Raw genomic sequence first — 222,798 nt, 5'->3', positions numbered from 1 at the left:
GTCTGCGCCTGGTCTATGACGGCAACGAAAAGCTGTTCCTGCCGGTCGAGAATATCGAACTGCTGAGTCGCTTCGGCTCCGATCAGGCCGGGGTGTCGCTGGACAAGCTGGGCGGGGCTTCCTGGCAGAACCGCAAGTCGCGGATGAAGCAGCGCATCCGCGATATGGCGGGCGAGCTGATCCGCACCGCCGCGATGCGGGCCCTGCGCGAGGCCCCGAGCCTGACCCCGGCCGAAGGCTTGTGGGACGAATTCTGCAGCCGGTTCCCCTTCGCCGAGACCGAGGACCAGGCGCGCGCCATCGCCGATGTGCTGGAGGATATGGGCTCGGGCCGGCCGATGGATCGTCTGGTGTGCGGCGATGTCGGGTTCGGCAAGACCGAGGTTGCGCTACGCGCGGCTTTCGTGGCCGCAATGTCGGGCGCGCAGGTGGCGGTGGTCGTGCCCACCACGCTGCTGGCGCGGCAGCATTTCCGCACCTTCTCGGCCCGGTTTGCCGGGCTGCCGGTCACGGTGGCGCAATTGTCGCGCATGGTTACGGCGAAGGATGCGGCGGCGGTGCGCAAGGGGCTGGCCGACGGGAGCATCAACATCATCATCGGCACGCATGCCCTGCTGGCCAAGGGTGTGCAGTTCGCCGACCTGGAACTGCTGATCATCGACGAGGAGCAGCATTTCGGCGTCGCCCACAAGGAGAAGCTGAAGGCGCTGCGCGAGGACGTGCATGTCCTGACCCTGTCGGCCACGCCGCTGCCGCGCACGCTGCAACTGGCGCTGACCGGCGTGCGGGAGATGAGCCTGATCGCCACCCCGCCGACAGACCGGCTGGCGGTGCGTACCTTCATCATGCCTTTCGACAGCGTGGTGATCCGCGAGGCGATCCAGCGTGAGCGGTTCCGGGGCGGGCAGATCTTCTGCGTGGTGCCGCGGATCGAGGATCTGGACCGCATGGGGGCCCGTCTGCAGGAAATCGTGCCCGATGCACGGCTGGTGCAGGCCCATGGGCGCCTGACCCCGACCGAGCTGGAACGGGTGATGACCGAGTTCAGCGACGGCAAATACGATATCCTGCTCTCCACCAACATCGTGGAAAGCGGGTTGGACATGCCGGCGGTGAACACGCTGATCATCCATCGGGCCGACATGTTCGGCCTCGGGCAGCTCTACCAGCTGCGCGGGCGTGTGGGGCGCGGCAAGCAGCGCGGCTATGCCTATCTGACCTGGCCGCAGACACATGTGCTGTCGGCCGCCGCCGAAAAGCGGCTGGAGGTCATGCAGACGCTGGACACGCTGGGCGCGGGGTTCACGCTGGCGTCCCACGATCTGGATCTGCGCGGCGCGGGCAATCTGCTGGGCGACGAGCAGTCGGGCCATATTCGCGAGGTTGGGATCGAGCTCTATCAGCAGATGCTGGAAGACGCGGTGGCCGAACTGCGCGCCGAAAAGGGACGGCGCAAGGCCGAGGATCGGGACTGGACGCCGAACATCATCCTGGGCCTGCCGGTGCTGATCCCGGAAGAGTATGTGCCGGACCTGCCGGTGCGGCTGGGGCTGTATCGCCGCATCGCCGCCCTGGCGAATGATGCCGAAATTGAAGCGATGGAGGCCGAACTGGTCGACCGGTTCGGTTCGCTGCCTGATCCGGTGCGTAACCTGCTGGATGTCGTCGCGATCAAGCGTCTGTGCCGCGAGGCGGGGGTCGAGAGGCTGGAGGCCGGGCCCAAGGGAATGGTGATCCAGTTCCGGGGCAATCATTTTGCCAATCCGGCCGGACTGGTCGCTTGGATGGCGACACAGAAAGAGGGCAATGTCCGACTGCGCCCCGACCACAAGCTGGCGCTGGTGCGGGAAATGACGAACGCACAGCGCATTCGGTTGGCAAAGGATACGGTCCAGGCGCTGGGCCGCCTGGCGGAACAGGAGAAGGCGGCCTGACGACACACCCCGCTTGTGGTGACGGACACGCGGAAGGAGGAAGCGGAATGAAAATCGATCTGGCAGGTAAAACGGCGATCGTCAGCGGCTCGACCGCCGGGATCGGGCTGGCCATCGCGATGGCCCTGGCCGAAACCGGGGCGGATGTCATCGTCAACGGCCGCAGCCAGGCCAGGGTGGATGAGGCCATGGCCTATATCCGGACCCGCATGCCCACGGCGCGGCTGCGCGGCGTGCCGGCCGACCTGGGAACGAAAGAGGGGATCGACGGATTCGTCCGCCTTGTTCCCCAGGCTGATATCCTGGTCAATAATCTGGGTATTTTCGAACAGAAGCCTTTCCTTGAGACCCCTGACGAGGACTGGCAGCGTTTCTTCGACGTCAACGTCCTGAGCGGCGTGCGCCTGACGCGCCATTATCTGCCGGGCATGGTCGAGCGGGCGTGGGGGCGCGTGGTGTTCGTCTCCAGCGAATCGGCACTGAACATTCCGGCGGACATGGTCGCCTATGGTTTTTCCAAGGCCGCACAGGTCGTGATTGCGCGCGGCATCGCCGAGAGCATTCCTGGAAGCGGTGTGACGGTCAATTCGGTGCTGCCGGGGCCGACCCGGACCGAGGGCGTGATGGAGATGTTCGCCAAGGCGGCGCAGGAGACCGGCCGGCCGATCGAGGAAATCATGGCCGAGTTCATGCCGCAGCATCGCCCGGCCTCGCTGATCCGGCGGCTGGCGGAGCCGGAGGAGATTGCCAGCATGGTCGCTTATGTCTGCTCGCCGCAGGCCTCGGCTACCACCGGAGCAACCTTGCGGGTGGAAGGGGGCCTGCTGCGTCACCCAGGGTGAGGGGCGGCTCTGCCGGCCGGGTTTGCCGACGATCCGATGCGGTTTCCTGTGCTGCGCTTTCTGGTTGGTGGACTGTTTTTTCAAATAGTGTCTGAGCGGGCGTATGGCGCGGTTTTGGGCATTGTGCGGACACTTTTTCGTCACAAAGCAAGTCCCGGAGAGGGCGGCCCTTTTCGCGTTGTCGTGCCGGATGTTAAGAATAGTAACAATGCAGGAAGGGAGCGATTCATGCCTGAGATCGAGGATCATGCGCCCCAGACCCCGCTACGCGACGTGTTTCAGCTTATGGGCGCGATTCTGTTCGTCATGGGCATGATTCTGATCGGTTGGCGGGCGGCTTTCTTTTCTGGCGTCTGGCCCGCCTGACAGGCTCCTTCTGCTTCCCATGGCGGGCGCGTGCCCGGTTGCAGCGCCCTGACCGGGCGGTATGATTGCCGGCCGGTCGTGTTCGTCATTGCTGTGCGTCTGCCGATTCCGGTGATAGTGCGGCTGTGATCGCGTCGCGTTCCTCGGCCGTCAGCGGGCGGGCGGCGGCGGCGACGTTGGCCTCGATCTGGGCCGGGCGGGTCGCGCCGGCAATGACCGACCCTACGATATCGTGTGACAGCAGCCAGCCGAAGGCGAGTTCGGTCAGGCTGCGCCCGCTTGCGTGTGCCACGGCGTCCAGCCGATCGAGCAGGGTCCAGTTGGCGTCGGTCAGGTAGCGATCGGCCAGGTGGATCCAGGCGCTCAATCGGCTGCCGGGGGGCGGGGGCGTGTTGCGGTGGTATTTCCCGGTCAGGACGCCGCTGGCCAGGGGGAAGTAAGGCAGCAGCCCCAATCCGTAATGACGGATCGCCGGCACCAGGTCGCGCAATGCGTCCCGTGCCAGCAGGGACAGTTCGTCCTGGCAGGAGATGAAGCCGGCATAGCCCGAAATGCGTGCGACATGACAGGCATCGGCGACCTGCCAGGCGGCAAAATTGGAACAGCCGGCATAGAGGATCTTTCCCTCGCGGATCAGGTCGTCGAGCGCGCGCAGGGTCTCTTCGATCGGGGTGGCCGGGTCGGGGACGTGCACCTGGTACAGGTCGATCCGGTCGGTTCGCAGGCGGGACAGGCTGGCTTCGACAGCCTGGCGGATATAGCGGCGCGAGGCACCCTGGAGGCGGCCTTCGGCATCCATGGGCATGCCGAACTTGGTGGCGAGGACGATCTCGTTGCGGCGCGGCCCGAGGATCGCGCCTAGCGTTTCCTCCGACGCGCCGTAATGGGCCTCGCGCCGTCCATAGACGTCGGCGACGTCGAACAGGGTGATGCCGCTGTCCAGGGCCTGATGGACCACCGCCCGGGATTCTTCCAGCCCGATACGGCCGCCCAGATTATTGCATCCCAGCCCGACGGCCGAAACGCGAAGGCCGGAACGGCCGAGGTGACGATATTCCATGAGGAAAGCCTTTCGCCTGGTCAGGGCATATCGAGCCCGACCGAAACCGGGCAATGGTCGGACAGGTCCGGCGCCTGGGCGGGGTCCTGCGTGTCATAGGTCAGGACCCGGAGGCTGTCGGGGCGGAGCCACGCGCGGGCCTGGTTGCCCAGCAGGATGTGGTCGATGAAATAGGTACCGCCCCAGCACGGGCTCGCCCGCCCGGCCGTTGTCAGCGTCAGGGGACCGTCGGTTTCCAGTTGCCGGAAGAACGGGTCGGACGGTGTCAGGTTGCGGTTGAAGTCTCCCATGACCAGGAAGGCTACGCCTTCGTCCTGGCGCTGGGCAATCCAGTCGTCCAGCACCGTCAGCTGACGCGCCAGCGTCCGGCAGGCCGGTCGACGGTCGGCCAGGGCCGCGTTACGGCATCCGGCCTTGAGATGCACGATCAGGATGCGCAGGCTGGCAGTGCCGTCGTCGATCGTGACATCCAGTCCCGCGCGTAAACGATGGGGCGCGTCGGGCGGATAGACATCGAGTTCCGAGATGTCGGGATGGCGGGTGACGGTCAGCCCGGTTGCCACGGCCAGTCCAACATGCTGGACCACATGATCGTCGCTCATGACGATCCGGTAGCGTGAGGGCGGGAACAGGCGGGCGGCCAGGGCTGGGGAATCCACTTCCTGAAACCCGACAATGTCGCCGCCGAGCCGCGTGGCGTAGGCCGCCAGCTGGCGCAGCCCGGCGTCACTGCGGCGGGGAAGGTCGCGGGGCAGGGCGGGGTCGCCCGGCGCCCGCGCCGTCAGCCAGTCCAGGTTCCAGGTCGAGACCTTGATCGTGCGCGCCATGGCCCCCTGGGTGGCCAGGACGGCCACCAGCCACCCGGCACAGGCCAGGAGGCGGATGGCCGCCGGTCGCGGGTCAGGCCTGGTCAGTCTTCCCATCCACCTCGCGGGTCAGGCGGGCGATGGCTTCGTCCACATGGATGCTGGACCGCGTGGCTTCGTCCAGAATCACGACCTCGCCGCTGGCGATATCGTAGAACCAGCCTTGCAGGATCAGCGTGTTGCGCGCCAGCGCGGCGGCGACCGCCGGGTGCGTGCGCAGATGCGCGATCTGCAGTACCACATTCTGTTCCGCCAGGCTGCGCACGGATTGCGGGCCGGCGTCGGTGGCCTGCAACGCACCCGCAACCGCTCGGGCTGCTTCGGCATTGCGCAGCCAGGACGCGACGGTGGGCATGTGCGCCAGTTTGGATGGATCGGGGTCCAGCAGGGCTTTCATCGCGCCGCAATCGGAATGGCCGCAGACGATGATGGTCGACACGCCCAGCGCCAGGACGGCGTATTCGATTGCGGATGACACGCCGCCCAGCATTTCGCCGTAAGCCGGAACGATATTGCCGATATTGCGCAGCACGAACAGGTCGCCCGGCTGGGTCTGCGTGATCATGCTGGGATTCACGCGGCTGTCGGCACAGGCGATGAACAGCGTGTCCGGAGATTGCTGGCCGGCCAGTTCCGCGAACAGTTCGCGATTCTGCGGAAAGACTTCGGCATTGAACTTCTCTACTCCATGCAGGAGCGAGATCAGCGTTTTCTTGGCATCGGTATCGGCCATCGAAGGTCCCTATGTCCTGAAGTCCGCCTGGGACTTCACAGTGGCGTTCGAACGGTCACCCGGACGGAAAAATCCCGTCATGGCATGCGGACGCCAGGGCGCCGACACAGCCGGGTCCGTCATAGATAGCATGGAAACGGGGACGGCACAGGTCCGGTTTCTCCCTCGGAGGCCCGGGACACACTATGTCAGGGGGCAGACACATCGCCGTGTGTGCGTGACACGGCAATGTGTCCAGCCGGAAGATCAGGCCAGGGCCTTGCGTACTGCCTCGAGTGCCGCATCGGCCTGTGCTACGTCCGGGCCGCCGGCCTGGGCCATGTCGCGCCGTCCCCCGCCCCCCTTGCCGCCCATGGCGGCACTGGCGGCCCGCACCAGTTCGACTGCGTCGAAACGTTCCGTCAGGTCGGCGGTGACGCTGACGACCACGCTGCCCTTGCTATCGGCGGTCGAGACCAGGGCCACCACGCCGGAGCCAACCTGCTGACGCAGGGAATCGGCCAGCGATTTCAGCTCGCGTGCCGGCAGGTCACCCACATTGCGGGCGATGAAGCCCACGCCGTTGATTGTCTCGGTGGTCGCGCCGCCCTCGCCGCCGCTGGCCAGCTTGCGTTGCAGGTCGGAGATCTGACGCTCCATGACCTTGCGTTCTTCCAGGATCACCGCCAGCCGCTCGGGGGCTTCGGCGGTCGAGACACGCAGCATCGCCGCCACCTGGGCCAGACGCTGCTCGGTGGCGACGGCGGCGGCCTCGGCGGCCTTGCCGGTTACCGCCTCGATGCGGCGGATGCCGGCGGAGACGCCGCTTTCCGACGTGATGCGGAACAGACCGATATCGCCGGTTCGGTTGACATGCGTGCCGCCGCACAGCTCGATCGACCAGGCTGGCCGATTATCCTCGGGCGGGCCCATGAACACGACGCGAACTTCGTCGCCGTATTTCTCGCCGAACAGGGCCATCGCGCCCTGCGCCACGGCTTCTTCCTGCGACATCGGGCGGGTGGTGACCGGGCTGTTCTCGCGGATGCGGGCGTTCACCTCGGCCTCGACCTCGGCGATTTCTTCCGGCGTCAGCGGGCGGGGCTGGCTGATGTCGAAGCGCAGGCGGTCAGGCGCGTTCAGGCTGCCTTTCTGCGTGACATGCTCGCCCAGGCGCCGGCGCAGCGCCTCGTGCAGCAGGTGGGTGGCGGAATGGTGGGCGCGGATCGCGCTGCGCCGTTCGTGGTCGACGGTGGCGGTGACTGCCTGGCCAACGCGAACCGTGCCCTCGATCACCTTACCGGAATGAACCAGCAGGTCGCCCAGCCGCTTCTGCGTGTCGGTGACGGCGATGCGCAGGCCCGGAGCGGTGATCAGGCCGGTATCGCCGACCTGGCCGCCGCTTTCGCCGTAGAACGGCGTCTGGTTCAGCAGCAGCGCGACTTCGGTGCCCGCCGGCGCGTCATGGACCGACTGGCCGTTGCTGATGATGGCCTGGATCTCGGCATCGGCCTGTTCGGTCGCGTAGCCCAGGAACTCGCTGGCGCCGAACGTATCGCGGGCCTCGAACCACACGGTTTCGGTCGCGCTGTCGCCCGAGCCGCTCCACGCGGCGCGGGCGCGTTCGCGCTGGAGCTGCATCGCGCTGTCGAAGCCTGCGACGTCGACCTCATGACTGCCGCCGCGCAGCGCGTCCTGCGTCAGGTCCAGCGGGAAGCCGAACGTGTCGTACAGCTTGAACGCCACGTCGCCGGGCAGTTTCTGGCCGTCGCCCAGCTTCGCCGTCTCGTCGGCCAGCAGCGCGAGGCCACGTTCCAGCATCGCCTTGAAACGTTCTTCCTCGCCGCGCATCGTCTCGCGGATCAGGGCTTCGGCCTGGACCAGTTCGGGATAGGCGGCGCCCATCTGGCGTACCAGGGCGGGCACCAGGCGGTGGAACACCGTCTCCTTGGTGCCCATCATGTGCAGGTGGCGCATCGCGCGGCGCATGATGCGGCGCAGGACGTAGCCGCGCCCGTCCTTGGAGGGCAGCACGCCGTCCGCGATCAGGAACGAGGTTGAGCGCAGATGGTCGGCTACCACGCGGTGGCTGGCGCGGAACGGGCCGTCCGGATCCTGACCCGTGGCCTCGGCGGAGGCCAGGATCAGCGCGCGCATCGTGTCCGTGTCGTAATTGTCGCGCTTGCCCTGCATGATGGCGGCGAAGCGTTCCAGCCCCATTCCGGTGTCGATCGAGGGACGCGGCAGCGGCGAGCGGACGCCCGGCGGGTCCTCGAAGAACTGCATGAACACGAGGTTCCAGATCTCGACGAAACGATCGCCATCCTCGTCCGGTGAGCCGGGAGGGCCGCCGGGTACGTCGGGCCCGTGATCGTAGAAGATTTCCGAACAGGGGCCGCAGGGGCCGGTATCGCCCATCCGCCAGAAATTGTCGGCGGTGCCGATGCGGATGATCCGCTGGTCCGGCAGGCCGGCGATCTTGCGCCACAGCGCGGCCGCTTCCTCGTCATCGGCATAGACGGTGACCAGCAGCTTTTCGGCCGGCAGGCCGAAATTGCGCGTGATCAGGCTCCAGGCGAATTCGATCGCTTCGGGCTTGAAATAGTCGCCGAAGGAGAAATTCCCCATCATCTCGAAGAAGGTGTGGTGGCGGGCCGTGTAGCCGACATTATCCAGGTCATTATGCTTGCCGCCGGCCCGAACCACCTTCTGTGCCGTGGTGGCGCGGGAATAGGGGCGGGTTTCCTGCCCCGTGAAGACGTTCTTGAACTGGACCATGCCGGCATTTGTGAACAGCAGGGTCGGGTCATTGCGCGGCACCAGCGACGAGGACGGCACGATCTGATGACCGTTAGCCGCGAAATAGTCGAGGAAGGTCGCGCGGATATCGTTTGTGGAGGTCATGGCGGAGGGCTGACGATCCTGAAATGGCGAAGGCTGGAAAGCTCGGATAACATCACCTAGCGCACGGCGTGCCCGGCAGGAAGAGCAAGGGCGCGCGGCAAGGCAAATCGGCGCCGCAAGAAAACACCGAAGGAAGGATGAACCCATGAGCTGGATCGCGGAACGGGACTGGCCCAGTCTGGAACAGGGTCTGGCCGGCAGGCTGCGGCGCGATTGCGGCACGGATTGGGAGCGCTTCATCCACCACCCTTTCGTGCGCGGCATGGCGGACGGAACATTGCCGGAGGCGGATTTCCAGCGGTTCCTGATCCAGGATTATCTGTACCTGATCCAGTATGCGCGGGCCTATGCGCTGGCGATCTACAAGGCCGATACGATGGAGGACATGCGATCGGCCTCCGGCATCGTGTCGGGTCTGCTGGATACCGAACTGGCGCTTCATATTGCCTATTGTGCCGGATGGGGATTGTGCGTCGATGATTTGCACAATCAGCCCGAATCGCTGGAATTGCTGGCCTATACCCGTTTCATTCTCGATCGGGGGCAGACGGGCGACCTGCTGGACCTGATCGTGACGCTGGCGCCCTGCCTGATCGGCTATGGCGAAATCGGTGCCAGATTGATGGCTGACCCCACGACCCGGCGGGAAGGCAATCCCTACTGGGAATGGATCGCCCTGTATGGGGGCGAGAAATTCGTCGGGCTGGTGGATGCGGGACTGCGCACGCTGGAATCGCTGGTCGGGCGGTATGGTGCCGAAGGGCGGTATCCCGCGCTGCTTGCCGAATTCCGCACCGCCGTCAAGCTGGAGGCTGCGTTCTGGAATGCGGGCCGATCCGGGATGCTTTGATGAACCGGTTCAGGGGGGCGGCTGGCGATGGCGGAAGACCATCCGGTGGCTGAGCGTGAAGTTGGCCACCAGCCCCGTGAGTGCGCCCGCTGCCAGGGCCAGGACGGGGATGGTCCGGCAGAGCGGAGCCAGCAGGAAGAGCGTGAAGACCATGCCCCGATTCATGACGAAACCCAGCGAATTGGCCATCAGGAACCGTGCCCACTGAACCAGGGGACGGTCGGCGTGAACGACGTGACGGAACGTCCAGAGCCGGTTGGCCAGCCAGTTCATGCTGGCCGCGATGAAATAGGCGAGCAGGGTGGCGCCCGTCAGGCCGAGTAAGGGCCGGAATCCATAGAGAGCCAGCGTATCCCACAGCAATCCCGAGCCCCCGACGATCCCGAATTTCATGAAGGGAACGATCCGGGCGCGCAGGCCTCCCGTCACGCCGGGGGAGAGGGGATTTGCGGGAGAGGGGCGGGAATCCGGCACGTCCTGCGGTCTCGTCAGCTAGGGATATGAAGGGCCGTTTTCAGATCATGCGGGCAATGCCGCGCAATAAAAAAGGGATGCCCGAAGGCATCCCTCTTTACCCTGTCGAACCGGGCGAAAATCGCCAGGATCAGTGCAGGATGATTTCCACGCGACGGTTCTGCGGCTCGCGGGTGTTCGGGCCCGTCGGAACCAGCGGATGCGCCTCGCCGTAACCATGGATGTCGATCGCGTTCGCGGGCACGCCGTCACGGATCAGTTCGGCCTTCACGCTCTGCGCACGACGCTCGGACAGGCCGAGGTTGTACTTCTGACCGCGCGGACCCGGGTGAGCCGCCGAGTTGTCGGTGTAGCCGTTGACTTCGATCCGCGTCGTCTGGATGTGGGTCGAGGCTTGGGCGGCTTCGGCCACGATCTCACGTGCGCGGGCCGTCAGGTCCGAACGATCCCAGTCGAAGAACACCAGATAGGTGCGCGCCGGGGTCGGGGCGGGCGGCACAACGACCGGAGCCGGCGGCGGCGGCGGCGGCGCGGTGTCGAACGCATAGCGCAGACCCAGGATGAACTGGTGGTTGAAGCGATGGTCGAAGTTCGCGTTGCCACGGCTCAGCCCAGCCGGGCTGTACGAAGACATCGTGAAGGAGCCGTTGTTGAACGTCTGGCCGACCATGCGATACTGCGCCGTGATCTGCAGGCCCGGAACGTTCGGGACGTCGAAAGCCGCACCGGCGATGCCCTGATAGGCAAAGCCGCCCGCCGTGCCGCCCAGGCGGTCGACGTTGCCGTTGAGGTAGCTCGACGTGGTCGGGTTGTAGTGCTGCCACAGATAGCCGGCACCGACACCGACGAACGGCGTCACCGGAACGTCGATCCCGAATTGCTTCAGGTCGATGTCATACAGCACGTTCACCAGGCCGCCATAGGACTGGTCGCTGCCGCTGGTGCGGTTCGGCGCGCCGCTGCGGTGGTTGAGCTGCGAATAGTTATACAGGCCCTCGACCTCGACGCGCAGGCCGTTGCCGAAGCCCCAGCCGAAGGAGCCGAAACCCGTGTAGCCGTCCTTGTGACGGTACTGCGACGAGCTGGTCATGCCGGCCATCGGATTGTTGGCGAAATGGCCGTGCTGGTTCTGGACCAGGTTGTAACCAGCGCCCAGATCGACGTACGGACCGGTAATGATTGTGGCGTTGGCTGCAACAGGAGCAGCCGCCATCAGCGTGGTGGCGAGTAATGCCGTGCGGAGACGCATTTTTTCGTCCTCTTGATCATCCGTTCGAGTAGCCGTCAAACCACAGACGGCTAACCTCAGCGTGATGCTTAACCCCCTATAGATCTTCCGGTTCCGGCTTAGGAACCCGCATCATAGGCAAAGCAGCCATTACCACTGAGCACCGTGTTGAAAAAGCAACAGTTTGTTTCGCTAAGATTACGTGCTGATTGCAACCATTTCCGGGCGGGGCGTATTCAGCGGCAGGCTCGGGACGGCTCTATGGCAGGGTTATGTGATATTCGCGCATCTGTGTTGCGATGTCGCAACGCATGACGGGCATGTCATGTGGCGCATCCTTCCGCCAGCAGAATTTCCCGCACCAGGCTGTCCGGTACGTCTCGGCAGGTGAAGGCCTGCCCGATGCCGCGCACCAGGACAAAGGACAGGCGCCCATCACGCATTTTCTTGTCACGCTGCATGTGGGCGAGCAGCCGTTCAGCCGAAAATGCCTGCGGCAGGTCGCGCAGATGCACCGGCATGCCCAGCCGTTCCAGATGGGCGGTTACACGCTCGACATCCGCGTTGTCGCAGAAGCCCATGCGTTCTGACGTCAGGAACGCCAGACGCAGGCCGATCGACACGGCTTCGCCATGTAGCAGGCGGCCGTCATAACCCAGTTCGGCCTCCAGAGCGTGGCCGAACGTATGTCCGAGATTGAGCAGGGCCCGTCCGTCCGACTTTCTTTCCTCCCGTTCGTCGTCGCCCACGACGGCGGCCTTGAATGCACAGGCCCGGCGCACGGCTTCGGCCTGGATGTCGGCATCGCCGTCCAGGACCGCCTGGCCATGGCTCTCGCACCATTCGAAGAGGGCGGCGTCGCCGATCAGGCCGGCCTTGACGATTTCGGCATAGCCGGCGCGGATTTCGCGCGGCGGCAGGGTGGACAGGGTCGTGGTATCGGCCAGAACCGCCAGCGGCTGGTGGAACGCGCCAAGAAGATTCTTGCCGAACGGGGTATTGATGCCGGTCTTGCCGCCGACGGAGGAATCGACCTGCGACAGCAGGGTGGTCGGAATCTGCACGAAGGGCAGGCCACGCATCGTGGTCGCCGCCACGAAGCCGGCCAGATCGCCGACCACGCCGCCGCCCAGCGCGATGATCGTGGTGCCGCGCTCGACCCCCATTTCGAGAACGGCCCCCGTCACGCGCTCGTATTCCGCCAGCGTTTTCGAGCCTTCGCCCGGTGGCACGACGATGGTCCGGGTCTCGATTCCCCCTTGAGCCAGTCCCTGGAGCAGTCGGGGCAGGTGCAACGATTCGACGGTCGAGTCGGTGATGACCACGACTCGCTTCTGCGGCAAGACCGGCGAGAGCAGGGTTCCGGCGTGACGCAGCAGATCCTCGCCGATCGTTACGTCATATCGCCAGCGGTCCAGCGTTACGGGAACGAGCCGCGGCTGCCTGCCCAGCGCCAGGGCGTTGATGACGGTCGCGGCACTCTGTTCCACGCTTTCTTCTCCACAATCCACGGTAATATCGGCCTCGGCATAGGTCGGGTGACGGATGTCCATCAGTTGCGCCAGAATGTCGCGCGGGTTGCCGGCGTTCAGAAGCGGCCGGTGGCCGCGCCCCTGCACCCGACGCACCAGGACCGGCAGCGGGCAACGCAGCCAGACCGAGGTGGCGCGGTCGCGGATGATCGCCCGGGTCATCGGGTCCATGAAGGCGCCGCCCCCGGTTGCCAGCACCACCGGGGGGCCATCGAGGATGCGGCGAATGACACGGTGTTCGCCCTTGCGGAACTCGGCCTCGCCATACTGGGCGAAGATGTCTGCGATGGAGCATCCCGCCGCACGTTCGATTTCCACGTCCGCGTCGATGAACGGCATGCCAAGGCGTGTTGCGATTCGCCGGCCGATCGTCGTCTTGCCGGCACCCATCAGTCCGACCAGGACGATGCTGTCGTCGCGGGAAGCTGGTCCCCGCGGGAAGGCAATGGCTGTCACGGCCTCGCGAATGGGAGGGGGGGATGATATCGCCGGTCCTCCGGCAGAAGGCCGGGGGTTGGACTCGGGCGGATCGGAAGCGTTCTGGCGTGACATGAGCGCCAACCTACCATAGAGCAAAGACAACTCGCCATGTCGCATCAAGGCTGGCTCATCCGGCAAGGCGGCGAGCACCATCGCGTGGAGGTTTGGTCATGCGGCGCATCCTGTTGGCTTTTGCGGGCATTGTAGTCCTGGTCGGAATCGGCGGCTTTGTGTCGCTGGGTGTGTTTCCGCCACCGGCGCCGGCCATGTCGGTGCACAAGGATCTGCCGCCGGACCGTTTCGTCCACTCATGAACGTGGCCGTCCAGGCCGAATCGTTCCTGGAAATGCTGGCGGCCGAGCGTGGGGCGGCCGTGAACACGCTGCGGGCCTATGCCCGCGACTTGCGCGACCTCGAATCGTTCGCGGCGCAGGCCGGGTGCGGGATAGCGCGCGCCGACGCAGGCGTGCTGCGCGACTACATGGCGGGCCTGGCACGTGCTGGCCTGTCGCCACGGACGCAGGCGCGGCGTCTCTCCTGCCTGAAGCAGTTCTATCTGTTCCTGACGCGCGAGGGGATGCGGACCGACAATCCAGCCGCGTTACTGGATGCGCCCCGCCTGCCGGCCACGCTGCCGCGCTTCCTGACGGAAGAGGAGGTCGACGCGCTGCTGGGCGGGTGTGACATACCACCCGATGACGGGCGTCGCTGGCTGGTCGCGCGCGCGGCGCTGGAAATCCTGTATGCCTCCGGATTGCGGATTTCGGAACTGCTGGTTCTGCCTCGCCGCGCCCTGGCGGGGGACGCGCGCATGTTGCTGGTGAGGGGCAAGGGAGGGCGGGAGCGACTCGTGCCGCTGTCCGTGCAGGCGCGCGCGGCGGCCGAGGCGTTGGCGGTGCGAGACCAGGCATTGCGCAGCCCGTACCTGTTTCCAGGCCGGGATGGACTGCGCCCCCTGACACGGCAGGGATTCGACCGGATCCTGCATGATGTCGGGCTGCGGGCAGGACTGGACCCGACGCGCCTGTCGCCGCATGTGCTGCGCCATTCCTTTGCCACCCACATGCTGGCGCGTGGGGCCGATCTGCGCGCGCTTCAGATGCTTCTGGGCCATGCCGACATCGCCACGACCCAGATCTATACCCATGTACTGGCTGAGCGGCTGCGTGCGGTAGTCGAGGCGCATCATCCGCTTGCGGGTGGTCGCAAGGACGCGGACGAACAGCCGGATACGCAGCCATAGGGGCGTGCGGCCGTTGGGAGGGCGGTTGCACTGCCCCATGGATTTGGGGGGAGGCTGGACGGGGGGACTTGGCAGGATTCGTGGCTGTGCTATCCGCACGGGATGCGCCAGTTTCTAGATTTTGAAAAGTCGGTCGCCGAGCTTGAGAACAAGATCGACGAACTCCGTCATATGTCAGGCCCCGACGGCATCAATATCGCCGAGGAAATCGCCCGTCTGACCGAAAAGTCGGAAAAGCAGCTTCGTGCCGCTTACGCCAAGCTGACTCCCAGCCAGAAGGTCCAGGTCGCCCGCCATGCGCAGCGGCCGCACACGGTCGAGTATATCGGCTCCCTGATCCAGGATTTCACGCCGCTGGCCGGCGACCGCCTGTTCGGCGAGGACAAGGCCGTGGTCGGTGGTATCGGTCGTTTCCAGGATCTGCCGGTGGTGGTGATCGGGACCGAGCGCGGATCGGAGCTGGAAAGCCGACTGGAGCATAATTTCGGCATGGCGCGCCCCGAGGGCTATCGCAAGGCCCAGCGGCTGATGGAACTGGCGGGCCGTTTCGGCATGCCGATCCTGACCTTTATCGACACCGCCGGCGCGTGGCCTGGTATCGATGCCGAGGCGCGGGGCCAAGCCGAGGCGATCGCACGGTCCATTGATACCTGCCTGTCGGCGCCGGTACCGGTGATTGCCACCGTGATCGGCGAGGGTGGATCGGGCGGTGCCATCGCGCTGGGCGCGGGCGACCGGGTGATGATGCTGGAACACGCGATCTATTCGGTCATTTCGCCCGAGGCCTGTGCATCGATCCTGTGGCGCGACCCCAAGCTGGCGACCAGCGCGGCCGAGGCGCTGAAGCTGACGGCTCAGGACCTGCTGCAACTGCATCTGGTCGACCGCATCATTCCCGAGCCATTGGGTGGTGCGCAGCGCGATCCTGAAGCCGCGATTCGCGCGGTGGGCGATGCGATTGCGGCCGAGCTTCCCGACCTGCTGTCGCTCAGCGCGGCCATGCTGGTGGCGCAGCGCCGGGAGAAATTCCTGGCCATGGGGCGTGACGGGCTGACCTGACCGACCGGTCCTGCGGCCGTGGGGCTCTGGCGGTGATCTCTTCGTTACGTTCGGAACCGCGCGGAGGATCGCCACCTGCGCGCGGTTACGGGCCAAAACTCATTGGCCGGGGCGGATAATCATGCAGTCCAGCCCCTGCTGGCGCAGGGACGAACAGGCTGTGGCGGCGCTGCTGCGTGCCAGGCCGGCCAGCCGGGCGCGATAGAGCGGGTGCCCATTGAACGAAGGGACGGGTTGCACGACGCTGCGCGCGCCATTCAGGGCGGTGAACGCCGCCTGGCGGGCCATGGTGTTGGCAAAGCGGGCTTGCCCTTCAGAAGTAAACGCGCCGACCTGGACCGCCCATTGGCCGTAATTCACGCCGCCTGCGACACTGCCGCCCAAGGGGGCGCGAGCCGCCGTCGGTATCGCGATGGCGGCGGGGGCCAACGGTTCGGCGACGGGCGGCGCGGGCATGGGGGCCGCGTCGGCCCGGGGCGTGGGCGGCGGTAGCGGCGGCGACAGCGGGGGTGCCAGAGGTTGGCACGGGGCGTCGGGATCGTAGGCGGCGTCGGGGTTGTGCGCGCATTGCCCGGCGGGTGCGCGGGGCGGCATGTAGGCCGCATACTGGATAGGCTGGCCGCCCGTCGGATCGGCGATGGTTGGGGTGACGACGACCGGTTGGGTGGCGCGAGACGCCGACGCCATGGCAACCGGCAGCGGGGTCGGCGTGGCCGAGACCATCTGGCTGCCGCTGCCATAGGCGGCTAGCGGGCCGCTGAGGGCGACCGCCGTACCCAGGTTGGGTGTGACGGAGGCCAGATAGTTCACCGTCTCGTTCGGCAATTGCCGGCCGGTCTGGAGATAATCATCCAGACGCTGTGGACCGGCATTGTAGGCCGCGAGAAAGCCCGGCGCGCCATAGCGGTCGTACATCTGCCGGATATAGGCGGTGCCGGCGAGGATATTGTCGTGCGGTTCGTAAGGATCTGGTCCCAGCCCGTTCTGCGCCTGCATGTCGGCATAGGTCTGCGGCATCAGTTGCATCAGGCCCATGGCTCCGGCCGACGAGGTGATCGGTTGTCCGTTCAGATATTCATGGCCGCCCGATTCCTGCTGCATCACGGCGCGCACCCATTCCTGCGGGACCGAGAAGCGGGTCGAGGCATCGGCGATATAAGGCCGCCACGGGTCCTGGGGCGGGCCGGGGGCACGATAGGCACCATTGCGGGCGTAATAGCGGGAATAGCGCGAACCGGGCGTGCTGCTGCATGCCGCGAGCATGGCAGGGCCGATCAGGGCGAGCCCGATCATGGCGGCACGGCGGCCGCGCCGCCGGAAGGGGGGCACTAGATCAGGCATAGGCCGGCCAAGTCCCGCCGCAGCGATTCGGGGAGTGTTCCGCCATCGCCTCCGCCGACGGACAGGTCGGGCGGTGCGTCGGCGGGGGATAGGTAGCGCCAGCCCTGGAACGGGCGCATCGGGCGCGGGGCAACCGGTATGATCTCCGGTGCCAGGACCACCAGTGCGCAGGCCACGCCGTCCTCGCGCGTATCGGGACGAATCTCGACGACACGCTGGCGGCACAGGATCAGCCCGTTGATGACCCGGTAGAGCGAGCCGCCATCGAGGATCTCCGGTGCCCGGCGGGGGAACATGCGGGTCCGCAGCCAAGGGTGGCCGGATGGCTGGGTGCCGTCCAGCCCGTCCCCGGCCCCTTCGGCCATGGTACGCTGCCGGTGCGCCAGATCCTCGAGCGAGGTGATTCCGACAGCGAGCTTGACCAGGTGCAGCATGAATCAGGGGTGACCCGCGGAACGCACGTCGCTCTGTGCCTCGTGCAGGAACGTATCCAGGAAACGCTGGGCGTCGATCGACTGCACGATCCGTACCTTGCGGATGTCCATCTCTCTGGGGGCGGTGGAATCGGGCCAGACGACCACATGACCGTAATGCGGCCCGTTGGCGATGTCGATGTCCATATAGGCGTCGAGCGACGCGGTGATCAGGCTGGGATCGGCGGCGATTGCCGTTGCCATTTCATCCCACATCGGCAGAGGATCGTAATAGGTGCCGATATAGTCGGTCATTGGCGTGCGCTTCTGCTGAATGCGCTTCAGATAATCGCGCGTCATCATCAGGTCGTTGGACACGTTGCCGACGACGGTGATCGACGGCCATGGGGCGGTCAGCGTGATATGTGCCGCCTCCGGATCGAAGATCATGTTGAAGTCCGAGGCGAAATCGACGTTCCCGGTCAGGGCGCGCATGCTGGTGTCCAGCAGGCCGCCCATGAAGATCAGCTCCTTTGCCGTGGCGGCAAAGGTCGGGTCGATGCGGATCGCCAGCGCCAGGTTGGTCATCGGGCCGGCTTCGACGATGGTGACCTGATGCGGATGGGCATGGACCTGCTGGATCAGGAACAGGGCCGCACTTTCCGCCGTGGGCTTCAGGGTCGGGGCGCCATCCTTCATCGCCGGCAGCGGCGGCTGTTCGGAGGGGACCTTGTCCATCGATCCCAGCGCGCCCCAGGCGCCCTTCCAGGGAATGGTACCGAACTGTTTTTCACGCAGGCGCATCAGCTTCACGCTGTTGATCAGCGGGTAGACGGCACCGTCGGCGACCGGCACGTCGGTTCGGCCGATGATCTCGAGGAAGCGGCGCAGATGGGCGGATTCCTGATTTTCCCAGCCGTCGCCGGTTGCGACGGTAAAGCCCAGCACCTTGACGGCCGGATTGAACAGCAGGGGGATGACCGATTGCTGGTCGGAACCGCCCGGGCCGAGAAAATCATTGTCCTCGATCACCAGGCGCGGCTCTGCCGCATGGGCGGCCGGCTGAGTGGCCAGCAGGCCCGCCCCCAGGGCGAATGCCCGCAATGTGGCGGGCAGGAGGTGGCGGGGGCGTGAACCGGCGCGCGCCCGGCGCCGGAAGGGGGAAAATGGCATGCTGCGTCCTGTGTGCAAGAGCTCGGCTATCCGGTCGTCCTGCAGACTGTTTTAAAAGTGCCGCTGTTGGCAATCCGAGGTGTGTTTTAAGTGCTTCGCGGCAGGTGGCCGCCAAGATGTTCTTGAACCGCACCGACCTTTTTAAACAGCTCCTTAGCTGGACTTTGGTGTTTTTGAGCGTTGAATCGAATGTGAAGAAGCGTCGGATTCCTGTGCGCCTTGGGTCGGGCGAGACTCTCCTGCGAAGGAAGCGGGAGATTACCAATGGCGGGAGAGGGCGGCAGCGATGTCGGGTTCAGCGGGATAGCCTCGTGGCTGGCGCGGTTCCGGACGGCTTTCACGACGCCGACATGGCGTCGGGTTCTTGTTCTGACATCCGGTGCGATCGTGTCGCCGGGACGACGGACAATCTGTTCCGCACTCCGTGCGATGGGCCTGGAGGACGCGGCGGATTTCTCCTCCTTTCATCGCGTCCTGAACTGCAATCGCTGGAGCGCCCTGGCCCTGTCCAGGACGCTGATTGTCTGGCTGGTCTCGGTTCTGGTTCCTGACGGTCCGGTCATCATCGGGATCGACGAGACGCTGGAACGGCGGACAGGGCGCAGGATCAGCGCGCGTGGCATTTATCGTGATCCGGTGCGGTCGTCGCGCGGACATTTCGTGAAAGCCAGAGGCCTGCGCTGGCAAGCGTTCATGCTTCTGGCGCCGTTGTCATGGACCGGACGGGTGTGGGGATTGCCGTTCCTGACTGTGCTGTGTCCCTCGGAACGCTACACGCATGAGCGTGGAACGTCCCACCGGAAGTTGACCGACCGGGCACGGCAGGGCCTGCTTCAGGTCGCCCGCTGGCTTCCCGGACGCAGGATCATCGCCGTCACCGACAGTTCCTACGCCTCGATCGATCTGCTCAATGCCGTCAGGGATCGGGTATGCATGGTCAGTCGTCTCCGTCTCGACGCCAGGCTGTTCGACCCGCCACCAGGGCGCACCGCCAGGACACTGGGCCGGCCCCGCCGAACAGGCGCGCGGCAACCTTCACTGACGAGCCGCCTGGAAAATCCCGCCATACAATGGAGCGAAGCGACAATCGGCGCATGGTATGGCGGTCAGGAACACCGTGTCGAATTCATCTCCGGCACCGCGCTGTGGCATAATCCGGGTCGGGCCGTTCCCATCCGGTATGTGCTGGTTCGCGACCCTGCCGGGCACTTCCGGCCGCAGGCGTTCCTCTGCACCGACCTTGCCGCGTCGCCCGTCGACATCCTGGCCTGGTTTGTCCGGCGCTGGTCGATGGAGGTCACGTTCGCCGAAACGAGGCGTCACCTCGGCATCGAGACCCAACGCCAGTGGTCGGATCTGGCCATCGCCCGCACCACACCCGTCCTGATGGGGCTTTTCTCCATCATCACCCTTGTCGCAAACGACCTGCAAAAACAGGGACGTGTCCAGCCGGCCGCAACAGCATGGTATCGTAAGGAAGGGCCAACCTTCAGCGACGCCATAGCCGCCGTCCGCCGCGAATTATGGGCCGCACCTTATTTCCACACGTCATCGTCAAAGGGCGAGCAACAAAAAATACCACGCGCCCTGTTCAACTCGTTGCTGAACAATGCCTGCTATGCCGCGTAAACCGCCAAAGTCCAGCTTAGAGCACCACGGCACCGAGCAGGGCTTCCAGTCGGAGGCGGCCCGCATTCGTGGCGCGCAGGGCGACGCCGTCCATTGTTTCGTCACGGACAAGATATCCTTCTTCCAGCGCCGCCGCCAGAATCACCGGATCGAGCGCATCGTCCATTGCCATGCCGGTGCGTTGTGCGAATCGGGCCTCGGACACGCCCTCGGTCAGGCGCAGGCCCATCAGCAGCATCTCGCGGGCGCGGTCGCGGGCGGTCAGGGTATCGTCCTGTGTCAGGCCGCTTCCCGTCCGTTCCACGCGCTCCGCCCATGGTTCCGGAGCGCGGTGGCGGCGGGTGGCATGCAGTCCGTCCGCCAGGGTTATCCGCCCATGGGCACCTGGGCCGATTCCCAGATAGTCGTCGTAACGCCAATAGGTCAGGTTATGGCGGCTTTCCGCCCCCGGCCTTGCGTAGTTCGAGACCTCGTAGGCCTCCAGCCCATGGCCGGCTGCGACCGTGGCGGTTTCCTCGTACATCAGCGCCCCCGACTCCTCATCGGGCAGGACCAGCAGCCCCTGGCGATGCAGCCCCTCGAAGCGGGTGCCGGCCTCGATGGTCAATTGGTAGAGCGACAGATGGTCCGAAACCAGCGCGAGGGCGTGGTTCAGTTCGGCGCGCCAGGAAGCTGGTGACTGGTCCGGCCGCGCATAGATGAGGTCGAAGGAGATCCGCCCGAACAGGTCGCGCGCCGTCTCGAGCGCCGCCACGGCCTGACCGGCGGAATGCTGCCGCCCCAAGAGGCGCAGCGCGTCGTCGTCCAGGCTCTGAATGCCCAGCGACACCCGGTTGACGCCGGCGTCGCGGAATGCGCGCAGCCGCCCGATTTCGACGCTGGTGGGGTTGGCTTCCAGCGTGATTTCCAGATCGGGCGCCGTGGCGAACAGGGACCGGGCATCGGCGATCAGGGACGCGACCGTCTCCGGCGCCATCAGCGACGGTGTGCCGCCGCCGAAAAAGATCGACCCCAGCCGGCGCGGACCGTCTGCTGTCAGGCGGGCGGCCTCATGCGCCAGTTCGCGCCGCAGAGCGGCGGCGAAGCGGGCCTGGGGGATGGCGTCGCGTACATGGCTGTTGAAATCGCAGTACGGACATTTGGCCAGGCAGAACGGCCAATGGACATAGAGTGCGAGGGGTGCCGCGTCAGATGGCAAGCCGCACGCCCAGTTCCACCACCCGGTCGGGGGGAATACGGAAGAATTCGGTGGCGGGGATGGCGTTGCGCGCCATCAGCAGGAAGAGCGACATCCGCCAGCGCGACATCTTGGGCACCGAGGAGCGGACCAGCAGTTCGCGGCTGGTGAAATAGGAGGCCTGCATGGCGTCGAACTCCACGCCGTTTGCTTTCAGTTCCTCCAGCGCACGGGGTAGGTTCGGGGTTTCCATGAAGCCGTAGCGCAGGATCACCCGGTAGATGTTCGGGGCGAGTTGCTGCAGGGCGACGCGGTGGCCGCGCGTGGCTTCCGGCTGGTCCAGGGTCTGGACGGTAACGAACAGCACATGCTCGTGCAGCACCTTGTTGTGCTTCAGATTGTGCAGCAGGCAGGTCGGTACGAATTCCGGCGTTGCGGTCATGAAGACGGCCATGCCGGGGACGCGAATGGTGCGCGATTGGGGCAGGCGGGCCAGGAAGGAGTTGACGGGCAGGCTGTCCAGTTTCTGCCGGGCCATGATCAGGCTGCGGCCGCGCTTCCATGTCGTCATCATCAGGGTCAGCGCGGTACCCAGCAGGACCGGCACCCAGCCGCCCTGCGGGATCTTGAGCGCGTTCGACGCGAAGAAGACGCTGTCCATGATGAAAAACCCGCCGAACGTGGCCGCCGCCGCCGCCCGCGACCAGCGGTATTGCCGACGGAAGACCACCATCGCCAGGACGCAGGTACACATGAAGGTACCGGTGACGGCGATACCGTAGGCCGATGCCAGCGCGTCGGAGCTGCGGAACGCCACCACCAGCAGCAGGGCGCCGACCATCAAGGCGCGGTTGAATTCGGGCAGGTAGATCTGCCCTTCCTCGTTCTTGTTGGTGTGGGTGATGCGCATGCGCGGCAGGTAGCCGAGTTGGATAAGCTGGCGGCAGAGCGAGAAGCCACCCGAAATTCCAGCCTGGCTGGCGATGACCGTCGCCATCGTCGACAGGATGATCATCGGGATCTGCAGCCAGTGCGGCCCCAGCAGGAAGAACGGATTGCTGATTGCCGATGGGTCGGAAATGATCAGCGCGCCCTGGCCCATATAGTTCAGCGCCAGGCAGGGCAGGACGCAGAACAGCCACGCATAGCGGATGGGCTGCCGGCCGAAATGACCCATGTCGGCATACAGTGCCTCGGCCCCGGTGACCGACAGCACGACCGAACCAAGGGCGATGAAGGACAGCCAGCCGTGATAGATGATGAACTGCACGGCATAGATCGGCGAAATGGCCATCAGGATATGCGGATGGCGTACGATGGCCAGAAGGCCGAGGACGCCGAGCATCGTGAACCACAGCACCATGACCGGCCCGAAGATCGCGCCGACCTTGCCGGTGCCGTAGGATTGCACGCTGAACAGGCCGATCAGCACCATGATCGCAATGGGAATGATCAGCTCGCGCGCGGCGGGGAAGCTGACCTCCAGGCCTTCGACAGCCGAGAGGACCGAAATCGCGGGTGTGATCAGCCCATCCCCGAAGAACAGGCAGGCACCGGCGATGCCGGCCATGCCCAGGACCAGCTTCAGCCGGCTGTCCTGGGACACTTTCTGTGCCAGTGCCATCAGCGAGATGATGCCGCCCTCGCCATTATGGTCGGCGCGCATGATCAGCAGCACGTATTTTACGGTGACGATCAGGATCAGCGACCAGAGGATCAGGCTTTCGACGCCCATGACCTCCCACGCATCGATCTGGTGATGCTGCGAGACGACGAGGATGGTGGAGCGCAGGGCGTAGAGCGGACTGGTACCGATATCGCCGAAGACCACGCCGAGAACGGCCAGCAGGGCGGCGAAACCGACCGGGCTGGCTGCGTGTTCGTGCTGGTCGGCGCCGAATTCGGTAATCCTGGACGACGTGTCCGAATGGCCGCCGGTTTCGGCGGCCGTTGCGGCAGCCTGGGCGGGCGGCGTCGATCCGGCAATGTGGTCGACCGGGTCTGGCGTCATGTCGGGACGTCTCCGAGGACTGTTGGCAGGCAACGGCGCGCCGGCCGCGTTGTCTTCCGGCATAGCGTCATGATTCGGGGGCAGCAAGGCGAGCGGGCGGGATTGCGCTATTCGGTGGGCTGGCAGGTCGATGGCCGAAGATCGCGCTGCCCACGCGCACATGGGTGGCCCCCGCCGTGATCGCCGCCTCGAAATCCGCCGACATGCCCATGGACAGCAGCTTCAGGTCGTGCGCCCGGGCCAGGTCCGCCAGATAGCGGAAATGCGGCACCGGGTCCGCGTCGGCCGGCGGAATGCACATGAGGCCCCGCACGGCGTCGCCGAAACGCTGGCGGCACGAGGTGATGAAACTGTCGGCCTGTACGCGGGGGATGCCGGATTTTTGGGATTCGTCGCCGGTGTTCACCTGTACCAGCAGATCCGGCAGGCGTCCCGCGCGGTCGGCGGCCCGGGCCAGCGCGTCGGCCAGGGACGGGCGGTCCAGACTTTCGATCATGTCGGCGATCCGCACCGCCTCCAGGACTTTGTTGGTCTGCAGGCCGCCGATGATATGCAGACGCAGGGCGGGCCAGGCGTCGCGCAGCGGGGGGAATTTCTCCGCTGCTTCCTGCACGCGGTTTTCGCCGAACACGGCCTGACCGGCTTGCAGAGCCTCCAGCACACTCGACTGGGGATGGAATTTCGAAACCGCGACCAGCGTGACCGTATCCGGCGCGCGGTGTGCGCGGTGGGCCGCCGCCGCGATCCGCTCCCGAATGCCGGCCAGGGCGGTGGCGATCGGGGATGGGCAGGACGGGGTGTCGGCCGTGGCGGCGGAGAACGTGGTCGTCATACCGTTACGGTTGGCCGGGGCCGGTCGCCGGTCAAGGGGAATATGACGTAGATTCCCGGCCCGAAGGGGTGGCGGCGTGAAGACGGGCATGCCATCAGCACGCGGCATATGGAACGGGACGGGAGGAGCGGACGCACCATGAGCCAGGGCGCACCAGACGGACGGGGGCAGCGCGGACCGCGCGGGGCCGGGGCGGACCCGACACGGGATATCGCCTTCGATATCGTGCAGGGCGTTCTGGAACATCGCCGCATGCTGGAAAACAGCCTGGACCAGTCGCTGGCGGCGCGCGGTGCAGATGCACGCGACCGTGCCGCCGCGCACCGGCTGGCGGCGACCGTGCTGCGCCACCTGGGAACGGCCGGAATGGTGCTGGAACCTTTCCTGAAGAAGGAACCGCCGCTGCCGGTGCGGACGGTGCTGCTGATTGGCGTGGCGCAGATCCTGTTTCTGGACACGCCCGCACATGCGGCTGTCGGCACCGCAGTCTCCCTGGCGCGCCGGCGTGGCCTGACGCCGTTCGCCGGGCTGGTGAATGCGGTACTTCGCCGCGTCGCGCAGGCCGGCGCGGGTGCGCTGGATGGGTTGGACCAGGATCGGCTGGACGTGCCGCCGTGGCTGTGGAGCGCGTGGGGCGAATTGGCACGGCCCATCGCCGAAGCCCTGGGGCGTGAGGCGCCGCTGGATCTGACGATGCGTCCCGGTGCCACATGCCCGCCCGGTGCGGAGCTGTTGCCCACCGGTACGGCGCGGCTGCCGGCTGGGACGCGGGTGGCGGAATTGCCGGGATATGCCGAGGGGGCATTCTGGGTTCAGGACGCAGCGGCATCGCTGCCCGCGCGTCTGCTGGCGGCGCAGCCGGGCGAGCGGATTGCGGATCTGTGCGCGGCACCGGGGGGCAAGACGGCACAATTGGCCTTCGCCGGGGCCGAGGTTACGGCCATCGAGCGCGAAGCGGGCCGGATGGCGCGGCTGCAGGAGAATCTGGCGCGCCTCGCCCTGACGGAGCGGGTGACGACTGTGCTGGGCGATGCGACCACCTGGCGGCCTGACGCGCTGCTGGATGGCGTGCTGCTGGATGCGCCCTGTTCGGCGACCGGCACCGCACGACGCCACCCAGATGTGTTGTGGATCAAGCGCCCACGCGACCTGCAGGCCCTGACCGAGGGGCAGGACCGGCTGCTGGCGGCCGCGCGCGACATGCTGCGTCCCGGCGGGCGCGTGGTCTATGCCGTCTGCTCACTTCAGCCCGAGGAGGGGCCGGAACGTGCCCGCGCCGCGGCCGCGATGGGGCTGGTGCCTGACCCGTTCTCGGTGGAGGAACTGGCGATGCTACCCGAGGCGCGCACCCCGGAAGGCTGGCTGCGGACCCACCCCGCACTATGGGCCGGAATGGGAGGGATGGACGGGTTCTTTGCCGCACGTTTCCGTCGCGCCTAGCTTCTCTTGAGAACGTGACAGAAATCGGTCGCCACGGGCGGTACGCAACTGCTTGCATGCCGCCCGTGATTTCCTGTTACACTGCAAACCATGTCCATTCATTTCCCCCCCCTTATCGCACCCAGTGTCCTTTCGGCCGATTTTTCCCGCATGGCGGAGGAAGTCGCAGCCGTCGAGCGGGCTGGAGCCGACTGGCTGCATCTGGATGTGATGGATGGCCATTTCGTGCCGAATCTGTCTTTCGGTGCGCAACTGATCAAGGCGCTACGCCCACAGTCAGGCTTGGTGTTCGACGTGCATTTGATGATGGCGCCGGTCGATCCATATCTGGAGATGTTCGCCCAGGCGGGGGCCGACCATATTCATGTGCATATCGAGGCGGGGCCCCATACGCATCGGACTTTGCAGCATATCCGCGCGCTGGGCGTGAAACCGGGCGTCGCCCTGTGTCCGGCGACCCCGGCGCAGGCCGTGGAGGAAGTGCTGGACCTGGTGGATGTGATTCTGGTCATGACCGTCAATCCGGGATTTGGCGGCCAGAAATTCCTGACCAGCCAGTTGGACAAGATCCGCACGCTGCGCCGGATGGCAGAGGCGACCGGCCGGGACATCCGGATCGGTGTCGATGGTGGCGTGGACGTTCGGACCGCCGCGCTGGCGACCGAAGCCGGAGCTGACATGTTGGTGGCCGGGACGTCGGTCTATGGCCAGCCGGATTACGAGCGGGCGATTGCGGGCCTGCGCGGGGCGGCCAGACAGGCTGTATGATCCAGAGCGGGCGGTCATGCATGGGGTGGATGGATCTGTCTCGTGAAATGAGAGGGGCCTGATGGTCCTGCGACGTTGGAGCCAGGATGCGCGTCTTTCGCTGGCTCGCCTGCCATCTCTGGCGGGGTTGGGGCGCGTTCCCGCGGCCCCGGTCCATGCCGTGCGCGATTTGTGGCCCGGTGACCCGACATCGGGGGCGCAACTGGCCCTTGGCAGCCTGACCTACGCCGGGGTTACGCGGCGAATCGGGCCGGGGCGATGGGAGGATCCGTCCTATCCCGATTCGTTCCGGGCCTATCTGCATGGCTTCACATGGCTGCGGGACCTGCGCGCCGTCGGAACCGATTCGGCGCGGCTCCAGGCACGCGCGCTGGTCAATGACTGGCTGGCCCATCCGCCGACCGACCCGATGGTGCGCGACTGCGCCGTGACTGGCGCCCGGCTGGCCGCGTGGCTGGGGCATTATGATTTCTTCGCCGCATCGGCCGATGACGGGTTCCGCCAGCGCCTGATGCAGCGGCTGCTGGCCGAGGGGCGAACGATCGCAGCGCTGCTGCCGCCCGAGACGCACGACTGGCGGGCACTGATCGCCTTCAAGGGCCTGCTGGCCGCGGCGATCGCGATGCCCGAACATAGTGGCTTCCTTTCCCGGTTCATGCGCTATCTGGATGCCGAGCTGGCGCGGCAGATCATGCAGGATGGGTGTCACATCCAGCGCAGCCCCGAAATCCAGTTTCTGGCATTGCGCGAACTGGCCGAAATGCGGGCGATGCTACAGGCGGCCCAGTTGCCGTTGCCGGACTCACTGGCGTTGGCACTTGATCGCATGAGCCCGGTGCTGCGGGCCATGCGGCATGGTGACGGGGGGCTGGCGCTGTTCAACGGCAGCCATGCCGGCAATGTGGCGATGATCGAGATGGTGCTGGCGCAATCGACCCGGTCGCGGGTGGTGGCGACCACCATGCCCGATGGGGGGGTTATCCGGTTGCAGGTCGGACGATCCCTGCTGCTGGTCGACGCGGCGGCGCCTCCGCCGCCTGGTTTCGATGCGCTGGCCCATGCGGGGACGTTGTCTTTCGAATTCTCGGTGGCGCGGCAGCGCGTGATCGTCAATTGCGGTGCCGGGCAAACGGCGGAATGGCGGCGCGCGCTGCGTGAAAGTGCCGCGCATTCGCTGCTGGTGCTGGAGGGTCGGTCGTCTTCGGATATCGGGCCCGATGGTGATATTCAGCGTCGGCCCGCGCATGTGACCGCGGAACAGATGGGCCAGGACGGGGCCCATTGGCTGGACCTGTCACATGACGGCTATCACGCTCCGTTCGGTGCCTCGTGGCGTCGCCGGCTCTATCTGGGGGAGGGGGGGGAAGACCTGCGGGGCGAGGAAATCGTCGAGGGTGAGCGGATGCAATCCTTCGATCTGCGTTTTCATCTTCATCCTTCAGTCGGGGCGGAATGGGATGCTGAGGGGCAGATCGTCGTCCTGGACGTCGGCGGGCGGATCTGGAAATTTCGGGCTGATGGCGGGACGCTCGCAGTCGAGGAGAGTATCTATTGCGGTGGGCTGAAACCCGAACGGACGCGCCAGATCGTCATCCATGTGCGTCCGGGCGACGAGCCGACGGCTGAAGCGACGGAAGAGTCTCCACCGGATGCCGCGATGGAGATGCAGCCCGGTGAAGGGGCCCTGCCCGACAGGGACGGTGACAGTGAGGCGCCTGAGACGAAAGCGGATGTTCCGGCTTCTCCCGCCCGCGCAGCGCGGACAGGAAGCGGGGAGCGGACGCGCCAGATCGTTCGCTGGGGATTGATGCGGATGGAAGGATAGGCCGGTCTCCACCGGGCCATGCTGCCCGTCGCCGTGGCATTGCGTGTCCTGAACATGCCCGTGAGGGTTTCCGGGAAGATAGGGCACGATGCTAAGAGAGGGGCATGGCGTGGAGACGAAGGGAAAGAATGTTCTGCATGCGGATGGTCGGCGCGGATCGCGTGTGAACGACGATGAAGATTCTTGAAGTTACCAACGTCGATTTTTCCCTTCGGCATTTTCTTCTGCCTCTGATGCGGGGGTTGCGGGCCGAGGGGCACGAGGTTGTCGGCGTCTGCGCGGATGGGCCCTTGCTGGCCGAGGTGAGGGACGAGGGATTTCGGGTCGAGACGGTTCCGATGGTGCGGTCCTTTTCGCCGCGGGCGCAGATCCAGGCGCTGACGGCGCTGATGAACCTGATTCAGCGGGAGCAGCCGGACATCGTGCATGCGCATATGCCGATCAGCGGCCTGCTGGGGCGGCTGGCGGCGAAGCTCTGCGGCGTTCAATGCGTGGCCTATACCTGCCATGGATTTCTGTTCAACCAGCCTGGAGCAATGCCTCGGCGTGGCCTGTCGCTGGCTTTGGAATGGATGGCCGGCCGGATCACGGACCGCTATTTCACCGTTTCCACGCAGGAGGCCGAGGATGCGCAACGCCTGCGCATCCACCCAACTCCGCTCGCGCTGGGTAATGGCCGCGATCCGGCCAGCTTTCATCCCGACCCCGAATCGCGGCAGCGGATTCGTACTGAACTGGGCGTGTCCGCGAGCGCGGTTGTTATCATCGTCGTTTCGCGACTGGTGCGGCACAAGGGCTATCCGGAACTGCTCGAAGCCATGGAACAGGTTCCCGGGGCGGAACTTTGGGTGGTGGGCGAACGCCTGGCCTCGGATCATGGCCCGTCGCTGGACGAGAGTTTCGCTCGGGCGGAGGCGGAACTCGGTGGCCGGTTGCGCCGGCTGGGATATCGCCGGGATATTCCGGCCCTGCTGGCGGCTGCGGATATATTTGTCCTGCCCAGTTATTTCGAGGGCCTGCCGATGTCGGTGATCGAGGCGATGCTGAGCGGGTTGCCGGTCGTGGCAACTGATATCCGTGGTCCGCGCGAGCAGGTGGTGACCGGGCGCACCGGGCTGCTGGTGCCCGCCGGCGAGGCCGCGCCGCTGGCCCGGGCGCTGCTGCGTCTGGCACGGGATGGGGACCTGCGGTACCGGATGGGCGAAGCTGGGCGACAGCGTGCCCGCAGCCGTTATGATGAAGCGACAATTACCGCCAACGCCGTCGCGGCGCTACTGGGTCATGGCGGTGAGGAGAACGAAGAAAACAAGGTGCCGGGCAATGAGAACCCGCCCGTTTGAGGAACTGGCTGGTGGCGCAAACGACATAATATTATCATGTGGTTTTCCACGGGCACCGTATGGACAGGCCGGGTTTTCGTGGCTAGCATATTAATATTGACTTAAAAAATCGATTGAAAAGCTGGCCCGTTTCGGGCTCCGCTATCGTGAATGCAATCGGTATTGAGTCTGTCCAGCGGATTTGTGGGCTCTCAAGAATATTTGGAGAGGGCGAATGTCATGCGGTTCCTGCGGGAAATTATGGCCCTGAAGTGCGATCGACGGGGCGTAACTATGCTGGAATATGGGCTGATCGCAGCGCTGGTTGCCGTCGTGGCCATTACCGCCTTGACGACTCTTGGCAAGAATTTGGGCAATACATTCAACAGTGTGGCGAGCCAGCTTCCGACGACCGACTCGACTGACGGGACCCCCCAGAATGGTGGTGCGAATGCCCAGTAACGAGGGCGGATAACCATGTCGGCTGCCCTTGGGCGGGGTCGAAATCCTTCGTGATGTTTCATGCCCTTGTCGGAACGGCCAGGTGGTTCCTGGCCTTGGCCTGTCTGGGCGGTGTGGTCGTGCTTTTGTTGCGCGCTGCTCTTCATGATATCGCGACCCGGCAGGTCTCCGACCAACTGGTTCTGGGCGTCGCGGGGCTGGATTTTCTTCTCGCCTGTCTGGCTGGCCATCCGTGGCGCGGGCTCCTGTCCGGCCTGTGCCTGTTTGCATTGGGGGTAGCCTGCTGGTCGCGTGGCTGGATGGGGGGCGGAGACGCCAAGTTGCTGGGGGCCGTGGGCCTTGCGTTGCGCCCCGACCAGGTGCCGGTACTGGTTATGGATATCGCATTGGCTGGCGGCGTGCTGGCGCTGGCTTATCTGCTGGGCAGGGCCAGCTTGCCGCCGCAACATGGAGGAACGGTCCCTCGAAACGGCATCGGACGTGTCCTGCGGATCGAGCGCTGGCGGCTGCATCGCGGATGCTCTCTACCCTATGTCTGCGCCATAACGGGAGGAAGTCTGATCGTCTTCCTGTAATCGGGTCCATATGATGTTTCGCTTTGTTTTCTTTGTTCTTATGGCAATCGGGCTGGGGGGATTCGGGACGGTGGCATGGATCGCGACCCATCCTCCGATCGCGAAACCGGTGGTGCGGCAAGTCGTCATGGTCAGGGTGCTGGCTGCGTCCCGGCCGCTGGACGGAGGATATCTGCTGAAGCCGGAGGACGTCACCACAGTCGACATCCCCCGAGAACGGGCAGGTACCGATATGACGGTCGATTCGCCCGAAGCGCGTGAGGCACTGACAGGTGCCATGCTGCTTCATGGCGCTGCGAGCCGGATGGTTCTGCGATCCGGCGATTTATTGCGTCCGGGCGATAGGGGATTTCTGGCCGTTGCCCTGCATGGAGGCATGCGGGCGGTGACGGTCGGCGTCGATGCGATTACGGGAACGGCCGGGCTGATCTGGCCTGGTGACCATGTTGACCTGATCCTGACCCAGACTTTTCCCACCGAACCTCGGGCCGAACGGCGCGTGGTGGCCGAAATCGTTCTGTCGAACGTGCGGGTGATCGCCATCGACCGCCGCCTGGTGCAGGGAGGCGATGCTGGCAGGCAGCCACAGGCGCGAACGGTGACGCTGGAGGTTACCGCGACCCAGGCGGAACGGGTTTCTGTAGCGACGCATATGGGGCGCCTGTCGCTTGCGGTGCGCTCAGCACAGCCCGACGTCGAACCCGAACTGGCCCCGCCTGCCGCCTGGGCAGGTGATGTTTCACGGACCATGCGCGATGCCACGGTGCTGGCGCCGACTGCCCGTTCAGTCATGCTCTATGAGGGCGGAGCGGATGGAAAGGAAGTTCGGTTCTGATGCGGGTTAGCGTGGTTGCGGCCCGGAGTGCGGTGCGGCTGGTCGCGGCGGCGGCCCTTTGCGCCCTGCCGTTGGCGAGCCCCCGTGGGCAGGAAACCGGCGCGGGAGAAACGGCCGACGGGGTGCATGCTCTTCGCCTGGAGGCCGGCAGCGGGCACATGGAATACCTGCCTGGCCCCGCCGCAAGGATCTTCGTCGTTGATCCCAAGATCGTGCAGGTTCGTCTTGCCGGGGGGGCGAGTATGGTTCTCTACGGTGTGGCAGCCGGCCGGACCACGGTAATGGCGAGCGATGCCGATGGTCGGGTGATCGCACAATTTACGATCGACGTTACGCCTTCGCATTACGGGGCATCGCAGGCCGAGGCCGAGATCGCGCGACAACTGCCCGGCAGCCAGGTCCGGATTCTGGCCGATCTGCGGAATCTGGTGCTGACGGGCGTGGTCGAAGCGCCCGAGGATGCGGCGAAGGCGGAGGAGATCGCGCGGGGGTTTCTGGCCGATGGCCAAGGGGTGAACAACCGGATCGCTATCCGTTCGGCTACCCAGGTCACGCTGGTCGTGCGGATCGCCGAGATGGACCGGAACGTGGTTCGCCAACTGGGCATCGACTGGCAGGCGGTCGGCAATATGGGAAAGTTCGGCAGTTTTCCGGCGCTGACGCTGAACATGAATGCCAGCACGGCCGCCTGCGTCGCCACCCGCAATCCGTTTTGCCTGGGCAGTAACGTTAACGGCGTAGTGGATGCGTTGGCTCAGGACAATCTGGTGCGCCTGCTCGCGGAGCCGAATCTGACGGTCATGAGTGGGCAGAGCGCCAGCTTCCAGGTGGGAGGCCAATATCCCATTCCCCTGGCGCAGCAGGCCGGAGCCATTTCGGTTGCCTTCAAGAGCTACGGCGTCAGTCTGGCATTCCTGCCGACGGTCTTCAGCAACGGGCGGATCAACCTGCATGTGGTGCCGGAAGTGAGCCAGTTGAGCAATCAGAACAGCGTCTCGGTCACCACGTCTGGTTCTACCTCCGTCATTCCCGCCCTGACCGTCCGGAGGGCGGAGACGACAGTGGAGCTAGGCAGCGGCGAGACCTTCGCCATTGCCGGGTTGCTGGAGGATTCGCAGACGGATTCGACCAAGGCCATTCCCGGCGCAGGCGATATCCCAGTGCTGGGTTCGCTGTTTCGGTCTGGTAATTTCAACCGGCAGGAGACCGAACTGGTCATTCTGGTCACGCCGTATCTGGTGCGGCCGGTAGCTGATCGCGCCCGCATGATGGCACCGACTGACATGACCGGGGTACCCGGCGAGTTGGACCGCCTGTTGCTGCTGCGGCAGGTGATGCCCACGCAGGCCGCCCGGCCGGTCGTCGTTCCCGGCAGTGCAGGTTTCTTCGTCGAATGAAGGGGAATGGCATGAGGCATTTCCGGCGCGATCTGCTGTTCTGTGCCCTGGCTTTTTTGGCGAGTTGCTCCTCACTGGAACCGTACCGCAAGCCGTATGCCTGGCATCCGGCTGGCGCCAATCAGGCAAATCTGGCGGCTATGGTGGCCGATCCGCATGATCTTGCGAGAGGACGGTCGGACCAGGAGACGGACGGGCAGGCGGCGGTGCTGGCGATCGAGCATGTACGGGAGGACAAGCCGAAGCGCCTGCCTTCCACCAGCGGGATTTTCGGCGGTGGCATGGGATCCGGATCGGGATTGGCGGCCGGTGGAAACGGCGGCTTGCCCGTTTCCGCATACGGATACTGAACGATGACGGGCGGAATGGATACGGCGGGCCGGCATGACAGACCATTTCTGGTGGGCTTTGTAGGCGACGCCGCGACGGAGGCGATCATTCGCGACGGGCTGGGACCGTTCGTCGGCTTAACGATCGATCTTCGCCGTGGGTCTGTTCGGGCCGCCACCGCCGCTTTGCGCAAGCAGGCGACGCCGAAAATACTGATTGTCGATATCGGGGACGAGAAGCAGCCGATTAGCGCCCTGCGCGAATTGGCCCACGTGGTTGAGCCGGATGTTTCGGTGTTGCTGATCGGCAGTGTCGACAGCGCGGATTTCTATCGCGAGGTCACGCGCGGGCTCGGTGTGTTGGAATATCTGCCGCGCCCGCTGACGCGCGAGAAGATCGCGCGCGAATTCGGACCGGTGCTGGTGGGTCAGATCCCTGAGCGCGACAATGGCGGCAGGTGCGTGACCGTTACGGGCGTACGGGGCGGAGTCGGCGCTTCGACCATTGCCACCAATCTGGCCTGGTTGTCCGGTGTGGCGATGCAGCGCCATACGGTACTGCTGGATGCCGACCTGTATCGGGGGATAGCGGCCCTGCTGCTGGATGTGGCAGCGGGAGCGGGGTTGTGCCAAGCGCTGGAGATGCCCGAGCGGATCGACGTGCTGCTGGCGGAACGCGCAGCCGTCCCGGTGGCCGAAAGGCTTCATGTGCTGGCGGATCGCCTCGATTTCATGACCGAACTGAACTGCGCGCCAGGCGCGACGCGCGCCCTGTTGGGTGTGTTGCGGAATCGATATAATTTTATCGTGGCGGATGTGCCGTTCGTGCCGAATGCGTTCGGCCGTGACTTGCTGGTGGAGGTGCATCAGCGCGTCCTGGTTCTGGAGCCGACCCTGGCATCGGTGCGCGAGACCTTGAGACTGTTGGAGGTTCCTCCCGGCCCATTGCAGAAGCAGCGACCGGTTCTGGTCCTGAACCGCGTGGGCCGAGTGGGCGCGCTGAACCGCCGGCAGGTAGAGGACGCGCTCAAAAGTCACGTCGACCTGACCATTCCCGACCTGCCACGCCAGATCGGCAATGCCGAAACGCTGGGCGAGGCGGCGGCAGCCACGCGCGGCGCGTTCCGCAATGCAATGCTGGAACTGGCGCGGCAGGTCGACGCAGTGGGGATGCTGGATGTCGGGTCCGGATTGTCGGTGTCGGTGACAGCCGGGACCGGACGGCGCTGGCTGCCGTTCGGTTGGCGATGACGGGGTTTCGGCCTCCGCTCTTCGGCCGGCGCATGGTCGTGGGTACGCCGCTCTCGGCGCCCGATCCGGCCATGCGGGTAGAGCGGCTGTCTGGTCCTCCGGTCAAGACGGAACCCGCCGGTGCCAGCCTGCCACTTCCGATCCTTGCCGATCTGCGTGCGATCTGTCTGGACCGGCTGGATCCGGCGGCCGTGGCCGTCATGGCGCCGGAGCGGCTGCGGGCGGATATGGAGCGGCTGATTTCCGAGATCGCGACCGAGCGGCGCATCCAGTTGAATAGTCGCGAGCAGCGGGTCCTGGCTGAGGAACTTGTCTTTGACATGCTCGGACTGGGTCCGCTGGAGCCGCTTCTGGATGATGAGGCAATCAGCGAAATCATGGTGAACGGACCTGAGAGGGTCTTCGTTGAAACGAGGGGCAGGCTGATCGCCTCTGGGGTGCGGTTCCGCGATACGGCCCACCTGGTGGCAGTCTGCCAGCGGATCGCGTCTGCCGTCGGGCGACGGATCGATGAATCCAACCCGATGACGGATGCGCGGCTGCGGGACGGGTCGCGCGTCAATATTGTCTTCCCACCACTGGCCCTCGACGGCCCGTATCTGACGATCCGGAAATTCGGGCGGCAGATCATCGATTTCGAGCGGCTGCTCGCCTTCGGTTCGCTGAGCGCGCCGGTCGCGCGCGTGCTGCGCATCGCCGCCCAGGCGCGGCTGAACATCATCGTTTCCGGTGGCACCGGGGCCGGAAAGACGACGTTGCTGAACGCCCTCTCGCGGTTGATCGATTCCGGGGAGCGGGTGATTACCATCGAGGACGCGGCGGAACTGCAATTGCAGCAGCCGCATGTAGTGCGCCTGGAAACGCGGCCGGCAAACCTAGAGGGGGGCGGGGAAATCGCGCAGCGCGAACTGATGCGCAACGCGCTGCGTATGCGCCCCGACCGTATCATCATCGGGGAATGCCGGGGGCAGGAAGCCTTTGACATGCTGCAAGCGATGAATACGGGTCATGACGGCAGCATGTCCACGGTACATGCAAATACCACCCGGGATGCGCTGACACGCATCGAGAACATGGTGCAGATGGGCAATATGGCTCTGCCTTTGCACGCGATTCGTACCCAGATCGTCGGTGCCATCGACTTGATCATCCAGGTGCAGCGCCAGCGCGATGGCAGCCGGCGCATTGTCCAGGTTACGGAAATCTGCGGCATGGATGGCGATGTCGTCACACTCAATGACATCTTCCGCTTTGAGATCCGCGGCGAAGGGGCGGATGGACGCCTGATCGGGCACTATGCGGTCAGCCGCATGCCGCCGGCGTTCATGCGCCGGCTGGTCTGTTTCGGCCTGGAACGCGAATGGCATGCCGCCCTTGAACAGGCCGCCGGCGAATGTTGATGGGCGGGGTCTCGCCGATGGTGTTGCTGGTTCTGTCCGGCCTGTGGCTGTTGGCCATGAGCGCCACCGGCCTGCTGGCCGAGCGGACGCATAAGAGGAGCCGTAAGCGCGACGCAAGGTTGGCGGCTGTGGCGCAACCCCATCGCCCGGCGCCGCATGTCGAGCTGTCGGCGTTCAGGCGGCAGCAACGTGTGCGGCGTCCGTTGGCCGTAAGCGCTGTCGGGCTTCTGGGCGTCGATATGGCTGGGGCGGCTCTATATCCTGTGCCGTGGTGGATGGTGCCGATCGGGGCATTCATCGCGGCGGGCGCCTTTATGGTCATGACGGAACAGGCCCTGGGCCTTCTTGCGATTCCGGTCATGATTGCCGGCGGGATCTGCCTGTGCCGCGCGACATTCGGCTGGATGATGGAAAGGCGGCAGGGGCGGCAGCTTCGCCAATTTCCCGATGTGTTGTCGACAATCGTCCGATCGGTCAGTGTGGGTATTCCGGTGCTGGAGGCGATGCGAGGGGTGGCCCGCGAGGCGCCGGAGCCGACAGGGTCGGAATTTTCCCGCATGCTGGAGCAGCTTTCCATCGGGGTTTCGCTGGAAGACGGGCTGCGCGAGCTGGCGGCCCGGTCGGGCCTGCCGGAATACCGGTTCTTTGCCACCGCCCTGGCGTTGCAAGCCCAGACCGGCGGTTCGCCCCGCGCCACATTGGAAGGACTGGCCGATGTCATCCGCAGGAGGCTGGCCCTGAAGGCCCGTGGCTATGCTCTGGCGTCCGAGGCGCGGGCCAGCGCGGCGGTGCTGGCCGTACTGCCCCTGGTGCTGGGTCTGATGCTGTGGCTGACGAACCGGGCCTACATCCGTCTGCTGTTCTCGGACCCGGCGGGGCATGCGATTCTGGTGCTGGCTGCCGGGTCGCTGACGATGGGTATTCTCATGATGCGCGCGATCATCCGCAGGACGCTGACATGACAGGCCTGATGCCCGTGCTGGGTGTGGCGACGGGGGCGACGCTGCTGGCGGCGGCGATGCTGGTGCCGCTGACGGTACGGCAGCGGCGGATACGGCGACGATTGCGCGACCTGCAAGCGGAACCGATGACGCGCGCGGCATCGTCGGTCGGGGTCAGGGGATTGGGCACGTCGTCGCTGCGCCTGATCGCCGCCCTGGGCCAATGGATCGTCAGGCGGGGGTTGTTGTCCATTGGCACGCTGGACGAACTCCGAGCATCCCTGGCCACGACGGGGGTGCGAGGTGCCAGCGCCGTCAGCCTGTTCATCGGGGTCAAGATCCTGCTGGCGACTCTTTTGCCGCTGCTGGTGGTCGTCCTCCTGTCCCGGTTTGGGGGTGACCTGCCGCCCTTGCTGCACCGGGCGCTTGCGGCGGCGGCCGCGATCGGGGGGCTGCTGTTGCCGGATTTCATCCTGCGGGCACGGCGCAACCGCTATCTGCGGCAGGTCGAGCGTGGCCTGCCCGACGCGCTGGATGTGATGGTGATCTGCACCCAGGCCGGGATCGGGCTGGGGCCGGCCATTGTCCAGGTCAGCGTCGAGTTGCAGAAGATGTGTCCCGCGATTGCCGGCGAGTTCGCCCAGACGGCCAGCGAACTGAGCGTGATCGCCGACACAAGGCAGGTGCTGGTCAATCTCGGCGCGCGCACCGGGGTCGAGGGGCTGAAGCGGCTGACGACGACCCTGTTGCAGACGCAGCAATATGGAACGCCGATTACGGGCGCGCTGCGCGGATTGTCGGCAGAACTGCGGCAGGAAACCCTGACGCGCTACGAGGCCGGGGCCGCGCGGCTGGCGGTTCTGCTGACGCTGCCGACGCTGCTGTTCATCATGCCCTGCGTGTTCCTGATTGCCGGCGGCCCCGCCGGGATTCAGGTGATGCATGTTCTTCACCATCGCCACCCCTGATGCAGTGGACGGGATATCATTTGTGAGATTGGTCGTGATGACGAGATGGGCATTCGTCGTGCTGGCAGGGGTTCTGTCCGCCTGTGCCGTCGGCGGTGGCAAGGATCATGGTGAGAGCAGGAATCTGGAGGTCGCGCGGGCAGCGTTGCGTGGTGGTGCGCCGCAGATCGCTCTACGCGCCACGACGGCCCGTCTGGCTGATGATCCGACGGATGTGGAGGCCGCGCTGCTCCAGGGCGACGCGCTGACGGCGCTTGGGCGGCTGGAGCAGGCGGAATGGAGTTATCGCGCGGCTCTGCGTGGGCGCCCGGGCCTGGCGGCCGCCCATCTGGGGCTGGGACGATGCCTGCTGGCGACGCACCCGGCCGAGGCCGAGCGACAGTTCCAGTTCTCGGTTGATCGGGAGCCGGGCAATGCCGCCGCATGGAACGATCTTGGCGTGGCGCGGGATCTGCTGCGCCGGCATGACGATGCCCAGATGGCATATCGCCGCGCGCTGGCGGCGAACCCGCAGATGATCGGCGCGCAGGTTAATCTGGCGCTGTCCCTGGCGATGAGCGGCGAGGCAGGCGCGGCAGAGCGCATGGTTCGTCCCCTTGCGGACGAGGCCGCGGCGAGCGTCAAATTGCGTCACGATCTGGCAGCGGTGCTGGCGATGGGCGGCCAGCGGGACGAAGCCGCGCGTATCCTGTCGTCCGATCTATCGCCACAGCAGGTCGCCGAGGCTCTGTCGGTCTATATGGCGGCGCGCGACACGGGGCTATCACCGCAGAGTGCGGGGCTTGGGAACGTGGCGCCCCAGATTGCCGCGCCATAGATATGCCGGGCGCGGCGGACGGGAGCAGATGGATAGCGTCCGACCGGCGTGGGGCGGTGGCACTGTTGGTTGCCTTGGCCCTGCCAGTGCTGATGGGCGTGCTGGGTCTCGGGATCGATGTCAGCTATTGGGCGATGACACGCCTGGAATTGCAGCGTGTGGCCGATATCGCCGCGGTGGCAGGGGGTTGCGCGCTACGGGGCCAGGGGGCAGGCTGCTGACGCGCTGGACACGGCGGCGGCTGTTGCCGAACTGAACGGCCTGCCGGCCGGGACGCGTAGCGGGGACGGGGCGACAACCCTGACGGACAGTGCCGGCGCCTATGTGGCGACGATCACATTCGCCCCGCCGGCCATCCTTACCGTGACGATCGTCAAGGAGGCGCCGCGTCTGTTCAGCGCGTTGTTCCTGACCTCGGGCACCCAGCCGGTGTCCGCCCGCGCCGTGGCGCGGCTGATGCCACGTGCCCACGGTGGAACCGCCTGTATCCTCGCCCTTTCGGGCATGGGCGAAACGGTTCTGGACGATGGCGCCAGCCTGAGCATGCCGGGATGCGACCTGCGCACCAACGGCATGCTGACCCTGGGCACCGAGGCCGCAATCGACGTTGCGAACCTGGTCGCGGGCGGAACGATTGGGCCGGATGGCAATAGTGTCTGTTCGGCACTCACATGCGTGCAGCATGCGGCGCAGGCGGCCGATCCCTATGCGGATCTCTACGGTGCGCTGCTGGGTGTGCCGCCGCACAGTGTGACACTGCCGCTGGGGCAGACGATGCTTGGGCCCCCGCCGACGGGGGTGGCCTATGCGTGGCAGCCGGATGGCGGGGCGTATACGCTTGCGCCGGGAGTCTATTACATCAATGGGGATTTCCGCGTGAACGCGGGCACGACGTTGAGCGGGACGGGGGTGACAATCATCGCCAACGGCAATGTTGTCATTGACGGCGCTGCCTCGCTCCATCTCACGGCGCCGACGACTGGGGCTTCGGCCGGGCTGTTGTTTGCCTCGACCGGTGGGCTGTTCCAGTTCACTGGCGGGGCGACGACCACCTTGACCGGCGCGATTTATGCGCCGGATGCCAATCTGATCATCGATGGGGATAATGGGGCGGCGGGCGATTGTGTCTATGCCGTCGCCGCATTCGTGACACTAAAGGGGAGCGCCCGGTTTGCCGATGGTGACTGCGAGGCGGTGGGGATGATGCCGATTCATGACCTGTCGGGTGTTGCGAGCCTGGTGGAATGATGGGCAAGCGCCGGTGCCGACCGGGCAAGGCTGGCGTGGCCGCATTGGAATTCGCGCTGGTGACGCCTTTCCTGCTCGCGATTCTGGCGGGGCTGGCGGATTTCCCTTTGGCCTTCTGGTATCGGATGGTCGTGATTTCGGCGGTTGAAGGCGGAGCGAATTACGCTTTCGCTGTCGAGCAGAATGCGTCGGGCACACATGGCTCGCTCTCGCCGGGCGATGTCAGGAACGTGGTGCTGGCTGCGGGTGGTCTGTCGGATATGAATGTCACCGTTGGTTCTGCCAGCACGAACTGCATTCAGTCGGGACCTGTCAGTAGCCTGATCGCGGTGCCGGCGGATGGTACCTGTGCGGATGGGACCATGCCGGGAACGTACATGACCATCGCGGCATCCTACCGTTATGCTCCGGTCATGCCGTTCTATGCGATGGTGGCCCCGACGAGCCTGACCGACATGGCCACGGTAAGGCTGCAATGAGCCGTCGGCATGATCTGACGCATGACACGCGGGCTGCCGCCGCAGTCGAATTCGCCGTCGTGGCCGGCATGTTTCTGGTGATGCTGGTGGGCGCGATCGAACTGGGGCTGCAATGGTGGACGCGCGATTGCCTGCAGATGACGGCCGACCTGACGGCACGCTGCGTCGCGCTGGGCGCGTGCAGCGACGATCCGGTTGGTTTCGCGAAAGGGCAGGCCACCGACTGGGCGTTGCCGGGGGCGGTCGCTTCATTGTTGGTCGACGATAATGCCTCATCCTGTCATGGCATGGGCGTCCAGGGCGGGCGGTTCGTCATCGTGCAGATCCGTTCGGATTTCTGGTCAGGTTTGCCGTTCCCGTTCTTTGCGTCGTCGTTGTCGGTTTCGGCCTGCTATCCGCGGGCGTCGTGATGGGGCGCCACCTTCCTAGAGAAGGTGACGCCCCTTTTTCTTGAGCGTCAGTGGGCCAGGAAGGCTCGGATCTTGGTGTTGACTTCTTCCGACCGTTCCATCTGGGGCATATGGCCGGTATCGGGCAGGATCTCGACCGTGATTGCGTCGGGCAGGTTCGCTGCGTGACTGGAAGGCAGGATTTCGTCATCCTTGCCCCAGATGATCAGGGTGGGCGGGGCCGTCTCCAGCACCGGTCGTAGATTGTCGGTCTGGCGGCCGTCGGTGAAGTTTGCTGCCGCCACCTGACGCAGGGCATCGACCGCGCCGTCCAGCCGCTTGTAGCGCAGCACGTCGTCCGCCATCTTGCGCCCGATCAGGCCCTTGTCATGGACCAGATAGGACAGGACCGGGATCAGGGTCTTCTGCCGGTCGGCGGTGATGAAACCGTCGATGAATTCCATATTGATGTCTGGACCCAGGCCGGCCGGCGCGACCAGGGCCAGCGAGGTCACGCGGGACGGGGCATTCTTGACCGTGGTCAGCGCCACCGCACCACCGAGCGAATGGGCCACCAGATGGGCACGGTCGATGCCCAGCGTGTCCAGCAGGTCCACGACGACCGAGGAGAAGAATTCCAGCGATCCGGGGCCGACATCCTTGGTCGAGCCACCATGGCCGGGCAGGTCGAAGGCAATGACGCGCCGGCCTGTCGCGAGGGCGGCGTGATTGAACAGCCAGTTGCCGATATCGCCGCCGAAACCGTGGATCAGCACGATCGGGTCGCCCTCGCCATGTCCGATATCCAGGACCCGCAGCGAGCGGCCCTTGACGTCCATCACGCTTGGCTCGGGCGGGGTATCATCGGCTTCCTCGGCCGCTCCGGCCGAAAATTCGGCGTTGAACTGCGCGATGAAGGCATCGATGTCGGCGTCGGACGTGTCGGCGTCGGCCAGCACGCCGATCAGCGCGCCGACGGCCAGCATTTCGCCTTCCTGCGCCACCTGGCGGCGTAGCACCCCGGCGGCCGGGCTTTCGTAGGCGTTGGTGATCTTGCTGGTTTCGATATCCGCCAAATCGTCACCGGCGCGGACGGTCGCGCCGGGGCGGACCATCCAGCCGGCCAGTTTGCCCTCGGTCATCGCCAGACCGAATTTGGGCATGGTGATGGGGGTGATGGAAGCGTTCATGGTTCAGGCTGCCTCGGTGACTTTATGGTTCATGACGGCCTTCACGGCGGCCTCGATCTTCGCGGCGTCGGGCAGATAGAGGGCTTCCAGCACCGACGCGAAGGGCACCGGGGTATGGGGCGGGATCACCCGCCGGATCGGCGCCTTCAGGGCGTCGAAGGCCTCTTCCGCCACCAGGGCCGAGACATCGGCGGCCATGTTGCAGCGCGGGCTGGATTCATCGACGATCACCAGCCGGCCTGTATCGGCCACGCAGTCCAGGATGGTGTCGCGATCGAGCGGTGAGGTGGTGCGCGGGTCGATCACGGTGCAGCTGATGCCCTGCCGCTCCAGCTTGTCGGCGGCCTCGTTCGCCAGCTTCACCATCCGGCCGAAGGCCACGATGGTCACGTCGTCACCCTCTCGGGTCAGGTTCGCCTCGCCGAAGGGGATGGTGTAGGATTCGTCGGGAACATCCTCTTCGTCATCATACATGACCTTGTGTTCGAGGAAGATCACCGGGTCGTCGTCGCGGATCGCTTCGATCAGCAGGCCCTTGGCCTCGTAGGGCGAGGAGGGGATGACGACCTTCAGGCCTGGAATGTGGGTGAACAGCGGATAGAGGGCCTGGCTGTGCTGGGCGGCGGCGTTGAAGCCGGCGCCGAACATGGCGCGGATCACCAGCGGGGTGCGGGCCTTGCCGCCGAACATGTAGCGGAACTTGGCGGCCTGGTTCATGATCTGGTCGAGGCAGCACCCGACGAAATCGACGAACATCAGTTCGGCCACCGGGCGCAGGCCTGTGGCGGCGGCACCGGCGGCGGCGCCGATATAGGATGCCTCGGTGATCGGGGTGTCGAGGACGCGCTCGGGGCCGAATTCCGTATACAGTCCCTTGGTGACACCCAGCACGCCGCCCCAGGCGTCGACGACGCCGGAGGTACCGCCCTGGCCGCCGGCCACGTCCTCGCCCATGATGATCACGCGCGGATCGCGGCGCATTTCCAGTCGCAGGGCCTCGTTGATGGCCTGCCGATAGCTCTTCTTGCTCATGATGGTCTCTTTTCTGGCTCGCGGGATGAGACGGCGGGGCGGTCAGTACCGGACATAGACGTCGGCCAGCAGGTCGGCCGGCCCGGGCAGCGGGGCGGCCTTGGCGGCGATGACCGAGCTTTCGATCTCGTCGCGGACGGCTTCGTCGATCGCGTCCAGTTCCGAATGCTCCAGCAGGCCGGCTTCGGTCACCTTCTTGCGGAACAGCTCCAGGCAATCATGGTCACGCTTGGCCTCGGCGACCTCGCCGGCGGCGCGATAGGTCATGGCGTCGCCTTCGAAATGGCCGTACCAGCGGGCCAGATGTACATGCAGCATGACCGGCCCGTTGCCGGCGCGGGCGTGGGCGATGGCCTCGCCGGCCGTCTGGTAGACCGCGAAGAAGTCCGAGCCGTCGCATTCCATGTACGGCATGCCGAACCCTTCTGCGCGCGCCTTCTGGGTGCCCGCGACGGCGAAGGATGAACCCGTGGCTTCGCCGTAGCCGTTATCTTCCACCACGAAGACCACCGGCAGTTTCCACACCGTGGCGAGGTTGAGGCTTTCCAGCGTGCTGCCCTCGTTCGACGCGCCATCGCCGTAGAAGGCGACCGCGACGCCGCCGTCTTTCAGAAGCTTGTGCGACAGGGCCGCGCCGCACATCAGCGGCGGGCCGCCGCCGACGATGCCGTTGGCGCCCAGCATGCCGCGCGAGAGATCGGCGATATGCATCGATCCGCCCTTGCCCCGGCAGACGCCGGTGCTCTTGCCATAGATCTCGGCCATCATGCCCGAGACCTCGACGCCCTTGGCGATGCAGTGGCCGTGGCCGCGATGGGTGCTGGAAATGGTGTCGTTGTCCGTCAGGTTGGCGCAGACGCCGACCCCTGAGGCTTCCTCGCCACAATAGAGATGGACGAAGCCAGGGATCTCACCCGTGGCGAATTCGACATGCAGCCGCTCCTCGAAATCGCGGATCGTGCGCATGGCCCGATAGGAGCGAAGCAATGTTTCCCGTGCGATCTGCATTGGAAATCTTCCCTGTTATTCCGGGGATATCGAATCCCGATATCCGTCACCGCAGGGGAGCGCCGATTGACCCTGACGACAAGAAAGACTGTTATTCGAATAACGAATATGTGACGCTGTCTGTCCGGTCTGTCGCGTTCCTGCGACAGGGCGGGCGAGTTAAATAAGGGTAGGCCATAACCGTTCGAAAGAGACGGATGATGTTGCAGATACCATCACCATGGGTGGCTGGCCCTGTCCCGGCCGGCAATGCTGCCCGGATGCTGCTGGCGGCGTCCTGGCAACGCTGCGAGGGCGATTACGCCCTGGACCCGGCGCAATCGGGGCTGTCGGACCTGCTGTCATGCTTCGAACTGCGCCAATCCTGTGACGAGGCCGGGCCGCTGCTGCGGTTTGCCGATGCCGAACTGGACCGGCTGCATGCGATCGTGCGCGACATGGAATACGCGGTTCTGCTGGCTGATCGGACCGGCACTGTCCTGACCCGCCGGACCGTGCGGGACAGTGAGCGCGGATGCCGGCGCTGGCATTTATGGCCGGGCGCGCGGTGGAATGAGCGTGAGGAAGGCACCAACGGCATCGGGACCTGTCTGGCGGAGCAGCGGCCCGTCACCGTGCATATGAACCAGCACTGGCGGGTGAACCTGCGCTATCTGACCTGCACCGCGGTGCCGGTCTATGACGCGCTGGGGCGTCTGGCAGGGGCATTGGATGCCAGTTCGTACCATCCTGATCCGGATGCGCGCGATGTTGCGCTGATCCGCAACACGATCACCGAGGCGGCGCGGCGGATCGAGGCGCGCTGTTTCAGTGACCTGTATCGCGGGCAGATGATTGTGACGATGGGGGCGGATGATGGCAGCTCGGCCCCGCTGCTGGCGCTGGATGCCGACCGCCGCGTGGTGGGCGCGACCCATGCGGCGCGCCGGGACATGGGGCTGAAGGACGGCGATGAGCTGCAATTCTGCCTGATGGACGAACGGGGCCCCGGCAGGGACGGTTTCCGCGCCGCCGAGAAGGCGGTGGTCGAGGCCGCCCTGGCCTCCGCGCGGGGCAATGTCAGCGCGGCGGCGCGGCAACTGGGGATCAGCCGCTCGACCCTGCACCGGAAGATCAAGGCCCTGTCGATCGAGGCCGAAGCCTAGGCGGGTTTTCCCCTGTCTTCGGCCAGCGGGCCCAGGGCGGCGTCGACGCCGAACTCCCCCGGTAGTGCGCCGGGGGGGAACAGCACGTTGACGTGACCCATCTTGCGGCCGGGCCGGGCCTCGGTCTTGCCGTAATGATGCGGCAGCAGGCCGGGCGTTGCCAGGATGGCCGGCCAGAGCGCCATGTCGTCGGGACCGACCAAGTTTTTCATGACCGCGTCGGAATGCCGGACAGCCGGTGGCAGGGGCAGGCCGGCCACAGCGCGGACATGCATGGCGAACTGGTCGACCGGGCAGGCGTCCATGGTCCAGTGGCCGGAATTGTGCGGGCGCGGCGCGATCTCGTTGACCAGGACCTGCCCGTCGCGATCGACGAACATTTCCACGCCCAGCAGTCCGACGAGGTCCAGAGCCGTGGCGATACGCAGGGCGATCGCGCGTGCGTCGTCTCGGACCGTCTCCGGCACGCGGGCAGGAGCAAGGCTGAGATCGAGGATGCCGTTCCGGTGGCGGTTTTCCGTCACATCGAAGGTCACCGCCGTGCCGTCCAGGCCGCGGGCGACCATCACGCTGACTTCGCATGCGAAATCGACCATCCCTTCCGCGACCAGCGGGTGGGGGGCCAGGGTGTCGAAGGCGGCCTGCATATCCTCGTCGCGATGGATGCGGCTCTGCCCCTTGCCGTCATAGCCCAGGCGAGTGGTCTTGAGGATGAAGGGCAAGCCGAGTTCGGTCCGGGCGGAGGACAGGTCGTCCAGCGTGCGGATTTCGCGCCATGGCGCGACCGGGATGCCGGCTTCGGTCAGGAAGCGCTTTTCGGCCACGCGATCCTGGCTGATGCGCAGGATGTGGCCGGACGGGCGCACCGGGCGGAGGGCCGCCAGCAGTTCCAGCCCATCGGCGCTGACATTCTCGAACTCGAAGGTGACGACATCGACCGCCATGGCGAAGCGGCGCAGGGCGTCCGGGTCGTCATAGGCGCCGATGGTGACGGCGTGGGCGACCTGCGCCGCCGGGCCGTCCGGCTCGTCGGTCAGGATGTGGGCCCGATAGCCCAGGCGGGCGGCCGCGACGGCGGACATCCGGCCGAGCTGGCCACCGCCGACGATGCCCAGGACTGCGCCGGGCGGCAGGGGAGCGAGCGTGCTCATCGAGACGGGCTGTCCGCGACCGCGTCCGTCTGTGCCTGACGCCAGGCTGACAGCCGGTCGGACAGGGCGGAATCGTTCAGGGCCAGGATCGAGGCCGCCATCAGGCCGGCGTTGGTCGCGCCTGCCTTGCCGATGGCCAGCGTGCCCACGGGCACGCCGCCGGGCATCTGGACGATCGACAGCAGGCTGTCCATGCCCTTCAGGGCATGGGATTCCACCGGCACGCCCAGCACCGGCAGGATGGTCCAGGCGGCGCACATGCCGGGCAGATGGGCGGCCCCGCCCGCGCCGGCGATGATGACCGAGAGCCCGCGCGCGGCGGCGGTGCGGGCATATTCGGCCAGGCGATCGGGTGTGCGGTGGGCGGAGACGATCCGGACCTCATGCGCGATGTCCAGCGCCTCCAGCACCGATACGGCGTGCCGCATGGTTTCCCAGTCGGACTGGCTGCCCATGATCAGCCCGACCCGGGGAGGGGTCTGGGAGGCGGAATGGGGGGAAGGGGGGGGAGGCGTATCGGTCACGCTGGTCGGCTTTCGGGACTGCGGAGAGGGATGAGGGGTGATTTCAGGCGATGCTGTCGGGGATCAGGCGGCTTTCCAGCCACGAGATCTCGTCTTTCAGCAGCAGCTTGCGCTTCTTCAGCCGCTGGAGCTGGAGCTGATCCATCGGATGCAGCGCCAGCCGGCTGATGACGGTGTCAAGGTCGCGGTGTTCGCTGCGCAGTTCGTGCAGCTTGCGGAGCACGGTATCCCGGTCAGTCAGCATTGTACCCCGTCTGGCATGTGGTCGGCAGCCCATTCTATCGATTCCCGCAGCGATGGCGAGATCCCCGATAGCGCGCATGGCCGCCCCGACGAGTCCTGCAATTTTAGCATGCGCCGCGTCGGCACCGCTGGCTTAGGCTGTCTGGTGTCGGAAACGCAAACTCGCTGGAGGCATCATGTCCCACGAACCCAGAATTCGTAGTCTGCGCCTGCGCCATGCCCGTCTTGATGACAGGATCTTCGACGAAGACCATCGCCCATCGCCTGATCACAGCGTGCTGCGCCGGCTGAAGGTGGAGAAGCTGCGGATCAAGGAAGAGATCGAACGGCTGTCCCAGCCCTGACGGGACGCGGGCTGGCCGGGGGCGGGCATGAGCCCGCCCGCGCGGATCAGGTGGCGTCTTCGCCGATTTCCAGCGGCACGGGAACGGAATGGCCTTCGCGGGTCAGGCGGTCGTTGGCTGCCTGGACCATCGCGTTGAGGTCCGTCTGGCTGCACAGGCCGAGAATGACCGGGTCGCGCGGCTTGATGTTAGCGCTGTTCCAGTGCTGGCGGTCGCGGACCTTGGCGATCGTGTCCTTGGTGGTGCCCAGCAGCTTGACGATCTGCGGCTCGGAAAGTTGCGGGAAATTGCGCAGGATGAAGGCGATTGCGTCCGGACGGTCGTTGCGCTTGGCGACGGGCGTGTAGCGCGCGCCCTTCGCGCGGCGATGGATCGGGTTGGGCGTCGACAGGACTTTCAGCCGCAGATCGGGATTGGCCTCGCAGCGGGTGATGTCTTCCTGGCGGACCTGATGGTTGGCGACCGGGTCGTAACCGACGATGCCCTGCGCGACCTCGCCATCGGCGATGGCCTGGACTTCCAGCGGATGCATGCCGCAGAATTCCGCGATCTGGGTGAAGGTCAATGCCGTCTTTTCGATGAGCCACACGGCGGTGGCCTTCGGCATCAGGGGCAGTGCGTTCATGATAACGGGTCCTAACTGCGCAATGGGTGGCGCCGCGCAGGCACCCGATCCATGTCAGCGTCCCGGAACCCGGTCCACCCCTGCGTGCCTGCAGACGCGCAATGACTTGACTACCGATATGGGGCCGTTCGGGGGGAGGGGTCAAGGGCAGGCGGGGCCTTCGGGCCATGAAAAAGGGGCCGGACTTGCGTCCGGCCCCCTGTTTCTGAACGGTACCTTGGACCTGCGCGACTCTCAGGCCGCGTGTTCGGCCGTGGGCGCGGCGGTGCCGTCATTTGCCACTTCCGGCGCGGCCTGGGCCGGGATCGTGGGCGCGCCGGTGCCGATCGGAATGCGGCGCGGCTTCAGGGCCTCCGGCACGAAATGCCTGACGGCGACGCGCAGCAGGCCATTGGTGAGGTCCGCATTGTCGACCACGATATGGTCGGCAAGAACGAAACGGCGTTCGAATGCCCGCGTGGCGATGCCGCGATGCAGGACTTCACCAGCCGGCGCGACATTGGCCAGACGGCCTGCCACCACCAGCGTGTTGTCCTGGACCGTCAGCTCGATATCTTCGGGCCCGAAACCGGCGACGGCCATGGTCAGGACGTAGCTGTCCTCGCCAAGCTTTTCGATGTTGTAGGGGGGATAGGACGGGCCCGCCGGGTTCTGGGCCGCATTGTCCACAAGGCGCGCCAGACGGTCGAAGCCGATGGCGGTGCGGAACAGCGGTGCGAAATCATAGGTCATGTCAACCTCCTCGACAGCAAGGTTCAATTCAGCAGGCGGGATGGTGACCCCTCATGGAGCGGATCGGTGCCTGACTGGCGGAAACCCGGATGGCGTTTCCGTAGCCCTGATGTGAGAAACCCCGCCCCCCGGTTCAAGGGGCAGGGTTCTGCAAACATGACAATGTGGCGGGCGGGAGCGATGCCCCCGCAGCCTTTTACGCCTTGGCGCGGCGGCCCAGACCGCCGAACTTCTTGTTGAACTTCGCCACCTGGCCCCCGGTGTCGAGCATGCGCTGCACGCCCGTCCACGCCGGATGCGACTTGGGGTCGATGTCCAGGCGCAGTGTTGCGCCGGCCTGCCCGTAGCAGGAACGGGTCTTGTATTCGGTGCCATCGGTCATGATGACATTGATTTCGTGATAGTCGGGGTGAATGCCGGATTTCATCGTCAAACCTTCATGCTGGGCCCGCCGATGCCGACCGGGGGCGTTTGCATGGCCGTATAGATGAGGCTCGGTGCGGGATCAACGCCTATCTGCCGGACGGGCGAGGCAGTCGATCCGCGGTGGTACGGCCGCAACGGGCATGTGGAAGCTGCGTTTTCCTGTTCACGCGGTATCAACCGGGTTGCTATCAACTGTCTGTCGGCAATGCGCAAGGAGGCTTCATGTCCGTCAAGGCCCCGTCCATCCACACTCCGGGATGGATTTTGGAATTCCGCACCTTTCTCATGCGCGGGAACGTCGTCGACCTGGCGGTCGGTGTCATCATCGGCGCGGCCTTTACCGCGATCGTCAACAGTCTGGTCAAGGATATCTTTACCCCGTTCATCGGGCTGCTGATCGGTGGCTTCGATTTCACCAACGTCTTCTTTACCCTGCGCGGGCCGCACCTGCCGACCCTGGCAGACGCGCAGAAGGCCGGGGCGGTGACGATCAATGTCGGGCTGTTCCTGAATGCGCTGATCCAGTTCGTCATCATCGGCTTCGTGATCTTCTGGGTGGTCAAGGCCGTGAACAAGCTGACCGCGAAGCGTGAAGAAGCACCGGCCGCGCCTCCGCCGCCGCCGCGCAGCGAAGTGCTGCTGGAAGACATTCGCGACCTGCTGGCCGCGAAGAAGACCGTACCCTGAGCCGACACGGCCTGGAGTGCCGTGATCGGGCGAGCCCGACCATGGCATTCCAGGCCCTTGTTTCTGCGATTCTTACGCCGTCAGGCCACCGTCGACGGCGAGGCAGGTGCCGGTGATGTAGCCGGCGCGGGGGCTGGCCAGGAACGACACCATATCCGCGATATCGGAGACCTTGCCGTAGCTGTCGGTGGCGGTGAAGCTGCGGATGGTCGCCGCTCCGTCGCCGTGCGCCGGGTTCAGGTCGGTGTCGATCGGGCCGGGTTCCACCACGTTGGCGGTAATGCCGCGCTCGCCCAGGTCGCGCGCCACGCCGCGCGCGAAGCCGCCCAGCGCCGCCTTGGTGGCGGAATAGAGCGAGATGCCGGGAAAGGGGGCGCGCTGGCCGAAAGCCGAGCCGATATAGATCAGCCGGCCGCCTTCGCCCATATGCTTCACGGCTTCCATGGTTTCGACCATCACTGCACGCACGTTCAGGTGCAGCGTGCGGTCGATCTGTTCCACGCTCATTTCGCCGATCGGGCCGTAGGGATACATCCCGGCGTTGCACACCAGGACGTCGAGCCGGCCGAGTGCCGCCACGGTCCGGGTGATGGCAGCGGTGTTACCTTCGGTGGTGGCGCCGTCGGCCTGGATGGCCACGGCGTGGCGGCCGAGGGCCTGAATCCTGGTCACGACCTGGGTGGCCGCCGTGGCGTTGCTGGCATAGGTCACGGCGACGTCGAAACCGTCTTCAGCCAGTTTCGCGGCGATGGCGGCGCCGATTCCACGGCTTCCGCCGGTCACGAGGGCGACACGCTGGGTCATGGATTTCATCCTTGGCTTCTGGTGGAGGCTGAGGTGCCGACTTGCCTGGGGCCGCTGGACATGTCCGTTGCCGAGCCGGCAAGGCGCCTTCATCCTCTATGCAGCGGGTTCCGCCGGGCCACAAGGAATTGGGCGGCAGGGATGGTGCGGGCGCGGTATGTGCGGCCGGGAATTGACAGGGATGTCGCCATCCGCACCGGTCGGCACGAGAGGTTTTGATCGGGGTCGATTCTGCTCTAGGCTTCGGCCATGACGAAGAGCTGGAACATGATCGGACGGCGGAAGCCCGTGGCCTTGCTGGTGGCGGGTTTTATCGGGCTGGCGGGGTGCCATGCCGGAGTGCCGGCCGAGACCATTCAGCCGGTGGACACGTTGCCGCTGCCGTTGCAGGCGTATCTGAGCGTGGATGCCTATTTCATCGCCCAGGGAATGGTTCGGGGGCGGTTGTCGGATGGGCGGCTGATGCATGACCAGGCGCGGGACCTGGTGGCCAGTACGCTCTATGCAAGGCAATTGACCGCCGGGAACCTGCTGCACCCGACGGCGGATGGCCAGCGCCGGGTGCAACTGGCCATCGAGACGATGCTGGCCTGTGTCCAGCAGGCAAACAGCGGGTCGACCGCTGCCTGCCTGGGGCCGTCGCCGGTCAGCGGGGAGGCCGGGCGTCCCGCCGCAGACGCTTCTCGCCCAGCAACAGCAGAATCGGCGCCGCGATAAAGATCGAGGACGAGGTTCCGACCACGATCCCGAACAGCATCACCCATGCGAAGCTGGACAGGCTGGCGCCGAACAGGGCCAGCGGCAGGGCGGCCAGGAACACGGTCATGGATGTGCCCAGCGTACGGCTGAGCGTTTCGTTGATCGACAGGTCGATCAGTTCGGCCAGGGGCATGGTGCGGTATTTGCGCAAATTCTCGCGCACACGGTCATAGACCACCACCTTGTCGTTGGTGGAATAGCCCAAGATCGTGAGGATGGCCGCGACCATCACCAGGTCGAACTCGAAATGCGTCACGACCAGGAAGCCGACGGCCTTGGTCAGGTCGAGGATGAGGGTGATCACGGCGCTGACCGCGAACTCCCACTCGAAGCGGAACCAGATATAGCCCAGGATCATCAGCAGGCTGATGCCGAGCGCCAGCATGCCGTCGCGGAACAGTTCGGCCGAGACTGAAGCGCCGACCGCATCGGCGCGCAGCACCTGCGCACCCGGCAGGGTGGCAACCGCGTGGCGGACCGAATCGACCAGCGCCTGGGTGCGGGCCTCGTGATCGGCGCTGGCGGCCGGGGGGGCATCCAGGCGGATCAGCACGTCGTTGGGGGCCCCGAAGGACTGGACGCCGGCGGCATCGACATGCTGGGCCGCCAGGGCCGCGCGGACCTGGCCGAAATCGGCCGGGCCCTGGGTGCGGACCTCGACGACGATGCCGCCGCGGAAATCCAGCCCCAGCGTCAGGCCGGGATGGAGGAACAGGATGACGGATGCGATCGACAGCACGGCGGAGGTGGCCAGGCCGATGAACCGGCCGCGCATGAAGTTGATACGGGTGCCATTGGGCACGAAGCGCAGGAGGGGGCGAGAGAACATGGCGTTGCGCCTCAGACCGGCAGGACAGTGGGACGGGTGCGCGCGTACCAGCGCACCATCAGCATCCGCGACAGCAGCAGCGTGGTGAACAGCGTCGTGACGATGCCGATCATGATCGTCAGGGCGAAGTTCTGCACCGGGCCGGTACCGAAGGCGAACAGCATGATGTGCGCCAGCAGGGCCGTGGCGTTGCTGTCCAGGATGGTGGAGGTCGCGCGCTCGAAGCCCGCCTGCATTGCGGCCAGGGGGGTGCGGTTGCGGGCGATTTCCTCGCGGATGCGTTCGTTGATCAGGATGTTGGCATCGACCGCCATGCCCAGGGTCAGCAGCATGCCGGCCATGCCGGGCAGGGTCAGCGTGGCCTGGAACAGCGACAGGATGGCGACCATCAGCACCAGGTTGGCCAGCAGGGAGACGTTCGCGTACCAGCCGAACCGGCCATAGAACAGGGCCATGAAGACGATCACCAGCCCGAAGCCGACGCCCAGGCTGATCATGCCGGCGCGGATCGAGTCAGCGCCCAGGGACGGGCCGATGGAACGCTGTTCGATGACCGACAGCGGGGCGGGCAGGGCGCCGGCGCGCAGCAGCAGGGCGAGGTCGGTGGCCGATTGCGCGTCGAACCCGCCGCTGATCTGGCCGTTGCCGCCGGTGATGGCGCTGCGGATGACCGGGGCCTGCACCACCTTGTTGTCGAGCACGATGGCGAAGCGGCGGCCGACATTGGCCTTTGTGGTCGTGGCGAAGGCGCGGGCGCCCACGGAATCGAAGGTGAAATCGACGGCCCATTCGCCGGTCTGCTGGTCGATGGCGGCGGAGGCGTTGGTCAGGTCGGAGCCATCGACATCGACATGATCCGCGATCGGCAGTTTCTGGTCCGGCGCGTTCATCATCGGCAGCAGGCTGACGCCGGGGCCCGGTGTGGCGCCGAGCGCGCTGTCCTGCACCATGTGGAAGGTCATCTTCGCCGTGGTGCCCAGCAGGTGCTTGACGCGTTCCGGGTCGCTGATGCCCGGCAGTTCGACCACGATGCGGTCGTCGCCCTGGCGGGTGATCTCGGGATCGACCGCGCCGGTCGCGTCGATGCGGCGGCGGACTATCTCGATCGACTGGGTGACGGCCTCGGTCGCGCGCAGGCGCATGGCCTCGGGCGAGAGCGTGATGGCGATGGCGCCGTCGGGCCGCTGGGCGACCGCGAATTCATTGGCCACCGCCATCGGCATGGCGCGCAGGGTCTTGAGGTCGGCCTCGGTTTCGGACGGCGTGCGCGGCGTGAAGGTCACGGTGCCGGCATGTGCGTCGGTCGCGATGTCCCGATAGCCGAGACCCGCGCCCAGCAGCGCCTGGCGGGTGCCGTCGGCCAGCGTGCGCAGGCGGTCGGCGGTGACGCTGTTCATGTCCACCTGCATCAGCAGGTACGAGCCGCCCCGCAGGTCGAGCCCCAGATGGATCTGCCGCCACGGCACCGTCGGCGCGGGCTGGCGCAGGGCATTGGGAAGGCAGAGCAGCACTCCCAGAAGGCAAACGGCGACGACCGAGGCCAATTTGAGCCGGCTGTAATACATCATGACTGAAAAGGGTGCTCCTTACGCCCGGCCCAGCCGGCTCCCTGTTCGCGTGTCGATGCCGCCGGACGGCCGGCGACGCGGGAACATGCCGGGCCGGCGCGCGGGATGCAACCGCTGGCGGGCGCTGGCGGTGCGGAATCCGTCCGTTTCGCAGCCGTACTCGTCAGAACAGTGACAGTTGTGCCTCGGGTGGGGGCGGTGGCGGGGCGAAGCGCGTGCAGTCCAGGGGCCGCCCGCGGGTCAGGCCCAGCGCCCGGCGGGCGCGGGCGAAACGTTGGGCCAACAGGTCGGCGTGTACTCCCTGGCCGCGGCCGCGCTGGCCGAAGGCCGAATCGTTCAGCCTGCCGCCGCGCACCGCGCGGATGCGCTGCAGGACGTGGTGTGCGCGATCGGGGTAATGGCGCGCCAGCCAGTCCTCGAACAGCGGCGCGACTTCCAGCGGCAGGCGCAGCAGGGCGTAGCCGGCATCGCAGGCGCCGGCCCCGGCGGCGGCGGTGAGAATCGCTTCCAGTTCATGATCGTTCAGGGCCGGGATCATCGGTGCGGCCAGGACGCTGGCGGGAATGCCGGCGGCGGCCAGGGCGGATATGGCCTCCAGCCGCCGGGCGGGGGTGGAGGCGCGCGGCTCCATCCTGCGGGCCAGGTCGGTATCGAGCGTCGTCACCGACAGGCTGACGCGCACCAGGTTGCGCGCCGCCAGAGCCTTCAGCACGTCGAGGTCGCGCAGCACGCCGGCCGATTTGGTGACGATGGTGACGGGGTGGGAAAACCGGTCCAGCACCGTCAGGATGGCGCGGGTGAGGCCCATCTGGCGTTCCACGGGCTGGTAGGGGTCGGTATTGGTGCCCAGCGCGATCGGGCGCACCCGGTAGGCGGGGTGGCGCAATTCGCGCTCCAGCAGGCGGGCGGCGTCGGGCTTGCAGGTCAGGCGGGTTTCGAAATCCAGCCCCGGGGACAGGCCGATCCAGGCGTGGGTGGGGCGGGCGAAGCAATAGATGCAGCCATGTTCGCAGCCGCGATAGGCGTTGATCGACCGGTCGAAACCCAGATCCGGGCTCTCGTTACGGGTGATGATGGTGCGCGCGGGCTCGAATGTCAGTTCGGTGCGCGAGGCGGATTCGTCCTCCGCCAGGCTCTCCCATCCATCATCGACCGGGGAGGGTTGGTGCCGGGCGAAGCGGTCGGGCGGTGAGAGGGTGGCGCCGCGCCCGTGGCGGATGCCGGCCAGGCTGGACGATTCGCCCGCCAGTGTGCGCGATGCGTCACGGGTCGGCCGGCCGGGGCCGATACGGATGGGTGAAGAGTCGGACATGGGGGCTCCGGCGTAACGCGCCCGGTGGGGGCGGGCGGCATGATGGCAGGCCGGTTTTGCGTCATCAAGAACAAAAAGGGAACATTCGGCCTTGCACCTGTCCCGTACGGCTGGGGCCTCTGGCCGATCGGGCGCCGGTGCTCTAACCCTTCGTCATCCTGGATACGGAGAGGATGCGATGGCGGGGCTGTTCGGTGGCGGAGCGGGACGGGGTGAGGCGGCACGGCAATTGCGCGTGGGCGTCATCGGTGCCGGGCATTTCGGACGGTTCCATGCGCTGAAGGTGGCGGCGTCGCCGCGCGAGTGCCTGGTGGGCATCCACGATCCGGACCAGGCACGGGCGGCCGCTGTCGGGGCCGAGGCCGGCGGCGCGCCGGCGCTGGCGCTGGACGCGCTGCTGGAATGTTGCGAAGCGGTGGTGATCGCGGCCCCGGCCGAACATCATTTTGCCCTGGCCGACCGCGCGTTGCGGGACGGCCGGCATGTGCTGGTGGAGAAGCCGATCGCCTCGACCCTGGAGCAGGCCGACCGGCTGGCGGCGCTGGCCGTGGAGACGGGGCTGGTGCTGCAGGTGGGGCATCTGCTGCGCTATTCGGCCGAGCACCATGCCATCACGGGGCGGATCACGCGCCCGCTTTATATCGAGGCGACGCGCATCGCCCCCTTCAAGCCGCGCGGCACCGATGTCTCGGTAATTCTGGACCTGATGATCCATGATCTGGACCTGGTGCTGGCGATCGTGGACAGCGAAATCGTGGATGTCGATGCGCTGGGGGCGGCGGTAAGTTCGCAGCATGAGGACATTGCCAATGCCCGTGTGCGTTTTGCGAACGGGTGCGTGACCACCATCACCGCCAGCCGGATCTCGCTGAAGACGGAGCGGCGGATGCGCCTGTTTTCGGAAGAAGGGTATCTCTCAGCCGATTTCGTGAAGCGCGAGCTGACGATGATCGGCCGAAAGAAGGGGCTTCCGCTGCCCGGTACCGGGGGCTTCCGCCGCGAGGTCGTGAGCTGGGACGACCATGACACGCTGGCCGCCGAGCATGTGGCCTTCGCTGCCGCGTGCCTGGATGGGGCGCCTGTGCTGGTGGATGCACAGGCCGGCCGGCGCGCGCTGGCGGCGGCGTTGGCGGTGACGGACAGTATCGCCTCGGTGCGGGCCCTGTGGGAGAAGTCGGGGCTGGTCAGCCCCGGCTGACGGGTGGCTAGAGCAGATCCTGTTTGAACGTGTGCGTTCGAACAGGTGAAGATGCTCGTAAAAACAATAAACTAGAGCATTTCTACCGAACCTGTGTTCGGTGGAAATGCTCTAGTGGGGCAGCGTCTCGATGCGGGCCGCCATGATGAAATCGTTGCGGTGCAGGCCGCCGATGCTGTGGGTTTGCAGCGTCAGGCGCACATAACCCCAGCCGAAGGCGATATCCGGGTGGTGGTCGGCGGCCTCCGCCAGGGCCGCGATGCGTTCGACCAGCGCGTAGGCGTTGGCGAAATCGGGCAGGACGCAGGAGCGCATCAGCATCGTTGCGTCCGGCGACAGGGTCCAGTTGGGGATCTGGGCCAGCAGGGTTTCGGCCTCGGCGCGCGTCAGGGCCGGTGTGTTGCGGGGGCACGGGGCGATGACCTCGCGCGCGAGGGTTGCGGCGGCGGATAGGGGCATGGGCTATTATCCTTCAGCCGGCCGCGCGCGGGCTGGGTCAGGATGAACCCAGCGACTCGCGCAGCATTTCCAGTTCCAGCCAACGTTCCTCGGCCGCTGTCAGTTCGGCCTCGGCGCGGTCCAGTTTTTCCGTCGTTGCGGTGAAGGAAGCCGGATCGCGGGCGTAGAGGCCGCCATCCGACAGGATCGTCCGCAACTGGCCGATCTGCTCCTCCAGGGTCGCGATCTGGCCGGGCAGGCGGTCCAGCGCGTGCTGGTCCTTGTAGGATAGTTTGCGCGCCGGGCCCTTTTCCGCCCGTTTCTGTGGCGCCGAAGGCGTGGCGGCTTCGGCGCGCCGGTCACCCCGGCCCGCCGGGGCGATGCCCCCACGCTGGGCCAGCATGTCGCTATAGCCGCCGGCATATTCAACCCATCGTCCGGCGCCTTCCGCCAGCAGCACTGACGTGGCCACCCGGTCGAGGAAATCGCGATCGTGGCTGACGAGCAGCACTGTGCCGGCATAGGCGTCCAGCATCTCCTGCAGCAGGTCGAGGGTTTCCAGATCGAGGTCGTTGGTCGGTTCGTCCAGCACCAGCAGGTTGGACGGGCGGGCGAGGGCGCAGGCCAGCATCAGCCGCCCGCGTTCGCCGCCCGACAGGGCGCTGACCGGGGTGCGCGCCTGTTCCGGGCGGAACAGGAAATCCTTCATGTAGCCGATGACGTGGCGCTTCTCGCTGCCGACCTGGACCATGTCGCCGCCGCCGCCGGTCAGCGTATCGGCCAGCGTGCGGGTGGGGTCGAGCGTGCGGCGCTGCTGGTCGAGGGTGACGACCGACAGGGCGGTGCCGATGCGGATTTCGCCCGAATCGGGCTGGTCCTGCCCGGTCAGCAGGCGGAGCAGGGTACTCTTGCCCGCGCCGTTGGCGCCGACGATGCCCAGCCGGTCGCCGCGCAGCACGCGCAAATCCAGCCCGTCGATGACCGTGCGGGGGCCGTAGGCCTTGTGTACGTCTTCGGCCACGGCGACCAGCTTGCCGGACAATCCGTCTTCGTTGGCCTGCATCTTCACGCCGCCGGGGGCACGCACGGCCTCGCGCCGTGCCTGGCGGAGGGCTGCGAGTTCGCCCACGCGGCGCACGTTGCGCTTGCGCCGGGCGGTGACGCCGTAGCGCATCCAGTCTTCTTCGCGCGCGATCTGGCGGTCCAGCTTGTGGGCGTCGCGTTCTTCCTGTTCCAGGATTTCTTCGCGCCAGGATTCGAAGCGGGCGAAGCCCTGGTCCAGGCGCCGCGTGACGCCGCGATCCAGCCAGACGACGCTGCGGGACAGGGTTTCCAGCAGGCGGCGGTCATGGCTGATGATGACCATGGCCGAGGACAGGGACAGCAATTCGCGTTCCAGCCACTCGATGGTCGGCATGTCGAGATGGTTGGTGGGCTCGTCCAGCAGCAGCAGGTCGGGTTCGGGCGCCAGTGCCCAGGCGAGGGCGCAGCGGCGGGCCTCGCCCCCCGAAAGGTTCGCCGGATTCTCTTCGCCCGTCAGGCCCAGTTCACCCAGCAGCAGGGCGGCGCGGTAATCGGGCCCGTCGGCGGGTATGCCGGAGCGGACGTAATCCAGTGTCGTGGCAAAGCCCGACAGGTCGGGCTCCTGAAGCAGGTATCGGACGGTGGTACCGGGCTGGAGGAATCGCGTGCCGTCATCGGCCGCCAGTTCGCCGGCCGCGATGCGCAACAGGGTGGATTTCCCGCTGCCATTGCGCCCGACGAGGCAGATCCGTTCGCCGGCCGAGACGCCGAAACCGGCGCCGTTGAGCAGCGGAGCGCCGCCGAGGGTCAGGACGATGTCCTGAAGAAGAAGGAGAGGAGGCGACATGACCGGGTTCTGGACCATGGCAAGGGCGGCACGCAAGGGGAAAGGGCCAAATCCCTGTTAAGCGAGAAAACCTGCCTTGAGAGCCGGTCTGGCGAGCGGGAGCGGCCCAAAGGGCCGCGGCCGGTGTGTGTTTCCCGGGTATCGGGGCGGCATCGACCGCGCCGGGTCAGAAGCGCGTGACGTGGGGGGAAACCTGCCTTGAGAGCCGGTCTGGCGAGCGGGAGCGGCCCAAGGGGCCGCGGCCGGCGTGCGTCTCCCGGGTATCGGGGCGGCATCGACCGCGCCGGGTCAGAAGCGCGTGACGTGAGGGGGAAACCTGCCTTGAGAGCCGGTCTGGCGAGCGGGAGCGGCCCAAGGGGCCGCGGCCGGTGTGTGTTTCCCGGGTATCGGGGCGGCATCGACCGCGCCGGGTCAGAAGCGCGTGACGTGAGGTGGAAACCTGCCTTGAGGGCCGGTCTGGCGAGCGGGAGCGGCCCAAGGGGCCGCGGCCGGCGTGTGTTCCCGAGCACCGGAGCGGAGCGGCCTTTGATGGCCGTGAGCACCGGCGCGCAGGGAACACGCGTCGGACCGCCGCCAGACCGGCTCTCAAGGCAGGTTTTGGGGGCCGCCGGTGACTGCTTGGTACGAGGGTCATCGGCTCGAACGGTTTGGTGATGACGAAGGCGGGTTCGATGGCCTCGCCCGTCAGCAGGCGTTCGGGGTAGGCGGTGACGAAGATGACCGGTGCCATGTGATGGCGCAGGATGCTGGCTACGGCGTTCGCGCCGTCGCCGCCCGTGCCCAGATTGATGTCCGCGAGGATCAGGCCCGGCTTGGTCTGGCGGGCCAGTTCGATCGCGTCGGCCTCGGTCGCGGCCACGCCGGCGACCTGATGGCCGCACCAGCGGACCAGATCCTCGATATCCATCGCGATGATCGGCTCATCCTCGATGATCAGGATGGAGGTCTGGGCGACCTTGCGCAGGCCGGCATGGGCGCGGGCGAGGATCTCGGCGGCTTCGGCCTCGCCCAGGTCCAGGACCTGCGCGGCGTCGGCGATCGTGAGTTCTTCCAGCGATGTCAGAAGCAGGAGCTTGCGCTCCAGAATGTTCAGGGCTTCGGCCTCCGAGGCCGGTCCGGGCCTGAACTGCCGCGAGATCCACTGGTACAGGCACTGCCGTGCCGGCAATGGCCCGGCTTCCGCCACCGCCAGGCCCCGCAGGCTTTCGGCCACCAGGAGATCGCCGCGTGGCTGACTGCCGGTCAGGGCACGGGCGTATCGCCTGGCATAGGGAAGGGCCCGGATCAGATCCTGCCGCCGTGAGAGGGGCATTGAACGGTCAACTCCGCAAGGAACACGTTACGTTAACAAGAAACACGTTACGTTGTTGATCATGACAGCGTTAAAATTGTCCGCAAGAGGAACTAGGGAGTAGGCTTGCCCTTCGCCGGACGGTCGTGTCGCTATCGCGACATACGGACGGCGGATGGAACGCTTCGCCCCGCCCGCGGGTGGCGACCGGCAGGATATGTGCACAAACGGCGGCAGATGCTGATTTCAAAGTATCGGATTGGGGCCATGACGGGATTTTCACGGGAGATTGGGGTTTTCTAAACGCTTCTCACGTCTTCGTCATGATTAAAACACACTCCTGCCATTACACTGATGCAAGTTCGGCAAGCGAGGAACAGAACAATGGCAAATAATTTCCATGACCAGGTCATCGCGATCCTCCCGCGTCTGCGCGTTCAGGCACTTGCCCTGACACGGAACCGAACGATGGCTGAGGACCTGGTGCAGGATGCCGTGTGCAATGCGCTGGCCGCCCAGGACAGTTTCATCCCCGGGACCAATTTTTCTGCCTGGATGCACCGCATCCTCCGTAACCGCTTCATTTCCGACCTGCGCAAGCGGCGGGAGACCACCGATATCGAGGATATTCCCGCGTCGGTGCTGGCGACCACGGCCCCGCATGAGGACCGGCTGGCGCTGAAGGACCTGGCGATGGCACTGGACCGCCTGCCCGAAGACCAGCGCGAGGCCCTGATCATGGTGGTCCTGCACGGCATGAGCTACGAACATCTGGCCGAGGCGACCGGCTGCGCGGTCGGCACGGCCAAGAGCCGGGTCTTCCGTGCCCGTCGCCAGCTGGAAAGCTGGATGATCGGGGAGGACCAGGAATCGCCGCAGATCAAGGCGCGGGTGGCCCGCATGCGTGGCCTGCTGGGCGCACGGATGGGGACACGCGAGGCTGAAGCGACACGTCCCTGATCCACGCCCCGCAACCCTTCGCTTGCCTGGCGGTTAAATCCTGAGTCGGACGGCTGGACGGTAGGTCGCAGGCTGTTTTACTGTCCGCCGACATCGACACGATCGGGATGCAGGTTTCAGAGGGTTGGCGGGGTATTAGTGGATCTCAGGGATCACCGATGACGTCCCGCAAGGATTCCCGTCCGACGCGGCCGTTGAAAGCCAGCAAGACCACCCAGCGAGACGATCCGTTCGAGCTATGGCTCAAGCGCGGGCTGCATGAGCTTTTCGATGAAGTCGCTTCCGAGCCTCTTCCCGAGGAGCTGTTGCGCCTGATCGAGGAAGACCGCAAGACCAGGGGCTAGATGGACAAGGGTGGCGAGCGGAGGCAGCCGGGGTGGGGCGTGCCCTATAGCGGATGGTTTCTGCAGCTGTTCGGGACGGTGAGCGCGCGGATGATCGCCATCATCTTCTGCGCGGCCGGTCCGATGGCGATTATCGCCGGCTTTCAGGCATGGAACAGCTATCGTCATACGCTTCAGGCGCCGGCCTTTCGGGCGGACATGGCCATCAGCCGGATCGATCTGGAGGTGCGCCACGATGTCGATCACATCGGCGCCCTGCTGTCTTCCGTCAGTCGCATGTCGCTGGACGAGAATGGGTTTGTGCGGACCCTGCAGATGGCCCGCTCGCTGACCGGGGAATTCTATCGGCTGGCGTTGCTGGATGATGAGGGGCGCGTGCTGCTGGCGGTCAATGGCGACACGCCGCTGCCTCTGCCCGACCAGGTGCCGTATGAGGACCTGCCGCGCTTCAGCGGGGATGTGCGGGTGGTGCAACTGGATATCCCGTCGCCAGATACGGTCCGGCATTCCTATATACGGGTCACGCTTTCCACGCCGATCGCCGATTCATTGGGGACGGTGCGATCCGGCTTCCTGACCGCTGTCATGCCTGTGGTCTGGAGCCGGCATCATTTGCAGATCGGCGATCCGCGGCTGGATTTCATGCAGAAGAATGGCGCGATCGATGCGTGGATCATCGGTCGTGACCGCACGCTTTCCCCCTTGTGCGACGATTGCGCCTCTCCGGGGCCGCCGCCGCCGGATGTCGTGCGCTGGCTTGGAGGCATGACGTCCGTACAGCGCGATACCCGGCAGACCCTGAGCGTCGGGGATGCCGCATTCGCGTATGGCCCGATCGAAGGCGGTGTCGCGGCCCTGACGATGACCCGCCGCAACCCGGCCGAAACCCAGGCGCTGGTCATGTTCGTGATCTGGCTGTTCGTCATCGTCAGCCTGCTGGGATTCTGCCTGATCATGGTGACGCAGAGCGCCAATGCGCTGCTGATCGCGCCCTTGCGTCGGCTGACCGATTCGGTCGAGCGGTGGCAGGCGGGCGACGGCGTGTTCAATGCGCGTTCGAACTGGGTGGTGCCGATCGAGATCCGCCAGCTGGCGCGGGCCTTCACGCAGGCGACCCGCAGCCTGGCCCGCGACGAGCGGCGCCTGGCACGGGCGGCGGTGAGGCAGGAGCTGCTGCTGAAGGAGATGCATCACAGGGTCAAGAACAACCTGCAGATCGTCGCCTCGCTTCTGAACCTGCAGGCCAACCGCATCCGCCAGACCGAGGCGCGCGAGGAATTCGCCCAGGCCCGCGACCGGGTGCGGGCGCTGGCGACCCTGCATCGTTACCTGTACGCCGAAGGCGAGCTGTTCAGCATGAACATGGAGCATTTCGTCACCGAGCTGTGCAGCCAGATCATGCAGGCGGCGGGGCATGCGGGCAGCGGGCGCCTCGACCTTTCGGTCCATGCGGCGACGCTGGAGCTGGAGCCCGACCAGGCGGTGCCGCTGGCGCTGATCATCACCGAGATTGTCAGCAATGCCATCAAGCATGCCTTTGCCGACGGGCGGCGCGGCACCATTTCCGTCAGGCTGGAGCGGGTGGAGCCCAGCCAGGCGCGGCTGGACATTGCCGATGACGGGATCGGGCTGGCCGGTGGATACCGGCTGTCGGGCGAGGAGCGAAGCGGGATCGGCATGCAGCTGATCCGCGGTTTCGCGCGGCAATTGGGTGGAAGCCTGAAGATCATCGAGGAGAACGGGACGCGCTATATCCTTCTGTTCCCTCTGAAAGCGGATGAAACGGGCGATCTCGTCCGCTGAATCCGCATGGCGGGTGGCCATATGACGGGGCGATTCACGATCGGGAATGGGTGTCCCTGGCTGGGCGCTTCGATTATAGGTCGCGGTCATGAGCGGTGACAAAATGGTGATGCGTGCCTGGACACGGGCGCAGTCGCGCCTGGGACGAAGGCAGGCGATGCCCGTCATGGGCTGCGGCATGCTGGCAGGGCTGGTGGCCGTCGGCCAGGCATGGTGTGTGGCATCCATCCTCGCGCGGGGGCTGGTCGGGCCCGGTACGGCCGCATGGCCCGGTGCCGGCCAGTTGCTGGCCGCCCTGGCGGGGCTGGCCTTGCTGCGCGCCCTGCTGCTGGCCCTGGGTGACGTTTCGGCGGCCCGGGCCGGGCGTGGTGCCCGCGCGCGGCTGCGCGACGAGGTACTGGGGGCCATCCTGCGGGGCGGGCCGGCGCTGTTGCGGCGTCGGCACAGTGCGGAGCTGACGGCGCTGGCCGTCGACCGGATCGAGGCCCTGGACGGGTTCTTCGCGCGTTGGATTCCGGCCTCGGTTCTGTGGATCGCGGTTCCGGGGCTGATCGCGGCGCTGGCCGCGCTGATGCAGCCGGGCGCGGGGCTGATCATGATCGTGTGCGGCCTGGCCGTGCCGGTGGGGCAGGCCGTCTTCGGCATCGGTGCCGCCGTGGCGTCGCGCAACCAGTTTCTGGCCATGACCCGGTTGCAGGCCCGGTTCCTCGACCGGGTGCGCGGCATTGCCACCATCGTCCTGCTGAACCGGGCCGATGACGAGGCAGGGCGGCTGGCCGATGCCGCCGACGAACTGCGCCGGCGGACCATGAAGGTGCTGCGGGTGGCGTTTCTGTCCTCGGCGTCGATCGATTGCGCGATGGTGGTGGCGCTGGTGCTGATCGTGGTGCGTGACGGCGGGATGGTGCAGGTTCTGCGGCATGGCGGCGCATCGGCCGCGCTGGCCGATGCGGTGGCGCGCAGCCTGTTCGTGCTGCTGCTGGTGCCGGAATTCTTCGCCCCCCTGCGCGCGCTGGCCCTGGCCTATCAGGATCGCGCCCATGCGTCCGGTGCCGCGTCGGCGATGGGGGACCTGCCGGACGGGACGGTATCGGCCGCTACGGCACGGGGTGCGGTGCCTGTCCTCTCGGAGGGCGGGGTATCGGTGGCTTTCGAGAACGTCACCTTTGCGTGGGATGCCGCGCGCGGGCCGGTCTTCGAAGCGTTGAGCTTCACCGTCCCGGCCGGGGAGATCCTGACGCTGGTCGGGCCCTCCGGCGCCGGCAAATCGACGATCATCGAGATGCTGCTGGGCTTTATCGTACCGGATAGCGGCCGCGTGCTGGTTGGCGGGGTGGACCTGGCCACCATGGCGCCGGCGACCCAATCGGGGCTGATATCGTGGATCGGGCAGAAACCGGTGCTGTTTGCCGGCACGCTGCGCGAGAATATTCTGTTCGCCCGGCCCGATGCCGACGAGGATGCATTGCGCGCGGCCCTGCACGCGGCGGCGGTCGACCGCTTTGCCGCGGATCTGCCCGAGGGGCTGGATACGCCGATCGGTGAAGGCGGGTTCGGCCTGTCGGGCGGGCAGGCGCAGCGGGTGGCGATTGCGCGGGCCTATCTGAAGGACGCGCCGCTGCTGCTGCTGGATGAGCCGACGGCGCATCTGGACCCGGAGACCGAGAGCGAGATCTTCGCCAGCCTGCGCATTCTGGCGCGGGGGCGGACGGTGATCCTGTCCAGCCATGCGGCGGGGGTGCGGGCGTTTGCCGGTCCGTGCCTCGATCTGGGAAAAATGCGCTGTTCGCAGCCTGGTGCGGGCCTGATGGCGCCTGTCGAGGAGGGGCATGTCCATGTCTGACAGATCCCTGTCCGGCCGGGCGGCCGAGGATCGTGATGGTCTGGTGCCGGTGCTGTGCATTATGGGGTTGTGGAAGCGCCGCGCGCCGCGACTGGCTGCGGGTGCCGTATTGTCGCTGCTGGCGTTGCTGGCCGGGCTGGTGCTGATGCGTGGGGCCGGCGCGCGCATGGCCGGGCTGGCCTTCGGCGGCGCTGTGGCGGGGCTGGTGGTGCTGCGTGCATCGGGTGTGGCGCGCGTGGTGCTGCGCTATGTCGAGCGTCTGGTCACGCATGATGCGATGTTCCGGGCGCTGGCCGATATCCGCGTCTGGTTCTTTCGCCGCCTTGCCGGTGGGGCGGCGGCCGGGCTGGGGTTCCGCCGCGCGGGCGACCTGCTGTCGCGCCTGGTGTCGGATGTCGAGGCGCTGGACGGGCTGTATCTGCGGATCATGGTTCCGCTGGCTGGGGCGTGTCTGGTCCTGCCGTTTCTGGTACTGGCGATTGGGCCTGTCGATCCGGTGCTGGCGGTGCTTGTCGGCGGGCTGTTCGTGGTTGGCGCCTTTGTGCTGCCGCTGGCGGCGGCGCTGATGGGGCGGCGCGAGGCCGCGATCCTGACGCATCGTCTGGCCGATCTGCGGATCGGGGTGCTGGATCTGGTCACCGGGCTGCGCGAGATCCGTGCCTTTGGGGCTGAAGGACGCATGTTGTCGCACGCGCGGGCGCGCGACGCCGCGTTGCTGCGGGGGCAGGCGCGGCAGGCGCGGTTGCTGGCGGTGATGGGCGGGGTGTCCTATCTGTGCGGTCAGGCGGCGGTGCTGGCGGTGCTGGCTGCGATCCTGGGTGTCGGGCTGGGGCCGATCCCGGCGGCGCGTGGGGTAGGGCTGCTGTTTCTTGTGATCGCGGGGTTCGAGAGTGCCGGTGGCCTGACGCGGGCCGGGGCGCTGGCCGGTGGGATCAGCCGTGCGGCGGCGCGGGTGGTTGCTGTCGGCGAGAGTGACGGGCCGGCGGTCAGCGTGGGTACGCGGCCGGCGCCGGTGGGCACCGATATCCGCTTTGAGCAGGTCTCGTTCCGCTGGCAGGCGGATCGGGCTGCCGTATTCGACGGGTTGAATCTGGAGATCCGGCAGGGAGCGCGAGTTGCGATCCTGGGGCCGTCGGGGATTGGCAAATCCTCGCTCGCGGCGCTGCTGCTGAAGGTTGCGTCGCCGTCATCGGGGCGGATCATGCTGGGTGGCGAGGATCTGGCGACGTTGGAAAGTGGGTCGGTGCGCCAGCGGATGGCATGGCTGTCTCAGGCCACGCATCTGTTTGCCGATACGATCCGCGCCAATCTGTTGTTGGGCCGGCCTGATGCGACCGAGGCCGATCTGTGGACGGCGCTGGATCGTGCCCAGGTGGGCGATGTGGTCCGCGCGCTGCCCGAGGGGCTGGATGCATGGCTGGGCGAGGGCGGAGCGTCGCTCTCGGGTGGCCAGGGGCGGCGGATCGCGCTGGCCCGGACCCTGCTCTCCGACGCGCCGATCCTGATCCTGGACGAGCCGGCGACCGGGCTGGATGCCGAGACCGAGCGCGAATTCCTGACCACGCTCTATGACGTGACGGCCGGCCGCACGGTGATCCTGATCGCGCATCGACTGGTCGGCGTGGAAAAACTGGACCGCGTCTGGCGCCTGTCGGACGGAAAGGCCGTCGCCGCCGCTGTTTGAAACGGGGGCTTCTCCAACAAAGATGTATGGAGTTTCTGCTCGGAAACGGGGTTCTGGTGAGCGAGAGTGCCGCGCAGCGGCACGCTCGTCGTGTGTTTCCGAGCATCGAAGCGGAGCGGCCTTGATGGCCGCCCGCCGCGAAGCGCGGAAAACGGCGTCGGATTGCCGATGCAAATGTCTTCCAAGGCGCACGGGTTTCTGCCCGGAAAGGTGTGCTGGTGAGCGAGAGCGGTCCGGAACGGGCCGCGCCCGGCGTGTGTTTCCGAGCATCGGAGCGGAGCGGCCTTGATGGCCGTGAGCACCGAAGCGCAGGAAACGCGCGTCGGATCGCCGCCAGCGCGCCTTTCCGGGCAGAAACTGAGGTTGACGTGGGGGTGGGGAGGAGGCACCAAGGTCCCCTGTCCATATGTCGCTGACTTTCCCGCATTGTTAGCGGCGGATTCATCCGTAAGCCGTTCAAGCAAGGGGATCTGCCGATGCGTCGCCTCTCTCTGGTCCTGGGGTTGTGCCTGCTGGCGGGATGCGCCGACGGTCCGTCACGGAAATATGTCGTGTTTTTCACGCGTGATTCCACGGCGCTGGAAGAACCGGCCCTGTGGGTGGTGCAGCATGCGGCGGAGCAGGCCGGGCAGTATCCGCTCTCGGTCGTGACGGTCGAGGGATATGCCTCGGCGCATGGTGACCTGTCGGCCGATGCCCTGCTGGCCATTGATCGGGTGAAGAAGGTTTCGGGTCAATTGGTGGCTGACGGGGTGAAGGCCGACCGTATCCGGCAGCGGCCGCGTGCGCCCTCGAACGAGGACGGCGCTGTTGGATCGCGCCGGGTCGAGATTGAGATTGCAGCACCCTGACGCCCCGGTTGCGGACCGCATGATGGGGTCGCCCCTTGCCGGCATGACGGGTACCGAGGCGGAGGATACGCCCCGGGCGATCCTGTCGCGCGTGTTCGGATTCCCGGATTTCCGCGGCCTGCAGGAGCAGGCGGTGGATGCGGTGATGGCCGGGCGTGATTGCCTGGTGCTGATGCCGACCGGCGGCGGCAAGAGCATCTGCTACCAGGTGCCGGCCCTGGCGCGTCCGGGCACCGGGCTGGTGATTTCGCCGCTGATCGCGCTGATGGACGATCAGGTGGCGGCGCTGCGGCAGGTCGGGGTGAATGCCGGGGCGCTGCATTCGGAGCTGGAACCCGATGATGCGGCGCGGGTGCGGGCCGACCTGGCGGCCGGCCGGCTGGATATCCTGTATGTCTCGCCCGAGCGGCTGCTGTCGCCCGGCACGCTGGATCGGCTGTCGCGGCTGACGATCTCGGTGATTGCGATCGACGAGGCGCATTGCATTTCGGCCTGGGGGCATGAATTCCGGCCCGAATATCGGGCGCTGGCCAGCCTGCCCGAGCATTTCCCCGGTGTGCCGCGCATTGCGCTGACGGCCACGGCCGATCCGCGCACCCAGACCGACATCCTGGGCGCGTTGGCGATGCCCGAGGCGCTGGTCCTGCGCGCCAGCTTCCATCGGCCGAACCTTGATATCGCCGTGCGGGCGAAGACGTCGGAGCTGCGGCAGGTGCTGGAAGTGCTGGGGCGGCATGCGGGCGAGGCGGCGATTGTCTATTGCGGCAGTCGCAACAAGACCGAGCGGGTGGCGAAGTCGCTGTCCGAACGTGACTGGCCGGCGCTGCCGTTCCATGCCGGATTGTCGCCGATCGAGAAGCGCGCGGCCCTGGCCCGTTTCCGCTCCGGCGAGCCGGTGGTGATTGTCGCGACCGTGGCGTTCGGGATGGGGATCGACCGGCCGGACGTGCGGACGGTGGTGCATCTGGACATGCCCTCGTCGCCCGAAGCCTATTACCAGCAGATTGGCCGCGCCGGCCGTGATGGCGAGAAATCGGAGACCGTCCTGCTGTATGGCGGTGACGATATCGCGCGGGCGCGGCACTGGCTGGAGCAATCGGCCGCGCCCGAGGCGCAGAAGCGGATCATGAGCGCCCGGCTGGAGGCGATGATCACCCTGACCGAGACCACGGGGTGCCGCACGCAGGCGCTGCTGGGCTGTTTTGGCGAGACGCTGGCGACGCCGTGCGGGCATTGCGACAATTGCCGCAATCCGGTCGCTTCGTTTGACGGTACCGTCGAGGCGCAGAAGGTGTTGTCGACGATTTATCGCATCGGCCAGAAATTCGGCGCCGTGCATGTGGCGGCGGTGTTGCGCGGCAAGGTGAACGAGATGGGGGCGCGCTACAGCCATGATCGGCTGAGCGTGTTCGGGATCGGCAAGGACAGGCCGGAGCAGTTCTGGCGCGGGGTGATCCGGCAGTTGATCGCGCGCGGGGCCATTCGGGTGACCGGGGATTACAATGCGCTGGCGCTGAACGAGCCGCTGGCGCGCCCGATCCTGCGGGGCGAGGAAAAGGTGCTGCTGCGCGACGATCCGGTTGAGGAACTGAAGACGACGCGCGGTGCGAAACCTGCGGGCACCGCCCGGCCGGCAATTGTCCTGCCACCGGAGGCCGAGGGCCCGTTTGCCGCCCTGCGTGCCTGGCGGCTGGGGGAGGCGCGGGAACAGGAAATTCCGCCCTATGTGATCTTCCATGACGCGGTGCTGCATGACATCGCGATCGAACGTCCGGCGACGCTGGACGAGCTGGGGCGGATCAAGGGGGTGGGGGCGTCCAAGCTGGACCGCTACGGCGACGCCGTGCTGCAGGTTCTGGCCGAGGCGGGCTGATTCCATGGCGGGGGTCCCGACCGAGGAACGCTATCGCGAGATCCTGTCGTTGGTGCGCGCGCGTGGCTATGTGGCGAACGAGGAACTGGCGCAGCGCCTGCGCGTGGCGGTGCAGACGATCCGCCGCGACGTGAACCATCTGGCCAGCATCGGGCAGTTGGCCCGGCATCATGGCGGGGCGGGGCTGGTCTCGTCGATCGAGAACATTGCCTATGCCGAGCGGCAGATCCTCAACCGGCGGGAGAAGGAGGCGATCGGCCAGATCGCGGCCCGGGAAATTCCGGACCATTCGTCGCTGTTCATCAATATCGGCACGACGACCGAAGCTTTTGCGCGTGCCTTGCGGCATCATCAGGGGCTGCGGGTCATTACCAACAACCTGCATGTGGCCTCGACCCTTGCGCCGGAATCCAGCTTTCGCGTTGTGGTGGCGGGGGGGACAGTGCGCTCGCATGATGGGGGGATTACCGGCCCGACCGCGACCGCGATGATCGACCAGTATCGGGCCGATTTCGGGGTGATCGGGATCAGCGGCATTGAGGAAGACGGTACGCTGCTGGATTTCGACCTCGATGAGATCGATCTGGCGCGTGCCATCATGCGCAATGCGCGCACCGTGTTCCTGCTGGCCGATCACACCAAGTTCGGGCGGCGGCCGATGGGGCGGGTGGGGCATCTGTCCGAGGTGCAGGCGCTGTTCACCGATCGGCCGCCGCCGCCATCGGTGCGTGCGGTGCTGGAGCAGCATCAGATTGCCCTGCATATTGCGGGTGTCGGCGCGTAAATGTCCGGTATGTTCTAAAACGAACATAGTGGCCGGGTTTTATGTCAACTCGCTTTGAGATTGACGCATAATACGGGTTCTCTCCGTGGGTATTCCATCGGCCGTTCCGGCCGAAGAAGCCTTGGCCAACTCCACCTATGACTCGGCAGTGCCTGAGGCTCTGCGCCCCAATCATTCGGTAACGAATGGGTTTCCAAAGGGCGACTGCCCTTTGGTGGGTCAAGGGCAACGCCTTTGCCGGGCATCAAGAGTTCGTAACCGCGCTTCTCTGCTTCGTTTTGCGTTGATTCTTCCTTTTGTGTTCGTTTACGAACATCGTCAGGAGGAACGAGTCATGCTGTCCGATCCATCGCGCGGGGCGAATGCCGCGCGGGAACCCTATGACCTGCTGATTGTCGGTGGCGGTATCAACGGCGTCGGCATTGCGCGGGACGCCGCCGGGCGCGGGGCGTCGGTGCTGCTGGTGGAGCAGCATGATCTGGCGTCCCATACCTCGTCCGCCAGCACCAAGCTGATCCATGGCGGCTTGCGGTATCTGGAATATTACGAATTCCGCCTGGTGCGCGAGGCGCTGATCGAGCGTGAGCGGCTGTTGGCGATCGCGCCGCATATCATCTGGCCGCTCTCGTTCGTGCTGCCGCATTCCAGGCTGGTGCGGCCGGCCTGGATGCTGCGGATGGGATTGTTCCTGTACGATCATCTGGGCGGGCGGATGACGCTGCCGCGCTCGCGCGGGGTGCGGCTGGACCGGGACCCGGTCGGCAGCCCGTTGCGGCCGGACTATCGGCGGGGCTTCATCTATTCCGACGGGCGGGTGCTGGACAGCCGGCTGGTGGTGCTGAACGCCATGGATGCGCAGGCGAAGGGGGCCGATATCCGGACCCGCACCGCGTTGATCGGCGCCCGCCGGGTCGATGGTGTGTGGGAAGCGACGATCGAGGATGCGGCCGGGCAGCGGGTTGTGCGGGCGCGCGGGCTGGTGAATGCCGCTGGGCCGTGGGTCGAGCGCGTGTTGCGGAATACGCTGGCGATCAGGACCTCCAAGCAGGTTCGGCTGGTCAAGGGCAGCCATATCGTGGTGCCCCGGCAGTTCGAAGGCGAACAGGCCTATATTTTCCAGAATCCTGACAAGAGGATCGTGTTCGCGATTCCGTACGAGCGGGATTTCACGCTGATCGGAACCACCGACATTCCGTGGGCTGCCGATCCGGGCGAGGTCCGGATTGCCGAGGATGAGGTGCGCTATCTGTGCGAGAGCGTGAACCGGTATTTCCGCAATCCGGTGACGCCCGCGGATGTCGTGTGGTCCTATGCCGGGGTCCGGCCGCTCTATGACGATGCGGCGCAGAATGCCTCGGCGGTGACGCGCGATTATGTGCTGGATGTCGACGCGCCGCCGGGCGAGGGGGTGCTGCTGTCGATCTTCGGCGGCAAGATCACGACCTATCGCCGCCTGGCCGAGCATGCGCTGGAAAAGCTGGCGCCCAGCCTGCCGGTGCTGGGTGGGCCGGGATGGACCGCCAGCCGGGCATTGCCGGGCGGCGATCTGGGGGCGGGTGGGTTCGATGCGGCTGTGGCGCGGCTGCGTGCCGATGTGCCGTTTGTCTTGGCCGACGAGGCGTGGCGGCTGGTCCGCAATTACGGGACGCTGGCGTGGGAAATCGTGGGGAAGGCGCAGCGACGTTCCGATCTGGGTGAGGATTTCGGCGGCGGGCTGACCGTGCGCGAGGTCGAGTATCTGATCGCGCAGGAATGGGCCGTGACTGCCGACGATATCCTGTGGCGCCGTTCGCGCCTTGGGCTGCATGTCGGCCAGGCGGGCCGGGAGCGGCTGGAACGCTATCTCGAGGCCCGGCGTGAGAATGTGCCCGACAGCTGGCCCGCCATGGCGGGTTAGGACCGGCTGCCCGGTAGGGCATGGCGGCGGGTTCAGGGGCCCCAAGAGCAATAACCCGAAAATCAATAAAGAGAAGAAACGGGACCATGTTCAGGAACAAGCAGTTTGTCGGAGAACTGATCTCCGAATTCATCGCAGTCTTTATCATCATCCTGTTCGGTGATTCGGTGGCGGCGATGTATTCGCTGTACGATCCTAGCCCCTATCGGAACGCCTATTGGGGCGTGTGCATCGTCTGGGGGCTGGGTGTCACCATTGCCATCTATGTCACGGGCGCGGTTTCGGGCACCCATGCCAATCCTGCCGTGACATTGGCGCTTGCGCTGTTTCGCGGCTTTTCGTGGCGCAAGGTCGTGCCCTATGCCGCCGCGCAGGTGCTGGGCGGTCTGGCCGGGGCGGCGATCGTTTATGCGCTGTATGCGCCGGTGATCGATCATTTCAATCTGGCGCATCATCTGGACCGTCTGCATGACGGTGGGGCGGCCGGGGTGTTCTTTACCCATCCCGGTGATTTCGTGACGCCGATTCATGCGCTGATGGATGAGACCATTCTGACGGCGATGCTGCTGTTCGGGATTTTCGCCGTGACGTGCGAGTACAATACCCAGGCGCCGCAGGCCAATGGGGGCGCGTTGATCATCGGGTTGCTGGTGGCGGCGATCGGTGGATGTGCGGGCTATCTGGAAGCGTGGGCGATTAACCCGGCGCGCGATTTCGGGCCGCGCCTGTTCTGTTATTTCGCGGGCTGGGGGCCGTCCGCGCTGCCGTCGCCGGGCCATTACTGGTGGGTGCCCATCGTGGGCCCGCTGGCAGGCGGCGTGATCGGTGCCGGTGCCTATGAATGCCTTGTGCGCCCCTATATGCCGCGTCTGCGCGACCGGGTGCCATCGGACGTCGGCCCCCTGGCGGATGGACCGACGACCGATGGCCGCGTTGCCGGCCAGCCCTGATATCGAGCGGAGACTCGGGAGGAACGACCATGAGCAAGAAGAACACCATCCTGGCGATCGACCAGGGCACGACCTCGACCCGCAGCATCGTCTTCGACCATGACGCGCGGCCCCTGGCGACGGCGCGTGCAGAATTCGCCCAGCATTATCCCGACCATGGCTGGGTCGAGCATGATGCGGAGGAGATCTGGCGTGATGTGGTATCGACCGCGCGCGATGCGCTGGAGCAGAGCGGCGCCAGGGACAGCGTGGCGGCGATCGGCATTACCAACCAGCGCGAGACGATCGTGGTGTGGGACCGGGAGACCGGCAAGCCGGTCCATCGGGCCATTGTCTGGCAGGATCGTCGTACCGCCCCGCTTTGCGCCCGCATGCGGCAGGAGGGGTATGAGGGGCTGGTGCGCGAACGGACGGGGCTGCTGCTGGACCCGTATTTCTCGGCCAGCAAGCTCGCCTGGATCCTGGACAATGTGGCCGGTGCCCGGCGGGATGCCGAGGCCGGGCGGCTGGCCTTCGGCACGATCGACAGTTTCCTGCTGTGGCGCCTGACGGGTGGGCGGGTGCATGCCACCGACGTGACCAATGCTTCGCGCACCCTGCTGTTCGACATCCATCGCCAGTGCTGGGATGACGATCTGCTGCGCCTGTTCAATATCCCACGGAGCCTGCTGCCCGAGGTGCGGGGCAATAGCGAGATCTATGGCGAGACCGATCCGGCGCTTCTGGGTCGTGCGATTCCGGTGGCGGGCATGGCGGGCGACCAGCAGGCGGCGCTGGTCGGGCAGGCCTGTTTTACGCCCGGCATGGCCAAGGCGACCTATGGCACCGGCTGCTTCGTGCTGCTGAATACCGGCGAGGCGCCCGTGACCTCGGCGAACCGGATGCTGACCACGATCGGCTATCGGATCGGCGGCAGGACGGTTTATGCTCTTGAAGGCGCGATTTTCGTCGCCGGGGCCGCGATCAAATGGCTGCGCGACGGGCTGCACCTGATCACCCATGCCTCGCAGACCGACGACATGGCGACGCGCATTCCGCACAGCCATGGCGTGTATATGGTGCCCGGCTTCGTGGGGCTGGGCGCGCCGCACTGGGACCCGGAGGCGCGCGGCCTGATCTGCGGCCTGACGCTGGATGCCACGGCGGCGCATATCGCCCGTGCCGCGCTGGAATCCGTGGCCTACCAGACCTATGACCTGATGGAGGCGATGGCGCAGGATGGGGGCGGGCTGGTCACCACCCTGCGCGTGGATGGCGGGATGGCGGCCAATGACTGGTTCTGCCAGTTCCTGGCGGACATTCTGCAGGCGGGCGTGGAGCGGCCCGCGCATCTGGAGACCACGGCGACGGGCGCCGCCTTCCTGGCCGGACTGGCCTGTGGTGTCTGGAGCGACCTGGATGATGTGGCCGCGCGCTGGTCGCGCGGGCGCGTGTTCGAAGCCAGCATGGACGGCGCGCAGCGCCAGACGATGCTGGATGGCTGGCGCCAGGCGGTGCGCCGGACCCTGACGCCGAAGGCGGCCTGAGCGCGGTCCGGGGAGGCTACGGTGTGGTTTCCTCGGTATTCGCCGCGGGGTGGACGGCGAAGGGGACGTTGCGCGTCGCGCCGCCCATGAAGCGGAACGTGATGGTGATCTGCTGGCCGGGGCGCACACTGTCGTCATAGCCGGCGCAGATGAGGTGATAGCCGCCCGGCGGGAAGACCAGGGTTGTTTCGGGCGGCAGGGCCAGATGCGTGAACAGGCCGGCGGTTTCGCCCGTGCTTTCCTGCTCAGTATGGTGGGCGAACAGATTGCGGCAGGCGGGTGACGAGACGCCTGCCAGCAGGTGGACGGCCTCGCCCCGGTTCTCGATCGTGAAATATCCGGCCGCGATCCGGCGTTCGGGGCGGAGGATCTGGATCGAGGCATCGCGGATATCGATATCCTGCCCGGCGGCGGCCTGGTCGTCATCGGGCGTGAGGGGAGCGGCCCGGGCGGCCGAGAGGGCGGCCTGACTCATGAGGACCAGTAATCCGATCAGCAGCGCGTGTCGCGTCATGGGCTCCTCGGCTTCGGCATTTCGGAGAGGTTATCAGCATGCCGGGTGGGGACAAAGCGCACCCGGCATGTCCACACGGGCTTGCGTCCGGTTGATTTCGTGCGCATTTCCCGTGCCAGGAACACGCCGCGCAGGACTGAAGCCCACATGAGATGCCCTTTTTGTGGTCATGACGATACCCAGGTCAAGGACAGCCGCCCGCATGAAGACGGCGCGGCGATCCGTCGCCGGCGGATCTGTGCGTCATGCGGCCAGCGTTTCACGACCATCGAGCGGGTGCAGCTTCGGGACCTGTATGTGGTCAAGGCCGATAGCCGGCGTGTGCCGTTCGAGCGGGACAAGCTGGCGCGGTCGGTGCGCATCGCGCTGCGCAAGCGCCCGGTGGATGACGAGCGGATCGAGCGAATCGTCAACGGGCTGGTCCGCAAGCTGGAAGCGTCGGGGGAAACCGACATTCCGTCGGTCGATATCGGCAAGCTGGTGATGGACACGCTGCGCGAGGTCGATATCGTGGCCTATATTCGTTTCGCCAGCGTGCATTGGGATTTTCGTGAAACCAAGGATTTCGCGGCGATCCTGGACTCGATCCCCGGAGCGGCCGAGGCCCGGGCGGCGGCGGCCGGGGGACGGAAGAACGACGCGCCCGCGGAGGGTGGCTATGGACCTGGCGACGTAAAGAGGCGATGAAGCCGCCTCTCGCGGAATCGTGGCAGCAGGAGACAGGCGCATGAACGGATCGCAGGACGAAGACAGGACCCATGCGCGGACCCGCTCGCGGACCGCATCGCGCGTGGCGGTGGTGCAGGCCCTTTTCCAGATCGAACAGGCCGGCGATACGCCCGAGGCGGTGATCCATCAATTTCTGCGCCATCGGCTGGGCGTGGTACCGGCCGCGGACCATGGCGCCGAGTATGAAGACGGGCGCGTGCCCGAGGCGGATATCCGCCTGTTCGAGCAGGTGGTGCGCTCGGCTGTGGCGCAGCGAGAGCAGATCGACGCCCTGATTGTGGATGTGCTGCCGGCTTCCTGGCCGGTCGGGCGCCTGGACCCGGTGCTGCGTGCCCTGCTGCGCGCAGCCGGTGGGGAACTGGCGGTGGTTGGTGGGGTACCGACGCGGGTGGTCATCAACGAATATCTCGACATCGCCCACGGCTTCTTCTCCGGGGATGAGCCGAAGATGGTCAATGGCGTGCTCGACACGCTGGCGCGCCGGCTGCGTGCATCCGATACCGCGTCGGCGAGTGAGGCTGAAGCCGAGACCGTGGCCGAGGAGACGCCCGAGGACGCCCATGGGGCCGAAGGCGCCTGATCCGGCGGGGCGCGGCATGGCGCCCCTTCCGTCGGAATTCCGGTTCATCCGGCGGCATTTCCGCGCCCTTGCGGGTGAGGGGGCGCTTGGCCTGACGGATGACGCTGCGCTGGTGCATCCGCCGGAAGGCCGCGAACTGGTGATCGCGGTCGATACGATGGTCGAATCGGTGCATTTCCTGCCGGACGATCCGCCCGATACGGTGGGCCGCAAGCTGCTGCGCTGCAATCTGTCCGACCTGGCGGCGATGGACGCGACGCCGCTGGGCTATCTGCTGGCGCTTACCCGGCCGCAATCGCGCGATGAGGCGTGGTTCGGCGCGTTCGCGGCGGGGCTGGGCGATGACCAGGCCCGTTACGGCCTGACCCTGCTGGGGGGCGATACCACCGCGACTGCGGGGCCGCTGGTCCTGTCCCTGACCATTCTGGGCCATGTCCGCCCCGGCTGTGCCCTGCGGCGCAGCGGGGCGCGTGACGGGGATGATGTCTGGGTGACCGGGACGATTGGTGACGGGGCGTTGGGGTTGCGAGTGCTGCGGGGCGAACTGGCGGATGCCTCGGGCTTTCTGGCCCGTCGTTATCGTCTGCCGGAACCAAGGTTGGGGCTGGGGCTGGGGGGGATTGCCTCGGCGGCGATGGATGTGTCGGACGGGCTGGTGCAGGATCTGGGCCATCTGGCGCGGGAAAGCGGGCTGGGCGCGTGGCTCGATGCGTCATGCGTGCCGCTGTCGGATGCCGCGCGGCGGGCGGGGCCGGACTGGCTGGCGACCTGCCTGACCGGCGGTGACGATTATGAGCTGTTGCTGGCGGTTCCGCCGGAACGGGAGGACGCCCTGCGCGAGGCCGCCGCACAGGGCGGCGTGCCGGTCACGCGGATCGGCCGCTTCGACCGCGCGCTGCAAGGGGTCGAAGTGCGCGACGGGGCGGGCGGCACGCTGGCGCTGGATCGCACCGGCTGGAGCCACCTGTAGCCCCGGATTTCAGTTCGTTGTCAGCGAACGGTCATATACGCGGTACCGCTTGCAGGGGTCCGGGGCGAGGCGCTCGATGAGGCGCCGCATGGGCATGTTGTTTTCCACGATCCAGCTCATTTCGACCATGCGGTAGGGCAGGGAATGGCCGCGCCGCATCAGTTCGGTAATGGCCAGGGCGGGCAGGATGGCACCCAGCGCCGTTCCTTCCATCTTGGAACTGACGCCCAGCAGGATGACGCGGGCGGTATGGAACTGGTGGCGCAGCAGTCGCGCGGCCAGCTTGACCCAGCCCAGCGGCGAGGGGGCGCCGCCGAGGTCGCTCGCGACGTCGTAGAGGTTCGGCACCACGAGGGCGACGGCCACGGGCTCGCCTTTCTGTTCGATCAGGACGAAATGCTCGGGCTTCAGGATCGGCTTCATCTGCGCGACCATTGCCGTCATCTCGTCCTGGGTCAGCGGCAGGGAGCCCCAATTGTTGCGCCAGGCATCGTTGTAGAGGCCGCGCAGGATCTCGCCGTCTTCCGCCATCCTGTCCTTGCGCATGGTGCGCGTGGTCACGGTGCCCAGTCGCCCTTCGCCCAGTCGCAGGCTGGAGGGGACCAAGTGCTTCTGCTCGGCCTGCGGGCCGATTTCCATCTGGTAGGCGAGGAAATCCATCGCCTTGGCGAAGCCGGAGGCTTCGATCAGTGGCGGCAGCCAGCGCGGGTGCCAGGGCATCGCGATCATCGGCGGGGCGTCATGGCCCTCGATCATCAGGCCCGTTTCACCGTTGGAATTCAGCGTGAAGGGGCCGCGGGCGGTGACCATGCCCCGCTCGCGCAGCCAGTTGCATGCGGCGTCCAGCAGGGCCGAGACCACCGCAGCGTCGTCGATCGCGTCCAGCGCCCCGAAAAAGCCAATATTTTCGCCGAGTCTTTCGATGGCCAGATCGTCGATCTGTGCGGAAATCCGGCCGACGGGCCGCCCGCCGCGCAGGGCCAGGAAATATTGCGCCCGCCCGTGGCCGAAGAAGGCGCTCTTGCGCGGATGGAGCAGGTCCTTCTGCTCCATGTCCAGCGGCGGCACATAGCCGGGCAGCCCGGCATAGAGCCGGCGGGGAAGGCGGATGAACTGCGACAGCTGACGAAGGCCGGATACGGGAGTGATGACAAGTTGATCCGCTTCGTTCATGACCGGTCCGTTTTCTGGCGGTGGGGTAGGCAAGTGGCTGAATGGATTGGCCGCGACGGCCAGCCTGTGCTGATGACATGGAATTGGTAGTCAAAGAAAGGGGCCCGATGGCCAAGACACATCAGGGTGGCGAAATCCGTTTTGATCCGGCGACCGTCCTGATTACCGGGGCTTCCAGCGGCATCGGGGCGGAACTGGCTCGCTTCTATGCCCGGTCTGGCCGCCGGCTGGTGCTGTGGGGGCGTGATCCGGCCCGGCTGGAACAGGTGGCACGCGACTGCCGGACCATGGGCGCCACGGTGGCGACGCGCACGTTGAACCTGGCCGACGGAGCCGCCGCGATCGCGGCCTTTCGCGAGGATGACGACGCGCACCCGGTCGATCTGCTGATCCTTGCCGCCGGGCTGGGGGACATGCGCCAGCAGACCGCGCTGACCGAACGGGCGGAGACGGTGCTGGAACTGGGGCTGGTGAATTTCGCGACCCCGGCCGCGCTGGCCACTGCCGGGGCCGAGCGGATGGTGGCGCGGCGGCGGGGGCATATCGTGCTGCTGGGCTCGGTCGCGGCTTTTCATGCATTGCCCTTCGCGGCTGGTTATTCGGGATCGAAAGCCGGGCTGGCGCGTTTCTCCGAGGCGCTGCGCAATGGGCTGCTGGAGCATGGCGTGGGCGTGACGCTGGTGTCGCCGGGATTTGTCGATACGCCGATGAGTCGCCGGGTCAGCAGTGCCAAGCCGTTCCTGCAAAGTGCGCCCCAGGCCGCGCGCCTGATCGCGCGGGCAGTGGAGGAGGAACGGCCGCATCTGATCTTCCCCCGGATCTTCGCGGGGCTGCGCCTGCTGGACATTGTGCTGCCGCGTCCGATACGGGATTTCGTGCTGAGGCGCCTGAAGGCTGAACAGGCGCCTCGACCGACGATATGAATCCCCCGGCGACGATGTGCGCCGGCATACCACCCGCAGGGAGCCTGGCCTGGACATGAAAGAAATCGTCGCCGTGGATATCGGCGGAACCCATGCCCGATTCGCGATTGCCACGGTGGAAGCCGGGCGCGTGACCGCGCTGGGGGACGCGCTGACCCTGAAATGCGCCGAGCATGCCAGCCTGCAACTGGCGTGGGAGGCCTTCGGCCGGCAGATCGGGCGCGCGCTGCCGCGTGCCGCCGGCATTGCCGTCGCCTGTCCGGTTCAGGGGGATATCCTGAAGCTGACGAATAACCCATGGGTTATCCGGCCCGCCCAGCTTGGGGCGCAGCTTGGGGTGGACGAGCACGTCCTGGTCAATGATTTCGGCGCCATCGGCTATGCGGTGGCCCAGGTCGATGCGAGCCATCTGCGGCATCTGTGCGGCCCCGACCGTGACCTGCCGACCAACGGGGTGACGACGATCGTCGGCCCCGGCACCGGGCTGGGTTCGGCCTATGTCGTGCGGCGCGACGGGCGTTGCCTGGTGTGCGAGACCGAGGGCGGGCATGTGGATTTCGCGCCGCTGGACAGTGTCGATGACCGGATTCTCCAGCGGCTGCGGCAGCGTTACCGCCGGGTTTCGGCCGAGCGGATCGTCTCCGGGCCGGGGCTGGTGAACCTGTACGAGACGATTGCCGAGCTTGAGGGCCAGCCGACCCGAATCCACGACGACAAGGAATTATGGACCCTGGGGCTGGAGAGGCGTGACCCGATGGCATCGGCGGCGGTGGAGCGGTTCTGCCTGGCGCTGGGCGGCGTTGCGGGTGATCTGGCCCTGGCACAGGGCGCCAATGGTGTGGTGATCGCGGGTGGGGTGGGGCTGCGGCTGGCGGACCATCTGCCGCGATCGGGATTCGCAGAGCGATTCGTGGCCAAGGGGCGATTCGAATCGATGATGGCGCGGATGCCGGTGAAGCTGATCACGCATCCGCAGCCCGGCCTGCTGGGGGCGGCGGCGGCCTTTGCGGAACGGTTCCATTAACGGGCCGGTCTCCCTTGCATCATATCGGAAGCGGTAGGACAGTCGCCTCATCTTGTTGAGGGAAGAGACTGGCAGTGACGCATGACGGCGCCGGGGCAACCGGCTGGATCGACCGTTTTTTCCATGTGACGCGCCGAGGTTCGACCCTGTCGCGGGAATTGATCGCCGGGCTGACCACGTTCGGGGCCATGGCCTATATCATGATCGTCAATCCGGCGATCCTGGCCCTGGCGGGGCTGGACCGGCACGACATGATCATGACGACCATCGCGGCCTCGGTTATCGGATCGCTGCTGATGGCGCTGCTGGCCAACCTGCCGATCGCCCTGGCGCCGGCCATGAGCAGCAACCTCATCTTCGCGCAGGTCGTGGTCGTGCAGATGGGGATCGCGCCGCCGGTGGCCTTCACCATGGTCTTCATCGGGGGGCTGGCCTTCGTCGCGCTGTCGCTGACGCACTGGCGGCAGAAGATCGTGATGGGCTTTCCCGTGTCGGTTCGCACCGGCATTCATTGCGCGATCGGTGCCTTTATCGCCCATATCGGCATGGTCAGCGGCGGGCTGGCGGTGAAGAGCGCGGACGGTTTCGCCTTTGGCTCGCTGCGTGATCCGGCGGTGCTGCTGGCGGTGGGCGGACTGTTCCTGGCCGGGGTGCTGCGGATGCTGCGTGTACCGGCGGGGATGCTGCTGAGCATCATTGCCGTCACCATCGCGGGGTGTTTCGTCCATCATCCCGGCGGGCAGCCGGTCACGGCCCGGCCGTCGGCGTGGCTGGAATGGCCGCATTATCCGGTCCACATGCTGTTTCCCTTCGATTTCCATGGGTTCGTCACGCATTTCGGCCTCGTGCTGCCGGTGACGCTGTATTTCTTCCTTGGCGATTTCTTCGATGCGACCGGCACCATGATGGCGGTGACGCGCAAGGCCGGCCTGTCGGTGGAAGACGGGCAGCCGGTGTTGGGTCGGGCTGCCTTCGTCGCCGACGGGACGGCCAGCGTGGTGGGGTCGATACTCGGGACGTCGACCGTGTCGGCCTATCTGGAATCGCTGGTTGGTGCCGAGGCCGGGGGGCGGACGGGGCTGGTGGGGATTACGGTGGCCGCGCTGTTCGCGCTGTCGTCGGTCCTGTGGCCGATCATTACCGCCGTCCCGGCGGTGGCGACCGCGCCGGTGCTGATCCTGGTGGGGTTGGGCATGCTGGCCGATATGGGGCGGGCGGAGCAGGACGATGCCGGGGGAATCCTGGCGCCGCTGCTGATGGTGCTGGTGACGGTCATGACCGGCAATTTCATGGTCAGCCTGGCGCTGGGACTGCTGCTCTATACCGTTCTGGCAGTCGTGGCGCGGCGCTGGAGCGAGATCACGCCGATCCTGCTGCTGCTGGATGGGGTGTTCATTTTCTATCTGGTACTGGCCAGCGGCATCGGGGGCGGTACGTGAAGGCGCTCCGCGCATTCACGCTGCTGTCGGGCCTGTCCTGCGCGGTGCCCGCCGCGGCGGCGGAAGGAGGGACGATGTGGCCCGATACGCCGCGTGCGCGCCTGGAGCTGGAAACCCTGATTGCGACGCTGGATGCACGTCTGCTGTCTCACCCCAGCGCGACCCTGACGCTGGAAGGGTGGTGCCGCGACCATGATCTGGCGCCGGTGGCCCATGTGGTGGCGCGGCGCATAGCGGGCGTGGTGCGGGTGCCGAGTGCGGAACAGCGGCAGGAACTGGCCGTGGGGCCGGACGAGGCGATCGCCTATCGCCGGGTGGAGCTGGCATGCGGGGGCCGCGTGCTGTCGGTGGCGGATAATTGGTATGTGCCGTCGCGCCTGACCCCGGCGATGAATGACCTTCTGTCACGCACCGACACCGCATTCGGCCATGTGGTGGCGGACCTGCATTTCACCCGCCGGACGCTGGACAGCGCCCGCCTGTTCGCGCCGCTGCCCGACGATTGGGAGCGGCGGGGCCTGCCGCCGCCCGGCGCGGGCAGGATTGTGATTCCGGCCGAAATCCTGCGCCATCGTGCGCTGTTATATCGTCAGGACGGTGTGCCGTTCAGCGAGGTGGTGGAGACCTATACCGGCGCCATGCTGGATTTTCCGCCGCCGCCCGCTGACGGCCCGTCGAAGTGAGGAGACGCCATGACCCGGCCTGCGATCGATCTGCGTAATCCCGACCTGCCGGCCGATGCCGTGCGCGAGGCGCTGGCCCTGTCGCCGCACCCGGAGGGCGGGTGGTATCGCGAATTGTGGCGCGATACGCCGCCGGATGGCGGGCGCGGGACGGCTACGACCATCCAGTTCCTGCTCGCGCGGGGCGAGCGGTCGCACTGGCACCGGGTCGATGCGGCTGAAATCTGGTGCTGGCAGGGTGGCGCACCGCTGCGGCTGCGCATGGCGCGGGACGGGGTGGAAGAGATCGTGATTCTGGGGCCGTGCCCGGGCGAAGGGCATCTTCAGCAGGCGGTGGTGCCGGTGATGGGCTGGCAGGCGGCCGAATCGCTGGGGGCGTGGAGCGTGGTGGGCTGCATCGTCGCCCCGGCCTTCCAGTTCTCGGGCTTCGAACTTGCCCCGCCGGGCTGGGTGCCGGAAGGAGCCGCGGCATGAGCGGCGAGCCCGACTGGCTGGTCTGGGGGCGGGAGATCCAGGCCATTGCCCAGACCGGCCTGAGCTTTACCCGCGACCCGTTCGACCGCGAGCGGTACGAGATGCTGCGGGTGATCGCCGCGCGCATGATGGCGGTGGGGACCGGCGCGCCGGTGGCGTGGATCGAGAGCCTGTTTGCCGGGCAGGAAGGCTATGCGACGCCCAAGGTTGAAGTGCGTGCCGCCGTGTTCGACGCGGCGGGCCGTATCCTGATGGTGCGCGAGGTGCTGGACGGCGGGCGCTGGACGCTGCCCGGTGGGTGGGCGGATGTGAACCTGACCCCGGCCGAGAACGCTGTGAAGGAAGTGCAGGAGGAAAGCGGCTATATCGTGACGGTGCGCAGGCTGGCGGCGGTGTGGGACCGCGACCGGCAGGGGCATGAGCACAAGGCGTTCTCCTGCGCCAAGTTCTTCTTTCTGTGCGATCTGGCGGGTGGGGAAGCGGCCACCAGTATCGAGACTTCGGAAATCGGCTGGTTCGGCCCGGACGAGATTCCGGCCGACCTGTCGCTGGGTCGGGTGCTGCCGGGGCAGATACGGCGCATGTTCGAGCATTACCGCGCGCCCGGCCTGCCGGCCGATTTCGAGTGATGGAAGATGGATGGGTCGCAGGGCGTTGAAATCATGATGTTCGTGACCCATATGCTGCCATTGGATGATTTTACGTAACAGAGAGATTTCCGACATGGTCGATCAGGCTGCGGGCTCCGATGCGGGCCGCCCCGCTGCGACGGGTGGCGAGGAGCATGCTTTCAGCGCGGAGGTCGGGCGGCTGCTCGATCTGGTGGTGCATGCGCTGTATTCCGAGCGCGAGATTTTCCTGCGTGAACTGGTGGCCAACGCCGCCGACGCCACCGACCGGCGGCGCTTCGAGGCCCTGACCGATGCCGCCCAGGCGCTGCCCGAGGGCGCGAAGGTGCGTATCGAGCCCGACAAGGATGCGCGGCGCCTGACCATTAGCGACGATGGCGCGGGCATGAGCAAGGACGAGCTGGCGCGCAACCTGGGCACCATTGCGCGTTCGGGCACCCGTGCGTTCGGCGAGGAGCTGGCCAAGCACAAGCCGGAGGAACGGTCCGGCCTGATCGGGCAGTTCGGTGTCGGTTTCTATGCCGCCTTCATGGTGGCGGAGCATGTCGACGTGGTGTCGCGCCGTGCCGGTACGGACGAGGCGTGGCGCTGGTCGTCGGACGGCAAGGGCAGCTTCACCCTCAGCCCCGCGACGCGCGAGCAGCCCGGCACCGACATCATCCTCTACATGAAGGAGGATGCCGACGAGTTTCTGGATGCATGGCGCCTGGAAGCGATCGTACGGAAATGGGCCGATCACATCGCCTGGCCGATCACGATCCACAGCGATGGCGAGGACAAGGCGGCCAATGCGGGCACGGCCCTGTGGCGCAAGCCGCGCAGTGAGGTCACCGAAGAGCAGCTCACCGAATTCTATCGCCATGTCAGCCATAATTTCGATACGCCCTGGGCGACGCTGCACTGGCATGCCGAAGGCACGATCGATTTCACGGCCCTGCTGTTCATCCCCGGCAGCCGTCCGTTCGAGTTCGGCGAGCAGGTGCGCGAGAGCCGGGTGCGGCTGCATGTCCGCCGCATGTTCATCACCGACGATGCGGCGCTGCTGCCGCCCTGGCTGCGCTTTGTGCAGGGCGTGGTGGATACCGAGGACCTGCCGCTGAACGTCTCGCGCGAGATGTTGCAGGCGACGCCGGTGTTGCAGCGGATCCGCAAGGCCGTGACCAACCGGGTGCTGAACGAGCTGCGCAACCGTGCCAAGGATGCCGAATCCTATGCCGGCTTCTGGGACAATTTTGGCCCGGTGGTGAAGGAAGGGATCTGGGACGACGCGGAATACCGCACCGACCTGGCGGGTCTGGCCCGTTTCCCCAGCACCGAAGAGGGCTGGACCACGCTGGCCGATTACGTGGCGCGGATGAAGGACGGGCAGGAGGCGATCTATTACCTGACCGGCGACAATCCGGACACGCTGCCGGCCTCGGCGCAACTGGAAGGGTTCAAGGCACGCGGGATCGAGGTGCTGCTGCTGACCGATCCGGTCGATTCCTTCTGGCCCGATCGTCTGGGCACGTTCGAAGGTAAATCCCTGCGTAGCGTCAGCCAGAGCCATGCCGACCTGGAGAAGTTCGAGGCCCCGCTGTCGGAAGGCGAGAAGGCGGAGCTGGACACGCTGCTGCCGGCGCTGAAGGACGCGCTGGGCGATGCGGTATCCGAGGTGCGCGGCAGCACGCGGCTGGTGAGCAGCGCGGTAGTGCTGGCGTCGGCCGGGCAGGGGCCCGACCTGCAATTGCAGCGCCTGCTGCGCCGCAGTGGCCAGGCCGTGCCGGACCTGGCGCCGGTGCTGGAGGTCAATCCGGCGCATCCGCTGATCCGCGATCTGGCGGCGCGGGTGGCGCGCGGTGAATCGGTGACCGACACGGCGCTGATCCTGCTGGATATCGCGCGGATCCAGGAGGGCGAGAGCCTGAAGGACCCGACCGCGTTTGCCAGCCGGCTGACGGCGACGCTGACCCATATTCAGGGCGGCGCGGCTTAAAGCCTGCCATGACAGGTTCACGCGCATCTGCCGCATGAACCTGATATTCTGTCGCGTGGAGCCCGCAGCCGGATGGTTGCGGGCTTGATGTCGCGGGGCTTGGGTGCTTCCCTGCGCGGCCTTTTTCCCAGCCATTGGAAACATGCGACATGAAGATCGGTAACATCCCTTATCGCAGCGTATGGGTGGACCAGGATGATGGCTGGTCGGTCCATATCTTCGACCAGACCCGCCTGCCCTGGGCGCTGGATATCCTGCGCCTGACCGAGCGGGACCAGGTGGCGCAGGCGATCCGCAGCATGCAGGTGCGCGGTGCGCCGCTGATCGGCGCGGTGGCGGCCTATGGGCTGGCGCTGGCGTTGCGCGTCGATGCCTCCGACGCCGCGATGGAGCGCGATGCCGCCCTGCTGGCGGACACGCGGCCGACCGCGATCAACCTGCGCTGGGCGATCGAGCGCATGCAGGCGCGGCTGCGCCCGCTGCCGGCCGAGGCGCGGGTTGCCGCCGCCTATGACGAGGCCGGGCGGATCTGCGACGAGGATGCGGCGCAGAACGAGGCGATCGGCCGGCATGGGCTGAGCCTGATCCAGGAGATCGCGGCGCGGCGGGGCGAGGGGGCGACGGTCAATATCCTGACCCACTGCAATGCCGGATGGATTGCCACCGTCGACTGGGGCACCGCGCTGGCGCCGATCTATATGGCGCATGACAGCGGGCTGAAGGTGCATGTCTGGGTGGATGAAACCCGGCCGCGCAACCAGGGCGCCGCGCTGACGGCGTGGGAGCTGGGCAGCCATGGCGTGCCGCATACGGTGGTGGCCGACAATGCCGGCGGGCACCTGATGCAGCACGGATCGGTGGATCTGGTGATCGTGGGCACCGACCGCGTGACGCGCGGCGGGGACGTGGCCAACAAGATCGGCACCTATCTGAAGGCGCTGGCGGCGCATGACAATGGCGTGCCGTTCTGGGTTGCGCTGCCGTCGACCACCATCGACTGGCGCGTGACCGACGGGCTGACCGAAATCCCGATCGAGGAGCGCGCTGGCGCCGAGGTGACGAGTGTGACCGGCCAGACCGAAGACGGGCGGGTCGAGACCGTGCGGGTGACGCCGCCGGGCAGCCGGGCGGCCAATCCGGCGTTCGACGTGACACCCGCGCGGCTGGTGACGGGGCTGATCACCGAGCGCGGGCTGTGCGCGGCCTCGCAACTGGGGCTGGCCGGGCTGTTTCCGGAACACGCCGAGGCGTGATGGCGGGGCGGAGGCTGGTGGGCGCAGGCAACCCTTGACAGGGGCGGCCCGGCCCGGCTTCCTCCGCCTTCGATCGAACGGGGCGCGTCGCGTCCCGTCCCTTGTTTTTTGGTGACACAGGACCGGACCATGCATCCCTACCGTACCCATAGCTGTGCCGCGCTTCGGGCCAGCGACGCCGGGCAGACCGCCCGCCTCTCCGGCTGGGTGCACAGCAAGCGCGATCATGGCGGTCTGCTGTTCATCGATCTGCGCGATCATTTCGGCATCACCCAGATCGTGATTCCCGCCGGTTCGCCGGTGCTGGAGGCGGTCGAGCGCGTGCGCGTGGAAAGCGTGCTGACGGTGACGGGCGAGGTCGTGCTGCGCGACGACGCGACGCGCAACCCGAACCTGCCGACCGGCGATATCGAACTGCGCGCCCGCGAGGTGGACGTGCAGTCGGCGGCCGAGGTGCTGCCGTTCCAGGTCGCGGGCCACGAGAACTATCCCGAGGATCTGCGCCTGACCTACCGCTATATCGATCTGCGGCGGGACAAGGTGCATCGGAACATCCTGCTGCGCTCGCAGGTGATCGCCAGCCTGCGCCGCCGCATGACCGACCAGGGGTTCATCGAGTTCCAGACGCCGATCCTGACGGCCTCTTCGCCCGAGGGCGCGCGCGACTTCCTGGTGCCGGCGCGGATGCATCCGGGCAAGTTCTATGCCCTGCCGCAGGCCCCGCAGCAGTTCAAGCAGCTTGCGATGGTTGCCGGGTTCGACCGGTATTTCCAGATCGCGCCCTGTTTCCGTGACGAGGCGGCGCGTGCCGACCGGTCGCCGGGCGAGTTCTATCAGCTTGATTTCGAGATGGCGTTCGCCACCCAGGAGGACGTGTTCGCGACCCTGGAGCCGGTGATGGAAGGCGTGTTCCGCGAGTTCGGCGGTGGGCGCACGGTCAGCGCGGCGCCGTTCGAGCGGATTCCTTACGCTACGGCGATGAAGCTGTATGGCAGCGACAAGCCGGACCTGCGCAATCCGCTGCTGATCAGCGATGTGACCGAATCGTTTGCCGATTCGGGCTTCGGCCTGTTTGCCCGCATCGTCGCCGCGGGCGGCGAGGTGCGCGCGATTCCCGCGCCGGGGGCGGGCGACCGTCCGCGTGCCTTCTACGACAAGCTGAACGCCTGGGCGCGCGAGGCCGGGGCCGGTGGGCTGGGCTACATCATCTTCGACGAGGAAGGTGGCAAGGGGCCGATTGCCAAGAACCTGGAGCCCGAGCGCGTGGAGGCGATTCGTGCCGTGACCGGGCTGAAGGCGGGCGATGCCGTGTTCTTCGCGGCGGGCAAGGGCGACGAGGTCGTGAAATTCTCGGGCCAGGTGCGCACGCGCGTCGCGACCGAGCTGGAGCTGATCGAGCAGAATGCCTTCCGCTTCTGCTGGATCACCGATTTCCCGATGTATGAGCGCAACGAGGAAACGGGGCAGATCGATTTCTCGCACAACCCGTTCTCGATGCCGCAGGGCGGGCTGGAGGCGCTGAACAGCCAGGACCCGCTGACGATCACGGCCTATCAGTACGACATCGTCTGCAACGGTATCGAACTGTCGTCGGGCGCGATCCGCAACCATCGTCCGGATGTGATGATCCGGGCGTTCGAGCTGGCGGGGTATCCGGCCAGCGAGGTCGAGGCGCGGTTCGGCGGCATGCTGAATGCCTTCCGCTACGGTGCGCCGCCGCATGGCGGTTCGGCGCCGGGCGTGGACCGCATGGTCATGCTGCTGGCCGATGAGCCGAATATCCGCGAGGTGATCCTGTTCCCGCTGAACCAGCAGGGCGAGGATTTGATGATGGGGGCCCCGGCGCCGGTGCCGCCCGAGCGGCTGAAGGAGCTGTCGCTGGCACTCGACCTGCCACGGCCCAAGCCTTCGGCCAGCAAGGACGCCAAGCCGGCGGAATAGGCCGGAGATGGCGCATTGCCAGCGGAGCATCATTGCGCGGAATGACGCGATGGGCTCTGCTGCGGTCATGAAACCAAGCATCCGATGCGCCGCCATGGCGCGGCCGGGCAGGGCGCTGCTGGCGGCGGCCCTCCTGGCTCTGCCGGGGATGGGAAGCCCTGCCTGGGCGGAGGCGCCGGTCGCGCTGGCGCCCCATCGCGCGGTGTATGACCTGACGCTGGCGGCCGTGACCGGAGGCGATACGATTTCCGCCAGCGGAACCATGACTTATGCGGTCAGCGATGCGTGTTCGGCATGGTCGACCCAGCAGCAGCTGAAGCTGCAGACGGTCTCGCGCTCGGGCGCCGTGACCGAGATGGTGTCGGATTATGCGACGCTGGAAGCCAAGGACGGGCATAATCTGGTGTTCCAGACCGTCCAGACCGCGAATGGCCATCCGGCCAGCCGGGTGATGGGCGAGGCGACGATGACGCCGACCGGCGGCGAGATCCGCTATACCCAGCCGCGCGCCCATACGGTCAGCCTTCCGGCCGGGGTTCTATTCCCGATGGCCCATACCAGGGCGATCATCAGTGCCGGCGAGCAGGGACAGGCGTCGCTGGCGCCGAGCCTGTTCGACGGCACGGGCGATGATGGGGCGCAGGATACGTATATCATGATCCTGGGGTGGAACCGTCCGCCTTCGGCCAGCCCGTTTCCGGCACTGGCCCGCCTGCCGTCCGGCAGGGTGCATGTGGCGTTCTATACCGCCTCGTCGCACGACATGCGTCCCGATTACGAGATCGGGATGCGGTATTTCGCCAATGGCGTATCCGATGATCTGGACATGGATTTCGGAGATTTCCGCATGCACGGCACGCTGCACAGTTTCACCCCGGCCCCGGAAGGTCACCGATGCTGAACCCTACACCGATCGATGACAGCCAGCCGGACGCGGCGCCCGCCAACGGGGGCGGCCTGGCCCATTCGTTGCGGACCCGCCACGTTTCGATGATTGCCATCGGCGGGATGGTCGGGGCCGGGCTGTTCGTGAACACGTCGGTCATGATCCAGGGGGCGGGGCCGCTGGTGCTGCTGTCCTATCTGATGGCCGGGCTGATCGTCTTCCTGGTCATGCGGATGCTGGGGGAGATGGCGATCGAGTGCCCGGAGGCGGGGTCGTTCGTCGGGCATGTGCGGCGGGGGCTGGGGCATCGGGCCGCCTTCGTCACCGGCTGGTCGTACTGGCTGTTCTGGGTGGTGGTGGCCTCGGTCGAGGCCAAGGCGGCGGCGCTGATCGTGGCGCCCATGCTGGGCGTTGCCCAGTTGCCGGTGGCGCTGGCGCTGATCGGGCTGATGACGGCCGTGAACATGGGGTCGGTCCGGGGGTATGGCGAGTTCGAATTCTGGTTCTCGCTGATGAAGATCTCGGCGATCGGCGTGTTCACGATCATTGCCGGGCTGGCGCTGTTCGGGGTGATCGGGTCTTCGCTGCATGGCGGCATCGCGCATCTGTGGGACCAGGGCGGATTCATGCCCCGTGGTTTCGGGGCTTCGCTGGCGCTGATGCCGGCGATCCTGTTTACCTTCGCCGGAGCGGAGATCGCGACCGTCGCGGCGGCGGAGACGGACAATCCCGGATATAATATCGTCCAGGCCATCCGTACCGTCGTGGTGCGCGTCATGCTGTTCTACATGGGTTCGCTGGCGGTGATCCTGTGCCTGATCCCATGGAACCAGATCCGTATCGGCCATTCGCCGTTTCTCGACGTGCTGCACCGGATCGGCATTCCGGGGGCCGAGACCGCGATGACGGTGGTAGTGCTGGTGGCGATCGCGTCGTGCCTCAATTCCACGCTGTATGTGACCTCGCGCATCCTGTTCGAGATGGCGGCGCATGGCGATGCGCCGGCGGTGCTGGTGCGTACCGGGCCCAGCGGGGCGCCGCGCCGGGCGATTGCCATCGGCAGCCTGGTGGCCGTTGTGCTGACGGTGATTGCGGCGACCTTCCCGGGCGAGGTCTTCGGCTTTCTGCTCAATGCATCCGGGGCGATCATCCTGTTCGATTATCTGATGGTGGTCTTCGCCCAGATCGCGCTGCGCCGGAGGATGCATGGCGAGGGGCGGCAGCCGGCCTTTCCGATGCTGCTGTTTCCGTATCTGTCCTGGCTGACGGTGGGGGCCATTCTGCTGGTGATGGTGACGATGATGCTGACGCCGGACACGCGGGTGCAGATCGAGCTGGGCAGCCTGACATTGGTCCTGATCGTGGCGCTGGGTGCGGTTGCGCCGCGCCGGGGCGGCCGTGCGCCATCGTGATGGCTCGCTGTTCCATACGGTCATATTTCGCCATTCCAGCGCCATGATGGTCGGACCATATTGAGGCTGACGGGACGTGAAGATCCCGTGTGCAGACAGGAGTTGGTTCGCAATGAACAGGCAGATTGTCAGGGGTGCCCTTCTGGCGCTGGGCATCATTGCCGGGGGCGCCATGGTGGTGGATGCGGCCCCGGCCCAGGCGCAGGCCTATCGCTATGGCCCGGTGACGCCGGGCTGGGCGCCGCCGCCCATGCCGCCGCCGCGTTTTGAAAGAATGCCCCCGCAGCGCCCTGGCTGGGTCTGGGTCGGCGGCGGCTGGGACTGGGTCAATGGCCGATATATGTGGGTTCCGGGGCGCTATGTGCGCGGCGGCCGGCATGGTGGCTGGGGACCGGGACGCTGGATGCAGCGCGGCCCGCGCTGGGTCTGGGTGCGGCCCGGCTGGCGCTGACCGGATGATGTAACGAGGTCCCCGCCAGCGTGACCGCTGGCGGGGAGCGGCTTCAGGCGTGCGTGTCTTCCAGGGTGACGACCAGCGGCACATGGTCCGACGGCTGGTTGCGTCCGCGCTCGTCCCGGTCGGGATGGGCGTCACGCAGGCGTTCGGCCAGGCGCGGGGACAGCAGGGCGTGGTCGATCCGCAGGCCGCAATCGCGGGGCCAGGCGCCGGCCTGATAGTCCCAGAAAGTGTAATATCTGCCGTGCGGGTGCAGGGCGCGCACCGCGTCGGTCAGGCCCAGCCAGATCAGGCGGCGGAAGGCCGCGCGTGTTTCCGGCCGCACCAGCGCATCGGTGGGCGGCAGGGCGCCGGGGGCGCAATCTTCATCGGTGGGGCAGACATTGTAATCGCCCGCCAGGACGAAATCCCGCCCCGCATCCAGCAGCGCGCGCGCATGCAGGGCCAGGGCTTCCATGAATGCCAGCTTGGCCTCGTATCCCGCCTCGCCGCCGGAATTGCCGTTGGGCAGGTAGAGATTGCCGAAGATCAGGCCGTTCGCCTCGATTTCGAGGTAGCGTGCCTGGGGGGCGTCGTCGTTCAGGAAGGGCAGGCATCGGGCCCTGACGGAGAAGGGCAGGCGCGACAGGATGGCGACGCCGTTATAGCTCTTCTGCCCGACCACGACGGATTCGTAGCCGGCGGCGCGGAAGGTATCGGCGGGGAAGATGCCTTCCTCGCACTTGATTTCCTGAAGACCGACGATGTCGGGTTTTTCGCGCTCCAGCCAGTCCAGCACATGGGTCTGGCGCTGGCGGATGGAATTGACGTTCCAGCTTGCGATTTTCATCTTGGAATGGCGGCCTGCTCAATCGATCGAGAAGCTGGTGCCGCACCCGCAGGACGAGGTGGCGTTGGGATTGCGCACGGTGAAATGCGCGCCCATCAGCGAATCGTTGAAATGCAGTTCCGCACCCGACAGCAGGTCCAGGCTCGCCGGGTCGACCCGCACGTGGGCGCTGCCGGCGGGCACCACGATGTCGTCGGGGCGGGCTTCGCCATCCAGGGCGAAGCTGTACTGAAAGCCGTTGCAGCCGCCGGCCAGCACCGTGACCCGTAGCCCCGTCGAGGTGGCATCGACGCCCGGCTGGGCGGCGATGATGTCCTGAAGCCGGGTTGCGGCCTCGGGCGAGACACGGAAGGCGGTGTCGGGCGAGGGGGAAGAAGGGAGCGGCATGTCCATCGGGGTCACCATCGTCGCGCGGCCCGGGTCGGCATGCTGAGCCAGCATGCTGGCCTTGCGGCGCCGGGCGGGTTATCGACAGGGGGCGGTCCGGTTCTTATGGCGCCGGGCGCCCGCCACCCATCCGGGATTGGGGTTATATATGAGCGTCGCACCCTATGCTGTCCAGACCGCCACCGCCCGGGGGCGCCTGTATGCCGAGCCGGAATCCCCCAGCCGTTCGCCCTGGCAGCGCGACCGCGACCGGGTGCTGCATTCCGCCGGCTTCCGCACGCTGCAATACAAGACGCAGGTCTTCGTCAATCATCAGGGCGATTTCTTTCGCACCCGGCTGACGCATTCGCTGGAAGTGGCGCAGATCGCGCGCTCGATCGCCCGCAGCCTGTCGGTGGACGAGGACCTGACCGAGACGCTGTCGCTGGCCCACGATCTGGGCCACACCCCGTTCGGCCATGCGGGAGAGGATGCGCTGGCTGCGGCCATGAAGGATTGGGGCGGCTTCGACCACAATACCCAGACCCTGCGGCAGGTGACGAAGCTGGAGCGCCGCTATTTCGACTTCGACGGGCTGAACCTGACCTGGGAAACGCTGGAAGGGCTGATCAAGCATAACGGCCCGGTGGACCACCCGACCGGCTATGTCGCCCGCTATGCGGATGGGCTGGGGCTGGACCTGGGCAGTTACGCCTCGGTCGAGGCGCAGATTGCCGCCATGGCCGACGATATTGCCTATCACGCCCACGATCTGGATGACGGGATGCGCGCCGGCCTGCTGGATCTGGCGGATCTGGCGGATCTGCCGGTGGTGGGCGCGGCGCTGGCGCAGGTTCGGGAAATGGCGGGCGGGGTCGCCATGTCGGGTGACGCTGCCGAGGAGGCGCATGTGCAGGACCGGATGCGGCATGAGACCATCCGCCGGGTCATCAATGCCCTGGCGGTGGACCTGACGGAGCAGACAAGACGCAACCTGGCTGAACTGGCCCCGCAATCGGCTGATGATGTGCGCCGTGCCGCCATGCCGGTCGTGGCCTACAGCCCGGCCATGGCGCGCGATAACGGGGCGATCCGTACTTTCCTTTACGCGCGGATGTATCGGCATTGGCGGGTGAACCGCATGACGCGCAAGGCGCGGATCGCGGTCGAATCGATCTTCTCGATTCTGGCCAACGATATCTCGCTGCTGCCTGATGGCTGGCGGCAGGAGGCGCGGGCCACCGACGCGATGGGTGCGCGGCGGATCGTGGCCGATTATATAGCCGGGATGACGGATCGATTCGCGATGGAAGAACATCGACGGTTGACGGATCTGTCCGTGCCGGGCTGAAACGCCCGACCAGATCATCATTCTGACGCGCCGGGCGGGGCATCCGCCCGGCGCCGGTATTTCAGTGGGAAGCCGCATCGCATGTCCGACAGCCTGTACGTCCGCTATCTCTCGCATGTGCGCGATGCCCTGCGACGGATCGTTCCGGACCTGCCGGAGGAGGTGGCGGCGCGCGTGGAACTGACCCCGACGCGCGACCCGGCCCATGGCGACATGGCGACCAACGCCGCCCTGCTGGCGGCCAAGCCGGCGCGGCGGCGCCCGGCCGAGATCGCGGCCGAGCTGGCGGCGGCGCTGGTCGAGGTGTCGGGCATTGCCCGAGCCGAGCCCGCCGGGCCCGGTTTCGTCAACGTGACGCTGGACGAATCGGTGCTGCGTGCCGTGGTGGGTGACGTGCTGCGTGCCGGCGAATCCTATGGCGATGCCACGCTGGGCGAGGGCGTGCGGGTGAATGTCGAATATGTTTCGGCCAACCCGACGGGGCCGATGCATGTTGGCCATTGCCGGGGCGCGGTCGTGGGTGACGCGCTGGCCAATCTGCTGGCCAAGGCCGGCTATGCGGTCACCAAGGAATATTACATCAACGATGCCGGGGCGCAGGTCATCGCCCTGGCCTGGGCGGCCTATTGGCGGTACCTGGAGGCCATCGGCACGACGATGGACCGGGAGGCTTTCGCGGCCCTGGTGCCCGGCGGCATCCAGTATGGTGGCGATTATCTGGTGCCGGTGGGGCAGGCGCTGGCCGAGCAGCACGGCACCGGCCTGGCCGGTCCGGATGGGCATCCGGCCGCGCCCGAGACCTGGATGGGTACGGTCAAGCCCTTCGTAGTGGCCGCGATGATGGCGATGATCCGCGAGGATCTGGACGCGCTGGGCGTGCGGCATGACGTCTTCACCAGCGAGGCGAAGATTCTGGCCGATGGCGTGACCGACCAGGCCATTGCCCGGCTGGATGCGCAGGGCCTGCTGTATGAAGGCGTGCTGGAGCCGCCGAAGGGCAAGCTGCCCGACGATTGGGAGGCCCGGCCCCAGACCCTGTTCCGCTCCACCGCCTTCGGCGACGACGTGGACCGGCCGCTGCGCAAGTCGGATGGGTCGAACACCTATTTCGCCAACGATATCGGCTATCACGACGACAAGGTGCGTCGCGGCGCGGACCTGCTGATCGATGTCTGGGGCGCCGACCATGGCGGCTACGTCACCCGGATGAAGGCGGCGGTGCAGGCGCTGGCCGTGGGGGGGGAGAGCGTCGGGTTCGACGTGCTGCTGTGCCAGATCGTGCGGATCGTGCGCGATGGGGAGCCGGTGCGCATGTCCAAGCGTGCGGGGACCTTCGTCACGCTGCGCGACCTGATCGACGAGGTGGGGCGCGATGCGGTGCGCTTTACCATGCTGACGCGCAAGGCCGACGCGCAGATGGAATTCGACCTGGACCAGGTGGTGGCGCAGACGCGCGACAATCCGGTCTTTTACGTGCAGTACGCGCATGCGCGCTGCCGCTCCGTCCTGCGGGCGGCGCAGGAGATGCTGGGCGAGGCCGCGATCGCTCCCGTGGCGCTGGCCGAGGCCGGGCTCGATGGAATCGGGTCGGATGCCGAGCTGGCGCTGCTGCGGCGAATCGCCCAGTGGCCGCGTACGGTGGAGGGTGCTGCCCAGGCGCATGAACCGCATCGGGTTGCCTTCTATCTGGGTGAACTGGCGGGGGATTTCCATATGCTGTGGAATCGTGGCCGCGATGATGCGACATTGCGGTTCCTGCAGGAAGACGACCTGGTTGCCACCCGTGCGAAGCTGGCGCTGGTCGAGACGACGGCGACCGTCATCCGTTCCGGTCTGGCGGTGCTGGGTGTCGAGCCGGTTGAGGAAATGCGATGAGCGATACCGATCCGTCCGGCCGCGACCCGTATGAGGATCGCCTGAACCGCGTGCGTGAGCGCATGAGCGCGGATTATGGCGATGACGATGCGCCGCCGCCGCGTTCGCGCCCGGCCCGCCGGGCGGGCGGCATGCTGGATGGGTTGCTGGGCGCCGACCCCACCACGCGGCGCCTGGCCTATGGCGCGGCCGGGTTGGGTGGCCTGCTGGTGATCGCCATCGGCGGCTGGGCGCTGCTGGGGCATCAGCAGACGGGTATTCCCGTTATCGGGCCGCCGCCCGGCCCGGTGCGGGTGCGGCCGGTCGATCCGGGTGGCATGCAGGTTCTGGGGGCCGAGGCGCCGAGCGGCGATGACGGTGCGGTTGCCCGCCTGGCGCCGGGGCCGGAACAGCCGCGGCCCGATCGTCTGGCCCAGCAATATGGTCAGCCGCCGGAAGCACCGGCCACCGACGCCACGGCGCCCGGACCCTCGGCGGCGTCTACGGCGGCGGCGGCATCCGTCAGCCCGCCTGTGGCCGAGGCTCCGGCTGCCAGCGCCGTGCCGGCGGGGCCGAGTGCTGCCGCGCCGGCGCCGGTTGCCCCGGCACCTTCCGCGCCGGTGGCAACGCCGCCTGCCGAAGAACCGGCCGCGCCTGTGCCGCCGGCCGCGAGTGCCGCGCCAGCGGCGGCGCCGGCTGCGGTGGCGGGGGGGCGTTATGGCGTGCAGCTTGCGGCGCTGGATTCGCAGCAGGCCGCCGAGAAGGAATGGGCGCGGCTGGCGCAGCATTATCCGGACCTGTTCGGGAGCCATACGCCGATCATCGAGCGGACCGAGCGCAACGGGGCGGTCTTCTTCCGGCTGCGCACGCGCGGGTTTGCCAGCATCGCCCAGGCCACGTCGTTCTGCGAGCATGTGCGGCTGAACGGGCTGGCCTGCACGCTGGCCGGGTTCTAGGACCGGGCCGTTGGTGACGGAGCCCGTTGAGCGCATGCCGGGGGAAGGGCAGGAGGGGGACCTGCCCGATGGGCTGACCGCGCCCATGTTGCATCTGGATGGGTTCGAAGGGCCGCTGGACCTGCTGCTGGAGCTGGCCCGGGCGCAGAAGGTCGATCTGGCGCGGATTTCGATCCTGCAACTGGTCGAGCAATATCTGGCCATCGTCGAATCCGCCCGCCGCATCCGCCTGGAGCTGGCGGCCGACTGGCTGGTGATGGCCGCATGGCTGGCCTGGCTGAAGTCGCGCCTGCTGCTGCCGGCCGAGGACGGCGAGGATGTGGACGCCGAGGAGGCGGCCGAACTGCTCCAGGCGCGGCTGGTCGAACTGGCGCGGATCGGGCAGGCGGCGGCATGGCTGGGGGCACGCCCCCAATTGGGCCGCGACGTGTTTGCCCGTGGCGAGCGCGAGGATCTGACGGAAATCGACCGCTCGGGGCTGGCGCTGGATCTGTCGCAATTGATGGGTGCCTATATGGCGGCCATGCGGCGGGGGGCGCGCAAGCGTGTCTACCAGCCCCGGCGGATGCATTTCTGGACGGTGCAGGACGCGCTGGCCCGGTTGCACCGGCTGCTGGGGGCGGACAGCATTCCCGGCGGTGGGGAATGGTGCGAGCTTGGCTCCTTCCTGCCCGAGGGTGGTCCGGCCATGGAGGGCGAGGATGCGGAAGAGCGCATCCAGCAGCGCCGGGCGGCCATGGCCGGCACGCTGATCGCCGGGCTGGAACTGGCGCGCAACGGTACGATCGAGCTGCGTCAGGACGAACAATTCGGCCGGATCATGCTGCGCCCCCATGTGGGGGGCGAGGCAGCCAACGATCCGGACATGGACAGGATGGACGCGGCGGAATGACCGACGACAGCCAGCAGATTCCGGCCGCGCCGGTTTCCGGTGACGAATCGCGCGCCGCGATTCCTGGAACGCATGAGGAGTCGGGCGCGGGTGTCGTGGAGCTTGCGGTCCGGCTGGTGGAGGCGATGATCTTCGCCAGCCCCGACCCGGTGTCCGAACGCGCGATTGCCGATCTGCTGGAGGCACAGGGGCTGGTGCCGCCCGAGGCGGAGGATCTGGCCGCCTATGTGCGCGGCGTGATCGACGGCGTGGTGACGCAATATGCCGGCCGGGGGGTGGCGCCCGTTCTGGTGGCGGGCGGCTGGCAGTTCAGGACGGCGGCCGATCTGGCGCCGCGCCTGACCCGCGTGTTGCAGCGGCCCCGGCGGCTGCCTCGGGCCACGCTGGAGAGCCTGGCGATCATTGCCTATCACCAGCCCTGCACTCGCGCGGAAATCGAGGAGATTCGCGGCGTGTCGCTCAGCCAGCAGGTGCTGGATAATTTGCTGGAGGCGTCGCTGATCGTGCCGCGTGGCCGCAAGGAGGTGCCGGGGCGGCCGATCCTGTGGGGAACGTCGGCCGATTTCCTGCGTCATTTCGGCCTGCGCGACCTGCGCGACCTGCCGCGCCGCGAGGAACTGCTGGTGGATGTGCCGGACAATCCGGCGCTGCGGGCTGCCGCGCCGGAGGAGGCCAAGACGGACGGGGCGAAAACGGAAGCGGTTTCCGGCCCGCCGGGGGCGTGATAGGTGTCCATCCTTTCCGCGCATGTCGGCGCGTGCCGGCGCGCGGTTCGCGTCATGCCATGTCTGGGTCCGTTTTAATGTCCAAGTCTGAGAGCCTGACCGAAAATACGCGCTGGCGGCGATCCAGCGCGCGTTGCCTGCGCTTCGGTGCTCATTGTCATCAAGGCCACTCCGCTCCGATGCTCGGCAACACACGCCGGGCGCGGCCCTGCGGGCCGCTCTCGCTCGCCAGCCCGCATTTTCCAGTCAGGCTCTGAGCCAGGGATCGGTCATGTTTGATTTCGCATGGTCCGAGATGGCGCTGATCGGTGTCGTCGCCCTGCTGCTGATCGGGCCCAAGGACATGCCGGTGGCGATCCGCACCATCACCGGCCTGATCAAGAAGGCCCGCAAGATGGCCTCGGAATTCCAGACCCATGTCGACGAGATGGTGCGCGAGGCGGACCTGACCGAGGCGCGGGACGCGCTGGGTGGCATCCGGCGCTTCAATGTCCGCAACCAGATCATGCGGGCGATCGACGATGACGGCGTGCTTCAGCGCACCTTCAACGAATCGCCGCTGGATGCGCGGCCTTCCGCGCCGCTGGTCCAGCCCCCGGCCGCGACGCCCGGTTTCGACCCTGACGGGCAGCATCGCTATGGCTATGTGCCGCCGGCGCAGCCTTATGAGGACGCCACGTTTCCGCCGGTTGCGGATGCCGGTCCGGCGCCGGCGCTGCTGCCGCCATCCGTCGCGCGGCGGCTGGCCGCCGACCGGGCGCGGTTGCATCCGCCCGCCTTCCTGCCGCCGGTACGGGTGATCCATGGGGCGCGGCGCGTGCCCGTGGACGGGCCGGCGGTGCCGCCCGCGGCTGCGGGAGAGCCGACATAATGGACCAAGCCAAGCCGGGAGAGACGATCCTGAACGACGATCCGGGCCATAACGATCCGATCCACGACCAGCCCATGCCGCTGCTGGAGCATCTGGTGGAACTGCGCCGCCGCCTGATCTGGTCGGCGGTGGCGTTCGGCCTGTGCTTCCTGCTGTGCTATCATTTCTCGGCGCGGATCTACCTGTTTCTTGCCCAGCCTCTGGGCGACGTGATGCGCGCGCAGGGCGAGCAGCCGCACCTGATCTATACGGCGCTGTACGAGGCGTTCTTTACCTACATCAAGGTGGCGATCTTCGGGGCGGCGTTCCTGTCCTTTCCGATGGTGGCCATGCAGGCCTGGATGTTCGTGGCGCCGGGGCTTTATCGCAGCGAGAAGCGGGCTTTTCTGCCGTTTCTGGTGGCGACACCGATCATGTTCGTGATGGGCGCGGCGCTGGCCTATTATTTCGTCTTTCCCTTTGCCTGGAAGTTCTTCCTCTCGTTCCAGACCGCCGATGGGCAGGACGGGTTGCAGATCCAGCTCCAGGCCAAGGTGTCGGAATATCTGGCGCTGGTCATGAAGCTGATCATGGCTTTCGGCGTGGCGTTCGAGCTGCCGGTGGCGCTGACGCTGCTGGCGCGGGTGGGGATCGTGACCGCCGCCACGCTGAAGCGGTTCCGGCGCTACGCCTATGTCGGGGCCTTCGTGGTCGCGGCGATCCTGACGCCGCCGGACATCATCACCCAGACCGGTCTGGCGGTGCCGTTGATCGGGTTGTACGAAATTTCCATCGTCTGCGCGCGTCTGGTCCAGCCCAAACGCCCCGAGGATCTGGACCAGGAGAATATTCATGCATGATCTTCGCGCGCTTCGCGCCGATCCGGCCGCCTTCGACGCCGCCCTGACGCGCCGGGGGGATGCTCCCGTCGCCGCGCATGTCGTGCGGCTGGACGAGGATCGGCGCGCCGCCGTGACGGCGTTGCAGGACCGTCAGGCCCGGCGCAAGACGCTCTCGAAAGAGATCGGGACCCTGCGCCGCACGGGTGCCGACAGTGCGGCGCTGGAGGAAGAGGCTGTCGCGCTGCGCGAGGGGATCGAGCAGCTTGAGGCGGTGGTCCGGGACCGGGATGCGGAAATCCGCGACCTGCTGGTGACGCTGCCCAACCGGCTGGATGAGGCCGTGCCCGACGGTGCGGACGAGGCCGCGAACGTGGTGGTGCATCAGGTGGGCGAGCGGCGGAATTTCGGTTTTGCCCCGCGCGAGCATTTCGCGCTGGGCGAGGCGCTGGGCCAGATGGATTTCGAAACCGCATCCAAACTGTCGGGCGCGCGTTTCGTGGTGCTGCGTGGGGCCTTGGCGCGGATGGAGCGCGCGCTGGGGCAGTTCATGCTCGACCTGCACGCCCAGGAGCATGGCTATACCGAGACTTCCGTGCCGGTGCTGGTCAATGAGGCCGCGATGTTCGGCACCGACAAGCTGCCGAAATTTGCCGACCAGTCCTTCCGTACCGAGGATGGGCGGTGGCTGGTGCCGACGGCCGAGGTGCCGCTGACCGCCAGCGTGGCGGGGGACATTCTGCCGGCGTCGGTCCTGCCGCGCCGGATGGTGGCGCTGTCTTCCTGTTTCCGCAGCGAGGCCGGGGCCTCGGGGCGCGATACACGGGGCATGCTGCGCCAGCATCAGTTCCAGAAGGTCGAGATGGTGTCGGTCACGCGGCCGGAAGACAGCGATGCGGAACTGGAGCGCATGACCCGCTGCGCCGAGACGGTGCTGGAGCGGCTGGGCATTCCCTATCGCCGCATGCTGCTGTGCGCCGGGGATACCGGCTTTGGAGCTGCGAAGACGTTCGACCTGGAAGCGTGGCTTCCGGGGCAGGATGCGTGGCGGGAGATTTCCTCCTGTTCCACCACGCGGGATTTCCAGGCGCGGCGGATGAATGCGCGCTTCCGCCCCGCCGAGGGCGAGGCGCCGGAGTTCGTCCATACGCTCAACGGGTCGGGCCTGGCGGTCGGACGGACGTTGATCGCGGTGATGGAGAATTATCAGAACGAGGACGGCAGCATCACGGTGCCGGAGGTGCTGCTTCCCTATATGGGCGGGCTGGCCGTCATCACCGCCGGCTGACCCGTTTGCCCCCGGACGCGCGCGTCCGGGGGGGATAGTTCAGGCGCGGGCAGCCGATCGGGGCTTGCGCCCGTTGCCGCCTGGGCCCTTGCCCTTGCCCGGTTTGTAGGGACCGGGGCGCTTGTGTGCCGGCTGTTCGGCATTGTCCGCGCGGGCGCGGCTGCTCTGCTGGCGCAGCACGTCTTCGATCCAGTCGTTCAGGCGGGCGGTGGCGTCCTCTGCGTCTTCGCTCGCGCGGTAGGCGTCGGAGAAGCGGAGGGCCAGCCAGCGCCAGGCGACCAGGCGCTTGTGGCGCTTTTCCGCGCGTTCCAGTTCGATACGGTCGGCGCGTTCGGCGGGGGGCAGGCGGCCAGTGCCGGGGGGGATGACCGGGCGGCCGGCGGCGTGGTCGGCGGCCCACTGGACCAGGCGCTGGATGCCGTTGTCGCGGTCGTCGACCGGGCACATCGCATAGACCCAGCGCTGGGCCAGCGTCAGGCCGGTGACACCTTCCAGCGCGGTGGCGATGGCGAAGGCCTGCTCCATGTTGGCCAGGCGGTAGTTCGGATCGTCATGGCGCAGCACGGCGCGGCGGATGCGTGAGAGTACGCCGAACAGGCTTTCCGACCCGATTTCGGCCGCGACCGCCTGGATGATGTCGGCGTCGGGCTGGACCTGCGGGCGCAGGTCGGTGGGATCGGCGGGTGGGGCGGCCAGCATGGCGCGCACGAAGCTGACGCTGCCCGCGCCGGCCAGCACGGCCACCACGCCCTGTTCGTGCTTGCCGTAGCGGCCGGCGCGGCCGCCGATCTGCTTGACCTCCTGCGCGTTCAGGTCGCGGGTCTGGGTGCCGTCGAACTTGCGCAGGGCGGTGAAGATCACGCGGCGGATCGTCAGGTTCAGGCCCATGCCGATGGCGTCGGTCGCGATCAGGATATCGGCCGCGCCGTCATTGAAGCGCTGGGCTTCGGCCCGGCGGACTTCGGGGCTGAGGGCGCCGTAGACCACGGCGACCTTGCGGCCGCGCGCGAGCAGCAATGCCCGCAGATCGAGGACCTCGCGCCGGGAGAAGGCGATCAGTGCGTCGTGGGGTTTCAGGTCCTTGATCTGGACGGCCTCGCTGGCGGTGACCAGCGGGCCCTTGCGTTCCAGCCGCACCTCGTCCAGCGGGTCGCCGCACAGTTCGGCGATGCGGCGGACCATCGGCACGCAGTCCGGGGCGCCCAGCACATAGAGATGTCGTGCCGGGGCGCCCATGATCGCCGCCGTCCAGGCCGCGCCGCGATCGGGGTCGGACAGCATCTGGGCTTCGTCGATGATCGCGACATCGACGGGGTTATGTAGGGGGCACATTTCCACCGTGGCGGCCAGGTGGCGGCTGCCCGGGACGTCGATCCGTTCCTCGCCCGTGGCCAGGGATGTGGGCACGCCGCGCGCCGTCAGGGCTTCGCGGAACTCGTGGGCCAGCAGGCGCAATGGCGCCAGCGCCATGCCGCTTTCGGCGCGGGCCAGGGCTTCCAGCGCGGTGTGGGATTTGCCGCTGTTGGTGGGGCCGGTGACCAGCGTAATGCGGCGCTTCAATGCGCGTGCGGTCTTGAAATGCGCGGCATAGCGATCGAGTGCTGCGACGCGGGCGATGACGGCGTTGCCGACCTTGCGGGTGCCGGCGTCAGGGGCCAGGGCGGGGCCGGTGGGGGCGCCGCCGCGCCATTCCGGCAGATGCTTGCGCAGGGCCACCAGTTCCCTGGGGTCGAATTCCCAGTGTTCGGTGCCGTCCGGCTGCGGCACGCGGCGGGCGACGGGCAGGCGGTTCTCGGCGATCCAGCGCAGGGCCTCCTTGCCCGAGCAACGCAGCAGGCGCGGAACCTCGGAGAAGCCGACCAGGCTGGTTTCCCACTCCTGTAGCCGGCGTTCTTCCTCGGTGCGGCGGGTGCGGGCCGCCTGTTCGATCGCCTCCTGTTCCTGTCGCCTGATGTCGGCGTCGCGCCGCATGCCCTCGACGAAGCCCGATTGCGGGTCCAGGGCGAAGGCTTCGGCCACCGCGCGGGACAGGGTTTCGGTCTCGGCCGGCGTCAAGACGCGGCCGGTGCCGTCGAACAGGTCGGCGCGGACGGTTTCCACGGCCGCCTCGGGCGTGGGGGCGCTGGCGCGCAGGCGCGCGCGGACGACGATGGCGAGCGCGTCGAGCAGTTGGGCGTCGGCGGGTTCGGGCTCGTCGATTGTGGCGGCGGCGGCCTCGGTATCCGCACGGGTCACCCAGACCTCGCCCGCGCGGCGGGTGAGGTCCATCAGGCGCGAGCCCCATGGCTTGCGGCGGACGGTGCAGAGGGCCGCGCGGAAGGTGGCGTCGTCGACGCGGTCCTGGCCCGGGACGAGGGCGCGGGCGACGGTGCGTTCCAGCTTGGGCAGTTCGCGGGTTTCGACCGTCAGGCCGGTTTCGGCGATGGCGGCGGCGACGGCGCTGGCGGCGGGGGAATTGGATGTCATACCCGGTTTGTGCGCCATCGCGCGTCAAGTCTCAACGGTCGTGCGTGGGCAGGCCTGCCGCTGCCTCAACCCTCCGATCGCGGTTTTGTGCTGGCATCGGGGGCGTTGGGTGCTTAAACATCACTCCCTTCTGCACGAACGGGGCCTTGCCGCGGCTCGTGGCGTACTGAATCCCTGTGATGACGGAGCGTTCTGATCTCATGTCCGATACGTTGACCATGCCTGTTGGGACCATGCCTGCCGGGACCGTGCCGAGCGGTCTGGAACCCGTTCCGGGTGAGGCGGGCGTGTATCATCTGGCCGAGCCGACCAAGACCTATGGCCACCTGAACGCCGAGACGGTGCTGACCGTCCATCACTGGACCGACCGCCTGTTCAGCTTCACCACCACCCGCGATGCGGCGCTGCGATTCGAGAACGGGCAGTTCGCGATGATCGGCATCGAGGTCGAGGGCAAGCCGCTGCTGCGTGCCTATTCGATCGCCAGCGCGAATTACGAAGAGCAGCTCGAATTCCTGTCGATCGCGGTGCCGGACGGCCCGCTGACCTCGCGCCTGCGGCACGTCAAGCCGGGCGACAAGGTGCTGATCGGCCGCAAGCCCACCGGCACGCTGCTGCTGGACAATCTGCGTCCTGGCCGCAACCTGTATTTCCTGTCCACGGGCACCGGGCTGGCGCCGTTCATGAGCCTGATCAAGGATCCGACGGCCTATGAGCGGTTCGACAAGGTGATTCTGAGCCACACGGTGCGGATCTCGGGCGAGCTGGCCTATGCCAACCATATCCGCCACGAGCTGCCGCAGCATGAATTCCTGGGCGAGGACGTGTCGGGCAAGCTGCTGTACTATCCGGCCGTAACGCGCGAGGAGTTCGCCGTGACCGACCGCATCACCAAGCTGATCGAGTCCGGCAAGATCTTTACCGACCTGAACATTCCGGAGCTGGACCCCGAGCATGACCGCGTCATGATCTGCGGTTCGCCCGAGATGCTGGCCGATACCGAGGCACTGCTGGAAGCCCGTGGCTTCGACGAGGGCAACAACTCGAACCCCGGTGCCTATGTGGTCGAAAAGGCGTTTGCCGAGCGCTGAGCGGAAACCGACATGACGTATGATTTCGACCTGTTCGTCATCGGTGCGGGGTCGGGCGGTGTGCGCTGTGCGCGCATTGCCGCCGCGCACGGTGCCCGCGTCGCCGTCGCCGAGAACCGGCATTGGGGCGGCACCTGCGTCAATCTGGGATGTGTGCCCAAGAAGCTGATGGTCCAGGCCGCCGAATATGGCGACCTGGCCCGTGACAGCCACGGGTTCGGCTGGGATTTCGCCCCCGGCCATCATGACTGGGCGGCGCTGATCGCCGCCAAGGACCATGAGATTGCGCGCCTGAACGGCATCTATGTCTCGATGCTGGAAAAGTCCGGGGTGACGCTGTTTACCGGCACCGCCCGGTTCGAGGACGCGCATACGATCGTGGTCGGTCCGGGCGAGCTGGCGCCGGAGGCGCCGGTGCGGCGTGTGACGGCGGCGCGGATCGTGATCGCGACCGGGTCGCGGCCGGACCTGCCCGAGATTCCGGGGATCGAGCATGCGATCTCCTCGGATCAGGCGTTTCATCTCGAGACGCGGCCGAAGCGGGTCTGCATGATTGGCGGCGGCTATATCGGGGTGGAATTCGCCGGCATCTTCCAGGGTCTGGGGTCGGAGGTCGATCTGGTCTATCGCAAGCATCTGCCGTTGCGCGGGTTCGACCATGATCTGCGTACGTCCCTGCACGAGGCTATCGCGGGCAGGGGGATCCGGCAGCATGCGGGGCGGTCGCCGGTCGCGATCCGCGCACACGGCGGCCACTACACGGTCACGCTGGACGATGGTGCGAAGATCGAGACCGATTGCGTGTTCTTCGCCACCGGGCGCAATCCGAATGTGGGCGCGCTGGGCCTGAACCATGCTGGCGTGTCGGTGACGGCAGGGGGGCGGATCGTCGTCGATGCGGTGAGCGAGACGAATGTGCCCGGCATCTTCGCCATTGGCGACGTGACGAACCGGATGAACCTGACGCCGGTTGCCATCGCCGAGGGGCATAGCCTGGCCGACCGTCTGTTCGGCCATGGGCATCCGCGCGAATGGTCGCTGGAGACGACGCCCAAGGCCGTGTTCTTCTCGCCCCCGCTGGCGAGTGTTGGCCTGACCGAGGGCGAGGCCGCGCGTGAGGGCACGGTCGATATCTATCTGGCGCGCTTTACGCCGATGCGCCACACGCTCAGCGGCCGGACGCGCAAGACGGTGATGAAGCTGGTGGTGGATCAGGCGAGCCAGAAAATCGTCGGTGCCCACATGCTGGGCGACGACGCGCCGGAGATGATGCAGGGGCTGGCCATTGCCGTGACGGCGGGGCTGACCAAGCAGGATTTCGACCGCACGGTCGGTATCCACCCGACTTCGGCCGAAGAATTCGTGACCATGCGCACCCGCACACGCGTCACGGAGCGCTCGAGCGACTAGGCTGAGCGGTCAGGCTCTCCCAGAGGCCGTTTGAAAAGCCGGTCTGCTGAGTGAGAGTGCCGCGCAGCGGCACGGCCGTCGTGTGTTTCCGAGCATCGGAGCGGAGCGGCCTTGTGGGCCGTGAGCACCGACGCGCAGGAAACGCGCGTCGGATCGCCAGCAGAGCGGCTTTGCAAATGGCCTCAGCGGGGGGTGACCCAGCCGTTGCCGGTGGCATCGCCGAGCTGGCCCTGGCCGTAGGGGCTGCTGCTCTGATAGGCGCTGCCGAAGCGTGAGAGGTCAGTGCCGGTGACGGAGTCGCGATGGACGTTGGCCTCGTGGTCCGGGTCGGGCCCGTGGGTCATGTCCATCGACGGGGCGTCCTGATATCCGGGCGGCAGGCTGCGGCGACCCTGAACGGTCATGTCTTCGCCGTGCTGGGCTTCGACACCTTCTTCCTGCGTGGGCTGCTTGCTGGCCGGGTCGCCGGGAGCGGCGAGGGCAGGGGCGGCAAGCAGGCAGAAGCCGGCCAGGAGCGGAAACAGGCTGGTGCGGAACGTGGCCAGCATGGGGAGTCCTTCCAATTTATATGGGACGCAGCATGTCATGTGTGCCGTGGCCCGTTAAGGCCCCGCATCGTATCGTGGACAGGGTGCGGGGGCCTGTCGGGGCGGTCCGCGCGATATCGTGTCGAAGCGCCCCTGTGTCAGCCGGGTCTAGCCGATTGCGCGGCATCGTTGCACGCCCGAAAAACATGGCAGGCAGGCAAGAGAAGCGATGCATCCGAAGGCCCGGCGCACGAATATGTCGTGCGATCGCTGGCAGGCGATGATCGTCTTTGCGTTCAGGGACGATTTTCGACATAAAGGCTGCCCCTTTGCAAGGCCGGCCATCGGGGCGCGGGCTGGGGAAGATGGCGGCGCGCATCAATGGGATGTCGCGACCGGACGATCAGAGGAATTTTAGGAAGCGACCATGAGTGCGATGCACAGCCACGACAAATCTTCCCGGCAGGCCTGGACGCCGGAAAGCTGGCGGTCGTTTCCCATCCGTCAGGTTCCGTCCTATCCCGACGCGGCCGCCCTGGGGGCGGTCGAGGAACGGTTGCGCCGATATCCGCCGCTGGTCTTTGCGGGCGAGGCGAGGCGGCTGAAGGCCAGTCTGGCCGCCGCGTCGCAGGGCAAGGCCTTCGTGCTGCAGGGCGGCGCGTGTGCCGAGAGCTTCAGCGAATTCACCGCCGACATCGTCCGCGACACGTTCCGCGTGCTGTTGCAGATGTCGGTGGTGCTGACCTTCGGCGCCAAGGTGCCGGTGGTGAAGATCGGCCGCATGGCCGGCCAGTACGCCAAGCCCCGTTCGTCGGACAGCGAGACGATCGATGGCGTCAGCCTGCCGTCCTATCGCGGCGACATCATCAACGGTGCGGCGTTCACGCCCGAGGCGCGGATTCCCGACCCGGTGCGCATGGAAACCGGCTATTTCCAGTCGGCCGGCGTGATGAACCTGCTGCGGGCCTTCGCCGGCGGCGGCTATGCCAACCTGCATCAGGTGCATCGCTGGAACCTGGGCTTTGTCGAGCGTTCGCCCCTGGCCCAGCGCTATGGCGTGCTGGCCGAGCGGATCGACGAGACGCTGGCCTTCATGGCGGCGTGCGGCGTGAATGGCGCGACCACCCGCCAACTGGACGAGACCGAGTTCTATACCTCGCACGAGGCGCTGCTGCTGCCCTATGAGCAGGCGCTGACGCGCGTCGATTCCACGACGGGCGAGTGGTACGACTGCTCGGCGCATTTCGTCTGGATCGGTGATCGCACCCGCCAGCCGGATGGCGCGCATGTCGAGTTCCTGCGCGGGGTGCGCAACCCGATCGGCATCAAGGTGGGGCCGACGACGACGATCGAGGATCTGGAGCGGCTGCTGGAGATCCTGAACCCGAAGGACGAGCCGGGCCGGATCTCGCTGATCTCGCGCATGGGGGCCGAGGGCGTGGGGCGGCATCTGCCGGCGCTGCTGCGCAAGGTCGTGGCCTCGGGGCGCACGGTCACGTGGTTGTGTGATCCGATGCACGGCAACACGATCTCGACCGTCAACAAGATCAAGACCCGCTCGTTCGAGGCGATTTTGACCGAGATTCGCGGCTTTTTTGACGTGTTCCAGGCCGAAAACGCCCACCCTGGCGGGGTGCATGTCGAGATGACCGGGCAGAATGTGACTGAGTGCGTGGGCGGTGCCCACCGCTTGACGGAGGCCGATCTTGGTGAGCGGTATGAGACCTTCTGCGACCCGCGGCTGAATGCCGAGCAGTCGCTGGAGATGGCATTCCTGCTGGCCGAGGAACTGACGGCACGCCTGCGCGGCGGGTCCGGGACGAAAGGCACGGAGGCCGCGTAACGGGAAGCTCCTCGGAGGAACGATGTCGGCAGTCCAGTCTTCTACGGCATTCGGTCCATATCAGGCGCTGGATGACGCGACCATCCGGGCCCGGACCGATGCCTATTTCAACCGGACGCGCGACATCGTCACCCGCTTCGGCGACCAGCGGGTGACATATGCCCTGTTCGTCCGCCGGCCGGTCCTGTCCGCGACGCGGCTGATGACCGAGTGGCTGGACAATGTGGCGCGCGCGCGGGGGATCGCCCTGACGCACGAGGTGATGTTTCCCGAGGGGGCGTGGGTCGGGGCGGGGGAGCCGCTGGTCTATATCACCGGCTCGTTCGCCGCGCTGGCCGACCTGGAGACGCTGCTGCTGCAGAAGCTGGGGCCGCCCTGCGTGGCGGCGCTGAATGCCTACCAGATGGCGATGGCGCTGCCGAAGGTGCGTTTTCTGGCCATGGAGGCCCGGCACTGCGCGGGCTTCGAGATGCAGGAACAGATGGCCTATGCCGCCTCGGTCGGCAGTCTGGCGGCCCGGAGCGAGGGGGCGCTGGGGTTCGTCGGCGGGGCCAACGATGCCACGGCGGGCTTTTTCGGCCAGTCGGCCGGGCTGGGCACCATGCCCCATGCCCTGATCGGCTATGCGGGATCGACCCTGCGTGCGGCCGAGATGTTCCATGAGGCGTTTCCCGAGTCCGACCTTGTGGTCCTGACGGATTATTTCGGGCGGGAGATCACGGACGGGCTGGCGGTGTGCCGCGCCTTTCCCGAGCTGGCGGCGGCGGGGCGGCTGGCGGTGCGGCTGGATACCCATGGCGGGCGGTTCTTGGAGGGGCTGGACCCGCAATCCTCCTACGCCGCGCTGGAGCGCAACACGCCGGGCACCATCCGGCGCTACCGGTCCGAGACCGAATTGCGCAATCTGGTGGGGACCGGCGTTTCGGCCGCCGCGATCTGGCGCATGCGCGAGGCGCTGGACGAGGCTGGGTTCCCCCGGGTGCGCATCATCGTCTCGTCGGGCTTCAACGTCGAGAAATGCCTGGCGATGGCCGATGCGCATGCGCCGATCGACGTTGTCGGCACCGGGTCCTTCATTCCCGATCGCTGGTCGGAGACCTATGCCACCGCCGACATCGTGTCGTATGACGGCGAACCGCGCGTGAAGATCGGCCGTGAGTTCCTGCTGCGCCGCGCGGGTGCCCGGGCTGTTGCCGGCACTTGATCCCACTCTCCCGCCGGGGCATGCCCGTGCGGGCATCATCACAGGGAATTCCGCATTTGACCGATACTCCCCCCATTTCCGATTCCACGGCGGACGAGTCGGGCTGGCGCGTCCGGATTCTGGATCTGTCGGGCGGCGCCGAGGATGGAATCGTCGAGGATGTCGGCGGCTTCGTCGATCTGTCCCATGCCAATGCCTTCGCGCGGGCCTATGTGCGCGACAGTATCGAGCGTTGCCGCGTGCCCGGTGCCTCGCCGCGCGAGGTGCTGCAATCCTGGCTGTCGTTCGGTGAGGATGCCGAGATCCTGGATGTGGGCGACGAGGGCTGGCGCTCGGCGAACGAGCTGGACGATTTTACCGCCAATTCGGCCACGCCGATGGAGCGGGACTGGCGGGCGCTCGATCCGCGCCGGCTGGTCGAGGATGACGAAGACGCCGACGACGAATAAGGGATGGGTGGCGGCGGCGTTCCGGCTGGTCTTTCCGGCGCGCCCGACGCATATAGGCGGCATGAAACTCCGCTTCGCGCCCAGCCCGACGGGCCTGATCCATGTCGGCAACGCCCGTCAGGCGATTGCCAACGCCCTGTATGCGCGCCGCCATGGCGCCACGTTCCAGTTGCGCATCGACGATACCGACCGCGAGCGTTCGCGCGAGGAGTATGCCGATGCGCTGCGCACCGACCTGACATGGTTGGGCATCAACTGGGATGAGACGTTTCGCCAGTCGGACCGGCTGGACCGCTATGCGGCGGCGATCGAGACCCTGAAGGATACGGGGCGGCTGTATCCGTGCTTCGAGAGCGAACAGGAACTGGCTGCCAAGCGCGAGGCGCGCATCCGCATGCGCAAGCCCCCGGTCTATGACCGCGCGATGCTGCGCATGACGGCCGAGCAGCGCGCCCAGGCCGAGGCGAACGGCAAGGTGCCGTACTGGCGCTTCCGCCTGTCCGACGGGATGGTGGCGTGGGACGACCTGGTCATGGGCCGGTCGCAGGTCAAGCTGCCTTCCATTTCCGACCCGGTGCTGGTCCGAGCTGACGGCACGGTGCTGTATACGCTGGCATCGGTGGTGGACGATCTGGAAACCGGCGTGACGCACATCCTGCGTGGCGAGGACCATCTGACCAATACCGGCGTGCAGATCGACATCGCCGAGGCGCTGGGCGCTCGGCCGGGCCGCTTCACCTTCGCGCATCTGCCGCTGCTGCTGGACGAGGCGGGGGGCAAGCTGTCCAAGCGCTTCGACGGGCTGTCGCTGCGTGCCCTGCGGCAGGATGGGATCGATCCCGGTGCCGTCGTGTCCTATCTGGCGCGGCTGGGCAGTTCGGACGATCCGGCGCCGCTGTCCTTCGAGGAACTGGCGGCCAGCTATGACGTGCGGCGCGTTTCGCGCTCGGCCGCGCGGTTCGACATGCGGCAGTTGCTGGCGCTGAACCGCAAGGTCATGCATCAGAAGCCGTTTGGCGAGATGCGCGACCTGTTGCCCGAGGGCGCGACCGAGGCGTTCTGGCTGGCCGTGCGCGGCAATGTCGATCTGCTGTCGGAACTGCGCCACTGGTGGGATGTGGTTGCCGGCACGATTGTCCCGCCGGTGCAGGACGAGGAGGGCGCGTATCTGCTGCAGGCCCTGTCGCTGCTGCCGGACGATCCGTGGGATTCCGAGACCTGGAAGACATGGACCGGTGCGATCCGGGCTGCAAGTGGCCGTAGCGGCAAGGCGCTGTTCCACCCGCTGCGCGTGGCCCTGACCGGCGAGGAGAAGGGGCCGGAGATGCGTGACCTGTTGCCGCTGATGGGCCATGCGCGGGTGGCGGAGCGGCTGCGGATCGCGGCGCGGTAATGGCAGTCGGGGGGCTGGCGCCGATCCGTTCAATTACGGAATTCTCGGCGCCCCTCGGGGCCGGAACGCGCGACGCAGCAACAGCAGGCTTATCAATGCCTGGATAATGATCGAGACGTTCGAGAGCCGCCACAGGTCGTGGAGCGTTGCCTGCGGCCAACGAGCGAACAGGAGAGTGGGCAGGACGAAGGTGGCGAGGCGACTGGCGCTGGCGGCGAATGCTGGGCCGGTGTTGCCGAAACCCTGAAATATCGCCGAGCAGCTATAGACCAGCCCCATTGCGACGAAATTCCAGGACACGATACGAAGATATTCTGAAGCCACGGCGACGACGGCCGATTTGCGCGTGAAGACCAGAACCAGCAGCTCCGGATTGAGCTGGCATAACAGCGTCAGCGCCAGCATGATCCCGCTGCTGATCAGCACAGCGGTGTGGAATGTTGCGCGAACGCGATCCGCCCGGCCCGCACCGTGATTTTGTCCGGCGATCGGAGCGGCGGCGAAAGCCACGGCCATCGCCGGCAGGAAGATCGACTGCATTATGCGCGAACCGATGCCGAATCCCGCTTGCGCGTCGGGTCCGAAGCGACGTAGCGCCCAATAGATCACGCCCGAGATCACGAACATCAGCAGGAACTCACCGGATGAGGGCAGGCCGATCGCCGCAATCCGCCGCCATGCCGCGAACCGAGGCGCCGCCACTTTCATCCGAAGCGTCATCTCAAGCCTGCCGAAAAGGACGATCAGGATTATCGTGCCGATGATCGTTGCAATTGAAGTCGCCAAGCCAGCGCCCGCGGTGCCGAGCGGATGATTCGTGCCCCATCCCGCGATCAGGACGGGAGCGAGTGCGATGTTGAGGAATACGGTTGCGGACTGAAGCAGCATCGGTGCCGCGACGATGCCGCTCGCCCTCAACACCGACCCTAGTGCGGCAGTTGGGAACATCAACGCCAACGAGGGTAGGGAAGCGAACAGATACGCGCGTGCCGCCATTCTAGTGGCATCGTCGGCCGACAGTACGGCCATGAACCGACCACCCGCAAGATAGCCGATCAGAAGCGTTGCGACGGCGGCGGTAAGCGCCATGCTCATGGCCTGCTCGAACACGGTCTGAGCCTCGGCTGCGTCCTTGCCGCCGATCGCGCGCGAGATCAGAGACAGTGCGCCCACCGACACGGCCTGGCTCAGGGCCATGACGAAGAGCAGCACGCTCCCACCCGTCGCCACTCCCGCAACTGCCTGCCCTCCGAGTTGTGCCACGAAGTAGAGATCGACAACCAGATACATGGTCTGGACGACCAGGCCGAAACCGATGAAGCCTGCCATGCCGGCAAGAAGCCGAGGAATGGAGCCTTGCGTCAGATCACGCATGTCGACAAACCTTCGTCCTGCAAGGCCCATCCCCGTGCCGACAGCCAATTGTCAGCCTGGGGATGAAAGAGGAGGTCGAGACGCATCGGGTGAACGTCCATCGGGAGAGGTTCGCTGCGCAGATCGCCGTTTGATCTGCCAAACTCATATGCGCATAGCCTGGAGCTGGTCCTGCCATCGTTCTTGACGTTTCTTGAGCGCGACATTTCGGACATAGCCGGGATCGTCATCCTCAAGTCGTTCGACGATATCGAAGGTAAAGGCGTCACTGCCGTGGATGGTCCACGCCTCCTGAAGCGTTTGGTGGGTATTGGACCCATGCCTGAGAGTGAACCAGAGCCGGTTCTGAATAGTGGAAAGATCGGGCGCGCTGCCCACCCACACCTGACCGGTCACAGAGCAGCGGACGGCGTAGATGCCAGCCTCGACCTTTCGTTCTTTGTACGCGGCTATTGCCGCCTTTCGCTCTTTTCCCTTCATCCGCGCCATCCTCGCTTTGAAAGCGTTGTTAGCGCAGCGTGAAGATGGAGACAATATCACCCGGGTATATTGACTTATTTTTACCCATTATTAAAATCAGGATATGTCGGAATATCTCTCAATCCCCTGTACCGCCTTCGATGGCACCCGGCAGCTCGCCAGTGGAGCGCTGATCGACGTGGCACTTGCGGTCAGGGCCGCCGCTACGGCCGGGACGCATGGTCCCATCCTGACGTTTGACGATGCATCGGGCGCTGTAATCGATTTCGATCTTCGGGGGAGCACTGCGGAGATTGTCGCACGGCTGACCCGCCAGGGCGGAGGTGGATTACCTGAATCCGGAACGCACGATCGGCCTGACGGCGCGACGTTCGCGCGATCGCGCGGGCGCCCGAAATTGGGCGTGGTCGCCCGCGAGGTGACGCTTCTTCCTCGCCATTGGGAGTGGCTTGGAACACAAGCTGGAGGGGCCTCTCAGGCATTGCGTCGTCTCATCGACGATGCGCGCCGTGCCGATGGCGGACGAAACCGGGATAGGGTTGCCCGCGAGCGGGCGTATCGTTTCTTGTCGGCGTTGGCCGGCGATCTTCCCGGGTTCGAAGAAGTGATACGCGCCTTGTTTTCAGGAGACGGCGATACCTTCGCCGACCGTATGGGCGTATGGCCAGCCGACGTGAGGGCTTATGCCTTGAAGCTCGCGCAGGCGAACCTCGGCGGAGCCGATCTTCCGGAAGATGGCAAAACATAAGCAGGGAGGCAGGAGGCATCGAAGCAGGCCATTGTCCTGTCCCCTGTCCTATCCCCGGCCGGTCGCCCGTGCTTTGCGCCCGCGGGCCAGTTCCGTCACCACGCCGTGCAGGGTGCGGAGTTCCTGTTCCGTGACTTCGCCGCGGGTGAAGAAATGGCGCAGGTTGCGGACCATGCCGGGGCGTTTCTGCTCGTTGCGCAGGAAGCCGCATTCGTCGAGCTGGCCGACCAGGTTGCGCATGAAATTGTCCAGTTCGCCCTTGGTGGCGACGTGGGTTTCATTGGTCATCAGCGTGCGCGGCGGGGTGGCATCTTCGGCCATCCACCATTCATAGGCCATGATCATGACCGCCTGCGCCAGGTTCAGCGACATGAAGGCCGGGTTCAGCGGGTAGCGGATCAGGGCGTCGGCGCGGGCCATGTCCTCGTTGTCCAGCCCCGCGCGCTCGGGGCCGAACATCAGGCCGGTGCGCAGGCCGCGGCTGGTCATCTGCCGCAGTTCGGCAGCACCCCCACGGGCGGTCAGCACCGTCTTGACGATATGGCGCGGGCGGGGGCAGGTGGCGAAGACGTGGTGCAGGTCGGCCACTGCGTCATCGACGGTTTCATGCACCGTCGCGGCTTCCAGAATCCGGTCGGCGCCGGAGGCCGCGCGCCAGGCGCGTTCCAGTGGCCAGCCGTCGCGCGGGGCGACCAGGCGCAGGTGGAACAGGCCGCCATTGGCCATGGCGCGCGCCGTGGTGCCGATATTCTCGGCCATCTGCGGGCGCACCAGGATCACGACCGGGCTGTTGCCGATCGGGCCGATATCGGCCCCGCCGTCACGGCCGGTCATGCGCGCCTCCAGATGGTGCCGGTTGGGCCGTCTTCCAGCAGGATGCCGCGTGCCGCGAGGTCGTCGCGGATGGCGTCGGCGCGGGCGAAATCGCGGGATTTGCGGGCGGCGAGGCGCTCGGCGATCAGGGTGTCGATCTCGGCCTCGTCGACGCCGGCGCCGGCGCGGAACCAGGCATCGGACGACTGGCCCAGCAGGCCCAGAAGGCGACCGGAGGCGCGCAGGCCGCGTGCGGCGGCGTGGTCGCCGGCCAGGGCGCGGTCGGCGAGGGCATGCATCTCGGCCAGGGCGCGCGGCGTGTTGAGGTCGTCGCACATTGCGGTCAGAATCTCGGCCGGGACGGGATCGGCCGCGTCGGGCGGCGGCAGGTCGCCGATGGCGCGATAGAAGCGGTTCAGTGTCTGTTTCGCCTCGTCCAGCCCGGTGCGGGTGAAGTTCAGCACCGACCGGTATTGCGCGTGCAGCAGCAGCAGGCGCAGGGCCTCGGCGGGCGTGTCGGACAGCACGTCGCGGATGGTCAGGAAGTTGCCCAGGGATTTGGACATCTTCTCGCCATTCACCAGCAGCATCGCGTTATGCACCCAGTGGTTGGCGAAGCGGCTGTGCGGGAAGCAGCACTGGCTCTGTGCCCGCTCGTTCTCATGGTGGGGGAACAGCAGGTCGCTGCCGCCGCCATGGATGTCGAAGCTCTCGCCCAGATAGCGGTGCGACATGGCCGAGCATTCGATATGCCAGCCCGGCCGGCCCCGGCCCCAGGGGCTTTCCCAGCCCGGCAGGCCGGGTGCCGACGGCTTCCAGAGCACGAAATCGCCGGCGTCGCGCTTGTAGGGCGCGACCTCGACCCGGGCGCCGGCCAGCAGATCGTCGGGCGAGCGGCCGGACAGTTTGCCGTAATCGGGGAAGTGCGCGACGGCGAACAGGACGTGGCCCTGGGCCTCGTAGGCGTGGCCGCTGGCGATCAGGCGCTCGATCAGCGTGATCATTTCGCCGATATGATGGGTGGCGCGCGGCTCCACATCCGGCGGCAGGACGCCGACGGCGGCGAGATCGTCGTGGAAATCGCGGATCGTGCGGGCGGTCAGGCTGTCGATCGTCTCGCCGTTCGCGTGGGCGCGGGCGTTGATCTTGTCGTCGACGTCCGTGATGTTGCGGACATAGGTGACGCGCGGATACAGGTGCCGCAGCAGGCGCACCAGGATATCGGCGGTGATCATGGCCCGCAGATTGCCGATATGCGCCAGGTCGTAGACCGTTGGGCCGCAATAATAGACCCGTACATTCCCCGGAGCGAGGGGCGCGAAGGGAACCGTCGTGCGGCTGCTGCTGTCGTGCAGGGTCAGTTGCGGCATGGAATCGGGCATGATGGCGCCTAGATGCGACAGGGACGGGGCGGACGCAACACCCTTATGTGTGGCGGCGGCCGAATAGAGGGATGCGGCGTGTCGCATCTGGCCTTTCCGGGGCCGATCTGCTCTGGATGCGGCCATGTTGGACCCAGCCTTGCCCCAATCGGAACTTCGTCTTCTGCTGCGTGTCGCGGCCCCCATCGCGCTGGCGCAGATAGCGCAGATGGCCATGGGGGTGACCGACAGCGTGCTGCTGGGCGGGCTGGGGGCGGATGCGCTGGCCATCGGCGGCCTGTCCACGACGCTGTTCTTTACCGTCCTTGCGGTGTTGCAGGCGATGCTGGGGGCGGGCGGGGTGCTGATCGCCCAGGCACGGGGGCGGGGAGACCGGGAACGGATTGCCCCGATCCATGCCATGCTGCTGGTGATAGCGCTGCTGCTGTGCCTGCCGTGCCTGGCGATCCTGCATCAGGCGGGGGCGCTGCTGCGGCTGATGCATCAGCCCGAATCCTTTGTCGGGCCGGTTTCGTCCTTTACCCATACCCTGATGTGGGGTGTTCCCCCTGCGCTGATCGGGACTGGGGTGGTGGAGGTGGTGCTGCCGGCGCTGGATGCGCAGATCATCCTGCTGCGGGTGATGCCGGTGGTGGCCGTGGTGAATGGCGTGCTGAATGCGGCGCTGATCCATGGATGGTTCGGCCTGCCGGCGATGGGGCTGCGCGGGTCGGCGCTGGCCACGGCGCTGACCATGTGGGGCAGTGCGCTGGTGCTGCTGGCGATGGTGCATTCCCGGCCGCATCTGCGCCTGCTGCTGTGGCCGTTGCTGCCGCGTGTGGCCGACATGGCGGCGCTGTTGCGGCTGGGGCTGCCGATGTTCGCGGCGACGGGGGCAGAGATCATGCTGTTCGAGGTTACCGGATTGCAGGCGGCGACGCTGGGGCCGCATGCGCTGGCGGCGTTCCAGATCGTGCTGAGCGTGACCGCGACCACCTACATGGTGACCATGGCGCTGGGGCAGGCTGCCAATGTGCGGGTGGCCTACTGGACCGGGGCGGCGCGGCCCGAGCGGGTGCGCCGTGCGGCGCGGGTGGCGGTTGGGACCGCGATTACCGGCATGGGGATGGTGGGTTGCCTGATCTATCTGTTCCGTGCGCCGATCGTGGGCTTCTATCTGGACCCGTCGGTGCCGGCCAATGCGGACAGCGTGCGTATCGCCATGGCGGCGCTACTGCTGGCGGCGATTTTTCAGGTGGCCGATGGAGCGCAGGCGGTGCTGGTCGGTGTGCTGCGCGGGCGTGGGGATGCCATGGTGCCGATGGTGCTGGCCATTGCCGGCTATTGGGGTGTCGGCTTCCCATTGGCCAACTGGCTGGCCTTCCGGTGCGGGCTGGGCGTGATAGGGCTATGGGGCGGTATCGCGACGGCGCTGGTGGTCGTGGCGCTGCTGCTGGCGGCGCGGGCCGTGTATGCGCTCGGCCGGGGCCGGCGGGCGGCAGGGATGCCGCCCGAGGCAGAGATCAGCGGGATTCCACGCCGATCTGCTTGATGTCGTGGAAGGTCAGGTCCGGGTTCATTTCGGCCGTGCGGCGCATCATGAAGGCCGAGCCGGCGAGGAAGACCGGGTCGCCGTCCAAATCGTCCGCCATCGCCGACCGGTTGGCCATGGCGAAGAGTTCCAGCTTCGCCTTGTCGCCCACCACCCAGCGCGCGAGATTGTAGGGGGTGGATTCGAAGCCGATCGTCACCCCGTATTCCCCGGCCAGGCGCGCCTGAAGCACGTCGAGCTGGAGCGTGCCGACCACGCCGACGATCGGCGGCGCGCCGTCCTGCGGGCGGAAGAGCTGCACCACGCCTTCCTCGGCCAGTTCGGTCAGGGCCTGACGCAGTTTCTTGGCCTTCATCGCGTCGTCCAGCCGGACGCGGCGCAGGATTTCCGGGGCGAAATGCGGCACGCCGGTAAAGCGCAGATCCTCGCCTGCGGTCAGCGTGTCGCCGATGCGCAATGTGCCGTGGTTGGGGATGCCCACCACGTCGCCGGCGAAGGCTTCCTCGGCCAGTTGACGGTCGCGGGCGAAGAAGAATTGCGGCGTGTGCAGGGCGAACTGCTTGCCGGTGCGGGTGTGCTTGAGCCGCATGCCGCGTTCCAGCCGGCCCGAGCAGATCCGCGCGAAGGCCATGCGGTCGCGATGGTTGGGGTCCATGTTGGCCTGGATCTTGAAGACGAGGGCGGTCAGGCCTGTTTCGTCCGCGCGGACGGTGCGGGTTTCGGTCGCCTGGTCGCGCGGCGGCGGGCCGAAGGCCACCAGCGCGTCCAGCAGGTCGGTCACGCCGATTTCCTTCATCGCGCTGCCGAAGAAGACCGGCGTCAGATGCCCGGCATTGAAGCTTTCGCGGTCGAAGGTCGGCAGGGCGGCCTCGGCCAGTTCCAGCTCTTCGGCCAGTTGCACCATGCGCGGGTCCGACTGCTCCAGCGGGGGCGATACGTGAAGCTGGCGCTCGCGGAGATCGTAGGTGCCGGCGAACTGCGCGGCGCGGCCGACGGGCCAGGTGGCCGGCGCGGTGTCGAGCGCGAGCGCCGACGAGATTTCGTCGAGCAGCGTGAACGGGTCCTGTGCCTCGCGGTCCATCTTGTTGATGAAGGTGACGATCGGGATATCGCGCAGGCGGCAGATCTCGAACAGCTTGCGGGTCCGGTCCTCGATGCCCTTGGCGGCGTCGATCACCATCACGGCGGAGTCCACGGCCGTCAGCGTGCGGTAGGTGTCTTCCGAGAAATCCTCGTGGCCCGGCGTGTCGAGCAGGTTGAAGATGCAGCCGCCATATTCGAACGTCATCACCGAGGTGACGACCGAGATGCCGCGATCACGCTCGATGCCCATCCAGTCCGACCGCGTGCGGCGGCGTTCGCCCTTGGCCCGCACATTGCCCGCCATCTGGATCGCGCCGCCCGCCCGCAGGATGCGTTCGGTCAGCGTGGTCTTGCCCGCGTCGGGATGCGAGATGATGGCGAAGGTGCGCCGCCGGGCGATTTCGCGGGCGATGGTCGGGGCGAGTTCGGAAGAGGGCTCGGCGTTCACGGCAAAATCCCATGCGGGCTGTGGAATCGGGCAAGGCCGGCGGGCTGTTGCGTCAGCCAATAACTATAATCGGTAAGCCGGGCCGGACAGGCGGTCTGGTGAGCGAGAGTGCCGCGAAGCGGCACGCCCGTCGTGCGTTTCCGAGCATCGGAGCGGAGCGGCCTTTTGGGCCGTGAGCACCGAAGCGCAGGAAACGCGCGTCGGATCGCCGCCAGACCGCCTGTCCGGCCCGGCTTAAAATGCGGACGCCGGGCGTGGGGGTTCCCCCACGCCCGGCGCTGCGGTCGTTGGTCTGGAAGACCGGATCAGCGCGAGTAGAACTCGATGACCAGGTTCGGTTCCATCTGCACCGGGTAGGGAACGTCCGACAGCTTCGGCGCGCGCACGAAGCGGCCCTTCATCTGGCGGTGATCGACTTCCACATATTCCGGCACGTCACGCTCGCCGCTCTGGGCTGCGTCGAGGACGATGGCGAGCTGCTTGGACTTCTCGCGGACCTCGATCACGTCGCCATCACGCACCAGGAAGGACGGGATGTTGACCTTGCGGCCGTTGACCGTGATGTGGCCATGGCTGACGAACTGGCGGGCGGCGAACGGCGTCATCGCGAACTTCAGGCGATAGACGACCGCGTCCAGCCGGCGCTCCAGCAGGTCGATCAGGTTCTCGGAGGTGTCGCCCTTGCGGCGCACGGCCTCGTCATAATACTTGCGGAACTGCTTCTCGCTGATGTTGCCGTAATAGCCCTTCAGCTTCTGCTTCGCCATCAGCTGGACGGAGAAGTCCGACGGCTTCTGCTTGCGGCGCTGGCCGTGCTGGCCGGGGCCGTATTCCCGCTTGTTGACCGGCGACTTCGCGCGGCCCCACAGGTTGACGCCAAGGCGGCGGTTGATTTTGTACTTGCTCTCAAGGCGCTTGCTCATCGCGCGCGGTCTTTCATAGTCGACGGGCAGCATCATGGCCCGAAGGCCGGCTGCCGCCCTGTATTGCACCGGTAGGCCCTGTTCCGCATGAACAGGGCGGGCGCGAACCGCATTACCGGTGCCGGGGAGCAATCACCCGATCAGGCACCGGCCGGTCCGTCCACGTTCCCGGCAGTGGGGCTGGCCTATAGGCGGTTCGGCCCCGGCCTGTCAACCGGATGGGCGGCGGCGTGGATGCCGGCCATGCGCGGACCGGGCGGGCGAAAAAAGCCGGTGCCGCGGGGCGGGAAGTCCGTATACTCCGGAATATCTTCTGTTTCTGGCATCGAGGAGAGGTCATGGCCACCCCGTTCACGCAGCGCTGGGGACTGTTTGTCCTGCTGGGCCTGCTGTCCATCGCGCTGGGCATCGTCGCCTGGATCGATGCGATTTCCGTCACCCTGGCCAGCACCGTCATTATCGGCATCGTGCTGGTGATCGCGGGTGGGGCGCAACTGTTCCATGCCTTCGCGGTGCGCGACTGGGGCGGCTTTGTCCTGTCGCTGCTGGGCGGCGCGCTCTATGTCCTCGGCGGCTTCGCGCTGATGTACGAACCCGTCACCGGTTCGATCGTGCTGACCCTGTTCATCGCCGCCTGCCTGATTGTGTCGGGGACCATGCGCATGCTGATCGCGGCGCGGCACCGCGAGCTGAATGGCTGGTGGATCATCCTGGGCGCCGGGCTGATCAGCCTGCTGGTCGGCGTGTGCCTGTATCTGACGCTGCCCTGGTCGGGATTGTGGCTGATCGGCACCTTCATTGCGGTGGAGCTGATCGCCGCCGGCGTGGGCTGGATCCAGTTCGGCCTCGGGCTGCGTCAGGCGAACGCGCTGACCGGTCCCTGAAAAGAGCCGGTCCACGGGGACGGAAACGGGGGGCCTGGCCCCCCGTTTTCATGTACGGGGCAGACCGAGGCGGGTGCGCAGTTCCGGTGCCGTCAGATTGGCCTCGAACCCGTTGGAGCCGGGCTGGAACAGGCGCGCGGTTGCCAGCGGGCCGACCGCGACCGGGTCGAACCCGGCCTCGGCAATCAGGGCGCCCACGGTGCGCATGGACGCCGGATCGTCACCGGCATAGGGAATGCCGAGCAGCGGCGGCGTGCGATGGGCCTCGGCCTGGATGGTCGACATGTCCTCGGAATTGAAGGCGCGGACGACATGGGCACCGGGAAAGAGGGATTGGGTGACGACGCCCGCACCCTGCTGCCTGGCCGTGCGGGCAATGTCGCCGTCGCGCCAGGGGTAGGGGTTGCAGGCGTCGATTACGATCTTGCCCGCCAGTAATCCATGCAGGCTGGCCCCGAGACCGGGCAGGGCGCCGTAGGGGACGGCCAGCAGGACGACATCGCCGAACCGGGCGGCATCCTGCGGCGTGCCGGCCTGGGCGTTTGACCCCAGCACCTCGGCCGCCGAGCGGGCCGAGCCGATATCGCTGGCCGAGAGCATGACCGGATGGCCGGCGCGCAGCCACAGGCCGGCCAGGGTGCTGCCGACATGGCCGGCCCCGATGGTGCCGATCCGCAAGGGTTGCGCCGCCAGGGCAAGGCGGGCTGGGAGCAGGGCGCAGAGGCCGGCGAGGAGCGTGCGACGGCGCATGGGGTGGTTCATGCCTGGTGCCAGAGGGCGGTCAGTGGGCCGCCGGCGCCTTTTGCCGGGTCGCTGGCGGGGAAGGGGACGTGGTTCATCTGTGCAAGTTCCTCGGCTGACAGCGCGCCGCGGCGCAGGTCGAAATGCTGGTCGGGCGGATAGGCGCCGACGACCAGGAAATCGTCATCCGACCCCAGGTTGCGATGGCCGGTGCCGGCGGGCAGCAGCACGACGTCACCGGCGCGGACATCGACGACCCGGCCGCCGGGGCCGCCCAGCATCAGGCGCGCCGAACCCGAGGCGACGCCCAGCACCTCGTGCGCCGTGGAATGGAAATGGTGGAAATCATAGACGCCCCAGCGCCATTGGGGCGGCCAGCCATTGGCCGTGAACAGATCCTCGAACGCCGAAGCCGGGTCGTGGGCCGGCAGTGCCAGCGCGTTGCGGTAATAGAGTACCGGCAGATGGTCGTTGTTGGGCACCCAGTCGTTGCGCGGCAGCATGAAGGACTCGACGTCATGATCTGCGGCGCCGGCGGCGCAAATGTCGGTCCCGGCCAGCGACAGGCCGATTCCGGCGAGGAAGGTCTGGAAAGCGCGTCGCGAGACGGTCATGTCCGGTATCCTCCAGCGGCGGTTGGAGGCACCAGTATGTCCCGTCCCCGAAACGGGCGAACAGTGAAAAGCAGTTTATGAACCGCTCGCGGCCGGCTGCACCATGTTCAGCGCAAGGGTAGCGGAATGTGGTTGACGGTCAGGATGCCGCCCGCCCATTCGACGTCCCATGACGTATCGGCGGCATCGGTGTGATGCCCGACCAGGTTGGCCATGATCAGGGCGGCGGCCGGGCGGGTCTGGCCGGCGGCGCGCAGGGTCTCGATCAGTTCGGGCAGGTTGCGCATGCTCATGTGCCCGCTGGCCGAAGCCGCGTCGGGGCTGCCGGTCAGTTCCGCCGAACCGGCGCCTTCCAACTGCATGTCGCCACGGCGGGCGCGTAATGTCCGGATTGTGACCGGTACCGCCACGCTACGGGCCGGCCGGCCGGCTGTGGCGGCCAGCAGGGGGCCGAGCGCCTGTGCCGGGATGGAGAAATCCGACTGCGCGTCCTGGGGCAACAGCGATGCCAGCACGGTGTCGCCGGTCATGCCGGCGCCGCCCAGGTCCAGCGAAACTGCGATGGGCTGCGCGCCGCTGCCGCCGGACAGATGCAGGTGCAGGGCGCCGAAGCGGATCTGCTTCGCGCCGGTCTGGGCGACCGGCGACGACCAGGAAATATCGTAAACTTGCCCAGTCTGCAGCCCTGCCAGGATCGGCTGGAGCGCCGCGAGGAAATAATCCGCCGTGCAGCTGGCACCATGGTGATTGACCAGCGCGCCCAGCAGCACCACCGATGCCGCGTCCAGAATATCGCGCATGTCGCGCGCGCTGCCGCCGGCGCCGCTGACCGTGACCGATGCGGCATGCAGCGACGGGGCGCCCGCGCCGGGTGAGAAACGCAGGATATAATTGCGGGCCGTGGCCTCGGTCGGTGAGGCCGACAGGCTGCCGGCCCCGCCGACGGCACAGGCCGGCGGCAGGGGGGCGGCGTGAGCGCCGGAACAACTCATCGCCAGAACGGCGCCGAAGAGAGCCGGCAGAACGGGAATGCGCATGGTCATCGACTTGCCCCGGGAATTGCGATCTTATACCGCCCTTCCTTGGCACGGGATCGTGACCGAGGCGAGGCAGGCTGCGATGTTTCGGCAGACATCGGGCCGGTCCATGGTGCGCGCGCCAGTGCGTCTTCACTCCACCGCCAGCGGAATGTTTCCGATGCTCAAGCCCGATCCGTTTCTGATCAGCCTTATCTGTACCGTCATCATCGCCACCATCCTGCCCTGTCACGGCGCTGCCGTGCCGATCTTCCAGGATCTGGCGATCGCGGTCATTGCCGTGATGTTCTTCATGCAGGGGGCGCGCCTGTCGCGCCAGGCCGTGATGGGCGGCATCGTGAACTGGCGGCTGCATCTGGCCATCCTGCTGTGCACCTTCGCGCTGTTTCCGCTGCTGGGCCTGGGCCTGCATGCGCTGTTTCCCAACATGCTACATCCGTCGGTCTGGCTGGGCATTCTGTTCCTGTGCTGCCTGCCGTCGACCGTGCAGTCCTCGATCGCGTTTACCTCGATCGCGCGCGGCAATGTGCCGGCTGCCGTCTGTGCGGCGACCACGTCCAATATCCTGGGCATCTTCATCACGCCGATCCTGACCGGGCTGGTGTTGGAGCGCCATGGCGCGGCATCGGGCTCGGGGGGTGTCGTGGCCATCATGCTGCAATTGCTGCTGCCGTTCGTACTGGGGCAGGTGTTGCAGCCGTGGCTGGGTAAATGGGCGCATCGCAACAAGCGCCTGCTGTCCATGACCGACCGGGGGTCGATCCTGATCGTGGTCTATACCGCGTTCAGCGAGGCCGTGGTCCAGGGGCTGTGGCACAAGATGCCGCTCTCGCAGATCGGGCTGATCCTGCTGGCGGACAGTATCCTGCTGGCCTGTGTGCTGCTGGTCACCACATTCGGCAGCCGCGCCCTTGGCTTCCCACGGGAGGACGAAGTCGCGATCGTGTTCTGCGGTTCCAAGAAGACCCTGGCCTCTGGCGTGCCGATGGCGAACGTGCTGTTTCCGCCCGCCACCGTCGGCCTGGTGGTGCTGCCGCTGATGATCTTTCACCAGGTCCAGCTCTTTGTCTGCGCGGTGCTGGCCCGGCGCTATGCTACCGCGTGGGAGCGCCGGCAAGACGAGCCCGAGGCGCTGCCCAAGGCGTCCTGACGCCGCGTCAGGACGCCAGGAACGCGGTCAGCGCGTCCAGAAGTGCCTGGGGCTGTTCCTCGGGGATATAATAGCCGCACGCGATTTCGGCCTGGTTGAGCGGGCCGGTCGCGTAAGGCCGCCACAGATCGGCGGGGTTGTACCAGCCGCCCAGCCGCCCGTCGCGCGACCAGACCACCAGCAGCGGACAGGCGATGCGCAAATCCCCGGGATAGGGGGGGATGCGATGATGGCCGTTCGCCCCCGGGGTCTCGCCCGCCGGCATGGTTTCCAGATAGTCGGCCACCGCCGAGCGGCTGAACGGTGCCACGGAATGCGGTGCCGGGCGGGTCCATTCCTCGGGCACCGCCATCGTGGCCGATTCGGGCTTGGGATGAAGCTGGGCGAACCAGCAACTGCTGTAGCGCGACAGTTCGAAGGCCAGATCGGCGCGCCCCTGATGGCCCGGCGAGGGGATGCATTCGATCTCGGCCAGATGGGTCACCCGCTCCGGCGCCAGCCAGGCGGCATAGGCGGCGATATGGCCGCCCGTGCCATGCCCCGCCACGGCCAGGTGCTCGTGCCCCAGATCCGATGCCAGGCGCAGCAATTCCTCTGCCTGGCGCCGGAAATCCAGGTCGCGCGGCAGGTCCGGACACAGCACGGTGTGGGTGCGGGCCAGGTCGGGCGCGATGGCATGCCAGGCTGCGTGGCTTTGCATCTGGCCATGCAGCAGGACCAGCAGCTTGCCTTGCCCCCCAAGCCTGGCCCGGCGCGGGCTGTCGCCCCACGCCACTTCCGTCAATTCGAGTTTGCCGAAGAACATGCAGGTTCCATTGAAGACTTGATGCGCCCGATGGCACATATAGGCACGCATCGAATTATTGGACAGACGCGCGCGACTGGCCAGCCCGCCGATCGCCGATAAAAGGAAACGGACGCGCCCATGACCGGCCTGGACCCCGACAATTGGGACGATCTGCGTCGTCTCGGCCACCGGATGATCGACGACATGGTCGACCGGCTGGCGACCCTGCGGGGTGGCCCTGTCTGGCGCCCGATGCCCGATACGGTCCGCGATGCACTGCATGATACCCTGCCGTCGGGCCCGACGTCGCCTGATATTCTCTACGAGCGGTTTCAGGCGCTGATCGCGCCCTATGCCACCGGCAACACCCATCCGGGTTTCATGGGCTGGGTCCATGGCGGCGGCACCGGGGTCGGCATGCTGGCTGAATTGCTGGCCGGCGGCCTGAACGCCAATTGCGGCGGCCGCGACCATGCGCCGGTCGAAATCGAGCGCGCGGTGATCGGCTGGGCGGCGCGGATCATGGGGTTTCCCGACGATGCGACCGGGCTGCTGGTCACCGGATCGTCGATGGCGAACATGATCGCGGTCGTGACTGCCAGCCGGGCGGCGCGCGACGGGCTGGCGCTGCGCCGGCAAGGTGTGGGGGGACGAAAGCTGGTCGGTTACGCTGCGGCGACCGCCCATGGCTGTATTGCCCGCGCGTTCGACCTGACAGGGCTGGGAACGGATGCGTTGCGCGTGCTGCCGGTGGATTCAGAACATCGCATGGATCTGGCGGCGTTGCGGGCGGCCATTGCGGCGGATCGCACGGCGGGGCTGGAGCCGTTTATCGTCATCGGCACGGCTGGCACCGTTGATACCGGTGCGATCGACGATCTGGACACGATTGCGGAGATCGCGGCGGGAGAGGGGCTCTGGTTCCATGTCGATGGGGCGTTCGGCGCGTTGGCCATGCTGTCGCCGACGCGCCGTCCGGCCCTGCTTGGGCTGGAGCGGGCGGACAGTGTGGCGTTCGATTTCCATAAATGGGCGCAGGTTCCCTATGACGCGGGTTGCATCCTGGTCCGCACGCCGGGGCGGCAGGCGGCGGCATTCGCGCAGTCCCTGGCCTATCTGTCGCGCGAGGATCGGGGGCTGGCCGGCAATGCGCCCTGGTTCTGCGATCTGGGGCCGGACCTCTCACGCGGTTTTCGCGCGCTCAAGGTCTGGATGACGCTGGGCACCTACGGCACCGACCGGATGGGCCTGATGGTCGATGAATGCTGTGCCGTGGCGCAGCATCTGGCGCGGCGCGTGGACCGGGAGCCACTGCTGGAGCGTCTGGCGCCGGTGGGGCTGAATATCGTGTGCTTCCGCGTGTGTGTGCCGGGTGTGGATCTGGACTGGCTGAACGGCGAGCTGGTGAAGGATCTGCACGAATCGGGTGTCGCCGCGCCATCCACCACCATGGTGGACGGCGTGCGCGCGATTCGGGCGGCCATCGTCAACCACCGCACGGTGGCGGCGGATGTCGATGCCATGGTTGACGCGCTGCTGCGGCTGCTGGCGGACCGGCTGGAAACATTGGCAAAATAAGAGCCTGGCTGGAATGCGCGTCGGATCGCCGCCGGCGCGCATTCCAGCCAGGCTCAGCCGCGCTTTTCAGGCGCGGCGGCGGGTGGGTGTGGCGGCCCGTTCGTCGAACAGGTCGGAGAGTTCCTGCATCATCGTGCCGCCCAGTTCCTCGGCGTCGGAAATCGTGACCGCGCGGCGGTAATAGCGCGTCACGTCGTGACCGATGCCGATGGCTACCAGTTCGACGCCGCTGCGATTTTCGATCTGGCCGATGACCTGGCGCAGATGCGTCTCCAGATAGGAGCCGGGATTGACCGACAGCGTGCTGTCATCGACCGGGGCGCCGTCGGAAATCACCATCAGGATCTTCCGGCTTTCGTGGCGCGTTTGCAGGCGCCGCCATGCCCAGAGCAGGGCTTCGCCGTCGATATTTTCCTTCAGCAGGCCCTCGCGCAGCATCAGGCCCAGATTCTTGCGCGCCCGGCGCCATGGCATGTCGGCCGATTTGTAGATGATATGCCGCAGATCGTTCAGGCGGCCGGGATTGGGGGGCTTGCCCTGTGCCACCCAGCGCTCGCGGCTCTGTCCGCCTTTCCAGGCCCGGGTGGTGAAGCCCAGCACCTCGACCTTCACCGCGCAGCGTTCCAGCGTACGGGCCAGGATGTCGCCGCACATCGCGGCCACCGAGATGGGACGGCCGCGCATCGAGCCCGAATTGTCGATCAGCAGCGTCACCACCGTATCGCGGAAATCGGTGTCGCGTTCGTGCTTGTAGGACAGCGACAAGGTGGGATTGACCACGATCCGCGACAGGCGGCCGGCATCGAGGATGCCTTCCTCCAGGTCGAATTCCCAAGCGCGGGTCTGCTGGGCCAGCAGGCGGCGCTGCATGCGGTTGGCCAGGCGCGACACCACGCCCTGGAGGCTCAGCAATTGCTGGTCGAGCTGCTGGCGCAGGCGCGTCAGTTCCTCGGGGTCGCACAGATTCTCGGCCGCGATCTCTTCGTCGAATTGCGTCGTGAAGGCGTGGTAGACGTTCGCGGGGTCCTCTGCCGTCTGGTTGTCGGCGCCACGCGGGCCGCCGGCTTCCTCCGACCCGGCGGCCTCGCCGGGTTCGGCATCGTCGGCATCCTCGTCGCCCATGCCGGTGCCTTGCGCCAGCTGGGGTTGCAGGCCGGATTCGTCCTCTTGCAGTCCGGACGCATCCTCCTGCTTCTGCGGCTGCTGATCCTCGGGCGATTCGGAGGGCTGGTCTTCGGATTCGTCGGACGAGGCGCTGTCGCTGCCCTCCGCATCTTCCTCGATTTCGGCTTCGCTCTCGATCAGTTCGCAGGCCACCAGCAGGCGGCGCGCCGCCCGGGCGAAGGCCCGCTGGTCGTCCTGGGTGGCCGCCATGTCCTTCAATGCGCGCTGGGCGGAAGGTCCCAGATGCTCGCGCCATTTGTCGGCGATTGCGCGCATGGAGTCGGGCACCGGTTCGCCGGTCAGTGTCTCGCGCGCCAGCAGCGACAGGGCGACGGGTAGCGGTATCTGCTCGCGCCGTTCGGCACGGTCATAGCCGGAATCGTGATATTCGCGTTCGATCTTATGTTTCAGGTTGGCGGCGACGCCGGCCATGTGGCGGGCGCCCACGCTTTCCACGCGGGCCTGTTCCAGAGCCTCGTAGGCTGCGCGGGCATCGGCCGGTTCGGGCCGGGTGGCTGCGTGCAGCGCGGCATCGTGATGGCGCAGCCGCAGGGCCGCCGCGTCGGCAGCACCCCGGACGCGGTCGATATCGGCTTCCTGCAGGTTCGCGCCCGGCTGGGGCAGGCGTACATGCTCGCCGCTGACGGCGGCGGCGGCGGGAATCGGGCCGCTCTGGAAGATCACGTCGGCGTTCGCGCGGCCGCCCAGCGCGCGCAGCACGCCTACGGTCGCGCGCTTGAACGCGTCCGTCCGTTCGGCGGCGGCCTGGCGGGCGGACAGGATGTCGTTCTTACGTTCGCGCATGGCGGCGCCGGCCGATCAGCGCGCGCGCGGCGCGGTGCCGGTGGGGTCGACGTTGAAGCAGCGCTGGTAATATTCCGCCACTGTCTGCCGCTCCGCCTCGTCGCACTTGTTGAGGAACGTGACCCGGAATGCGAATTCCAGGTTCTGGAAGATCCGATAATTCTCCGCCCAACTGATCACCGTGCGCGGCGACATGACGGTGGAGATATCCCCGGCGATGAAGCCCGCGCGCGTCAGGTCGGCCAGGGCCACCATGCTCTCGATCCGCTTGCGGGCCGGCGCGTCGTTGGGGTCGACGCCCATCTTGGCCATCACGATGGCCGTTTCCTGGGCGTGGGGCAGGTAGTTCAGGGTGGTCACGATGTTCCAGCGATCCATCTGGCCCTGATTGATCTGCTGGGTGCCGTGATACAGGCCCGTCGTATCGCCCAGACCGACCGTGTTGGCGGTGGCGAACAGGCGGAAGAACGGGTGGGGGCGGATGACGCGGTTCTGGTCCAGCAGCGTCAGGTGGCCTTCGACTTCCAGCACGCGCTGGATGACGAACATCACGTCTGGGCGGCCGGCATCATATTCGTCGAACACCAGGGCGCACGGGCGTTGCAGCGCCCACGGCAGCAGGCCCTCGCGGAATTCCGTCACCTGCTTGCCGTCGCGCAGCACGATCGCGTCCTTGCCGATCAGGTCGATGCGCGAGATGTGGCTGTCGAGGTTGATGCGGATGCAGGGCCAGTTGAGGCGCGAGGCCACCTGTTCGACATGCGATGACTTGCCGGTGCCGTGATAGCCCTGGATCATGACCCGGCGGTTGAACGCGAAGCCCGCCAGGATCGCCAGCGTGGTGTCGTGGTCGAAACGGTAGGTCGGGTCGGCATCGGGCACATGGTCGGTACGGATCGAGAAGGCGGGGACCTGCAGGTCGCTGTCGATGCCGAAGATTTCGCGGGCCGAAACCATCAGGTCGGGGGCGCCGGACAGGGCCGAGATCGGCGGCAGGGCCTCTCCGTTCTCGTCTACGGCTCCGGCTGTCAGGGTGGCGAGGTCATTCATAAGGGTTGCATCCGTCACGGCTGGTAGGTCCGGACACGCCATGATGTGGCGTTGTCCCGCATCCTGTTCTGGTCTCTGGCTTCCTGTCTTCGGCGCCCGGTTGGTGCCTGCGGCGTTCTCTCGACGTTTCCCGTGTCACTATAGACGCTATCGCCGGCAAGGCCATGCCTACGCGGTACGTTCCAGGTCGGCTTCCCGCGCCGAGGCAAGGTGGGCGCGCAGCGTGGTGTAGGCGACGTTGATGCTCTTCAGCAGTTCCTCCGACTGGCGGTCGCCGCCATTGGCGTCGGGGTGATGCCGTCGTGCCAGGTCCTTGTAGCGCATTTTCAGCTCGTCCATCGACAGCGGCCAGTCCAGGCCGAGCATGTCCAGCGGCTGGCGTAGCGCCTCGGGCATGTCGGGGCGGGCCGGGGTGCCGGCGCGTGGCCCGGGGCGGCGTGCGCCGTCCATCAGGTCCATCGGATCGATGAAATCGTCCGGCCCGAGGCGCGACGCACGTTGGCCCAGCCGCCAGGAGGGGCGGTTCCAAGACACGTCATCGCGGATATGGGCCTCGATCTGGCCGGGGGACATGCCTTTATAATAGTCCCACCGCGCATTGTATTCGCGCACATGGGGCAGACAGAACCAGAAATACTCGTTCAGCGCGTCGCGTGACTTCGGTGCGCGGTAGCCGGCATTCTCGTCACATCCGGCCATGTCGCAGCACCGGGCCGGCGCATCCGGATCGGGGTCGAAAGCCCGGTGACGTGTGTTCTTTCGGGTCATCATCTGGCGTTATGTGCGTTCGAACCGTATTCGTGCAAGAGCCAAGAGAGTCAGTCAGCAGAGGGAACGGGAACAGTGAACAGCACGGAACATGCGCATGCGGCACCGCCTCTGGCCGAGGACAGGAGAGTGGACCGGATCGGCCGGGCGCTCCGCGCGCAACTGGCCCCCAGCCTGATCGAAATCGAGGATGACAGCGGCCGTCATGCCGGGCATGCGGGGATGCGCGGGGCCCCCGCAGGGGGCGAGACCCATTTCAATGTACTGGTGGTCAGCGCCGCATTCGACGGGCTGGCGCGCGTGCAGCGGTCGCGGCTGGTGCATGAGCTGCTGACGCCGGAATTTGCCTCTGGCCTGCATGCGCTGTCGCTGACATTGCGCACGCCTGCCGAGCAGGCCCGGATCGCGGGCGCATGAGCCCTCGCGTCATTCTGTCGCGCCGGCTTTTCCTGGCCGCGCCCCTGGCTGTGGCAGCCTGCCAGGCATCGCCCGGCGCGGTGGACTTGCATGATGTCGCGCGGGTCGAACGCTACCTGAACACCACGCGCGGCCTGACCGCCCAGGTTGTCCAGACCTGGCCCGATGGCGGGGTTGGGGAAGGGACGCTTTCCTACGAACCGGGCAATCTGCGCCTGGATTACCGGACGCCGCACCCGATGCGGCTGGTGGCGGCGGGCGGGCACCTGGTGTTTCGTGACGCGCAGCGCCAGTCGGTGACGCGGATGAACCTGTCGCACCAGCCGCTGGGGCTGTTGCTGGCCACGCCAGTGCATCTGGGGGGCGCGGTGGTGGTGACCGCGATCCGGCATGGGGCCAATGTGCTGCAGATCTCCATGGCGCGCAGCGACAATCCGTCCCAGGGCCTGTTGACGCTGGGATTCTCCGATTTCGCCGGGCAATTGTCGCTGGTCGCGATCGACCTGCTGGACGCGCGGCGCAACAGCACGCGCCTGCATCTGACCGATGTGCGGACCGGGACGGACTTCCCGCCCGATTTCTTTTCACTGAGCGCGCCGCTGTAATCCGGCGCGCTCTTTGCCGTCAGGCATCCCCGATCGGCGTCGGGGTGCTGCCGAACAGATCCTGCCAGTTGGCGCGCAGCGCCTCGTCCACGGTGGCCATGTCCACGTCGCGGCCCAGTTCGTGCAGGCTGGTCACGCCGTGCTCGCGGATGCCGCAGGGCACGATGCCCTCGAAATGGGCCAGATTCGGCGCCACGTTCAGCGCCACGCCATGCCAGCAGGTCCAGCGCGTGACCCGGACGCCCAGGGCCGCGACCTTGCTCTCGCGCCCGGTGAGGGGATCGACGACCCAGACGCCGATTCTGTCCGCGCGCCGTTCGCCCGTCACGTCGAACCGGCGCAATGTCCGGATCAGCCATTCCTCCAGCGCATGGACATAGGCGCGCAGATCACGTGGCGGGGCTGTGCCCTGCTGGCTGGTGAGGTCCAGCATTACATAGGCCACCCGCTGGCCCGGGCCGTGATAGGTCCATTGCCCGCCCCGGCCGGCCGCGTGGGTGGGGAATCCGGATGGATTGAACAGATCTTCCTGCCGGGCCGATGTGCCGGCCGTGTAGGTGGGGGGATGTTCCAGCAGCCAGACCCGTTCGGGCAGGCTGCCGTCGCGGATTCCCGCCACCTGTCGCTCCATTCCCGCGATCGCATCGGGGTAGGGAACCGGTACCCGGCTTGAATTCCACAGAATTGTCTTTTCGGTCATTGCCCCTCGAACCTGCATCGTCTATACGGCCTTCCGTCACACGGTATCGCTCAGGCGGTAACCGATGTCACGGTGCGGTCGTGGCGGAATGGTAGACGCGCAAGCTTGAGGTGCTTGTGGGGGCAACCCCGTGGAAGTTCGAGTCTTCTCGACCGCACCAATCGATATGCCGGCATGACCGGCAGCGATTGGCTCTCAGCCGAAAATCAGAACAAACGGAATACTGCCTCCACCCTTTCGGTGGCCCGGCGGCGCGTGCCGTTTTTACGGCGATCTCATGTGGCATGATGGCCGGCCGAAGAGGCCTGGGAGGGCCATCCTTCTGACCCATCATCTTATTTTGCCTCACTTAAGTCATTTTTTTTTACCGTTTATCGGTTAGAACGAAATGCGAGCACGGTCGTTGTTTTCATGCGCTGCGACCGTTCGTGACGCGTTCGCGCGCTCTGAATTTCAACGATGGATCGAAGGTAACGCTTGTGATCAAACCCTTGCGAAAAGCCGTGCTTCCGGTCGCCGGTCTCGGCACCCGTTTCCTCCCGGCGACCAAGGCCATGCCCAAGGAAATGCTGACGGTCGTCGACAAGCCGCTGATCCAGTATGCCATCGACGAGGCCCGCGCCGCCGGTATCGAGGAATTCTGCCTGATTACCGGCCGGGGCAAGGATTCGCTGATCGATTATTTCGACGTCGCTTTCGAGCTGGAAACGACGCTGCGCGAGCGCAACAAGCAGGAAGCGCTGGACGCGCTGGCGCCCAGCAGCATCGCCGCCGGCGCGCTGATTGCCGTTCGCCAGCAGGAGCCAATGGGCCTGGGTCACGCGATCTGGTGCGCGCGCAGCTTTATCGGTGACGACCCGTTTGCGATTCTGCTGCCCGACGATCTGGTCAAGAGCAATGTGCCGTGCCTGAAGCAGCTGGTGGATGCCTATAACCAGACCGGCGGCAACGTCGTCGCGGTGACCGAAGTGCCGCGCGAGCATACCAGCCGCTACGGTATCCTGAAGACGGGCAAGGATGATGGCCGCATCGTCGAGGTGACGGGACTGGTCGAGAAGCCCAAGCCCGAGGAAGCGCCGTCCAACCTTTCGATCATCGGGCGCTATGTCCTGACGGCCGACGTCATGACGCATCTGGCCAAGCTGGAGCGTGGCGCGGGCGGCGAAGTGCAGTTGACCGATGCGATGGCCAAGGTGATCGGGCATGTTCCCTTCCATGGCCTGCGCTATGAGGGGCAGCGTTTCGATTGCGGCAACAAGCTGGGTTACCTGGAGGCGCAGATTGCCATGTCGATCGATCGGCCCGATCTGGGCGATTCGGTGCGTGCGTTCCTGAAGAACTATACCGGCGCGTGATGGTGGCGTTCGCGCACGGCTTCGATTCCACGAGCCTGCGCGAATACGATATCAGGGGAATCGTCGGAAAGACCCTGCATCCGCGTGATGCCTATGCGATCGGGCGGACGTTCGGCAGCATGGTGGCACGCGGGGGCGGGCGGACGGTCGCGGTCGGCTGTGATGGCCGGCTATCCTCTCCCGAATTGGAGGCAGCCCTGGTCAGCGGGGCTGTCGCCTCGGGTGTTGAAGTGCTGCGCGTCGGTCTCGGGCCGACGCCGATGCTGTATTTCGCATCGACCGTCATGGAGGCTGACGGCGCGGTCATGGTGACCGGCAGCCATAATCCGCCCGATCACAACGGGTTCAAGATGATACTGGCGGGCCAGCCTTTCTTCGGCCCGCGCATCAGGGAATTGGGGGATCTCGCGGCACGTGGCGACGTGGTGCCCGAGCGTGCCGGCAGCATGCGGGATGTCGATATTCGGCAGGCCTATGTCGCGCGTCTGGCGCGGGACTGGGATGGCGGCGCGCGCCGGCTGAAAATCGTCTGGGACAATGGCAATGGCGCCGCCGGCGAGGTCCTGGCGGAACTGGTGCGGCATATCCCCGGCGAGCATACGATCCTGAACGGAGCGATCGACGGCCGCTTTCCGGCCCATCATCCGGACCCGACCATTCCGCGGAACCTTGCCCAATTGATCGCCACCGTGCACGATACGGGTGCCGATATCGGCATTGCCTTCGATGGCGACGCCGACCGGATCGGGGTGGTGGACGACAGGGGCGAGATCCTGTGGAGTGACCAGCTTCTGGTGCTTCTGGCGCGCGATGTGCTGCGTGCCCGGCCGGGCAGCACGGTCATTGCCGATGTAAAGGCCAGTCAGGTTCTGTTTGACGAGGTGGGCAGGGCAGGTGGGCAGCCGCTGATGTGGCGCAGCGGCCATTCGCCCATCAAGTCCAGGATGATGGAAACCGGCGCGCCCCTGGCTGGCGAGATGTCGGGTCATTTCTTCTTTGCCGACAGATGGTTCGGGTTCGACGATGCGCTGTATGCGGCGGTTCGCGTGCTGGGAATGGTGGCCCGGATGGAAACGACGCTGTCTGCGGCGCGCGAGGCGCTGCCCAGGATGGTCAGCACGCCGGAGCTGCGTTTCGACTGCCCCGACGCCCGCAAATTTTCGGTGATCGAGGATGTTGCGGCGCGGTTGGCTGAAGAGGGCGCCGACATGTCGACGATTGACGGCGTGCGGGTGAACAGCGTGGATGGATGGTGGCTGCTGCGGGCTTCCAATACCCAGGCCATGCTGGTGGCGCGGGCGGAAAGCGCGAGCCAGGAGGGGCTGGAGCGGCTGAAGGCAGTCCTGACCGCGCAACTGGAACGCGCAGGCGTGGCAGCGCCCGATTTCGCGGGTGAAGGACACTGAGTGGGACGGGCCTCCGGCCTTTGAATATCTCGGCGCAGGCTGGTAACGTGCCTGGTAGCCGGTTTTCGGAGGCTTATGTCGCGTGACCGATGCGCTGCCTTTTCGTTCGTTTCTGGAGCCGGGGCAGTTCGTTCGCCATCCGGATCATCCGGAATGGGGAGTGGGCCAGGTGCAGTCGGCCATTGCCCATCGGGTTACGGTCAATTTCGAGGATCAGGGCAAGGTGCTGATCGATGCGTCGGTCGTCATGCTGACGGTTATTTCCTGAAGGGTTGGCATGGGTACGCCGTTCCTCGATTCCCTCGGCCGGACTGTCACCTATCTGCGGGTTTCCGTCACCGACCGGTGCGACATGCGCTGCGTGTACTGCATGGCGGAAACTATGTCGTTTCTGCCCAAGGCCGAAATCCTGACCTATGCGGAACTGGAGCGGCTCTGTGCTGCCTTCATCCGCAGCGGCGTGACGCGGCTGCGCGTCACCGGAGGCGAGCCGCTGGTAAGGCGGGATATCGGCAGTTTTTTCCAGACGATGGGGCAATGGCTGAACCGGACGGGCGAGGACGGCCATCTGGACGAACTGACCGTAACGACCAACGGGTCGCGGCTGGCGGAGCATGCCGACATGCTGGCCCGGTCGGGTGTACGGCGTGTCAATATCAGCTTGGATTCGCTTGATTCTGAAAAATTTCATCGCATCACCCGGCGCGGCAATCTCGATCAGACCCTGGCAGGTGTTCGCGCCGCTCGGGCGGCGGGACTGGCGATCCGCATCAATACGGTGGCAATGGCCGGGGTGAATGACGACGAATTCGACACGCTGCTGGCATGGTGCGGCGAAATCGGCGCCGATCTGTGCCTGATCGAGACCATGCCGATGGGCGAGACGGGCGAAGACCGGTCCGATCGGTACCTGCCATTGTCCAGCGTGCGCGCCGACCTGTCGCGGCGCTGGACGCTGGAGCCGCTGGCTGAGCGTACGGGAGGGCCGGCGCGCTACCTGCGGGTGCGGGAGACCGGGCGCAGGCTGGGGCTGATCACCCCGATGACCCATAATTTCTGTGAAAGCTGCAACCGCGTGCGGCTGTCCTGCACCGGGCAGCTCTATCCGTGCCTGGGAAATGAAGGGGCAACGGACCTGCGGCAGCCCCTGCGGGACGGGGCCAGTGATGCCGACCTGCTGCGCCTGGTGCAGTCGGCCATCCTGCGCAAGCCGAAGGGGCATGATTTCGTCATCGGACGGCGGGTGGACGACCCTGCCGCCATACGCCGGCATATGAGCGTGACCGGCGGTTAGTCCGATTGGAGACATGCCTCCAATCGGCTTCAGTTATTTTTTATATTCAATGGATTATTCCATTTTCTTTATCGCATCCTCAAGCGATATCGAAAAGGCGCCGGGCTGCAGGGGCTGGGGCTGGCTGTTTGCCGGGGCCCAGCCGGTCATGATCGCCACGCGCAGCGGGACGGACAGATGGGCATCGTCGGCCTCCGGTGTCAGGCTGGCGAGGGCGGCGGGAAACAGTTCGGGGCGTGGAACCTGCCGGCTGCGCAGTCTCAGGGCATTGGTCTCGCCTGCTGCGCGCAGGTCGCGCAGCAGGGCCATCGATGACCGATAGGCCAGGGTCAGCGTTTCCACATCCGCGACCGGCAGGGCGAAGCCCGCGCGCTGTAGCAGGGATGCGCAGTCCCTCAGGTCCGGGAAGGGGGAGACCCTTGGTGCGGCGCCGCCGGTCAGCGCGCATTCGGCCTCGGTCAGGGCGCGGCGCAACTCTCCCAGGGTAGGCAGGACGGGGATGCTGGCCAGGAACAGCCCGTCGGGCTTCAGCGCGTGGCGGATCTGCGCCAGCGCGCCGGGCAGGTCGTTGACCCAGTGCAGGGACAGGTTGGCGACGACCAGGTCGAAGGTGCCTGGGCCGAAGGGCAGCCATTCCTCGTCCGCGCACAGGACCGTTCCGCCGTTCACCCGCGCCATTTTGGGGGAGAGGTCGCACGACACGACGCTGTCGATCCCGCATGCGCGCAGTTGGGGCCCCACCACACCACGGCCGCCGATGTCCAGCGCCGCGCTGAAGCGGTAGGTCGTGTCGTCCAGCCGGTCCAGCAGCCTGTCGGCGACTTCCTGCAGGACGGGGGCCACCCTGTGCACCAGCGGGGCGGCGCGATCGCGGTGACGGCGCACGGCGGCACGGTCGAAAATCACGGGATCGTTCATGGGGTGCATGTGCCCTTCCGGATCGGCGATGCCAATGGCACCTTTGCGTGATGGTTGGCACGATAGGCGATACGGGGGAAACCCGATCAGGACGGGGCGGGGCAGGCGGCCTGCCACGGCGCATGGCCGGGCGTGTGTTCGACCTTCTCCTGCCGCCCGATTGTCTGGCCTGTCACCAGCCGGTCGACCGCGCTGGCCTGTTGTGCGCGGACTGCTTCCGCTCGATGCGCTTCATTGCCGACCCATGCTGCGCGCGATGCGGCCAGCCCTTCGCAGCATCGGCCCCCGGTGGCGCGGGCCGCGTCTGCGCCCCGTGCCTCGATACGCCTCCGCCGTGGCGATCGGGCCGGGCGGCGCTGAGCTATGACGAGTGGTCGCGCCCCCTGATCCTGCGCCTGAAATACGCCGATCGCACCGATCTGGCCCCCTTGCTGGCGCGGCATATGGTGCGTGCTGGTCGCGACCTGCTGTGTGAGGCCGATCTGCTGGTGCCGGTGCCGCTGCACAGGGGCCGCCTGTTCCGCCGCCGCTACAACCAGGCCGGGCTGCTGGCGGCGGCGATCGGCCGGATCGCGCACCTGTCGGTTCTGCCGGATGCGCTGGTCCGCGTGCGAAAGACGCCCGCGCTGGCGCGGCTGGGAGCGGGCGCGCGGCAGGAGATATTGCAGGGGGCGATTGCCGTGCGGCCGTCGCGCCGGGATGCTCTTGCCGGCCGGCAGATCGTCCTGATCGATGACGTGATGACGACGGGGGCGACGTTGGGCGCCTGCGCGCGGGCCGTGCTGGCGGCCGGCGCGGCATCGGTGGACGTGCTGGTTGCCGCCCGCGCGCCGGACCCGGCGCGGACCGACGCGAATGGTTGGAGGGCATCTGTCGGGTAACGGTATAGTGCCAGGGCACAAATGCGCTATGTCTTCAAAATCGGTTACTTTCCCTGTTCGAGGAGCGGCATGCCCAGCATCGAAGTCTATACCCAGCCAGGTTGCCCCTATTGCGTTCGCGCCGTGCGCCTGCTGCAGCAGAAGGGCGCGCATTTCACCGAAATCCGGGCCCTGCACGGCACGGCAGAACGGCTTGAGGCCAGGGAGCGTTCGGGTGGCCGGACAACCGTGCCGCAGATCTTCATCAACGGGCAGCATATCGGCGGCTGCGACGATTTGATGGCGCTGGAACAGCGGGGCGAACTCGATCCGCTGCTGCGGGCGGCCTGACGGGGCACCGGGGGGGCGTGATCTGCTATCAGCTGCGTTGCGACGCGGGGCATGAATTCGAAGGCTGGTTTCCCGGCAGTGCCGCATTCGACGATCAGGCGCGCCGGAACCTTCTGTCCTGTCCGCAATGCGGCACGTCCGATGTCGTGCGTGCCCTGATGGCCCCGGCCGTGCGGACCGCGCCGGCCCGCGTGCCGGAGGGAGAGCGGCCGCGCCCCGAGGCAGGGGCGGCCGTTCCCGCCGCGATGATGGCCGCGATGCAGCGCCTGAGACAGTATGTCGAGGAACGATGCGAGAATGTCGGCGATAAATTCGCCGACGAAGCGTTGAAGATCCATCACGGGGATGCCGAACAGCGCGGCATCTACGGGCAGGCATCGGAAGAAGAGTGCGATCGCCTGGCCGATGAGGGGGTCGAGATCATGGCCATACCATGGGTTCCGCGTGCCGACGGCTGATCGCACGCAGGGACGGGGACCGGAGCCGGGGGCCGGAAGCAAGGTGGAACGCATGCACGACAGAACAAGCCGATGGGCCGGCATGATCCCATTCCCGCAAGGGCGGCGTCATGTGCGGCTGTTGGCTGCCCTGGGGGGGCTGGCCCTTCTGGCGGCGAATCCGCGGCCGGCGGGCGCGGCGGAGGTTACCGCCGCGCGCGACGCGTCGCCCGTGCTCGGGCAATGGGAAACGCGGGAGCATGACGGTGTCTTCGAGATCAAGCCCTGTGGTGGCGAACTGTGCGGCCGGCTGGTCGGCATGCGCTATACGGGCGAGATTCCGAAGGCCAAGGACGGGACATCGGAATGCGGCCTGCTGATGCTGACCGGATTCGTTCCCGATTCGGACGATGCCGGGCGCTGGAACGGGCATATCCTCGATCCCGATAGCGGGAAGGTCTACCAGGCGCAGATCTGGTCGCCGCGCGATGGTGTGCTGAAACTCAGGGGCTATGTGGGCATTCCTCTGTTTGGCGAAACCCACACCTGGACACGCTATGGCGGCACGATCGGAGCGCGCTGCCAGATGCCGTGAACCGTCTCTTTCTCAACGGAATTCGTGAGCGATATGAACCCACTCCTCTCACGACGCGCCCTGCTGACCGGGCTGGCCGCGTCGGGCATTCCCCTTGCCGCATCATGGCCTGCCCGGGCCGCGATCCCGGCCCGGGCGCGGACATTGTGCTATATTGGCGGCTACAACAAACATGCGCCGCCCGGGGGGGCGGGGAATGGGCAGGGCATCGCGCTCTTCGAGATGAACCCGACGACCGGCGCGCTGGCACCGGTTTCGACCTTCACGGATATCGCCAGCCCGTCCTTCATTACCCTGTCGGCCGACCATCGCTTCCTGTACGCGCTGAGCGAGATCGACGATTTCAACGGCAAGCATGACGGCAGCGTCACCGCGTTTGCGGTCGACCGGCTGTCGGGCGAACTGACCCGGCTGAGTGTCGTGTCGTCGGGCGGGGCGGTGCCGTGCCATCTCAGCGTCCATCATTCCGGGCAATATGTCCTGGTGGCCAATTATGTCGGTGGCAGCGTGGGCGTCCTGCCCATCCGGCCGGATGGCAGCCTGGGCGAACCGACGGACATCGTGCAGAATTCCGGCCCGCGCATGCCGGAACGGGCACAGGACAATCCGCCGGGCAATTTCGCGGTCAGCGACCATTCCGGGCCGCATGTGCATATGGTGGCCAGTGACCAGTCGGGGAATTTCGTCCTGGCCTGCGACGCCGGGCTGGACCGGGTCTATGTCTGGACGCTGGATCTGGCGACGGGCAAGCTCAAACCCGCCGCGAAACCTTTCCTCTCGCTGATGCCCGGATCGGCACCGCGTCATTTCTCCTTCAGCCACGATGGGCGGACGCTCTACATCCTGTGCGAACAGGATTCCAAAATTGTCGTGGCGGCGTTCGATCCCACGACCGGCACGATCACCCCGCAGCAGCGGGTCAGCACCGTCACCTCCTATTTCCAGGGCAGCACGCTGGCGGCGGGAATCCTGCTGTCACCCAACGGCCGGTATATCTATGCATCGAACAGGCTGGGGGATTCCCTGGCCGTCTTCCGTGTCGGCGCCGATGGATTGCTGACCCTGATCGACGAAGTCTGGATGCATGCGGATTACGGGCGGGCCATGATGTTCGACCCGTCCGGCACGTTTCTGTTCTGCGCCAACCAGCGCAGCGATTCCGTCACGTCGTTCCGTGTCGACCCCGAAACCGGCGCGCTGGATTTCACCTGGCATTTCACCGCCGTCGGCAGCCCCACGACCTTCGCCTTCCTCCAGCTTTAACCGGATGCGCCGGAGCCGGGATATTATCCCGGCACGGCCAGGCTGGCGATGTAGTTGACGCCCAAATCGCGGCTTTCGCGCCAGCCGGTCAGGCCGGGTGTCATGCCGGCGATGTCCGACACCCGCAAGCCTGCCTGGCCGGCGAAGGCGCCGAGTTCGGCCGGCGTGATGAATTTCCGCCATTCATGGGTGCCCACCGGCAGCAGGCGCAGGATATATTCCGCCCCGATCTTTGCCGTTGCCAGTGAGCGCAGCGTGCGGTTCAGGGTCGAGACGATGATGATGCCGCCTGGTTCCACCATGTCGGCCAGCAGGCGCAGGAAGGCGGCGGGGTCGGCGACATGCTCGATCACCTCGAGCGCCGAGATCGCATCGAAGCGTGCCCCTTCCGCCCGCAATTCCTCGGCGCTGCCGGCGCGATAGGCGAGGCGGCCCGCGCCGGGCGGCAGCGGGTGGGCCTGCACATGGGCGCGTGCGGCCTCGATCGCGGCTTCCGATGCGTCCAGGCCCAGCACGTCATAGCCCATGCGGGCCAGCCCCTCGCTGGCCAGGCCGGCGCCGCAGCCGATATCCAGCAGGCGGGTCACGGGCGCGGATTCCCCGGCGCGCGGTGCCGGCAGGTGGCGCCTTGCCCAGTCCAGGCGCAGGCCGTTCATGGCATGCAGGGGCCGCATCGGGCCGGAGGGGTCCCACCAGCGATCGGCGAGGGCGCTGAAGCGGGCGATTTCGTCCGGAACGACGGACGGGCCGCCCGAATGGACCGAATCGTTGACCTGCATGGCGTCAGCACCTCCACATCTGGCTTCTCCCGCTGGACGGCACAGCGGGGGAAGGGTATGTGACGCGCCTTGCAGATAACCGCAATGCCCCGTCCGATGCCCCAGCGGCCCCAGACGGGCTGGAACGGCCCCCGCGCCGAACTGGAGAGCCCTTTCGATGTCCCGTCATACTCCGCGGATCGTCATGAAATTCGGTGGCACCTCTGTGGCCGACCTCGACCGAATTCGCGCGGTGGCGGAAAAAGTACGCAAGCAGGTCGAGGCGGGGTGCGAGGTCGCTGTGGTGGTCTCGGCCATGTCCGGCGTCACCAACCAGCTGGTCGGCTATTGCCAGTCGCTGTCGCCGCTGCACGATGCCCGGGAATATGACGCGGTCGTCGCCACCGGCGAGCAGGTCACGAGCGGCCTGCTGGCCATTGCGCTGCAGACCATCGGGGTCGAGGCCCGGTCCTGGCTGGGGTGGCAGATCCCGCTGCGCACCGATGCGGCGCACGGTAAGGCGCGTATCGGCTCGATAGACGGCGAAGCGCTGGTGGAACGCATGCAGGCCGGCCAGGTGCCGATCATCGCCGGCTTCCAGGGCGTGGCCCCCGACGGGCGCATCACGACGCTGGGGCGCGGCGGGTCCGATACGTCGGCCGTCGCCATTGCGGCCGCCATCGGGGCCGACCGGTGTGATATCTATACCGATGTCGACGGGATCTACACGACCGACCCGCGCATTGTTGCGAGGGCGCGGAAGCTGGATAAGATCACGTATGAGGAAATGCTGGAGCTGGCGTCGGTCGGGGCGAAAGTCCTGCAGACCCGCAGCGTCGAGCTGGCAATGAAGGAACGGGTGCGCGTGCAGGTGCTGTCGAGCTTCGTCGATGGCCCGGCCCCGTCGGAAGGCAACCTGCCCGGATCATTAGTGGTGGATGAGGACGAGATCGTGGAAAAGGAACTGGTCGCCGGCATTGCCTATTCGCGCGACGAAGCGAAGCTGTCGGTCCGGCGCATTCCGGACCGTCCCGGGATCGCGGCCGCGATCTTCGGTCCGCTGACGGCGGCGAACGTGAATGTCGACATGATCGTGCAGAGCACCGGCGCCGACGGCCTGACGAACATGACCTTCACCACCTCCAAGACCGATCTGGCCCGTGCCATCCAGTCGCTGGAATCGTCGCGGGATGTCATTCAGTACGGCGAGCTGGTGACGGATGACGACGTGGTGAAGATCAGCGTCGTCGGCATCGGCATGCGGTCGCATGCCGGGGTGGCGAACCTGATGTTCCGTACCCTGTCGGACCGCAACATCAATATCCAGGTCATCTCGACCAGCGAAATCAAGGTTTCGGTGCTGATCGCCGCGGAATATGCCGAACTGGCCGTGCGGGCGCTGCATACGGCCTACGGCCTCGACGCGGCCTGATGGCGATGGAGATACTCGTTACGCAGCCGGTGGGCGACGCGATGCAGCGGGAAGCGGCCCGCGCCCGCCTGGACCGCCTGTGGGCGCCCGGCACGCAGTTCCTGGGGAGCGAGGTCGCGATCCTGGGTGGCGCCATGTCGTGGGTCAGCGAACGGAACCTGGTCTCGGCCATTTCCAATGCGGGCGGTTTCGGCGTGCTGGCCTGCGGGGCGATGGAACCCGACCGCCTGGCCGAGGAAATCGCCGCGACCCAGGCGCTGACCAGCCGCCCCTTCGGCGTCAACCTGATCACGATGCATCCGCGCCTGGACGACCTGGTCCAGGTCTGCCTGGCGGCCGGTGTGTCGCATGTCGTGCTGGCCGGCGGTATTCCGCCCGGCCCGGCGATCCGGGCGCTGAAGGATGGCGGGGCGAAGGTCATCGCCTTTACCCCGGCGCTGGTCCTGGCCAAGCGGCTGGTGCGCATGGGCGTCGATGCGCTGGTGATCGAGGGGGCGGAGGCCGGCGGGCATATCGGGCCGGTGTCGCTGACCGTGCTGGCGCAGGAAGTGCTGCCCCATATCCGCTCGATTCCCGTCTTCGTGGCGGGCGGGCTGGGACGGGGCGAGGCCATCCTGTCCTATCTGGAGCAGGGTGCGGCCGGCGCGCAGCTCGGCACGCGTTTTGCCGCCTCGGCGGAAAGCATTGCCCATGAGCGTTTCAAGGCGGCCTTCGTGCGTGCCAATGCGCGTGACGCGGTGACGTCGGTCCAGCTTGACGAGCGTTTCCCGGTCATTCCGGTGCGGGGCCTGTCGAACGAGGGTGGGCGGGCGTTCCTGCGCCATCAGGCCGAGACGATTCGCCGCTATCTGGACGGGGAACTGACCAAGGAAGCGGCCCAGCTCGATATCGAACATTTCTGGGCGGGTTCGCTGCGCCGGGCGGTGATCGAGGGCGACGTGGAAAATGGCTCGGTCATGGCTGGCCAGTCGGTCGGCATGATCACGTCGGTTCAGCCGGTGGCCACCATTATCGCCGAACTGGTCGAGCAGGCCGTCGATGCCCTGGTCCGACGTGAAGAGGCCGCGGGTGAGCCGTGAGTGACGAGGACGCCCGGACGACGCTGAACGATTCCGGCGCAAGGGCCTCCACGGGGGCGGCTGGCGTTGGACCGGCCCTGCGGGCGCGGCGCGAGCAGCTTGGCTGGGCGCTGCCCGACGTCGCGACCTGGCTGCGGATACGCCTGTCGTTTCTCGAGGCGATGGAAGAGGGGCGGGTGAAGGACCTGCCGGGGAATGTCTATACGCTCGGCTTCCTGCGCACCTATGCGCAGGCGCTCGGCCTGGATGCCGACGCGGTGGTCACGCGCTTCAAGGCCGATACGCGGGGCAGCATCGACTGCAAGCCAGAACTGTCCTTTCCAGCCCCGGCATCCACTGGTGCGATGCCGGTCGGCGTCATGGTGCTTCTGGGCGGGGTGATCATCGTGCTGGCCTATGTCGGCTGGTACCGGATGACCGACGGGCAATCCGCGCCGCCGCAGCCCGTTCCCTCGGTCTTCTCTGCCATTCCGGGCATGACGCGCCAGGCGCCGACCTCGCCGCAGGTCGCTTCGGTCCTGCCGCCGGAACGTGCGCCCATTCCGCCGCGACCGCTGCCGGAGCCGGAGAAATCGGCGATCACCGATGGGGACATTCCCGCGGAGCCCACGCCGGTGCCGGGCAGTCAGGTCGAGCAGGGCGCGTCTCCGGCCGCGCCGGCTGCAAACGCCGATGCTTCGGCCGCTCCTGTTGCCGTACCGTCCATGACCCAACCTGCCGCACCGGGCACGGCACCGGTTCCGGTATCGCCCCCAGCTCAGGCTCCGGCCCCGGCGGCGGCCACGCCTGCCGGGCAGATCGTCCTGACCGCCTCGGCCCAGACCTGGGTGCAGGTCAGGGTTGCTGGTGGGCCAGTGATTTACGACCATATCCTGCAAGCCGGTGAGAGCTGGTCCGCGCCGCAGGACAAGACGGATCTTCTGCTGACGGTCGGCAATGCCGGCGGGCTGGTGGTCAGCGCCGATGGTGTGACGACCCAGCCTCTGGGCCGGAATGGCACGGTGCGCCGCAATCTGCCGCTGACGCGCGATGCCGTTCGCAGCGGTAGCATCGTGGCTGCGGTGCCTGCGCCGACGGTGCGCCCGGCCCCGGCCGCAGCTCCGGAGCGGGTGGACGGCGCGGGGCATCCTCCGGCGCCGCAGCCCGCGCCTGCGAAAAGCGGGGAGTAAAAGGGCAGGGACCGGCCGCGGCCGGTCTGGCCAAACCGAACGGTTTTTGGCAGGAAGCATGCACGGAAAGGCGGCGCGCCGTCATGCCGGCGGATAGAACAATGTTATCATCGCCTCATCCGGAGGGCAGACAATGAGCAGCTATCGTCCCTATCAGTATATCGAACGGCGCAAGTCGCGGCAGATCCATGTCGGCAAGGTGGCGGTGGGCGGCGACGCGCCGATTTCCGTCCAGACCATGACCAACACGCTGACGACCGACGCCGAGGCGACGATCGCGCAGATCCGGCGGGCGGAGCTGGCAGGCGTCGATATCGTGCGCGTGTCATGCCCCGACGAGGAGAGCACCGCCGCGCTGGCCGAGATTGTGCGCGAGGTCAACGTGCCGATCGTTGCCGACATCCATTTCCACTACAAGCGCGCGATCGAGGCCGCACAGGCTGGCGCGGCCTGCCTGCGCATCAATCCGGGTAATATCGGCAGCCCCGAGCGCGTGCGCGAGGTGGTGAAGGCGGCCAAGGATTATGGCTGCTCGATCCGTATTGGCGTGAATGCAGGCTCGCTGGAAAAGCATCTTCTGGAAAAATACGGCGAGCCCAACCCCGAGGCGCTGGTCGAAAGCGCGCTGGAGCACGCCAAGATCCTGGAAGATCACGATTTCCACGAATTCAAGATCAGCGTGAAGGCGTCGGACGTCTTCATGGCCGTTGCCGCTTATCAGCAACTGGCCGAGGTCTGCGACCATCCGCTGCATATCGGCATCACCGAGGCGGGCAGCAAACGGGCCGGCACCGTCAAATCCTCGATCGGGCTGGGCAACCTGCTGTGGGCCGGCGTGGGCGACACGATGCGCGTGTCCCTATCGGCCGAGCCTGAGGAAGAGGTGCTGGTCGGCTGGGATATCCTGAAGTCGCTGGGCCTGCGCCATCGCGGCGTGAAGATCATTTCCTGCCCGTCCTGCGCGCGGCAGGGCTTCAACGTGATCCAGACCGTGCAGACGCTGGAAGATCGTCTGGCGCATATCCAGACGCCGCTGACGCTGTCGATCATCGGCTGCGTGGTCAACGGTCCGGGTGAAGCGCTGATGACCGATATCGGCGTGACCGGCGGTGGCTCGGGCCGCCACATGGTCTATGCCGCCGGCCGGCAGGACCACACGATCGCGGCGGATTCGATGATCGAGCACATCGTGGAGATGGTCGAGAAGAAGGCCGAAATCCTTCGTGCCGAGGAAGAGGCCGCGAAGGCCGCAGAGGCGGTCGTCGCCGCCCAGTAAGGACGCGCCCGACCCGGCAGGACCGGGTTGGAGATTGGCCGTCCTTTGTTGTGTTCCGTCCCGTTCGGGGCGGAACACATATGAGATTTAGAAACAGGAACATCGATCCGTGAGCAGCCTGCAACCCGTCCGTGGTACCCATGACCTGATCGGCGAGGGGCAGCGGCGCCATGCCCATGTGGTCGATACCGCGCGGCGCATCGCGGGCCTGTATGGTTTCGATGAATGGTCCACCCCGATCTTCGAGGATACGCGGGTCTTCGCCCGTTCGCTGGGCGATACGTCCGACGTGGTGTCGAAGGAAATGTATTCCTTCGAGGACCGGGGCGGTGAATCCCTGACCCTGCGGCCCGAGGGCACGGCTGGCGTGTGCCGCGCCCTGGTGACCAACGGCCTGACCCAGTCCCTGCCGCAGAAAGTGTTCTATGCCGGGCCGATGTTCCGCTACGAGCGCCCGCAGAAGGGACGGTATCGCCAGTTTCACCAGATCGGTGCCGAACTGATCGGCGCGGCCGAGCCTTTGGCCGATGCCGAAGTGATCGCGATGGGGCGCGATATCCTGAAGGCGCTGGGCATTGCCGACGATACGGTGGTGGAACTGAACACGCTGGGCGACACGGAGAGCCGCGCCGCGTGGCGTGCCGCGCTGATCGCCTATTTCACCGAATACAAGGACCAGCTGTCCGATGACAGCCGCGCCCGGCTGGAGCGCAATCCGCTGCGTATCCTCGACAGCAAGGCGCCGCAGGACCGGGCGCTGGTGGCCGATGCGCCGCTGATCGGTGCCTTCCTGACCGACGAAGCCCGGACCTTCTGGGACGATCTGCGCTCGGCGCTGGATCTGCTGGGCGTGCCGTTCCGCGAGAATCCGGGCATCGTGCGCGGGCTGGATTATTACGGGCACACGACCTTCGAATTCGTGACCGAGAAGCTGGGCACCCAGGGCACGGTGCTGGCCGGCGGCCGCTATGATGGGTTGGTGGCCGAAATGGGTGGCCCGCGCACGCCGGCCATCGGCTGGGCCGGGGGGATCGAACGGCTGGCCCTGCTGCTGGACAGTGCGCCGGTGGCGCCGCGCCCGGTGGCGGTCGTGCCTATGGGCGAAGGCGCTAGCGGTGCGGCGGTGACGCTGTTGCAGGCGCTGCGCGCCCATGGCGTGCGGGCGGAAATCGCCTATCGCGGCAATGCCAAGCGCCGGATGGAACGGGCGAACCGTATCGGCGCCACCCATGCGGTGCTGATCGGCGATGACGAAGTGGCGCGCGGCGTGGCGCAGGTGAAGGCGCTGGATGAAGGATCGCAGAACGAGCTGGCGCTGGACGCGGTCGCGCCCTATCTGGCCGGGGCGGCTGGCCGCTAAGCCATGAGTCTCGACGACAGGCTGGACCGGATTGTTGGCCGGTCGGAAGAGTTGCAGGATATGCTCGCCCAGGGGCTGGTGGGCGAGGCGTTCAGCAAGGCATCGCGCGAATATGCCGAGCTGGAACCCATCGTCAGCCGCATCGGCGCGCTGCGCCAGGCGGAGCGGGAGGCGATCCAGTCCGAATCGCTGCTGGCCGATCCGGAAATGCGCGAACTGGCCGAGGCCGAACTGGGCGAATTGCGTGGCCGGATTGTGGAACTGCGCCAGGATATCCGTATTGCCATGCTGCCGCGCGACGAGGCGGACGAGCGCAGTGCGATCCTGGAAATCCGCCCCGCCGCCGGCGGGGATGAGGCGGCCTTGTTCGCGGCCCAACTGTTCGACGCCTATCGCCGCTATGCCGCTCTGCGTGGCTGGCGTTTCGAAGTGATGGAATTCGACGAATCGGAGCTGGGCGGCCTGCGCGAGGGGATGGCCACCATCGCGGGGCGCGGGGTGTTCGCGCGCCTGAAATACGAATCGGGCGTGCATCGGGTGCAGCGCGTGCCCGCCACCGAAAACCAGGGCCGAATCCACACCTCGACCGTGACGGTCGCCATGCTGCCCGAGGCGGGTGAGGTCGATGTCCAGATCAACGACAGCGACCTGCGCATTGATGTCTACCGGGCTTCGGGCGCCGGTGGGCAGCATGTCAACAAGACCGAGAGCGCGGTGCGCATCACCCATCTGCCGACCGGCGTGGTGGTGGCGATGCAGGAAGAGAAAAGCCAGCACAAGAACCGTGCCAAGGCGATGAAGATCCTGATGTCGCGGCTATACGAGCGCGAGCGTGCCACCGCCCATGCCAGCCGGGCCGCCGACCGTAAGTCACAGGTCGGCACCGGGGACCGGTCGGAGCGTATCCGGACCTATAATTTCCCGCAGGGGCGGGTGACCGACCACCGGATCAACCTCACGGCCTACAAGATCGATCGCGTGATGCTGGGTGAGTTCGACGAATTCATCGACGCCCTGATCCAGGACGAGCAGGCCAGTCTGTTGGCCGCCGAGGGCTTGTAAACGCGCGTCGGATCGCCACCAGCGCGCGTTTACAGTCAGGTTCTCAAGAAGTGGGAACCGAGCAGATTGAGGACCGGCCGGGTTGGCGTTCGACCACCGTTGGGTCGTCCGGGTCGGCGAGGTAGAATTCGGTGAAATTGCGGGTGCCCAGCGCGTTCAGCGTGCGTCCGTCCGGATGGTGCAGCATGCCGCCGCCATTGACCTCGTGCGTTTCCGTCCGCCCGTCGGGCGTGCGTATGGTAATTTCGCCGCACAACGCATAGGTGTGGTTGACACGCCCGGCCGCGGTCTCAACCTGGACGGCGCGTTGCGGCACCGTTGCGTCGAGGCGGATCGTGGCGGCAAGCTGTTCATCGACATACAGGCGGGAGATCTCGGAAATCTCGTTATCCGCGCGACCGTCGATGACGGTGAACGTGCCTGCCCGGGCAGAGCGGGCCGCCGAGGTCAGGACCGCGCCGGCCCCCAGAAATACAAGGATTTTCCATGAACGAGACTGCGGCATCATGGTGCCAGAGTAGGACGGATGTCGCCTGAAATGAAAGAGGACGCGCTGGCCGTGCCGGGCGAGGGGGCCGACCTGCGGACATGCCTCGGCTGGGGTGGGGCGCAATTGCGCGACGCCGGCGTGGACGATCCGCGTCGTGAGGCGCGGCTGCTGATGGCCCATGTCCTCGGGACCGATCTGGCCGGCCTGCTGGCCCGCGAGCGGATCGGCGATTTCGAGCGGACAGCTTTCCTGTCGACGGTGCGACGCCGTGCGGCGCGCGAGCCGATGGCGCATATTACCGGCCGGGCCGGATTCTGGTCGCTGGAACTGGAGACATCGCCCGCGACGCTGATCCCCCGTGCCGACAGCGAAACGTTGATCGAGGCCCTGCTGGATTATCGTCCCGCGCGCGAACAGGTCAGCAGCGTGCTCGACCTGGGAACCGGGACCGGGTGTCTGCTTCTGGCGGCGCTGAGCGAGTATCGCGGGGCATGGGGCGTGGGGGTGGATATCGCGCCCGATGCCGCGCACCTGGCCGCGCGTAATGCCCGGCGGGCGGGGCTGGATGGACGGTGCGTTATGCTGGCGGCCGACTGGGCATCGGCGATTCGGGGGACGTTCGATGTGGTGTTCAGCAATCCGCCCTATATCCCGCATGGCGATCTGGCTGGCCTGATGCCCGATGTGCGGGAGTATGAACCCGCCCGCGCGCTGGATGGCGGCCGGGATGGGCTGGATGCCTACAGGGTGTTGACGGGGGCCTTACCCTTGCTTCTGGCGCATGATGGGGTTGCTATTTTCGAGATCGGGATCGGGCAGGAGCACAGCATGCCGTCCCTGGCGCGGCAGTCCGGGCTGGAAATCGTGGATATCCGCGCCGATCTGGGGGGCGTTCCGCGTGCTGTACTGATGCGACATCGGCGGAATGCGTGAAAAACCATTTGGCAGAGCGGATATAAGGGCATAGATTACCGATGGAATGCGGACGGGGGTTTTTACCTTTCCGAGATGCCGCATGCCGATCCTGAATGCATGAAAACAGAAATGGCCGCACGGGTGCGTGCAGGGACCCGGGTCGTTGTATCATGCCGCAGGATCAGATGCCGGGCTGCACGCCAGGCGCTCAGAATGACAATAGGGGATGGTTGGCCCCGGCGGTCGCAGGCAAATGGCGGCCGTTAACAGGAAAGTGCTGCGACAGCTTATGAACATGAAACGCATGCGGGGCCGGCACCATCGTTCGGGCGGCAGCAATGGCGGAAGTGTACGCCAGCAGAACGGCCAGATCCCCCTCAATCGTAACCATGTGTTCGACAGTAACGGGCCGGATCTGCGCATTCGCGGCACCGCCCAGCAATTGTTTGAAAAATACCTGCAGCTTGGGCGCGATGCCAGCGGCGCGGGCGACCGCGTGATGGCCGAGGCCTATTTTCAGCATGCCGAACATTATTTCCGCATCCTGAACGCCATGACCCAGGCGGCGCAGCAGAACCAGCAGGAACGCCAGGAGCGGCATGTCCGCCAGCGCCCCATGGCGGTGAGCGACGGGGATGACGCGGCCGAAGAAGGCGCCGAGGAATCGGCTTCGGAAAAAGCCCGTCCGGGATCGGACACGGAACTGGCGCCGGTCGAAGCCTGATTTGTCGCGGGACCGGCGGTCTGCCGCCGGTCCAGGCGCTTATTATGTCACGGGGCGTCGGCCAGAACGGTGCGGATGGCGCCTGTCAGCCGTGCGAGTTCCGGTTTTGTCACCGTGAAAGCCGGTGTCAGATAGACGATCGAGCGGAAGGGGCGCACCCAGACACCCTGCTCGACCAGCCTGGCCTTCAGGCGGTTCATGTCGTTGATGCGCTCCAGCTCGACCACGCCGATCGCGCCCATGACCCGGACGTCTAGCACGGCGGGCAGGTGGCGGCATGGCTCCAGTTCATCACGCATCTGGGCCTCGATCGCCGCGACCTGTTCCAGGCGCGGTTCGCGCTCGAACAGGTCCAGCGAGGCGTTGGCGCAGGCGCAGGCCAATGGATTGGCCATGAAGGTCGGGCCGTGCATCAGCGCATGCATCGGGTCATCCGACAGAAAGGCCGCAAAGACGTGATGCCGCGCCACGGTGGCGGCCAGCGGAACCGTCCCGCCCGACAACGCCTTTGAGAGCGTGAGGATATCCGGCACGATATCGGCCTGTTGACAGGCGAACATCGTGCCGGTGCGGCCGAAGCCGGTAAAGATCTCGTCCAGAATCAGCAGTACGCCATGCCGGTCGGCGATGTCGCGCAGGCGTCGCAGGGTTGCGGCGTCATGGAACAGCATGCCGCCCGCGCCCTGGACCAGCGGCTCGACCAGGATCGCGGCCACGCGCTGGCCTTCGGTTTCCATCAATTGTTCCAACGCGGCGGTGGACTGGTCGTCGCACGGCAGGTCGGTGATGAAATGCTGGGGCAGGATGCCGGCGAACAGGCTGTGCATGCCTTCCTCCGGGTCGCATACCGCCATCGTCGCCAGCGTGTCGCCATGATAGCCGCCGCGAAATGCGACCAGGCGGGTGCGCCCCTTCTGGCCCCGGTTCAGCCAGTATTGCATCGCCATCTTGATCGCGACCTCGACCGCGACCGAGCCGGAATCGGAAAAGAAGACACGCTCCAGATCGCCCGGCAGCAGATCGGCCAGTCGCCGCGCCAGGCGCAGCGCGGGCTCATGCACCAGCCCGCCGAACATGACATGCGGCATGCGCGTGAGCTGCTCGATCGCGGCCTGGCGGATGTGCGGGTGATTATAGCCATGGCAGGCGGTCCACCAGGACGCGATGCCATCGACCAGTTCCCGCCCATCGGCCAGGCGAATCCGGCATCCGTCCGTCGATGTGGCGGCCATGGGGGGCGAGACCGTCTGCATCTGGGTATAGGGGAGCCAGATATGCGGCAGGCCGGCTTCGAACCAGTCCGGTCCGGTCATGGGCTTACTCTCCTTGCGGGGACGGCAGACTGGAATTGACCGGGTTCATGGGGTCCGGCACAAACCATCGCTTCATGACCCGTTTCGATCAATTTTTCCAGACTGCGCTGGAGGGACTGTCCCGCCGGCATCTGCGGCGCGAACTGCGGCCGCTGGAACGCGACGGGCCGGTGATCGTCCGGCGCGACGGCGGAACGCTGCTGAATTTCTCGTCCAACGATTATCTGGGCCTGTCCGTCCATCCGGCCCTGAAGGCGCGATCCATCGAATGGACGCAGCGTTTCGGCACCGGCAGCGGGGCGTCGCGCCTGGTGACGGGCACCAGCGAACAGCATCGGCTGGTCGAGGAGAAGCTCGCGCGCTTCAAGGGCACCGAGGCGGCGTTGCTGCTGGCATCGGGGTGGCAGGCCAATGCCGCGATCCTGCCCGCCCTGTTTCGCCTGTCGGTGGAAGCGACCGGCGCGCCGGCCGTGGTCTTTACCGACCGGTTGAACCACGCCAGCCTGCATCATGGCTGCCAGGCGGCCGGTATCCGCCAGATCCGCTTTGCCCATAATGATCTCGGCCATCTGGAGCAGGCGCTGGAGCGCCATGGCGACCAGAAGGGCCTGCGCTTCATCGTTACCGAAAGCGTGTTCAGCATGGATGGCGACCGTGCCGATATTGCGGCCCTGAAGGCGCTGGCCGATCGGCACGACGCCTTCCTGTATCTGGACGAGGCGCATGCGACCGGGGTGCTGGGGCCGCAGGGCAGGGGCCTTTCCGCCGAAATCGGGGGCGTGGACCTGGTGATGGGCACGTTCAGCAAGGGGCTGGGCGGGTTCGGCGCCTATGTCGCGGGCTCGCGCGCGCTGTGTGACTGGCTGGTCAGCACATGCTCGGGCTTTATCTATACCACCGCGATGCCGCCCTCCCTGCTGGGGGCGATCGATGCGGCGCTGGATCTGGTACCGACGATGGATGCGGAGCGTCGGCATCTGGCGGCGCTGGCGGCGCAATTGCGGACGGATCTGGCCCATCGGGGCTGGTCCACCGGCTTGTCCTCCACGCAGATCGTGCCGGTCATGGTCGGGGATGCGGAACAGGCGCTGGCTCTGGCCCGCACGCTGGCCGCGCAGGGGGTCCTGGGCGGTGCGATTCGGCCACCGACGGTCCCGCCCGGAACGGCCCGCATCCGGCTGGCGTTGAGTGCGGCGCATGATGTCGGGATGCTCGACCGTCTGCTGCGGGCACTCGACGAGGGGGCACGGGAGCATGGCATTGTCCGATGATCCGGCGCCGACGGCGCTGTTCCTGGTCCATGGCTGGGGCTTCACGCCCGATTTCTGGCAACCGGTCCTGACGCGACTGGGTGGGGTCGAGGCGACGGCTCTGGATTTCGGCTTCTTCGGCCCCCCGAGCATGACGGCCCGGCCGTCCGGGCGCCATGTGGCGGTCGGTCATTCGCTGGGTGCGCTGTGGCTGTTGCTGAACCCGCCGGCCGATTGCGCCGGCATGCTGCTGATCAACGGTTTCGCGCGTTTTGGCGCCACGGCCGATTATCCGGAGGGGATTCCGCCCCGGGTGATCGAACGCATGGCGCGCGGGCTGGACCATCATCCGGATGACGTGGTCGCCACTTTTCGCGGCCGTGCAGGAATTGAGACGCCGGCGCCGGGCCCTGCCCGGGCCGAGCGGCTGGCCTGGGCGCTGGAGTTGCTGCGCGATGCCGATGCGCGCGATTCATTCGATGCGGAATCGGGCGCTGCCGAATCGAACGCCGCTATGCCGCCGATTCGCGTGCTGGCCGGTGGGCAGGACCCGATTGTTCCGCCTGCGATGACCGAGGCCAGTTTCCGTGGCCGCGTGCCGGTCGAATGGGTGGAGGATGGGGGGCATCTGCTCCCGCTGACCCATCCTGACCGATGTGCTGCCGCGATTGCCCGACTGATTGCGGAAGTGGGGCGGTCATGACCGCGCGCAAGCAGCAAATCGCCGCCCGTTTCGGCGCCGCCGAAACCTATGACGATGCGGCGCGGGTGCAGCGCCTGGTCGCCGAGCGGCTGGCCGAACGGATCGCCGCCGCCGGCATCACACCTGCCCGCATTCTGGAATTGGGGTGTGGCACGGGACTTCTCAGCCAGCATCTGCGTCGCCTGTTTCCGCATGCGGACCTGACGGTGAGCGATCTGGCGCCGGAAATGCGCGACCGCGCCTGCCGCCGGCTGGAGGGCATGCATGGGGAGGGCGATGTGCGCGCCCTGGTGCTGGATGCCGAGGCTCCGGAAGCGGCGGGCGGGGGGTATGACCTGATCTGTTCCAGCCTGTCGATGCAATGGTTCTCGGACCGCGCGGCGACACTGGGGCGGCTGGCTGCCATGCTCGCGCCCGGGGGCATGATGGCGTTCTCCACCCTCTGCGCAGGCAGCTTTGCCGAATGGCGGCGCGTCCATGCGGCGGCCGGGCTGGACTGCGCGATCCCGGCCTATCCGGCCGCGACGCAGCTCGAAGCCGAGTGGCCTCTGACCGGCCAGGGCTTGTGGCAGGTCGAGACGATTCTCGACCGGCCGGAGACGGCGCTGGCTTTCGTGCGTGAACTGCGCCAGATCGGCGCATCCGTGCCGCGCGAGGGCACGCGCCCGGTTGCGCCGGGTGCGATGCGCCGGCTGCTGCGGGATCTGGAGACGCCGTCTGGTGCGACGACGACCTATATGGTCGGCTATGGCCTGTTCCGGACGCCTGCCCGTCGGGGCGTCTTCGTGACGGGCACCGATACCGGTGTGGGCAAGACGCTGGTTTCAGCCTGTCTGGTCCACGCCTGGGCGGCGGATTACTGGAAGCCTTTCCAGACCGGGATTGCCGAGGACATCGCCGACAGTGTGACGGTTGCGGCGCTGGCCGGGCTGGAACCGGCGCGCATCCATCCGCCGGCCTCCGTGCTGTCGGCCCCGCTCTCGCCCTTCGATGCCGCCGAGCGTGAGAATGTCGTCCTCGACATCTCCGGGTTGCGTCTTCCCGAGCCGCGGAGCGCGCAGCCGCTGGTGGTGGAAGGGGCGGGTGGGGTGATGGTGCCCGTGGCGCCGGATTGCATGATGATCGACCTGATCGCCCGCTTCGCGCTGCCGGTGGTGCTGGTCGCGCGCAGCCAGCTTGGCACGATCAACCATACGCTGCTGACCTTGCAGGCCCTGCGCCAGCGGGGAATCGCCATTGCCGGCGTGGTGCTGAACGGCCCGCCATCGCCCGAGGCGCGACGGGCGGTCAGCCTGTTCGGTGGTGCGCGGGTGCTGGCGGAATTTCCGCATCTGGACCGGATCGGCCCGGCGCAGATCGAGGAACTGGCCCGGCTGCTGCCGCCGTTCGCGCGCCTCTAGGTCAGTAGCGGCGCAGCAGCCCGACCAGAGAGCCCTGGATGCGCACCCGGTCGGACGGCACGATGCGCGATTCGTAGCGCGCATTGGCGGGCTCCAGGGCGATGGTGCTGCCGCGCCGGCGGAGCCGTTTCAGCGTGACTTCCTGATCGTCGATCAGCGCCACCACGATCTGTCCATTATCGGCTATGTCGCCGCGACGGATGATGACGGTGTCGCCATCGAGAATCCCGGCTTCGATCATCGAATCGCCGGCGACTTCCAGCGTGTAATGATCGCCACGGCCCAGCAGGTTCATCGGCACGGAGACCTGCGCCCCGGTCTCGCGCAGTGCCTCGATCGGCTGGCCGGCGGCGATGCGGCCGTAGAAGGGCAGGCTGACGGCATCGGCGTCGGTCGCGATCGGCGCGCCCGCCAGCCGGCCGGCGAAATCGCCCTTGATGACGTTGGGCACAAAAGAATGATCGGCCGGGCCGGAGGAGGGCTTGGCGGGAGCAGCCTCTTCCTGAGGGACTGGGGGAGATGCCATCTCCGGCAGGCGCAACACCTCCAGCGCGCGGGCGCGATGATGGCGGCGTTGCAGGAAGCCGCGCTCCTCCAGCGCCGAGATCAGCCGGTGGATGCCGGATTTCGACCGCAGGTTCAGCGCATCCTTCATCTCGTCGAAGGAGGGTGAAAACCCCGTCTGCTTCAGGTGCCGGTCGATGAACAGCAGCAGTTCATGTTGCTTGCGTGTCAGCATTGGCACCCCGTGACCCAAATCGTTCCGTCAGTCGGCCAATCCGTTGTCAGCAGAAGGGAACAAACAGGAAACCGCCTTGTTGTGTTCTATATTGGTTCCCGCCCGGCCGTCAATATCATTGCCGTAACCAAAAATGGAGCGGTCAGATTGCCAGCGTGTCCAGCCTGACCACGCGGCAGGGCTCGCCCGCCCGTGCCGGGGGGGCGTGCGGCGGGCGCAGGATCAGGGCCTGGCTGCGGGCCAGCGTGTGCAGCATCGCGGAATCCTGGCGGTTGAAGGCGGTGGCCAGCAGGCTGCCATCCGGGGTGCGGGACAATGTTGCGCGCAGATAATCGGCCCGGCGATCGTTCTCCGGCAGGTCGCCGCCCAGAAACGCGAGATCCTCGGGCAGGCTGCGTTCAGCGTGGCCTGCCAGCGCCCGGATCGCCGGCAGGGCGAAGATCAGGCCGCACACCAGGGCCGCCACCGGATTGCCGGGCAGCCCCAGGACGGGGACCCGGCCGATCCTCCCATGCATCAGCGGCTTGCCGGGGCGCATCGCGATCTTCCAGAAATCCACCGTCAGCCCGATCCGTTCCAGCCCCTGCTGCACCAGGTCGTAGCGGCCGACACTGGCGCCCCCGGCGGTCAGCAGCAGATCGGCGGTTTCGATGCCGTGCGCCAGGCGGGCGATATCGGACGCGGTATCTTGCGCGGAGGGCAGCATGACCGGCACGCCGCCACAGGCGCGCACCAGGGCGGCCAGCATCGGGGTGTTGGAGTTGGTGATACCGCCCGGCGCGATCGGGTCGCCCGGCAGCGCGATTTCATCACCCGTGGACAGGATGGCGACGACCGGGCGGCGGCGCACGGCAACCCAGGCATGGTTCGCCGCGGCGGCCAGCCCGATATCCCGCGCCGTCAGCGCGCGCCCGGCGGGGACGACGACCTGATCCACGGCGAAATCCTGACCCCGCCTGCGAATATGCTGCCCGGCCCCGGGAGGAACGGTGACCGTGACGGTGCCGCCATCTTCCTGCGCGTTCTCCTGGATCAGAATCGCGTCGGCGCCATCGGGGACGATGCTGCCGGTATAGATCCGCACGGTCTCGCCGGGTCCGACCCGGCCGGGAAAGGGGTGGCCCGCAGGGCTTTCGCCCACCAGCGACAGGGTGCCGCCGGGCACGCAATCGGCCGCCCGGACCGCGTAGCCATCCATGGCCGAGACGTCGGCCGGGGGGTTGTCCAGCCGGGCCGCGATATCGGCGGCAGCGATTCGCCCCCAGGAATCGGCCAGAGGTACCAGTTCCGGCCCCGTGGGTACGAGGTCCGCCAGGATACGCGCCTGGGCTTCGGCGACACTCAGCATCGGTCCCAATCTCCCCCATTCGACGGTCATGCGCACATATCTGCTCGATTCGTGCGACTAACGCTTGACCTCAGGGCTCTGTATGCGCATTTTCCGCCGACTTGAACCACTGCTGCACCTGATTGTTCCAGCAGCGGCGGAGCAGTGCTGAGGATTCCATGGCCAAGACCAACACCATTCAGATCAAGCTCGTCTCGTCGGCAGACACCGGGTATTTCTACGTCACGAAGAAGAATGCCCGTGCGCAGACCGGCAAGCTCGAGATGCGGAAATACGACCCCGTTGCGCGCAAGCACGTGGCCTTCCGCGAAGCGAAGATCAAATAATCCGCTCTATCCCGCGCATTGCGCGCGGGATAGGCACGAAAAAAGGCCGGGTACCCCAGGGGGGTGCCCGGCCTTTTTTTCGTTTCCGGGATTGGCTGGATATCTGCGCTTCGGTCAGAACAGCCGGTCGTGCTGACCGTAGGGGATGACCAGTTCGCCGGGGCGGGCCAGGTTCAGCATTGCGCGCGACCGCTCGTCCAGCGTGTCGCGGTCCAGCGCCTTTTCCTTCAGTCCGCTGACCCGGCGGGCCCAGGCATTCTGTTCCGAGACCGCGTCGACCTGTGCGGCGCGCGCCTCGTCCAGCAGGCGCAACTGTGCCTGATAGCTGTGAATGCCATGGTCGCCCTGCATGGCGTTTACGCCGAAATAGGCGGTCAGGCCGATGAACAGGGAAGGGGGGATGACCATACGGAGGGTCCGCCGCACAATCCGGCCGATCTGCATGGTCCGTCTTTCTCCCGTTTCATCAGGGCGCCAATAGGTACGTTTGTACTATTCCCGATTCGGCGGCGGCGGGAAACTGTTTTCCTCGCTATGCCGCCGAATCGGGTCGTGTCGCGTGATCAGGCCGTCTTCAGGATCGTCCGGCCGGCATAGCGGGCGGCGGTGGCCAGCTCGTTTTCGATGCGGATCAGCTGGTTGTATTTCGCGGTCCGGTCGGAACGCGACAGGGACCCGGTCTTGATCTGTCCGCAATTGGTGGCCACCGCCAGGTCGGCGATGGTCGAGTCCTCGGTCTCGCCGGAACGATGGCTCATGACGGCGGTGTAGCCGGCGCGATGGGCCATCTCGACGGCTTCCAGCGTCTCGCTCAGCGTGCCGATCTGGTTCACCTTGACCAGCAGCGAATTGGCGACCCCGGCCTTGATGCCGCGACGCAGGCGCTCCGGATTGGTCACGAACAGATCGTCACCGACCAGTTGGACCGTCTTGCCCAGCGCCGCGGTCAGGGCGGCCCAGCCTTCCCAATCGTCTTCCGCCAGCCCGTCCTCGATCGACACGATGGGGTAGCGGGCGGCGAGGTCGGCCAGGTAGCCGACCATGCCGGCCGAATCCAGGCTCTTGCCTTCGCCTTCCATGACATAGCGGCCGTCGCGGTAGAATTCGGTCGCGGCGCAGTCGAGCGCGAAGGTCACGTCCTCGCCCGGACGATAGCCTGCGGCTTCGACGGCCTTGGTGATGAAGCCCAGCGCCTCGTCGGCCGATTTCAGGCCGGGGGCGAAGCCGCCTTCGTCGCCGACATTGGTGTTGTGGCCCGCCGCCGACAGGTTCTTCTTGAGCTGGGCGAAGATCTCGGAGCCCACGCGCACCGCGTCGGCCAGCGTGGGCGCGCCCACCGGCTGGATCATGAATTCCTGGATGTCGATCGGGTTGTCGGCATGCTGGCCGCCATTGACGATGTTCATCATCGGCACGGGCAGGGTGCGGGCGTAGACGCCACCGACATAGCGATAGAGCGGAACCTGCAGTTCCTCGGCCGTGGCCTTGGCCACCGCCAGCGACACGGCCAGGATCGCGTTGGCGCCGAGCCGGGCCTTGTTGGGGGTGCCGTCCAGATCGATCATCGCTTCGTCGATCGCGACCTGATCCGACGATTCGGCGCCCTGCAGGGCTTCGCGGATCTCGCCTTCGATATTCTCCAGCGCCTTCAGCACGCCCTTGCCGCCGTAGCGGGACTTGTCGCCGTCACGCAGTTCGACCGCCTCATGCGCGCCCGTCGACGCCCCGGACGGAACAGCGGCCCGGCCCTTCGCGCCGGATGCGAGTTCGACATCGACCTCCACGGTCGGATTGCCACGGCTGTCCAGGATTTCACGCGCGACGATATCGACGATAGCACTCATGGATCTGCTTCCTCGGTTTATGACTATTGGGCCCGTTGCAGGTCTGCCGCGACGTGCAACGGCGATCGGGGTGTCCTCGCGGCCATCCCGACATGCCAGACAAGATTCTTCTGCCGCCTGTGATCGGTATCATGGGCAGGCGGCCAGCCGCGCGATAATAGCAGGGCAGGAGGAAGATAAACATGAAACGCCTGCCGCTTCCAACGGTTCTGATGGGAATTGTCAGCCCCGTTCCGGCCATCATCTTCGCGGTGGGAAGCCTGTTCTCCACCGCCGCCGTGCCGGGCATGACTATGGGCCTGGTGGAATATGCCGCCCTGCTGCTGGCTTTCAGCGGTGCTGTCCATTGGGGGCTGGCGCTCGACCGGCCGACCTTGATCATGGGGGCGCGCCACGACCCACGGGGTGACAGGCTGCGGCTGGTGCGGGGCGCCCTGCCGCTGCCGGTCGGCTGGCTGGCGTGCCACGCGACCTTCCTCGGCCATGTTACGATCGGGCTGGCCGTGCTGCTGGCGGGGTTCTTCGGGCTATTCCTGGCGGAGCGGGCAGCGTGGCGCAGGGGCGAGCTGCCGTCGGGCTATCTGGCCTTGCGGCTGTGGGTCACGTCGGTGTTCATGGCCTGTCTGGGGCTGGCGATGCTGGTACGCATCGCCTGATCCCGACAGGCCATGGCCACGGGTCAGAGATCCTTGGTCAGGCAGTCATAGCGCACCAGGCGCTCGATCAGGGGCTTCATCTCCCGGATCGGGATCATGTTCGGACCGTCGCTGGGCGCCTGATCCGGGTCCTGATGGGTTTCGATGAAAACGGCCGCCACCCCGATCGCCAGGGCCGCGCGGGCCAGGATGGGGGCGTATTCACGCTGCCCGCCCGATGATCCGCCCAGGCCGCCCGGCTGCTGGACCGAATGGGTGGCGTCATACACCACAGGATAGCCGGTCTCGGCCATGATCGGCAGGCCGCGCATGTCGTTGACCAGCGTGTTGTAGCCGAAGCTGGTGCCGCGCTCGCACAGCATGATCCGGTCGTTGCCGGTCGAGGCGATCTTGGCCGCGACATTCTTCATGTCCCACGGCGCCAGGAACTGCCCCTTCTTGACGTTGATCGCGGCCCCGGTCTCGCCCGCCGCCAGCAGGAGGTCCGTCTGGCGGCACAGGAAGGCCGGGATCTGCAGCACGTCGACGGCCTCGGCCACCGGCTCGCATTGCTCGGCGGCGTGCACGTCAGTCAGGACCGGCACGCCGAATCGCTCGCGCACGCCGGCCAGGATCTCGAGCCCTTTCGCCATGCCGACCCCGCGTGCCGCACCGATGCTGGTGCGGTTCGCCTTGTCGAACGAGCTTTTATAGATCAGGCCGACCCCGGTTTCGCCCGCGATCGTCCACAGCGCCTCGGCCATTTCCATGGCGTGGGCTTCGGATTCGATCTGGCAGGGGCCGGCGATCAGGACGAAGGGCCGGTCGTTGCCGACCACAAGGTCCCCGATCGCGACCGGGCGGGGCGCCGTCATACCAGCCGCATCTTCTTGACCGCCGCACCGACGAAGCCGGAGAACAGCGGATGCGGATCGAACGGCTTGGAAAGCAGTTCGGGATGATACTGCACGCCGATGAACCAGGGATGGTCGGGATATTCGACCACTTCCGGCAGGATATCGTCGGGCGACATGCCCGAGAACCGCATGCCGGTCTGTTCCAGCTTCTCGCGGTAATGGACGTTGACCTCGTAGCGATGGCGATGCCGCTCGCGGATGTCGGTTCGGCCGTAGGTCTCGGCCACCCGCGACCCTTCGGCCAGCTTGGCGGGGTAGGCGCCCAGGCGCATCGTCCCGCCCAGTTCCCCGCCTTCGCGCCGGCGCAGCAATTCGTTGCCACGGGCCCATTCGGTCATCAGGCCGACCAGCGGTTCGTCCGTCGGGCCGAACTCGGTCGAGGAGGCATCGGGCAGGCCCGCCAGGTTGCGGGCGCATTCGATGACCGCCATCTGCATGCCGAAGCAGATGCCCAGGAACGGGATGTTGTGCTCGCGCGCGAATCGCACGGCCTGGATCTTGCCTTCAGCGCCGCGCTCGCCGAATCCGCCGGGCACCAGAATCGCATGGACGTTGTGCAGGGCTTCGAGCGCGTCTTCCGATTTCTCGAAGGTTTCGGCCTCGACCCAGTCCAGCTTGACCCGCACCCGGTTGGCGATGCCACCGTGCAGCAGGGCCTCGATCAGGGACTTATAGGCGTCCAGCAGGGCCGTATATTTGCCGACGACCGCGATCCGGACTTCGCCTTCGGGGTGGCGAATCGCGTCCAGCGCCCGGTGCCAGCGCGACAGGTCGGGCTCCTGGTCGAAGGGCAGGCCGAAATGGCGCAGGACCTCATTGTCCATGCCTTCGGCATGGTACGAGATCGGGCAGGCATAGATCGTGTCGACATCCAGCGCCGCGATCACGGCTTCCGGGCGCACGTTGCAGAAATTGGCGATCTTCCGGCGTTCGGTATCCGGAATCGGCCGGTCCGACCGGCACAGCAGCATCTGGGGCTGGATACCGACATTCTGCAGTTCCTTGACGGAATGCTGGGTCGGCTTCGTCTTCAGTTCGCCGGCCGAGGGAATCCACGGCAACAGGGTCAGGTGGACGAACATCGTCTGCCCGGTGCCCAGATCGTTGCGCAACTGGCGAATGGCTTCGAGGAAGGGCAGGCTTTCGATATCGCCCACCGTGCCGCCGATTTCGACCAGCACGAAATCCAGGTCCTCGGTGCCCGCGACCACGGCTTCCTTGATGGCATCCGTGATGTGGGGGATGACCTGCACCGTGGCGCCCAGATAATCGCCGCGCCGTTCGCGCGCGATCACGTCCGAATAGATCTGGCCGGTGGTGGCGTTGTCGGCCCTTGTGGCATGCACGCCTGTGAAGCGTTCATAATGCCCAAGGTCGAGGTCGGTCTCCGCGCCGTCATCGGTCACGAAGACTTCGCCGTGCTGATACGGGCTCATGGTGCCCGGATCGACGTTGAGATAGGGATCGAGCTTGCGTAGCCGGACCCGGTAACCGCGCGCCTGCAGCAGCGCCGCGAGGGCTGCAGAGGCAATGCCTTTACCGAGAGAGGAGACCACGCCGCCAGTGATGAATACAAACCGCGTCATGGATGGCCTCCCTACACCGTTTCGACCTGCCGGGCAAAGCGAATAACCATCGTCTTTGCCGTGATAAAAAAAAGGCTGCCATCCGTGAGGAAGGCAGCCGATCCTTCAGTGCGTGACCGCTGGCGCCGCGGGCGGAGCCGCGGGCAACGCCGGGGCCGATGCCGCGGCAGCAGGGGCCGGCGGCTGGGCCAGGATATCGTGGCCGCTACCGGTCGAGGCGCCACGGTTCAGCACCGCGAGGGTCAGCGACAGCAGCATGAAGATGCCGGCCAGGACCGACGTGGTGCGCGTCAGCAGGTTGGCCGTGCCGCGGCCGGACATGAAGCTGCCCATGCCCTGGCTGCTGCCGATTCCCAGGCCACCGCCCTCGCTGCGCTGGATCAGGACCGTTCCGATCAGGGCCAGGGTGACGAACAGATGCAGAAAAAGCAGGACGGTGATCATTCTCGACTTCCGATAGGGCGGCGCAGACCGACCGTTTACAGATCTATGGCGGCGCGGACAATCGGCAGAAACGCGTCGGCCTTCAGGCTGGCGCCACCCACCAGCGCGCCGCCGACCTCGGCGATCGGCAGGATGGTGGGGGCCTCGCGCCCGCTGACGGAGCCACCATAGAGAATCCGCGTGGTCTTTCCCGTCTCGCCGAACTGGCGTGTCAGTTCGGCGCGGATGAAGCCCATCATGTCCGCGATGTCCTGGGGCGATGCCGGCACGCCCGAGCCGATGGCCCAGACCGGCTCGTAGGCCACGATGCCGCTGAAATTGTCGGGCAGCGAGCCCTTGATCTGCCAGCCGACAACATCCTGATATTCGCCGGCGGCCCGCTGGTCGGCGCTTTCGCCGATGCAGACGATCGGCGTCAGGCCGGCGTCCATGGCGGCCACGGTCTTTTCGCGCACCGTCTCATCCAGTTCGCCATGCTCGCGCCGCCGTTCGGAATGGCCGAGAATGACATATTCCACCCCCAGCTCGGCCAGCATGATGGCCGAGATGTCGCCGGTATGCGCGCCCGAGGGCGCGTGATGGCAATCCTGGGCGCCCAGTGCGATGCCGGTGCCTTTCAGCAGGAGGGAAAGGGCGCCAAGCTGGGTAAAGGGCGGGCAGACCACGACCGGCGGCGGGTTGGCAATGGCTTTCAGACCCTGTGCGATGGCGCTCACGAGGTCCCGCGAGGGGGCGCTCAGCCCGTTCATCTTCCAGTTGCCGACGATCATCTGCTTCATGTGGCTTGCCCCCTCGATTTTATATTGTGGGGCGGTCGAGCCGCCCGGTTGCCGATACCGTACACCATGCGTGCCGCATCAGCACAATGGCCACGCGCCAACGCGGCTTCGGCGCATAGGGTTCTGGTCAATCGCGGGGTGTATCCCTATGGTGCCCCGCCGAATAAGGCGGCCATCGGGCCGCCATAGTCGCTTGTGCCGCCTTCGTCCGGATATTGTCGTTCATGATTTCCTTCCTGCGTCACGTCTTCGTCGATTCCTGGCTGGGTCGCGTCATTGCCGGCCTGCTGTTCCTTGCCTTCGTCGGCTGGGGTGTGGGCGATGTCCTGTCGAATATCGGCAGCGAGCGCGCCGACGTCATCGTGCGGGTGGGCGGCCAGACCGTCACCACCAACGATTTCCTCTCGGCGGTACAGAATGAATTGCAGCAGGTCGCCCGCCAGGCAGGCGTGAGCGATCCGTCACAGCTGCCGGTCGCGACGCGGCGCCAGGCGGCGGAACAGGTGCTGCAGCGGCTGCTGATGCAATCGGAAATCACGCTGTCGGCGGACCGGCTGGGCGTGACCGTTCCGGACGATGCGCTGCGTGAGGAAGTGTTCGGACTGCCGGCCTTCAAGGGGCCGGACGGGCGATTCGATCGCAAGCTGTTCGATTCGCGCCTGCAGCAGATCGGCATGACCGAGGCGCGCCTGCTGGAGCTGATCCGGGCCGACCTGGCGGTGCGCGCGCTGATCGAGCCGATCCAGAACGGTGCCCGCGCGCCGGAAATCATGGTCCGCCAGGCGTTCGATTTCGATGCGCAGACCCGGACCATCGATCTGGTCCGCTTTCCGCTGACCGCCCAGGCAGTGCCCGAGCCCGACGCGGCGCAGCTGCACCGTTTCTACGACAATCATCCCGGGCTGTTTCAGACGCCCGAATACCGCCATGCGCGGGTGGTCGTGCTGTCGCCCGACAGCGTGGCCCAGTCGGTCGAGATCCCCGATGCCGACCTGAAGCGCCTGTATGAGGCCGAGGCGTCGAAATACCACGTGCCCGAGACCCGCAGCGTGCAGATCGTGACCGCGCCGAGCCAGGCCCGTGCGCAGGCGATTGCCGACCAGTGGAAGGCGGGTGCCGATTGGGGCCGCATCCAGGCCGACGCCAAGGATTCCGCCACGGTGCAGATGGACAATGTCCGCCAGGCGGGGATTCCCTCGGCGGGTCTGGCGAAGCTGGTCTTCGGCGCCCCGCCGTCCGACCTTCAGGGGCCGGCGCAGGTCGATACCGGCTGGGTTGTCTTCAAGGTCACGCTGATCACGCCGCCGCACGATACCGATTTCGCGACGGCACGGCAGGAACTGCGCGAGCAGATGGCGCGCGGCCAGGCCGTGGAGTTGATCGGCCAGCGCGTGCAGAAGCTCCAGGACGCGATCGCCGGTGGCGGGCTGGACCATATTCCCGACAATCTGGGGGCGGCGGCCATTGCCGGGACGCTGAACGCCCAGGGCATGACCCAGGGGGGCGAGGCAGCGCCGATTCCGGCGTCTCCCGCCCTGCGTCAGGCGATCATCGAGAAAATCTTCAGTTCGGCGAAGGGGGCGAACCCGACGCTGGTTCAGGGGCCGGAGAATGGCTGGTTCGCGGTTGCGGTCGACAGTATTACGCCCGCCCAGCTTCAGCCCTTCGATGCGGCGTCCGCCCAGGTCCGCGCCGCGTGGGATGACGAGGCACGCCGCCATGCGGCCAATGTCGCGGCCACCGCGCTGTATCTGGCCGCCAAGGCGCATGGCGGCGTCTCGGCTGCCGCCGGCGGCCAGCAGGTGGAGCATCCGGCGCCACTGGCGCGCGGGCGGGCGGTGGACGGCGTGCCCGACGAGCTGGCGCGCCTGGTCTTCCGCTTCGACAAGGCCGGGCAGACGGCCATGCTGGATGGCCCGGACGGTTTCTATGTCGCGACGCTGACCGCGATCACGCATCCCGATCCCGGCACGCAGGCGATGCAGGTTGGCCGCATCCGCAGCGGCCTGTCGCAGGCCCTGGCGGACGATATCGGGATGTCCTACGCCGCGGCCCTTCAGCAGGTGGTCAAGCCCAAGACCAATATGAGCGCCCTGAAATCAGCCCTGTCCTCGGTCACCGGGACGGGCGGCGCCGGAGACACCAGCCCGTGACGACCATTATTCAGACCATTCCCGCCGCGCCGACCCTTGCGGAACGCGATGCGGCACTGTCCGCCCTGCGACAGGGGGAGGGCAGTGTGGTCTGGAGCGTGGAGGCCGCCGACCTGCTGACGCCGGTCGCCGCCTATATGCGCCTGTCGCGCCTGGCCGGCGCCACGGATGCCAGCCAGGCCCGCAATGCCTTTCTGCTGGAAAGTGTCGAGGGCGGGGTGGCGCGGGGCCGCTATTCGGTCATCGGCCTGCTACCGGATCTGGTCTGGCGCTGCCATGATGGGAAGGCGGCGATCAATACCGCGCCGGATGCCGATCCGGAACGCTTTGCCCCGGTGGCGGAGGCGCCGCTGGATTCGCTGCGCGCGATCATCCGGGGCAGCCGGATGACCCTGCCGGCGGGACTGCCGCCGATGACGGCCGGCCTGTTCGGCTATCTGGGATACGACATGGTGCGGCAGATGGAGCATCTGCCGAATATGCCACCCGACGATCTTGATCTGCCCGAGGGGGTGATGATCCGCCCCGGCCTGTTCGCCATCTTCGACACCGTGCGGGACGAGCTGATCCTGGCGGCGCCGGTGCGGCCGAGCCCGGATCGTGCGCCCGAGCAGGTGTGGCAGGCGGCGGAAGACCTGATCGCGCTGGCGCGGCGGACGCTGTCGGAGCCCCTGGCGCTGCACGAGATCCGGCCGGACTATACCGGCCCGCTGGAGCCCCCGCGTTCGAACTTCACGCGCGAGGCGTTCTGCGACATGGTCCGGCGCATCCAGGAGTATATTGCCGCTGGCGATGCCTTTCAGGTCGTGCCCAGCCAGCGTTTCTCGACCCCATTTACCTTGCCGCCGCTGGCACTTTATCGGTCCCTGCGCCGCATCAATCCGGCGCCGTTCCTGTTTCATCTGGCCTTCGACGGGTTCACCCTCGTCGGCTCCTCACCCGAGATTCTGGTGCGCCTGCGCGACGGGCGGATGACGGTGCGCCCCCTGGCCGGTACCCGGCCGCGTGGCCGCACGGCGGAAGAGGATCTGGCGCTGGAGCGGGACCTGCTGGCCGACCCGAAGGAACTGGCCGAGCATCTGATGCTGATCGATCTGGGCCGCAACGATGTCGGGCGGGTCTGTGCGATCGGCAGCGTCAAGGTCACGGAGAAATTCGTGATCGAGCGGTTCAGCCACGTCATGCATATCTCGTCGAATGTCGAGGGTGAGTTGCGGCCGGGGCTGGAGGCGCTGGATGCGTTGGTCGCGGGATTCCCGGCCGGCACGCTGACCGGGGCGCCGAAGATCCGGGCGATGGAGATCATCGACGAGGTCGAGCCGACCCGGCGCGCGACCTATGCCGGGTGCATCGGTTATTTCGGCGCGAATGGCGAGATGGATACCTGCATCGGCCTGCGGATGGCCGTGGTCAAGGACGGGCAGATGCATGTGCAGGCCGGCTGCGGCGTGGTGGCCGACAGTGTGCCCGATGCGGAGTACGAGGAAACGCAGCACAAGGCCCGTGCCCTGTTCCGCGCGGCCGAGGCGGCGGTGCGGTTCGCGCGCGGCGGCAATGCGGACTGACCGCTTCGTCCAGTCAGGTCATAAAATTACACGCTCCGCGCTTGTTTTCGTAACAAACGACCCATTTTTAGACGCTATGCATTATTTCGATGAAATTTTGAACTGTTGTTTGACCGGGCTGGAACAGAAGGCCATCATGTCGCCATGATCCTGCTGATCGATAATTACGACAGTTTCACCTTCAATCTCGTCCATTATCTGGGCGATCTGGGGGAGGAAAGCGACGTACGCCGCAACGATGCGCTGACGGTCGATGAGGCGATGGCGCTGAATCCCGAGGCGATCGTGCTGTCGCCGGGCCCCTGTTCGCCCAACGAGGCCGGGATCTGCTGCGACCTGATCCGCCGCGCGGCGGGGCATGTACCCATTTTCGGCGTCTGCCTGGGCCACCAGGCCATCGGGCAGGTGTTCGGCGGCACGGTGGTCCGGGCGCCTGTTCCCATGCATGGCAAGGTCAGCCCGGTCTTTCATGATGGCAGCGGCGTGTTCGAGGGGCTGCCCAGCCCCTTCCAGGCGACCCGCTATCACAGTTTGACGGTCGATCCCGCCACGCTTCCGTCCGATCTCGTGCCCGTTGCGCATACCGAGGACGGCGTCATCATGGGGCTTCGTCACCGCTTCCTGCCGGTGTTCGGGGTCCAGTTTCATCCGGAGAGCATCGCGTCGGAACACGGGCACGCCATCCTGGCCAATTTCCTGGCGATCGCGCGCGGCCTCAATACGCCGCGAAAGGCGGCCTGACCCAAGATGGATGGCACGCCGTCCCTGCCTGTTGCCCCGGCCGACGCCTTTCGGGCCCTTCTGAGCCGACTGGCGCGCGGCGAGACCCTGAACGAGGCCGACGCCGAACAGGCTTTCGGCCTGATCATGGATGGCGGCGTGCCCGACATGCTGATCGCGGCATTCCTGATGGGGCTGCGGGTGCGGGGAGAGCAGCGGGCCGAACTGCTGGGGGCGGTGCGTGCCGTGCGTGCGCGCATGCGGCGGGTGGCCCCGGTGCCGGCGGGCACGATCGATGTCTGTGGAACCGGCGGCGACGGGCTGGGCACGCTGAATATCTCCACCGCCGTTGCCTTTGTGCTGGCAGCGCTGGGCGTGCCGGTGGCCAAGCACGGCAACAAGGCCCTGTCGTCACGCTCGGGCGCGACCGACGTGCTGGGGGCGCTGGGCGTTCTATTGTCGGACGATCCGGCCGTGATCGCCGCACGGCTGAATGAGGGCGGGCTGGCCTTCATGGCGGCGCCGTCGCACCATCCGGCCATGCGCTATGCCGCACCCGCGCGCACGGCGCTGGGGGTGCGGACGCTGTTCAACCTGATCGGCCCCCTGTGCAATCCGGCGGGTGTTACGCGCCAGCTGGTGGGGGTGTTCGATCGGTCGTGGTTGCGCCCGGTCGTCGAGACCTTGCAGCTTCTGGGCTCGGAGCGCGCATGGGCCGTCCATGGAACATGCGGCGTGGGCCAGGGCGTGGACGAGCTGACGCTGGCCGGCCCCACGGCGATCGTGGCGTTGCAGGACGGGGTTCTGTATGATTTCACGCTGGAACCCGCCGATGCCGGCCTGAAGCCGGCACCGATTTCGGCGATTACCGGTGGAGGGCCGGCGGGAAATGCCGCTGCCCTGGAGGCTTTGCTGGCCGGTGCCCACGGGGCCTATCGGGACACCGTTCTGTTGAACGCAGCGGCGGCGCTGCATGTCGCCGGCCGTGCGGACATTCTGAAAGAGGGAAAAGTGCAGCCCGCATCGCTGCGGGCGTTGGTCGCCGACGCGGCCCGTGTTCTGGATGACGGGTCCGCACTGGCTGTTTTGAAATCCGCGCGCGGCGGTCGGCCGTCCGCGCGGGACGAATGCATACAGGGTTGATCATGAACGATACCGCGACGAATCCCGCTCAGAACGAGTGCGGCACCGCCTCGGACCCGGATGGGCTTCCGGATGTCCTTGCGCGCATCTGCGCCCGGACCAGGGTCGATGTCGCGCAGCGGGCGACCGTTACCCCTCTGAAAGAGATTACGGCCCGGGCCCGCGAGGTCACCACGCCGACCCGCGGTTTCGGCCAGGCGCTGAAGCAGCGGACGGCGGACCGCCAGATCGGGCTGATCGCGGAAATCAAGAAGGCCTCGCCATCGGCCGGCATCCTGCGTCCTGATTACGACCCTGCCGGCATCGCCGCTGAATATGAGAAGGCGGGTGCTGCCTGCATCTCGGTCCTGACCGAGGGATCATGCTTTCATGGCTGCGCGGAGGACCTGCAGCGGGCGCGCGATGCCTGTGCGTTGCCGATCCTGCGCAAGGATTTCATCCTCGATCCGTGGCAGGTGCATGAAAGCCGCATTATCGGAGCGGATTGCATTCTGCTGATCCTGGCGGCCCTGACCGACAGCGAGGCGGCGGAACTGCTGGATATTGCGCGCGGGCTGGACATGGATGTTCTGGTCGAGGTGCATGACGAGGCCGAGCTCAACCGGGCGCTGGCGCTAGATACGTCGCTGATCGGAATCAATAACCGCAATCTCAAGACGTTGAAGACGGATCTTGAGACGACGCTTCGGCTTGCGCCGCTGGTTCCGCCGGACCGGATCGTGGTTTCGGAAAGCGGGATCGGCACCCACGAGGATGTCGTCCGGCTCAACGATATCGGGGCCAGTGGTTTTCTGGTCGGCGAAAGCCTGCTGCGCCACCCGTCGCCGGGTGAAGCGGCCCGCATTCTGCTGGGCGGCGCCTGAACCATGCCGGTTCAGGGCGGCCTGACCCATCTGGATGCAAATGGTCACGCCGTGATGGTGGATGTGGCCGACAAGGCGGTAACAGTGCGGCAGGCGGTCGCACGCGGGCTGGTCACCATGCGGCGGGAGACGCTGGATCTGATCCTGTCGGGCGGCATGAAGAAGGGCGATGTTCTGGCTGTCGCGCGTATCGCGGGCATCATGGCGGCCAAGAAGACGTCGGATCTGATTCCGCTTTGTCATCCGCTGGCTCTGAGTTCCGTACGTGTGGAACTGACCCCGACCGAGGATGGAAGGGGGATCGAGATCGAGGCCAGTGTCGGGACGACCGCGCAGACAGGGGTGGAAATGGAGGCTCTGACGGCGGTCAGCGTCTGCGCCCTGACCCTTTACGACATGTGCAAGGCTGTCGACCGCGATCTGACGATCGAGCATATCCGCCTGATCACGAAATCCGGTGGACGTTCCGGGCTTTATCAGCGCGTGGAAGCGGAGGCGCCGGGTCAGGCGCCTGCCGCCGGCTGAAAGAAGAATCCGCTCTGCGGCATCGCACGATGCTCGCAATCGGTACGGACGCATGACCGGCAGCCAGGGCCGATCGAGATGAATGTGCGTGGATCGTGCAGGTTCAGCATCGACGAATAGACGACCTCGTCCGCATGGGCGACGGAGCAGCCCAGCACGATCGCGCGTTTCGGCTGGCGGTCGAAGAATGAGTGAGGGTGCGGGACGACAGCCCGCGCCACGCTGATGAAGAGGCCGCCTTCGGTGTCCTGCGAAATCTGGATGATCAGCTTTCCTGCGGCCGAGAAGCTTTCGAAGACGTTCCAGCGTGGGCACAATGCCCCGAAGCGGGCGCGGCTGAAGCGGTTGGCGCTGTAACTTTTCAGCACGTTGCCTGCCACATCCGCCTTGATGAAATAGAACGGAACGCCCTCCGCGCCTGGACGCTGGAGAGAGGAAAGCCTCTGGCACACCTGCTCGTAACTGGCCGAAAAGGTCGTTTGCAGGCGATCGAGATCGTGTTTGAAGGCCTTGGCTTTTGCCGCGAACAATTCGTACGGCATGATCAGTCCACCCGCGAAGTAATTGGCCATGGCTGCGCGGGCGATCGAGCGCGTGTTCTCGTCGGACAGGAGCGGGTGGCGCGCGGCCTCGTCGATCAGCGTGGAATATCCCAGATGGGCGACCAGCCGCGCCATGCAGAATGTCCGCGTGGGGCCGGGCAGGCCGGGTATGAAGCGGGCGGTTTTTTCAGTGCTGTCGAAATGGCATGGGCTGCTGTTGGCGACGGTGGGCTCGGCCGGCGTGGTGGAGACCGTGACGCCGAAGCGGTCACGCAGGTAGCGCTCCAGCCCCGTTCCGATCGTATCCGTGTCCAGCCGCGCGGTTTCGTGCAGTTGTTCGGCCGTGCGGTCGAGCGTGTCGAAATAGTTCCGTTCCGCCTGCACCCAGTCGCCGACGATTTCGTAGGCCGACGAGAGTTTGGACCAGGCGGAGGCGCGCTCGGCTTCCGTCCGTTTGTCCGACTGGGTCTCGCTTCCCTGCTCGTGCATGGTTCTGGCCGAGCGATAGAGTTCCAGAAACATCTTCACGAAGGCAGGATTGTCCCTGATGGCGCCATGGATCTCGCGTTCGGGTAGCGAGGAGCGGAACATCGGGTCGCTGGATGCTTCCCGCAGAAGGCGGAGCATCCGGATCTCGCCGTCATCACCGAAATAGCTCGGGGCGACGGAGAACATGTCGCACAGCGTCACCAGCAATCGCGTCGGGACCGGCTTGGCGTTGTTTTCGATCTGATTGAGGTAACTCGCGGAAATGGCCAGGCGCTGGGCCATCATCCTCTGCGAGATCGCATTCGCGATCCGCAATGCACGCACGCGGTTGCCGCAAAACATCTTTCGACCGCTGGTGTCGCTCACGTTCACTCCGTTTACCATACTCGTCCGGTTTGTTTCCGACCTTACACCTCTTTCCGCCTTTGAGGACGGGTCTCCGCGCGGTAAAAAGGTAAAGAATATCGTAAATCCGCCGTTGGATTCCGCCATTGCCGTCGCATGTCGGCCTATCGGGAAGATCTGTATTCCCGATCTGTAAACACGGCAAATTGAGTGAACATCATCAGACCGGAGCGCCAGAGGGCGGGACAATCACCCCTCTCTGGCGCCGCGGTGCGCGAAAAAGGGAGAGAAACCATGGGCGATAAAAAACCGTCCGGCACTGGCGCGGGCGTCTCCAATCCCGACCGGAACAACGCAATCTTTACCACGGACGAGCTGAAGCACGCTTTTTACGACATGGTGCTGATCCGCCGGTTCGAGGAGCGTGCGGGCCAGCTGTATGGCATGGGCCTGATCGGCGGCTTCTGCCATCTGTATATCGGCCAGGAAGCCGTGGTCGTCGGCATCCAGATGGAGCTGAAAGAGGGCGACAAGCTCATCACTTCCTACCGCGACCATGGGCAGATGCTGGTCGCCGGCATGGACCCGCGCGGCGTCATGGCCGAGCTGACGGGGCGCGAGGGCGGCTATTCCCGCGGCAAGGGCGGGTCGATGCACATGTTCTCGCGCGAGAAGAATTTCTATGGCGGGCATGGGATCGTCGGCGCCCAGGTGGCGCTGGGGATCGGTCTGGCCTTTGCGAACAAATATCGCGGCACGGATGAGGTCTCGATCGCCTATTTCGGCGAGGGCGCGTCCAACCAGGGCCAGGTCTATGAGAGCTTCAACCTGGCGGCCCTGCACAAGCTGCCCTGCGTGTTCGTGATCGAAAACAATCATTACGGCATGGGCACCAGCGTCGAGCGGGCCTCGGCGTCCAAGGAACTGTGGCGCAATGGTGAGCCCTGGGGGATTCCGGGGCGCAAGGTCGACGGCATGGATGTTGAGGCCGTGCGCCAGGCGGCGCGCGAGGCGGTCGAATATTGCCGTCAGGGCAAGGGGCCGTTCCTGCTGGAAATGTCGACCTATCGCTATCGCGGCCATTCCATGTCCGACCCCGCGAAATATCGTCCGCGCAGCGAGGTGGACGAAATGCGCAAGAACCACGACCCGATCGACCGGGTACGTCGCGAACTGCTGACGATCGGTGTGGAAGAGGCGGAACTGAAAGCACTTGAGGACAAGGTGAAGGCGATTGTGGCGGATGCAGCCGATTTTGCGCAGAGCAGCCCGGAACCCGATCCGTCGGAACTGTGGACCGACGTGCTGGTGGAGGGCTGAACGATGACCACCCAGATCCTGATGCCCGCTTTGTCGCCGACCATGACCGAGGGCAAGCTGGCCCGCTGGCTGAAGACTCCCGGCGACCATATCGCCGCCGGCGACGTGATTGCCGAGATCGAGACCGACAAGGCGACCATGGAAGTCGAGGCCGTCGATGAAGGCACGCTGGCCGACATCCTGGTGCCGGAAGGCACCGAGCATGTGGCGGTGAACACGCCGATCGCGAACCTGCAATCGGACGGCGCGGATGCCGCGCCGGCGGCGGCGCCAAAGGCTGCCGCCCCGGCCGCGCCGCAGACCGCACCGGCGGCTCCGGCCCAGGTGGCGCCGGCAGCACCGGTGGTCGCGCCCGAAAAAGAGTGGGGCGAGACGGTCGAGATCACGGTGCGCGAAGCGTTGCGCGACGCGATGGCCGCCGAGTTGCTGCGGGACGAGGATGTGTTCCTGATCGGCGAGGAAGTCGCGCAGTACCAGGGGGCCTATAAGGTCTCGCAGGGCCTGCTGGACGAATTCGGCGAGAAGCGCGTGATCGACACGCCGATCACCGAACATGGCTTCACCGGCATGGCGGTCGGTGCCGCGCTGACGGGGCTGAAGCCGATCGTGGAATTCATGACCATGAATTTCGCGATGCAGGCGATCGACCACATCATCAATTCGGCGGCCAAGACGCGCTACATGTCGGGCGGCCAGATTTCCTGCCCGATCGTCTTCCGTGGCCCGAATGGTGCCGCCGCCCGCGTGGGGGCCCAGCATTCGCAGTGCTATGCGAGCTGGTATGGCCATGTGCCCGGCCTGAAGGTGGTGGCGCCCTGGTCCTCGGCCGACGCCAAGGGCCTGCTGCGCGCAGCGATCCGCGATCCGAACCCGGTGATCGTGCTGGAAAACGAGATCCTCTACGGCCAGAAATTCCCGTGCCCGGTCGATGACGATTTCATCCTGCCGATCGGCCGCGCGAAGATCGAGCGCGAGGGGACGGACGTGACCATCGTCGCCTTCTCGATCATGGTCGGCACGGCGCTGGAAGCCGCCGCGATCCTGGCCGAGCAGGGGATTTCGGCCGAGGTGATCAACCTGCGGACCATCCGTCCGCTTGATACCGAGACGATCGTGGCCAGCGTGAAGAAGACCAGCCGTCTGGTCTGTGTCGAGGAAGGCTGGCCCTTCGCCGGCATCGGCGCGGAAGTGGCGATGCAGGTTATCGAACATGCGTTCGACTATCTCGACGCGCCGCCGGCGCGGGTTGCCGGCGCCGACGTGCCGATGCCCTTCGCCGCCAATCTGGAAAAGCTGGCCCTCCCGAACCCGACCTGGGTGGTGGATGCGGTCCGCAAGCTGGTCTGAGGAGCGCGCGCCATGTCCGTGAACATCCTGATGCCGGCTTTGTCGCCGACCATGACCGAGGGCAAGCTGGCCCGCTGGCTGAAGAAGGAAGGCGAGGCCATCGCCTCCGGCGACGTGATCGCCGAGATCGAGACCGACAAGGCGACGATGGAGGTCGAGGCCGTCGATGAAGGCACGCTGGGGCGTATCCTGGTCGAGGCCGGCACCGAGGGCGTGAAGGTGAATGCACCGATCGCCATTCTGGTCGCGGAAGGCGAGGCGGTGCCGGATGCGGCGCCGGCTGCTGCCGCGCCTGAGGCGGCCCCGGCCGCCCCTGTGGCGACGCCGGTTGCGACGCCTGCCGCGCCGGTCGCCGTTCCGGCCCCGGTCGCCGAGGTTGCGCCGAAGGCAGGGCGGGTCTTCGCCTCGCCGCTCGCCCGGCGTATCGCGGCCCAGAAGGGCGTCGACCTGGCCCAGGTGAAGGGTAGCGGGCCAAATGGGCGCATCGTGCGCCGTGACGTCGAAGCGGCCGTGGCCGCGCCGGCTGCCGTGCCCGCCGCGCCCAAGGCGGCGCCGCAGCCTACGCCGGCGGTGGCGATCGACGTGCCGCATACCCTCGTGCCGAATTCTTCGGTGCGCAAGGTCATCGCGCGCCGGCTGACCGAGGCGAAATCGACCATTCCGCATTTCTACGTCGCCATGGACGTGGAACTGGATGCGCTGCTGGCCCTGCGTGCGCAGCTCAATGCGTCCTCGCCGGCCGAAGGGGCGGGGGCATTCAAGCTGTCGGTCAACGATCTGCTGATCAAGGCCGTCGCCGTCACGCTGCGGCGGGTGCCGAAGGTCAACGCGTCCTACACCGAGGATGCGACCATCCTGTATGACGATGTCGATATCTCGGTCGCGGTGTCGGTGCCCGACGGGCTGATCACGCCGATCATCCGCAATGCCGACCGCAAGTCGCTGAGCCAGATCAGCAACGAGGCCAAGGAACTGATCGCCCGTGCCCGCGCCGGCAAGCTGAAGCCGCATGAGTTCCAGGGCGGCTCGTTCTCGATTTCGAACATGGGCATGTATGGGGTCAAGGAGTTCTCGGCCATCATCAACCCGCCGCAGGCCGCCATCCTGGCCATCGCGGCCGGCGAGAAGCGGGCTGTGGTGAAGGAGGATGCGATCGCGATCGCGACTGTCATGACAGTCACGCTGTCGGTCGATCATCGCGTGGTCGATGGCGCGCTGGCGGCCGAATGGGTGGCCGCCTTCCGCTCGGTGGTCGAATCGCCGCTCAGCCTCGTCGTCTGAACCGAAGTGGCCCGGTTCGTCCGGGCCACGGATCTTTTCTGAACCGGCATCCTCGCGCGGCCGGTGCCTGTCCGGCCGCCACCTGCTCCGGGAAATTACATCAATGAACAAGACAGAATTCGATCTCGTCGTCGTCGGCGGCGGCCCCGGCGGGTATGTCGCCGCGATCCGGGCCGCGCAGCTTGGGCTCAAGACTGCGTTGGTCGAGGCCAATCATCTGGGCGGCATCTGCCTCAACTGGGGCTGCATTCCGACCAAGGCGCTGCTGCGCGCGTCCGAGATCAATCATCTGCTGCACCACCTCGGTGATTTCGGCTTCGCGGCCGATAATGTGCGCTTCGACCTGCAAAAGGTGGTCAAGCGCTCGCGCCAGGTCGCCGGTCAGTTGTCGTCCGGCGTCGGGCACCTGCTGAAGAAGAACAAGGTTACAGTCTTCGACGGGTTTGGGGCGCTAGCGGGCAAGGATGGCAGTCGCCGTCTGCTGTCCGTCACCAAGGACGGCAAGCCGGTTGGGACGCTGAGTGCGAAGAACGTCATCCTGGCCACCGGCGCGCGTGCCCGCGTGCTGCCGGGGTTGGAGCCCGACGGCAAGCTGATCTGGTCCTATCGCGAGGCGATGGTGCCGACCGAAATGCCCAAATCGCTGCTGGTGATCGGCTCGGGCGCGATCGGCATCGAATTCGCCTCGTTCTATCGCAACATGGGCGCCGAGGTGACGGTCGTCGAAGTGCTGGACCGTATCCTGCCGGTCGAGGACGAGGAAATCAGTGCGCTGGCGCACAAGGCGTTCGTCAAGCAGGGCATGACCATCCTGACGGGTGCGAAGCTCGGGCCCATCACCAAGGGCGCCAACAATGTCAGCCTGGCGGTCGAAGCCGGGGGCAAGACGCACGCCATCACCGTCGATCGCGTGATCTCGGCCGTGGGCATTGTCGGCAATGTCGAGAAGCTGGGCCTGGAAGGCACCGCCGTCACCGTCGACCGGACGCATGTGAAGGTCGATGCGAAATGCTTCACCGGCGAGCCGGGCGTCTACGCCATCGGCGATCTGGCCGGGCCGCCCTGGCTGGCGCACAAGGCCAGCCATGAGGGCGTGATGTGCGTCGAGGCGATTGCCGGGCATCATGTCCACCCGATCGATCCGCTGAACATTCCCGGCTGCACCTATTGCCGGCCGCAGATCGCCTCGGTCGGGCTGACCGAAGCCCGGGCGAAGGAAGCCGGGCACAAGGTGCGTGTCGGCCGTTTCCCCTTCATCGGCAATGGCAAGGCCATCGCGATGGGCGAGCCTGAAGGGCTGGTCAAGACGGTGTTCGACGCCGAAACCGGCGAACTGCTGGGCGCGCACATGATCGGCGCCGAGGTGACGGAAATGATCCAGGGCTATGTCATTGCCCGGACATCGGAACTGACCGACGCGGAACTGAAGGAAACGGTCTTTCCGCATCCCACCATCTCGGAAGCGATGCATGAGGCGGTGCTGGCGGCCTATGACGGGGCATTGCATATCTGAATGGAGAAGCTGGGAGGCTGCTCCTGAGCTTTTGATCGCGGGCGCGCGGGCAGGGGGGATGTTTGCTTGACGCGCCCACCGCGACGTTCCACTTCTGGCTGTCCGTTTGCTTTATGGGTTCTGCCGTATGTCCACGCGTCTGGTGATCGACCACAGAAAAGGCGGTGCGCTGCTCCGCCATCCCGAGAAGGCGCATCGCCCGGACAATCCCATCGCCCGCAAGCCGGAGTGGATCCGCGTCAAGGCGCCGAACCACCCCGTCTATCACGAGACCCGTGCCCTGATGCGCGAGCAGAAGCTGGTGACGGTGTGCGAGGAAGCGGCCTGCCCGAATATCGGCGAGTGCTGGTCGCAGCGCCACGCCACCATGATGATCATGGGCGAGATCTGCACCCGCGCCTGTTCCTTCTGCAATGTCACCACCGGCATGCCCAACCCGCTGGACGAGGGCGAGCCCGAGCGCGTGGGCGAGGCCGTGGCCAAGCTTGGCCTGCGCCATGTCGTCATCACCTCGGTCGATCGCGATGATCTGCCCGATGGCGGGGCCGCGCATTTCGCCCGCGTCATCGGCGCGGTGCGCGCGGCGTCGCCCGCCACCACGATCGAGATCCTGACCCCGGATTTCCTGCGCAAGCCCGCATCGCTGGAAGTGGTCGTGGCGGCGCGCCCCGACGTGTTCAACCACAATCTGGAAACCGTGCCGCGGCTGTACACCTCCATCCGCCCCGGTGCGCGCTATTATCAGTCTCTGCGGCTGCTGGACGATGTGAAGCGCCATGATCCGTCGATCTTCACCAAATCCGGCCTGATGGTCGGGCTGGGCGAGGAGCGGCCAGAGATCCTGCAGGTGATGGACGACCTGCGGGTGGCGGATGTCGATTTCATCACGCTGGGCCAGTATCTGCAGCCGACGGTGAAGCATGCGCCGGTGAAGCATTTCGTCACCCCGGACGAATTCGCCGATTATGCCGCCATGGCGCGGGCCAAGGGCTTCCTGCAGGTCAGCGCCTCGCCGCTGACCCGTTCGTCCTACCACGCCGATTCCGACTTCGCCGAACTGCGCGCCGCGCGCGAGGCGAAGCTGGCGGCGGGGCGGAGCGGGGCGGAGCGCGTCTGATGCCGACGCATGCGGAACGTCGCCTGATTGCCTACGCGCCGGAACAACTGTTCGACCTTGTGGCCGATGTCGGCAAATATCCGCAGTTCCTGCCCTGGTGCGCCGCAGCCCGCGTGCGCACCCGCACCGCGACCGAATTGGTGGCGGACCTGACGATCGGCTTCGGCCCGTTTCGCGAGACCTTTACCAGCCGGGTGGATCTGGAACACCCGACGCGCATTCGCGTCCGCTATGAAAAAGGGCCGTTTCGGTACCTGAACAATGTCTGGACCTTCATGCCGGATGCGCGGGGCTGCCAGGTCGATTTCTTCGTCGATTTCGAGTTCCGCTCGCGCCTGCTCCAGGCCGCGATCGGGGTGGTGTTCAACGAGGCGGTCCGGCTGATGGTCTCCGCCTTCATCCGGCGCGCGCGCGATATCTATGGGGCCCCCGTGACCGACAAGACATTGGCGCAGCCCACCAATGCGCAGCCGGCCGGAACCGGAGGCGCCTGAGAGGCGTTGACGTTCCGTCAGGCGAATGATGGCCCTGGGCCGTCATGATGCCGCGTGCCCGAATATGGGCGCGTTCCAGCCTTTGGAGGAACGATCGTGATGAAATTGTCTTTCGGTCCGATGATTGTCGCCACGGCCCTGGTCGTCGGCATGCCGGCCCTCGCGGAACCCCATCACCATCATCATCACCATAAAGACCACCATCACCACCAGGAAGCGGCCATGGGCTCGCCCACGACCGAAGACCTGAATGCCAAGAGCCTCGCCAATGCCCGCGCCGGCACCCCGCCGGCCCCTGAAGCGTCGGTTCCGCCGGGTGCCGTTCCGCCGGGCAGCATGCCGGCCGCCCCCATGATGTCGACCCCCATGATGTCGACGCCCACCGAGCCTACCGCGACAGTCCCGTCCGGAACCGGCGCCGTCGCGCCGCCGACGCCTCCGGCCCCCTCGATGCCGGAAAGCTCTCCCCAGTAAGCTCAATAACCCCGTTCATCCCGGACAGCCCACAGGTCCGGCCCAGCCATCATGGCCGGGTGGGAGAGGGGCTTGGCTGGAAACGTGCGCCGGATCTGCGCCGGCGCACGGTTTCAGTCAGATGTGCATGTGGGCATCCGTAAGATCGGCCAGCAGGTCCAGCGCCTGCGCGACCGCCTGATTGCGGACGGCTTCCCGGTCGCCTGCGAACTGGCGCGATATCGTGCTGCCTTCGCCGTCGCGTCGTATGGCACCGAACCAGACCAGCCCGACCGGCTTTTCCGCCGAGCCGCCGCCGGGACCGGCTATGCCGGTAATGGCAACCGCGAGGTCGGCATCCGGCGCATGGGCCAGCGCGCCCCGTGCCATGGAGGCCGCGACTTCGGCGCTGACCGCGCCGTGATGGGCCAGCAATGCGGGTGGAACGCCCAGCAGCGCGGTCTTCATCGCGTTCGAATAGGTGACGAACCCGCCCTCGACCATGTCGGATGATCCGGCGTGGTGTGTCAGCGCGGCGGCGACCAGGCCGCCGGTGCAGCTTTCGGCGGTGACGGCGCGCAATCCCGCATCGCGCATCCGCCCCAGTATCTCGGCCGCACGGGCCAGTATCGGTTCGTTCAGCATGGACGTCATGGGTACCCCGCTATGCGTTCAGGCCAGGAGGATCAGCATCCGCGCGCCGGCCAGGATGATCGCCGCGATCAGCCCTGCAACGATGTCGTCGCCCATGATGCCCACCGCGTCATGCCGCCGGTCGAACCAGCCGACGGGGCCGGGCTTGGTGATATCGAACAGCCTGAACAGTGCGAACGCCAGCAGCAGCCACAGGATGCCGAGCCGATCGGGCCAGAGCGGGTCCACCTGCATGGGGCCGAACGTCAGGGGAAACATGGCGATCCACATGCCCGCGACCTCGTCGATCACGATCCACTGATGGTCCTCGCCATCGCTGACCCGGGCCGTGGCCGCATATCCGATGACACAGCACAGCAGGATCGCAACGCCCAGGACGAGAGGGTGGGGCAGGAACAGCAGGCCGCAGACAAGGGCCGCCAGCGACCCGACCGTTCCGGGAGCGACGGGAGAAAAACCGCAGCCGCCGAAACTGGCGACAAGGCGGGCAGGATTCATGGGGGCGCCTCCGATCGGGATCCGGAGGCCAGAGCCTGGTAAATGGCCAGGTTTTCCTCCACGCGCTGGATATAGCTGCGGGTTTCGGCAAACGGAATGCTCTCGATCCAGTCGAGCATGGCCGTGGGCGTGGGATCGGCATGCGCCGGATCGCCGACCGAGGCCAGCCATTCGTCGGCCCGGTGCGGCCCGGCATTATAGGCTGCCAGGACATAGGGAATCGCCCCGTCGAACTTGCGCATCAGCCGTGACAGATAGGCCGTGCCGATTCGCATGTTCAGCGTCGGATCGGTCAGGCTGGCGCCGGTCAGCGTCCCGGTCGCAAGCCCGGCCCACCGCGACACGTCGCGCGCTGCCCCCGGCACAAGCTGCATCAGGCCATAGGCGCCGGCCGGGCTGACGATACCGGGATCGAAGCTGCTTTCCTGCCGGATCACGGCCATGACGAAGCCCGTGGGCAATCCCTGTTCGATGGCCGGGAACGGCGTGGGCCAGCCCAGGGGCAGCAGGGCGATACCATCACGGCCCGCGCGGCGGGTGATCGCCACCGCCACGTCGGGCATGCCCAGCCGCACGGCGAGCATCGCGGCGAGGGCATGGCCGGCCGCATTGTCCCAACGCGAATCCTGCAACAGCACGAAATCACGCGCATGGGGCAGATCGCCCCGCGCCGCCAGCAGCCGGGCGGCCTGGACCAGATCGCTGGCCTCGAAGCGGCTCATGTCCTCGTTGCTCCAGGCCGGCATGGGCACGCTGCCCAGCCGGGCGCGGACCAGCGCACCGGACCGTTCGGGAAACAGCAGGGGGCTGGCCGCGTCTCCGTCCAGCCGCGACAGCGCCATCTGGCCGTAGAAGGTTCCGGGCATGGCGGCGGCCTGTTCCCATTCCGTGCGGGCGCCCGGGTTGTCGCCGGCTTCCTCCAGCGCGCGGCCGGTCCAGTACAGGCCACGGCTGCGCGTGATCAGCGCGCGGGAGGCGCAGAGCGACCGGAAGCGGTCGGCCGCCTGCCTGGGATCATGCAGGCGGCGCAGCAGGACCCAGCCGGTCAGGAAATCGGCATCATTGCGGGCGGCCGGGCTCATGTCGCCGGTCGGGACCGCCAGGGCGAGCGCCTCCCGGTCCCTGCCGGCCAGGAGCATGTCGTGGGCCAGCGTGTCCCGCTCGCTCCAGAAGGCGGGCAGGGGCAGGCGCCGTTCGGCCGCAAGGCCCGATTGCGGCCAGAGTGACGCGGCTTCGTCAACCTGTCCGGTCCGCCGCAGCCAGCGCAGCCGGTCCAGCACCAGCACCGGATCATCGGCCAGGGTGGGCGGAACCGTCGCCAACACGGACGCTTCGGCACCCGGCGCGGAATCTGGCCGCGCCGTCCGCAGGGCCAGCCGGGCGAGTGCCAGGGCCCGGCGCGGGGGCGGCAACCGCCCGGCCTGCCTTCGGGCGGCGTCCGGGTGACCGTCCAGTTCCTGGCGGTTGAACCGCCGCCACTGGTCGTCTGCCGTCAAGGCGCCACCGAAGACCGCGAGGAAGGGCTCTTCATCGGCGGCCCGGTCTATTCCCGCGACCCAGGCCTGCCGGGCACGGTCCACCAGGCCGGGCGGCGGGGTGGGCAGGCGGGCACAGGCCAGCAGGGCGGGGGCGGAGGTCAGCGAAAGCGTGGTGCAGGCCCGGGCCAGCCCTCTGTCATGCGCCGGCGCCTGGACCATCAGCGTCTGGACGCGCGCGAGCATGACCGGACGGCGCGGCCAGGACGGTTGCCGGTCGAGGAAGGTCAGATACGCGTCGATACTGCCGCCTTCGGGGGAAAGCAGCCGCAGATAGGTCTCAACCCGCGCCGCCACGTCGCCCGAGGCCGGAGACAATGTCGGCGCCGCGTTGATATCACTGGCGATATCGCGGGCGGCAGCGGGGAACGCCAGGCCCACAAGGGCCGCCAACGCCGCCATTCCCACCGTGCGTCCCCGGGGGCGCGACGGGACGCGACGCGGGGCAGTCGAAAGGGCGAATGGCGGCATGGCGGGCCTCATGTCAGCAGGCGCGGCGGGCGGGGCGCCCCATCATGACACGACATGCCAGATTTCGCCGCCGCCCTTGACGATCAGTTCGATCGCCACGGCCAGCACGATCAGCAACCCGACCCAGGCGATCCACCGGAACCGTTCCAGCAGCCGCGCGATCAGCGAGGCCGCGACGGCCATCATCAGCACCGAAACCGCCAGCCCGGTGATCAGCACCCAGAGATGCTTGCCCGCCGCCCCGGCCACGGCCAGCACGTTATCCAGGCTCATCGACAGGTCGGCAACGATGATGCGGATGATGGCAGTGCGCAATGCGCCGGGCGGGGCGGTGTCGGATGGTGCGGGTTCCTCCTGGTGGCGCAGTTCGCGGAACATGCGCCAGCAGACCCACAGCAGGAGAATGCCGCCGGCCAGGGTCAGGCCGATAATGGCCAGCAACTGTACGGCGACGATCGCCAGGCCGACGCGAATCAGCGCCGCCGCCGCGACGCCGGCCAGGATGGCGCGCCCCCGCAAGGGATGGGGCAGGCCGCGCACGGCCAGGCCGATCACCACGGCATTGTCGCCGGCCAGAGTCAGATCGATCAGAATGACCTGCAGAAGCGAGGCCAGGGCGGATAGGGTGAGGATGGTCGCGCTCCCGCTGGAAATGTCCGTCGGCCCGTCTCGTCGGCCGATGCCGCGCGATGTTGATCATTCCCGCCGCAACCGGGCAAGAGGCACCCCGCTTTCGAAGGAAGACGCGGCGCGGGAAATCGGCTAAAGGGGCAGCCCCGTCCCCGGAGCAGATCGTCCTTGACCCGGGATTGCCGCATGACGTGACGATGCTGCCGAACAGCATCTGGTCGAAGAGAGAAAGCCGAGCACGATGGTCCCGCGTTATACCCGTCCCGCCATGGCCGCCATTTGGGCCCCCGAGAACCGGTATCGGATCTGGTTCGAAATCGAGGCTTTGGCGTGCGAAGCCATGGCGCAGTACGGCGGCGTGCCGGCAGAGGCCGCGCGCGTGGTACGCGAGAAGGGCGACGCCGCGATGGCCGCGTTCTCGCAGGCCGACCTGGACCGTATCGACGAGATCGAGGCCGAGACGCGCCACGACGTCATCGCCTTCCTGACCTGGCTGGCCGAGAAGATCGGCCCCGAGAGCCGCTTCGTGCATCTGGGCATGACGTCGTCCGACGTGCTGGATACGTGCCTGTCGGTGCAGCTGGTCCAGGCGACCGACATGCTGCTGGCGGATCTGGACGCCGTGCTGGAGGCGCTGAAGCGCCGGGCGTTCGAACATAAATATACGCTGACCATCGGGCGCAGCCACGCGATCCATGCCGAGCCGACCTCGTTCGGCCTGAAGCTGGCGGGCCATTACGCCGAATTCGCCCGCAATCGCGAGCGCCTGGTGCGCGCCCGCGCCGAAATCGCTACCTGCGCCATTTCGGGTGCCGTGGGCACCTATGCGCATGTCGATCCGCGCGTCGAGACCTTCGTGGCCGAGAAGCTGGGCCTGGAGCCCGAGGGCGTTTCGACCCAGGTGATCCCCCGTGACCGCCATGCCGCCTATTTCTGCACGCTTGCGGTCATTGCCAGCGGCATCGAGCGTCTGGCGGTCGAAGTGCGTCATCTGCAGCGCTCCGAAGTGCGGGAGGCCGAGGAATTCTTCCATCCGGGCCAGAAGGGCTCGTCGGCGATGCCGCACAAGCGCAACCCGGTGCTGTCGGAAAACCTGACCGGCCTGGCGCGGCTGGTGCGCGCCCATGTCATCCCGGCGCTGGAGAATGTGGCGCTGTGGCACGAGCGCGACATCAGCCATTCGTCGGTCGAGCGCAATATCTGCCCCGACGGCACGATCGGGCTGGATTTCGCGCTGGCCCGTCTGGCCGGCATGATGGACAAGCTGGTGGTCTATCCGGACCGCATGCTGGCCAACCTGGAGAGCCTGGGCGGCGTCGTGCATTCCGGCGAGGTGCTGCTGGCGCTGGCGCGCGCCGGCATCCTGCGCGAGGACGCGTACCGGATCGTCCAGCGCAACGCCATGGCGACCTGGACCCGGCTGGGCGAGCCGGATGGCCGCACCTTCCGCGAGAATCTGGACGCCGATCCCGAGGTTGCGGGCCGCGTGCCGGCCGAGGTGCTGGATGCGGCGATGAACAGCGATGCCCATCTGGGCGCGCTGGATCACAGTTTTACCCGCGTCTTCGGCGAAGCCGGCCCGGCGCGCGCCGGCTGAGGCGCGCGAGGAAGCAGAGACCCGAATGTGTACGATCGTCCTGTCCTTTTCCCCCGGTTCCGCCTGGCCCCTGCTGTTCGGCGCCAACCGTGACGAACGGCTGGACCGCTCGTGGGACGCACCCGGCCGCCATTGGCCGGATCGCCCCGCGGTGGTCGGGGGGCGGGACAGGCTGGCCGGCGGGTCGTGGCTGGCCCTGAATGATTCGGGCGTCGTTGCCGGTGTGATGAATCGCGTGGGCAGCCTGGGGCCGGCGCCGGGCAAGCGTTCGCGCGGCGAACTGCCCCTGCTTGCGCTGGAACACGCCACGGCCGCCGAGGCCGCGCGGGCGATCGGCAATCTGGATGCCGGCGCGTGGCGGTCGTTCAACATGGTGGTTGCCGATCGCAACGGTGCCTATTTCATCTCCGGCCTCGGCTATGCCACACCGGAGGTCAGGGCGCTGGAACCGGGCACCCACATGGCCGCCACGACCGAGCCCGACGACATGTCCATTCCCCGGATCGGACGGCACCTGCCGCGATTCCGCGAGGCCGAGCGCCCGGTGCCGCCGGACTGGACCAGTTGGACGCGCCTGATGTCCGACCGTTCGCTGCCCGCCGGCAGCGAACTGAACATTCCGCCGCGCGCGGGATTCGGCACATGCAGTTCATCGCTCATCGGCCTGCCGGCCGATCCGGCCGCCGCGCCGTCGTGGCATTTCGCCGCCGGCGCGCCGGATCGTGTGGGCTATGCGGCGGTGGATCTGTCAGCCGCCTGAGCGACCGGCGACGCCGTAATGGCGCACCGTCAAGGGAATGGTATCTTCCGCGATCAATCATTGCTATGAGGCAGTCGCATTCCAGGGGCCCTGACCGGGCCCCCATATCGGACGGCATGCAGGACATGCCTCCATCAGCCGCATGAAGGACGAGTATGGCCCGCCGTCGTCAGCTCTACGAAGGAAAAGCCAAGATCCTCTTCGAGGGTCCGGAACCCGGGACGCTGGTCCAGTATTTCAAGGACGACGCCACGGCCGGAAACGGGGCGAAGAAGGGGATCATCACCGGCAAAGGCGTGCTGAACAACCGCATCAGCGAACATCTGATGCTGCGTCTGCACGATATCGGCATCCCGACCCATTTCATCCGCCGCCTGAACATGCGCGAGCAGCTGATTCGCGAGGTCGAGATCATCCCGCTGGAAGTCGTGGTGCGCAATGTCGCCGCCGGCAGCCTGGCGAAGCGGCTGGGCATTCCCGAGGGCACGCGCCTGCCGCGCACGATCATCGAATATTACTACAAGAACGACAGCCTGAACGACCCGATGGTCAGCGAAGAGCATATCACGGCCTTCGACTGGGCCTGCACCCATGATCTGGACGACATGGTTGCGCTGACCATGCGCACGAACGATTTCCTGACCGGACTGTTCGTCGGCATCGGCATCACGCTGGTCGATTTCAAGCTGGAGTTCGGCCGGCTGTGGGAAGGCGACGAGATGCGCATCGTCCTGGCGGACGAGATCTCGCCCGACAATTGCCGCCTGTGGGACGCAAAGACCAGCGAGAAGCTGGACAAGGACCGCTTCCGGCGCGACCTGGGCCGTGTCGAGGAAGCATATCAGGAAGTGGCCTGGCGGCTCGGCATCCTGCCCGAGGCCACGAATTCCGACATGAAGGGGCCGGAGGTGATGCAATGAAAGTACGCGTGACGGTCATGCTGAAGGACGGCGTGCTGGACCCGCAGGGCAAGGCCGTGGGCCATGCGCTGCATGTGCTGGGCTTCGGCGGCGTGGGCGAGGTGCGGATTGGCCGCGTGATCGAGCTGGAGCTGGACGAGACCGATCCCGCCGCCGCGCGCGAGAAGGCCGATGCCATGGCGCGCGGCCTGCTGGCCAACCTGGTGATCGAGGATTTCGTGACCGAGGTGGTGGCATGAGCGCGCGTCGTTGCATCCTGCTGGTTGCCGCCCTGGCGGCCGGCCTGCCGGCCTCGGCCATGGCCCAGCGGGTCTCGACCCTGCAGGGCGGGCGGTTCCTGGAACTGTGCAGCCGGGCCCCCAGCGTCGCGATCTGCGACGCTTACCTGTCCGGTCTGGCCGATTCCGTCGCCCTGACGCATGTCTATGACCGCAACGAGGGCGACAAGGCCGCGCCGACGGGCTTCTGCGTGAAGTCCGGCGTGACCAGCGCCGAGATGCGCGGGCATGTCGTGTCTTGGCTGCGCGCCCATACCGACCAGTTGTCCAAGCCGGTCGGCGAACTGGCCTTTACCGCCCTGCATGAGTCCTATCCCTGCGGTGGCGGCAAATGAAGGCCGGAATCGTCGTCTTTCCGGGCACGAACCGGGAACGTGACATGGCGATCGCGCTGCGGGTCGTGACCGGGCGCGAGCCGGTGATGATCTGGCATGGCGAGACCGATCTGCCGGATCTGGACCTCGTCGTGCTGCCCGGCGGGTTCAGCTACGGCGATTACCTGCGCTGTGGCGCCATGGCGGCCCATGCCCCGATCATGCCCGCGATCCGCCGCTTCGCCGAAGCTGGCGGCCATATCCTGGGTGTGTGCAACGGCTTCCAGATCCTGACGGAAGCCGGTCTGCTGCCGGGAGCACTGCTGCGCAACGGCGCGCTGCGCTTCCTGTCGCAGGACTGCCATCTGCGGGTCGAGCGCAACGATACGCCCTTTACCCGCCGCTGGAACGCGGGCGACGTGTTCCGCGCCCCGATGGCGCATGGCGACGGCAACTATATCGCCGACGACGCCACGATCCGCGAGCTGGAAGACAGCGGACGCATCGCGTTCCGCTATTCGCGGCCCGACGGGCGCGTCGATGAAGGCGACCGGCAGACCAATCCCAATGGCAGCGTCAAGGCGATTGCCGGCGTGCTCAGCGCCAATCTGCGGATCTGCGGCATGATGCCGCACCCCGAAGACCTGGTGGACCCGCTGATGGGCGGCGAAGATGGAAAGCCCCTGTTCGAGGGGCTGGTGGAGGCTCTGGTCCGATGAGCAGCGCAACGGGGCAGAAGCCCGTCGACGAGGCCCCCGTCACTCAGGATTTGGCACGGGAATTCGGACTGACGGCCGAAGAATACGGCAATGTGCTCTCGATCATGGGGCGCACGCCCAGCCTGACCGAGCTGGGCATCTTTTCCGTCATGTGGTCGGAACATTGTTCCTATAAATCCTCGCGCGTGTGGCTGCGCACGCTGCCGACCACGGCGCCGTGGGTGATCCACGGCCCCGGCGAAAATGCGGGTGTGGTCGATATCGGGCAGGGGCTGGCCGCCATCTTCAAGATGGAAAGCCACAACCACCCGTCCTTCATCGAGCCCTATCAGGGTGCCGCGACCGGTGTGGGCGGCATCCTGCGTGACGTGTTCACCATGGGCGCGCGGCCGGTCGCCAACCTCAACGCGCTGCGGTTCGGCAGCCCGGAGAACCCGCAGACCCGCCGCATCGTCGACGGCGTGGTGCGCGGCATCGGCGGCTACGGCAATTGCGTCGGCGTGCCGACCGTGGGCGGGGAAATCAATTTCCATCCGGCCTATGACGGCAACCCGCTGGTCAATGCCATGACGGTGGGCATTGCCCGCCAGGATCGCATCTTCCTGTCCGCCGCGGCGGGGATCGGCAATCCGGTGGTGTATGTCGGCTCCAAGACCGGGCGCGACGGCATCCATGGCGCGACCATGTCGTCCTCCGAATTCGACGAGGACGCGCTGGCCAAGCGCCCGACCGTGCAGGTCGGCGACCCGTTCGTGGAAAAACTGCTGATCGAGGCGTGCCTGGAACTGATGGCCACCGACGCGATCGTGGCGATCCAGGACATGGGCGCCGCCGGCCTGACTTCCTCGTCGGTCGAGATGGCGGGCAAGGGCGGGGTGGGTATCGACCTCGACCTCGATGCCGTGCCGCAGCGCGAGCGCGGCATGACCGCCTATGAGATGATGCTCTCCGAAAGCCAGGAGCGCATGCTGATCGTCATTCACCCGGACCGGACCGAACTCGCCCGCGCGATCTTCGAGAAATGGGAACTGGATTTTGCGATCATCGGCCATCTGACCGATACCGGCCATATCGTCGTGCGCCATCAGGGGCGCGTCGAGGCCGATATTCCGCTGGACCCGCTGGCCGACCAGGCGCCGCTCTATCGCCGCCCGACCGCGCCGTCGCCCGAGCCGGCACCGCTGGGCCCGATCACCGACCCGGTCGGGATCGAACAGGCGCTGATCCGTCTGATCGGCTGCCCGGACCTGGCATCGCGTGCCTGGGTGTGGAACCAGTATGACAGCACCGTGGGCGGCCAGACCGTGAAGCGGCCGGGTGCGGCCGACGCCGCGATCGTCAAGGTCGAGGGCACGTCGCTGGGCCTGGCGCTGACCACGGACTGCACGCCCCGCTATTGCCGGGCCGATGCCCGCCAGGGCGGCGCGCAGGCGGTGGCCGAAGCGTGGCGCAACATCGTGGCGACCGGTGCCCGTCCGCTGGCGGTGACCGACAATTTGAATTTCGGCTCGCCGGAAAAGCCCGAGGTGATGGGGCAGTTCGTTGCCGCCATCGAGGGGATGGGCGAGGCCTGCCGCGCCCTGGACTTCCCGGTCGTCAGCGGTAACGTCTCGCTCTACAACGAGACCCGCGCGCCGGACGGATCGTCGGTTTCGATCCTGCCGACGCCGGCCATCGGTGGGCTGGGCGTGCTGGACGATGTGAATCGCGCCATCGGCCTGGCCATGCCGGACGAGGGCACGCTGGTCCTGGTCGGTGCCACCCGTGGCGAACTCGGCCAGTCGCTGTGGCTGCGCGAGATCCATGGGCGTGAAGACGGCGCCCCGCCCGCGATCGACCTGGCGGCGGAGCGCCGCAACGGCGATTTCGTCCGTCAGCAGATCGAAGGCGGCCATATCCTGGCCTGCCACGACGTGTCCGATGGCGGGATTCTGGTTGCGCTGGCCGAGATGGCGATGGCGGGCGAGGCCGGGTGCATCCTGTCTGCCCCGCAATCGGGCATGCGGCCCGAGGCGTTCTGGTTCGGCGAAGACCAGTCACGATATGTTGTGGCGGTGCGCGACGCCGAGGCCTTTACCCTTGCTGCGACGGCGGCCGGGGTGGAAACGCGGGTCCTCGGCCAGGTGGGGGGCGACGGTTTGACTTTGCCCAGCGGCGCCACAATATCGAAGGCGCGGCTGAAAGCGGTCAATTCGGCGTTTTTCCCCGCCCTGATGGACGATTGAGCGACAAGGTCGCGAAGGAGGAACGCCGATGGCGATGACGGCACAGGAGATCGAAACCTATATCCGCACCGCCCTGCCGGATGCCGCGATCAGTATCGAGGATCTGGCGGGCGACGGCGATCATTATGCTTGCACCGTCGTCAGCGAGGCCTTTCGGGGATTGTCGCGCGTCCGCCAGCATCAGATCGTCTATGCGGCGCTTCAGGGACATATGGGTGGCAAGCTGCATGCCCTGGCCCTGCAAACCACCGCCCCGGACTGAATAAACGCCCCCATTATGCGGCCGCCCCCGGCCGCCTACTGCACAGGACTGAACAAATGGCTGAAACCATCGCGCAGCGTATCCAGAACGATATCGATACCAACCCGGTCATGCTGTACATGAAGGGGAACGCCCTGTTCCCGCAATGCGGGTTCTCGGCCCGCGTGGTGCAGATCCTGAATCACACCGGCGTGCCGTTCCAGACCGCGAACGTGCTGGAAGATCCGGAACTGCGTCAGGGGGTCAAGGATTTCACGAACTGGCCGACCGTGCCGCAGCTCTATGTGAAGGGCGAGTTCATCGGTGGCTGCGATATCGTGACCGAAATGTTCCAGACCGGCGAACTGGAAAAGCTGTTCGCGGAAAAGGGGATCGTGTCGGCCTCGGCCTGATCCCTCGCACCTTACGATCTGAAGAACGGGCCGGTCGCCATGACCGGCCCGTTTTTTATATTGGGCCCGCGCCCTTTCTCTTGTCGCGCGCCCCGCCTTTCGTTTAGCTTTCCCTTATCGGGTTGGTGTGAGGTGATGGATGTTCCAGGCAGTATTCAGGAAGACCGCGTTCTGCGCACTTGGAGCCGGGATGTTCCTGCTGGCCGCCACTCCCCACAACGCGCATGCGCATGTGGTGACGAATGACGAAGCCGGGCGACTGACCCTGGATGCCTTGACCGCAATCCCCATGCCGGTCCGGCACGTTGCCTATCATCGTGACACGCGCGCCATTCATGTGGCGTCGATCAGCGACTTCCATTCGGCCCGTGCGACCGTCCGCTCGCGCGGACTGGTCCATAATGTCGTCTATCATCCCCATGCCGTGGCATCGGCCCGGCATACCGCCCATAAGGGGCGCCACCGCACCTGATCCGCGCCGCGACCGCCCGGCACCGACGCCCCCGGAGCCTATGCTTCCGGCCTGAAGGCGTCGGCGATGTGGTGTACGGACCCGTCAGCTGTGACCAGCAGAACATCGAAGCGCATTTGTTCGCACACCCAGTCGGGATGTGCGGCGCACAGCGCCGTCGCCGCATTCGCCAGACGGCGCATCTGGTGACGGGTCAGGGATTCCGCTGCCTCGACATAGGATGGGCGGCATTTGACCTCGCAGAACGCCAGCAGGTCGCCGCGCCGCGCGACAAGGTCGATCTCGCCCCAACGCGTGCGGGCCCGATGGCCCAGGATCGTCCATCCACCCTGCCGCAGCCATGCCATGGCCGTCTGTTCGGCATGCAGCCCACGGGCGTGAGAAGCCGCCCCGCGCACCTGCCGCCGGGCGCGCAGTCCGGCCGAGAGTTGATCCTTGCCCCATTCCGGCTGCACCATCGACCGTCCTGACCTTTCTCTCCGCGTCGGTTCGAACAGTGCCCCGCCGCGCTCGCTTCGACAATGCCGCCGCCCATCATCCTGGATCGAGCTGACGCATGCTGATCGTGTACTGGCAAACCGTGCTTCTGCTGGTGTTTCTGTTCCGCATTGCGGTTGCAGCCTTGGTGACGGGGCATGTGCTGCTGAACAAGAAGGATGTCGGCGCCGCGATCGGCTGGATCGGCATCACCATCCTGATGCCGTTCACTGGCGGGACATTGTACGCGATGTTCGGCATCAACCGGGTGCATCGCCGGGCGCGCAAGCTGATCGGGCGGGCCTCCTGGCACAGCCGCACGCTTTCCTCCCGCTGGAAGCGCGCCGAAGAGGGCAGCTTTGCCCCGCTGGCGCATATGGTCGGCAAGCTGACCGGCCGGCCGCTGATGGGCGGCAACCGTGTCGAGATGCTGCATAACGGCGACGAGGTCTATCCGCAGATGCTGGCGGCGATCGAGGGCGCCACCAGCAGCGTGCTGCTCTGCTCCTACATCTTTCGCGGCGACGCGGCGGGCCAGCGGTTCCTGACCGCACTGATCCAGGCCCATCGTCGCGGCATTGCGGTGCGGGTGCTGGTCGATGGGATCGGCAGCGGTTATTTCCACTGCCAGGTCGCATCCGCCCTGCGTCGGACCGGCGTGCCGGTTGCCCGTTTCATGCACTCGATGCTGCCCTGGCGCATGCCCTTCATCAACATGCGCAACCACAGGAAGATCCTGGTGGTGGATGGCCATCTGGGCTTCATGGGCGGGCTGAATATCGGGGTGGAAAACCTGATGGCGACCCACCCCCGCCATCCGGTGGCGGACACGCATTTCCGGCTGGAAGGCCCGATCGTCCATCAATTGACCGAAGCCTTCGCCCAGGACTGGTCCTTTGCCTGGGGCGAAGACCTGCCGCCGGCCTCGATCTTTCCCGAGATGACGCCGAAGGGCGAGACGCTGGCACGGATCGTGACGGCGGGGCCGGATTCCGATCTGGAAAAGATCGAATATACCATGCTCCAGGCCATTACCCTGGCCCGACAGTCGGTACGGCTGATGACGCCCTATTTCCTGCCCGGCGATCGCTTCCTGAGCGAACTGGCCTTGGCGGCCCTGCGCGGAATCGAGGTCGATATCGTGGTGCCGCGGCACAGTAATCACACGCTGATCGACTGGGCCCGTTCGGCCAATCTGCCGCGCTTTCTCGATTCCGGCTGTCGCGTCTGGCAGGCAAGGCCGCCCTTCAACCATTCCAAGCTGATGGTGGTGGACCGGCACTGGACCTGCGTCGGCAGTTCCAACCTCGACGTGCGCAGCCTGCGCCTGAATTTCGAAATCAATCTGGAAGCCTATGACGATGCGCTGGCAGCGCGGATCGACGATTTCATCGTCATGCATCGGCAGGATCGCCTGACCCATTACGATCTGGACCGCAGGTCGCTGCCGATCCGCCTGCGGGATTCGGCGGCGCGGCTGTTCCTGCCTTACCTGTAGTCCGATCGCTCCAGTCGCACTGCGATCGGCCGGTGGTCCGACGCGTATCGGTTCAGTACCCGTGCCTGGGTGCAGATCAGGCCCCGCACCAGACACCGGTCGATCCGGATCGGGAGCATGTCGACCATCCGGTGGGTTGGCGCGCGTGGTCCCACATCACGGAAACTCGGCATCAGGGTTGGACCGACCAGGTTGAAATCGCCCAGCACAGCGGCATGGGACGGCAGGATCTGGACCAGCCGGCGCAACTGGCGGCGATTCATGATCTGGCCGTGCGACAGATGGACATTCGCCACCGAAAAACCGAAGGCCGCGCATTCGATCACCTGCGCGACCCGGCGCACCAGCGGGCCGGAGGGCAGGGTGCAGGCAAGGGGGGGGCGACGGAACGGGCCGGGGCTCCAGCAGGCGACACCATGAATGCGGCCCGGCAGGGGCGAGCGGGCGTAATGACCGCCGATCAGATGGGGCAGGGCATCGAAATCCTCGGTCGCTTCCTGCATCAGCAGCAGGTCCGGCCGTTCCTCCTCGATCAGGTGGATCACGTCGCGCGGCGTGGCCCCGACGCGATGCAGCAGGTTCCAACTGACGATCTTGCGTTCCGACCCGATGACGGGCGCCGGCAGATGGGCCGGGCGCGGGCGCTGCCCCGGGCGCGGGGGCAGCAGCGGGGAGGGGTGGGTGATGCTCATGATTCGATGAAGGTCTCCTCTATCCGGGCGTTTTTCCCCGCCCGGCCCGGCGCGTTGGCAGCAAATTCGGCCGTGAGCGTGTAGCCCACGCCCAGCAGCACCGGGCCGAGGAAGATCCCCAGCGCGCCGAAGGTCCACACTCCGCCCAATACGCCCAGGACCGTCAGCAGATAAGGCAGTTGCGCGCCGCGCGAGATGAACATCGGCCGGATGACATGATCGGCCCCCGAAATGATGAAGGTCCCGAACGCCACCAGGCAGATCCCGCGCCAGAGATGATGCGTCAGCATCAGGGCCAGCGCACCCGGAATCCAGATCAGCGGTGCCCCGATCGGCAGCACCGCGACCCCGGCGGTAATCATGCCGAACAGTACCGGTTGCGGCAGCCCGGTCATGGCGAAGCCCAGCCCCGTCAGCACGCCCTGGATGATCGCGGTGCCCAGGATACCATAGACCGTCCCACGGATGGTCCGGCCGATGATGCCGATGATCCGGTCGGCATAGGCGCCGGCGATGCGCCGGATGACGGCCGCGAAGGTCGCGCCCAGCGCATCACCGCCCAGCCAGAAGAAGAAGGCGATGAACAGCGCCATGCCCAGATGGACCAGCCCGCTGGCAACCAGCATCAGGCCGCTCAGCATCGATTGCGCGATATTGCCGGCATAGGGCAGCAGCATGTGTTCGGCATGGCCCAGGTCGGTGGCCCATTGGGTCCATTTGTTCGCCAGGTCGGGGCCGACAAGGGGGATGCGCGACAGCCATGTGGGTGCGGGCAGGTGGAACGACGTCAGCGAGGTCGTCAGCCGCTCGAACGTGCCGGGGAGGTCCGCGATGCTGGAGCTGACCACGATCACCAGCGGCACGGCGACGACCAGCGTCGTCAGCACCGTCATGATCACCGCACCCACTACCGGCCCCATGTTCCGTCGGATGCGGACATAGATCGGCCAGGTGGCGAAGGTCAGGATCGCCGCCCAGAGCAGGGCCGACATGAAGGGATAGAGGATGGCGCCGCACCCGAAGGCGACACCGCCCAACAACAACCCCATCATGATGCGCTCGGTCATTGATTCCCGCCATGGCTTGCGACGCCGGAGCGCATCCGGCACCGCCTGATGATGTGGCACCGCACCGGGATGGTAAAGGGCCGCGAGGCAGCGATGGTTGATCGGGAGCGAAGCACTCCGCTAAGGACGGTCTGTGCTTCGGATACCCCGCCGCTTCGTCTGGGCCCGGAACAGCACCGAACCGTGATGGGGTCCCTCTCGATGCATGCGTCCATTCATCCCCTGATCTCGCCCGCCCGGCTGCTTGAGATCTTCTCCGCGCCGGACCTCGTCCTGCTCGACGCCACGATGGCCCTGCCGGGTGAGACGTTCGATCCGGCGCGGCGTTTCGTCGAAGCCCGGCTGCCGGGGGCCCGCCGCTTCGACATCGAGCAGTTTTCCGACCCCGAAACCGTCTTGCCGCACATGATCCCGACCCAGGCGCGCTTCGCGGCGCTGGCGGGCGCGCTGGGCCTGTCCGACGCGGCGCATGTGGTCTTCTACGACCAGGGCAATGCGGCATCGGCGGCGCGGGGCTGGTGGCTGGCCGGGCTGTTCGGGCTGGAGCGTGTCCAGGTGCTGGATGGCGGCCTGCCGGCATGGCAGCGGGCCGGCGGCCCGGTCGAGAGCGGCCCGCCACCGGCCGTGGCCGCGGCCACTTTCCGCCCGGCGCCCCGTTTCGTGCGGGTCGCGGGGCTGGGTGACATGCGTGACCATGTGAGGCGCGGGGACCGGCTGATCCTCGATGCCCGCACCCACGGGCGCTTCACGGGCGAGGTGGCCGAGCCCCGGCCGGGTCTGGCGTCGGGCCACATGCCGGGTGCGCACAACCTGCCGTTCGGCAGGCTGCTGGACGACAACCGCGCGTTCCTGCCGCCCGAGATCCTGCATGCGCGGTTTGCCGAGGCCGGTGTGACCGAAGACCGGCGTGTCATCACCAGTTGCGGGTCCGGCGTGACGGCGGCGGTGTTGTCGCTGGGGCTGGCGATCTGCGGCCGTGCGGGCGATGCACTGTATGACGGCTCCTGGGCGGAATGGGGATCGACGCCCGGCGCGCCGGTGGAGACCGGGCCGGGTCGGGGCGCCCTTTCGTGACCGATCGCGAAACCCTGCATCAGGCCGTATCGCGCGGCTGGCGCGAGATGGGCACCCTGCTGGTCCATCTGGCCCGCGACCTGCCGCCCGATGCGCGCGGCACCCTGGTCAACCAGCCGCCGACGCGCGGTTCGACCGTGCTGTTTCCGACCGTCGCGGACATGAACCGCAACGGCACAAGGCGCTACGATCACGAGCTGATCTATGGCGCCATGGGCACGCCGATCCAGCACGAACTCGAAGCCGCGATCGCCGCCATCGAGGGCGCGCGCCATGCCCAGATCGTGTCCTCGGGCCTGGCTGCCTGCACCACGCCGCTGCTCGCATTCCTGGGCAAGAACGGCCACTGCCTGATTCCGGACTCGGTCTACGGCCCCACAAGGCGCTTCGCCAACACGGTGCTGCGCCGTTTCGGGGTGGAGACCACCTATTATCCGCCGCTGATCGATGCCGAAGGGCTGCGGGCGATGATGCGGCCCAACACCCAGGTGGTGGTCGCCGAAAGCCCCGGCAGCCATACGTTCGAGGTCCAGGATATCCGCATGATCGCCGACATCGCGCATGAGCATGGCGCGCGGCTGATGCTGGACAATACCTGGGGTGTCGGCATCTTCCGTCCGTTCGACCATGGGGTCGATATTTCGGTGCAGGCACTGACCAAATATCCCGCAGGCCATTCGGACAGCATCATCGGCGCGGTGTCGGTCGCGGACGAGCAGGACTGGCATGTGCTGCGCGATACCTGCATTCAGCTCGGCCAGGTGGCCGGCCCGGACGATTGCTGGCTGACCCTGCGTGGCCTGCGCACCATGGGGGCGCGGCTGGAACGCCAGTCACGTAGCGCGATCGACGTGGCGCTGTGGCTGGCGGATCGGCCGGAAGTCGCGCGCGTGCTGCATCCGGCCCTGCCATCCTGCCCAGGGCATGAGATATGGCGGCGCGATTTCAGTGGCGCTTCCGCCCTGTTCGGCGTGATGTTCCGGCCGGACTACAGCCAGGAGGCGATGGTCGCGATGATCGATTCCCTGACCCTGTTCGGGATCGGGGCCTCGTGGGGCGGATATGAAAGCCTGGTCCTGCCCACGACCGGCGGCATCGTCCGCACCTGCGCGGCGGACGCGCCGGATTGCGGCCCCGCCTGCCGCCTGCATATCGGCCTGGAAAATCCCGAGGACCTGATTGCCGACCTGTCGGCGGGGCTCGAAGTACTGACAGGCGCTGCATCCTACAGCGACTGACCACGCCGGCCCCGTTTCCGTCCTGCGCCTGCGGTGATACGCAGGCATGACGGGCGGGTGCTTCAACCCGGCAGGCAACAGACGCGCCATCGCCGCCTCGCGCGGCGGTCGCCGATCGGGAACGTGACATGGTGGATGGCGATTTTATCGCGCGGCGCATTCTTCTGACCAATGATGACGGCATCGATGCGCCGGGGCTGGCCATTTTGGTGGAGATCGCCGCCACGCTGGCGCCCGAAATCTGGGTGGTGGCGCCCGAGCGGGACCAGAGCGGCACCTCGCACGCGCTCAGCCTGCACGACCCGCTGCGGGTCGTGCAGCGGGGAGAGCGGCGTTATGGCGTTACCGGCACGCCGGGCGACTGCGTGGTGATGGGTGTGAGCCATCTGATGGCCGACCAGCCGCCCGACCTGATCCTGTCAGGCGTCAATCGCGGTGCCAATCTGGGCATGGAGACGGTGTTTTCGGGAACCGTCGGGGCGGCGATGACCGGATTGCTGCTGGGTATTCCGTCGATCGCGCTGAGCCAGCTCTTTACCCGCGACCAGCCAGTGCGGTGGGAGACGGCGCGGGCGCTGGCGCCTTCCGTCATTCGCGCCATGTCCCGGCTCGACTGGGCGCGCGATGCCTGCCTGAACATCAACTTCCCCGATCGGCCGCCCGCGCTGGCAGGCGGGCCGGTGTTGACCAGCCAGGGGGCAGGATTGCTGGGCGGTGCCGCCATCACGGCGCGCACCGATCCGCGCAACGGCGCCTATCACTGGCTGAGCCTGACCCGATCGTCCACCACCGATGACGAGGGGACCGAGACGGAAGCCGTCTTGTCCGGCAAGGTATCGGTCACACCGCTGCGCTTCGAGCGCACCGATCAGGGCGTGCTGGCGCGGATGCGCGCCGCGCAGGCCCGCGTCTGATCGGAATTCTCTATTATATGATTTAAAAATAAAGAGTTATAATATTTTCCTGCGCTGAGGCGCATCAGGATCAGCCGGCTTGTCCGGCTTTTTTTGCGTCCAATTTCTGGGCCACCGCAAAAAACTATTGCAAGGAACCACCCAATGATGGCTACCTTGTATAAGAAGGTTCCGTGCAGTGCAGAGCCCATTCAAGGATCGAGACGTCGTGGACAGCAATCTCGTCCAATTCAAGAAAGGGGTGCTGGAACTCTGTGTTCTCGCACTCCTCGCGCGGTCGGACTCATACGGCTACGACATCGCCAGCCGTCTGTCCGCCGCCATCGATATGGGTGAGGGAACGATCTACCCCCTGATGCGCCGGATGCAGAAGGACGGGCTGGTCTCCACCTATCTGGTCGAATCATCGTCCGGCCCCCCGCGAAAATATTATCGCCTGACCGAAGGCGGCCGAAACAACCTCAATGCCCAGAAAGCGGCCTGGACCGACTTCACGCGCGCCGTTGCCGCCATTCTGGACCTGGATCTGGAGAAGACATCATGAATGAGCGGGATTCGTTTCTCCGGAGGCTGAGGAGTGGCCTGTGGGGGCTGCCGCGGCCGGCCATCGACGACATCATCGCCGATTACGAGGGGCATTTCGATGCCGGGCGTGCGGCCGGGCGCAGCGACGCCGATGTCGCCACGGCCCTGGGCGACCCGTCGCGCCTGGCCCGCGAACTCCGCGCCGAAGCCGGCCTGCGCCGGTGGGAGGACGAGCGAAGCCTTGCCTCGGCCCTGGGCGTGATCGTGGGGGTGATCGGGCTGGCGGCACTGGACCTGTTCGTGATCCTGCCCGTCCTGATCGGCATCGTGACCACCTTGTTCGCCTTCCTGCTGGTCGGGCTGGTGGCGTGCCTGGGCGGGGGCTTCGCGCTGCCGTTCGCGCTGGTTACGAACTTCCCGGGTTTCATGGGCGACCGGTTGCAGGCCGCGTTGCTGAGCCTGGGCGTGCTGGGTGGCGGGGCCTCGCTGACGGCGTTCTGCGTCCTGTTCACGATCGGGCTGGTCAATCTGCTGGTCCGTTACGGACGGGCCCATTACCGGCTGATCACCGCGGGATCGAACGGCCGGTTGCGCGACTGATCGCGGATTCCGACTCGAAACTTTTTTATATCAAAAAGTTAGTCACGATTGCGCCCGATCGGGCGAGGAGATTCCAATGATACGTGGACTCATTTTGGTGGCGGTGGGGGGCGCGGCCCTGTCCATGGCCTGTTTCGGGGTGGCGGCGGTACGCGGCCCGACCAACTGGCACATTTCCGCCATGGACCTGCTGGATGATGATGATGATGATGCACCGGCGGCACAGGCGGCCACGCACAAGCTCGACTGGAAGGGCGGCGAGGCGCTGACCTTCGAGCTCCCGGCCAGCATCGTCTATACGCAGGGGCCCGCCCCCGGCATCACCGTCAGCGGGGCAAGCGATATCGTCGACCGGGTGACGCTGAACGGTGACGTGCTCGCCCTGGACCATGTCTCGCACCATCACTGGCACAATGGGCATCTGCGGATCGTCGTCACGGCGCCGGCCCTCAAGGCGCTGACCCTGCGCTCCGCCGGATCGCTGACGCTGAACGACGTGGCGGTGGACCATCTATCCCTGACCGTTGAGGGGGCCGGCAACGTGACCGGGCACGGCAAGGCTGACATGGTGACGCTGAAGGTCGCGGGCGCGGCGCAGGCCGACCTGTCGGACATGGTGGTGCGCGACGCGGATGTCGGGATCTCCGGCGCCGGGCATGTCAGCATCGGGCCGAGCGGGCATGCCTCCGTCCGCCTCAGCGGCGTCGGGGCGGTGGAGCTGACCCGCAAGCCGGCATCCCTGACGAAGGAGATCAGCGGCATCGGCTCCATAACGGTCGATGACGACAATCATGACGATCACGACAGCGACCATGATAGGCCGGGAGTGAAGGCAAAAGAGGGCGACGTTCAGCTCTGACCGGGGCAATATGGGGGGAGGGTGGTTTTCCTTCTCCCCCCAACATGTCGTGGCTCAGGGCTCGTGTAACTGCGGTTCCACTTCGTTCGGTGTGACGGATTTAGAACGTACCAGCCAGTAGACGCCCCCCAGGGCCAGTACGGCCGCCGACAGCGCCAGCATTTCCATGACGTTCACGCCACTGAGGTCGAGAACGATGAATTTGCGGACGGTCGCCATCATGCCGATCAACAGTACCGACCGCATACGGACCAGGCTGTGCGACTGTGCCTCCGGCAGGACCAGAATGGAGTGCTTGAATTCCAGCGCGATCAGGACGGTAAAGAACAGGCCGAAAATGCCCTGAAGGACGGACGGGTCGGTGGGCTGCAACCCGGTGGTGAGCAGCAGATGGATGACGGCGACCACCACATGCAGCAGGCCGACGCAGGCGACCGCCGCGATGCAGAGGGTCAGGACCAGCATCGCGATTTCCTCGAAAAGGTCGAAAAGCGTGCCGACCCTGATGAAACCCGGTATGCGCTCGATCATGAATACTCCCTTCGCCGCGCGGCCACGAAGACGGAACCGCGACCGACCTGACTTTAATTGCGCCTATATAGCAAATTTCCGTGATGTGTCAGAAGCCCAACACCGCATCCCCGCCGAACGTGAACATGCCGGCGTTGCGCAGATCGTTGAACGGGGTCGTACCGCTCAGCGAGCGGTCGAAGCGGATTTCCGGACGGATCTCGAACAGGCTGACCCCATGACCGAGTGAAGGGTGCCAGGTCAGGCCCAGCGTCAGCGCGCCATAGGTCGTCGGCGGGGCGGATTGCGTGTCCGCCGACTTGCCGAGCGTCGCGCGCATATAGGCATCGTTGCCCAGGAAACTGGTCACGACCAGCCCGGTATTATCGCGATAGATCTCGCCACGATAATTGAACGTGAGCGACGGCGTGACCTGATAGCTCAGGAAGCTGACGAAACTGTAGGTATCGGCACGTATGCCCTCGTCATGCAGGGCGTTGAATTCGCCGGTCACCGACAGGCGGTCGCTGATCTTGTAGGTTGCGTCCAGGTCGTTCCAGAACCGTTGCGCGCTGTTGGCATGGTTCCCCAGCGCGCGCACGGCATTTTCCGGCCCCACGCGGCCCAGATAGATGAAGGACAGGCGCCCGTCTGCGACGCCGGTGCCCGAAAGACCGAAATAGCCGGCGGCGGCGGCGTTGTTGTCGGCTCGGCCGAACGAGACCTGGTTGCCGGTATCGACCCCGAACAGCACATCGAACCGGCCGGTGGCATGCCACTGGAACATCGCCCCGACATGTTCGAAGGGCGTCGAATACTGGGTGGTGTAGGCCAGCGTGTAGAAAGGGCGGGTGGCGGGGTCCAGCGTTTCCACCCCCATCGGCGAGCCCAGGATGCCGGCCTGCATGTCCAGCCCGTGCCGCGTCAGCCAGGGCAGATGCATGTCCAGATGGGCCTCGGCGGGTATGAACTGGTATCGCCCGCTCATCATCCGGTCAGTGATGCCGACGATTTCGTAATATCGGGCATCGGCACCATACAGGGCCTTGATCTTGAAGCCGATCTGACAGGTGGGCGCGCTCTGGTCCACGGCGCGCGCCACGGCCATGGTGATTTGATCGAGTTGTGCCTGATTGGCATGATCGCCGATGAATTCACCAAAATTATTGCCGTTTGCCGGCCGGGCGGGATTGGCGTTGATGCCACCCTCGATTTGTCCGTGCAGCGTCACGTCGCTCCACCAGTCCTGGATTGTCCCGGCGTGCGCGTCGGTCAGATGGCCGATCATAAATACGATGCCTGTCAGGGCCGGCAGCAGCCTGTCCCGCGTCGCAGGGCGACGGAGAGCGGCATGAATGGATTTCATCATTGTCCTGTTCTCGAATGAACGGGGGTGCGTCTCTTCGCCCGGTTGAGCGGGCGGCAGCCGGCCGGTGCAGTGCAGAGCTAGGCCGGCCGATCAGGCAGTTGCAAGGCCATGAAGCGCGACGCGGGGGCGATTTGGCCGAATTCCTATGAGTTTCCTATGGGATCGCGCCGATCCCCCTCTCTCATCCCTATGACGATCGGATGGATAATCCCGCTGTTTCCAAGGGAGATGTCCCATGCTCGATTTTTTCTATTTCACCCTGGGCCTGGCCGGGTTCGCCGCATGCATCGGCTTCGTGGCGGCGTGTGCGAGGATCTGAAGGCAATGAACCTCGATCTCATTCTGGGAGCCATGGTGACGGTCGGACTTCTGGCCTACGTCACCGCGGTTCTCGTCCGTCCGGAAAGGTTCTGATGCCATGTCCGTGACCGGCTGGACCACCATCTTGGTCTTTTTCCTGACGATCGTCGTGCTGGCACGACCGGTCGGTGGCGTGCTGACACGAGTGCTGGCGGGCGAGCGCACGCTGCCCAGCCGTATCCTCGGGCCGCTGGAGCGCGCGTTCTATCGCCTGTCCGGCGTCAACCCGGACGAGGAACAATCCTGGAGCCAGTATGCCCTTGCGGTCCTGGCCTTCAAGCTTGTGTGCTTCGTCGCGGTCTATCTGATCCTGCGGCTACAGGCGCACCTGCCCCTGAATCCGGCTGGACAGGCGGCGGTAGCGCCGGACCTGGCCTACAACACCGCCATCAGCTTTCTGACCAACACCAACTGGCAGAGCTATGCGGGCGAGACGACGATGAGTCATCTCAGCCAGATGCTGGCGCTGACGGTACAGAATTTCGTCTCGGCCGCCGCCGGCATCGCCGTCGCGGCGGCTGTCATTCGCGGCTTTACCCGTCGCGAGGCAGGGACAATCGGCAATTTCTGGGCCGATCTGACGCGGCTTACGCTCTATGTCCTGTTGCCTGCCTGCGTCGTGCTGGCTCTGTTCTTCGTCTGGCAGGGCGTGCCGCAGAGCCTGTCGGGCGTGGTCGACGCGACAACGCTGGAAGGCGCGCACCAGACTATCGCCCTGGGGCCCGTGGCATCGCAGGAAGCGATCAAGATGCTGGGCACCAACGGGGGCGGGTTCTTCAACACTAATTCCGCCCATCCGTTCGAGAACCCCGATGCGCTGACCAATTTCGTGCAGATGGTCTGCATCTTCGCGCTCGGTGCCGGGCTGACCAATATGTTCGGCCGCATGGTGGGCAACGAACGGCAGGGCTGGGCGATCTTCGCGGCGATGTCGGTCCTGTTCATGGTGGGGGCCGGCATTCTCTACTGGTCTGAGTCCCATGCCAATCCGGCCTTTGCCGCGCTGGGGGTCGATCCGATCCAGGGCAATATGGAAGGCAAGGAGGTCCGTTTCGGTATCGTGGGTTCCGCGCTGTTCGCCGCCGTGACCACGGATGCGTCATGCGGCGCGGTGAACGCGATGCATGAAAGCTTCCTGCCGCTGGGCGGGATGGTGCCTCTGGTCAACATGATGCTGGGCGAAATCATCTTCGGCGGTGTGGGGTCCGGGCTCTACGGCTTTATCCTGTTCGCGATCATCGCCGTGTTCATGGCCGGCCTGATGGTGGGGCGGACGCCCGAATATCTCGGCAAGAAGATCGAGGCGCGCGAGTTGAAGATGACGATGCTGGCCGTGCTGTGCCTGCCGTTGGTCATGCTCGGCTTTACCGCCCTGGCGGTGGTGGTGGGTCCCGGCACTTCGGCTCTGTCGGCTGCCGGACCGCATGGATTTTCGGAGGCGCTCTACGCCTATACTTCCGCCGCCGCCAACAATGGCAGCGCCTTTTCGGGCCTGACGGCCAACCCGTTCTGGAATGTCACGCTGGGCATCGGGATGATGATCGGCCGGTTCTTCGTGATCGTGCCCGTCCTTGCGATTGCCGGCGCCATGGCGGTCAAGAAGAACGTTCCCACGACATCGGGCACGTTTCCCACCGATGGCGGCCTGTTCATCGGGCTGGTCACCGGCGTGATCCTGATTGTCGGCGGCCTGACCTTCCTGCCGGCGCTGGCGCTGGGCCCGATCGTCGAACATCTCTCGATGCTGCGCGGCATCTTCTCGTGACTGGTGGATTTCCTGCGATGAACACCCATTCCTCCCATTCGTCGGCGCAGCAGGGCAGCCTGAGGCGGGCTGACCTGATCCTGCCTGCAATCGTCGAGAGCTTTCGCAAACTCGATCCCCGAATCATGTGGCGCAATCCCGTGATGTTCGTGGTCGAGATCGTGACGATCCTGACCACGATCCTGCTGGTACGCGACCTGCTGACCCATGCCCCGCAGCCCGGCTTCGCGATCCAGATCAATCTGTGGCTGTGGTTCACGCTGCTGTTCGCCAATTTCGCCGAAGCCATTGCCGAAGGGCGCGGCAAGGCGCAGGCCGACAGCCTGCGCCGTACCCGCACCGAAACACGGGCCAGGCGGCTCCTGGCCAATGACATGGGCGCCTATACGCGGCTGGGCCTGTACCAGCAGATTCCGGCGCCGGAACTGCAACCCGGTGATGTCGTACTGGTGGAAGCCAGCGATTTCGTCCCGAGCGACGGAGAGGTGATCGACGGCATCGCCTCGGTCGACGAATCTGCGATCACGGGCGAATCCGCGCCCGTGATCCGCGAGAGTGGCGGCGATCGTTCGGCGGTGACCGGAGGTACCCGCGTGCTGTCCGACTGGATCATCGTGCGGATCACCGCCGCCCAGGGATCGACGTTCCTGGACCGGATGATTGCGCTGGTCGAAGGGGCGCAGCGGCAGAAGACACCGAACGAGATCGCGCTGACGATCCTGCTGGCGGGCATGACGCTGATCTTCATCTTCGCGGTCGCGACCATCCCCAGCTTCGCCGCCTACGCGGGTGGGCATATCAGCGTGCTGATCCTGGTTGCGCTGTTTGTGACGCTTATTCCCACGACCATCGGCGGCCTTCTGTCCGCGATCGGCATTGCGGGCATGGACCGGTTGATCCGTTTCAACGTGCTGGCCATGTCAGGACGTGCGGTAGAGGCGGCGGGTGATGTCGATACGCTGCTGCTGGACAAGACCGGGACGATCACCATCGGCGATCGCCAGGCGGCCGATTTCATACCGGTGCCAGGGATCATGGCGCGGGAGCTGGCCGATACCGCGCAACTTGCCTCGCTGGCGGACGAGACGCCGGAAGGCCGGTCGATCGTCGTGCTGGCCAAGGAGCGCTTCGACATTCGCGGTCGGGAGATGCATGCGCTGGACGCGCATTTCGTGCCTTTCACCGCCCAGACGCGTATGAGCGGCGTCAACATCGGGACCCGCCAGATCCGCAAGGGCGCGGTGGACAGCGTGCTGGCCACCGTGCCGCCGGGACCAGCCGAACGTGCGCTGCGCGACATCGCCGAAACTGTCGCCCGTGGCGGCGGTACCCCGCTGGCCGTGGTCGATGGCGGGCGCCTGCTGGGCGTGGTGCATCTGAAGGACGTGGTGAAGGGCGGCATCCGAGAGCGCTTCGCCGAACTGCGCCGGATGGGGATCCGCACCGTGATGATCACCGGCGACAACCCGCTGACGGCGGCGGCGATCGCGGCGGAAAGCGGGGTAGACGATTTCCTGGCCCAGGCGACACCCGAGGCGAAGCTGGCGCTGATCCGCAAGGAACAGGCAGACGGCAAGCTGGTGGCGATGTGCGGCGACGGCACGAACGACGCGCCCGCCCTGGCCCAGGCCGATGTGGGCGTGGCGATGAATACCGGCACCATGGCGGCGCGCGAGGCAGGAAACATGGTCGATCTGGACAGCGACCCGACCAAGCTGATCGAGATCGTGGGGATCGGCAAGCAGTTGCTGATGACCCGGGGCGCGCTGACGACTTTCTCCATCGCCAATGATGTCGCGAAATATTTCGCGATCATCCCGGCGATGTTCATCGGCTTCTATCCGCAGTTGGGGGCGCTCAACATCATGCATCTGGTCACGCCGCAAAGCGCGATCCTGTCTGCGATCATCTTCAACGCGCTGATCATCGTCGCGCTGATTCCCCTGGCGCTGCGGGGCGTGCATTACCGGCCTGTGGGCGCCGAGGCGCTGCTGCGGCGCAATCTTCTCGTCTACGGCCTGGGTGGGCTGGTTGCCCCCTTCGTCGGCATCAAGCTGATCGACATGCTGGTCGCCAGCTTTGGTCTTGTATGAGGATAACATGACCATGATACGTCATATCCGTCCCGCACTGGTCCTGTTCGCTCTTCTGTCGGTCCTGACCGGGCTGGCCTATCCGCTTGGCCTGACGGCGGTCGCCAATCTGGTGTTTTCGCATCAGGCTCAGGGCAGCATCATCATCCGCGACGGCCATCCGGTCGGCTCGGCCCTGATCGGCCAGAACTTCACGTCCGACCGCTATTTCCATCCACGCCCCTCGGCGACCAGCGGCGTTGACCCGGCCGATCCATCGAAATCGGTGCCGACGCCCTATAACGCAGCGGCGTCCGTGGGCTCCAATCTCGGGCCGACCTCCCGGGCCCTTGTCGCGCGGGTCAGCGCCGGCGCGGTGGCGATCGGGGCCGACAATCCCGATGCGATCCGCGAGGGGTGGAAGATCCCGGCCGACCTCGTGACGACATCGGCCAGCGGGCTGGACCCCGACATCTCGCCCGAGGCCGCGTTCTTTCAGGTGCGTCGTGTGGCCCTGGCCCGCCATCTGCCCGAGATGCGCGTGCGTGGCCTGGTGGTGCAGATGATCCGGCAACCGATGATGGGCTGGCTGGGTGAGCCCCATGTCAACGTGCTGGCGCTCAACCTCGCCCTCGATGCGGTACAGTAGATATGGATGACCGGACTGACCGCCCCGATCCGGACGCCCTGCTGCGGCAGACGGAAAAACTGACCGGGACGCGGCAGCGCGGTCATCTGAAGATATTCCTCGGCGCGGCACCGGGGGTGGGCAAGACGTTCGAGATGCTGACCGTTGCGCACCAGATGGCGCGCGACGGAAGCGATGTCGTGGTGGGGCTGGTGGAAACACACGACCGTCCGGAAACCGCCGCTCTGCTTGAAGGGCTGGAAAGCGTTCCCCGCCGCGCGGTGCCTTATCGTGGCCAAACATTATGGGAAATGGACCTGGACGCGATCCTGGCGCGCCATCCACGGATCGTCCTGGTTGACGAACTGGCGCATACAAACGTGCCGGGATCGCGCCACCCCAAACGCTGGATGGATGTCGAGGAATTGCTGGAGGCGGGGATCGACGTTCTCAGCACGGTCAATATCCAGCATCTGGAAAGCCTGAATGACGTCATCGCCAGCATCACCCATGTCCGGGTGCGCGAGACCGTGCCCGACACAGTGCTGAACCGCGCGGACGAGATCGAACTGATCGACCTGACTCCCACCGACCTGTTGCAACGTATGCGCGACGGCAAGATCTATGCCCCGCAGACCGCCGGGCGGGCGATGCTGCATTATTTCTCGCCGGGAAACCTGACGGCGTTGCGCGAACTGGCCTTGCGCCAGACTGCCCAGCAGGTCGATGCCCAGCTGGTCGACCATATGAAGGCCAATGCGATCGCCGGGCCTTGGGCGGCCGGCGAACGCATCATGGTTTGCCTGACGCTGCAGGACCGTGACGCCAGCCTGCTGCGCTACGCCAAGCGGCTGGCCGATCGTTTCCATGCTCCATGGATCGTGCTGCATGTCGAAACCAACCGCGATATCGGTAACGACGCCCGCGCCGGCATGGCCGCGCGCATGCATCTGGCACAGTCGATGGGGGCTGAAACCGTCACGATTCCTGGACAGGATGTGGCGGCTGATGCCCTGGCCTATGCACGGACGCATAATGTCACGCAGATCATTGCCGGACGCCCCACGCCTCTTCCGTGGCTCGACTGGGTCTTTCCCTGGGCATGGCGTTCGACGACCGGTCAGTTGATCCAGTCGGACGGACAGATCCCGATCCATGTGGTGCGCGCCGCATCGGACGATGAGGCCGAACCGGGCGCGGCCCCCCCGAGGGTAAAGCGCAGTATCGGGCCATTCCTGTCCGGTTCCGGCATCATCGCCATGGCCCTGGGGGTGGCGATGGCGCTGCGGCAGGGGCTGGCGGTGAACAATGTCTCGCTGGTGTTCCTGACGGGCATCCTCTGGGTGGCGGTGGCGAACGGGTTATGGCCCTCTCTCTGGGCTTCCGTCCTGGCGATGCTGTGCTTCAATTTCTTCTTCCTGCCGCCGCTCTATACGTTCACCATCGTGGCACCGGATAATGTCGTTGCCCTGGTCTTCTTCTTCGCCACGTCGGTCATCGCCAGCCATCTGGGCGCGCGCGTGCGCAGCCAGGCCGTCGTCGCCCGCCATCGGGCCGAAATCACCGAAGCGCTGTACCAGTTCAGCCGCAAGCTGGCCGGTATCGTCACGATGGACGAGCTGCTGTGGACCACCTGCCACCAGATTGCGACGATGCTGGATATGAACGCGGTCATCCTGCTGCCAGGTGGCGACGCGCTGCATGTCACAGCGTCCTACATACCGGGCGAGGCGTTGGGTCCGTCTGATCTGGCGGCGGCGACCTGGGCTTGGCGCCACGATCGCACGGCGGGGCGGGATTCCGATAATCTTCCCGGCGCGCGCCGGCTGTTCGTACCGCTGCGTACCGGGCACGGGCCCGTCGCGGTGATCGGCCTGGATGCCGACCGGTCCGGCCCGCTGCTGGACCCCGAACAGCAGAGACTGCTCGATGCACTGGGCGATCAGGCAGCTGTGGCGATCGAGCGCATCACACTGGCCGAGGATCTGGACCGCGCCCGCCTGCATGCCGAAACCGAGAAGCTGCGTGGCGCCCTGCTGACCTCGATCTCGCATGATCTGCGCACGCCGCTGGCCTCGATCCTGGGGGCAGCATCCAGCCTTGACAGCTATGACGCATTGCTGTCGGCCGAAGACCGCCACGATCTGATCGCCACCATCCGCGACGAGGCGGAACGCCTGAATCGCTTTGTGGCTAACCTGCTGGATATGACGCGGCTGGAAGCCGGGGGGCTGGCGCCACGAAGAGAGCAGGTCGATGTCGGCGAGGTCGTGGGCAGCGCGCTGGCGCGTGCGGCACGGATGCTCGTCCGGCATACGGTCACGCTTCAGATCGATCGGGATCTGCCATTGCTGCCGCTGGACGATGTTCTTCTGGAACAGGCCCTGTTCAACCTGCTGGACAATGCTGCGAAATACACACCGCCGGGCACACGGATCGAGATCGACGTCGCCCGCGTGAATGGTCGCCTGCATGTACGCTTGCGCGACGAGGGGCCCGGACTGCCCGTACAGGACCCCGACCGGGTCTTCAGTAAATTCGCCCGCCTGCACGCCGCCGACCGGTCGCGGCCGGGAACCGGGCTGGGGCTGGCGATCGCGCGCGGCTTCATCGAGGCGATGGGGGGCATGATCGGGGCCGGCAACCGTCACGGTCGGAGCGGCGCCGAATTCATGATATCTTTCCCCCTGTCGGAGGAAAAAGCCCCATGAGCGACCCATGCGTGCTGATCGTGGATGACGAGCCCGCGATCCGGCGCCTGCTGCGGACCAGTCTGGGCGCACAATCCTGGCGGACCATGGAGGCCGAAACCGGCGCGTCGGGATTGGAACAGGCGCGCGAGGGCAGGGCGGACATCATGCTGCTGGATCTCGGCCTGCCGGACATGGACGGGATGGAGGTCATCCGCCGCCTGCGCGGCGGCGGGTCGAGCCTGCCGATCGTCGTGCTGTCGGTGCGCGGGGACGAACGCGGCAAAGTGGCCGCGCTGGAACTCGGAGCGGACGATTATGTCACCAAGCCATTCAGCATGGCCGAACTGGTCGCCCGGCTGCGTACGGCGCTGCGTCACGGCTTACAAAAGGAGGGGACAGCGCCGATCTTCGTCTCAGGCGATCTGAGCGTCGATCTTGTGCGGCGGCATATATTCCGCGATGGGCAGGAAATCAGGCTGTCGCCGCGCGAATGGGACATCATGCGACTGCTGGTGCAGCATGCCGGCCGCGTGCTGACCCACCGGCATATCCTCGGCCAGCTCTGGGGGGCGGGCGGCGACGTGCAGCAATTGCGGGTCTATATCCGCCAGATCAGACAGAAGCTGGAAGCCGATCCCGAACGGCCGGCCCATATCGTGACGGAAACCGGGATCGGCTATCGTCTGGTCGTCACTGATCCGTGATCATCCTGTTCCGCCGCGGCGGAACAGGCGTCCGACCACACGTTCCATCGTCAGTCCCTGGACGAGGATGGTGAACACCACGACCCCGTAACAGACGGGCAGCAGCGTGTCGCGCAACGCCCCGGCCGGCAGGCCGAGCGCCAGCGAGACCGAAATCCCGCCCCGCAAGCCGCCCCATGTCAGAACGACCAGTGCCCGCCAGCGATCGCGGTTGCGGAGATAGACCGGCAGCGTCGCGCCCAGCACGCTGAGTCCGCGCGCGGCAATCGACAGCGGAATGATGGCCAGCGTCGCCAGAAGAGAGGAAAGGTGTGGCGTGACCTCGAGGATTTCGAAACCGATCAGCAGGAAGAGCAGGACGTTCAGCATCTCGTCGACCATGGACCAGAATGCCAGAAGCTCGGTGCGCGAATGGTCCTGTATCGCAGCGTGGCCGTAGCGCGTGCCCAGGCTCATGCCGGCCACGACCACGGCGATCGGCCCGGACAGGTGCAGGTGGTCGGCCAGCGCGAATGTGCCCGAGGCCAGGGCAAGCGTGGCCAGAAGGTCGATATGCGCATCATCGACGCCCCGGACCAGGCGCAGCGCGATCCAGCCCGTCAGCGCACCCAGCAGGCCGCCGCCGACGGCCTGAAGCAGGAAGCGGGTCGCGATATCGGCTGCCGACAGGGAAGCGGTGTCGCCGGTCGCCAGCCCGATCATGACACCAAAGATCACCACCCCGACGCCGTCGTTGAACAGGCTTTCCCCGGCGAAGATTGCCTGTAGCGGCGCCGGCAGCCCCAGCCGCCGCAGCATGCCCACGACCGATACCGGGTCGGTCGGCGCCAGGATCGCACCCAGCACCACGCACCACACGAACGGCACCGGCGGCCCGAACAGCGGGAAGACACACCAGGCGGACACGGCCAGCAGCCCGACCGCGAAGACAGTGCCCAGCACCGCCAGGGCAGCGACGGACGCGATGCGCGAGAACATATGGTTCAGATCGACCTGCATCGCTCCGGCAAACAGCAGCAACGACAGTGCGCCGTCCAGCAATGTCCTGGGCAGGTCGATCGCCCCCAGCAACGAACGGGGGATCAGGTGCAGATCATGGGACGGGATCAACGGGTCCAGCGCCATGATCGCCAGCGACACGGCCAGCGAGATCACCAGCACCCCGATCGTCATCGGCAGGCGCAGCGTCCGATGGTTGACAATGCCGAACAGCGTGGACAGCGTCGCAAGGAGGGCAAAAAGGCCGAGGGCGTTCATGGATCATGCCTTCCGGGTGATCGTGCGCCTGTCAAGCTGTTCAGCGGCCCTGCGGGGGGGGAACAGCCCTTCCGCTCCCTCGTTGGGAATGGAAAGGCTGAATGCCGCCCACCTGGTGAACTAATACGCGCAAGGAGTTTCCGAATGAGCAAGATCGCTGTTCCCGAGCTGAAATTGAACGATGGTGGCGCCATTCCGGTCATCGGCTTCGGGACCTACATGCTGAACGGCTCATCCGGCGTCGAAGGGATCGTCTCGGCCATCCGCAATGGGTACCGGCTGCTGGATTCCGCCTTCAATTACGAAAATGAAGGCGCGGTCGGCGCCGCGATCCGCAAGGCCGGCGTGCCGCGCCATGAACTGGTCGTCACCTCGAAACTGCCGGGCCGCCACCACCGTTTCGACGAGGCCATCGCGACGGTCGAAGAATCGCTCTACCGGGCGCAGCTCGATTACTATGACCTTTACCTGATCCATTGGCCGAACCCCAGCAAGGACCTGTATTCCGAAGCCTGGAGCGCGCTGGTCGAGGCGCGGAAACGCGGGCTGGTGCGCTCGATCGGCGTCTGCAACTTCCTGCCGGAGCATCTGAAGCGGATCATCGGGGACAGCGGCGTGATCCCGGTCATCAACCAGGTCGAGCTGCACCCCTATTTCCCGCAGCATGAGCAACTGACATTCGACCGGTCGCTGGGCATCGTGACCGAAGCCTGGAGCCCGCTTGGCCGCGCCAATCACCTGATGCAGGACCCTGTCATCCAGAAAATCGCCGGCAGGGTCGGGCGGACGGCGGCACAGGTGATCCTACGCTGGCATGTCCAGCTCGGTGCCGTATCGTTGCCCAAGGCGGCCAGCCCGGTACGGCAGATTGAAAATCTCTCGGTGTTCGATTTCGAACTGAGCCCGGAAGACATGGCGGACATCGCGACGCTCGCACGGCCCGACGGCCGGACCTTCGATCAGGACCCCGCCCGTTACGAGGAGTTCTGAGTATCCGATAGCGGCACCGATACGGGGCAGGGCCGACTGTTTCGGGGGGGGGGCTTGCCCGGCGGCCAGCGGGTGGAGCTTGCCGTCACATGATGAATGACAAGGCAACCTGGCAGGCGATGCCGGCGTCATGCCCATGTCAGGTGCCCTGTGGCGGGTACGTTTGGGGCCGAGCGTCATGACAATCGCGTATGATTACGATCTGATCGTCATCGGTTCCGGCCCGTCGGGGCGGCGGGCAGCGGTCCAGGCGTCGAAATTCGGGCGCTCCGTGCTGGTGATCGAACGGCAAGACCAGGTGGGCGGGGTGTCGGTTCATACCGGGACCATCCCGTCCAAGACGTTGCGCGAGACGATCCTGAACCTGACCGGCTGGCGGGAGCGCGGTATCTACGGGCACAATTACTGCGTAAAGAAATCCATCGACGCGCAGGATCTGAGTACGCGGCTGATCAAGACCATCCAGGGAGAGGTGGAGGTGCTGGAGCACCAGTTCGCCCGCAACGACATCGTTGTGGTCCACGGGGTGGCACGCTTTCTCGATCGCCACACGCTGTCGATCAGCGGGGAAGAGGGCACGGAGCAGTGGGTGCGGGGGCGTGCCATCGTCATTGCCGTGGGCTCGGTGCCGCATCGGCCTGCCTATGTGCCTTTCGATGATGCCCATATCATCGATAGCGACGGCATGACGCGCCTGACATGCCTGCCACGTTCGCTGACCGTGATCGGCGGGGGCGTCATCGGCATTGAATATGCAACGATCTTCAGCGCGCTGGGTGTGCGCGTGACGATCGTGGACCAGCGCGAGCATGTGCTGGAATTCATCGACCATGAGACCGTAGAGGAATTCGTGCATCAACTGCGCGATCGCGGTGTCAATTTCCGCCTTGGCAGCACGGTGGAATCGATCGTGATCGAAGCGGAGCAGCCCGTGGCCATCCTGGAGGGCGGGCGGCGCGTGCGTGCGGATCTGCTGCTTTATACAGGCGGCCGACAGGGCGCCACGGATGCCCTGAACCTGGAGGCCGCCGGACTGACGTCCGACGCGCGCGGGCGCCTGACGGTTGATCCGATCACGTTCCAGACCGAAATTCCGAACATTTACGCCGCCGGAGACGTTATCGGCTTTCCCGCACTGGCCTCCACCTCGATGGAACAGGGACGCATCGCCGCCTGCCATGCTTGCGGCCAGCCTGTGCCGCCCGCGCCGAAATTCTTTCCCTACGGCATCTATGCGGTGCCCGAAATCTCCACCGTCGGCCTGTCGGAGGAGGAAACCCGGGCGCGGAAGATCCCTTACGAGACCGGTATCGCCCGGTTCCGCGAGACCTCGCGCGGCGTCATCATGGGCAAGACGGAGGGATTCCTGAAGCTCGTCGTCGCGCTGGAGGGGCACCGGCTTCTGGGCGTGCATATTGTGGGGGAAGGGGCGACCGAACTGATCCATATCGGTCAGGCGGTCCTGAATTTTGCCGGCAGCGTCGAATATTTCATCGAAGCGACCTTCAATTACCCGACCTTTGCTGAGGCGTACAAGATCGCAGCGCTGGATGTGTGGAACCGGATCACGCCACGCGATCCCGTTGAAGGGATATCACCAGCGGTTTCACCACCAGAATCAGCACCTCGACGCGCAACACGCCGACCGAACGGGCATGGAACGCGGAAGAAGGCTTCCTGAAGCGTGGGCTTGCGGCGCAGCGTTCCCATCCGGCGCTGACTGCCGAAAGTCGTATAATATATATTATGCCAACTCATATCCGTGCCACGGTCGGCGCGGCCATGGGGTTTCGCGGGCGGCTTTCTGCGCTACAACATCGTCATAGAGGATTTTCCGGCGATTGGAGCCGCATGACCATTTCTTCCGTGCTGGGCTTCGCCCTGTCGGGCATCGACGCCATTCCCGTGCGGGTCGAAGTGCAGCTTGCGTCGGGCCTGCCATCCTTCCTGATCGTCGGCCTGGCCGACAAGGCTGTGGCCGAGGCGCGCGAGCGTGTGCGTGCGGCGCTGGCGGCCATGGGCCTGGCGCTGCCGGCCAAGCGGATCGTGGTCAATCTCGCACCCGCGAATATCGTCAAGGAAGGATCACATTTCGACCTGCCGATCGCGCTGGCCCTGCTGACGGCGATGGCGGTCGTCCCGCCCGAGGAAAGCGGACGCTATGGGGCGATCGGCGAATTGTCGCTCGATGGCCGGATCAATCCGGTCCCGGGCGTATTGCCCGCGGCCCTGAGCGCGGTGGACCAGTCGCGCGGCCTGATCTGCGGTGCGCAGCAAGGGGCTGAGGCGCGCTGGGCTGGCGAAGGTCTGGACATCGTTGCGGCGGACTGCCTGCTGGCGCTGGTGAACCATCTGACCGGCGAACAGGTCCTGCCGTCGGTCGAACTGCCGGCTCGCTTGCCGTTCGACCTGGCAAGCGGGCCGGACCTGACGGATGTGCGCGGCATGGAAACGGCGCGACGGGCGTTGGAAATCGCGGCCGCCGGTGCGCATTCGCTGTTGATGACCGGGCCGCCCGGTGCCGGCAAATCGATGCTGGCGGCGCGCCTCCCCTCGCTGTTGCCTGACCTGACGAGTGCGGAGATTCTGGAGATCAGCCGGATTCACAGCATTTCCGGCCAGCTCCCCATGGGGTTGCCCATCTTCCGGCCGCCTTTTCGCGATCCGCATCATTCGACCAGCCAGGTTGCGCTGGTGGGTGGCGGCAGCCGAATCAAGCCTGGCGAAGTCAGCCTGGCCCATCGCGGGGTGCTGTTCCTCGACGAACTGCCAGAATTTTCCCGCCCGGCGCTGGAGGCGCTACGCCAGCCGATCGAAACCGGGACCATCACAGTGGCCCGGGCGTCGGGTCACGTCACCTACCCTGCCCGGTTTCAGCTGGTCGCAGCCATGAATCCGTGCCGTTGCGGCTATCTGGGAGATGCCACGCAGGAATGCCGCAAGGCGCCGCGTTGCGGCGAGGATTATACGGCCCGCATCTCCGGGCCCATGCTGGACCGGATGGACATGACCGTGCATGTCGAACCGGTTTCGCCCGCCGAACTGGCGGGCCTGCCGACGGGTGAAAGCAGCGCCGTGGTGGCGCAGCGCGTTGCGGCCGCGCGCGCGATCCAGGCCGCCCGCCAGGACGGGCTGACCAATGTCGAGGCCTCGCCCGACCTGTTCCCTATCAGCACGACCGCCCGCGATTATGCGGTGCGTGCCGCCGACCGGTTGCGCCTGTCGGCGCGCGGTTTCACGCGATTGCTGCGCGTGGCGCGCACGATCGCCGACCTGGCGGCGGAAACGGAAACGACCCAGCCCCATGTCGCTGAAGCGCTGACCTACCGGCTGCGCCGCCCCGATCGGCGGTCGTAAGGATAGTCAGTAATTATGTACAAATACTTCCTTTTTATTACTCATATCCACTGGAAAACTCTCGTTTTTATAAGTATTAATTGGCATAATATATATTAAGCGGCTTTCTTATTATACAATTACTTTGATTTTTACTTTAGATTGGACGCGGTCAGTTTTATCGGAGCCTGGAAATCTCGATTGGATGATCAGGCCCCCAGACGGCGCATTGTGCAGGCCAATCATATGATCCGATGACCAATCTTTCAGTTCCAAACCTGAAGCGCCGAAACCAGTCCTGGAATGCTCCTGCGCGGACGCGGTATCCGACAGCTTCCCGGCCGATCTGGAGCAAGGTTGCGCGCCGCCGCGATGGTAGGCCGTAAGCCCCGAATTCCGTCCCCTGAACGGCGAACGACGAGACCCGATACAAGACCAGGCCTGGCAGCAGGAACGTCTGCTCGGTCTCAATGAAATCCGTGCGTGGGATTCCTGATCGAGCGGCGTAGTTTATCTGGCGATTTAAAGGGAAATATTGGCTGGGGGACCTGGATTCGAACCAGGGCTGACCGGGTCAGAGCCGGTAGTTCTACCGCTAAACTATCCCCCAACCGGGTGACCGGGCTTAGTGCCGTGCGGTGAGGGGCTGATAGCATCGGCCGTACGACCTGACAAGCACCTTTCCGTGCTGTTTTTGCAATCTGACATATTTGTCTTGCCCTGCGTGCGGGTCAGCACACACTATATGCTACATACGGTGTGGCGAAGGGACCGTCCGATGGACAATACGATGTCCTGGCGCGATGGCCAGGAGGCAAGGCGACTCCCCCGTGCTTCGGGATTCAGGGCAAATCGCAGCATGCTGGGCATGTTCGGGGCGATCGACCTTGGCACGAACAATTGCCGGCTGATGATCGCCGCCCCCCACGCCGACGGCTTTCGCGTCGTCGACAGCTTCAACCGCATCGTTCGCCTGGGCGAAGGCCTGCAACGGACGGGGGAACTCAGCCCGCATGCGATGGACCGCACCATCGAGGCATTGCGGGTCTGCGCCATGCGCATGGAGCGCCGCCGTCTGTACCGCTATCGCGCCGTCGCGACCGAGGCCTGCCGCCGTGCGGGCAACGGCGCCGCGTTCATCGAGCGTGCGCGGCGCGAGACCGGGCTGGACATCACCGTCATCTCGTCGCGCGAGGAAGCCGAGCTGGCGATGGAAAGCTGTTCGGCGCTGCTGCACGACGACCGGGTATCCCCCACCCGCACCCGCGCGCTGCTGTTCGATATCGGCGGCGGTTCGACCGAAATCGCCTGGGTTCGCACCGACCGCCATACGCGCCGCCAGGATCTCAGCGGCTATCTCAGCCTGCCGGCGGGTGTGATCACCCAGGCGGAGCAGTTCGGCGAGAGCGCGTTCAGCGAACAGGGCTACCAGCGGATGGTCGAGCAGATCGCCAACCAGCTGCGTGCGTTCGAGGCCGTGCATTGCATCCGCCGCGAGATCAGCCGCGACAATGTCAGCCTGATCGGCACCAGCGGCACCGTCACGACCCTGGCCAGCATTGCCTTGTCGCTCACCCGCTACAGCAGGACGGCGGTGGACGGTACGATTCTGGAGGCCGGACCGGCTCTGGAGGCGATTCGCACCCTGGCCGCCATGGGGCCGGCCGGATTGAGCCAACACCCGTGCGTCGGTCCGGATCGGGCCCAGTACGTCATGCCGGGCTGCGCGATCTTCGAGGCGATCCACCGCGTATGGCCGGTGCCGGAAATCATGGTGGCCGATCGCGGCCTGCGTGATGGTATGCTGCTGCGCATGATCAACGATTCGACCAGTATGGCCCTGCCGCCGTCACCAGGCCCCCTGCCCTTTGCATCGTCCCGCCCGCCCGCGATGGGTGCATCGCTTCCATGAAGCGGCGTCCCCCGTCCGGCAACGGCAAGTCGCGGGTTCCCGGCAAGGCCCTCAGCAGCAGTTCCAACCCCGGCGGCGGCAACGCGGCGGCGGATTCGGGCGCGGCGCGCTCCACCCGGAGCCAGGCTGTCTCCCTGCGCACCGCCCGTGGCCGGACGACGGCCCAGCAGCGCTGGCTCAACCGGCAACTGAACGATCCCTATGTGCAGGCCGCCCGCAAGCAGGGCTGGCGGTCGCGCGCGGCCTTCAAGCTGATCGAACTGGATGACCGCTTTCACCTGATCCGCCCCGGCATGCGGGTGGTCGATCTGGGTGCCGCCCCGGGCGGATGGACGCAAGTTGCCGTCAAGCGCGGTGCGAGCAATGTCGTCGGCGTCGACCTGCTGCCGGTCGATCCCGTGGCCGGCGCGACGATTCTCGAAGGCGATTTCAACGACCCAGACCTGCCGGGCAAGTTGACGGAGCTGCTGGGCGGCCCGGCCGATCTGGTTTTGTCGGACATGGCCCCGAATACGACCGGGCACGCGCCGACCGACCATCTGCGCATCCTCGGCCTGGCGGAACTGGCCCTGGATTTCGCGCTGAAGGTGCTGGCACCTGGCGGCACATTCGTTGCCAAGGTCTTTCAGGGCGGGTCGGAGAAGCAGATGCTGGAACCGATGAAGCACGCCTTTGCGACCGTGCGCCATGCCAAGCCGCCGGCCAGCCGCAAGGAATCGAGCGAGCTGTATGTGGTCGCGACCGGGTTCCGCCCCGAACGGGTTCTCCCAACCCAGTCCGAAGACTGAGTTTGGGTCGGTAAACGCGCTGGTAGCGATCCGACGCGCGTTTCCGGCCTCGGGGCTCTCCGCCCATAAGGCCGCTCCGCTCCGATGTTCGGAAACACACGACGGCGCGGCCCTTCGGGCCGCTCTCGCTCACCAGTGCGCGTTTGCTGTGTTTCGGCAGGCGGCCTTCACGGCCGCTCTGCCGCCTCTGAGATGCGTTGCGCCGATTACGATGCGGCTTCGTCCGCCGACCACAGCCAGGCGGCGCCGCGCACGCCGGAACTGTCGCCGTGCCGGTTGCGGATGACGGGCGTATTGCACTGCGGTGTGATGACGTAGCGCGGCATCAGCAGGGGCACCCGGGCGTAGATCGACAGCAGGTTGGACACGCCGCCGCCCAGCACGATGACATCCGGGTCCAGGAAGTTGATCGCCATGGCGCAGGCCCGCGCCAGGCGGTCCACATAGCGGTCCAGCGCGCCGATGGCGGCGATGTCCCCTTCCTCGGCCGCTGCCTCGATTCCCGCGGTGTCGCGATGGCCCGGCCCCTTCCAGTCCTGTGCCAGGGACGGTCCGCTCAGGAATCGTTCCAGGCAGCCCTCATTGCCGCAGAAACATTTTGGGAACGGCATTTCCGTGATTCGCGGCCAGGGCAGCGGAATATGCCCCCACTCGCCAGCGATATGGTGCGCGCCGGTCAGCAGCTTGCCGTCCACGACCAGTCCGCCGCCCATTCCCGTGCCGAGAATCACGCCCAGCACGACGCGGCGACCGGCGCCGGCACCGTCCACGGCCTCGGACAGGGCAAAGCAATTGGCATCGTTTTCGACCCGGACCTCGCGGCCGACGGATTCGGTCAGGTCGCGCCCGAAGGGCTGGTTGTTCAGCCAGGTCGCGTTCGCGTTCTTGATCAGGCCGCTTTCGGGACTGATCGAGCCCGGGATGCCGATCCCGACAGTGCCCGTGCCGCCCAGTTCGGCATCCATCCCGGCGACGAGGTCGCGGATGGCCGTGACCGCGCCGGCATAATGTCCTGGATTGGCGATGCGTCGCCGGACCAGCTCCCTGCCGTCCGCGCGGGCCAGCGCCGCGATTTCGATCTTCGTTCCGCCAAAATCGATTCCGATCCGATAGCCGGTCATATCCATCCCGTCAGCCGTGATATTTTCCATGGTCACCATTTCTTCTATGGTGCGACCTTCCGTGCCGTAAAGTCACCCCGAGGCAGAGGGTTCGCGATCCGCTGCCGCTTCCGGAGCCCGCTGCCATGAGCGAGACGCTGCTCGACGTCAAAGGGCTGAGCTGCCCCCTGCCCGTTCTCAAGGCCAACCGGGCACTGCGTGGCATGCAGCCGGGCGACCGGTTGCGCGTGATCGCGACCGACCGGGCCAGCGTTGCGGATTTCCAGGCATTCTGCCGGGAAACGGGTCATGCCCTGATCGCCTTCGGCGAGGATGGCGGCGTGCTCTCCTTCGTGATTCGACGCCGGCCCGAAGCGCCGGCAGCCAGTTAGGACGCGATACTTGCCTGTTCGTTCCAAAGACGTGCCCTAAATGCCACAGGTGACACAAAATCCCCCTATCCGCCCTATGCCCTTGGCAGAAGCGGCCACCTGGGAGTAATTCCTGCGCCTCATGATGGAAGAACCGCACCCATGACGGAAGATCTGTCCCAGCTTTCCTTCGAGGATGCCCTCGCGCAGCTCGAGGACATCGTGCGCAAGCTCGAAGGCGGACAGCTTCGCCTTCAGGATGCCATCGCATCATACGAGCGTGGGGCGGCCCTGAGACGACACTGCGAGAGCAAGCTGAACGAGGCCGATGCCCGCGTTCAGGCGATCATCCAGCGTGCCGATGGCGCGCTGGAGACGAAATCGATGGATTGACGTACCGATGAGCCACACAACAGCGACCGCCCGGACAGGGCAGACCGCGGACCGCGCCAGCCTGCTGCGGTCTTCCCTGTCGACACGGGCCACGGCCGTCGAAGCCGCGATCGACCGCCTGCTGCCCCCCGTACCGGGCGCCGAGGGCCGTGTTATCGACGCCATGCGTTACGCCACGCTGGGTGGCGGCAAGCGCCTGCGCGGCTACCTGACGGCCGAAGTCGCCAGCCTGTTCGACGTGGACGACGCCCGGTCCTATCGCGTCGCGGCCTCGGTCGAGATGTTGCATGCCTATTCGCTGGTGCATGACGACCTGCCGGCGATGGATGACGACGATCTGCGCCGTGGCCAGCCCTCGACGCACCGCAAGTTCGACGAAGCGACCGCCATCCTGGCCGGCGACGCGCTGCAGACGATGGCGTTCGAGATCCTGGCCGACGAGGCGACCCACCCCGATGCGACCATTCGCATCCGCCTGGTGGCCGCCCTGGCCGCCGCATCCGGCGCTGCCGGCATGGTGGGCGGCCAGATGATCGACATGGAAGGCGAAGGCCGTTCGCTGTCCCTGCCGGAAGTCGAGCGCCTGCACGCGCTCAAGACCGGCTGCCTGATCCGCTACGCGGCCGAGGCCGGGGCGATTCTCGGGCAGGCGGACCTGACGGTTCGTGCCCGCATCGCCGCCTACGGGCGCGACCTGGGCGCCGCCTTCCAGATCGCCGACGACGTGCTGGATGCCACGGCCAGCGCCGAGGAACTGGGCAAGACCGCCGGCAAGGACCAGGCGGCGGGCAAATCGACCTATGTCGCCCTTCTGGGGGTCGATGGTGCGGCGCGCGAGGCGCGGCGTGTGGCCGAACAGGCGGAAGCCCATCTTGATATCTTCGGACCCGAAGCCGACCGGCTGCGGGACCTGATCCGTTACGTCGTCGATCGCAGGAGCTGAAGACCATGGCCGAAGACAAGACCGGCACCGAGATCCCGGACGCGATTCCGACGATGGGCCGCTTTCCGCTGCTGGACCGGGTGAGCGCCCCGCGCGACCTGCGCAACCTATCGGTGGACCAGCTCCGCCAACTGGCCGAGGAATTGCGGGCCGAGACGGTGGACGCGGTGTCGACCACCGGCGGCCATCTGGGCGCCTCGCTGGGCGTGGTGGAACTGACGGTGGCGCTGCACGCGGTGTTCGACACCCCCGACGACCGGATCATCTGGGATGTCGGCCACCAGGCCTACCCGCACAAGATC

217 protein-coding genes, 2 tRNA genes and 1 pseudogene (1 of these 220 only partly in view) are annotated in these 222,798 nt (G+C 66.5%); 146 read left to right on the top strand and 74 right to left on the bottom strand.

All coding sequences use genetic code 11. The features are described from left to right. The 3 genes in view from mfd to HLH35_RS08195 are tightly spaced (at most 47 nt apart) and all read left to right on the top strand, a layout consistent with a single transcriptional unit that may run on beyond the window. Nucleotides 1-1,934, top strand: partial view of a transcription-repair coupling factor gene (gene mfd, locus HLH35_RS08205; RefSeq protein ID WP_182978712.1) — the 3' portion only. It extends 1,504 nt beyond the left edge of the window; 1,934 of the gene's 3,438 nt are visible here — the last part of the coding sequence; its start codon lies beyond the left edge, outside the window; the stop codon is at nucleotides 1,932-1,934. 47 nt (nucleotides 1,935-1,981) lie between these two features. After that, nucleotides 1,982-2,776, top strand: a complete 795-nt coding sequence (locus tag HLH35_RS08200) for an SDR family NAD(P)-dependent oxidoreductase (protein ID WP_182978672.1) — start codon at nucleotides 1,982-1,984, stop codon at nucleotides 2,774-2,776. A 36-nt stretch (nucleotides 2,777-2,812) separates the two neighbouring features. Beyond that, nucleotides 2,813-3,142, top strand: coding sequence for a hypothetical protein (locus HLH35_RS08195; protein ID WP_182978718.1), 330 nt, complete (start codon nucleotides 2,813-2,815; stop codon nucleotides 3,140-3,142). An 85-nt stretch (nucleotides 3,143-3,227) separates the two neighbouring features. Here HLH35_RS08195 and HLH35_RS08190 read toward each other — a convergent pair whose 3' ends face one another. From HLH35_RS08190 to alaS, 4 genes are all read right to left on the bottom strand, one after another. Further along, nucleotides 3,228-4,202, bottom strand: a complete 975-nt coding sequence (locus HLH35_RS08190) for an aldo/keto reductase (protein ID WP_182978671.1) — start codon at nucleotides 4,200-4,202, stop codon at nucleotides 3,228-3,230. 20 nt (nucleotides 4,203-4,222) lie between these two features. Then, nucleotides 4,223-5,029, bottom strand: coding sequence for an endonuclease/exonuclease/phosphatase family protein (locus HLH35_RS08185; protein ID WP_246384954.1), 807 nt, complete (start codon nucleotides 5,027-5,029; stop codon nucleotides 4,223-4,225). A gap of 73 nt (nucleotides 5,030-5,102) precedes the next feature. Then, nucleotides 5,103-5,801, bottom strand: coding sequence for a carbonic anhydrase (locus HLH35_RS08180; protein ID WP_182978669.1), 699 nt, complete (start codon nucleotides 5,799-5,801; stop codon nucleotides 5,103-5,105). A 246-nt stretch (nucleotides 5,802-6,047) separates the two neighbouring features. Continuing rightward, nucleotides 6,048-8,684 (bottom strand): alanine--tRNA ligase, encoded by a 2,637-nt coding sequence (gene alaS / locus HLH35_RS08175; RefSeq protein ID WP_182978668.1) that lies wholly within the window; start codon nucleotides 8,682-8,684, stop codon nucleotides 6,048-6,050. 145 nt (nucleotides 8,685-8,829) lie between these two features. Between alaS and tenA the strand changes: the two genes are divergently transcribed. Beyond that, complete coding sequence (gene tenA, locus HLH35_RS08170; protein ID WP_182978667.1) at nucleotides 8,830-9,534, top strand: thiaminase II; 705 nt, start codon at nucleotides 8,830-8,832, stop codon at nucleotides 9,532-9,534. A 9-nt stretch (nucleotides 9,535-9,543) separates the two neighbouring features. On the opposite strand, the gene HLH35_RS08165 is transcribed toward tenA, so the two are convergent. The 3 genes from HLH35_RS08165 to aroB form a co-directional block, all read right to left on the bottom strand. Continuing rightward, nucleotides 9,544-10,008 carry a GtrA family protein gene (locus tag HLH35_RS08165; protein WP_338029315.1) on the bottom strand — a complete coding sequence of 155 codons (465 nt, stop codon included), beginning with the start codon at nucleotides 10,006-10,008 and terminating at the stop codon, nucleotides 9,544-9,546. A gap of 130 nt (nucleotides 10,009-10,138) precedes the next feature. Next, a complete protein-coding gene (locus HLH35_RS08160) occupies nucleotides 10,139-11,257 on the bottom strand; it encodes an OmpA family protein (RefSeq protein WP_182978666.1) in 1,119 nt (372 codons plus the stop codon). 302 nt (nucleotides 11,258-11,559) lie between these two features. Next, a complete protein-coding gene (gene aroB, locus HLH35_RS08155; protein ID WP_182978665.1) occupies nucleotides 11,560-13,320 on the bottom strand; it encodes a 3-dehydroquinate synthase in 1,761 nt (586 codons plus the stop codon). A gap of 98 nt (nucleotides 13,321-13,418) precedes the next feature. Here aroB and HLH35_RS08150 point away from each other — a divergent pair, with 98 nt between their 5' ends. The 3 genes from HLH35_RS08150 (at nucleotide 13,419) to HLH35_RS08140 (ending at nucleotide 15,550) form a co-directional block, all read left to right on the top strand. After that, nucleotides 13,419-13,562: a hypothetical protein gene (locus HLH35_RS08150; protein ID WP_182978664.1), complete on the top strand. Its 144-nt coding sequence runs from the start codon at nucleotides 13,419-13,421 to the stop codon at nucleotides 13,560-13,562. After that, on the top strand, nucleotides 13,559-14,491 hold the full coding sequence (locus HLH35_RS08145) for a tyrosine recombinase (RefSeq protein WP_182978663.1): 933 nt from the start codon (nucleotides 13,559-13,561) through the stop codon (nucleotides 14,489-14,491). Before HLH35_RS08150 ends, HLH35_RS08145 begins: the two co-directional genes overlap by 4 nt. A 102-nt stretch (nucleotides 14,492-14,593) precedes the next feature. Further along, on the top strand, nucleotides 14,594-15,550 hold the full coding sequence (locus HLH35_RS08140; RefSeq protein ID WP_182978662.1) for an acetyl-CoA carboxylase carboxyltransferase subunit alpha: 957 nt from the start codon (nucleotides 14,594-14,596) through the stop codon (nucleotides 15,548-15,550). A 99-nt stretch (nucleotides 15,551-15,649) separates the two neighbouring features. On the opposite strand, the gene HLH35_RS08135 is transcribed toward HLH35_RS08140, so the two are convergent. The 3 genes from HLH35_RS08135 to HLH35_RS08125 are packed head-to-tail and all read right to left on the bottom strand — an operon-like array spanning nucleotide 15,650 to nucleotide 18,477. Then, complete coding sequence (locus tag HLH35_RS08135) at nucleotides 15,650-16,891, bottom strand: transglycosylase SLT domain-containing protein (RefSeq protein WP_408870106.1); 1,242 nt, start codon at nucleotides 16,889-16,891, stop codon at nucleotides 15,650-15,652. Further along, nucleotides 16,879-17,325, bottom strand: coding sequence for a DUF1489 family protein (locus tag HLH35_RS08130; RefSeq protein WP_182978661.1), 447 nt, complete (start codon nucleotides 17,323-17,325; stop codon nucleotides 16,879-16,881). The genes HLH35_RS08135 and HLH35_RS08130 overlap by 13 nt, the downstream gene beginning before the upstream one ends. A gap of 3 nt (nucleotides 17,326-17,328) precedes the next feature. Then, nucleotides 17,329-18,477, bottom strand: a complete 1,149-nt coding sequence (locus HLH35_RS08125) for a nucleoside hydrolase (RefSeq protein ID WP_182978660.1) — start codon at nucleotides 18,475-18,477, stop codon at nucleotides 17,329-17,331. 264 nt (nucleotides 18,478-18,741) lie between these two features. Here HLH35_RS08125 and HLH35_RS08120 point away from each other — a divergent pair, with 264 nt between their 5' ends. Then, the gene (locus tag HLH35_RS08120; protein WP_182978659.1) at nucleotides 18,742-20,106 is read left to right on the top strand and encodes an IS701 family transposase; all 1,365 of its coding nucleotides are present in this window, start codon (nucleotides 18,742-18,744) and stop codon (nucleotides 20,104-20,106) included. A 16-nt stretch (nucleotides 20,107-20,122) separates the two neighbouring features. On the opposite strand, the gene hemW is transcribed toward HLH35_RS08120, so the two are convergent. The 3 genes from hemW to HLH35_RS08105 all read right to left on the bottom strand — a co-directional run bounded on the left by hemW (nucleotide 20,123) and on the right by HLH35_RS08105 (nucleotide 24,126). Then, nucleotides 20,123-21,304, bottom strand: a complete 1,182-nt coding sequence (hemW, locus tag HLH35_RS08115) for a radical SAM family heme chaperone HemW (protein WP_182978658.1) — start codon at nucleotides 21,302-21,304, stop codon at nucleotides 20,123-20,125. Further along, entirely contained in the window at nucleotides 21,294-23,294 is a 2,001-nt protein-coding gene (locus HLH35_RS08110; protein ID WP_182978657.1) for a potassium transporter Kup, read from the bottom strand. The genes hemW and HLH35_RS08110 overlap by 11 nt, the downstream gene beginning before the upstream one ends. Nucleotides 23,295-23,361: 67 nt before the next feature. Then, nucleotides 23,362-24,126, bottom strand: coding sequence for a YggS family pyridoxal phosphate-dependent enzyme (locus HLH35_RS08105; RefSeq protein ID WP_182978656.1), 765 nt, complete (start codon nucleotides 24,124-24,126; stop codon nucleotides 23,362-23,364). Between the two features lie 138 nt (nucleotides 24,127-24,264). Here HLH35_RS08105 and HLH35_RS08100 point away from each other — a divergent pair, with 138 nt between their 5' ends. The 18 genes from HLH35_RS08100 to HLH35_RS08015 all read left to right on the top strand — a co-directional run bounded on the left by HLH35_RS08100 (nucleotide 24,265) and on the right by HLH35_RS08015 (nucleotide 40,590). Further along, nucleotides 24,265-25,566: an RsmB/NOP family class I SAM-dependent RNA methyltransferase gene (locus HLH35_RS08100; protein WP_182978655.1), complete on the top strand. Its 1,302-nt coding sequence runs from the start codon at nucleotides 24,265-24,267 to the stop codon at nucleotides 25,564-25,566. A 90-nt stretch (nucleotides 25,567-25,656) separates the two neighbouring features. Continuing rightward, a complete protein-coding gene (gene rpe / locus HLH35_RS08095) occupies nucleotides 25,657-26,334 on the top strand; it encodes a ribulose-phosphate 3-epimerase (RefSeq protein ID WP_182978654.1) in 678 nt (225 codons plus the stop codon). Between the two features lie 61 nt (nucleotides 26,335-26,395). Continuing rightward, a complete protein-coding gene (locus HLH35_RS08090) occupies nucleotides 26,396-28,159 on the top strand; it encodes a heparinase II/III family protein (RefSeq protein ID WP_182978653.1) in 1,764 nt (587 codons plus the stop codon). A gap of 173 nt (nucleotides 28,160-28,332) precedes the next feature. Further along, nucleotides 28,333-29,499 (top strand): glycosyltransferase family 4 protein, encoded by a 1,167-nt coding sequence (locus HLH35_RS08085; RefSeq protein WP_182978652.1) that lies wholly within the window; start codon nucleotides 28,333-28,335, stop codon nucleotides 29,497-29,499. Nucleotides 29,500-29,718: 219 nt separating this feature from the next. Next, nucleotides 29,719-29,940, top strand: coding sequence for a Flp family type IVb pilin (locus HLH35_RS08080; protein WP_182978651.1), 222 nt, complete (start codon nucleotides 29,719-29,721; stop codon nucleotides 29,938-29,940). A gap of 53 nt (nucleotides 29,941-29,993) precedes the next feature. Next, complete coding sequence (locus HLH35_RS08075; protein WP_246384952.1) at nucleotides 29,994-30,515, top strand: A24 family peptidase; 522 nt, start codon at nucleotides 29,994-29,996, stop codon at nucleotides 30,513-30,515. A gap of 10 nt (nucleotides 30,516-30,525) precedes the next feature. Beyond that, a complete protein-coding gene (gene cpaB, locus HLH35_RS08070) occupies nucleotides 30,526-31,350 on the top strand; it encodes a Flp pilus assembly protein CpaB (protein WP_338029314.1) in 825 nt (274 codons plus the stop codon). Then, on the top strand, nucleotides 31,350-32,747 hold the full coding sequence (locus HLH35_RS08065) for a type II and III secretion system protein family protein (protein ID WP_182978648.1): 1,398 nt from the start codon (nucleotides 31,350-31,352) through the stop codon (nucleotides 32,745-32,747). Before cpaB ends, HLH35_RS08065 begins: the two co-directional genes overlap by 1 nt. A gap of 11 nt (nucleotides 32,748-32,758) precedes the next feature. Then, nucleotides 32,759-33,097 (top strand): CpaD family pilus assembly lipoprotein, encoded by a 339-nt coding sequence (locus tag HLH35_RS08060; protein WP_182978647.1) that lies wholly within the window; start codon nucleotides 32,759-32,761, stop codon nucleotides 33,095-33,097. 3 nt (nucleotides 33,098-33,100) lie between these two features. Continuing rightward, entirely contained in the window at nucleotides 33,101-34,327 is a 1,227-nt protein-coding gene (locus tag HLH35_RS08055; RefSeq protein ID WP_182978646.1) for an AAA family ATPase, read from the top strand. A 200-nt stretch (nucleotides 34,328-34,527) separates the two neighbouring features. Further along, complete coding sequence (locus HLH35_RS08050) at nucleotides 34,528-35,727, top strand: CpaF family protein (RefSeq protein ID WP_246384951.1); 1,200 nt, start codon at nucleotides 34,528-34,530, stop codon at nucleotides 35,725-35,727. Next, nucleotides 35,727-36,689, top strand: a complete 963-nt coding sequence (locus HLH35_RS08045; RefSeq protein WP_182978645.1) for a type II secretion system F family protein — start codon at nucleotides 35,727-35,729, stop codon at nucleotides 36,687-36,689. The genes HLH35_RS08050 and HLH35_RS08045 overlap by 1 nt, the downstream gene beginning before the upstream one ends. Next, a complete protein-coding gene (locus HLH35_RS08040; protein WP_182978644.1) occupies nucleotides 36,686-37,636 on the top strand; it encodes a type II secretion system F family protein in 951 nt (316 codons plus the stop codon). Before HLH35_RS08045 ends, HLH35_RS08040 begins: the two co-directional genes overlap by 4 nt. A 37-nt stretch (nucleotides 37,637-37,673) precedes the next feature. After that, nucleotides 37,674-38,453 carry a tetratricopeptide repeat protein gene (locus HLH35_RS08035; RefSeq protein WP_246384950.1) on the top strand — a complete coding sequence of 260 codons (780 nt, stop codon included), beginning with the start codon at nucleotides 37,674-37,676 and terminating at the stop codon, nucleotides 38,451-38,453. A 56-nt stretch (nucleotides 38,454-38,509) separates the two neighbouring features. Further along, nucleotides 38,510-38,674, top strand: coding sequence for a pilus assembly protein TadG-related protein (locus HLH35_RS08030; RefSeq protein WP_182978642.1), 165 nt, complete (start codon nucleotides 38,510-38,512; stop codon nucleotides 38,672-38,674). Continuing rightward, the gene (locus HLH35_RS08025; protein ID WP_182978641.1) at nucleotides 38,610-39,701 is read left to right on the top strand and encodes a hypothetical protein; all 1,092 of its coding nucleotides are present in this window, start codon (nucleotides 38,610-38,612) and stop codon (nucleotides 39,699-39,701) included. Before HLH35_RS08030 ends, HLH35_RS08025 begins: the two co-directional genes overlap by 65 nt. After that, nucleotides 39,698-40,180, top strand: a complete 483-nt coding sequence (locus tag HLH35_RS08020) for a TadE/TadG family type IV pilus assembly protein (RefSeq protein WP_182978640.1) — start codon at nucleotides 39,698-39,700, stop codon at nucleotides 40,178-40,180. Before HLH35_RS08025 ends, HLH35_RS08020 begins: the two co-directional genes overlap by 4 nt. Beyond that, complete coding sequence (locus HLH35_RS08015; protein ID WP_182978639.1) at nucleotides 40,177-40,590, top strand: TadE/TadG family type IV pilus assembly protein; 414 nt, start codon at nucleotides 40,177-40,179, stop codon at nucleotides 40,588-40,590. The genes HLH35_RS08020 and HLH35_RS08015 overlap by 4 nt, the downstream gene beginning before the upstream one ends. Nucleotides 40,591-40,637: 47 nt before the next feature. Here HLH35_RS08015 and HLH35_RS08010 read toward each other — a convergent pair whose 3' ends face one another. Genes HLH35_RS08010 through HLH35_RS08000 form a run of 3 tightly spaced genes read right to left on the bottom strand, consistent with a single transcriptional unit; the run spans nucleotide 40,638 to nucleotide 43,799 of the window. Further along, nucleotides 40,638-41,759, bottom strand: coding sequence for an acetoin dehydrogenase dihydrolipoyllysine-residue acetyltransferase subunit (locus tag HLH35_RS08010; RefSeq protein ID WP_182978638.1), 1,122 nt, complete (start codon nucleotides 41,757-41,759; stop codon nucleotides 40,638-40,640). Between the two features lie 3 nt (nucleotides 41,760-41,762). Beyond that, nucleotides 41,763-42,791 (bottom strand): alpha-ketoacid dehydrogenase subunit beta, encoded by a 1,029-nt coding sequence (locus tag HLH35_RS08005; RefSeq protein WP_182978637.1) that lies wholly within the window; start codon nucleotides 42,789-42,791, stop codon nucleotides 41,763-41,765. 42 nt (nucleotides 42,792-42,833) lie between these two features. Continuing rightward, a complete protein-coding gene (locus HLH35_RS08000) occupies nucleotides 42,834-43,799 on the bottom strand; it encodes a thiamine pyrophosphate-dependent dehydrogenase E1 component subunit alpha (protein ID WP_182978636.1) in 966 nt (321 codons plus the stop codon). Nucleotides 43,800-44,023: 224 nt separating this feature from the next. On the opposite strand from HLH35_RS08000, the gene HLH35_RS07995 reads away from it, so the two are divergent. Continuing rightward, on the top strand, nucleotides 44,024-44,944 hold the full coding sequence (locus HLH35_RS07995) for a helix-turn-helix domain-containing protein (protein WP_338029313.1): 921 nt from the start codon (nucleotides 44,024-44,026) through the stop codon (nucleotides 44,942-44,944). Here HLH35_RS07995 and HLH35_RS07990 read toward each other — a convergent pair. Genes HLH35_RS07990 through HLH35_RS07980 form a run of 3 tightly spaced genes read right to left on the bottom strand, consistent with a single transcriptional unit; the run spans nucleotide 44,941 to nucleotide 46,863 of the window. After that, on the bottom strand, nucleotides 44,941-46,095 hold the full coding sequence (locus HLH35_RS07990; protein WP_182978634.1) for a 5-(carboxyamino)imidazole ribonucleotide synthase: 1,155 nt from the start codon (nucleotides 46,093-46,095) through the stop codon (nucleotides 44,941-44,943). The genes HLH35_RS07995 and HLH35_RS07990 overlap by 4 nt on opposite strands. Further along, on the bottom strand, nucleotides 46,092-46,619 hold the full coding sequence (purE, locus tag HLH35_RS07985; RefSeq protein ID WP_338029312.1) for a 5-(carboxyamino)imidazole ribonucleotide mutase: 528 nt from the start codon (nucleotides 46,617-46,619) through the stop codon (nucleotides 46,092-46,094). Before purE ends, HLH35_RS07990 begins: the two co-directional genes overlap by 4 nt. A gap of 43 nt (nucleotides 46,620-46,662) precedes the next feature. After that, nucleotides 46,663-46,863, bottom strand: coding sequence for a YdcH family protein (locus HLH35_RS07980; RefSeq protein ID WP_182978633.1), 201 nt, complete (start codon nucleotides 46,861-46,863; stop codon nucleotides 46,663-46,665). Between the two features lie 175 nt (nucleotides 46,864-47,038). Between HLH35_RS07980 and HLH35_RS07975 the strand changes: the two genes are divergently transcribed. Then, nucleotides 47,039-47,206, top strand: a complete 168-nt coding sequence (locus tag HLH35_RS07975) for a YdcH family protein (RefSeq protein ID WP_182964610.1) — start codon at nucleotides 47,039-47,041, stop codon at nucleotides 47,204-47,206. A 46-nt stretch (nucleotides 47,207-47,252) separates the two neighbouring features. Here HLH35_RS07975 and HLH35_RS07970 read toward each other — a convergent pair whose 3' ends face one another. The 3 genes from HLH35_RS07970 to rpmE form a co-directional block, all read right to left on the bottom strand. Continuing rightward, nucleotides 47,253-47,831, bottom strand: a complete 579-nt coding sequence (locus HLH35_RS07970; protein ID WP_182964609.1) for a DUF1013 domain-containing protein — start codon at nucleotides 47,829-47,831, stop codon at nucleotides 47,253-47,255. A 234-nt stretch (nucleotides 47,832-48,065) separates the two neighbouring features. Next, nucleotides 48,066-48,563 carry an Hsp20 family protein gene (locus HLH35_RS07965; protein WP_182978632.1) on the bottom strand — a complete coding sequence of 166 codons (498 nt, stop codon included), beginning with the start codon at nucleotides 48,561-48,563 and terminating at the stop codon, nucleotides 48,066-48,068. Nucleotides 48,564-48,759: 196 nt separating this feature from the next. Next, nucleotides 48,760-48,990, bottom strand: a complete 231-nt coding sequence (gene rpmE / locus HLH35_RS07960) for a 50S ribosomal protein L31 (RefSeq protein ID WP_182978631.1) — start codon at nucleotides 48,988-48,990, stop codon at nucleotides 48,760-48,762. A 221-nt stretch (nucleotides 48,991-49,211) separates the two neighbouring features. On the opposite strand from rpmE, the gene mscL reads away from it, so the two are divergent. Next, entirely contained in the window at nucleotides 49,212-49,676 is a 465-nt protein-coding gene (mscL, locus tag HLH35_RS07955) for a large conductance mechanosensitive channel protein MscL (protein ID WP_182978630.1), read from the top strand. Between the two features lie 72 nt (nucleotides 49,677-49,748). Here mscL and HLH35_RS07950 read toward each other — a convergent pair whose 3' ends face one another. Next, nucleotides 49,749-50,480 (bottom strand): SDR family NAD(P)-dependent oxidoreductase, encoded by a 732-nt coding sequence (locus tag HLH35_RS07950; RefSeq protein ID WP_182978629.1) that lies wholly within the window; start codon nucleotides 50,478-50,480, stop codon nucleotides 49,749-49,751. Nucleotides 50,481-50,747: 267 nt separating this feature from the next. On the opposite strand from HLH35_RS07950, the gene HLH35_RS07945 reads away from it, so the two are divergent. Next, nucleotides 50,748-51,197, top strand: a complete 450-nt coding sequence (locus HLH35_RS07945; RefSeq protein ID WP_182978628.1) for a hypothetical protein — start codon at nucleotides 50,748-50,750, stop codon at nucleotides 51,195-51,197. On the opposite strand, the gene secF is transcribed toward HLH35_RS07945, so the two are convergent. The 3 genes from secF to HLH35_RS07930 form a co-directional block, all read right to left on the bottom strand. After that, nucleotides 51,127-52,068: a protein translocase subunit SecF gene (gene secF / locus HLH35_RS07940; RefSeq protein WP_182978627.1), complete on the bottom strand. Its 942-nt coding sequence runs from the start codon at nucleotides 52,066-52,068 to the stop codon at nucleotides 51,127-51,129. The genes HLH35_RS07945 and secF overlap by 71 nt on opposite strands. Nucleotides 52,069-52,079: 11 nt before the next feature. Then, nucleotides 52,080-53,636, bottom strand: coding sequence for a protein translocase subunit SecD (gene secD, locus HLH35_RS07935; RefSeq protein WP_182978626.1), 1,557 nt, complete (start codon nucleotides 53,634-53,636; stop codon nucleotides 52,080-52,082). A 163-nt stretch (nucleotides 53,637-53,799) separates the two neighbouring features. Further along, nucleotides 53,800-54,948 carry a PA0069 family radical SAM protein gene (locus tag HLH35_RS07930; RefSeq protein WP_182978625.1) on the bottom strand — a complete coding sequence of 383 codons (1,149 nt, stop codon included), beginning with the start codon at nucleotides 54,946-54,948 and terminating at the stop codon, nucleotides 53,800-53,802. Nucleotides 54,949-55,126: 178 nt separating this feature from the next. Between HLH35_RS07930 and HLH35_RS07925 the strand changes: the two genes are divergently transcribed. Next, on the top strand, nucleotides 55,127-56,146 hold the full coding sequence (locus HLH35_RS07925; protein WP_182978624.1) for a Gfo/Idh/MocA family protein: 1,020 nt from the start codon (nucleotides 55,127-55,129) through the stop codon (nucleotides 56,144-56,146). 111 nt (nucleotides 56,147-56,257) lie between these two features. On the opposite strand, the gene HLH35_RS07920 is transcribed toward HLH35_RS07925, so the two are convergent. The 3 genes and pseudogenes from HLH35_RS07920 to HLH35_RS20370 form a co-directional block, all read right to left on the bottom strand. Then, nucleotides 56,258-56,605 (bottom strand): 4a-hydroxytetrahydrobiopterin dehydratase, encoded by a 348-nt coding sequence (locus HLH35_RS07920; protein ID WP_182978623.1) that lies wholly within the window; start codon nucleotides 56,603-56,605, stop codon nucleotides 56,258-56,260. A gap of 37 nt (nucleotides 56,606-56,642) precedes the next feature. After that, on the bottom strand, nucleotides 56,643-58,454 hold the full coding sequence (locus HLH35_RS07915; RefSeq protein ID WP_182978622.1) for an ABC-F family ATP-binding cassette domain-containing protein: 1,812 nt from the start codon (nucleotides 58,452-58,454) through the stop codon (nucleotides 56,643-56,645). A gap of 607 nt (nucleotides 58,455-59,061) precedes the next feature. Then, a pseudogene (locus HLH35_RS20370) lies at nucleotides 59,062-59,766 on the bottom strand (PhyR family response regulator anti-anti-sigma factor); the annotation flags it as partial. Nucleotides 59,767-60,129: 363 nt separating this feature from the next. Between HLH35_RS20370 and HLH35_RS07905 the strand changes: the two are divergent. The 11 genes from HLH35_RS07905 (at nucleotide 60,130) to glpK (ending at nucleotide 74,260) form a co-directional block, all read left to right on the top strand. Next, nucleotides 60,130-60,705 (top strand): sigma-70 family RNA polymerase sigma factor, encoded by a 576-nt coding sequence (locus tag HLH35_RS07905; protein ID WP_182978620.1) that lies wholly within the window; start codon nucleotides 60,130-60,132, stop codon nucleotides 60,703-60,705. A gap of 158 nt (nucleotides 60,706-60,863) precedes the next feature. After that, nucleotides 60,864-61,049: a hypothetical protein gene (locus HLH35_RS07900; RefSeq protein ID WP_182978619.1), complete on the top strand. Its 186-nt coding sequence runs from the start codon at nucleotides 60,864-60,866 to the stop codon at nucleotides 61,047-61,049. Beyond that, the gene (locus HLH35_RS07895) at nucleotides 61,050-62,852 is read left to right on the top strand and encodes a sensor histidine kinase (RefSeq protein ID WP_182978618.1); all 1,803 of its coding nucleotides are present in this window, start codon (nucleotides 61,050-61,052) and stop codon (nucleotides 62,850-62,852) included. An 88-nt stretch (nucleotides 62,853-62,940) separates the two neighbouring features. Beyond that, nucleotides 62,941-64,695 carry a thiol reductant ABC exporter subunit CydD gene (gene cydD, locus HLH35_RS07890; protein WP_182978617.1) on the top strand — a complete coding sequence of 585 codons (1,755 nt, stop codon included), beginning with the start codon at nucleotides 62,941-62,943 and terminating at the stop codon, nucleotides 64,693-64,695. Further along, nucleotides 64,682-66,379: a thiol reductant ABC exporter subunit CydC gene (gene cydC / locus HLH35_RS07885; protein ID WP_182978616.1), complete on the top strand. Its 1,698-nt coding sequence runs from the start codon at nucleotides 64,682-64,684 to the stop codon at nucleotides 66,377-66,379. Before cydD ends, cydC begins: the two co-directional genes overlap by 14 nt. Nucleotides 66,380-66,855: 476 nt before the next feature. Then, on the top strand, nucleotides 66,856-67,230 hold the full coding sequence (locus HLH35_RS07880; protein WP_182978615.1) for an OmpA family protein: 375 nt from the start codon (nucleotides 66,856-66,858) through the stop codon (nucleotides 67,228-67,230). 22 nt (nucleotides 67,231-67,252) lie between these two features. After that, nucleotides 67,253-69,103, top strand: coding sequence for a DNA helicase RecQ (gene recQ, locus HLH35_RS07875; RefSeq protein WP_408870108.1), 1,851 nt, complete (start codon nucleotides 67,253-67,255; stop codon nucleotides 69,101-69,103). A 4-nt stretch (nucleotides 69,104-69,107) separates the two neighbouring features. After that, nucleotides 69,108-69,887, top strand: coding sequence for a DeoR/GlpR family DNA-binding transcription regulator (locus HLH35_RS07870; protein WP_182978614.1), 780 nt, complete (start codon nucleotides 69,108-69,110; stop codon nucleotides 69,885-69,887). A gap of 334 nt (nucleotides 69,888-70,221) precedes the next feature. Further along, entirely contained in the window at nucleotides 70,222-71,784 is a 1,563-nt protein-coding gene (gene glpD / locus HLH35_RS07865; protein ID WP_182978613.1) for a glycerol-3-phosphate dehydrogenase, read from the top strand. A gap of 86 nt (nucleotides 71,785-71,870) precedes the next feature. Beyond that, nucleotides 71,871-72,734, top strand: coding sequence for an MIP/aquaporin family protein (locus HLH35_RS07860; RefSeq protein ID WP_182978612.1), 864 nt, complete (start codon nucleotides 71,871-71,873; stop codon nucleotides 72,732-72,734). A 29-nt stretch (nucleotides 72,735-72,763) separates the two neighbouring features. Continuing rightward, entirely contained in the window at nucleotides 72,764-74,260 is a 1,497-nt protein-coding gene (gene glpK / locus HLH35_RS07855; protein ID WP_182978611.1) for a glycerol kinase GlpK, read from the top strand. A gap of 16 nt (nucleotides 74,261-74,276) precedes the next feature. Here the strand turns inward: glpK and HLH35_RS07850 are convergent, their stop codons facing one another. Next, nucleotides 74,277-74,774: a copper chaperone PCu(A)C gene (locus HLH35_RS07850; protein WP_182978610.1), complete on the bottom strand. Its 498-nt coding sequence runs from the start codon at nucleotides 74,772-74,774 to the stop codon at nucleotides 74,277-74,279. A 147-nt stretch (nucleotides 74,775-74,921) separates the two neighbouring features. On the opposite strand from HLH35_RS07850, the gene nrdR reads away from it, so the two are divergent. From nrdR to thiL, 3 genes are read left to right on the top strand one after another with little or no spacing between them, the layout of a single operon-like run. Continuing rightward, the gene (nrdR, locus tag HLH35_RS07845) at nucleotides 74,922-75,461 is read left to right on the top strand and encodes a transcriptional regulator NrdR (RefSeq protein WP_246384935.1); all 540 of its coding nucleotides are present in this window, start codon (nucleotides 74,922-74,924) and stop codon (nucleotides 75,459-75,461) included. Nucleotides 75,462-75,501: 40 nt separating this feature from the next. Next, nucleotides 75,502-76,083 carry a transcription antitermination factor NusB gene (nusB, locus tag HLH35_RS07840; RefSeq protein ID WP_182978609.1) on the top strand — a complete coding sequence of 194 codons (582 nt, stop codon included), beginning with the start codon at nucleotides 75,502-75,504 and terminating at the stop codon, nucleotides 76,081-76,083. After that, on the top strand, nucleotides 76,064-77,053 hold the full coding sequence (thiL, locus tag HLH35_RS07835; protein ID WP_246384934.1) for a thiamine-phosphate kinase: 990 nt from the start codon (nucleotides 76,064-76,066) through the stop codon (nucleotides 77,051-77,053). The genes nusB and thiL overlap by 20 nt, the downstream gene beginning before the upstream one ends. A 9-nt stretch (nucleotides 77,054-77,062) precedes the next feature. On the opposite strand, the gene HLH35_RS07830 is transcribed toward thiL, so the two are convergent. After that, the gene (locus HLH35_RS07830) at nucleotides 77,063-78,226 is read right to left on the bottom strand and encodes a hypothetical protein (RefSeq protein WP_182978608.1); all 1,164 of its coding nucleotides are present in this window, start codon (nucleotides 78,224-78,226) and stop codon (nucleotides 77,063-77,065) included. A 107-nt stretch (nucleotides 78,227-78,333) separates the two neighbouring features. On the opposite strand from HLH35_RS07830, the gene HLH35_RS07825 reads away from it, so the two are divergent. The 12 genes from HLH35_RS07825 (at nucleotide 78,334) to HLH35_RS07770 (ending at nucleotide 91,316) form a co-directional block, all read left to right on the top strand. Next, nucleotides 78,334-79,149, top strand: a complete 816-nt coding sequence (locus HLH35_RS07825) for an SDR family NAD(P)-dependent oxidoreductase (RefSeq protein WP_182978607.1) — start codon at nucleotides 78,334-78,336, stop codon at nucleotides 79,147-79,149. Nucleotides 79,150-79,204: 55 nt separating this feature from the next. Next, complete coding sequence (gene glk, locus HLH35_RS07820) at nucleotides 79,205-80,173, top strand: glucokinase (RefSeq protein WP_182978606.1); 969 nt, start codon at nucleotides 79,205-79,207, stop codon at nucleotides 80,171-80,173. A 74-nt stretch (nucleotides 80,174-80,247) separates the two neighbouring features. Then, nucleotides 80,248-81,612, top strand: a complete 1,365-nt coding sequence (locus HLH35_RS07815) for a solute carrier family 23 protein (RefSeq protein ID WP_182978605.1) — start codon at nucleotides 80,248-80,250, stop codon at nucleotides 81,610-81,612. After that, nucleotides 81,609-82,295 (top strand): hypothetical protein, encoded by a 687-nt coding sequence (locus HLH35_RS07810; RefSeq protein ID WP_338029311.1) that lies wholly within the window; start codon nucleotides 81,609-81,611, stop codon nucleotides 82,293-82,295. The genes HLH35_RS07815 and HLH35_RS07810 overlap by 4 nt, the downstream gene beginning before the upstream one ends. 9 nt (nucleotides 82,296-82,304) lie before the next feature. Beyond that, a complete protein-coding gene (locus HLH35_RS07805; RefSeq protein WP_182978604.1) occupies nucleotides 82,305-82,769 on the top strand; it encodes a cupin domain-containing protein in 465 nt (154 codons plus the stop codon). Beyond that, nucleotides 82,766-83,398 carry an NUDIX hydrolase gene (locus HLH35_RS07800; protein WP_182978603.1) on the top strand — a complete coding sequence of 211 codons (633 nt, stop codon included), beginning with the start codon at nucleotides 82,766-82,768 and terminating at the stop codon, nucleotides 83,396-83,398. Before HLH35_RS07805 ends, HLH35_RS07800 begins: the two co-directional genes overlap by 4 nt. Before the next feature lie 94 nt (nucleotides 83,399-83,492). Continuing rightward, nucleotides 83,493-85,373 carry a molecular chaperone HtpG gene (gene htpG / locus HLH35_RS07795; RefSeq protein ID WP_182978602.1) on the top strand — a complete coding sequence of 627 codons (1,881 nt, stop codon included), beginning with the start codon at nucleotides 83,493-83,495 and terminating at the stop codon, nucleotides 85,371-85,373. Nucleotides 85,374-85,522: 149 nt separating this feature from the next. After that, complete coding sequence (mtnA, locus tag HLH35_RS07790) at nucleotides 85,523-86,626, top strand: S-methyl-5-thioribose-1-phosphate isomerase (RefSeq protein WP_182978601.1); 1,104 nt, start codon at nucleotides 85,523-85,525, stop codon at nucleotides 86,624-86,626. Between the two features lie 129 nt (nucleotides 86,627-86,755). Then, a complete protein-coding gene (gene aspS / locus HLH35_RS07785) occupies nucleotides 86,756-88,567 on the top strand; it encodes an aspartate--tRNA ligase (RefSeq protein ID WP_182978600.1) in 1,812 nt (603 codons plus the stop codon). A 67-nt stretch (nucleotides 88,568-88,634) separates the two neighbouring features. Continuing rightward, complete coding sequence (locus tag HLH35_RS07780; protein WP_182978599.1) at nucleotides 88,635-89,468, top strand: cell envelope integrity EipB family protein; 834 nt, start codon at nucleotides 88,635-88,637, stop codon at nucleotides 89,466-89,468. Continuing rightward, entirely contained in the window at nucleotides 89,462-90,865 is a 1,404-nt protein-coding gene (locus HLH35_RS07775; RefSeq protein ID WP_182978598.1) for an amino acid permease, read from the top strand. Before HLH35_RS07780 ends, HLH35_RS07775 begins: the two co-directional genes overlap by 7 nt. A 112-nt stretch (nucleotides 90,866-90,977) precedes the next feature. Beyond that, complete coding sequence (locus HLH35_RS07770; protein WP_182978597.1) at nucleotides 90,978-91,316, top strand: YXWGXW repeat-containing protein; 339 nt, start codon at nucleotides 90,978-90,980, stop codon at nucleotides 91,314-91,316. A gap of 52 nt (nucleotides 91,317-91,368) precedes the next feature. Here the strand turns inward: HLH35_RS07770 and xth are convergent, their stop codons facing one another. Both xth and HLH35_RS07760 read right to left on the bottom strand, forming a co-directional pair. Beyond that, entirely contained in the window at nucleotides 91,369-92,151 is a 783-nt protein-coding gene (gene xth, locus HLH35_RS07765; protein ID WP_182978596.1) for an exodeoxyribonuclease III, read from the bottom strand. 18 nt (nucleotides 92,152-92,169) lie between these two features. After that, nucleotides 92,170-92,538, bottom strand: a complete 369-nt coding sequence (locus HLH35_RS07760; protein ID WP_182978705.1) for a HesB/IscA family protein — start codon at nucleotides 92,536-92,538, stop codon at nucleotides 92,170-92,172. 148 nt (nucleotides 92,539-92,686) lie between these two features. Between HLH35_RS07760 and HLH35_RS07755 the strand changes: the two genes are divergently transcribed. The 8 genes from HLH35_RS07755 to serS all read left to right on the top strand — a co-directional run bounded on the left by HLH35_RS07755 (nucleotide 92,687) and on the right by serS (nucleotide 101,272). Then, nucleotides 92,687-93,868 (top strand): deoxyguanosinetriphosphate triphosphohydrolase, encoded by a 1,182-nt coding sequence (locus HLH35_RS07755; protein WP_182978595.1) that lies wholly within the window; start codon nucleotides 92,687-92,689, stop codon nucleotides 93,866-93,868. An 81-nt stretch (nucleotides 93,869-93,949) separates the two neighbouring features. After that, a complete protein-coding gene (gene argS / locus HLH35_RS07750; RefSeq protein WP_182978594.1) occupies nucleotides 93,950-95,743 on the top strand; it encodes an arginine--tRNA ligase in 1,794 nt (597 codons plus the stop codon). Continuing rightward, nucleotides 95,740-96,678 carry an SPOR domain-containing protein gene (locus HLH35_RS07745; protein ID WP_182978593.1) on the top strand — a complete coding sequence of 313 codons (939 nt, stop codon included), beginning with the start codon at nucleotides 95,740-95,742 and terminating at the stop codon, nucleotides 96,676-96,678. The genes argS and HLH35_RS07745 overlap by 4 nt, the downstream gene beginning before the upstream one ends. A 34-nt stretch (nucleotides 96,679-96,712) precedes the next feature. After that, a complete protein-coding gene (locus HLH35_RS07740) occupies nucleotides 96,713-97,570 on the top strand; it encodes a segregation and condensation protein A (protein ID WP_182978704.1) in 858 nt (285 codons plus the stop codon). After that, the gene (gene scpB / locus HLH35_RS07735) at nucleotides 97,567-98,295 is read left to right on the top strand and encodes an SMC-Scp complex subunit ScpB (protein ID WP_182978592.1); all 729 of its coding nucleotides are present in this window, start codon (nucleotides 97,567-97,569) and stop codon (nucleotides 98,293-98,295) included. The genes HLH35_RS07740 and scpB overlap by 4 nt, the downstream gene beginning before the upstream one ends. Nucleotides 98,296-98,566: 271 nt before the next feature. Then, nucleotides 98,567-99,166, top strand: a complete 600-nt coding sequence (tatB, locus tag HLH35_RS07730) for a Sec-independent protein translocase protein TatB (RefSeq protein WP_182978591.1) — start codon at nucleotides 98,567-98,569, stop codon at nucleotides 99,164-99,166. Beyond that, nucleotides 99,166-100,005 (top strand): twin-arginine translocase subunit TatC, encoded by an 840-nt coding sequence (gene tatC / locus HLH35_RS07725; protein ID WP_182964565.1) that lies wholly within the window; start codon nucleotides 99,166-99,168, stop codon nucleotides 100,003-100,005. Before tatB ends, tatC begins: the two co-directional genes overlap by 1 nt. After that, on the top strand, nucleotides 99,998-101,272 hold the full coding sequence (gene serS, locus HLH35_RS07720) for a serine--tRNA ligase (protein ID WP_182978590.1): 1,275 nt from the start codon (nucleotides 99,998-100,000) through the stop codon (nucleotides 101,270-101,272). The genes tatC and serS overlap by 8 nt, the downstream gene beginning before the upstream one ends. A 39-nt stretch (nucleotides 101,273-101,311) precedes the next feature. Here serS and HLH35_RS07715 read toward each other — a convergent pair whose 3' ends face one another. Continuing rightward, on the bottom strand, nucleotides 101,312-103,738 hold the full coding sequence (locus HLH35_RS07715) for a helicase-related protein (RefSeq protein WP_182978589.1): 2,427 nt from the start codon (nucleotides 103,736-103,738) through the stop codon (nucleotides 101,312-101,314). A gap of 200 nt (nucleotides 103,739-103,938) precedes the next feature. Between HLH35_RS07715 and HLH35_RS07710 the strand changes: the two genes are divergently transcribed. Both HLH35_RS07710 and gorA read left to right on the top strand, forming a co-directional pair. After that, nucleotides 103,939-104,829, top strand: a complete 891-nt coding sequence (locus HLH35_RS07710; protein ID WP_182978588.1) for a ferredoxin--NADP reductase — start codon at nucleotides 103,939-103,941, stop codon at nucleotides 104,827-104,829. Nucleotides 104,830-104,841: 12 nt separating this feature from the next. Beyond that, nucleotides 104,842-106,239 (top strand): glutathione-disulfide reductase, encoded by a 1,398-nt coding sequence (gene gorA, locus HLH35_RS07705; RefSeq protein WP_182978587.1) that lies wholly within the window; start codon nucleotides 104,842-104,844, stop codon nucleotides 106,237-106,239. A 182-nt stretch (nucleotides 106,240-106,421) separates the two neighbouring features. Here gorA and HLH35_RS07700 read toward each other — a convergent pair whose 3' ends face one another. Continuing rightward, nucleotides 106,422-106,787, bottom strand: a complete 366-nt coding sequence (locus HLH35_RS07700) for a hypothetical protein (RefSeq protein ID WP_182978586.1) — start codon at nucleotides 106,785-106,787, stop codon at nucleotides 106,422-106,424. A gap of 406 nt (nucleotides 106,788-107,193) precedes the next feature. Here HLH35_RS07700 and HLH35_RS07695 point away from each other — a divergent pair, with 406 nt between their 5' ends. From HLH35_RS07695 to gltX, 4 genes are all read left to right on the top strand, one after another. Beyond that, nucleotides 107,194-108,609, top strand: a complete 1,416-nt coding sequence (locus tag HLH35_RS07695; protein ID WP_182978585.1) for a class II 3-deoxy-7-phosphoheptulonate synthase — start codon at nucleotides 107,194-107,196, stop codon at nucleotides 108,607-108,609. 22 nt (nucleotides 108,610-108,631) lie between these two features. Beyond that, the gene (locus tag HLH35_RS07690) at nucleotides 108,632-109,813 is read left to right on the top strand and encodes a nicotinate phosphoribosyltransferase (RefSeq protein ID WP_182978584.1); all 1,182 of its coding nucleotides are present in this window, start codon (nucleotides 108,632-108,634) and stop codon (nucleotides 109,811-109,813) included. 56 nt (nucleotides 109,814-109,869) lie between these two features. After that, complete coding sequence (locus HLH35_RS07685) at nucleotides 109,870-110,262, top strand: hypothetical protein (protein ID WP_246384933.1); 393 nt, start codon at nucleotides 109,870-109,872, stop codon at nucleotides 110,260-110,262. Nucleotides 110,263-110,323: 61 nt separating this feature from the next. Then, nucleotides 110,324-111,655 carry a glutamate--tRNA ligase gene (gene gltX / locus HLH35_RS07680; RefSeq protein ID WP_182978702.1) on the top strand — a complete coding sequence of 444 codons (1,332 nt, stop codon included), beginning with the start codon at nucleotides 110,324-110,326 and terminating at the stop codon, nucleotides 111,653-111,655. A gap of 33 nt (nucleotides 111,656-111,688) precedes the next feature. Here gltX and HLH35_RS07675 read toward each other — a convergent pair whose 3' ends face one another. Together HLH35_RS07675 and HLH35_RS07670 are read right to left on the bottom strand one after the other, a co-directional pair. Then, on the bottom strand, nucleotides 111,689-113,029 hold the full coding sequence (locus HLH35_RS07675) for an MATE family efflux transporter (protein WP_182978583.1): 1,341 nt from the start codon (nucleotides 113,027-113,029) through the stop codon (nucleotides 111,689-111,691). Between the two features lie 144 nt (nucleotides 113,030-113,173). Next, nucleotides 113,174-113,509 (bottom strand): GIY-YIG nuclease family protein, encoded by a 336-nt coding sequence (locus HLH35_RS07670; RefSeq protein WP_182978582.1) that lies wholly within the window; start codon nucleotides 113,507-113,509, stop codon nucleotides 113,174-113,176. A 103-nt stretch (nucleotides 113,510-113,612) separates the two neighbouring features. On the opposite strand from HLH35_RS07670, the gene HLH35_RS07665 reads away from it, so the two are divergent. Further along, a complete protein-coding gene (locus HLH35_RS07665; protein WP_182964550.1) occupies nucleotides 113,613-114,257 on the top strand; it encodes a DUF2239 family protein in 645 nt (214 codons plus the stop codon). Nucleotides 114,258-114,305: 48 nt separating this feature from the next. Here the strand turns inward: HLH35_RS07665 and HLH35_RS07660 are convergent, their stop codons facing one another. After that, entirely contained in the window at nucleotides 114,306-115,091 is a 786-nt protein-coding gene (locus HLH35_RS07660) for an RNA methyltransferase (protein ID WP_182978581.1), read from the bottom strand. Continuing rightward, complete coding sequence (cysS, locus tag HLH35_RS07655) at nucleotides 115,088-116,452, bottom strand: cysteine--tRNA ligase (protein ID WP_182978701.1); 1,365 nt, start codon at nucleotides 116,450-116,452, stop codon at nucleotides 115,088-115,090. Before cysS ends, HLH35_RS07660 begins: the two co-directional genes overlap by 4 nt. Nucleotides 116,453-116,576: 124 nt before the next feature. Here cysS and HLH35_RS07650 point away from each other — a divergent pair, with 124 nt between their 5' ends. After that, nucleotides 116,577-117,983, top strand: coding sequence for an MATE family efflux transporter (locus tag HLH35_RS07650; RefSeq protein ID WP_182978580.1), 1,407 nt, complete (start codon nucleotides 116,577-116,579; stop codon nucleotides 117,981-117,983). On the opposite strand, the gene HLH35_RS07645 is transcribed toward HLH35_RS07650, so the two are convergent. Both HLH35_RS07645 and rpsD read right to left on the bottom strand, forming a co-directional pair. Then, on the bottom strand, nucleotides 117,955-119,514 hold the full coding sequence (locus HLH35_RS07645) for a GTP-binding protein (RefSeq protein ID WP_182978579.1): 1,560 nt from the start codon (nucleotides 119,512-119,514) through the stop codon (nucleotides 117,955-117,957). The genes HLH35_RS07650 and HLH35_RS07645 overlap by 29 nt on opposite strands. 305 nt (nucleotides 119,515-119,819) lie before the next feature. Next, nucleotides 119,820-120,437, bottom strand: coding sequence for a 30S ribosomal protein S4 (gene rpsD / locus HLH35_RS07640; protein WP_114726960.1), 618 nt, complete (start codon nucleotides 120,435-120,437; stop codon nucleotides 119,820-119,822). Nucleotides 120,438-120,775: 338 nt separating this feature from the next. Between rpsD and HLH35_RS07635 the strand changes: the two genes are divergently transcribed. Continuing rightward, complete coding sequence (locus HLH35_RS07635) at nucleotides 120,776-121,321, top strand: HdeD family acid-resistance protein (protein ID WP_182978578.1); 546 nt, start codon at nucleotides 120,776-120,778, stop codon at nucleotides 121,319-121,321. Nucleotides 121,322-121,369: 48 nt separating this feature from the next. Here the strand turns inward: HLH35_RS07635 and HLH35_RS07630 are convergent, their stop codons facing one another. From HLH35_RS07630 to HLH35_RS07620, 3 genes are all read right to left on the bottom strand, one after another. Further along, nucleotides 121,370-122,071 carry an NADPH-dependent F420 reductase gene (locus tag HLH35_RS07630; protein WP_246384932.1) on the bottom strand — a complete coding sequence of 234 codons (702 nt, stop codon included), beginning with the start codon at nucleotides 122,069-122,071 and terminating at the stop codon, nucleotides 121,370-121,372. An 8-nt stretch (nucleotides 122,072-122,079) separates the two neighbouring features. Further along, nucleotides 122,080-122,676, bottom strand: a complete 597-nt coding sequence (locus HLH35_RS07625) for a cupin domain-containing protein (RefSeq protein ID WP_182978576.1) — start codon at nucleotides 122,674-122,676, stop codon at nucleotides 122,080-122,082. 107 nt (nucleotides 122,677-122,783) lie between these two features. Beyond that, a complete protein-coding gene (locus tag HLH35_RS07620) occupies nucleotides 122,784-123,719 on the bottom strand; it encodes a hypothetical protein (RefSeq protein WP_246384931.1) in 936 nt (311 codons plus the stop codon). Nucleotides 123,720-123,873: 154 nt separating this feature from the next. On the opposite strand from HLH35_RS07620, the gene HLH35_RS07615 reads away from it, so the two are divergent. Continuing rightward, entirely contained in the window at nucleotides 123,874-124,863 is a 990-nt protein-coding gene (locus HLH35_RS07615; protein WP_182978575.1) for a bile acid:sodium symporter family protein, read from the top strand. A gap of 7 nt (nucleotides 124,864-124,870) precedes the next feature. Here HLH35_RS07615 and HLH35_RS07610 read toward each other — a convergent pair whose 3' ends face one another. Next, on the bottom strand, nucleotides 124,871-125,668 hold the full coding sequence (locus HLH35_RS07610; protein ID WP_182978574.1) for an alpha/beta fold hydrolase: 798 nt from the start codon (nucleotides 125,666-125,668) through the stop codon (nucleotides 124,871-124,873). A 120-nt stretch (nucleotides 125,669-125,788) separates the two neighbouring features. Here HLH35_RS07610 and HLH35_RS07605 point away from each other — a divergent pair, with 120 nt between their 5' ends. Further along, nucleotides 125,789-127,228: a pyridoxal phosphate-dependent decarboxylase family protein gene (locus tag HLH35_RS07605; protein WP_182978573.1), complete on the top strand. Its 1,440-nt coding sequence runs from the start codon at nucleotides 125,789-125,791 to the stop codon at nucleotides 127,226-127,228. 66 nt (nucleotides 127,229-127,294) lie between these two features. Here the strand turns inward: HLH35_RS07605 and cobT are convergent, their stop codons facing one another. The 3 genes from cobT to HLH35_RS07590 all read right to left on the bottom strand — a co-directional run bounded on the left by cobT (nucleotide 127,295) and on the right by HLH35_RS07590 (nucleotide 131,017). Further along, nucleotides 127,295-129,196 (bottom strand): cobaltochelatase subunit CobT, encoded by a 1,902-nt coding sequence (gene cobT, locus HLH35_RS07600; protein ID WP_182978572.1) that lies wholly within the window; start codon nucleotides 129,194-129,196, stop codon nucleotides 127,295-127,297. A 15-nt stretch (nucleotides 129,197-129,211) separates the two neighbouring features. Continuing rightward, nucleotides 129,212-130,246 (bottom strand): cobaltochelatase subunit CobS, encoded by a 1,035-nt coding sequence (gene cobS, locus HLH35_RS07595; protein WP_182978571.1) that lies wholly within the window; start codon nucleotides 130,244-130,246, stop codon nucleotides 129,212-129,214. A gap of 168 nt (nucleotides 130,247-130,414) precedes the next feature. Further along, the gene (locus HLH35_RS07590; protein WP_182978570.1) at nucleotides 130,415-131,017 is read right to left on the bottom strand and encodes a J domain-containing protein; all 603 of its coding nucleotides are present in this window, start codon (nucleotides 131,015-131,017) and stop codon (nucleotides 130,415-130,417) included. Between the two features lie 72 nt (nucleotides 131,018-131,089). On the opposite strand from HLH35_RS07590, the gene HLH35_RS07585 reads away from it, so the two are divergent. Together HLH35_RS07585 and HLH35_RS07580 are read left to right on the top strand one after the other, a co-directional pair. Then, a complete protein-coding gene (locus tag HLH35_RS07585) occupies nucleotides 131,090-131,431 on the top strand; it encodes a BolA family protein (protein WP_408870105.1) in 342 nt (113 codons plus the stop codon). Next, nucleotides 131,428-132,036, top strand: a complete 609-nt coding sequence (locus tag HLH35_RS07580) for a LolA family protein (protein ID WP_182978569.1) — start codon at nucleotides 131,428-131,430, stop codon at nucleotides 132,034-132,036. The genes HLH35_RS07585 and HLH35_RS07580 overlap by 4 nt, the downstream gene beginning before the upstream one ends. Nucleotides 132,037-132,055: 19 nt before the next feature. Here HLH35_RS07580 and lipB read toward each other — a convergent pair whose 3' ends face one another. After that, nucleotides 132,056-132,754 carry a lipoyl(octanoyl) transferase LipB gene (gene lipB / locus HLH35_RS07575; RefSeq protein WP_182978568.1) on the bottom strand — a complete coding sequence of 233 codons (699 nt, stop codon included), beginning with the start codon at nucleotides 132,752-132,754 and terminating at the stop codon, nucleotides 132,056-132,058. A gap of 56 nt (nucleotides 132,755-132,810) precedes the next feature. On the opposite strand from lipB, the gene HLH35_RS07570 reads away from it, so the two are divergent. From HLH35_RS07570 to moaA, 5 genes are all read left to right on the top strand, one after another. Then, nucleotides 132,811-132,896: transfer RNA gene (locus tag HLH35_RS07570), tRNA-Leu, on the top strand. A 319-nt stretch (nucleotides 132,897-133,215) separates the two neighbouring features. Then, on the top strand, nucleotides 133,216-134,091 hold the full coding sequence (gene galU, locus HLH35_RS07565) for a UTP--glucose-1-phosphate uridylyltransferase GalU (protein ID WP_182978567.1): 876 nt from the start codon (nucleotides 133,216-133,218) through the stop codon (nucleotides 134,089-134,091). A gap of 2 nt (nucleotides 134,092-134,093) precedes the next feature. Continuing rightward, the gene (gene pgmG, locus HLH35_RS07560) at nucleotides 134,094-135,497 is read left to right on the top strand and encodes a phosphoglucomutase/phosphomannomutase PgmG (protein ID WP_182978698.1); all 1,404 of its coding nucleotides are present in this window, start codon (nucleotides 134,094-134,096) and stop codon (nucleotides 135,495-135,497) included. Between the two features lie 82 nt (nucleotides 135,498-135,579). After that, the gene (locus HLH35_RS07555) at nucleotides 135,580-135,765 is read left to right on the top strand and encodes a DUF3553 domain-containing protein (protein WP_182964534.1); all 186 of its coding nucleotides are present in this window, start codon (nucleotides 135,580-135,582) and stop codon (nucleotides 135,763-135,765) included. 9 nt (nucleotides 135,766-135,774) lie between these two features. Next, on the top strand, nucleotides 135,775-136,791 hold the full coding sequence (gene moaA / locus HLH35_RS07550; RefSeq protein WP_182978566.1) for a GTP 3',8-cyclase MoaA: 1,017 nt from the start codon (nucleotides 135,775-135,777) through the stop codon (nucleotides 136,789-136,791). Between the two features lie 54 nt (nucleotides 136,792-136,845). Here the strand turns inward: moaA and HLH35_RS07545 are convergent, their stop codons facing one another. Continuing rightward, nucleotides 136,846-137,718 carry a methyltransferase domain-containing protein gene (locus HLH35_RS07545; protein ID WP_182978565.1) on the bottom strand — a complete coding sequence of 291 codons (873 nt, stop codon included), beginning with the start codon at nucleotides 137,716-137,718 and terminating at the stop codon, nucleotides 136,846-136,848. Between the two features lie 41 nt (nucleotides 137,719-137,759). On the opposite strand from HLH35_RS07545, the gene HLH35_RS07540 reads away from it, so the two are divergent. From HLH35_RS07540 to HLH35_RS07520, 5 genes are all read left to right on the top strand, one after another. Continuing rightward, nucleotides 137,760-138,590, top strand: coding sequence for a double zinc ribbon domain-containing protein (locus HLH35_RS07540; protein ID WP_408870104.1), 831 nt, complete (start codon nucleotides 137,760-137,762; stop codon nucleotides 138,588-138,590). Between the two features lie 69 nt (nucleotides 138,591-138,659). Then, nucleotides 138,660-138,920 carry a glutaredoxin 3 gene (gene grxC / locus HLH35_RS07535; protein WP_182978564.1) on the top strand — a complete coding sequence of 87 codons (261 nt, stop codon included), beginning with the start codon at nucleotides 138,660-138,662 and terminating at the stop codon, nucleotides 138,918-138,920. 17 nt (nucleotides 138,921-138,937) lie between these two features. Continuing rightward, entirely contained in the window at nucleotides 138,938-139,378 is a 441-nt protein-coding gene (locus HLH35_RS07530; protein WP_182978563.1) for a DUF1178 family protein, read from the top strand. A gap of 52 nt (nucleotides 139,379-139,430) precedes the next feature. Continuing rightward, the gene (locus HLH35_RS07525; protein ID WP_246384930.1) at nucleotides 139,431-139,952 is read left to right on the top strand and encodes a DUF2147 domain-containing protein; all 522 of its coding nucleotides are present in this window, start codon (nucleotides 139,431-139,433) and stop codon (nucleotides 139,950-139,952) included. Nucleotides 139,953-139,985: 33 nt separating this feature from the next. After that, a complete protein-coding gene (locus HLH35_RS07520; RefSeq protein ID WP_182978562.1) occupies nucleotides 139,986-141,215 on the top strand; it encodes a lactonase family protein in 1,230 nt (409 codons plus the stop codon). Between the two features lie 23 nt (nucleotides 141,216-141,238). Here HLH35_RS07520 and ubiG read toward each other — a convergent pair whose 3' ends face one another. Beyond that, nucleotides 141,239-141,994: a bifunctional 2-polyprenyl-6-hydroxyphenol methylase/3-demethylubiquinol 3-O-methyltransferase UbiG gene (gene ubiG / locus HLH35_RS07515; RefSeq protein WP_182978561.1), complete on the bottom strand. Its 756-nt coding sequence runs from the start codon at nucleotides 141,992-141,994 to the stop codon at nucleotides 141,239-141,241. A gap of 157 nt (nucleotides 141,995-142,151) precedes the next feature. Between ubiG and HLH35_RS07510 the strand changes: the two genes are divergently transcribed. The 6 genes from HLH35_RS07510 (at nucleotide 142,152) to prfA (ending at nucleotide 149,351) form a co-directional block, all read left to right on the top strand. Continuing rightward, nucleotides 142,152-143,405, top strand: coding sequence for an aspartate kinase (locus tag HLH35_RS07510; protein ID WP_182978560.1), 1,254 nt, complete (start codon nucleotides 142,152-142,154; stop codon nucleotides 143,403-143,405). A 5-nt stretch (nucleotides 143,406-143,410) separates the two neighbouring features. Beyond that, nucleotides 143,411-144,484, top strand: a complete 1,074-nt coding sequence (locus HLH35_RS07505; RefSeq protein WP_182978559.1) for an NAD(P)H-dependent flavin oxidoreductase — start codon at nucleotides 143,411-143,413, stop codon at nucleotides 144,482-144,484. Continuing rightward, nucleotides 144,481-145,653 (top strand): helix-turn-helix domain-containing protein, encoded by a 1,173-nt coding sequence (locus HLH35_RS07500; RefSeq protein ID WP_338029310.1) that lies wholly within the window; start codon nucleotides 144,481-144,483, stop codon nucleotides 145,651-145,653. Before HLH35_RS07505 ends, HLH35_RS07500 begins: the two co-directional genes overlap by 4 nt. A 133-nt stretch (nucleotides 145,654-145,786) precedes the next feature. Continuing rightward, the gene (gene ispG, locus HLH35_RS07495; protein ID WP_182964523.1) at nucleotides 145,787-146,929 is read left to right on the top strand and encodes a flavodoxin-dependent (E)-4-hydroxy-3-methylbut-2-enyl-diphosphate synthase; all 1,143 of its coding nucleotides are present in this window, start codon (nucleotides 145,787-145,789) and stop codon (nucleotides 146,927-146,929) included. Between the two features lie 109 nt (nucleotides 146,930-147,038). Next, nucleotides 147,039-148,289 (top strand): histidine--tRNA ligase, encoded by a 1,251-nt coding sequence (hisS, locus tag HLH35_RS07490; protein ID WP_182978558.1) that lies wholly within the window; start codon nucleotides 147,039-147,041, stop codon nucleotides 148,287-148,289. A gap of 3 nt (nucleotides 148,290-148,292) precedes the next feature. Beyond that, entirely contained in the window at nucleotides 148,293-149,351 is a 1,059-nt protein-coding gene (prfA, locus tag HLH35_RS07485) for a peptide chain release factor 1 (protein WP_182978557.1), read from the top strand. Between the two features lie 43 nt (nucleotides 149,352-149,394). Here prfA and HLH35_RS07480 read toward each other — a convergent pair whose 3' ends face one another. Beyond that, entirely contained in the window at nucleotides 149,395-149,859 is a 465-nt protein-coding gene (locus HLH35_RS07480) for a hypothetical protein (RefSeq protein WP_182978556.1), read from the bottom strand. Between the two features lie 30 nt (nucleotides 149,860-149,889). Here HLH35_RS07480 and prmC point away from each other — a divergent pair, with 30 nt between their 5' ends. Continuing rightward, complete coding sequence (prmC, locus tag HLH35_RS07475) at nucleotides 149,890-150,774, top strand: peptide chain release factor N(5)-glutamine methyltransferase (protein WP_182978555.1); 885 nt, start codon at nucleotides 149,890-149,892, stop codon at nucleotides 150,772-150,774. Nucleotides 150,775-151,045: 271 nt separating this feature from the next. After that, on the top strand, nucleotides 151,046-151,480 hold the full coding sequence (locus HLH35_RS07470; RefSeq protein WP_182978554.1) for a DUF4167 domain-containing protein: 435 nt from the start codon (nucleotides 151,046-151,048) through the stop codon (nucleotides 151,478-151,480). A gap of 47 nt (nucleotides 151,481-151,527) precedes the next feature. On the opposite strand, the gene HLH35_RS07465 is transcribed toward HLH35_RS07470, so the two are convergent. Then, entirely contained in the window at nucleotides 151,528-152,793 is a 1,266-nt protein-coding gene (locus HLH35_RS07465; protein WP_182978553.1) for an adenosylmethionine--8-amino-7-oxononanoate transaminase, read from the bottom strand. 47 nt (nucleotides 152,794-152,840) lie between these two features. Between HLH35_RS07465 and bioF the strand changes: the two genes are divergently transcribed. Genes bioF through bioD form a run of 3 tightly spaced genes read left to right on the top strand, consistent with a single transcriptional unit; the run spans nucleotide 152,841 to nucleotide 156,146 of the window. After that, nucleotides 152,841-154,064: an 8-amino-7-oxononanoate synthase gene (bioF, locus tag HLH35_RS07460; RefSeq protein ID WP_408870103.1), complete on the top strand. Its 1,224-nt coding sequence runs from the start codon at nucleotides 152,841-152,843 to the stop codon at nucleotides 154,062-154,064. Next, entirely contained in the window at nucleotides 154,048-154,746 is a 699-nt protein-coding gene (locus tag HLH35_RS07455; protein ID WP_182978552.1) for an alpha/beta fold hydrolase, read from the top strand. Before bioF ends, HLH35_RS07455 begins: the two co-directional genes overlap by 17 nt. After that, nucleotides 154,743-156,146 (top strand): dethiobiotin synthase, encoded by a 1,404-nt coding sequence (gene bioD, locus HLH35_RS07450; RefSeq protein WP_182978551.1) that lies wholly within the window; start codon nucleotides 154,743-154,745, stop codon nucleotides 156,144-156,146. The genes HLH35_RS07455 and bioD overlap by 4 nt, the downstream gene beginning before the upstream one ends. A gap of 1 nt (nucleotide 156,147) precedes the next feature. Here the strand turns inward: bioD and lexA are convergent, their stop codons facing one another. Next, nucleotides 156,148-156,885, bottom strand: a complete 738-nt coding sequence (gene lexA, locus HLH35_RS07445) for a transcriptional repressor LexA (protein ID WP_182978550.1) — start codon at nucleotides 156,883-156,885, stop codon at nucleotides 156,148-156,150. A 142-nt stretch (nucleotides 156,886-157,027) separates the two neighbouring features. Next, on the bottom strand, nucleotides 157,028-158,233 hold the full coding sequence (locus tag HLH35_RS07440) for a molybdopterin molybdotransferase MoeA (protein WP_182978549.1): 1,206 nt from the start codon (nucleotides 158,231-158,233) through the stop codon (nucleotides 157,028-157,030). 158 nt (nucleotides 158,234-158,391) lie between these two features. Here HLH35_RS07440 and rpmG point away from each other — a divergent pair, with 158 nt between their 5' ends. Continuing rightward, nucleotides 158,392-158,559 carry a 50S ribosomal protein L33 gene (gene rpmG, locus HLH35_RS07435; protein ID WP_114728317.1) on the top strand — a complete coding sequence of 56 codons (168 nt, stop codon included), beginning with the start codon at nucleotides 158,392-158,394 and terminating at the stop codon, nucleotides 158,557-158,559. A gap of 114 nt (nucleotides 158,560-158,673) precedes the next feature. On the opposite strand, the gene HLH35_RS07430 is transcribed toward rpmG, so the two are convergent. Beyond that, nucleotides 158,674-159,003, bottom strand: a complete 330-nt coding sequence (locus HLH35_RS07430) for an FtsB family cell division protein (protein ID WP_182964513.1) — start codon at nucleotides 159,001-159,003, stop codon at nucleotides 158,674-158,676. 119 nt (nucleotides 159,004-159,122) lie between these two features. Further along, entirely contained in the window at nucleotides 159,123-160,403 is a 1,281-nt protein-coding gene (gene eno / locus HLH35_RS07425; RefSeq protein ID WP_182978548.1) for a phosphopyruvate hydratase, read from the bottom strand. Nucleotides 160,404-160,585: 182 nt separating this feature from the next. Between eno and HLH35_RS07420 the strand changes: the two genes are divergently transcribed. Continuing rightward, nucleotides 160,586-161,059 (top strand): DUF3429 domain-containing protein, encoded by a 474-nt coding sequence (locus HLH35_RS07420; protein ID WP_182978547.1) that lies wholly within the window; start codon nucleotides 160,586-160,588, stop codon nucleotides 161,057-161,059. A 23-nt stretch (nucleotides 161,060-161,082) separates the two neighbouring features. Here the strand turns inward: HLH35_RS07420 and kdsA are convergent, their stop codons facing one another. The 4 genes from kdsA to tpiA form a co-directional block, all read right to left on the bottom strand. Next, nucleotides 161,083-161,913 carry a 3-deoxy-8-phosphooctulonate synthase gene (gene kdsA / locus HLH35_RS07415; protein ID WP_182978546.1) on the bottom strand — a complete coding sequence of 277 codons (831 nt, stop codon included), beginning with the start codon at nucleotides 161,911-161,913 and terminating at the stop codon, nucleotides 161,083-161,085. Beyond that, complete coding sequence (locus HLH35_RS07410; protein WP_182978545.1) at nucleotides 161,910-163,541, bottom strand: CTP synthase; 1,632 nt, start codon at nucleotides 163,539-163,541, stop codon at nucleotides 161,910-161,912. The genes kdsA and HLH35_RS07410 overlap by 4 nt, the downstream gene beginning before the upstream one ends. A 105-nt stretch (nucleotides 163,542-163,646) precedes the next feature. Next, nucleotides 163,647-163,985 (bottom strand): preprotein translocase subunit SecG, encoded by a 339-nt coding sequence (secG, locus tag HLH35_RS07405; protein WP_182978544.1) that lies wholly within the window; start codon nucleotides 163,983-163,985, stop codon nucleotides 163,647-163,649. A 35-nt stretch (nucleotides 163,986-164,020) separates the two neighbouring features. Beyond that, complete coding sequence (tpiA, locus tag HLH35_RS07400) at nucleotides 164,021-164,764, bottom strand: triose-phosphate isomerase (protein ID WP_182978543.1); 744 nt, start codon at nucleotides 164,762-164,764, stop codon at nucleotides 164,021-164,023. A gap of 224 nt (nucleotides 164,765-164,988) precedes the next feature. Here tpiA and HLH35_RS07395 point away from each other — a divergent pair, with 224 nt between their 5' ends. The 6 genes from HLH35_RS07395 to moaC all read left to right on the top strand — a co-directional run bounded on the left by HLH35_RS07395 (nucleotide 164,989) and on the right by moaC (nucleotide 171,733). After that, a complete protein-coding gene (locus HLH35_RS07395; RefSeq protein WP_182978542.1) occupies nucleotides 164,989-166,917 on the top strand; it encodes a peptidylprolyl isomerase in 1,929 nt (642 codons plus the stop codon). Beyond that, entirely contained in the window at nucleotides 166,914-168,482 is a 1,569-nt protein-coding gene (gene trpE, locus HLH35_RS07390; RefSeq protein WP_338029309.1) for an anthranilate synthase component I, read from the top strand. Before HLH35_RS07395 ends, trpE begins: the two co-directional genes overlap by 4 nt. 144 nt (nucleotides 168,483-168,626) lie before the next feature. Continuing rightward, nucleotides 168,627-169,223: an anthranilate synthase component II gene (locus HLH35_RS07385; protein ID WP_182978692.1), complete on the top strand. Its 597-nt coding sequence runs from the start codon at nucleotides 168,627-168,629 to the stop codon at nucleotides 169,221-169,223. A 6-nt stretch (nucleotides 169,224-169,229) separates the two neighbouring features. Then, nucleotides 169,230-170,345, top strand: coding sequence for an anthranilate phosphoribosyltransferase (gene trpD / locus HLH35_RS07380; protein ID WP_182978541.1), 1,116 nt, complete (start codon nucleotides 169,230-169,232; stop codon nucleotides 170,343-170,345). A gap of 2 nt (nucleotides 170,346-170,347) precedes the next feature. After that, nucleotides 170,348-171,208, top strand: coding sequence for an indole-3-glycerol phosphate synthase TrpC (gene trpC / locus HLH35_RS07375; RefSeq protein WP_182978540.1), 861 nt, complete (start codon nucleotides 170,348-170,350; stop codon nucleotides 171,206-171,208). A 3-nt stretch (nucleotides 171,209-171,211) separates the two neighbouring features. Next, nucleotides 171,212-171,733 carry a cyclic pyranopterin monophosphate synthase MoaC gene (gene moaC / locus HLH35_RS07370; protein ID WP_182978539.1) on the top strand — a complete coding sequence of 174 codons (522 nt, stop codon included), beginning with the start codon at nucleotides 171,212-171,214 and terminating at the stop codon, nucleotides 171,731-171,733. On the opposite strand, the gene HLH35_RS07365 is transcribed toward moaC, so the two are convergent. Further along, nucleotides 171,712-173,130, bottom strand: coding sequence for a short-chain fatty acyl-CoA regulator family protein (locus tag HLH35_RS07365; protein WP_182978538.1), 1,419 nt, complete (start codon nucleotides 173,128-173,130; stop codon nucleotides 171,712-171,714). The genes moaC and HLH35_RS07365 overlap by 22 nt on opposite strands. A 273-nt stretch (nucleotides 173,131-173,403) precedes the next feature. Between HLH35_RS07365 and pdhA the strand changes: the two genes are divergently transcribed. The 7 genes from pdhA (at nucleotide 173,404) to HLH35_RS07330 (ending at nucleotide 180,655) form a co-directional block, all read left to right on the top strand. Beyond that, nucleotides 173,404-174,429, top strand: a complete 1,026-nt coding sequence (pdhA, locus tag HLH35_RS07360; RefSeq protein WP_182978537.1) for a pyruvate dehydrogenase (acetyl-transferring) E1 component subunit alpha — start codon at nucleotides 173,404-173,406, stop codon at nucleotides 174,427-174,429. A gap of 3 nt (nucleotides 174,430-174,432) precedes the next feature. Then, nucleotides 174,433-175,776, top strand: a complete 1,344-nt coding sequence (locus HLH35_RS07355) for a pyruvate dehydrogenase complex E1 component subunit beta (RefSeq protein ID WP_182978536.1) — start codon at nucleotides 174,433-174,435, stop codon at nucleotides 175,774-175,776. A 12-nt stretch (nucleotides 175,777-175,788) separates the two neighbouring features. After that, nucleotides 175,789-177,057: a pyruvate dehydrogenase complex dihydrolipoamide acetyltransferase gene (locus HLH35_RS07350; RefSeq protein ID WP_182978535.1), complete on the top strand. Its 1,269-nt coding sequence runs from the start codon at nucleotides 175,789-175,791 to the stop codon at nucleotides 177,055-177,057. 103 nt (nucleotides 177,058-177,160) lie between these two features. Continuing rightward, nucleotides 177,161-178,570, top strand: coding sequence for a dihydrolipoyl dehydrogenase (lpdA, locus tag HLH35_RS07345; protein WP_182978534.1), 1,410 nt, complete (start codon nucleotides 177,161-177,163; stop codon nucleotides 178,568-178,570). Between the two features lie 127 nt (nucleotides 178,571-178,697). Then, nucleotides 178,698-179,687 (top strand): lipoyl synthase, encoded by a 990-nt coding sequence (gene lipA / locus HLH35_RS07340; protein ID WP_182978533.1) that lies wholly within the window; start codon nucleotides 178,698-178,700, stop codon nucleotides 179,685-179,687. Beyond that, nucleotides 179,687-180,181, top strand: coding sequence for a type II toxin-antitoxin system RatA family toxin (locus HLH35_RS07335; RefSeq protein WP_182978532.1), 495 nt, complete (start codon nucleotides 179,687-179,689; stop codon nucleotides 180,179-180,181). The genes lipA and HLH35_RS07335 overlap by 1 nt, the downstream gene beginning before the upstream one ends. Before the next feature lie 99 nt (nucleotides 180,182-180,280). Then, a complete protein-coding gene (locus HLH35_RS07330; protein WP_182978691.1) occupies nucleotides 180,281-180,655 on the top strand; it encodes a hypothetical protein in 375 nt (124 codons plus the stop codon). A 117-nt stretch (nucleotides 180,656-180,772) separates the two neighbouring features. On the opposite strand, the gene HLH35_RS07325 is transcribed toward HLH35_RS07330, so the two are convergent. The 4 genes from HLH35_RS07325 to HLH35_RS07310 form a co-directional block, all read right to left on the bottom strand. Then, nucleotides 180,773-181,279, bottom strand: coding sequence for a CinA family protein (locus HLH35_RS07325; protein WP_182978531.1), 507 nt, complete (start codon nucleotides 181,277-181,279; stop codon nucleotides 180,773-180,775). Between the two features lie 27 nt (nucleotides 181,280-181,306). Continuing rightward, a complete protein-coding gene (locus HLH35_RS07320) occupies nucleotides 181,307-181,786 on the bottom strand; it encodes a phosphatidylglycerophosphatase A family protein (protein ID WP_182978530.1) in 480 nt (159 codons plus the stop codon). Next, nucleotides 181,783-183,723 carry a lytic transglycosylase domain-containing protein gene (locus HLH35_RS07315; RefSeq protein ID WP_182978690.1) on the bottom strand — a complete coding sequence of 647 codons (1,941 nt, stop codon included), beginning with the start codon at nucleotides 183,721-183,723 and terminating at the stop codon, nucleotides 181,783-181,785. Before HLH35_RS07315 ends, HLH35_RS07320 begins: the two co-directional genes overlap by 4 nt. Before the next feature lie 111 nt (nucleotides 183,724-183,834). Continuing rightward, a complete protein-coding gene (locus tag HLH35_RS07310; RefSeq protein WP_182978689.1) occupies nucleotides 183,835-184,425 on the bottom strand; it encodes a YjbE family putative metal transport protein in 591 nt (196 codons plus the stop codon). 238 nt (nucleotides 184,426-184,663) lie between these two features. Between HLH35_RS07310 and purB the strand changes: the two genes are divergently transcribed. From purB to HLH35_RS07260, 10 genes are all read left to right on the top strand, one after another. Beyond that, the gene (purB, locus tag HLH35_RS07305) at nucleotides 184,664-186,019 is read left to right on the top strand and encodes an adenylosuccinate lyase (protein ID WP_182978529.1); all 1,356 of its coding nucleotides are present in this window, start codon (nucleotides 184,664-184,666) and stop codon (nucleotides 186,017-186,019) included. A 25-nt stretch (nucleotides 186,020-186,044) separates the two neighbouring features. After that, nucleotides 186,045-186,779: an NRDE family protein gene (locus tag HLH35_RS07300; RefSeq protein WP_182978528.1), complete on the top strand. Its 735-nt coding sequence runs from the start codon at nucleotides 186,045-186,047 to the stop codon at nucleotides 186,777-186,779. Between the two features lie 155 nt (nucleotides 186,780-186,934). Further along, a complete protein-coding gene (gene purC, locus HLH35_RS07295) occupies nucleotides 186,935-187,699 on the top strand; it encodes a phosphoribosylaminoimidazolesuccinocarboxamide synthase (protein WP_182964489.1) in 765 nt (254 codons plus the stop codon). After that, entirely contained in the window at nucleotides 187,696-187,938 is a 243-nt protein-coding gene (purS, locus tag HLH35_RS07290) for a phosphoribosylformylglycinamidine synthase subunit PurS (protein ID WP_114728364.1), read from the top strand. Before purC ends, purS begins: the two co-directional genes overlap by 4 nt. After that, nucleotides 187,935-188,312, top strand: a complete 378-nt coding sequence (locus HLH35_RS07285) for a Rap1a/Tai family immunity protein (protein WP_182978527.1) — start codon at nucleotides 187,935-187,937, stop codon at nucleotides 188,310-188,312. Before purS ends, HLH35_RS07285 begins: the two co-directional genes overlap by 4 nt. Next, nucleotides 188,309-189,010 (top strand): phosphoribosylformylglycinamidine synthase subunit PurQ, encoded by a 702-nt coding sequence (gene purQ, locus HLH35_RS07280; RefSeq protein WP_182964487.1) that lies wholly within the window; start codon nucleotides 188,309-188,311, stop codon nucleotides 189,008-189,010. The genes HLH35_RS07285 and purQ overlap by 4 nt, the downstream gene beginning before the upstream one ends. Next, nucleotides 189,007-191,235: a phosphoribosylformylglycinamidine synthase subunit PurL gene (gene purL / locus HLH35_RS07275; RefSeq protein WP_182978526.1), complete on the top strand. Its 2,229-nt coding sequence runs from the start codon at nucleotides 189,007-189,009 to the stop codon at nucleotides 191,233-191,235. Before purQ ends, purL begins: the two co-directional genes overlap by 4 nt. Nucleotides 191,236-191,263: 28 nt before the next feature. Further along, entirely contained in the window at nucleotides 191,264-191,497 is a 234-nt protein-coding gene (locus HLH35_RS07270) for a BolA family protein (protein ID WP_182964485.1), read from the top strand. 56 nt (nucleotides 191,498-191,553) lie between these two features. After that, nucleotides 191,554-191,889, top strand: a complete 336-nt coding sequence (grxD, locus tag HLH35_RS07265; RefSeq protein WP_182964484.1) for a Grx4 family monothiol glutaredoxin — start codon at nucleotides 191,554-191,556, stop codon at nucleotides 191,887-191,889. 139 nt (nucleotides 191,890-192,028) lie between these two features. Further along, complete coding sequence (locus HLH35_RS07260) at nucleotides 192,029-192,361, top strand: hypothetical protein (RefSeq protein WP_182978525.1); 333 nt, start codon at nucleotides 192,029-192,031, stop codon at nucleotides 192,359-192,361. Nucleotides 192,362-192,399: 38 nt separating this feature from the next. Here HLH35_RS07260 and HLH35_RS07255 read toward each other — a convergent pair whose 3' ends face one another. Then, a complete protein-coding gene (locus HLH35_RS07255; protein WP_246384927.1) occupies nucleotides 192,400-192,819 on the bottom strand; it encodes a YraN family protein in 420 nt (139 codons plus the stop codon). A gap of 98 nt (nucleotides 192,820-192,917) precedes the next feature. Here HLH35_RS07255 and cls point away from each other — a divergent pair, with 98 nt between their 5' ends. Continuing rightward, entirely contained in the window at nucleotides 192,918-194,336 is a 1,419-nt protein-coding gene (cls, locus tag HLH35_RS07250) for a cardiolipin synthase (RefSeq protein ID WP_182978524.1), read from the top strand. Here cls and HLH35_RS07245 read toward each other — a convergent pair. After that, nucleotides 194,327-195,028, bottom strand: a complete 702-nt coding sequence (locus tag HLH35_RS07245) for an endonuclease/exonuclease/phosphatase family protein (RefSeq protein ID WP_182978523.1) — start codon at nucleotides 195,026-195,028, stop codon at nucleotides 194,327-194,329. The genes cls and HLH35_RS07245 overlap by 10 nt on opposite strands. Next, on the bottom strand, nucleotides 195,025-196,095 hold the full coding sequence (locus HLH35_RS07240; RefSeq protein WP_182978522.1) for an AI-2E family transporter: 1,071 nt from the start codon (nucleotides 196,093-196,095) through the stop codon (nucleotides 195,025-195,027). Before HLH35_RS07240 ends, HLH35_RS07245 begins: the two co-directional genes overlap by 4 nt. A 213-nt stretch (nucleotides 196,096-196,308) precedes the next feature. Here HLH35_RS07240 and HLH35_RS07235 point away from each other — a divergent pair, with 213 nt between their 5' ends. The 6 genes from HLH35_RS07235 (at nucleotide 196,309) to HLH35_RS07210 (ending at nucleotide 201,305) form a co-directional block, all read left to right on the top strand. Beyond that, a complete protein-coding gene (locus HLH35_RS07235; RefSeq protein ID WP_408870107.1) occupies nucleotides 196,309-197,169 on the top strand; it encodes a sulfurtransferase in 861 nt (286 codons plus the stop codon). Nucleotides 197,170-197,216: 47 nt separating this feature from the next. After that, a complete protein-coding gene (gene metC / locus HLH35_RS07230) occupies nucleotides 197,217-198,407 on the top strand; it encodes a cystathionine beta-lyase (RefSeq protein WP_182978686.1) in 1,191 nt (396 codons plus the stop codon). 128 nt (nucleotides 198,408-198,535) lie between these two features. Next, nucleotides 198,536-199,321, top strand: a complete 786-nt coding sequence (surE, locus tag HLH35_RS07225) for a 5'/3'-nucleotidase SurE (protein WP_182978521.1) — start codon at nucleotides 198,536-198,538, stop codon at nucleotides 199,319-199,321. A 208-nt stretch (nucleotides 199,322-199,529) separates the two neighbouring features. Then, nucleotides 199,530-199,865 carry a helix-turn-helix transcriptional regulator gene (locus HLH35_RS07220; protein WP_182978520.1) on the top strand — a complete coding sequence of 112 codons (336 nt, stop codon included), beginning with the start codon at nucleotides 199,530-199,532 and terminating at the stop codon, nucleotides 199,863-199,865. Further along, a complete protein-coding gene (locus tag HLH35_RS07215) occupies nucleotides 199,862-200,446 on the top strand; it encodes a DUF1700 domain-containing protein (RefSeq protein ID WP_182978519.1) in 585 nt (194 codons plus the stop codon). Before HLH35_RS07220 ends, HLH35_RS07215 begins: the two co-directional genes overlap by 4 nt. A 76-nt stretch (nucleotides 200,447-200,522) precedes the next feature. Next, nucleotides 200,523-201,305: a GIN domain-containing protein gene (locus tag HLH35_RS07210; RefSeq protein ID WP_182978518.1), complete on the top strand. Its 783-nt coding sequence runs from the start codon at nucleotides 200,523-200,525 to the stop codon at nucleotides 201,303-201,305. A gap of 54 nt (nucleotides 201,306-201,359) precedes the next feature. Here HLH35_RS07210 and HLH35_RS07205 read toward each other — a convergent pair whose 3' ends face one another. Together HLH35_RS07205 and HLH35_RS07200 are read right to left on the bottom strand one after the other, a co-directional pair. Next, a complete protein-coding gene (locus tag HLH35_RS07205; RefSeq protein ID WP_182978517.1) occupies nucleotides 201,360-201,836 on the bottom strand; it encodes a phosphate-starvation-inducible PsiE family protein in 477 nt (158 codons plus the stop codon). Nucleotides 201,837-201,924: 88 nt separating this feature from the next. After that, nucleotides 201,925-203,103: an outer membrane beta-barrel protein gene (locus HLH35_RS07200; RefSeq protein ID WP_246384940.1), complete on the bottom strand. Its 1,179-nt coding sequence runs from the start codon at nucleotides 203,101-203,103 to the stop codon at nucleotides 201,925-201,927. A gap of 405 nt (nucleotides 203,104-203,508) precedes the next feature. Here HLH35_RS07200 and HLH35_RS07195 point away from each other — a divergent pair, with 405 nt between their 5' ends. Genes HLH35_RS07195 through HLH35_RS07170 form a run of 6 tightly spaced genes read left to right on the top strand, consistent with a single transcriptional unit; the run spans nucleotide 203,509 to nucleotide 211,406 of the window. Further along, nucleotides 203,509-203,598 (top strand): potassium-transporting ATPase subunit F, encoded by a 90-nt coding sequence (locus HLH35_RS07195; RefSeq protein ID WP_182964472.1) that lies wholly within the window; start codon nucleotides 203,509-203,511, stop codon nucleotides 203,596-203,598. Nucleotides 203,599-203,602: 4 nt separating this feature from the next. Further along, on the top strand, nucleotides 203,603-205,309 hold the full coding sequence (gene kdpA / locus HLH35_RS07190) for a potassium-transporting ATPase subunit KdpA (RefSeq protein ID WP_182978515.1): 1,707 nt from the start codon (nucleotides 203,603-203,605) through the stop codon (nucleotides 205,307-205,309). A 17-nt stretch (nucleotides 205,310-205,326) separates the two neighbouring features. After that, nucleotides 205,327-207,402, top strand: coding sequence for a potassium-transporting ATPase subunit KdpB (gene kdpB, locus HLH35_RS07185; RefSeq protein WP_182978514.1), 2,076 nt, complete (start codon nucleotides 205,327-205,329; stop codon nucleotides 207,400-207,402). 13 nt (nucleotides 207,403-207,415) lie between these two features. Next, a complete protein-coding gene (gene kdpC / locus HLH35_RS07180; protein ID WP_182978513.1) occupies nucleotides 207,416-208,030 on the top strand; it encodes a potassium-transporting ATPase subunit KdpC in 615 nt (204 codons plus the stop codon). Between the two features lie 2 nt (nucleotides 208,031-208,032). Beyond that, nucleotides 208,033-210,720 carry a sensor histidine kinase gene (locus tag HLH35_RS07175; protein WP_182978512.1) on the top strand — a complete coding sequence of 896 codons (2,688 nt, stop codon included), beginning with the start codon at nucleotides 208,033-208,035 and terminating at the stop codon, nucleotides 210,718-210,720. Beyond that, nucleotides 210,717-211,406 carry a response regulator gene (locus HLH35_RS07170; RefSeq protein WP_182978511.1) on the top strand — a complete coding sequence of 230 codons (690 nt, stop codon included), beginning with the start codon at nucleotides 210,717-210,719 and terminating at the stop codon, nucleotides 211,404-211,406. The genes HLH35_RS07175 and HLH35_RS07170 overlap by 4 nt, the downstream gene beginning before the upstream one ends. Here HLH35_RS07170 and HLH35_RS07165 read toward each other — a convergent pair whose 3' ends face one another. Further along, nucleotides 211,407-212,663, bottom strand: coding sequence for a cation:proton antiporter (locus HLH35_RS07165; RefSeq protein WP_182978510.1), 1,257 nt, complete (start codon nucleotides 212,661-212,663; stop codon nucleotides 211,407-211,409). Between the two features lie 144 nt (nucleotides 212,664-212,807). On the opposite strand from HLH35_RS07165, the gene HLH35_RS07160 reads away from it, so the two are divergent. The 3 genes from HLH35_RS07160 (at nucleotide 212,808) to HLH35_RS07150 (ending at nucleotide 217,010) form a co-directional block, all read left to right on the top strand. Then, nucleotides 212,808-213,653: an aldo/keto reductase gene (locus HLH35_RS07160; RefSeq protein WP_182978509.1), complete on the top strand. Its 846-nt coding sequence runs from the start codon at nucleotides 212,808-212,810 to the stop codon at nucleotides 213,651-213,653. A gap of 178 nt (nucleotides 213,654-213,831) precedes the next feature. Further along, nucleotides 213,832-215,334, top strand: coding sequence for a Si-specific NAD(P)(+) transhydrogenase (gene sthA, locus HLH35_RS07155; protein WP_182978508.1), 1,503 nt, complete (start codon nucleotides 213,832-213,834; stop codon nucleotides 215,332-215,334). Between the two features lie 170 nt (nucleotides 215,335-215,504). Next, nucleotides 215,505-217,010, top strand: coding sequence for a YifB family Mg chelatase-like AAA ATPase (locus tag HLH35_RS07150; RefSeq protein WP_182978507.1), 1,506 nt, complete (start codon nucleotides 215,505-215,507; stop codon nucleotides 217,008-217,010). A gap of 515 nt (nucleotides 217,011-217,525) precedes the next feature. Here the strand turns inward: HLH35_RS07150 and HLH35_RS07145 are convergent. After that, nucleotides 217,526-217,599: transfer RNA gene (locus HLH35_RS07145), tRNA-Gln, on the bottom strand. A gap of 168 nt (nucleotides 217,600-217,767) precedes the next feature. Between HLH35_RS07145 and HLH35_RS07140 the strand changes: the two genes are divergently transcribed. Together HLH35_RS07140 and HLH35_RS07135 are read left to right on the top strand one after the other, a co-directional pair. Next, nucleotides 217,768-218,901: a Ppx/GppA phosphatase family protein gene (locus HLH35_RS07140; RefSeq protein WP_182978506.1), complete on the top strand. Its 1,134-nt coding sequence runs from the start codon at nucleotides 217,768-217,770 to the stop codon at nucleotides 218,899-218,901. Next, nucleotides 218,898-219,689 carry an RlmE family RNA methyltransferase gene (locus HLH35_RS07135; RefSeq protein WP_182978505.1) on the top strand — a complete coding sequence of 264 codons (792 nt, stop codon included), beginning with the start codon at nucleotides 218,898-218,900 and terminating at the stop codon, nucleotides 219,687-219,689. The genes HLH35_RS07140 and HLH35_RS07135 overlap by 4 nt, the downstream gene beginning before the upstream one ends. 206 nt (nucleotides 219,690-219,895) lie before the next feature. On the opposite strand, the gene HLH35_RS07130 is transcribed toward HLH35_RS07135, so the two are convergent. Beyond that, nucleotides 219,896-220,810 carry an ROK family protein gene (locus HLH35_RS07130; RefSeq protein ID WP_182978685.1) on the bottom strand — a complete coding sequence of 305 codons (915 nt, stop codon included), beginning with the start codon at nucleotides 220,808-220,810 and terminating at the stop codon, nucleotides 219,896-219,898. 125 nt (nucleotides 220,811-220,935) lie between these two features. On the opposite strand from HLH35_RS07130, the gene HLH35_RS07125 reads away from it, so the two are divergent. The 4 genes from HLH35_RS07125 to HLH35_RS07110 form a co-directional block, all read left to right on the top strand. After that, the gene (locus tag HLH35_RS07125; RefSeq protein WP_182964460.1) at nucleotides 220,936-221,181 is read left to right on the top strand and encodes a sulfurtransferase TusA family protein; all 246 of its coding nucleotides are present in this window, start codon (nucleotides 220,936-220,938) and stop codon (nucleotides 221,179-221,181) included. 141 nt (nucleotides 221,182-221,322) lie between these two features. Continuing rightward, nucleotides 221,323-221,553 (top strand): exodeoxyribonuclease VII small subunit, encoded by a 231-nt coding sequence (locus HLH35_RS07120; RefSeq protein WP_114728417.1) that lies wholly within the window; start codon nucleotides 221,323-221,325, stop codon nucleotides 221,551-221,553. A 7-nt stretch (nucleotides 221,554-221,560) separates the two neighbouring features. Next, nucleotides 221,561-222,496: a polyprenyl synthetase family protein gene (locus tag HLH35_RS07115; protein ID WP_182978504.1), complete on the top strand. Its 936-nt coding sequence runs from the start codon at nucleotides 221,561-221,563 to the stop codon at nucleotides 222,494-222,496. Nucleotides 222,497-222,501: 5 nt separating this feature from the next. Continuing rightward, nucleotides 222,502-222,798: 1-deoxy-D-xylulose-5-phosphate synthase N-terminal domain-containing protein (locus tag HLH35_RS07110; RefSeq protein ID WP_275944219.1), on the top strand; the 297-nt coding region annotated here is incomplete at its 3' end.

Source organism: Gluconacetobacter asukensis (assembly GCF_014174375.1).
GTDB lineage: Bacteria > Pseudomonadota > Alphaproteobacteria > Acetobacterales > Acetobacteraceae > Gluconacetobacter > Gluconacetobacter asukensis.
The sequence above is the reverse complement of the archived record's forward strand: the minus strand, read 5'-3'. Positions and strand labels throughout refer to the sequence as shown.

Excerpts from the sequence above, each read along its gene's own strand:
- pdhA (WP_182978537.1), top strand. The coding sequence starts at position 173,404 with ATGGGCGATAAAAAACCGTCCGGCACTGGCGCGGGCGTCTCCAATCCC.
- HLH35_RS07440 (WP_182978549.1), bottom strand. The coding sequence starts at position 158,233 with ATGCTGAGTGTCGCCGAAGCCCAGGCGCGTATCCTGGCGGACCTCGTA.
- HLH35_RS07205 (WP_182978517.1), bottom strand. The coding sequence starts at position 201,836 with ATGATCGAGCGCATACCGGGTTTCATCAGGGTCGGCACGCTTTTCGAC.
- aroB (WP_182978665.1), bottom strand. The coding sequence starts at position 13,320 with ATGTCACGCCAGAACGCTTCCGATCCGCCCGAGTCCAACCCCCGGCCT.
- prmC (WP_182978555.1), top strand. The coding sequence starts at position 149,890 with ATGAAAGAGGACGCGCTGGCCGTGCCGGGCGAGGGGGCCGACCTGCGG.
- HLH35_RS08140 (WP_182978662.1), top strand. The coding sequence starts at position 14,594 with ATGCGCCAGTTTCTAGATTTTGAAAAGTCGGTCGCCGAGCTTGAGAAC.
- metC (WP_182978686.1), top strand. The coding sequence starts at position 197,217 with ATGGGCACCCTGCTGGTCCATCTGGCCCGCGACCTGCCGCCCGATGCG.
- HLH35_RS08050 (WP_246384951.1), top strand. The coding sequence starts at position 34,528 with ATGGCGCCGGAGCGGCTGCGGGCGGATATGGAGCGGCTGATTTCCGAG.
- HLH35_RS07385 (WP_182978692.1), top strand. The coding sequence starts at position 168,627 with ATGATCCTGCTGATCGATAATTACGACAGTTTCACCTTCAATCTCGTC.
- HLH35_RS07255 (WP_246384927.1), bottom strand. The coding sequence starts at position 192,819 with ATGGTGCAGCCGGAATGGGGCAAGGATCAACTCTCGGCCGGACTGCGC.
- HLH35_RS07615 (WP_182978575.1), top strand. The coding sequence starts at position 123,874 with ATGCTCAAGCCCGATCCGTTTCTGATCAGCCTTATCTGTACCGTCATC.
- rpmG (WP_114728317.1), top strand. The coding sequence starts at position 158,392 with ATGGCCAAGACCAACACCATTCAGATCAAGCTCGTCTCGTCGGCAGAC.
- HLH35_RS07395 (WP_182978542.1), top strand. The coding sequence starts at position 164,989 with ATGATTTCCTTCCTGCGTCACGTCTTCGTCGATTCCTGGCTGGGTCGC.
- HLH35_RS07620 (WP_246384931.1), bottom strand. The coding sequence starts at position 123,719 with ATGACCATGCGCATTCCCGTTCTGCCGGCTCTCTTCGGCGCCGTTCTG.
- purL (WP_182978526.1), top strand. The coding sequence starts at position 189,007 with ATGAGCAGCGCAACGGGGCAGAAGCCCGTCGACGAGGCCCCCGTCACT.
- HLH35_RS08080 (WP_182978651.1), top strand. The coding sequence starts at position 29,719 with ATGCGGTTCCTGCGGGAAATTATGGCCCTGAAGTGCGATCGACGGGGC.
- HLH35_RS08010 (WP_182978638.1), bottom strand. The coding sequence starts at position 41,759 with ATGAACGCTTCCATCACCCCCATCACCATGCCCAAATTCGGTCTGGCG.
- HLH35_RS07160 (WP_182978509.1), top strand. The coding sequence starts at position 212,808 with ATGAGCAAGATCGCTGTTCCCGAGCTGAAATTGAACGATGGTGGCGCC.
- HLH35_RS07320 (WP_182978530.1), bottom strand. The coding sequence starts at position 181,786 with ATGAATCCTGCCCGCCTTGTCGCCAGTTTCGGCGGCTGCGGTTTTTCT.
- secF (WP_182978627.1), bottom strand. The coding sequence starts at position 52,068 with ATGTTCTCTCGCCCCCTCCTGCGCTTCGTGCCCAATGGCACCCGTATC.
- purS (WP_114728364.1), top strand. The coding sequence starts at position 187,696 with ATGAAAGTACGCGTGACGGTCATGCTGAAGGACGGCGTGCTGGACCCG.
- HLH35_RS08075 (WP_246384952.1), top strand. The coding sequence starts at position 29,994 with ATGTTTCATGCCCTTGTCGGAACGGCCAGGTGGTTCCTGGCCTTGGCC.
- HLH35_RS07665 (WP_182964550.1), top strand. The coding sequence starts at position 113,613 with ATGTCGGAATATCTCTCAATCCCCTGTACCGCCTTCGATGGCACCCGG.
- thiL (WP_246384934.1), top strand. The coding sequence starts at position 76,064 with ATGGGGCCGAAGGCGCCTGATCCGGCGGGGCGCGGCATGGCGCCCCTT.
- HLH35_RS08055 (WP_182978646.1), top strand. The coding sequence starts at position 33,101 with ATGACGGGCGGAATGGATACGGCGGGCCGGCATGACAGACCATTTCTG.
- HLH35_RS08020 (WP_182978640.1), top strand. The coding sequence starts at position 39,698 with ATGATGGGCAAGCGCCGGTGCCGACCGGGCAAGGCTGGCGTGGCCGCA.
- HLH35_RS08085 (WP_182978652.1), top strand. The coding sequence starts at position 28,333 with ATGAAGATTCTTGAAGTTACCAACGTCGATTTTTCCCTTCGGCATTTT.
- HLH35_RS08105 (WP_182978656.1), bottom strand. The coding sequence starts at position 24,126 with ATGACGACCACGTTCTCCGCCGCCACGGCCGACACCCCGTCCTGCCCA.
- HLH35_RS08005 (WP_182978637.1), bottom strand. The coding sequence starts at position 42,791 with ATGAGCAAGAAGAGCTATCGGCAGGCCATCAACGAGGCCCTGCGACTG.
- HLH35_RS07780 (WP_182978599.1), top strand. The coding sequence starts at position 88,635 with ATGAAACCAAGCATCCGATGCGCCGCCATGGCGCGGCCGGGCAGGGCG.
- tpiA (WP_182978543.1), bottom strand. The coding sequence starts at position 164,764 with ATGAAGCAGATGATCGTCGGCAACTGGAAGATGAACGGGCTGAGCGCC.
- HLH35_RS07350 (WP_182978535.1), top strand. The coding sequence starts at position 175,789 with ATGTCCGTGAACATCCTGATGCCGGCTTTGTCGCCGACCATGACCGAG.
- HLH35_RS08015 (WP_182978639.1), top strand. The coding sequence starts at position 40,177 with ATGAGCCGTCGGCATGATCTGACGCATGACACGCGGGCTGCCGCCGCA.
- cobT (WP_182978572.1), bottom strand. The coding sequence starts at position 129,196 with ATGCGCGAACGTAAGAACGACATCCTGTCCGCCCGCCAGGCCGCCGCC.
- HLH35_RS07355 (WP_182978536.1), top strand. The coding sequence starts at position 174,433 with ATGACCACCCAGATCCTGATGCCCGCTTTGTCGCCGACCATGACCGAG.
- HLH35_RS07695 (WP_182978585.1), top strand. The coding sequence starts at position 107,194 with ATGAGTGCGATGCACAGCCACGACAAATCTTCCCGGCAGGCCTGGACG.
- ubiG (WP_182978561.1), bottom strand. The coding sequence starts at position 141,994 with ATGCAGGTCAACGATTCGGTCCATTCGGGCGGCCCGTCCGTCGTTCCG.
- HLH35_RS07525 (WP_246384930.1), top strand. The coding sequence starts at position 139,431 with ATGCACGACAGAACAAGCCGATGGGCCGGCATGATCCCATTCCCGCAA.
- HLH35_RS08045 (WP_182978645.1), top strand. The coding sequence starts at position 35,727 with ATGGGCGGGGTCTCGCCGATGGTGTTGCTGGTTCTGTCCGGCCTGTGG.
- HLH35_RS07895 (WP_182978618.1), top strand. The coding sequence starts at position 61,050 with ATGGACAAGGGTGGCGAGCGGAGGCAGCCGGGGTGGGGCGTGCCCTAT.
- cysS (WP_182978701.1), bottom strand. The coding sequence starts at position 116,452 with ATGCCCGATTCCATGCCGCAACTGACCCTGCACGACAGCAGCAGCCGC.
- HLH35_RS07915 (WP_182978622.1), bottom strand. The coding sequence starts at position 58,454 with ATGTCGCCTCCTCTCCTTCTTCTTCAGGACATCGTCCTGACCCTCGGC.
- surE (WP_182978521.1), top strand. The coding sequence starts at position 198,536 with ATGGTGGATGGCGATTTTATCGCGCGGCGCATTCTTCTGACCAATGAT.
- argS (WP_182978594.1), top strand. The coding sequence starts at position 93,950 with ATGTCCGACAGCCTGTACGTCCGCTATCTCTCGCATGTGCGCGATGCC.
- tatB (WP_182978591.1), top strand. The coding sequence starts at position 98,567 with ATGTTTGATTTCGCATGGTCCGAGATGGCGCTGATCGGTGTCGTCGCC.
- HLH35_RS08130 (WP_182978661.1), bottom strand. The coding sequence starts at position 17,325 with ATGCTGCACCTGGTCAAGCTCGCTGTCGGAATCACCTCGCTCGAGGAT.
- HLH35_RS07175 (WP_182978512.1), top strand. The coding sequence starts at position 208,033 with ATGGATGACCGGACTGACCGCCCCGATCCGGACGCCCTGCTGCGGCAG.
- HLH35_RS07715 (WP_182978589.1), bottom strand. The coding sequence starts at position 103,738 with ATGACATCCAATTCCCCCGCCGCCAGCGCCGTCGCCGCCGCCATCGCC.
- HLH35_RS07470 (WP_182978554.1), top strand. The coding sequence starts at position 151,046 with ATGAACATGAAACGCATGCGGGGCCGGCACCATCGTTCGGGCGGCAGC.
- nusB (WP_182978609.1), top strand. The coding sequence starts at position 75,502 with ATGAACGGATCGCAGGACGAAGACAGGACCCATGCGCGGACCCGCTCG.
- HLH35_RS08125 (WP_182978660.1), bottom strand. The coding sequence starts at position 18,477 with ATGCCATTTTCCCCCTTCCGGCGCCGGGCGCGCGCCGGTTCACGCCCC.
- HLH35_RS07120 (WP_114728417.1), top strand. The coding sequence starts at position 221,323 with ATGACGGAAGATCTGTCCCAGCTTTCCTTCGAGGATGCCCTCGCGCAG.
- HLH35_RS07125 (WP_182964460.1), top strand. The coding sequence starts at position 220,936 with ATGAGCGAGACGCTGCTCGACGTCAAAGGGCTGAGCTGCCCCCTGCCC.
- HLH35_RS07900 (WP_182978619.1), top strand. The coding sequence starts at position 60,864 with ATGACGTCCCGCAAGGATTCCCGTCCGACGCGGCCGTTGAAAGCCAGC.
- HLH35_RS07650 (WP_182978580.1), top strand. The coding sequence starts at position 116,577 with ATGTTGGACCCAGCCTTGCCCCAATCGGAACTTCGTCTTCTGCTGCGT.
- lexA (WP_182978550.1), bottom strand. The coding sequence starts at position 156,885 with ATGCTGACACGCAAGCAACATGAACTGCTGCTGTTCATCGACCGGCAC.
- alaS (WP_182978668.1), bottom strand. The coding sequence starts at position 8,684 with ATGACCTCCACAAACGATATCCGCGCGACCTTCCTCGACTATTTCGCG.
- HLH35_RS07510 (WP_182978560.1), top strand. The coding sequence starts at position 142,152 with ATGTCCCGTCATACTCCGCGGATCGTCATGAAATTCGGTGGCACCTCT.
- bioD (WP_182978551.1), top strand. The coding sequence starts at position 154,743 with ATGACCGCGCGCAAGCAGCAAATCGCCGCCCGTTTCGGCGCCGCCGAA.
- HLH35_RS07285 (WP_182978527.1), top strand. The coding sequence starts at position 187,935 with ATGAGCGCGCGTCGTTGCATCCTGCTGGTTGCCGCCCTGGCGGCCGGC.
- HLH35_RS08200 (WP_182978672.1), top strand. The coding sequence starts at position 1,982 with ATGAAAATCGATCTGGCAGGTAAAACGGCGATCGTCAGCGGCTCGACC.
- HLH35_RS07700 (WP_182978586.1), bottom strand. The coding sequence starts at position 106,787 with ATGCTGGCCACGTTCCGCACCAGCCTGTTTCCGCTCCTGGCCGGCTTC.
- moaC (WP_182978539.1), top strand. The coding sequence starts at position 171,212 with ATGCCGGTTCAGGGCGGCCTGACCCATCTGGATGCAAATGGTCACGCC.
- HLH35_RS07505 (WP_182978559.1), top strand. The coding sequence starts at position 143,411 with ATGGAGATACTCGTTACGCAGCCGGTGGGCGACGCGATGCAGCGGGAA.
- eno (WP_182978548.1), bottom strand. The coding sequence starts at position 160,403 with ATGAGTGCTATCGTCGATATCGTCGCGCGTGAAATCCTGGACAGCCGT.
- HLH35_RS07660 (WP_182978581.1), bottom strand. The coding sequence starts at position 115,091 with ATGACCGGCCGTGACGGCGGGGCCGATATCGGCCCGATCGGCAACAGC.
- HLH35_RS08145 (WP_182978663.1), top strand. The coding sequence starts at position 13,559 with ATGAACGTGGCCGTCCAGGCCGAATCGTTCCTGGAAATGCTGGCGGCC.
- HLH35_RS07670 (WP_182978582.1), bottom strand. The coding sequence starts at position 113,509 with ATGAAGGGAAAAGAGCGAAAGGCGGCAATAGCCGCGTACAAAGAACGA.
- HLH35_RS07215 (WP_182978519.1), top strand. The coding sequence starts at position 199,862 with ATGAATGAGCGGGATTCGTTTCTCCGGAGGCTGAGGAGTGGCCTGTGG.
- HLH35_RS07830 (WP_182978608.1), bottom strand. The coding sequence starts at position 78,226 with ATGAACGAAGCGGATCAACTTGTCATCACTCCCGTATCCGGCCTTCGT.
- grxC (WP_182978564.1), top strand. The coding sequence starts at position 138,660 with ATGCCCAGCATCGAAGTCTATACCCAGCCAGGTTGCCCCTATTGCGTT.
- HLH35_RS07800 (WP_182978603.1), top strand. The coding sequence starts at position 82,766 with ATGAGCGGCGAGCCCGACTGGCTGGTCTGGGGGCGGGAGATCCAGGCC.
- HLH35_RS07825 (WP_182978607.1), top strand. The coding sequence starts at position 78,334 with ATGGCCAAGACACATCAGGGTGGCGAAATCCGTTTTGATCCGGCGACC.
- HLH35_RS08065 (WP_182978648.1), top strand. The coding sequence starts at position 31,350 with ATGCGGGTTAGCGTGGTTGCGGCCCGGAGTGCGGTGCGGCTGGTCGCG.
- aspS (WP_182978600.1), top strand. The coding sequence starts at position 86,756 with ATGCATCCCTACCGTACCCATAGCTGTGCCGCGCTTCGGGCCAGCGAC.
- nrdR (WP_246384935.1), top strand. The coding sequence starts at position 74,922 with ATGAGATGCCCTTTTTGTGGTCATGACGATACCCAGGTCAAGGACAGC.
- HLH35_RS07590 (WP_182978570.1), bottom strand. The coding sequence starts at position 131,017 with ATGATGACCCGAAAGAACACACGTCACCGGGCTTTCGACCCCGATCCG.
- cydC (WP_182978616.1), top strand. The coding sequence starts at position 64,682 with ATGTCCATGTCTGACAGATCCCTGTCCGGCCGGGCGGCCGAGGATCGT.
- HLH35_RS07610 (WP_182978574.1), bottom strand. The coding sequence starts at position 125,668 with ATGTTCTTCGGCAAACTCGAATTGACGGAAGTGGCGTGGGGCGACAGC.
- HLH35_RS07990 (WP_182978634.1), bottom strand. The coding sequence starts at position 46,095 with ATGAGCACGCTCGCTCCCCTGCCGCCCGGCGCAGTCCTGGGCATCGTC.
- rpsD (WP_114726960.1), bottom strand. The coding sequence starts at position 120,437 with ATGAGCAAGCGCCTTGAGAGCAAGTACAAAATCAACCGCCGCCTTGGC.
- HLH35_RS08090 (WP_182978653.1), top strand. The coding sequence starts at position 26,396 with ATGGTCCTGCGACGTTGGAGCCAGGATGCGCGTCTTTCGCTGGCTCGC.
- moaA (WP_182978566.1), top strand. The coding sequence starts at position 135,775 with ATGGGTACGCCGTTCCTCGATTCCCTCGGCCGGACTGTCACCTATCTG.
- HLH35_RS07740 (WP_182978704.1), top strand. The coding sequence starts at position 96,713 with ATGCCGGGGGAAGGGCAGGAGGGGGACCTGCCCGATGGGCTGACCGCG.
- scpB (WP_182978592.1), top strand. The coding sequence starts at position 97,567 with ATGACCGACGACAGCCAGCAGATTCCGGCCGCGCCGGTTTCCGGTGAC.
- secG (WP_182978544.1), bottom strand. The coding sequence starts at position 163,985 with ATGATCACCGTCCTGCTTTTTCTGCATCTGTTCGTCACCCTGGCCCTG.
- trpD (WP_182978541.1), top strand. The coding sequence starts at position 169,230 with ATGGATGGCACGCCGTCCCTGCCTGTTGCCCCGGCCGACGCCTTTCGG.
- cls (WP_182978524.1), top strand. The coding sequence starts at position 192,918 with ATGCTGATCGTGTACTGGCAAACCGTGCTTCTGCTGGTGTTTCTGTTC.
- HLH35_RS07980 (WP_182978633.1), bottom strand. The coding sequence starts at position 46,863 with ATGCTGACTGACCGGGATACCGTGCTCCGCAAGCTGCACGAACTGCGC.
- HLH35_RS08180 (WP_182978669.1), bottom strand. The coding sequence starts at position 5,801 with ATGGCCGATACCGATGCCAAGAAAACGCTGATCTCGCTCCTGCATGGA.
- HLH35_RS07325 (WP_182978531.1), bottom strand. The coding sequence starts at position 181,279 with ATGCTGAACGAACCGATACTGGCCCGTGCGGCCGAGATACTGGGGCGG.
- HLH35_RS07245 (WP_182978523.1), bottom strand. The coding sequence starts at position 195,028 with ATGAGCATCACCCACCCCTCCCCGCTGCTGCCCCCGCGCCCGGGGCAG.
- htpG (WP_182978602.1), top strand. The coding sequence starts at position 83,493 with ATGGTCGATCAGGCTGCGGGCTCCGATGCGGGCCGCCCCGCTGCGACG.
- HLH35_RS07130 (WP_182978685.1), bottom strand. The coding sequence starts at position 220,810 with ATGACCGGCTATCGGATCGGAATCGATTTTGGCGGAACGAAGATCGAA.
- HLH35_RS07690 (WP_182978584.1), top strand. The coding sequence starts at position 108,632 with ATGTCGGCAGTCCAGTCTTCTACGGCATTCGGTCCATATCAGGCGCTG.
- HLH35_RS07315 (WP_182978690.1), bottom strand. The coding sequence starts at position 183,723 with ATGGCGGCGTTGGCGGCCCTTGTGGGCCTGGCGTTCCCCGCTGCCGCC.
- HLH35_RS07480 (WP_182978556.1), bottom strand. The coding sequence starts at position 149,859 with ATGATGCCGCAGTCTCGTTCATGGAAAATCCTTGTATTTCTGGGGGCC.
- HLH35_RS08185 (WP_246384954.1), bottom strand. The coding sequence starts at position 5,029 with ATGGCGCGCACGATCAAGGTCTCGACCTGGAACCTGGACTGGCTGACG.
- gorA (WP_182978587.1), top strand. The coding sequence starts at position 104,842 with ATGACGTATGATTTCGACCTGTTCGTCATCGGTGCGGGGTCGGGCGGT.
- HLH35_RS08120 (WP_182978659.1), top strand. The coding sequence starts at position 18,742 with ATGGCGGGAGAGGGCGGCAGCGATGTCGGGTTCAGCGGGATAGCCTCG.
- HLH35_RS08160 (WP_182978666.1), bottom strand. The coding sequence starts at position 11,257 with ATGCGTCTCCGCACGGCATTACTCGCCACCACGCTGATGGCGGCTGCT.
- HLH35_RS07970 (WP_182964609.1), bottom strand. The coding sequence starts at position 47,831 with ATGAACGCACTGCCCCTGATGCCGAAGGCCACCGCCGTGTGGCTCATC.
- cydD (WP_182978617.1), top strand. The coding sequence starts at position 62,941 with ATGAGCGGTGACAAAATGGTGATGCGTGCCTGGACACGGGCGCAGTCG.
- HLH35_RS07260 (WP_182978525.1), top strand. The coding sequence starts at position 192,029 with ATGTTCCAGGCAGTATTCAGGAAGACCGCGTTCTGCGCACTTGGAGCC.
- HLH35_RS07540 (WP_408870104.1), top strand. The coding sequence starts at position 137,760 with ATGGTTGGCACGATAGGCGATACGGGGGAAACCCGATCAGGACGGGGC.
- HLH35_RS07140 (WP_182978506.1), top strand. The coding sequence starts at position 217,768 with ATGGACAATACGATGTCCTGGCGCGATGGCCAGGAGGCAAGGCGACTC.
- rpmE (WP_182978631.1), bottom strand. The coding sequence starts at position 48,990 with ATGAAATCCGGCATTCACCCCGACTATCACGAAATCAATGTCATCATG.
- tenA (WP_182978667.1), top strand. The coding sequence starts at position 8,830 with ATGAGCTGGATCGCGGAACGGGACTGGCCCAGTCTGGAACAGGGTCTG.
- HLH35_RS07520 (WP_182978562.1), top strand. The coding sequence starts at position 139,986 with ATGAACCCACTCCTCTCACGACGCGCCCTGCTGACCGGGCTGGCCGCG.
- HLH35_RS07905 (WP_182978620.1), top strand. The coding sequence starts at position 60,130 with ATGGCAAATAATTTCCATGACCAGGTCATCGCGATCCTCCCGCGTCTG.
- HLH35_RS07300 (WP_182978528.1), top strand. The coding sequence starts at position 186,045 with ATGTGTACGATCGTCCTGTCCTTTTCCCCCGGTTCCGCCTGGCCCCTG.
- HLH35_RS08035 (WP_246384950.1), top strand. The coding sequence starts at position 37,674 with ATGACGAGATGGGCATTCGTCGTGCTGGCAGGGGTTCTGTCCGCCTGT.
- HLH35_RS07420 (WP_182978547.1), top strand. The coding sequence starts at position 160,586 with ATGAAACGCCTGCCGCTTCCAACGGTTCTGATGGGAATTGTCAGCCCC.
- HLH35_RS07860 (WP_182978612.1), top strand. The coding sequence starts at position 71,871 with ATGTTCAGGAACAAGCAGTTTGTCGGAGAACTGATCTCCGAATTCATC.
- HLH35_RS07605 (WP_182978573.1), top strand. The coding sequence starts at position 125,789 with ATGACCGGCCTGGACCCCGACAATTGGGACGATCTGCGTCGTCTCGGC.
- HLH35_RS07455 (WP_182978552.1), top strand. The coding sequence starts at position 154,048 with ATGGCATTGTCCGATGATCCGGCGCCGACGGCGCTGTTCCTGGTCCAT.
- HLH35_RS07920 (WP_182978623.1), bottom strand. The coding sequence starts at position 56,605 with ATGCCCCTATCCGCCGCCGCAACCCTCGCGCGCGAGGTCATCGCCCCG.
- HLH35_RS07430 (WP_182964513.1), bottom strand. The coding sequence starts at position 159,003 with ATGCAGATCGGCCGGATTGTGCGGCGGACCCTCCGTATGGTCATCCCC.
- kdpA (WP_182978515.1), top strand. The coding sequence starts at position 203,603 with ATGTCCGTGACCGGCTGGACCACCATCTTGGTCTTTTTCCTGACGATC.
- bioF (WP_408870103.1), top strand. The coding sequence starts at position 152,841 with ATGGGGTCCGGCACAAACCATCGCTTCATGACCCGTTTCGATCAATTT.
- HLH35_RS07880 (WP_182978615.1), top strand. The coding sequence starts at position 66,856 with ATGCGTCGCCTCTCTCTGGTCCTGGGGTTGTGCCTGCTGGCGGGATGC.
- HLH35_RS08190 (WP_182978671.1), bottom strand. The coding sequence starts at position 4,202 with ATGGAATATCGTCACCTCGGCCGTTCCGGCCTTCGCGTTTCGGCCGTC.
- glk (WP_182978606.1), top strand. The coding sequence starts at position 79,205 with ATGAAAGAAATCGTCGCCGTGGATATCGGCGGAACCCATGCCCGATTC.
- HLH35_RS07710 (WP_182978588.1), top strand. The coding sequence starts at position 103,939 with ATGTCCGATACGTTGACCATGCCTGTTGGGACCATGCCTGCCGGGACC.
- HLH35_RS07465 (WP_182978553.1), bottom strand. The coding sequence starts at position 152,793 with ATGACCGGACCGGACTGGTTCGAAGCCGGCCTGCCGCATATCTGGCTC.
- HLH35_RS08060 (WP_182978647.1), top strand. The coding sequence starts at position 32,759 with ATGAGGCATTTCCGGCGCGATCTGCTGTTCTGTGCCCTGGCTTTTTTG.
- HLH35_RS07210 (WP_182978518.1), top strand. The coding sequence starts at position 200,523 with ATGATACGTGGACTCATTTTGGTGGCGGTGGGGGGCGCGGCCCTGTCC.
- mtnA (WP_182978601.1), top strand. The coding sequence starts at position 85,523 with ATGAAGATCGGTAACATCCCTTATCGCAGCGTATGGGTGGACCAGGAT.
- purB (WP_182978529.1), top strand. The coding sequence starts at position 184,664 with ATGGTCCCGCGTTATACCCGTCCCGCCATGGCCGCCATTTGGGCCCCC.
- lpdA (WP_182978534.1), top strand. The coding sequence starts at position 177,161 with ATGAACAAGACAGAATTCGATCTCGTCGTCGTCGGCGGCGGCCCCGGC.
- HLH35_RS08110 (WP_182978657.1), bottom strand. The coding sequence starts at position 23,294 with ATGACGCCAGACCCGGTCGACCACATTGCCGGATCGACGCCGCCCGCC.
- HLH35_RS07965 (WP_182978632.1), bottom strand. The coding sequence starts at position 48,563 with ATGACCTATGATTTCGCACCGCTGTTCCGCACCGCCATCGGCTTCGAC.
- HLH35_RS07950 (WP_182978629.1), bottom strand. The coding sequence starts at position 50,480 with ATGACCCAGCGTGTCGCCCTCGTGACCGGCGGAAGCCGTGGAATCGGC.
- HLH35_RS07115 (WP_182978504.1), top strand. The coding sequence starts at position 221,561 with ATGAGCCACACAACAGCGACCGCCCGGACAGGGCAGACCGCGGACCGC.
- HLH35_RS07625 (WP_182978576.1), bottom strand. The coding sequence starts at position 122,676 with ATGACCGTCTCGCGACGCGCTTTCCAGACCTTCCTCGCCGGAATCGGC.
- HLH35_RS07850 (WP_182978610.1), bottom strand. The coding sequence starts at position 74,774 with ATGACGCGACACGCGCTGCTGATCGGATTACTGGTCCTCATGAGTCAG.
- HLH35_RS07270 (WP_182964485.1), top strand. The coding sequence starts at position 191,264 with ATGGCGATGACGGCACAGGAGATCGAAACCTATATCCGCACCGCCCTG.
- kdpB (WP_182978514.1), top strand. The coding sequence starts at position 205,327 with ATGAACACCCATTCCTCCCATTCGTCGGCGCAGCAGGGCAGCCTGAGG.
- HLH35_RS07675 (WP_182978583.1), bottom strand. The coding sequence starts at position 113,029 with ATGCGTGATCTGACGCAAGGCTCCATTCCTCGGCTTCTTGCCGGCATG.
- gltX (WP_182978702.1), top strand. The coding sequence starts at position 110,324 with ATGAAACTCCGCTTCGCGCCCAGCCCGACGGGCCTGATCCATGTCGGC.
- tatC (WP_182964565.1), top strand. The coding sequence starts at position 99,166 with ATGGACCAAGCCAAGCCGGGAGAGACGATCCTGAACGACGATCCGGGC.
- HLH35_RS07170 (WP_182978511.1), top strand. The coding sequence starts at position 210,717 with ATGAGCGACCCATGCGTGCTGATCGTGGATGACGAGCCCGCGATCCGG.
- HLH35_RS07945 (WP_182978628.1), top strand. The coding sequence starts at position 50,748 with ATGATCGGACGGCGGAAGCCCGTGGCCTTGCTGGTGGCGGGTTTTATC.
- HLH35_RS07805 (WP_182978604.1), top strand. The coding sequence starts at position 82,305 with ATGACCCGGCCTGCGATCGATCTGCGTAATCCCGACCTGCCGGCCGAT.
- grxD (WP_182964484.1), top strand. The coding sequence starts at position 191,554 with ATGGCTGAAACCATCGCGCAGCGTATCCAGAACGATATCGATACCAAC.
- HLH35_RS07975 (WP_182964610.1), top strand. The coding sequence starts at position 47,039 with ATGTCCCACGAACCCAGAATTCGTAGTCTGCGCCTGCGCCATGCCCGT.
- cobS (WP_182978571.1), bottom strand. The coding sequence starts at position 130,246 with ATGAATGACCTCGCCACCCTGACAGCCGGAGCCGTAGACGAGAACGGA.
- trpC (WP_182978540.1), top strand. The coding sequence starts at position 170,348 with ATGAACGATACCGCGACGAATCCCGCTCAGAACGAGTGCGGCACCGCC.
- HLH35_RS07165 (WP_182978510.1), bottom strand. The coding sequence starts at position 212,663 with ATGAACGCCCTCGGCCTTTTTGCCCTCCTTGCGACGCTGTCCACGCTG.
- HLH35_RS07630 (WP_246384932.1), bottom strand. The coding sequence starts at position 122,071 with ATGCGCCGTCGCACGCTCCTCGCCGGCCTCTGCGCCCTGCTCCCAGCC.
- HLH35_RS07135 (WP_182978505.1), top strand. The coding sequence starts at position 218,898 with ATGAAGCGGCGTCCCCCGTCCGGCAACGGCAAGTCGCGGGTTCCCGGC.
- HLH35_RS07410 (WP_182978545.1), bottom strand. The coding sequence starts at position 163,541 with ATGACGCGGTTTGTATTCATCACTGGCGGCGTGGTCTCCTCTCTCGGT.
- HLH35_RS08040 (WP_182978644.1), top strand. The coding sequence starts at position 36,686 with ATGACAGGCCTGATGCCCGTGCTGGGTGTGGCGACGGGGGCGACGCTG.
- HLH35_RS07635 (WP_182978578.1), top strand. The coding sequence starts at position 120,776 with ATGGCCACCCCGTTCACGCAGCGCTGGGGACTGTTTGTCCTGCTGGGC.
- HLH35_RS08150 (WP_182978664.1), top strand. The coding sequence starts at position 13,419 with ATGCGGCGCATCCTGTTGGCTTTTGCGGGCATTGTAGTCCTGGTCGGA.
- lipA (WP_182978533.1), top strand. The coding sequence starts at position 178,698 with ATGTCCACGCGTCTGGTGATCGACCACAGAAAAGGCGGTGCGCTGCTC.
- HLH35_RS07760 (WP_182978705.1), bottom strand. The coding sequence starts at position 92,538 with ATGCCGCTCCCTTCTTCCCCCTCGCCCGACACCGCCTTCCGTGTCTCG.
- HLH35_RS07330 (WP_182978691.1), top strand. The coding sequence starts at position 180,281 with ATGAAATTGTCTTTCGGTCCGATGATTGTCGCCACGGCCCTGGTCGTC.
- recQ (WP_408870108.1), top strand. The coding sequence starts at position 67,253 with ATGGGGTCGCCCCTTGCCGGCATGACGGGTACCGAGGCGGAGGATACG.
- HLH35_RS08195 (WP_182978718.1), top strand. The coding sequence starts at position 2,813 with ATGCGGTTTCCTGTGCTGCGCTTTCTGGTTGGTGGACTGTTTTTTCAA.
- kdpC (WP_182978513.1), top strand. The coding sequence starts at position 207,416 with ATGATACGTCATATCCGTCCCGCACTGGTCCTGTTCGCTCTTCTGTCG.
- HLH35_RS07335 (WP_182978532.1), top strand. The coding sequence starts at position 179,687 with ATGCCGACGCATGCGGAACGTCGCCTGATTGCCTACGCGCCGGAACAA.
- HLH35_RS07745 (WP_182978593.1), top strand. The coding sequence starts at position 95,740 with ATGAGCGATACCGATCCGTCCGGCCGCGACCCGTATGAGGATCGCCTG.
- serS (WP_182978590.1), top strand. The coding sequence starts at position 99,998 with ATGCATGATCTTCGCGCGCTTCGCGCCGATCCGGCCGCCTTCGACGCC.
- sthA (WP_182978508.1), top strand. The coding sequence starts at position 213,832 with ATGACAATCGCGTATGATTACGATCTGATCGTCATCGGTTCCGGCCCG.
- cpaB (WP_338029314.1), top strand. The coding sequence starts at position 30,526 with ATGATGTTTCGCTTTGTTTTCTTTGTTCTTATGGCAATCGGGCTGGGG.
- glpK (WP_182978611.1), top strand. The coding sequence starts at position 72,764 with ATGAGCAAGAAGAACACCATCCTGGCGATCGACCAGGGCACGACCTCG.
- HLH35_RS07580 (WP_182978569.1), top strand. The coding sequence starts at position 131,428 with ATGAGCCCTCGCGTCATTCTGTCGCGCCGGCTTTTCCTGGCCGCGCCC.
- kdsA (WP_182978546.1), bottom strand. The coding sequence starts at position 161,913 with ATGACGGCGCCCCGCCCGGTCGCGATCGGGGACCTTGTGGTCGGCAAC.
- HLH35_RS07200 (WP_246384940.1), bottom strand. The coding sequence starts at position 203,103 with ATGATCGGCCATCTGACCGACGCGCACGCCGGGACAATCCAGGACTGG.
- HLH35_RS07195 (WP_182964472.1), top strand. The coding sequence starts at position 203,509 with ATGAACCTCGATCTCATTCTGGGAGCCATGGTGACGGTCGGACTTCTG.
- xth (WP_182978596.1), bottom strand. The coding sequence starts at position 92,151 with ATGAAAATCGCAAGCTGGAACGTCAATTCCATCCGCCAGCGCCAGACC.
- HLH35_RS07755 (WP_182978595.1), top strand. The coding sequence starts at position 92,687 with ATGAGCGTCGCACCCTATGCTGTCCAGACCGCCACCGCCCGGGGGCGC.
- HLH35_RS07770 (WP_182978597.1), top strand. The coding sequence starts at position 90,978 with ATGAACAGGCAGATTGTCAGGGGTGCCCTTCTGGCGCTGGGCATCATT.
- HLH35_RS08135 (WP_408870106.1), bottom strand. The coding sequence starts at position 16,891 with ATGCCTGATCTAGTGCCCCCCTTCCGGCGGCGCGGCCGCCGTGCCGCC.
- glpD (WP_182978613.1), top strand. The coding sequence starts at position 70,222 with ATGCTGTCCGATCCATCGCGCGGGGCGAATGCCGCGCGGGAACCCTAT.
- purQ (WP_182964487.1), top strand. The coding sequence starts at position 188,309 with ATGAAGGCCGGAATCGTCGTCTTTCCGGGCACGAACCGGGAACGTGAC.
- HLH35_RS07930 (WP_182978625.1), bottom strand. The coding sequence starts at position 54,948 with ATGTCCGACTCTTCACCCATCCGTATCGGCCCCGGCCGGCCGACCCGT.
- prfA (WP_182978557.1), top strand. The coding sequence starts at position 148,293 with ATGAGTCTCGACGACAGGCTGGACCGGATTGTTGGCCGGTCGGAAGAG.
- mscL (WP_182978630.1), top strand. The coding sequence starts at position 49,212 with ATGTCCGTCAAGGCCCCGTCCATCCACACTCCGGGATGGATTTTGGAA.
- HLH35_RS07545 (WP_182978565.1), bottom strand. The coding sequence starts at position 137,718 with ATGCACCCCATGAACGATCCCGTGATTTTCGACCGTGCCGCCGTGCGC.
- rpe (WP_182978654.1), top strand. The coding sequence starts at position 25,657 with ATGTCCATTCATTTCCCCCCCCTTATCGCACCCAGTGTCCTTTCGGCC.
- HLH35_RS07150 (WP_182978507.1), top strand. The coding sequence starts at position 215,505 with ATGACCATTTCTTCCGTGCTGGGCTTCGCCCTGTCGGGCATCGACGCC.
- HLH35_RS07775 (WP_182978598.1), top strand. The coding sequence starts at position 89,462 with ATGCTGAACCCTACACCGATCGATGACAGCCAGCCGGACGCGGCGCCC.
- HLH35_RS07925 (WP_182978624.1), top strand. The coding sequence starts at position 55,127 with ATGGCGGGGCTGTTCGGTGGCGGAGCGGGACGGGGTGAGGCGGCACGG.
- HLH35_RS07240 (WP_182978522.1), bottom strand. The coding sequence starts at position 196,095 with ATGACCGAGCGCATCATGATGGGGTTGTTGTTGGGCGGTGTCGCCTTC.
- secD (WP_182978626.1), bottom strand. The coding sequence starts at position 53,636 with ATGATGTATTACAGCCGGCTCAAATTGGCCTCGGTCGTCGCCGTTTGC.
- HLH35_RS07870 (WP_182978614.1), top strand. The coding sequence starts at position 69,108 with ATGGCGGGGGTCCCGACCGAGGAACGCTATCGCGAGATCCTGTCGTTG.
- ispG (WP_182964523.1), top strand. The coding sequence starts at position 145,787 with ATGAGCAGCTATCGTCCCTATCAGTATATCGAACGGCGCAAGTCGCGG.
- lipB (WP_182978568.1), bottom strand. The coding sequence starts at position 132,754 with ATGCAGGTTCGAGGGGCAATGACCGAAAAGACAATTCTGTGGAATTCA.
- purC (WP_182964489.1), top strand. The coding sequence starts at position 186,935 with ATGGCCCGCCGTCGTCAGCTCTACGAAGGAAAAGCCAAGATCCTCTTC.
- HLH35_RS08100 (WP_182978655.1), top strand. The coding sequence starts at position 24,265 with ATGAGCCAGGGCGCACCAGACGGACGGGGGCAGCGCGGACCGCGCGGG.
- HLH35_RS08000 (WP_182978636.1), bottom strand. The coding sequence starts at position 43,799 with ATGCAGATCGCACGGGAAACATTGCTTCGCTCCTATCGGGCCATGCGC.